Origin of the sequence: Pannonibacter sp. I15F10I1 (assembly GCF_900185665.1) — a bacterium.
Taxonomy (GTDB): Bacteria; Pseudomonadota; Alphaproteobacteria; order Rhizobiales; family Stappiaceae; genus Pannonibacter; species Pannonibacter indicus.
Window position 1 is genome coordinate 1 of sequence record NZ_FYAN01000003.1, and the last position, 224567, is coordinate 224567.

At 64.0% G+C, this 224567-nt stretch carries 205 protein-coding genes, 5 tRNA genes and 1 other RNA gene (1 of these 211 running past the window's edge); 116 read left to right on the plus strand and 95 right to left on the minus strand.

Going from position 1 to position 224567, the window contains the following annotated elements; all coding sequences use genetic code 11:
• The first annotated feature begins 963 nt into the window (after nucleotides 1-963).
• Nucleotides 964-2892 carry a M23 family metallopeptidase gene (locus tag IF10I1_RS01730; protein ID WP_208977129.1) on the plus strand — a complete coding sequence of 643 codons (1929 nt, stop codon included), beginning with the start codon at nucleotides 964-966 and terminating at the stop codon, nucleotides 2890-2892.
• A gap of 103 nt (nucleotides 2893-2995) precedes the next feature.
• Here the strand turns inward: IF10I1_RS01730 and clpB are convergent, their stop codons facing one another.
• From clpB to IF10I1_RS01760, 6 genes are all read right to left on the minus strand, one after another.
• Nucleotides 2996-5599, minus strand: a complete 2604-nt coding sequence (clpB, locus tag IF10I1_RS01735) for an ATP-dependent chaperone ClpB (RefSeq protein WP_186392475.1) — start codon at nucleotides 5597-5599, stop codon at nucleotides 2996-2998.
• A 330-nt stretch (nucleotides 5600-5929) separates the two neighbouring features.
• Nucleotides 5930-6925 (minus strand): DUF4167 domain-containing protein, encoded by a 996-nt coding sequence (locus tag IF10I1_RS01740; RefSeq protein ID WP_208977128.1) that lies wholly within the window; start codon nucleotides 6923-6925, stop codon nucleotides 5930-5932.
• A gap of 379 nt (nucleotides 6926-7304) precedes the next feature.
• Nucleotides 7305-8177 (minus strand): peptide chain release factor N(5)-glutamine methyltransferase, encoded by an 873-nt coding sequence (gene prmC / locus IF10I1_RS01745; RefSeq protein ID WP_186392473.1) that lies wholly within the window; start codon nucleotides 8175-8177, stop codon nucleotides 7305-7307.
• 4 nt (nucleotides 8178-8181) lie between these two features.
• Nucleotides 8182-9255 carry a peptide chain release factor 1 gene (gene prfA / locus IF10I1_RS01750; RefSeq protein WP_186392472.1) on the minus strand — a complete coding sequence of 358 codons (1074 nt, stop codon included), beginning with the start codon at nucleotides 9253-9255 and terminating at the stop codon, nucleotides 8182-8184.
• Between the two features lie 72 nt (nucleotides 9256-9327).
• The gene (gene ptsP, locus IF10I1_RS01755) at nucleotides 9328-11595 is read right to left on the minus strand and encodes a phosphoenolpyruvate--protein phosphotransferase (protein WP_186392471.1); all 2268 of its coding nucleotides are present in this window, start codon (nucleotides 11593-11595) and stop codon (nucleotides 9328-9330) included.
• A gap of 71 nt (nucleotides 11596-11666) precedes the next feature.
• Nucleotides 11667-12917, minus strand: a complete 1251-nt coding sequence (locus IF10I1_RS01760) for an aspartate kinase (RefSeq protein ID WP_058898649.1) — start codon at nucleotides 12915-12917, stop codon at nucleotides 11667-11669.
• A gap of 181 nt (nucleotides 12918-13098) precedes the next feature.
• On the opposite strand from IF10I1_RS01760, the gene ubiG reads away from it, so the two are divergent.
• The 5 genes from ubiG to IF10I1_RS01785 all read left to right on the plus strand — a co-directional run bounded on the left by ubiG (nucleotide 13099) and on the right by IF10I1_RS01785 (nucleotide 16877).
• Nucleotides 13099-13860 (plus strand): bifunctional 2-polyprenyl-6-hydroxyphenol methylase/3-demethylubiquinol 3-O-methyltransferase UbiG, encoded by a 762-nt coding sequence (ubiG, locus tag IF10I1_RS01765; RefSeq protein WP_186424338.1) that lies wholly within the window; start codon nucleotides 13099-13101, stop codon nucleotides 13858-13860.
• Nucleotides 13861-13995: 135 nt separating this feature from the next.
• The gene (locus tag IF10I1_RS01770; RefSeq protein ID WP_050475144.1) at nucleotides 13996-14622 is read left to right on the plus strand and encodes a LysE family translocator; all 627 of its coding nucleotides are present in this window, start codon (nucleotides 13996-13998) and stop codon (nucleotides 14620-14622) included.
• Between the two features lie 90 nt (nucleotides 14623-14712).
• A complete protein-coding gene (locus IF10I1_RS01775) occupies nucleotides 14713-15303 on the plus strand; it encodes a LysE family translocator (RefSeq protein WP_244284680.1) in 591 nt (196 codons plus the stop codon).
• A gap of 61 nt (nucleotides 15304-15364) precedes the next feature.
• The gene (locus tag IF10I1_RS01780) at nucleotides 15365-16057 is read left to right on the plus strand and encodes an alpha/beta fold hydrolase (RefSeq protein WP_186424339.1); all 693 of its coding nucleotides are present in this window, start codon (nucleotides 15365-15367) and stop codon (nucleotides 16055-16057) included.
• 262 nt (nucleotides 16058-16319) lie between these two features.
• Nucleotides 16320-16877 (plus strand): phasin family protein, encoded by a 558-nt coding sequence (locus IF10I1_RS01785; protein WP_050475142.1) that lies wholly within the window; start codon nucleotides 16320-16322, stop codon nucleotides 16875-16877.
• A 78-nt stretch (nucleotides 16878-16955) separates the two neighbouring features.
• Here the strand turns inward: IF10I1_RS01785 and IF10I1_RS01790 are convergent, their stop codons facing one another.
• From IF10I1_RS01790 to IF10I1_RS01805, 4 genes are all read right to left on the minus strand, one after another.
• Nucleotides 16956-17468 (minus strand): DUF1178 family protein, encoded by a 513-nt coding sequence (locus IF10I1_RS01790; RefSeq protein WP_186414932.1) that lies wholly within the window; start codon nucleotides 17466-17468, stop codon nucleotides 16956-16958.
• Nucleotides 17465-18313 (minus strand): carbon-nitrogen hydrolase family protein, encoded by an 849-nt coding sequence (locus IF10I1_RS01795; RefSeq protein ID WP_186414931.1) that lies wholly within the window; start codon nucleotides 18311-18313, stop codon nucleotides 17465-17467. Before IF10I1_RS01795 ends, IF10I1_RS01790 begins: the two co-directional genes overlap by 4 nt.
• Before the next feature lie 17 nt (nucleotides 18314-18330).
• A complete protein-coding gene (gene grxC, locus IF10I1_RS01800) occupies nucleotides 18331-18588 on the minus strand; it encodes a glutaredoxin 3 (protein ID WP_082206150.1) in 258 nt (85 codons plus the stop codon).
• Between the two features lie 298 nt (nucleotides 18589-18886).
• Nucleotides 18887-19684, minus strand: a complete 798-nt coding sequence (locus tag IF10I1_RS01805) for a ComF family protein (RefSeq protein ID WP_186392466.1) — start codon at nucleotides 19682-19684, stop codon at nucleotides 18887-18889.
• 105 nt (nucleotides 19685-19789) lie between these two features.
• Here IF10I1_RS01805 and IF10I1_RS01810 point away from each other — a divergent pair, with 105 nt between their 5' ends.
• Nucleotides 19790-20680 (plus strand): methyltransferase domain-containing protein, encoded by an 891-nt coding sequence (locus IF10I1_RS01810; protein ID WP_186392465.1) that lies wholly within the window; start codon nucleotides 19790-19792, stop codon nucleotides 20678-20680.
• Here the strand turns inward: IF10I1_RS01810 and IF10I1_RS01815 are convergent, their stop codons facing one another.
• The 4 genes from IF10I1_RS01815 to IF10I1_RS01830 all read right to left on the minus strand — a co-directional run bounded on the left by IF10I1_RS01815 (nucleotide 20681) and on the right by IF10I1_RS01830 (nucleotide 23720).
• Nucleotides 20681-20914 (minus strand): Flp family type IVb pilin, encoded by a 234-nt coding sequence (locus IF10I1_RS01815; RefSeq protein ID WP_197717536.1) that lies wholly within the window; start codon nucleotides 20912-20914, stop codon nucleotides 20681-20683.
• Nucleotides 20915-20963: 49 nt separating this feature from the next.
• The gene (mutT, locus tag IF10I1_RS01820; protein ID WP_050475137.1) at nucleotides 20964-21368 is read right to left on the minus strand and encodes an 8-oxo-dGTP diphosphatase MutT; all 405 of its coding nucleotides are present in this window, start codon (nucleotides 21366-21368) and stop codon (nucleotides 20964-20966) included.
• Between the two features lie 77 nt (nucleotides 21369-21445).
• Nucleotides 21446-22687 carry a bifunctional glutamate N-acetyltransferase/amino-acid acetyltransferase ArgJ gene (gene argJ, locus IF10I1_RS01825; protein ID WP_050475136.1) on the minus strand — a complete coding sequence of 414 codons (1242 nt, stop codon included), beginning with the start codon at nucleotides 22685-22687 and terminating at the stop codon, nucleotides 21446-21448.
• 157 nt (nucleotides 22688-22844) lie between these two features.
• Nucleotides 22845-23720 carry a peptidylprolyl isomerase gene (locus IF10I1_RS01830; RefSeq protein WP_050475135.1) on the minus strand — a complete coding sequence of 292 codons (876 nt, stop codon included), beginning with the start codon at nucleotides 23718-23720 and terminating at the stop codon, nucleotides 22845-22847.
• Between the two features lie 276 nt (nucleotides 23721-23996).
• Here IF10I1_RS01830 and secA point away from each other — a divergent pair, with 276 nt between their 5' ends.
• The 4 genes from secA (at nucleotide 23997) to IF10I1_RS01850 (ending at nucleotide 29858) form a co-directional block, all read left to right on the plus strand.
• The gene (gene secA / locus IF10I1_RS01835) at nucleotides 23997-26783 is read left to right on the plus strand and encodes a preprotein translocase subunit SecA (protein WP_186392484.1); all 2787 of its coding nucleotides are present in this window, start codon (nucleotides 23997-23999) and stop codon (nucleotides 26781-26783) included.
• A 98-nt stretch (nucleotides 26784-26881) separates the two neighbouring features.
• A complete protein-coding gene (locus tag IF10I1_RS01840; RefSeq protein WP_186392464.1) occupies nucleotides 26882-27922 on the plus strand; it encodes a glycosyltransferase family 2 protein in 1041 nt (346 codons plus the stop codon).
• A complete protein-coding gene (locus tag IF10I1_RS01845; protein ID WP_186392463.1) occupies nucleotides 27919-28353 on the plus strand; it encodes a GtrA family protein in 435 nt (144 codons plus the stop codon). Before IF10I1_RS01840 ends, IF10I1_RS01845 begins: the two co-directional genes overlap by 4 nt.
• Nucleotides 28354-28367: 14 nt before the next feature.
• On the plus strand, nucleotides 28368-29858 hold the full coding sequence (locus IF10I1_RS01850) for a glycosyltransferase family 39 protein (protein WP_208994253.1): 1491 nt from the start codon (nucleotides 28368-28370) through the stop codon (nucleotides 29856-29858).
• A gap of 631 nt (nucleotides 29859-30489) precedes the next feature.
• Here the strand turns inward: IF10I1_RS01850 and IF10I1_RS01855 are convergent.
• Entirely contained in the window at nucleotides 30490-31110 is a 621-nt protein-coding gene (locus IF10I1_RS01855) for a L,D-transpeptidase (RefSeq protein ID WP_119396692.1), read from the minus strand.
• 137 nt (nucleotides 31111-31247) lie between these two features.
• The gene (locus tag IF10I1_RS01860) at nucleotides 31248-32177 is read right to left on the minus strand and encodes a sugar kinase (protein WP_186392461.1); all 930 of its coding nucleotides are present in this window, start codon (nucleotides 32175-32177) and stop codon (nucleotides 31248-31250) included.
• 206 nt (nucleotides 32178-32383) lie between these two features.
• Between IF10I1_RS01860 and IF10I1_RS01865 the strand changes: the two genes are divergently transcribed.
• Nucleotides 32384-33178: an alpha/beta fold hydrolase gene (locus tag IF10I1_RS01865; protein ID WP_186392460.1), complete on the plus strand. Its 795-nt coding sequence runs from the start codon at nucleotides 32384-32386 to the stop codon at nucleotides 33176-33178.
• A gap of 30 nt (nucleotides 33179-33208) precedes the next feature.
• On the opposite strand, the gene IF10I1_RS01870 is transcribed toward IF10I1_RS01865, so the two are convergent.
• On the minus strand, nucleotides 33209-34393 hold the full coding sequence (locus IF10I1_RS01870) for an NAD(P)/FAD-dependent oxidoreductase (protein WP_186392459.1): 1185 nt from the start codon (nucleotides 34391-34393) through the stop codon (nucleotides 33209-33211).
• 228 nt (nucleotides 34394-34621) lie between these two features.
• Nucleotides 34622-36562 carry a methyl-accepting chemotaxis protein gene (locus tag IF10I1_RS01875; protein WP_186392458.1) on the minus strand — a complete coding sequence of 647 codons (1941 nt, stop codon included), beginning with the start codon at nucleotides 36560-36562 and terminating at the stop codon, nucleotides 34622-34624.
• Nucleotides 36563-36828: 266 nt separating this feature from the next.
• Between IF10I1_RS01875 and IF10I1_RS01880 the strand changes: the two genes are divergently transcribed.
• Nucleotides 36829-37707 (plus strand): DMT family transporter, encoded by an 879-nt coding sequence (locus IF10I1_RS01880; protein ID WP_186392457.1) that lies wholly within the window; start codon nucleotides 36829-36831, stop codon nucleotides 37705-37707.
• Here the strand turns inward: IF10I1_RS01880 and IF10I1_RS01885 are convergent.
• A complete protein-coding gene (locus tag IF10I1_RS01885; RefSeq protein ID WP_058898632.1) occupies nucleotides 37679-38572 on the minus strand; it encodes a YihY/virulence factor BrkB family protein in 894 nt (297 codons plus the stop codon). The two genes, IF10I1_RS01880 and IF10I1_RS01885, sit on opposite strands and share 29 nt — an antisense overlap.
• Nucleotides 38573-38742: 170 nt before the next feature.
• Here IF10I1_RS01885 and IF10I1_RS01890 point away from each other — a divergent pair, with 170 nt between their 5' ends.
• Entirely contained in the window at nucleotides 38743-40449 is a 1707-nt protein-coding gene (locus IF10I1_RS01890; RefSeq protein WP_244284679.1) for an acyl-CoA dehydrogenase family protein, read from the plus strand.
• A 94-nt stretch (nucleotides 40450-40543) separates the two neighbouring features.
• Nucleotides 40544-40939, plus strand: a complete 396-nt coding sequence (locus IF10I1_RS01895) for a YkvA family protein (RefSeq protein ID WP_186392455.1) — start codon at nucleotides 40544-40546, stop codon at nucleotides 40937-40939.
• Nucleotides 40940-41300: 361 nt separating this feature from the next.
• Here the strand turns inward: IF10I1_RS01895 and IF10I1_RS01900 are convergent, their stop codons facing one another.
• The 4 genes from IF10I1_RS01900 to IF10I1_RS01915 all read right to left on the minus strand — a co-directional run bounded on the left by IF10I1_RS01900 (nucleotide 41301) and on the right by IF10I1_RS01915 (nucleotide 44366).
• Nucleotides 41301-41753 (minus strand): translation initiation factor IF-3, encoded by a 453-nt coding sequence (locus IF10I1_RS01900; protein ID WP_122523028.1) that lies wholly within the window; start codon nucleotides 41751-41753, stop codon nucleotides 41301-41303.
• An 80-nt stretch (nucleotides 41754-41833) separates the two neighbouring features.
• The gene (gene thpR, locus IF10I1_RS01905; RefSeq protein WP_050475124.1) at nucleotides 41834-42370 is read right to left on the minus strand and encodes an RNA 2',3'-cyclic phosphodiesterase; all 537 of its coding nucleotides are present in this window, start codon (nucleotides 42368-42370) and stop codon (nucleotides 41834-41836) included.
• A gap of 197 nt (nucleotides 42371-42567) precedes the next feature.
• Nucleotides 42568-43620 carry an aldo/keto reductase gene (locus tag IF10I1_RS01910; protein ID WP_186392454.1) on the minus strand — a complete coding sequence of 351 codons (1053 nt, stop codon included), beginning with the start codon at nucleotides 43618-43620 and terminating at the stop codon, nucleotides 42568-42570.
• Between the two features lie 104 nt (nucleotides 43621-43724).
• On the minus strand, nucleotides 43725-44366 hold the full coding sequence (locus tag IF10I1_RS01915; RefSeq protein WP_186392453.1) for an arylesterase: 642 nt from the start codon (nucleotides 44364-44366) through the stop codon (nucleotides 43725-43727).
• A gap of 157 nt (nucleotides 44367-44523) precedes the next feature.
• Here IF10I1_RS01915 and IF10I1_RS01920 point away from each other — a divergent pair, with 157 nt between their 5' ends.
• The 4 genes from IF10I1_RS01920 (at nucleotide 44524) to IF10I1_RS01935 (ending at nucleotide 50985) form a co-directional block, all read left to right on the plus strand.
• Complete coding sequence (locus IF10I1_RS01920) at nucleotides 44524-45231, plus strand: ABC transporter ATP-binding protein (protein WP_122523024.1); 708 nt, start codon at nucleotides 44524-44526, stop codon at nucleotides 45229-45231.
• A complete protein-coding gene (locus tag IF10I1_RS01925; protein ID WP_122523022.1) occupies nucleotides 45228-47807 on the plus strand; it encodes an ABC transporter permease in 2580 nt (859 codons plus the stop codon). Before IF10I1_RS01920 ends, IF10I1_RS01925 begins: the two co-directional genes overlap by 4 nt.
• Nucleotides 47808-48011: 204 nt before the next feature.
• Nucleotides 48012-48794 carry a Bax inhibitor-1/YccA family protein gene (locus IF10I1_RS01930; protein ID WP_050475119.1) on the plus strand — a complete coding sequence of 261 codons (783 nt, stop codon included), beginning with the start codon at nucleotides 48012-48014 and terminating at the stop codon, nucleotides 48792-48794.
• Nucleotides 48795-48948: 154 nt separating this feature from the next.
• Entirely contained in the window at nucleotides 48949-50985 is a 2037-nt protein-coding gene (locus IF10I1_RS01935) for a S8 family serine peptidase (protein ID WP_244284678.1), read from the plus strand.
• A gap of 83 nt (nucleotides 50986-51068) precedes the next feature.
• Here the strand turns inward: IF10I1_RS01935 and IF10I1_RS01940 are convergent, their stop codons facing one another.
• Nucleotides 51069-51497 carry a DUF2794 domain-containing protein gene (locus IF10I1_RS01940; RefSeq protein ID WP_123195279.1) on the minus strand — a complete coding sequence of 143 codons (429 nt, stop codon included), beginning with the start codon at nucleotides 51495-51497 and terminating at the stop codon, nucleotides 51069-51071.
• Nucleotides 51498-51923: 426 nt separating this feature from the next.
• Between IF10I1_RS01940 and IF10I1_RS01945 the strand changes: the two genes are divergently transcribed.
• Both IF10I1_RS01945 and ppa read left to right on the plus strand, forming a co-directional pair.
• Nucleotides 51924-52442 (plus strand): GNAT family N-acetyltransferase, encoded by a 519-nt coding sequence (locus IF10I1_RS01945; RefSeq protein WP_186392451.1) that lies wholly within the window; start codon nucleotides 51924-51926, stop codon nucleotides 52440-52442.
• Between the two features lie 129 nt (nucleotides 52443-52571).
• Nucleotides 52572-53108, plus strand: a complete 537-nt coding sequence (gene ppa, locus IF10I1_RS01950; RefSeq protein WP_050475115.1) for an inorganic diphosphatase — start codon at nucleotides 52572-52574, stop codon at nucleotides 53106-53108.
• Between the two features lie 57 nt (nucleotides 53109-53165).
• Here the strand turns inward: ppa and IF10I1_RS01955 are convergent, their stop codons facing one another.
• Genes IF10I1_RS01955 through IF10I1_RS01970 form a run of 4 tightly spaced genes read right to left on the minus strand, consistent with a single transcriptional unit; the run spans nucleotide 53166 to nucleotide 55003 of the window.
• Nucleotides 53166-53606 carry a metallopeptidase family protein gene (locus IF10I1_RS01955; RefSeq protein ID WP_186392450.1) on the minus strand — a complete coding sequence of 147 codons (441 nt, stop codon included), beginning with the start codon at nucleotides 53604-53606 and terminating at the stop codon, nucleotides 53166-53168.
• Nucleotides 53607-53632: 26 nt separating this feature from the next.
• Nucleotides 53633-53890, minus strand: a complete 258-nt coding sequence (locus IF10I1_RS01960; RefSeq protein WP_186392449.1) for a hypothetical protein — start codon at nucleotides 53888-53890, stop codon at nucleotides 53633-53635.
• Between the two features lie 14 nt (nucleotides 53891-53904).
• Nucleotides 53905-54405, minus strand: a complete 501-nt coding sequence (locus tag IF10I1_RS01965; protein WP_186392448.1) for a disulfide bond formation protein B — start codon at nucleotides 54403-54405, stop codon at nucleotides 53905-53907.
• Nucleotides 54406-54424: 19 nt separating this feature from the next.
• On the minus strand, nucleotides 54425-55003 hold the full coding sequence (locus IF10I1_RS01970) for a YqaA family protein (protein WP_050475156.1): 579 nt from the start codon (nucleotides 55001-55003) through the stop codon (nucleotides 54425-54427).
• A 169-nt stretch (nucleotides 55004-55172) separates the two neighbouring features.
• On the opposite strand from IF10I1_RS01970, the gene IF10I1_RS01975 reads away from it, so the two are divergent.
• From IF10I1_RS01975 to IF10I1_RS01990, 4 genes are all read left to right on the plus strand, one after another.
• Nucleotides 55173-55259, plus strand: a tRNA-Leu gene (locus tag IF10I1_RS01975).
• 177 nt (nucleotides 55260-55436) lie between these two features.
• Nucleotides 55437-55988: a hypothetical protein gene (locus IF10I1_RS01980; protein WP_058898624.1), complete on the plus strand. Its 552-nt coding sequence runs from the start codon at nucleotides 55437-55439 to the stop codon at nucleotides 55986-55988.
• Nucleotides 55989-56143: 155 nt separating this feature from the next.
• The gene (locus tag IF10I1_RS01985; protein WP_058898623.1) at nucleotides 56144-56641 is read left to right on the plus strand and encodes a cupin domain-containing protein; all 498 of its coding nucleotides are present in this window, start codon (nucleotides 56144-56146) and stop codon (nucleotides 56639-56641) included.
• A 59-nt stretch (nucleotides 56642-56700) separates the two neighbouring features.
• Nucleotides 56701-58293, plus strand: a complete 1593-nt coding sequence (locus tag IF10I1_RS01990; RefSeq protein ID WP_186392447.1) for a CYTH and CHAD domain-containing protein — start codon at nucleotides 56701-56703, stop codon at nucleotides 58291-58293.
• Here the strand turns inward: IF10I1_RS01990 and phnF are convergent, their stop codons facing one another.
• Nucleotides 58294-59028: a phosphonate metabolism transcriptional regulator PhnF gene (gene phnF, locus IF10I1_RS01995; protein ID WP_122523009.1), complete on the minus strand. Its 735-nt coding sequence runs from the start codon at nucleotides 59026-59028 to the stop codon at nucleotides 58294-58296. It abuts the gene before it with no gap.
• A gap of 215 nt (nucleotides 59029-59243) precedes the next feature.
• Here phnF and fosX point away from each other — a divergent pair, with 215 nt between their 5' ends.
• The 4 genes from fosX (at nucleotide 59244) to phnN (ending at nucleotide 62547) form a co-directional block, all read left to right on the plus strand.
• The gene (gene fosX, locus IF10I1_RS02000) at nucleotides 59244-59684 is read left to right on the plus strand and encodes a FosX/FosE/FosI family fosfomycin resistance hydrolase (protein WP_186392446.1); all 441 of its coding nucleotides are present in this window, start codon (nucleotides 59244-59246) and stop codon (nucleotides 59682-59684) included.
• Between the two features lie 82 nt (nucleotides 59685-59766).
• On the plus strand, nucleotides 59767-60519 hold the full coding sequence (locus tag IF10I1_RS02005; RefSeq protein WP_186392445.1) for a DUF1045 domain-containing protein: 753 nt from the start codon (nucleotides 59767-59769) through the stop codon (nucleotides 60517-60519).
• Nucleotides 60516-61661, plus strand: a complete 1146-nt coding sequence (locus IF10I1_RS02010) for an alpha-D-ribose 1-methylphosphonate 5-triphosphate diphosphatase (protein WP_186392444.1) — start codon at nucleotides 60516-60518, stop codon at nucleotides 61659-61661. The genes IF10I1_RS02005 and IF10I1_RS02010 overlap by 4 nt, the downstream gene beginning before the upstream one ends.
• Nucleotides 61662-61938: 277 nt before the next feature.
• Nucleotides 61939-62547, plus strand: a complete 609-nt coding sequence (gene phnN / locus IF10I1_RS02015) for a phosphonate metabolism protein/1,5-bisphosphokinase (PRPP-forming) PhnN (protein WP_186392443.1) — start codon at nucleotides 61939-61941, stop codon at nucleotides 62545-62547.
• Nucleotides 62548-62560: 13 nt separating this feature from the next.
• Here the strand turns inward: phnN and IF10I1_RS02020 are convergent, their stop codons facing one another.
• From IF10I1_RS02020 to urtA, 6 genes are all read right to left on the minus strand, one after another.
• Nucleotides 62561-65488: an AsmA family protein gene (locus IF10I1_RS02020; protein ID WP_186414930.1), complete on the minus strand. Its 2928-nt coding sequence runs from the start codon at nucleotides 65486-65488 to the stop codon at nucleotides 62561-62563.
• 148 nt (nucleotides 65489-65636) lie between these two features.
• A complete protein-coding gene (gene urtE / locus IF10I1_RS02025; RefSeq protein ID WP_186392483.1) occupies nucleotides 65637-66332 on the minus strand; it encodes an urea ABC transporter ATP-binding subunit UrtE in 696 nt (231 codons plus the stop codon).
• A gap of 290 nt (nucleotides 66333-66622) precedes the next feature.
• Complete coding sequence (gene urtD, locus IF10I1_RS02030) at nucleotides 66623-67369, minus strand: urea ABC transporter ATP-binding protein UrtD (RefSeq protein ID WP_058898616.1); 747 nt, start codon at nucleotides 67367-67369, stop codon at nucleotides 66623-66625.
• Nucleotides 67370-67373: 4 nt separating this feature from the next.
• Nucleotides 67374-68567, minus strand: coding sequence for an urea ABC transporter permease subunit UrtC (gene urtC, locus IF10I1_RS02035; RefSeq protein ID WP_094463688.1), 1194 nt, complete (start codon nucleotides 68565-68567; stop codon nucleotides 67374-67376).
• Nucleotides 68564-70192 carry an urea ABC transporter permease subunit UrtB gene (urtB, locus tag IF10I1_RS02040; protein WP_186392441.1) on the minus strand — a complete coding sequence of 543 codons (1629 nt, stop codon included), beginning with the start codon at nucleotides 70190-70192 and terminating at the stop codon, nucleotides 68564-68566. The genes urtC and urtB overlap by 4 nt, the downstream gene beginning before the upstream one ends.
• 408 nt (nucleotides 70193-70600) lie before the next feature.
• A complete protein-coding gene (gene urtA, locus IF10I1_RS02045) occupies nucleotides 70601-71884 on the minus strand; it encodes an urea ABC transporter substrate-binding protein (RefSeq protein WP_371328526.1) in 1284 nt (427 codons plus the stop codon).
• Nucleotides 71885-72170: 286 nt separating this feature from the next.
• Between urtA and IF10I1_RS02050 the strand changes: the two genes are divergently transcribed.
• The 4 genes from IF10I1_RS02050 (at nucleotide 72171) to IF10I1_RS02065 (ending at nucleotide 79487) form a co-directional block, all read left to right on the plus strand.
• Nucleotides 72171-74123: a phosphatase PAP2 family protein gene (locus tag IF10I1_RS02050; protein ID WP_186392440.1), complete on the plus strand. Its 1953-nt coding sequence runs from the start codon at nucleotides 72171-72173 to the stop codon at nucleotides 74121-74123.
• A 238-nt stretch (nucleotides 74124-74361) separates the two neighbouring features.
• Complete coding sequence (locus tag IF10I1_RS02055) at nucleotides 74362-77799, plus strand: ATP-binding protein (RefSeq protein WP_186392439.1); 3438 nt, start codon at nucleotides 74362-74364, stop codon at nucleotides 77797-77799.
• Between the two features lie 20 nt (nucleotides 77800-77819).
• Nucleotides 77820-78755: a response regulator gene (locus IF10I1_RS02060; RefSeq protein WP_186392438.1), complete on the plus strand. Its 936-nt coding sequence runs from the start codon at nucleotides 77820-77822 to the stop codon at nucleotides 78753-78755.
• A 90-nt stretch (nucleotides 78756-78845) separates the two neighbouring features.
• Nucleotides 78846-79487 (plus strand): trimeric intracellular cation channel family protein, encoded by a 642-nt coding sequence (locus IF10I1_RS02065; protein ID WP_082206048.1) that lies wholly within the window; start codon nucleotides 78846-78848, stop codon nucleotides 79485-79487.
• A gap of 14 nt (nucleotides 79488-79501) precedes the next feature.
• On the opposite strand, the gene IF10I1_RS02070 is transcribed toward IF10I1_RS02065, so the two are convergent.
• The 4 genes from IF10I1_RS02070 to IF10I1_RS02085 form a co-directional block, all read right to left on the minus strand.
• Nucleotides 79502-79855 carry a lipopolysaccharide assembly protein LapA domain-containing protein gene (locus tag IF10I1_RS02070; protein WP_050473966.1) on the minus strand — a complete coding sequence of 118 codons (354 nt, stop codon included), beginning with the start codon at nucleotides 79853-79855 and terminating at the stop codon, nucleotides 79502-79504.
• A 134-nt stretch (nucleotides 79856-79989) separates the two neighbouring features.
• Nucleotides 79990-80304: an integration host factor subunit beta gene (locus IF10I1_RS02075; protein ID WP_050473965.1), complete on the minus strand. Its 315-nt coding sequence runs from the start codon at nucleotides 80302-80304 to the stop codon at nucleotides 79990-79992.
• Nucleotides 80301-81305 carry a signal peptide peptidase SppA gene (gene sppA, locus IF10I1_RS02080; protein ID WP_186392437.1) on the minus strand — a complete coding sequence of 335 codons (1005 nt, stop codon included), beginning with the start codon at nucleotides 81303-81305 and terminating at the stop codon, nucleotides 80301-80303. The genes IF10I1_RS02075 and sppA overlap by 4 nt, the downstream gene beginning before the upstream one ends.
• A 215-nt stretch (nucleotides 81306-81520) precedes the next feature.
• Entirely contained in the window at nucleotides 81521-81907 is a 387-nt protein-coding gene (locus IF10I1_RS02085; protein WP_050473963.1) for a hypothetical protein, read from the minus strand.
• A gap of 360 nt (nucleotides 81908-82267) precedes the next feature.
• Here IF10I1_RS02085 and IF10I1_RS02090 point away from each other — a divergent pair, with 360 nt between their 5' ends.
• Nucleotides 82268-83095, plus strand: a complete 828-nt coding sequence (locus tag IF10I1_RS02090) for a lytic transglycosylase domain-containing protein (protein WP_055455742.1) — start codon at nucleotides 82268-82270, stop codon at nucleotides 83093-83095.
• Between the two features lie 473 nt (nucleotides 83096-83568).
• On the opposite strand, the gene IF10I1_RS02095 is transcribed toward IF10I1_RS02090, so the two are convergent.
• Nucleotides 83569-83952: a hypothetical protein gene (locus IF10I1_RS02095; RefSeq protein WP_050473961.1), complete on the minus strand. Its 384-nt coding sequence runs from the start codon at nucleotides 83950-83952 to the stop codon at nucleotides 83569-83571.
• A gap of 344 nt (nucleotides 83953-84296) precedes the next feature.
• Between IF10I1_RS02095 and IF10I1_RS02100 the strand changes: the two genes are divergently transcribed.
• From IF10I1_RS02100 to IF10I1_RS02145, 10 genes are all read left to right on the plus strand, one after another.
• Nucleotides 84297-84926 (plus strand): TetR/AcrR family transcriptional regulator, encoded by a 630-nt coding sequence (locus IF10I1_RS02100; RefSeq protein WP_186414929.1) that lies wholly within the window; start codon nucleotides 84297-84299, stop codon nucleotides 84924-84926.
• Nucleotides 84914-86521 carry a carboxyl transferase domain-containing protein gene (locus IF10I1_RS02105; RefSeq protein WP_186414928.1) on the plus strand — a complete coding sequence of 536 codons (1608 nt, stop codon included), beginning with the start codon at nucleotides 84914-84916 and terminating at the stop codon, nucleotides 86519-86521. The genes IF10I1_RS02100 and IF10I1_RS02105 overlap by 13 nt, the downstream gene beginning before the upstream one ends.
• 4 nt (nucleotides 86522-86525) lie before the next feature.
• Nucleotides 86526-86954: an ASCH domain-containing protein gene (locus IF10I1_RS02110; protein ID WP_186414927.1), complete on the plus strand. Its 429-nt coding sequence runs from the start codon at nucleotides 86526-86528 to the stop codon at nucleotides 86952-86954.
• A complete protein-coding gene (locus IF10I1_RS02115; RefSeq protein ID WP_186414926.1) occupies nucleotides 86954-88948 on the plus strand; it encodes an acetyl/propionyl/methylcrotonyl-CoA carboxylase subunit alpha in 1995 nt (664 codons plus the stop codon). Before IF10I1_RS02110 ends, IF10I1_RS02115 begins: the two co-directional genes overlap by 1 nt.
• Nucleotides 88938-90581 (plus strand): acyl-CoA synthetase, encoded by a 1644-nt coding sequence (locus IF10I1_RS02120; protein ID WP_186414925.1) that lies wholly within the window; start codon nucleotides 88938-88940, stop codon nucleotides 90579-90581. The genes IF10I1_RS02115 and IF10I1_RS02120 overlap by 11 nt, the downstream gene beginning before the upstream one ends.
• Complete coding sequence (locus IF10I1_RS02125) at nucleotides 90578-91435, plus strand: hydroxymethylglutaryl-CoA lyase (RefSeq protein ID WP_186414924.1); 858 nt, start codon at nucleotides 90578-90580, stop codon at nucleotides 91433-91435. Before IF10I1_RS02120 ends, IF10I1_RS02125 begins: the two co-directional genes overlap by 4 nt.
• Nucleotide 91436: 1 nt before the next feature.
• Nucleotides 91437-92225: a crotonase/enoyl-CoA hydratase family protein gene (locus tag IF10I1_RS02130; RefSeq protein WP_186424340.1), complete on the plus strand. Its 789-nt coding sequence runs from the start codon at nucleotides 91437-91439 to the stop codon at nucleotides 92223-92225.
• Nucleotides 92226-92421: 196 nt separating this feature from the next.
• The gene (locus IF10I1_RS02135; protein ID WP_186424341.1) at nucleotides 92422-93591 is read left to right on the plus strand and encodes an MFS transporter; all 1170 of its coding nucleotides are present in this window, start codon (nucleotides 92422-92424) and stop codon (nucleotides 93589-93591) included.
• Nucleotides 93592-93600: 9 nt separating this feature from the next.
• Nucleotides 93601-94710, plus strand: coding sequence for a class II histone deacetylase (locus IF10I1_RS02140; protein ID WP_186392429.1), 1110 nt, complete (start codon nucleotides 93601-93603; stop codon nucleotides 94708-94710).
• Between the two features lie 223 nt (nucleotides 94711-94933).
• The gene (locus IF10I1_RS02145; RefSeq protein ID WP_186392428.1) at nucleotides 94934-96052 is read left to right on the plus strand and encodes a response regulator transcription factor; all 1119 of its coding nucleotides are present in this window, start codon (nucleotides 94934-94936) and stop codon (nucleotides 96050-96052) included.
• 107 nt (nucleotides 96053-96159) lie between these two features.
• On the opposite strand, the gene IF10I1_RS02150 is transcribed toward IF10I1_RS02145, so the two are convergent.
• The 7 genes from IF10I1_RS02150 to hemC all read right to left on the minus strand — a co-directional run bounded on the left by IF10I1_RS02150 (nucleotide 96160) and on the right by hemC (nucleotide 105656).
• A complete protein-coding gene (locus IF10I1_RS02150) occupies nucleotides 96160-97935 on the minus strand; it encodes an SLC13 family permease (protein WP_186392427.1) in 1776 nt (591 codons plus the stop codon).
• A gap of 175 nt (nucleotides 97936-98110) precedes the next feature.
• Nucleotides 98111-98986, minus strand: coding sequence for a hypothetical protein (locus IF10I1_RS02155; protein WP_208977125.1), 876 nt, complete (start codon nucleotides 98984-98986; stop codon nucleotides 98111-98113).
• A gap of 701 nt (nucleotides 98987-99687) precedes the next feature.
• A tRNA-Thr gene (locus tag IF10I1_RS02160) sits at nucleotides 99688-99763 on the minus strand.
• Between the two features lie 443 nt (nucleotides 99764-100206).
• Complete coding sequence (locus tag IF10I1_RS02165) at nucleotides 100207-102000, minus strand: heme biosynthesis protein HemY (RefSeq protein WP_186414923.1); 1794 nt, start codon at nucleotides 101998-102000, stop codon at nucleotides 100207-100209.
• A gap of 26 nt (nucleotides 102001-102026) precedes the next feature.
• Nucleotides 102027-103901 (minus strand): COG4223 family protein, encoded by a 1875-nt coding sequence (locus IF10I1_RS02170; RefSeq protein ID WP_186392425.1) that lies wholly within the window; start codon nucleotides 103899-103901, stop codon nucleotides 102027-102029.
• Between the two features lie 124 nt (nucleotides 103902-104025).
• Nucleotides 104026-104724 carry a uroporphyrinogen-III synthase gene (locus IF10I1_RS02175; RefSeq protein ID WP_094463677.1) on the minus strand — a complete coding sequence of 233 codons (699 nt, stop codon included), beginning with the start codon at nucleotides 104722-104724 and terminating at the stop codon, nucleotides 104026-104028.
• Between the two features lie 8 nt (nucleotides 104725-104732).
• A complete protein-coding gene (hemC, locus tag IF10I1_RS02180) occupies nucleotides 104733-105656 on the minus strand; it encodes a hydroxymethylbilane synthase (protein WP_050473949.1) in 924 nt (307 codons plus the stop codon).
• A 187-nt stretch (nucleotides 105657-105843) separates the two neighbouring features.
• On the opposite strand from hemC, the gene tsaD reads away from it, so the two are divergent.
• The 10 genes from tsaD (at nucleotide 105844) to IF10I1_RS02230 (ending at nucleotide 114293) form a co-directional block, all read left to right on the plus strand.
• Nucleotides 105844-106932 (plus strand): tRNA (adenosine(37)-N6)-threonylcarbamoyltransferase complex transferase subunit TsaD, encoded by a 1089-nt coding sequence (gene tsaD, locus IF10I1_RS02185; protein ID WP_186392424.1) that lies wholly within the window; start codon nucleotides 105844-105846, stop codon nucleotides 106930-106932.
• A gap of 126 nt (nucleotides 106933-107058) precedes the next feature.
• Nucleotides 107059-107508, plus strand: coding sequence for an NUDIX domain-containing protein (locus IF10I1_RS02190; protein ID WP_186392423.1), 450 nt, complete (start codon nucleotides 107059-107061; stop codon nucleotides 107506-107508).
• Between the two features lie 2 nt (nucleotides 107509-107510).
• A complete protein-coding gene (locus tag IF10I1_RS02195) occupies nucleotides 107511-108515 on the plus strand; it encodes an NAD(P)H-dependent glycerol-3-phosphate dehydrogenase (protein WP_123195300.1) in 1005 nt (334 codons plus the stop codon).
• A gap of 97 nt (nucleotides 108516-108612) precedes the next feature.
• Nucleotides 108613-108903: a YciI family protein gene (locus IF10I1_RS02200; protein WP_019965987.1), complete on the plus strand. Its 291-nt coding sequence runs from the start codon at nucleotides 108613-108615 to the stop codon at nucleotides 108901-108903.
• 2 nt (nucleotides 108904-108905) lie between these two features.
• Nucleotides 108906-109331 (plus strand): EVE domain-containing protein, encoded by a 426-nt coding sequence (locus IF10I1_RS02205; RefSeq protein WP_094463699.1) that lies wholly within the window; start codon nucleotides 108906-108908, stop codon nucleotides 109329-109331.
• 30 nt (nucleotides 109332-109361) lie between these two features.
• Complete coding sequence (locus IF10I1_RS02210; RefSeq protein ID WP_186392422.1) at nucleotides 109362-110030, plus strand: methyltransferase; 669 nt, start codon at nucleotides 109362-109364, stop codon at nucleotides 110028-110030.
• A gap of 166 nt (nucleotides 110031-110196) precedes the next feature.
• Nucleotides 110197-111363: a M20 aminoacylase family protein gene (locus IF10I1_RS02215; protein WP_186392421.1), complete on the plus strand. Its 1167-nt coding sequence runs from the start codon at nucleotides 110197-110199 to the stop codon at nucleotides 111361-111363.
• Between the two features lie 229 nt (nucleotides 111364-111592).
• On the plus strand, nucleotides 111593-112528 hold the full coding sequence (locus IF10I1_RS02220) for a threonine/serine dehydratase (protein ID WP_208994254.1): 936 nt from the start codon (nucleotides 111593-111595) through the stop codon (nucleotides 112526-112528).
• Between the two features lie 133 nt (nucleotides 112529-112661).
• The gene (gene leuB, locus IF10I1_RS02225) at nucleotides 112662-113774 is read left to right on the plus strand and encodes a 3-isopropylmalate dehydrogenase (protein WP_055455758.1); all 1113 of its coding nucleotides are present in this window, start codon (nucleotides 112662-112664) and stop codon (nucleotides 113772-113774) included.
• A 105-nt stretch (nucleotides 113775-113879) separates the two neighbouring features.
• Nucleotides 113880-114293 (plus strand): hypothetical protein, encoded by a 414-nt coding sequence (locus IF10I1_RS02230; protein WP_186392420.1) that lies wholly within the window; start codon nucleotides 113880-113882, stop codon nucleotides 114291-114293.
• Nucleotides 114294-114986: 693 nt separating this feature from the next.
• On the opposite strand, the gene IF10I1_RS02235 is transcribed toward IF10I1_RS02230, so the two are convergent.
• Entirely contained in the window at nucleotides 114987-116207 is a 1221-nt protein-coding gene (locus tag IF10I1_RS02235; protein WP_050473942.1) for an argininosuccinate synthase, read from the minus strand.
• Nucleotides 116208-116492: 285 nt separating this feature from the next.
• On the opposite strand from IF10I1_RS02235, the gene IF10I1_RS02240 reads away from it, so the two are divergent.
• Nucleotides 116493-118049, plus strand: coding sequence for a glucan biosynthesis protein (locus IF10I1_RS02240; RefSeq protein ID WP_186414922.1), 1557 nt, complete (start codon nucleotides 116493-116495; stop codon nucleotides 118047-118049).
• Nucleotides 118050-118142: 93 nt separating this feature from the next.
• On the opposite strand, the gene IF10I1_RS02245 is transcribed toward IF10I1_RS02240, so the two are convergent.
• Nucleotides 118143-118769 (minus strand): TetR/AcrR family transcriptional regulator, encoded by a 627-nt coding sequence (locus tag IF10I1_RS02245; protein WP_208977124.1) that lies wholly within the window; start codon nucleotides 118767-118769, stop codon nucleotides 118143-118145.
• 124 nt (nucleotides 118770-118893) lie between these two features.
• On the opposite strand from IF10I1_RS02245, the gene IF10I1_RS02250 reads away from it, so the two are divergent.
• From IF10I1_RS02250 to IF10I1_RS02265, 4 genes are all read left to right on the plus strand, one after another.
• Nucleotides 118894-119355 (plus strand): (2Fe-2S)-binding protein, encoded by a 462-nt coding sequence (locus tag IF10I1_RS02250; protein WP_050473939.1) that lies wholly within the window; start codon nucleotides 118894-118896, stop codon nucleotides 119353-119355.
• Between the two features lie 4 nt (nucleotides 119356-119359).
• Nucleotides 119360-121555, plus strand: coding sequence for a xanthine dehydrogenase family protein molybdopterin-binding subunit (locus IF10I1_RS02255; RefSeq protein WP_186414921.1), 2196 nt, complete (start codon nucleotides 119360-119362; stop codon nucleotides 121553-121555).
• 212 nt (nucleotides 121556-121767) lie between these two features.
• Nucleotides 121768-122463, plus strand: coding sequence for a YafY family protein (locus IF10I1_RS02260; RefSeq protein ID WP_058898592.1), 696 nt, complete (start codon nucleotides 121768-121770; stop codon nucleotides 122461-122463).
• Between the two features lie 67 nt (nucleotides 122464-122530).
• Nucleotides 122531-122908 carry a VOC family protein gene (locus IF10I1_RS02265; RefSeq protein ID WP_123195307.1) on the plus strand — a complete coding sequence of 126 codons (378 nt, stop codon included), beginning with the start codon at nucleotides 122531-122533 and terminating at the stop codon, nucleotides 122906-122908.
• Between the two features lie 55 nt (nucleotides 122909-122963).
• Here IF10I1_RS02265 and rlmN read toward each other — a convergent pair whose 3' ends face one another.
• Both rlmN and IF10I1_RS02275 read right to left on the minus strand, forming a co-directional pair.
• Entirely contained in the window at nucleotides 122964-124202 is a 1239-nt protein-coding gene (rlmN, locus tag IF10I1_RS02270) for a 23S rRNA (adenine(2503)-C(2))-methyltransferase RlmN (protein WP_050473986.1), read from the minus strand.
• A gap of 307 nt (nucleotides 124203-124509) precedes the next feature.
• On the minus strand, nucleotides 124510-125016 hold the full coding sequence (locus IF10I1_RS02275) for an invasion associated locus B family protein (RefSeq protein ID WP_186414920.1): 507 nt from the start codon (nucleotides 125014-125016) through the stop codon (nucleotides 124510-124512).
• Nucleotides 125017-125245: 229 nt separating this feature from the next.
• On the opposite strand from IF10I1_RS02275, the gene IF10I1_RS02280 reads away from it, so the two are divergent.
• Nucleotides 125246-125854, plus strand: a complete 609-nt coding sequence (locus IF10I1_RS02280) for a sigma-70 family RNA polymerase sigma factor (RefSeq protein WP_050473935.1) — start codon at nucleotides 125246-125248, stop codon at nucleotides 125852-125854.
• A 98-nt stretch (nucleotides 125855-125952) separates the two neighbouring features.
• On the opposite strand, the gene IF10I1_RS02285 is transcribed toward IF10I1_RS02280, so the two are convergent.
• Nucleotides 125953-126504 carry an RNA methyltransferase gene (locus IF10I1_RS02285; RefSeq protein WP_019965403.1) on the minus strand — a complete coding sequence of 184 codons (552 nt, stop codon included), beginning with the start codon at nucleotides 126502-126504 and terminating at the stop codon, nucleotides 125953-125955.
• 196 nt (nucleotides 126505-126700) lie between these two features.
• Here IF10I1_RS02285 and IF10I1_RS02290 point away from each other — a divergent pair, with 196 nt between their 5' ends.
• Entirely contained in the window at nucleotides 126701-127675 is a 975-nt protein-coding gene (locus IF10I1_RS02290; RefSeq protein WP_186392416.1) for an NADPH:quinone oxidoreductase family protein, read from the plus strand.
• Between the two features lie 94 nt (nucleotides 127676-127769).
• On the opposite strand, the gene IF10I1_RS02295 is transcribed toward IF10I1_RS02290, so the two are convergent.
• Nucleotides 127770-129983, minus strand: coding sequence for an esterase-like activity of phytase family protein (locus IF10I1_RS02295; RefSeq protein ID WP_186392415.1), 2214 nt, complete (start codon nucleotides 129981-129983; stop codon nucleotides 127770-127772).
• A gap of 286 nt (nucleotides 129984-130269) precedes the next feature.
• Between IF10I1_RS02295 and IF10I1_RS02300 the strand changes: the two genes are divergently transcribed.
• The 5 genes from IF10I1_RS02300 (at nucleotide 130270) to IF10I1_RS02315 (ending at nucleotide 134591) form a co-directional block, all read left to right on the plus strand.
• Nucleotides 130270-131469 (plus strand): multidrug effflux MFS transporter, encoded by a 1200-nt coding sequence (locus tag IF10I1_RS02300; RefSeq protein WP_186392414.1) that lies wholly within the window; start codon nucleotides 130270-130272, stop codon nucleotides 131467-131469.
• 96 nt (nucleotides 131470-131565) lie between these two features.
• Nucleotides 131566-131691 (plus strand): hypothetical protein, encoded by a 126-nt coding sequence (locus tag IF10I1_RS23060; RefSeq protein ID WP_256387607.1) that lies wholly within the window; start codon nucleotides 131566-131568, stop codon nucleotides 131689-131691.
• Nucleotides 131692-131802: 111 nt separating this feature from the next.
• Nucleotides 131803-132837 carry an aspartate-semialdehyde dehydrogenase gene (locus IF10I1_RS02305; RefSeq protein WP_186392413.1) on the plus strand — a complete coding sequence of 345 codons (1035 nt, stop codon included), beginning with the start codon at nucleotides 131803-131805 and terminating at the stop codon, nucleotides 132835-132837.
• 135 nt (nucleotides 132838-132972) lie between these two features.
• Entirely contained in the window at nucleotides 132973-133686 is a 714-nt protein-coding gene (locus IF10I1_RS02310) for a TenA family protein (protein ID WP_186392412.1), read from the plus strand.
• A gap of 11 nt (nucleotides 133687-133697) precedes the next feature.
• Nucleotides 133698-134591: a DMT family transporter gene (locus IF10I1_RS02315; protein WP_186392411.1), complete on the plus strand. Its 894-nt coding sequence runs from the start codon at nucleotides 133698-133700 to the stop codon at nucleotides 134589-134591.
• A 5-nt stretch (nucleotides 134592-134596) separates the two neighbouring features.
• On the opposite strand, the gene IF10I1_RS02320 is transcribed toward IF10I1_RS02315, so the two are convergent.
• On the minus strand, nucleotides 134597-136603 hold the full coding sequence (locus IF10I1_RS02320) for a protein meaA (RefSeq protein WP_186392410.1): 2007 nt from the start codon (nucleotides 136601-136603) through the stop codon (nucleotides 134597-134599).
• A gap of 372 nt (nucleotides 136604-136975) precedes the next feature.
• Here IF10I1_RS02320 and IF10I1_RS02325 point away from each other — a divergent pair, with 372 nt between their 5' ends.
• The 5 genes from IF10I1_RS02325 to ccrA all read left to right on the plus strand — a co-directional run bounded on the left by IF10I1_RS02325 (nucleotide 136976) and on the right by ccrA (nucleotide 145556).
• Nucleotides 136976-138928, plus strand: a complete 1953-nt coding sequence (locus tag IF10I1_RS02325; RefSeq protein WP_186392409.1) for a methyl-accepting chemotaxis protein — start codon at nucleotides 136976-136978, stop codon at nucleotides 138926-138928.
• A gap of 179 nt (nucleotides 138929-139107) precedes the next feature.
• Entirely contained in the window at nucleotides 139108-139539 is a 432-nt protein-coding gene (locus IF10I1_RS02330) for a hypothetical protein (RefSeq protein ID WP_186392408.1), read from the plus strand.
• Between the two features lie 107 nt (nucleotides 139540-139646).
• Nucleotides 139647-142190, plus strand: coding sequence for a protein translocase subunit SecD (gene secD, locus IF10I1_RS02335; protein ID WP_186392407.1), 2544 nt, complete (start codon nucleotides 139647-139649; stop codon nucleotides 142188-142190).
• A gap of 101 nt (nucleotides 142191-142291) precedes the next feature.
• Nucleotides 142292-144007, plus strand: a complete 1716-nt coding sequence (gene ybaL, locus IF10I1_RS02340) for a YbaL family putative K(+) efflux transporter (protein WP_050473926.1) — start codon at nucleotides 142292-142294, stop codon at nucleotides 144005-144007.
• Between the two features lie 229 nt (nucleotides 144008-144236).
• The gene (ccrA, locus tag IF10I1_RS02345) at nucleotides 144237-145556 is read left to right on the plus strand and encodes a crotonyl-CoA carboxylase/reductase (protein ID WP_208977123.1); all 1320 of its coding nucleotides are present in this window, start codon (nucleotides 144237-144239) and stop codon (nucleotides 145554-145556) included.
• Between the two features lie 41 nt (nucleotides 145557-145597).
• Here the strand turns inward: ccrA and IF10I1_RS02350 are convergent, their stop codons facing one another.
• A complete protein-coding gene (locus IF10I1_RS02350) occupies nucleotides 145598-146521 on the minus strand; it encodes a response regulator (RefSeq protein ID WP_208977122.1) in 924 nt (307 codons plus the stop codon).
• Nucleotides 146522-146683: 162 nt separating this feature from the next.
• Here IF10I1_RS02350 and IF10I1_RS02355 point away from each other — a divergent pair, with 162 nt between their 5' ends.
• Entirely contained in the window at nucleotides 146684-147229 is a 546-nt protein-coding gene (locus tag IF10I1_RS02355) for a CAP domain-containing protein (protein ID WP_186392406.1), read from the plus strand.
• A 77-nt stretch (nucleotides 147230-147306) separates the two neighbouring features.
• Here IF10I1_RS02355 and IF10I1_RS02360 read toward each other — a convergent pair whose 3' ends face one another.
• Nucleotides 147307-147987, minus strand: coding sequence for a carbonic anhydrase (locus IF10I1_RS02360; protein ID WP_208977121.1), 681 nt, complete (start codon nucleotides 147985-147987; stop codon nucleotides 147307-147309).
• A gap of 209 nt (nucleotides 147988-148196) precedes the next feature.
• On the opposite strand from IF10I1_RS02360, the gene IF10I1_RS02365 reads away from it, so the two are divergent.
• The gene (locus IF10I1_RS02365; RefSeq protein ID WP_186424343.1) at nucleotides 148197-149249 is read left to right on the plus strand and encodes a MaoC family dehydratase; all 1053 of its coding nucleotides are present in this window, start codon (nucleotides 148197-148199) and stop codon (nucleotides 149247-149249) included.
• Between the two features lie 9 nt (nucleotides 149250-149258).
• Here the strand turns inward: IF10I1_RS02365 and IF10I1_RS02370 are convergent, their stop codons facing one another.
• Both IF10I1_RS02370 and IF10I1_RS23065 read right to left on the minus strand, forming a co-directional pair.
• Complete coding sequence (locus tag IF10I1_RS02370) at nucleotides 149259-150200, minus strand: site-specific tyrosine recombinase XerD (RefSeq protein ID WP_186392405.1); 942 nt, start codon at nucleotides 150198-150200, stop codon at nucleotides 149259-149261.
• 26 nt (nucleotides 150201-150226) lie between these two features.
• Complete coding sequence (locus IF10I1_RS23065; RefSeq protein ID WP_256387608.1) at nucleotides 150227-150361, minus strand: hypothetical protein; 135 nt, start codon at nucleotides 150359-150361, stop codon at nucleotides 150227-150229.
• A 153-nt stretch (nucleotides 150362-150514) separates the two neighbouring features.
• Here IF10I1_RS23065 and IF10I1_RS02375 point away from each other — a divergent pair, with 153 nt between their 5' ends.
• The 3 genes from IF10I1_RS02375 to IF10I1_RS02385 are packed head-to-tail and all read left to right on the plus strand — an operon-like array spanning nucleotide 150515 to nucleotide 153598.
• A complete protein-coding gene (locus IF10I1_RS02375) occupies nucleotides 150515-151138 on the plus strand; it encodes a shikimate kinase (RefSeq protein WP_348770993.1) in 624 nt (207 codons plus the stop codon).
• Nucleotides 151131-152267: a 3-dehydroquinate synthase gene (gene aroB, locus IF10I1_RS02380; protein ID WP_186392404.1), complete on the plus strand. Its 1137-nt coding sequence runs from the start codon at nucleotides 151131-151133 to the stop codon at nucleotides 152265-152267. Before IF10I1_RS02375 ends, aroB begins: the two co-directional genes overlap by 8 nt.
• Nucleotides 152264-153598, plus strand: a complete 1335-nt coding sequence (locus IF10I1_RS02385) for an HlyC/CorC family transporter (RefSeq protein ID WP_186392403.1) — start codon at nucleotides 152264-152266, stop codon at nucleotides 153596-153598. The genes aroB and IF10I1_RS02385 overlap by 4 nt, the downstream gene beginning before the upstream one ends.
• 7 nt (nucleotides 153599-153605) lie before the next feature.
• Here the strand turns inward: IF10I1_RS02385 and IF10I1_RS02390 are convergent, their stop codons facing one another.
• Nucleotides 153606-153911 carry a BolA family transcriptional regulator gene (locus IF10I1_RS02390; RefSeq protein WP_050473917.1) on the minus strand — a complete coding sequence of 102 codons (306 nt, stop codon included), beginning with the start codon at nucleotides 153909-153911 and terminating at the stop codon, nucleotides 153606-153608.
• Nucleotides 153912-154055: 144 nt separating this feature from the next.
• Here IF10I1_RS02390 and IF10I1_RS02395 point away from each other — a divergent pair, with 144 nt between their 5' ends.
• The 4 genes from IF10I1_RS02395 to IF10I1_RS02410 all read left to right on the plus strand — a co-directional run bounded on the left by IF10I1_RS02395 (nucleotide 154056) and on the right by IF10I1_RS02410 (nucleotide 158642).
• Nucleotides 154056-154646 carry a J domain-containing protein gene (locus IF10I1_RS02395; protein WP_019965379.1) on the plus strand — a complete coding sequence of 197 codons (591 nt, stop codon included), beginning with the start codon at nucleotides 154056-154058 and terminating at the stop codon, nucleotides 154644-154646.
• A 66-nt stretch (nucleotides 154647-154712) separates the two neighbouring features.
• Nucleotides 154713-155699 (plus strand): cobaltochelatase subunit CobS, encoded by a 987-nt coding sequence (gene cobS / locus IF10I1_RS02400; protein WP_050473916.1) that lies wholly within the window; start codon nucleotides 154713-154715, stop codon nucleotides 155697-155699.
• Between the two features lie 4 nt (nucleotides 155700-155703).
• Nucleotides 155704-157605 carry a cobaltochelatase subunit CobT gene (gene cobT, locus IF10I1_RS02405; protein ID WP_058898575.1) on the plus strand — a complete coding sequence of 634 codons (1902 nt, stop codon included), beginning with the start codon at nucleotides 155704-155706 and terminating at the stop codon, nucleotides 157603-157605.
• On the plus strand, nucleotides 157602-158642 hold the full coding sequence (locus IF10I1_RS02410; protein ID WP_186392402.1) for an esterase-like activity of phytase family protein: 1041 nt from the start codon (nucleotides 157602-157604) through the stop codon (nucleotides 158640-158642). Before cobT ends, IF10I1_RS02410 begins: the two co-directional genes overlap by 4 nt.
• Nucleotides 158643-158651: 9 nt before the next feature.
• Here IF10I1_RS02410 and IF10I1_RS02415 read toward each other — a convergent pair whose 3' ends face one another.
• Complete coding sequence (locus tag IF10I1_RS02415) at nucleotides 158652-159317, minus strand: VUT family protein (protein ID WP_058898573.1); 666 nt, start codon at nucleotides 159315-159317, stop codon at nucleotides 158652-158654.
• Between the two features lie 16 nt (nucleotides 159318-159333).
• Nucleotides 159334-159630 (minus strand): 50S ribosomal protein L28, encoded by a 297-nt coding sequence (gene rpmB / locus IF10I1_RS02420; protein WP_050473912.1) that lies wholly within the window; start codon nucleotides 159628-159630, stop codon nucleotides 159334-159336.
• 377 nt (nucleotides 159631-160007) lie between these two features.
• Here rpmB and IF10I1_RS02425 point away from each other — a divergent pair, with 377 nt between their 5' ends.
• The 3 genes from IF10I1_RS02425 to IF10I1_RS02435 all read left to right on the plus strand — a co-directional run bounded on the left by IF10I1_RS02425 (nucleotide 160008) and on the right by IF10I1_RS02435 (nucleotide 163633).
• The gene (locus tag IF10I1_RS02425) at nucleotides 160008-160874 is read left to right on the plus strand and encodes a DUF3108 domain-containing protein (protein WP_208977119.1); all 867 of its coding nucleotides are present in this window, start codon (nucleotides 160008-160010) and stop codon (nucleotides 160872-160874) included.
• A 209-nt stretch (nucleotides 160875-161083) separates the two neighbouring features.
• Nucleotides 161084-162037, plus strand: coding sequence for an acetyl-CoA carboxylase carboxyltransferase subunit alpha (locus tag IF10I1_RS02430; RefSeq protein ID WP_050473911.1), 954 nt, complete (start codon nucleotides 161084-161086; stop codon nucleotides 162035-162037).
• Between the two features lie 228 nt (nucleotides 162038-162265).
• A complete protein-coding gene (locus IF10I1_RS02435) occupies nucleotides 162266-163633 on the plus strand; it encodes a murein L,D-transpeptidase family protein (RefSeq protein ID WP_186392401.1) in 1368 nt (455 codons plus the stop codon).
• Between the two features lie 13 nt (nucleotides 163634-163646).
• Here the strand turns inward: IF10I1_RS02435 and IF10I1_RS02440 are convergent, their stop codons facing one another.
• Genes IF10I1_RS02440 through ispG form a run of 3 tightly spaced genes read right to left on the minus strand, consistent with a single transcriptional unit; the run spans nucleotide 163647 to nucleotide 166588 of the window.
• A complete protein-coding gene (locus IF10I1_RS02440; protein ID WP_186392400.1) occupies nucleotides 163647-164396 on the minus strand; it encodes a DUF429 domain-containing protein in 750 nt (249 codons plus the stop codon).
• On the minus strand, nucleotides 164393-165277 hold the full coding sequence (pdxY, locus tag IF10I1_RS02445; RefSeq protein WP_186392399.1) for a pyridoxal kinase: 885 nt from the start codon (nucleotides 165275-165277) through the stop codon (nucleotides 164393-164395). The genes IF10I1_RS02440 and pdxY overlap by 4 nt, the downstream gene beginning before the upstream one ends.
• 42 nt (nucleotides 165278-165319) lie before the next feature.
• The gene (gene ispG / locus IF10I1_RS02450) at nucleotides 165320-166588 is read right to left on the minus strand and encodes a flavodoxin-dependent (E)-4-hydroxy-3-methylbut-2-enyl-diphosphate synthase (RefSeq protein WP_050473907.1); all 1269 of its coding nucleotides are present in this window, start codon (nucleotides 166586-166588) and stop codon (nucleotides 165320-165322) included.
• Between the two features lie 237 nt (nucleotides 166589-166825).
• Between ispG and IF10I1_RS02455 the strand changes: the two genes are divergently transcribed.
• From IF10I1_RS02455 to IF10I1_RS02470, 4 genes are all read left to right on the plus strand, one after another.
• The gene (locus IF10I1_RS02455) at nucleotides 166826-167596 is read left to right on the plus strand and encodes a hypothetical protein (protein ID WP_058898568.1); all 771 of its coding nucleotides are present in this window, start codon (nucleotides 166826-166828) and stop codon (nucleotides 167594-167596) included.
• A 155-nt stretch (nucleotides 167597-167751) separates the two neighbouring features.
• A complete protein-coding gene (locus tag IF10I1_RS02460; protein WP_050473905.1) occupies nucleotides 167752-168534 on the plus strand; it encodes a 3-hydroxybutyrate dehydrogenase in 783 nt (260 codons plus the stop codon).
• Complete coding sequence (locus IF10I1_RS02465) at nucleotides 168534-169589, plus strand: patatin-like phospholipase family protein (RefSeq protein ID WP_122522905.1); 1056 nt, start codon at nucleotides 168534-168536, stop codon at nucleotides 169587-169589. The genes IF10I1_RS02460 and IF10I1_RS02465 overlap by 1 nt, the downstream gene beginning before the upstream one ends.
• 352 nt (nucleotides 169590-169941) lie before the next feature.
• Nucleotides 169942-170787, plus strand: coding sequence for a pentapeptide repeat-containing protein (locus IF10I1_RS02470; RefSeq protein ID WP_208977118.1), 846 nt, complete (start codon nucleotides 169942-169944; stop codon nucleotides 170785-170787).
• Between the two features lie 177 nt (nucleotides 170788-170964).
• On the opposite strand, the gene IF10I1_RS02475 is transcribed toward IF10I1_RS02470, so the two are convergent.
• The 3 genes from IF10I1_RS02475 to IF10I1_RS02485 form a co-directional block, all read right to left on the minus strand.
• On the minus strand, nucleotides 170965-171768 hold the full coding sequence (locus IF10I1_RS02475; RefSeq protein ID WP_050473903.1) for a MipA/OmpV family protein: 804 nt from the start codon (nucleotides 171766-171768) through the stop codon (nucleotides 170965-170967).
• 175 nt (nucleotides 171769-171943) lie between these two features.
• Nucleotides 171944-172018, minus strand: a tRNA-Gly gene (locus IF10I1_RS02480).
• 66 nt (nucleotides 172019-172084) lie between these two features.
• Nucleotides 172085-172159: transfer RNA gene (locus tag IF10I1_RS02485), tRNA-Gly, on the minus strand.
• Between the two features lie 259 nt (nucleotides 172160-172418).
• On the opposite strand from IF10I1_RS02485, the gene IF10I1_RS02490 reads away from it, so the two are divergent.
• From IF10I1_RS02490 to IF10I1_RS02505, 4 genes are all read left to right on the plus strand, one after another.
• Complete coding sequence (locus IF10I1_RS02490; RefSeq protein ID WP_186392398.1) at nucleotides 172419-172940, plus strand: prolyl-tRNA synthetase associated domain-containing protein; 522 nt, start codon at nucleotides 172419-172421, stop codon at nucleotides 172938-172940.
• 98 nt (nucleotides 172941-173038) lie between these two features.
• Entirely contained in the window at nucleotides 173039-174037 is a 999-nt protein-coding gene (gene trxA / locus IF10I1_RS02495) for a thioredoxin (protein WP_186392397.1), read from the plus strand.
• Between the two features lie 59 nt (nucleotides 174038-174096).
• Complete coding sequence (locus tag IF10I1_RS02500; protein WP_186392480.1) at nucleotides 174097-174774, plus strand: LON peptidase substrate-binding domain-containing protein; 678 nt, start codon at nucleotides 174097-174099, stop codon at nucleotides 174772-174774.
• Nucleotides 174775-174798: 24 nt separating this feature from the next.
• Complete coding sequence (locus IF10I1_RS02505; protein ID WP_019965359.1) at nucleotides 174799-175002, plus strand: Trm112 family protein; 204 nt, start codon at nucleotides 174799-174801, stop codon at nucleotides 175000-175002.
• Nucleotides 175003-175085: 83 nt separating this feature from the next.
• On the opposite strand, the gene IF10I1_RS02510 is transcribed toward IF10I1_RS02505, so the two are convergent.
• Complete coding sequence (locus tag IF10I1_RS02510; protein WP_186392396.1) at nucleotides 175086-175409, minus strand: DUF167 family protein; 324 nt, start codon at nucleotides 175407-175409, stop codon at nucleotides 175086-175088.
• Nucleotides 175409-175699, minus strand: a complete 291-nt coding sequence (locus tag IF10I1_RS02515; RefSeq protein ID WP_186392395.1) for a YggT family protein — start codon at nucleotides 175697-175699, stop codon at nucleotides 175409-175411. The genes IF10I1_RS02510 and IF10I1_RS02515 overlap by 1 nt, the downstream gene beginning before the upstream one ends.
• A 586-nt stretch (nucleotides 175700-176285) precedes the next feature.
• Here IF10I1_RS02515 and IF10I1_RS02520 point away from each other — a divergent pair.
• From IF10I1_RS02520 to IF10I1_RS02545, 6 genes are all read left to right on the plus strand, one after another.
• Nucleotides 176286-176361, plus strand: a tRNA-Ala gene (locus IF10I1_RS02520).
• A gap of 221 nt (nucleotides 176362-176582) precedes the next feature.
• Nucleotides 176583-177065, plus strand: a complete 483-nt coding sequence (locus IF10I1_RS02525) for a mobile mystery protein A (protein WP_058898561.1) — start codon at nucleotides 176583-176585, stop codon at nucleotides 177063-177065.
• Nucleotides 177065-177652 carry a mobile mystery protein B gene (locus IF10I1_RS02530; RefSeq protein WP_186392394.1) on the plus strand — a complete coding sequence of 196 codons (588 nt, stop codon included), beginning with the start codon at nucleotides 177065-177067 and terminating at the stop codon, nucleotides 177650-177652. The genes IF10I1_RS02525 and IF10I1_RS02530 overlap by 1 nt, the downstream gene beginning before the upstream one ends.
• A 76-nt stretch (nucleotides 177653-177728) precedes the next feature.
• Nucleotides 177729-178133, plus strand: a complete 405-nt coding sequence (locus IF10I1_RS02535) for a YchJ family protein (protein WP_094463658.1) — start codon at nucleotides 177729-177731, stop codon at nucleotides 178131-178133.
• Nucleotides 178134-178224: 91 nt separating this feature from the next.
• Entirely contained in the window at nucleotides 178225-178896 is a 672-nt protein-coding gene (locus IF10I1_RS02540; RefSeq protein WP_208994256.1) for a TspO/MBR family protein, read from the plus strand.
• Nucleotides 178787-180415: an AMP-binding protein gene (locus tag IF10I1_RS02545; protein ID WP_186392392.1), complete on the plus strand. Its 1629-nt coding sequence runs from the start codon at nucleotides 178787-178789 to the stop codon at nucleotides 180413-180415. Before IF10I1_RS02540 ends, IF10I1_RS02545 begins: the two co-directional genes overlap by 110 nt.
• A 43-nt stretch (nucleotides 180416-180458) precedes the next feature.
• Here the strand turns inward: IF10I1_RS02545 and IF10I1_RS02550 are convergent, their stop codons facing one another.
• The 3 genes from IF10I1_RS02550 to IF10I1_RS02555 form a co-directional block, all read right to left on the minus strand.
• On the minus strand, nucleotides 180459-181340 hold the full coding sequence (locus IF10I1_RS02550) for an MBL fold metallo-hydrolase (protein ID WP_244293674.1): 882 nt from the start codon (nucleotides 181338-181340) through the stop codon (nucleotides 180459-180461).
• 24 nt (nucleotides 181341-181364) lie between these two features.
• The gene (locus IF10I1_RS22920) at nucleotides 181365-181802 is read right to left on the minus strand and encodes a TIGR01244 family sulfur transferase (protein WP_186392390.1); all 438 of its coding nucleotides are present in this window, start codon (nucleotides 181800-181802) and stop codon (nucleotides 181365-181367) included.
• A 61-nt stretch (nucleotides 181803-181863) separates the two neighbouring features.
• Nucleotides 181864-182511 carry a peroxiredoxin gene (locus IF10I1_RS02555; RefSeq protein WP_186392389.1) on the minus strand — a complete coding sequence of 216 codons (648 nt, stop codon included), beginning with the start codon at nucleotides 182509-182511 and terminating at the stop codon, nucleotides 181864-181866.
• Between the two features lie 105 nt (nucleotides 182512-182616).
• Here IF10I1_RS02555 and IF10I1_RS02560 point away from each other — a divergent pair, with 105 nt between their 5' ends.
• Nucleotides 182617-183519 carry a hydrogen peroxide-inducible genes activator gene (locus IF10I1_RS02560; protein WP_186392388.1) on the plus strand — a complete coding sequence of 301 codons (903 nt, stop codon included), beginning with the start codon at nucleotides 182617-182619 and terminating at the stop codon, nucleotides 183517-183519.
• Between the two features lie 62 nt (nucleotides 183520-183581).
• Here the strand turns inward: IF10I1_RS02560 and IF10I1_RS02565 are convergent, their stop codons facing one another.
• The 3 genes from IF10I1_RS02565 to xth all read right to left on the minus strand — a co-directional run bounded on the left by IF10I1_RS02565 (nucleotide 183582) and on the right by xth (nucleotide 186996).
• Nucleotides 183582-184691, minus strand: a complete 1110-nt coding sequence (locus tag IF10I1_RS02565) for a GNAT family N-acetyltransferase (protein ID WP_186392387.1) — start codon at nucleotides 184689-184691, stop codon at nucleotides 183582-183584.
• Nucleotides 184684-186123, minus strand: coding sequence for a lipopolysaccharide biosynthesis protein (locus IF10I1_RS02570; RefSeq protein WP_186392386.1), 1440 nt, complete (start codon nucleotides 186121-186123; stop codon nucleotides 184684-184686). The genes IF10I1_RS02565 and IF10I1_RS02570 overlap by 8 nt, the downstream gene beginning before the upstream one ends.
• Before the next feature lie 63 nt (nucleotides 186124-186186).
• On the minus strand, nucleotides 186187-186996 hold the full coding sequence (xth, locus tag IF10I1_RS02575) for an exodeoxyribonuclease III (RefSeq protein WP_058898554.1): 810 nt from the start codon (nucleotides 186994-186996) through the stop codon (nucleotides 186187-186189).
• A gap of 236 nt (nucleotides 186997-187232) precedes the next feature.
• Between xth and IF10I1_RS02580 the strand changes: the two genes are divergently transcribed.
• From IF10I1_RS02580 to IF10I1_RS02590, 3 genes are read left to right on the plus strand one after another with little or no spacing between them, the layout of a single operon-like run.
• Nucleotides 187233-187967, plus strand: a complete 735-nt coding sequence (locus IF10I1_RS02580) for a GH25 family lysozyme (RefSeq protein ID WP_082206042.1) — start codon at nucleotides 187233-187235, stop codon at nucleotides 187965-187967.
• Between the two features lie 54 nt (nucleotides 187968-188021).
• The gene (locus IF10I1_RS02585; protein ID WP_094463649.1) at nucleotides 188022-188306 is read left to right on the plus strand and encodes a type II toxin-antitoxin system RelE/ParE family toxin; all 285 of its coding nucleotides are present in this window, start codon (nucleotides 188022-188024) and stop codon (nucleotides 188304-188306) included.
• Entirely contained in the window at nucleotides 188278-188592 is a 315-nt protein-coding gene (locus IF10I1_RS02590) for a HigA family addiction module antitoxin (RefSeq protein WP_094463648.1), read from the plus strand. The genes IF10I1_RS02585 and IF10I1_RS02590 overlap by 29 nt, the downstream gene beginning before the upstream one ends.
• 2 nt (nucleotides 188593-188594) lie before the next feature.
• Here the strand turns inward: IF10I1_RS02590 and folK are convergent, their stop codons facing one another.
• The 4 genes from folK to IF10I1_RS02610 all read right to left on the minus strand — a co-directional run bounded on the left by folK (nucleotide 188595) and on the right by IF10I1_RS02610 (nucleotide 191753).
• Complete coding sequence (gene folK, locus IF10I1_RS02595; RefSeq protein WP_186392385.1) at nucleotides 188595-189098, minus strand: 2-amino-4-hydroxy-6-hydroxymethyldihydropteridine diphosphokinase; 504 nt, start codon at nucleotides 189096-189098, stop codon at nucleotides 188595-188597.
• Nucleotides 189099-189920, minus strand: a complete 822-nt coding sequence (folP, locus tag IF10I1_RS02600) for a dihydropteroate synthase (RefSeq protein ID WP_186392384.1) — start codon at nucleotides 189918-189920, stop codon at nucleotides 189099-189101.
• Between the two features lie 102 nt (nucleotides 189921-190022).
• Nucleotides 190023-191219, minus strand: a complete 1197-nt coding sequence (locus tag IF10I1_RS02605) for a multidrug effflux MFS transporter (RefSeq protein ID WP_208977117.1) — start codon at nucleotides 191217-191219, stop codon at nucleotides 190023-190025.
• A gap of 93 nt (nucleotides 191220-191312) precedes the next feature.
• On the minus strand, nucleotides 191313-191753 hold the full coding sequence (locus IF10I1_RS02610) for a MarR family winged helix-turn-helix transcriptional regulator (RefSeq protein WP_050473884.1): 441 nt from the start codon (nucleotides 191751-191753) through the stop codon (nucleotides 191313-191315).
• 221 nt (nucleotides 191754-191974) lie between these two features.
• On the opposite strand from IF10I1_RS02610, the gene typA reads away from it, so the two are divergent.
• A complete protein-coding gene (typA, locus tag IF10I1_RS02615) occupies nucleotides 191975-193795 on the plus strand; it encodes a translational GTPase TypA (protein WP_123195339.1) in 1821 nt (606 codons plus the stop codon).
• Nucleotides 193796-193878: 83 nt separating this feature from the next.
• Here the strand turns inward: typA and IF10I1_RS02620 are convergent, their stop codons facing one another.
• The 5 genes from IF10I1_RS02620 to IF10I1_RS02640 form a co-directional block, all read right to left on the minus strand.
• Nucleotides 193879-194427: a YbhB/YbcL family Raf kinase inhibitor-like protein gene (locus IF10I1_RS02620; protein WP_123195340.1), complete on the minus strand. Its 549-nt coding sequence runs from the start codon at nucleotides 194425-194427 to the stop codon at nucleotides 193879-193881.
• Between the two features lie 99 nt (nucleotides 194428-194526).
• A complete protein-coding gene (locus tag IF10I1_RS02625) occupies nucleotides 194527-195342 on the minus strand; it encodes an AraC family transcriptional regulator (protein WP_244284677.1) in 816 nt (271 codons plus the stop codon).
• Nucleotides 195343-195359: 17 nt separating this feature from the next.
• Entirely contained in the window at nucleotides 195360-197411 is a 2052-nt protein-coding gene (locus tag IF10I1_RS02630; RefSeq protein ID WP_244284676.1) for a DNA polymerase III subunit gamma/tau, read from the minus strand.
• 92 nt (nucleotides 197412-197503) lie between these two features.
• Nucleotides 197504-197601, minus strand: an RNA gene (ffs, locus tag IF10I1_RS02635) — signal recognition particle sRNA small type.
• A 121-nt stretch (nucleotides 197602-197722) separates the two neighbouring features.
• Nucleotides 197723-198913, minus strand: coding sequence for an alanine--glyoxylate aminotransferase family protein (locus IF10I1_RS02640; RefSeq protein WP_186392383.1), 1191 nt, complete (start codon nucleotides 198911-198913; stop codon nucleotides 197723-197725).
• Between the two features lie 286 nt (nucleotides 198914-199199).
• On the opposite strand from IF10I1_RS02640, the gene IF10I1_RS02645 reads away from it, so the two are divergent.
• Nucleotides 199200-200045, plus strand: coding sequence for an N-formylglutamate amidohydrolase (locus IF10I1_RS02645; RefSeq protein ID WP_019965335.1), 846 nt, complete (start codon nucleotides 199200-199202; stop codon nucleotides 200043-200045).
• Between the two features lie 155 nt (nucleotides 200046-200200).
• On the opposite strand, the gene IF10I1_RS02650 is transcribed toward IF10I1_RS02645, so the two are convergent.
• Nucleotides 200201-201409 (minus strand): acyl-CoA dehydrogenase, encoded by a 1209-nt coding sequence (locus tag IF10I1_RS02650; protein WP_186392382.1) that lies wholly within the window; start codon nucleotides 201407-201409, stop codon nucleotides 200201-200203.
• Between the two features lie 135 nt (nucleotides 201410-201544).
• Here IF10I1_RS02650 and IF10I1_RS02655 point away from each other — a divergent pair, with 135 nt between their 5' ends.
• Nucleotides 201545-202480 (plus strand): LysR substrate-binding domain-containing protein, encoded by a 936-nt coding sequence (locus IF10I1_RS02655; protein WP_186392381.1) that lies wholly within the window; start codon nucleotides 201545-201547, stop codon nucleotides 202478-202480.
• 3 nt (nucleotides 202481-202483) lie between these two features.
• On the opposite strand, the gene IF10I1_RS02660 is transcribed toward IF10I1_RS02655, so the two are convergent.
• Nucleotides 202484-203410 carry a DMT family transporter gene (locus IF10I1_RS02660; RefSeq protein ID WP_186392380.1) on the minus strand — a complete coding sequence of 309 codons (927 nt, stop codon included), beginning with the start codon at nucleotides 203408-203410 and terminating at the stop codon, nucleotides 202484-202486.
• Between the two features lie 125 nt (nucleotides 203411-203535).
• Here IF10I1_RS02660 and IF10I1_RS02665 point away from each other — a divergent pair, with 125 nt between their 5' ends.
• The 4 genes from IF10I1_RS02665 (at nucleotide 203536) to recQ (ending at nucleotide 207936) form a co-directional block, all read left to right on the plus strand.
• Nucleotides 203536-204435: a LysR family transcriptional regulator gene (locus IF10I1_RS02665; protein WP_186392379.1), complete on the plus strand. Its 900-nt coding sequence runs from the start codon at nucleotides 203536-203538 to the stop codon at nucleotides 204433-204435.
• 64 nt (nucleotides 204436-204499) lie between these two features.
• Nucleotides 204500-204877 carry an MAPEG family protein gene (locus IF10I1_RS02670; RefSeq protein WP_186392378.1) on the plus strand — a complete coding sequence of 126 codons (378 nt, stop codon included), beginning with the start codon at nucleotides 204500-204502 and terminating at the stop codon, nucleotides 204875-204877.
• 164 nt (nucleotides 204878-205041) lie between these two features.
• Complete coding sequence (locus IF10I1_RS02675) at nucleotides 205042-205938, plus strand: GNAT family N-acetyltransferase (protein WP_186414917.1); 897 nt, start codon at nucleotides 205042-205044, stop codon at nucleotides 205936-205938.
• Nucleotides 205939-206049: 111 nt separating this feature from the next.
• Nucleotides 206050-207936: a DNA helicase RecQ gene (gene recQ / locus IF10I1_RS02680; RefSeq protein WP_186392376.1), complete on the plus strand. Its 1887-nt coding sequence runs from the start codon at nucleotides 206050-206052 to the stop codon at nucleotides 207934-207936.
• A 214-nt stretch (nucleotides 207937-208150) separates the two neighbouring features.
• Here the strand turns inward: recQ and IF10I1_RS02685 are convergent, their stop codons facing one another.
• Both IF10I1_RS02685 and gloB read right to left on the minus strand, forming a co-directional pair.
• Nucleotides 208151-208588, minus strand: a complete 438-nt coding sequence (locus IF10I1_RS02685; RefSeq protein WP_186392375.1) for a cupin domain-containing protein — start codon at nucleotides 208586-208588, stop codon at nucleotides 208151-208153.
• A 3-nt stretch (nucleotides 208589-208591) separates the two neighbouring features.
• Complete coding sequence (gene gloB / locus IF10I1_RS02690; RefSeq protein WP_058900600.1) at nucleotides 208592-209365, minus strand: hydroxyacylglutathione hydrolase; 774 nt, start codon at nucleotides 209363-209365, stop codon at nucleotides 208592-208594.
• Nucleotides 209366-209500: 135 nt separating this feature from the next.
• Between gloB and IF10I1_RS02695 the strand changes: the two genes are divergently transcribed.
• Nucleotides 209501-210283 carry a methyltransferase domain-containing protein gene (locus IF10I1_RS02695; protein ID WP_186392374.1) on the plus strand — a complete coding sequence of 261 codons (783 nt, stop codon included), beginning with the start codon at nucleotides 209501-209503 and terminating at the stop codon, nucleotides 210281-210283.
• A gap of 3 nt (nucleotides 210284-210286) precedes the next feature.
• Here the strand turns inward: IF10I1_RS02695 and metW are convergent, their stop codons facing one another.
• Nucleotides 210287-210919, minus strand: a complete 633-nt coding sequence (gene metW / locus IF10I1_RS02700) for a methionine biosynthesis protein MetW (RefSeq protein WP_186392373.1) — start codon at nucleotides 210917-210919, stop codon at nucleotides 210287-210289.
• Between the two features lies 1 nt (nucleotide 210920).
• Nucleotides 210921-212171: a homoserine O-acetyltransferase gene (locus tag IF10I1_RS02705; RefSeq protein WP_197717542.1), complete on the minus strand. Its 1251-nt coding sequence runs from the start codon at nucleotides 212169-212171 to the stop codon at nucleotides 210921-210923.
• Between the two features lie 248 nt (nucleotides 212172-212419).
• Between IF10I1_RS02705 and pheA the strand changes: the two genes are divergently transcribed.
• The 3 genes from pheA to IF10I1_RS02720 all read left to right on the plus strand — a co-directional run bounded on the left by pheA (nucleotide 212420) and on the right by IF10I1_RS02720 (nucleotide 215470).
• Nucleotides 212420-213289 carry a chorismate mutase gene (pheA, locus tag IF10I1_RS02710; protein WP_019965321.1) on the plus strand — a complete coding sequence of 290 codons (870 nt, stop codon included), beginning with the start codon at nucleotides 212420-212422 and terminating at the stop codon, nucleotides 213287-213289.
• Nucleotides 213290-213351: 62 nt separating this feature from the next.
• Nucleotides 213352-214458: a histidinol-phosphate transaminase gene (gene hisC / locus IF10I1_RS02715; RefSeq protein WP_186392372.1), complete on the plus strand. Its 1107-nt coding sequence runs from the start codon at nucleotides 213352-213354 to the stop codon at nucleotides 214456-214458.
• A gap of 76 nt (nucleotides 214459-214534) precedes the next feature.
• A complete protein-coding gene (locus IF10I1_RS02720; RefSeq protein WP_186392371.1) occupies nucleotides 214535-215470 on the plus strand; it encodes a prephenate/arogenate dehydrogenase family protein in 936 nt (311 codons plus the stop codon).
• A gap of 112 nt (nucleotides 215471-215582) precedes the next feature.
• Here IF10I1_RS02720 and IF10I1_RS02725 read toward each other — a convergent pair whose 3' ends face one another.
• A complete protein-coding gene (locus IF10I1_RS02725) occupies nucleotides 215583-216764 on the minus strand; it encodes a hypothetical protein (RefSeq protein WP_186392370.1) in 1182 nt (393 codons plus the stop codon).
• Nucleotides 216765-217199: 435 nt separating this feature from the next.
• Here IF10I1_RS02725 and IF10I1_RS02730 point away from each other — a divergent pair, with 435 nt between their 5' ends.
• Complete coding sequence (locus IF10I1_RS02730) at nucleotides 217200-219128, plus strand: bifunctional diguanylate cyclase/phosphodiesterase (RefSeq protein ID WP_186392369.1); 1929 nt, start codon at nucleotides 217200-217202, stop codon at nucleotides 219126-219128.
• Between the two features lie 44 nt (nucleotides 219129-219172).
• Here IF10I1_RS02730 and IF10I1_RS02735 read toward each other — a convergent pair whose 3' ends face one another.
• Nucleotides 219173-220075, minus strand: a complete 903-nt coding sequence (locus IF10I1_RS02735) for a polyprenyl synthetase family protein (protein ID WP_186424344.1) — start codon at nucleotides 220073-220075, stop codon at nucleotides 219173-219175.
• Between the two features lie 242 nt (nucleotides 220076-220317).
• On the opposite strand from IF10I1_RS02735, the gene mtgA reads away from it, so the two are divergent.
• From mtgA to IF10I1_RS02750, 3 genes are all read left to right on the plus strand, one after another.
• Nucleotides 220318-221097: a monofunctional biosynthetic peptidoglycan transglycosylase gene (mtgA, locus tag IF10I1_RS02740; RefSeq protein ID WP_186424345.1), complete on the plus strand. Its 780-nt coding sequence runs from the start codon at nucleotides 220318-220320 to the stop codon at nucleotides 221095-221097.
• Nucleotides 221098-221242: 145 nt separating this feature from the next.
• Nucleotides 221243-221428 carry a 50S ribosomal protein L32 gene (rpmF, locus tag IF10I1_RS02745; protein ID WP_026355869.1) on the plus strand — a complete coding sequence of 62 codons (186 nt, stop codon included), beginning with the start codon at nucleotides 221243-221245 and terminating at the stop codon, nucleotides 221426-221428.
• A gap of 186 nt (nucleotides 221429-221614) precedes the next feature.
• A complete protein-coding gene (locus IF10I1_RS02750; protein WP_186424346.1) occupies nucleotides 221615-222034 on the plus strand; it encodes a hypothetical protein in 420 nt (139 codons plus the stop codon).
• A gap of 129 nt (nucleotides 222035-222163) precedes the next feature.
• On the opposite strand, the gene IF10I1_RS02755 is transcribed toward IF10I1_RS02750, so the two are convergent.
• The 3 genes from IF10I1_RS02755 to phbB all read right to left on the minus strand — a co-directional run.
• On the minus strand, nucleotides 222164-222811 hold the full coding sequence (locus IF10I1_RS02755) for a septation protein A (RefSeq protein ID WP_186424347.1): 648 nt from the start codon (nucleotides 222809-222811) through the stop codon (nucleotides 222164-222166).
• 77 nt (nucleotides 222812-222888) lie between these two features.
• Entirely contained in the window at nucleotides 222889-224154 is a 1266-nt protein-coding gene (locus IF10I1_RS02760) for a RelA/SpoT domain-containing protein (protein ID WP_186424348.1), read from the minus strand.
• Between the two features lie 62 nt (nucleotides 224155-224216).
• Nucleotides 224217-224567: the end of an acetoacetyl-CoA reductase gene (phbB, locus tag IF10I1_RS02765; RefSeq protein WP_123195356.1), read on the minus strand. It continues 378 nt past the right edge of the window; the window shows 351 of its 729 coding nt (coding positions 379-729); its start codon lies off the right edge, out of view; its stop codon occupies nucleotides 224217-224219.

Sequence of the window (224567 nt, forward strand, 5' to 3'; positions counted from 1 at the left end):
GTTCTGAGCCAGGATCAAACTCTCAGGTTAAACAAAAGTTCAATCACAGGCACCAATTCTCAATCGCTGCATAAAGCACTCAAAGTTCCCTGACACTTCTCAGCGCCAGAAACTCGACAGAGACCATTTCAATCTCACGACCAAAATGTGTCTTCCTTGCTTCTTTTCCGAAAAAGAAACGTACCTGTCCGTAACCCTTGCTTCTTAGCAAATCCGTCGCCAGATCCGCCGAAGCGCAAAGTCAACGCCGGCCGCGTTTCCCTTCCTTCAAATATCTAATTGTCAAAGAACTGAACACATAAGCGTTCACCCCGTTTCCGGGAACCGCAGACAACTAAACCGTTCGCTCTTGCGAGCTCCTCGCGGCTCAGTCGTTTTCGGCTGACCCGACAGCGCTTGGCGCCGTGTTTCCGTGGCGCCGCCGTCGATGGAGCGGTTTATAGCCAGACCCCTCAGAGGAGTCAACACAGATTGTCAAAAAAGATTCACAAGGCAGGAACCCCGCAGAAACGCTCAGGTTCACGCGGGCTGCCCCTGTGATTTGCGCCCCTTTTCCCCACAAGCCGGCTTAAAAAAATGCGGGCCGCCTGAAAAAGATATTCCCGTCCGCCTGCCAGCCCCGCCATCCGGCCACAGGAGACGCGGGAAAGGCGCCTTCACACTGGCTCTGTCCCCCATCTATATATGAGCCAGCCATATTCATGCCTGAAACCGCGCTTATCGACCGCTTCACCCTCAGGTACGGGAACAACAGTGATATGGCAAAGCGCCTGCGCCGTTGACCTTTGCGGCGGCAGGCTGCATTTTCCGTCAGGTTCCGGATGGTTCCGGCCGGCGGAGGTTTCCGTGCAGTGCGTGGCCTTGCAAGGACAATGCGGGGCAGGACGACATGAACAGACAAGGCAACTGATGCATCTGGGCCCCTTTCAGTCTCACGCTCTTCCAGCGGTTGAACTTGGCACCATGCCGCCGCTCGTTGTCTATGACGAGCGGAACGCCTTGCCGGACCGCCGCAAGGTGAGCCTGCGCTGGCTGACCGGGACTGTTCTGACGGGCGTGACGTCGATCGTGTTGATGGGCGGCGCATTGGTAGCAGCCCTCGATGGACAATACCGCGTTGCCGCCGCGACCGCCCACACGCCCAGCCCTGAAATTCTGAACACCGCTGGCGCCGGGACGAAAGGAGACCGGATCAGCAAGGCCGCAGCCCAGTTCACCAGCAAGCGCATCATTCCGTTGAATGTCGTGACGCGCAGCGGTGATCAGGAACACATCAAGGCCAGACCATATACCTTTGTGAACACCACCCTGACCACCCGGCGCCTCACCGATGTGGAGGGCCGCATCCCGGCCTTCAATCCGCTGCAGATGTTCGCCGATCAGAAGCCGCTGGATGAGCGGACGGTCAGCGATGCGGTCTATTCCGCCAAATCGGAAGGTGAATTCACGCTGGCCCAGAGTGACTTTCCGGTCAACAGCCCGCTGATCGACACGGCCCTCACGCCTTCGGAGACGGAAGTGGAGCGGCAGGTCCGGGTTTCAGCCCAGTTTCTGAGCGAAAGCGGCATCCAGATCGCCTCGCGGACCATCGTTGACCCGGACCGTTTCGACTTCAACCTCGCCCGCCAGCCCGACTTTGCCCGGCTGTCCGTCCGGATCACCCAGGAAAACGTCTCCTTCGTTTCCAAGCAGGCGGGCACAGCCCCGGTGGCCGGCTTTGACGAGCGGATCATTCCGGTCGAGCAGGACATGGCCTTCAAGGACATTCTCCTCGACAATCAGGCATCTGATCCGGAGGCCGAGGCCATTCTGGCCGCCTTCCGCTTTGGCGCAGGCATTGTGGACCTCGAACCGGGCGACAGGCTGCGTCTGGCGCTTGGCGCCGATCCGGCGGATCCAACAATCCCGCGCGTGGAGCGGGTCAGCATCTATAGCGAGAACCGGCACAAGGCGACCGTCGCCCGCTCCGACAACGGCATCTATGTGACCGCCAATGAGCCGGCCGGAGACCTGCTGGACGCCTTTGCAGAGGCTGACCGCAGCACCTTCAGCGGCAGCACCGGCGGCCCTTCGGTGTCGCTCTATGAAAGTGTCTATCAGACCGCGCTTGAGCAGCAGATCCCGGAAGACCTGATCAAGGAACTGATCGGCGCCTTCTCCTACGATGTGGATTTCAACGGCCGCGTCCAGCCGGGCGACTCGCTGGAAGTGTTCTATGGCGGCGGTGATGACGAGACTGGCGGGAACGGCGAGATCCTTTATGCCTCGCTGCACACCGGCTCCGCCGAGCGGCGGCTGTACCGCTTCCGCGCCCCGGACGACGGTTCGGTTGACTACTATGACGAGGAAGGCCGCAGCGCGAAGAAATTCCTGATGCGCAAGCCGCTCTCCGGCGGCACCTTCCGCTCGGGCTTCGGCATGCGCCAGCATCCGGTTTACGGCTTTGGCAAGATGCACACGGGCGTTGACTGGTCCGCCCCGCGCGGCACGCCGATCATGGCCTCCGGCAACGGCACCATCATCAAGGCCGGCTGGGAATCCGGCTACGGCAAGCGGGTGGAGCTGCGCCACGCCAATGGCTATGTCACCACCTACAATCACATGAACGACTTCGGCCCCGGCATCAAGGAAGGCGGGCGCGTCACACAGGGCCAGATCATCGGCTATGTGGGCTCCACCGGCCTCTCCACCGGACCGCACCTTCACTATGAGGTGCTGGTGAACAACAACTTCGTCGATCCGATGCGCATCCGCCTGCCGCGCGGCCGGGTGCTGGATGGCGACATGCTGGCGAATTTCGAGCAGGAGCGCACCCGTATCGACGCCCTGCTGGATCGCGGGCAGAAGCCTTCGCGCTTTGCTTCGGCTGCCGCATCACCGGCGGCACGCTGACACAACAGTCTCGCACAGCCGGACAGCAAGATACAAAGACCCGCCGGATCGCTCCGGCGGGTCCTTTTTTTCATGACCTGGCGTTTTCAAGACTGGCGGCGCATCAGGCCGCCGCAGATTCGCCGGACGCCGGACTCGTGGTGAAGATCAGCCGGTCCGTTCCGGCGCTGACCGCCACGTGGTCGCCGTCCTTGACCGTGCCGGAGAGGATTTTCTCTGCCAGCGGGTCCTGCACATCCTTCTGGATCACCCGCTTCAGCGGCCGGGCGCCATAGGCGGCGTCATAGCCCTTCTGCGACAGCCAGCCGATGGCACTCTCGTCCAGATCCAGCGTGATCTTGCGGTCGGCAAGCAAGGCCCGCAGCCGCTCCAGCTGGATCGAAACGATGGAAGCCATCTGGTTGCGCTGCAGCCGGTGGAAGAGCACGATCTCGTCCAGACGGTTGAGGAATTCGGGCCGGAAATGGCCGCGCACCACACCCATCACCTCATCGCGCACCTTGTCCGTATCCTCGCCCTCCGGCTGGTTGACCAGATATTCGGCGCCCAGATTCGAGGTCATGATGATCAGCGTGTTGCGGAAGTCGACGGTGCGGCCCTGACCATCGGTCAGGCGGCCGTCATCGAGCACCTGCAACAGCACGTTGAACACATCCGTATGGGCCTTCTCAATCTCGTCGAAGAGCACGACCTGATAGGGCCGGCGGCGCACCGCCTCCGTCAGGGCCCCGCCCTCCTCATAGCCGACATAGCCCGGAGGCGCGCCGATGAGGCGGGAGACCGAGTGCTTCTCCATGTATTCCGACATGTCGAGGCGGACCATCGCCGTGTCGTCATCGAAGAGGAACGAAGCCAGCGCCTTGGTCAGCTCCGTCTTGCCCACGCCCGTGGGTCCGAGGAACATGAAGGAGCCGATCGGCCGGTTCGGATCCTGCAGCCCGGCGCGGGCGCGGCGGACGGCAGTGGAAACCGCATGGATCGCCTCGGCCTGGCCGATCACCCGGCCCGCCAGCACGTCTTCCATGCGCAAGAGCTTGTCACGCTCGCCTTCCAGCATCTTGTCGACCGGAATGCCCGTCCACTTGGAGACGACCTGCGCGATGTGGCTGGAGGTCACCGCCTCATCCAGCATCGCCCCCTTGGCACTGGCACCGGCCATATCGGCGAGCTTGCGCTCCAGTTCCGGAATGACGCCATAGGCCAGCTCGCCGGCCCGGGCAAGATTGCCCTGCCGCTGTGCCTTTTCCAGCTCGCTGCGGGCGCCGTCCAGCTGTTCCTTCAGCTTCTGCTCAAGGTTCAGCTTGTCCTTTTCGCCCTGCCAGCGCTGGGTCAGCGCATCGGATTCTTCCTCAAGCGACGTCAGTTCCTTCTCGAGCCGGACCAGACGGTCCTGCGCGGCCGGATCGCTCTCCTTCTTCAGCGCCTCACGCTCGATCTTGAGCTGGATGATGCGCCGGTCGAGCTCGTCAAGCTCCTCGGGCTTGGAATCCACCTGCATCCTGAGGCGGCTGGCCGCTTCATCCATCAGGTCGATGGCCTTGTCCGGCAGGAACCGGTCGGTGATGTAGCGGTTCGACAGGGTCGCGGCGGAGACGATGGCCGAATCGGTGATGCGCACACCGTGATGCAGCTCGTATTTCTCCTTGATGCCGCGCAGGATGGAGATGGTGTCCTCCACCGTCGGCTCGCTGACGAAAACCGGCTGGAACCGGCGGGCCAATGCTGCGTCCTTTTCCACGTGCTTGCGGTACTCGTCGAGCGTGGTCGCGCCAACGCAATGCAGCTCGCCACGGGCAAGGGCCGGCTTCAGCAGGTTGGAGGCGTCCATCGCCCCGTCCGCCTTGCCTGCACCGACCAGCGTGTGCATTTCGTCGATGAACAGAATGATGCCCCCCGCCGCCGTCTCGACTTCGGAGAGAACTGCCTTCAGGCGCTCCTCGAACTCGCCGCGGTATTTGGCACCGGCAATCAGCGATCCCATGTCGAGGGCGAGAAGCTGCTTGTCCTTCAGGCTTTCCGGCACATCGCCGTTGACGATGCGCAGGGCAAGGCCCTCGGCAATGGCCGTCTTGCCGACGCCCGGCTCACCGATCAGAACCGGATTGTTCTTTGTGCGGCGGGAGAGAACCTGAATGGTACGGCGGATTTCCTCGTCGCGGCCGATCACCGGATCAAGCTTGCCGTCACGGGCGGCCTGCGTCAGGTCACGGGCATATTTCTTCAGCGCATCATACTGGTTTTCGGCACTGGCAGAGGTGGCCGTGCGGCCCTTGCGCAGGGCATTGATCGCCTGATTGAGATTGGCCGGGGACACGCCCGCCTTGGCCAGCAGCTTGCCGGCCTCGCTGTCATTGTCCATGGCCAGAGCCAGCAGCATGCGCTCGACGGTGACGAAGCTGTCGCCCGCCTTGTCGGCCACCTTCTCGGCCTGCTCGAAGAAACGCGCCATGGCGGGAGACAGATAAAGCTGCCCCGAGCCGCCGGAGACTTTCGGCAGACGGGAAATCGCCTGCTCGACGGCGATGCGGACATCCTGGGACGAGCCGCCCGCGCGGTCGATCAGACCGGCGGCCATGCCTTCCGGATCATCGATCAGCACCTTGAGCAGATGTTCGGGGAGGAACTGCTGATGCCCCTGCCCCAGCGCAAAGGTCTGCGCAGACTGGATGAAGCCGCGCGCCCGTTCGGTGTATTTTTCCATATTCATTCGCAAAACTCCTTTCCGCCTGACCACCCGTAGCATGGCCGGCGTGCTGGACTGCGGGCCCCATTCGGCAGGCAGCCCCGGCCTTGCGGCCGCAAGCTGCCCCAGCGGGCACCCGCGCCATCACTCGGATGGCAAGGCTCATATAGTGTTGCAAATTGACAACAAAAGGGGGCGTCCGGCAACTCCGGAAGGATCCTGATCCCCGGAGCTTTCGCGGGGCTCACCCTGCGCAGCCAGGCGCAAAGAGAAGATGGGCCGGCAGGCGCAAAGAGAAAGGGCGCCCCGCAGACCGGAGCGCCCTTTCGTATCTTTCTGTACCCTGCGGCCTGATCAGGCGTCGCTGGAAGTGGTTTCTTCCACATCCTTGGTGCGGCGCGGACGCGGCGTGCGCCGGGCGCGGGGCTTGGGCTCCTCACCGGCTTCCACCGGAGCGGCAGCCTCGGCCGGAGCAGCAGCCTCGGCCGGAGCCGGGGCAGGCGCGGCGGCGGCCTCTTCAGCCGGAGCTTCCTCGCCCTCACGGCGCTGGCCACGGCCACGGGTACCGCGCAGGCGGCGGCGCGGGCGGCCATCCTCACCGTCTTCACCTTCGGCTCCGGGATAAACCGCAGCTTCCGTCTGAACCGGCTCGTCATGGACCGGACGGCTGATATGCCCCCCGTTCAGGCCCGGAACCGGCATGTGCTCGATGAAGGGCTGCGGCTCGTCGGCCGCAACATATTCAACCGGGCGCGGTGCGCGTTCCTGGCGGTCGTCGCGGTCGCGGCGCTCATACCGGTCCTGCCGGTTGCTGCGCTCGGAACGCTCCTGACGCATCGGGCGGTCACCGCGTTCGGGGCGCTCAGCACGCTCCTGACGGTCCCCCCGGTCCTGACGGTCCCTGTCCTGGCGTTCGCCACGGTCCTGACGCCCGGGACGGTCTTGCCGCTCCATGCGCTCAGGACGTTCAGAACGCTCGGGCCGCTCCGGCTGGTCTTGACGGTCGGAACGCTCGTTGATCTCGGCGCCGTCGGCACCCTGATCCTCGCCATCCTCCTCGTCATAGCCGTTGTCGAACCGCAGGCCGCCGCTTGCCGCCATGTTCGGCTGAGCCGCCGCAACGATGCGGTAATAGTGCTCGGCATGCTGGAAATAGTTTTCCGACATGATCCGGTCACCGGCTGCCTGTGCGTCGCGGGCCAGCTGCTGGTACTTCTCGGCGATGTGCAGAGCCGTACCCCTGATCTTCACGTCCGGGCCGTTCGATTCAAACGTCCGGGTCAGCGGATTCGGTCCCTTACGGCCCCGGTTGTTCCGCATACGCTGCTTGTTTTGATTTCCTGGTCTCATCCTGCCGTTAACTCTTAAGGAACGGCGGCCGGCAAGGCCGGCCAATCAAAAGCGCGTCTGTATTCCCTGCGCTGGGGTTCCGGCTTTACCCGGCTCCAGTGAAGGGAGCATGACCGGCTGTGAACAATGAACCGCCACGACAGCCTCACCCGGCGAAGGGCAACGCAATCGTCATATTCTGCGACAGACCGACAGTCCGATTAATCAGAAAATGTTCGGTTTCCAAAACGCGTTGCGATCGTTCGGCCCATAATCCCTGCGTGGGCTGGATCGCCGATATGGCGAGAAACTCGCCCCGACCGCGTTATCCCGGCTTCGGCAAAGTGAAACTAGCCGGTTCGCGTCAGATTTCCAAGCCTTTTTTCAAGGATGTCCGCAGTCAACCCGATGCCGGCTTAATGCCCGTCACCACACGGTCATTTCCGCCGAGATCCTGAATGATTTCAAGATCCTGAAATCCGGTCTCAGCCATCAGGCCACAAACGGCCCCGCCCTGGTCGAAGCCAATCTCGAAGCCGAGCCGCCCGCCGGGGCGCAGCGCAGCCAGCGCTTGCGGCACGATTGCACGGTAAGCAACAAGCCCGTCAGGCCCGCCATCAAGCGCCAGAACCGGGTCATGCTTGCGCACATCTTCATCGAGCCCGGCGATCACATCCGAGGCGATATAGGGCGGATTGCTGACGATCCACTCGAAGACAGGCGCAAGACTTTCCGCATAACTTGCCTGCGCGAAGCAAAGCCTGTCTTCCAGCCCGTGGCGCTTTGCATTGGCACGCGCCGTCTCCAGCGCACCGCGTGACAGATCAATGGCAAGACCGCGTGCCTGCGGCAGTTCATTGAGCAGGGCCAGAATGATGGCGCCCGTCCCCGTGCCGATATCGGCAATCAGCGGACTGGTGAGGCCGCCCGCCCGCGCCAGTATCGCCTCCACCAGAATTTCCGTGTCGGGACGTGGCTCCAGCGTATCCGGGGAGAGGGTCAGATCCAGGCCGAAGAACTGCCGCTCGCCCAGAATGCGGCCCACAGGCTCCCGCGCCTCGCGCCGCTGCGCGTAGTGGCGGGCCAGCGCAGCCACGGTCTCATTCACCGGATCATCAGCGCGCAGCACCACATCACCGGGAGACAGGCCGGCAGCAGCGGCCACCAGCAAACGGGCATCCAGCTCCGGCGAGGCAAGGCCCGCCTTGCGGAACCTGTCGCGCAGCGCGCGGTAAAGCGCCCCGGGAGTTGGCACATCCTCTGCCTCAGACATGGGGTCAGCCCTCCTCGGCCGCCATCAGCGTTGCCTGATGATCCACGGTCAGCGCTTCCACCAGTTCGTTCAGCGCTTCGCCCGCCAGCACCTGCTCCAGCTTGTAGAGCGTCAGCCCGATGCGGTGATCGGTGACCCGGCCTTGCGGGAAATTATAGGTGCGGATGCGCTCCGACCGGTCGCCGGAGCCCACCTGCAGGCGCCGCGCCTCGGAACGCTCGTTAGCTGCCTTGTCGCGCTGCGCATCATAAATGCGGGCGCGCAGCAGCTGCAGGGCTCTCGCCCGGTTCTTGTGCTGGGAGCGTTCGTCCTGCACCGCCACGACGATACCGGTGGGCAGATGGGTGATGCGCACGGCCGAATCGGTGGTGTTGACGTGCTGGCCGCCTGCGCCCGAGGCCCGGTAGGTGTCGATCTTCAGGTCCGATTCCTGAACGTCCACATCCACCTCCTCGGCCTGCGGCAGCACGGCAACCGTGGCGGCAGAAGTATGAATGCGCCCACCCGATTCGGTTTCCGGAACGCGCTGCACCCGGTGCACGCCTGATTCGAACTTGAGCCAGGCAAACACATTCTCGCCCGTGACGGAGGCGATCACTTCCTTGAAGCCGCCCGCCTCGCCTTCGCTGGCCGACAGCACTTCCACCTTCCAGCCCTGCAGCGCGGCATAGCGCTGGTACATGCGGAACAGGTCACCGGCAAAAAGCGCCGCTTCATCGCCGCCCGTTCCGGCCCGCACTTCCAGAATGGCGTCATTCTTGTCGGCGCTGTCCTTGGGCAGAAGGCCGATGCGCACGGCCTGCGTCAGCTCCTCCACCTTCTGCGTCAGCTCATCGCGCTCCAGCTCGGCCAGTTCCCGCATTTCCCGGTCACTGCCCGCCTCGGCGATCAGCACCTCGGCCCCGGCCAGATCTTCTTCCGCCTTGCGCAGGGCCTGCACGGCGCGCACCAGCGGCTCCAGCTCGGCATATTCGCGCGACAAACGCACATATTCCCCCGCATCCGGACCGCAGGACATGCGGTGTTCGAGTTCGGCAAAGCGGTTCAGCAGTGTGTCGAGTTTTGCTTGCGCCAGCATGAGCGCATGTCTCCAGAGCCACGGGAGAAAGGGGCCTCCCGGCAGTAAACGGGATGAACGGCAGGCGCGGCGCTACAGCGCCACGTCCTGCTCTTCGGCAAAGCGCCGCAGGAAGGCACGGATTTCGTGATCCGGGTGCCCGTGATCAAGGCGCGGCAGCAGGCGTGCCGACAGGCGCCCCGCATCAAGGCTGCGCAGCATCGCCTTCACCGGGCCCAGCGAGGCCGGCGACATGGACAGGGAGCGGTAGCCGATCCCGATCAGGGCCATGGCCTCCAGTGGCTTGCCGGCGATTTCCCCGCAGAGCGTCACCGGCACATGGTGCCGCCCGGCCACATCCACGATCTGCTTCAGCGCCCGCAGGAAGCCAGGGCCGAGCGTGTCATAGCGGTCGGCAACACGGGTATTGCCCCGGTCCACGGCACAGAAGAACTGGAACAGGTCGTTGGAGCCAATGGAGGCAAAGTCCACCACCTGGAACAGCTCTTCGAGCTGGAACAGCAGCGAGGGCACCTCGATCATCACGCCGAGGCGGATGGAATCGGGCACGTCATGGCCATGGCGGCGGGCGTGTTTCAGCTCGCGCTCCACCAGTTCCTTCGCCCGGTGGAACTCGGAGACTTCCGAAACCATCGGGAACATGAGCTTCAGCTCGCGGCCTGCGGCTGCACGCAGCAGCGCACGCACCTGGGTGCGCAACAGGCCCGGCCGGTCAAGGCCAAGGCGCAGGGCGCGCCAGCCCATGGCCGGGTTCTCTTCCTGGATCGAGCGCAGATAGGGCAGCACCTTGTCGCCGCCGATATCGAGCGAGCGGAAGGTCACGGGCTTGCCATCCGCCGCATCCAGCACCTGCGTGTACTGGGCCTGCTGATCGGACAGGCGCGGGAAGGACGAAGCCACCATGAACTGCAGTTCGGTGCGGAACAGGCCAACCCCCACCGCCCCCGACTCGGTCAGATGCGGCAGATCGACCAGAAGGCCCGCATTCATCTGCAGCGCGATTTCCACCCCGTCCTTGGTGACGGAGGGCTTGTTGCGCAACCGGCGGAACTGGGCCTGACGGCGGGCGCGGAAGCGCACCTTTTCCGCATAGGCATCCTGCACGTCCGAAGCGGGGCGCAGATGCACCTCGCCGGTGCCGCCATCAACGATGATGGCATCGCCCGCATCCGCAAGGCTGACGATATCCTGCACCTGGCCGACAGCGGGAATTCCGAGGGCCCTCGCCACGATGGTGACGTGGCTGGTCGGACCGCCCTCCTCCAGCACCACGCCGCGAATCCGGTCGCGGTCATAGTCGAGAAGTTCGGCGGCGCCCATGTTGCGGGCAACGATGATGGCATCCTGCGGCAGGCTGCCGGTGCCGCCGCCATGCTGGCGGCCCATGAGTTCGCGGATCAGCCGGTGCGCAAGATCGTCGAGATCATGCAGGCGCTCGCGCAGATAAGGATCGGTCTGGCGCAGCATGCGGGCGCGCATGTCGCTCTGCACCTTTTCCACGGCGGCTTCCGCCGTCAGGCCGTTGCGGATCGCCTCTTCGATCTTGCGGATCCAGCCCCGGTCATAGGCGAACATGCGATAGGCTTCGAGCACATCCCTGTGCTCACCCGTCTGCGCAAAGTCACCGGAGGCCAGTAGGCTGTCGATGGACAGGCGCAACCGGTCGATCGCGCCTTCAAGGCGGCCCGTCTCGTGATCGGTATCCTCGGCAATGAGGTTGGTGACGACGACGCGCGGCTCGTGCAGCACCACGTGGCCGAGCCCCACACCCTCGGCCAGCCCGACGGCCGAAAAGCGGAAGGGACGGGAGAGATCCAGCCCCGTGCCCGGCTTGGCGATGGCTTCCAGCTCGCCGGCGGCGACCATTTCCGCGATGACCATCGCGGTGGTCTGCAGCGCCTCGACCTCGTCCTCGTAATAGGTGCGGTGCGACTTGTTCTGCACCACCAGAACGCCGAGCGTGCGCCCGGCGCGCAGGACCGGCACACCCAGGAAGGAGTTATAGGCCTCTTCACCGGTTTCCGGCAGATAGGCGAAGGCGGGATGCGCCCGCGCATTGGGAAGATTGAGCGGCCGCGCTTCGGCAGCGATCAGGCCGACGAGGCCCTGCCCGACGCGCAGCGACGCCTGGTGCACGGCCTCGCGGTTGAGGCCTTCGGTGGCATAAAGCTCCAGAACGCCGTCAGCACGCAGAATATAGACGGAGCAGACCTCGGCGACCACATTCGCCGCGATCAGGACCACGATCTTGTCGAGCCGCTCCTGCGCGTTGATCGGCTCCGCCATGACTTCGCGAAGCCTGCGGAGCAACAGGCGCGGACCGGCCAGGTTGCTGCGCATGGGTCAGCTCCGTTCCTGTCGGCGCGGGCAGGCAGACACGTTCATCGTATCTGCCCGGCCCAGGCTGGTTATTACCCGTCCAAACCGTATAGCGAATGGAGAGTCCTGACCGCAAGTTCCGTGTAGGCGGAATCGATCAGCACCGAGATCTTGATTTCGGAGGTGGTGATCGCACGGATGTTGATGCCCTTCTCCGCAAGGCCGCGGAAACACTCGGCTGCAACGCCCGCGTGCGAGCGCATGCCAATGCCGATCACCGACACCTTCACCACATCGCGGGCGCCTTCCAGAGCACCGAAACCGAGTTCGGCGCGCCTGGCTTCCAGCGTGCTCATGGCCCGGTCGTATTCTGATTCGGGCACGGTGAAGGTGATGTCCGTCGTCTTGCCGTCCGGCGAGATGTTCTGGACGATCATGTCCACGTTGATGTTGGCGTCGGCCAGCGGGCCGAACACGGCACCGGCAACACCCGGCTTGTCGGGCACGTTGCGGATGGAGATCTGGGCTTCGTCCTTGGCAAAGGCGATGCCGGTCACGACTTGCTGTTCCACGAGTTCGTCCTCGTCGCAGATGAGAGTTCCGGGGGGAAGACCGTCCTTGCCCTCCTGCGGGGCATCGGGATCGTCAAAGCTTGAACGCACGAAGGTGCGCACGCCATGCACCATGGCCATTTCGACCGAGCGCACCTGCAGCACCTTGGCGCCGAGCGAAGCCATTTCGAGCATTTCCTCGAAGGCGACGCGGTCAAGGCGGCGGGCTTTCGGCACGATGCGCGGATCGGTGGTGTAGACCCCGTCCACGTCCGTGTAGATGTCACAGCGGTCGGCCTGAATGGCGGCGGCAATGGCCACGGCCGAAGTGTCGGAGCCGCCACGGCCGAGCGTGGAGATGCGGTTGTCCGGGGCAATGCCCTGGAAACCGGCCACCACGGCCACCTGGCCCTGTTTCAGCCGCTCCACCATGAAGGCGCCGTCAATGCCCGCAATGCGGGCCGCGCCATGCGAACCATCGGTCCGGATAGGGATCTGCCAGCCCTGCCAGGAGCGGGCATTGACGCCCATTTCCTGCAGCACGATGGCCAGAAGCCCCGAGGTGACCTGTTCGCCGGAGGCGACAACGGCGTCATATTCGCGCGCGTCATGCATGGGAGCGGCTTCACGGCACCAGGCGACCAGCTGATTGGTCTGCCCGGCCATGGCCGACACGACGACGGCAACTTCATGGCCAGCGTCAACTTCCCGTTTCACATGGCGGGCAACATTGCGAATGCGTTCGATATTCGCGACGGACGTGCCGCCGAACTTCATAACCAGTCGGGCCATCGTGGTTTTTGTCTTCCCGTCGAGAGCCATATGGGCGCGAGCGCGCCCGGCGGATCGGCCGCAATCCATACAGCCACAACGCCGCATCTGCAACAGGGAGCCTTGACAAAGCGGCCCTGACGCGAAAGGTCACACCTCAGAGCGCAAGCCCCGCGCAAGACCTCATCCGGGAAGGACAGTCATGAGCACCGAGACCACAAGGGACCAGGCCGCAACCGGCAGCACCGTCGATGAGCGGGAAGTGGCCCGTTTTTCCGCCATGGCCGCCGAATGGTGGGACCCGGCCGGCAAGTTCAAGCCGCTGCACAAGTTCAATCCGGTGCGCCTTGCCTATATCAAGCAACAGGTCTGCGCCCGCTTCGGCCGCGACCCGAAGGCCAGTGACGCCTTCAAGGGCCTGCGCTTCCTCGACATCGGCTGCGGCGGCGGGCTCTTGAGCGAGCCCATGGCCCGTCTTGGCGCCGAAGTGGTCGGCGCCGACCCGTCGACGGTCAATATCGAGATTGCGAAGCTCCATGCAGCCCAGTCCGGCCTTGCCATCGACTACCGCGCCTCGACCGCCGAGGAACTGGCGGCAGCGGGCGAGACCTTTGACGTGGTGCTGAACATGGAAGTGGTGGAGCACGTCGCCGATGTGCCGCTGTTCCTCACCGAAGTGTCGCGCATGGTCCGCCCCGGCGGACTGATGTTCGTGGCCACCATCAACCGCACCCTCAAGGCCTATGCGCTCGCCATCGTCGGCGCCGAATATGTGCTGCGCTGGCTGCCGAAAGGCACCCACTCCTACGAAAAGCTGGTCCGCCCGGAGGAAATCGAGCGCCCGGTGACGGCCGCAGGCCTCACGGTGACCGACCGCTGCGGCGTCACCTTCAATCCGCTCACCGACAGCTGGAACCGCTCGCGCGACATGGACGTGAACTACATGCTGCTCGCCAGCCGCTGAAGCAGCTACCCGGGACAGAGAAACGGTCAGGTTAGATAAACGGAATAGTGTCACGTGACGCTATTCCGTTTTCACCAAAAGCGTCACGCCTCTATTCTGCAGGCCATTCAGACATTTACCCGAGCACAGCCTGTCATGACGCCGGACCTGATCGCCGCCTTTATTCTTTACGCCTTCGTCTCCTCCATCACGCCGGGGCCGAACAACACCATGCTGCTGGCCTCGGGTGTGAACTTCGGCCTCAGGGCCTCCCTGCCGCATATTCTGGGCATCAATATCGGCTTCTCGATTCTGGTGCTGTCCTGCGGGCTGGGCATAGGCGCACTCTTCGAACTGTGGCCGGCTCTCCATGACGTGCTGAAATATGCCGGTGCGCTTTACATGGCCTGGCTCGCCTGGAAGATCGCCCGCTCCGGCGCGCCGCAGACTGCGGGCGCCAAGCCGAAGCCTTTCACATTCCTGCAGGCGGCGGCCTTCCAGTGGGTCAACCCGAAGGCCTGGATCATGGCCATCGGCGCCATCGCTGCCTACACACCCGCAGATGGCTTCTTCACCAACGTGCTGATCATCACCCTGCTCTACAGCCTCACTGGCGGCCCCAGTTCTCTCGCTTGGGCGGCGGCGGGCACGCTGCTGCGCGGTTTCCTGGCGAACCCGAAGCGGCTGCAGGTCTTCAACATCGCCATGGCGCTGCTGCTTCTGGCATCGCTTTATCCGGTCATGATCGATGCCGCGCAGGGCATTGGCCTGATGCTGCACTGACATCCTGCTTCTGCCGTCCATTGACTGTGGAAACAGCAACCATATGATCCTGGTCAATGCTTGAGACAGCGGATGCTCAAGATTGGCGGCATGACCAGTGACATGACCCTTGCAGGCTTCATCGGTGCCGTCTGTGTACTGCTGTTGACCCCCGGCCCGACCAACACGCTCATGAGCATTGCCGGAGCAAGCGCGGGCATGCGAAGGGTCGTGTCTCTGCTTCCGGCGGAGATACTGGGCTACCTCCTCACCATCGTTCCGCTCACCCTGCTCGGTTCAAGCCTGTTTGCCGCCTGGCCACAAGCGGCAACAGCCGTGAAGTTTCTGGCCGGCCTCTGGATCATGATACTCGCCCTGCGCCTCTGGCGTCTGCCGGACCCGGAATCTGCGAAGGGGCGTGTCACGCAGGGGCAGGTGTTCATCACCACCCTGTTGAACCCCAAAGCCCTGATCTTCGGCCTTGTCCTGATTCCCGGACCGCCGGATGCACGGTTTCTTCCCTACCTGACGGTCTTCTGCAGCCTCGTCATATCGATTGCCCTGCTTTGGGGCTTTGCCGGACGGCTGACGCAGACAGGGGCCGCTTCCGGACAAAAGCGGCTGCAGGTTTTTCAGCGGGCGGCAGCGCTCTGGCTCATGTTCATCTCGCTCTCGCTGATTGCCCGCACATTGACAGCCTGACACACCTCGCAGAGAAAGACTTCTGACTGGACACGTCAACACCAGCGGGAGATCCCCACGCATGACCGAGGCTGTCGTCTTCATTCCGGGCCTGCTCTGCACCGAGCTGCTGTTTGCCGCACAGATCGCCGCCTTCTCGGACCGGCCGATCCTCATCGGCGATCACCGGGAAGCGGACAGCATCAGCGCCATCGCGGACGGCATTCTGGCAGCAGCACCTGAGCGCTTTGCCCTCGCCGGGCTTTCCATGGGCGGCTACATCGCCATGGAGATCATGCGCAAGGCGCCGGAGAAGGTGACGCGCCTGGCCCTGCTGGACACCAGCGCCCGGCCCGACATGCCGGAGCAGGGCGAGCGCCGCCGCGTGCTGATGCAGATGGCGCAGGCGGGCAAATTCGCCAAGGTGCCGCATCTGCTCTATCCGGGGCTGGTGGATGCCTCGCGCGCCGAGGATGAAACGCTGAAGGCCGTGGTGGTGGAAATGGCGGAAGACACGGGGCCTGAGGCCTTCGTGCGCCAGCAGACCGCCATCATGGCCCGGATCGACTCCCGCCCCTTCCTCGGCCAGATCGCCTGCCCCATGCTGGTTCTGGCAGGGGAAGGCGACACGCTGACGCCGCCCGCAATCGCCCGTGAGATCCACGAGGCCATCCCCGGCAGCCGCCTCAGCCTGATTGCCGGGGCCGGGCACCTCTCCACGCTGGAGGCCCCAGGCGCCGTCACCGCAGAGCTGCAGGCCTGGATGCGCGCCTGAGAGGTCAGGCCGGCCGCGTCACACTGCCGCAGGATTTGAGGACCAATGCCGCAATCCCGCCGCAGACCGGGCATTTTCTTATGAGGCAGATCAAAACGGTTGTCACATTCCCTTGCTAACCTAGCGGCACGTGTGCATGCTGAGGTCTCACCCGCGGTAATTGCCAGCAGCATGCAGGCTACGGCCTGACAGACCGCAAGCAGCGGCAAGGCAGGCGTCTCTCCTTCTGAAGACGCGCAATCGACATCTGTGGGAGGTCGACATGACAAAAAACCGGATTGAACATGACACCGCCGGAAACGGCACCATGGGGCTCACCGCGCCGTGGATGAATGTGGCATCCAGCAATTGGGCCAATAACTGGTCATGGGCCGAACGCTCTGACAAGCTGGGCGAACACACGCTCAGCGCCCTGGAAACCGCCAGCCGTCAGATGCTGGAAGGCAGCGAGAAGGCCTTCACCGGCCACATGGACTTCGTGAACCAGCGGCTCAAGGCAGATCTCGCCTGCTTCCGCTCGCTCGTGGCCTGCAAGGAACCGGCAGAAACCGCCAAGACCCTGCAGGGCTTCTTCCGTGACATGTGGCACGACTACGAAGCCCAGGCGCAGAAGACGCTGGAGCTGTTGCAGACCAGCCTCGCCGAAACCTCGAAGGCCGGGGATCTGGTCGTCGATACGGCGGCAGAGGTGGTCGAAGACATGGCCCAGCAGACCATGGAAGCGGCCTCCAAGGCCATGGAACCGGCCAACAGCAACGGCAGTGGCGAAACGGCAGCCCGCAAGGCCGCCCCGCGCGCAAAGCCGGCTGCCAGCGCCTGATCAGGCTCCATCCAACAACAGCCGGGCCACCCGTTCAAGCTGGCCCGGCTGCTGGCATGGACTGAGCGAAGGCAGCAATCAGTTGCGGTCTTCCGGCAGCACCGGCAGCGGCAGGATGCTGATGCCCTCTTCCAACAGGGCCTGGGCATCATCCGGGCTGGTCTCGCCGTAAATGCTGCGATGATCCGCCTCGCCATAGTGCATCTTGCGGGCCTCATCGGCAAAGGACTGGCCCACATAATCGGCATTCGAGACGATCTGCTGGCGCAGTTCCCGGATCTTCTCAAGAAGCTCGGCGTGGCGTGAATCCGAGGCGATCATGGCCGATGTTGCACCTGCCCCTGCCCCGGCGGGCGCTGCAGGCGCGTCAACGGCTGCCGCCGCTTCCGCGCCGCCGCTCACAGGAGCAAGGCTCTCCCGCCGCTCCGAGGTGCTGACGGCAGGCGCCATCAAAGCCTTGGTGACGTCATCAGACCCGCAGGCCGGACAGCTCATCAGTCCCTGCGCCGTCTGGCGCTCGAAATCTCCAGAATTGCGGAACCAGCCCTCGAACTCATGGGCATTGTCGCAGCGGAGCGTGTAACGGATCACGCCTCAATCTCCTTGCCGGTCTGCGTCAGGGTGAAATCCCGCTCGTTGGCGATGGCGGGAATGCGCTGACGCGCCTTCAGCGTTTCTTCTGTGTCGATACGGGCGGTCACGAAGCCCGGTTCATCATGGTCAAGTTCCGCGATCACCGCACCCCAGGGGTTGACGATCAGGCTGTGGCCATAGGTCTCGCGCCCGTCCTCATGCTTGCCGCCCTGAGCGCTGGAGATGACGAAGGCGCCATTCTCGATCGCCCGCGCCCGCTGCAGCACATGCCAATGCGCCTCGCCCGTCTGGCGGGTGAAGGCGGCCGGCATGGTCAGCACCTCGGCCCCGGCGCGCGCCTGCGCCCGGAACAGGGCCGGAAAGCGCACGTCATAGCACACGGCCATGCCGAGCCGTGCAAAGGGCAGATCCGCCACAAGGCTCTCGCAGCCGGGCCGGTAGGTCGCCGATTCCCGCCAGCTTTCGCCGTTGGGCAGATCCACGTCGAACATGTGGATCTTGTCGTATTTCGCCTTCAGGCTGCCATCGGGGCCAATGAGAAAGCCGCGGTTTGCCGCCTTGCCCGGCTCCAGCAGAATGGCGAGCGAGCCGATATGCAGCCAGATGCCAAGCTCTGCGGCCAGCGCGCGGAAGCGGGCGAGCGAAGGGTCTTCCGCCTCTACCCGGATCTTGGCCATCAGATCCTCGCGGCTGCGCTCCAGCAGATTGGTCATCTCCGGCGTTTGCACATAGTCCGCCCCCGCTGCGGCCGCCTCGCGGATCAGCGCTTCGGCAGCGGCACTATTGGCAGCAACGTCCCGGCTGGAGCGAAGCTGCACGCAGGCGGCGGTAAAGATGGCCATGTGTCACAAGCTCCGGATCAGGCAGCGAGCATGGGATCGAGCTTGCCCGCCCGGTCCAGATCATGCAGGTCGTCACAGCCGCCCACATGCACCCCGCCGATGAAAATCTGCGGGAAGGTGCTGCGGCCGTTGGCCTTGGCAATCATCTCGGCCCTGAGGCCCGGATCAAAACTGGCATCATGCTCGGTATAGGCAACGCCCTTGCTGTCCAGAAGGCGCTTGGCCGCAGAACAGTAGCCGCACATCTGCCGGGTGTAGATGATGACTTCAACCACGTTTCAACTCCTTATGGGCAGCTCACCGCCCCTCAGGCCACTGACAGCCCTCACAATCGTCATCCCGGACGCAGCGAAGCGGAGATCCGGGACCGGAGAGCCAAGGCCTTCCGGCTGCAGCTCCCTGAAACAGCATATGCCCCGGCTCACCGGTCCCGGCTCAAGGCCGGGATGACGATGGAGGGGCATCAGCCCGTCAAGAATGCTCACAGACAGTCAAACTGCGCTTACCGGCTTATATCTGCCGGAACTTGCGCCGGACAAGCCCCGAAAATGGCCGTGGCCGGAGGGAAACCAGTCAGTCTGCAGTGAGCGAGGGATCGGCGATGGCAAAGGTCAGCACGTCCACCTGCCGCGCACCGGCCCGCAGCAGCACCCGCGTGCAGGCCTCAACCGTTGATCCCGTTGTCAGAACATCATCCACCAGCACCACCGGCCGCCCGCTGATCTTCATGGCCGCCTCCGGCCGGAGCGCAAAGGCACCGCGCACATTGCGGCTGCGCTCATCCGCATGCAGGCCCACCTGCTGGCGGGTACGGCGCCGCCGCTCCAGCATCAGCGGTTCAAAGCCCACACCCTTGATGCGCGCCACCTCCTGCCCCAGCAGGGCGGCCTGATTGAACCGCCGCTGCCACAGGCGCGTGCGGTGCAGGGGCACGGGTAGAACCAGCGTGTCAGGCTGGAACAACTCACGCCCGGCAGCTGCCATCAGCCGCCCCATGGGGGCTGCCACCTCGCGCCGCCCGCCGAATTTGAGCGCCAGCACCAAGTCCCGCGCCGGGCCGCCATAGAGGGTGGCTGCACGGGCCCGGTTGAAGAGGGGCGGCGAGGCGATGGCGCGGGCACTCAGGCCCTCCGGCCCCAGATCAAACGAGAGCGGCGTGCCATAGCGGGCGCACCAGGGCGCCTCGATGAAGGGCATCTGCCCCCAGCAGGAGGGGCAGACTGCATCGGGCTCGGCAGAAGGAGCATCGCAGGTGAGGCAGCGCGGCGGCAGCAGGAAATCGAGCCCGGCACGCCAGATCCGGCGCAATCCGCCGAGGGAGCGGCGGCGCCAGTCAAGGCTGTGTAGGCCTGCATCCGGTTCATGAAGCATCTGCCGCCTCTTGCAACCCGTGGTTCACGTCACCCTAGCAGCTTTTGACGGAAGCGGAAGGCTGGGCCTATAAGGCGGCATGCCCGGCACCCGGAAGGCACCCACATGACCCGCATCGACCTCATCGACCGTCCCCTCTTCGCCCAGCGGCGCAGCCGTGCCCTTGAGCGCCGCGTCGAAGGTGCCGACTTCCTGCTGGCCGCGGTCGCCGAAGATCTGGCGGACAGGATTGCGGCGGTGACGCGCGAATTCGGCACGGCGGTGGATCTGGGCGGCCACACCGGGCGGATTGCTGAAATCCTGCGCCAAAGCGGCAAGGCGGAGACGGTGCTGCGCGGTGACCTGTTCCTGCCCGACCCTGCCCTGCCCGCCCCGGATTTTGTCTGCGATGACGCGCTGCTGCCCTTGAGAGATGCATCCGTGGGGCTGATCGTCTCGGCGCTCAGCCTGCAGCTTGTCAACGACCTGCCGGGTGCACTGATCCAGATCCGCCGGGCCTTGCGGCCAGATGGGCTGTTTCTGGGGGCGCTGCTGGGCGGGGATACCTTGAGCGAGTTGCGCGATTGCCTGATGCGGGCGGAACTGGACGTGACCGGCGGCGCCGCCCCCCGCGTCGTGCCCTTTGCCGACACGCGGGATCTTGGCGCCCTGCTGCAGCGCGCAGGCTTTGCCCTGCCGGTCACGGACACGGACAAGCTGACGGTGCGCTACGACAATATCTTCGCGCTGATGCGGGATCTGAAGATGATGGGCGCCACATCGGCGCTGAACGAGCGCAGCCGCAAGCCCCTGTCACGGGCCGTGTTCCTGAAGGCGGCAGAACTCTATGCAGCAGATTACAGCGATCCGGACGGGCGCATCCGCGCAACATTTCAGGTGATGTATCTGTCCGGCTGGGCGCCGCATGAAAGCCAGCAGAAGCCGCTGAAGCCGGGTTCCGCGAAGGCACGGCTGGCCGATGCGCTGAAAGTGCCGGAAGATAAAAGCGGGGCCTGATCAGCCGCCGCGCAGGGCCGTGCTGATGATGGAGAAGGCGGTACCGATATCCTGGCCAATGGACAGGAGGGTCGCCATGATCGCTGCGGAGATGAAGGCCACCATCAGGCCGTATTCCACGGCCGTTGCACCTTTCACGTCGTCCCGGAAGCGGGCCGCCAGATCAAGGCCGATCTGAACGCGCTTCCTGGCGGGGGCACCAAACATGCCTGCCGGATTTTCGTCCAGTCGCATTGCAACTCCTAACCAGCCAGATACGCGGCTGTTTGCCTGTCGGTCTACATCAGGCGCCGACCAACCCGATCAGATGGGGGATCAGCGGCTCATCGGCCGGTGGCATGGGGAATTCCCTGAGCTTGCCTGCCCGCACCCATTTCAGGGTCTGCCCTTCCTGGGCTGCGGGAGTTCCTTGCCATCGCCGACAGACATACAATGGCATGAGGAGGTGAAAATCTTCATAAGCATGGCTGGCGAAGGTCAGAGGGGCTAGGCACTCTTCCTTAACGCTGATTCCAAGTTCCTCGGAAAGCTCGCGGATCAGACAGGCTTCCGGCCTTTCTCCAGCTTCCACCTTGCCTCCGGGGAATTCCCAGAGCCCTGCCATGGACTTCCCCTCGGGCCGCTGCGCGATCAGGATACGCCCGTCCGCGTCAATGAGAGCACAGGCAACGACAAGAACCATCCGCATGGCATGTTCCAATTTTAGACAGTTTTGAGCGGGCTCTTAAAAAATCTCAGAGCCCGCCCCGAAGAAAGTTTGACGGTTCAGCTGCGGTAATCGCCGTTGATCTCGACATAGGCCTTGGTCAGATCGCAAGTCCACACGGTGGCGGAGCCCTCGCCCAGACCAATCTCTGTGCGGATGACGATATGCTCCCGCTCCATCACGGCGGAAGCGGCCGCCTCCGAGTAATCCGGATCCCGTTCGCCATTGACGGCCACACGCACATCGCCGAACCAGATGGCCAGACGGTCACGGTCCGCCGGCTCTCCGGCCTTGCCGACAGCCATGACGACACGGCCCCAGTTGGCATCCTCACCGGCAATGGCGGTCTTCACCAGCGGCGAGTTGGCGATGGACAGGGCAATGCGCTTGGCCGACGCATCGGAAGAGGCACCCTCGACGCGCACTTCCACGAACTTGCGGGCGCCTTCCCCATCCCGGACGATCTGGTGGGCCAGATCCTGCATCACCTCGCCCAGCGCCTGACGGAAAGGCTCCAGACGCGGATCGGAGGCTTCGGTGACGCGCACAGCACCGCGTTCGGCCGCCTTGCCGGTGGCAAACAGCAGGGCCGTGTCGGAGGTGGAGGTGTCGCTGTCCACGGTGATGGCATTGAAGCTGCCGCCGACGGCGCCGGAGATCAGCTCCTGCAGCACGGGAGCTGCAACCGGAGCATCGGTGAAGAGGAAGGACAGCATGGTCGCCATGTCCGGGGCAATCATGCCCGCACCCTTGGCAATGCCGTTCAGCGTCACCGGCACACCGCCCAGATCCACCGTGCGGGTGGACACCTTCGGATAGGTGTCGGTGGTCATGATCGCCTTGGCCGTATCGAGCCAGGAACCGGCAACGGCATCAGACACCAGTCCGTCAACGACACCGGAGAACTTGTCCGCAGGCAGCGGTTCGCCGATCACGCCGGTGGAGGCGAGATAGATCTCGCCCTGGGCGCAGCCGACCGCCTTGCTGACGATGTCCGCCGAAAGCTCGACCGCTGCCTTGCCCTTCTTGCCGGTGAAGGCATTGGCATTGCCGGAGTTGACCAGCAGTGCCCGGGCCTTGCCGGAGGGCAGATTGGCGCGGCACCAGTCCACCGGGGCGGAGGGGCAGAGCGAGCGGGTGAAGACACCCGCCACTTCCGTGCCCTCATCCATCAGCACAAGGAGCACATCCGTGCGGCCCTTGTACTTGATGCCGGCAGCCGCCGTGGCAAAACGCACGCCTTCGATGACGGGCATCTCAGGGTAGGACTTGGGGGCAAGCGGGGAAACTTCTGTCGACATGACGGCCTCTGGCACTCAAATGCAATGAGCCGCAGCCTTGCCCGATGGAAGGGGGGTGCGCAAGACCCATGACACCCCCTGAAACAGGAAATCCCCCGGCGGGGTGCCGGGGGATCCCTGTCAGACTGGAAGCGCTTTGACTTCCGAACCTTCTATCTTACTGCGCGGCGGGCTTTGCAGCCTCCCCAGCCGGGGCATCGGCAGCAGCATCCTGCTTGATGATTTCCACCGGATTTGCGGCCTTCAGCTCTTCGATCAGCGTTGCATAACGCTCACGCATCAGCATCTGGCGCAGGCCATCGGAAACCTCTTCCAGCGACGGAGCACTCTGGATGCGCTTGTCTTCGGATTTGATGATGTGCCAGCCGAACTGGCTCTCAACCGGCTCCTTGGTGTATTCGCCCGGCTGCAGGGCAAAGGCAGCCGCCTCGAACTCCGGCACCATGCGGCCCTTGGTGAAATAGTCGAGATCACCACCATTGGCGGCCGAGCCGTCGCTGGAGTTGGCCTTGGCGAGTTCCGCAAAGTCGGCGCCGCCGTCCAGCTCCTTGATCAGCTTTTCGGCGTCTTCCTTGGAGGAGACGAGGATATGACGGGCGCGGACTTCTTCTTCGCCCTGGAAATCCTTGAATTCCTTGTCATAGGCCGCCTTGAGGTCGTCCTCGGTGATGGCGGCATCCAGCTTCTGCGCCACATAGGCATTGCGCAGGGCCTGCGTGGTCATGAAGCGGACCTGGCGCTGGAAGTCCTCATCCTTCTCAAGGCCTTCCTTCTTCGCCGCATCGGACAGAAGCGTCATGTCGATCATCACGTCCGTGAGAATCTGGCGCCACTGGGCCGGCGGGAAGCGCTGCAGCTGCGGGCCAAGGTCACGGGCGGCAAAGGCGATATCGGCTTCGGTGATTTCCGTGCTGCCGACCTTGGCAACAACGTCACCCGGTTCGGCCGCAGACAGGGCCGTGGCACCGAGGCTGAGCGCCGTTGCGGCGATCAGGACCGGGCGCAGGGGGCGGCTCATGAAAGAACGGAACATGTGGAGTCCTTAGGGTCAGAATTTGAACAGCTCTGCACCGCATGAGCGCGAGCTGCCGCAACCTTGCTGAAAGCGGCGGCGTTGACAAGCATCCTACCCCCTCTTATCTGTCGAACGTCCCGCGCCACCTTCAAGGGCGGGGCATCCATGGAACGGCAGCTTCGCAGCCCGCACGCGGGCAGGCAGGCAGACCGTGTACCGGAAATGAGATTTTTTTGAGGGCCGGCGACAGGGGCCTTGCACCTGATGCCGCCCGTCACTTGGAAGGACCGCCACATGGCCGGCCTTGGCGCATTAGCACGTAAGATTTTTGGCTCCCCGAGCGACCGCAAGATCAAGGCCATGAAGGCGAAGGTTGCGGCCATCAATGCTCTCGAAGCCGAAGTACAGGCATTGTCGGATGACGCGTTGCGCGCGCGCACCCAGACCTTCCGCGAGCAGCTGGCCAAAGGCGCCACGCTGGACGACATTCTGGCCCCTGCCTTCGCCACCGTGCGCGAGGCGGCCCGCCGCGCCCTCGGGCAGCGGCACTATGACGTCCAGCTGATCGGCGGCCTTGTCCTCAACTCCGGACAGATCTCCGAGATGCGCACCGGTGAAGGCAAGACGCTGGTCGCCACCGCGCCGGTCTATCTCAACGCCCTCGCAGGCAAGGGCGTCCACGTGGTGACCGTGAACGATTATCTGGCCCAGCGCGACGCCCAGATGATGGGCAAGGTCTACGGCTTCCTTGGCCTCAGCACCGGCGTCATCGTGCATGGCCTGTCCGACGAGGAGCGCCGCGCCGCCTATGCCGCCGACGTGACCTACGGCACCAACAACGAATTCGGCTTCGACTATCTGCGCGACAACATGAAGTATGAGCGTGCTTCGATGGTTCAGCGCGGCCACAACTTCGCTATCGTCGATGAAGTGGACTCGATCCTCATCGACGAGGCGCGCACGCCGCTGATCATCTCCGGCCCGCTGGAAGACCGCTCCGACTTCTACAACACGGTCGATGCCTTCATTCCGGCCCTGACGCCGGAAGACTACGAGATCGACGAGAAGCAGCGTTCGGCCACCTTCACCGAAAGCGGCAACGAAAAGCTGGAGAGCCTGCTGGGTGCAGCCAACCTGCTGCGCAGCGAGTCGCTTTATGACGTGGAAAACGTCAGCGCCGTGCATCACCTGCAGCAGGCGCTGAAGGCCCACAAGCTGTTCCAGCGCGACAAGGACTACATCGTCCGCAACGGCGAAGTGGTGATCATCGACGAATTCACCGGCCGCATGATGCCGGGCCGCCGCTATTCGGAGGGCCTGCATCAGGCGCTGGAAGCGAAGGAAAAGGTCCGCATCCAGCCGGAGAACCAGACCCTCGCCTCGATCACCTTCCAGAATTATTTCCGCATGTATGACAAGCTCGCCGGCATGACCGGTACGGCTGCGACCGAAGCGGACGAGTTCCAGGACATCTACGGGCTGGAAGTGGTCGAGATCCCGACCAATATGCCGGTCAAGCGCGTCGATGACGACGACGAGGTCTACCGGACCGCGGACGAAAAGTTCAACGCCATCGTGGCGCTGATCGACGACTGCAAATCCCGCCAGCAGCCGGTTCTGGTCGGCACCACCTCGATCGAAAAATCGGAAATGCTGGCCGAGCGCCTGCGCCAGCACGGCTACCGTCAGGTGGATGTGACCGATCCCAACGCCTTTGCGCCGCTGCAGAACGGCGATCAGGGCGGCAAGGAAGACAAGGTCTTCGCGGTGCTGAACGCCCGCTACCACGAGCAGGAAGCCTTCATCATCTCCCAGGCCGGTCTGCCCGGTGCCGTGACCATCGCCACCAACATGGCCGGCCGCGGCACGGACATCCAGCTTGGCGGCAACCCGGACATGCGCATCGAGCGCGAACTGGCGGACATGGAAGCCGGCCCCGAGCGTGATGCGCGCGTGGCCGCGATCCGCGCCGAAATCGAAGTCCTGAAGCAGAAGGCACTGACGGCCGGCGGTCTTTACGTCATCGGCACCGAGCGCCACGAAAGCCGGCGCATCGACAACCAGCTGCGCGGCCGTTCGGGCCGTCAGGGCGACCCCGGCCATTCCAAGTTCTTCCTGTCGCTGCAGGACGACCTGATGCGCATCTTCGGTTCCGACCGGATGGACTCCATGCTGCAGAAGCTGGGCCTGAAGGACGGTGAGGCCATCATCCACCCCTGGATCAACCGGGCTCTGGCCAAGGCCCAGCAGAAGGTGGAAGCGCGCAACTTCGACATCCGCAAGAACCTGCTGAAGTTCGATGACGTGATGAACGACCAGCGCAAGGTGGTGTTCGAACAGCGCATCGACCTGATGGATGGCGAGGACCTCGGCCAGACCGTGACCGACATGCGTCACGAGATGATCGACAATCTCGTCTCGCGGCATATCCCCGAACGCGCCTATCCCGAACAGTGGGATACGGAAGGTCTGGCAAAGGAAGTACAGACCCTCCTCAACCTTGACCTGCCGATCGTCGACTGGGCCAAGGAAGAGGGCATCGCCGACGAGGAAGTGCGCGAGCGCCTCATGAAGGCCGCCGACGCCGTCATGGAAGACAAGCTCGGCCGTTTCGGCCAGCAGATCATGAGCCAGGTGGAAAAGGCGATCCTGCTGCAGACGCTGGACAATCTCTGGCGCGAGCATCTGGCGAACCTCGATCATCTGCGTTCGGTCATCGGCTTCCGCGGCTATGCCCAGCGTGACCCGCTGCAGGAATACAAGACCGAAGCCTTCAACCTGTTCGAGACCATGCTGACCCAGCTGCGCCAGATCACCACCTCCCAGCTGATGCGGGTGGAACTGGTGACCCAGCAGGCGCCGCAGATGCCGGAAGAGCCGCGCGAGATGCATCCCCATCACCTCGACCCAGTGACGGGCGAGGACGAGATGGCCGATGAGCGGCCGTCGGGCGGTTTTGCAGCCACCGGCATTGCCCGCGACCCGAATGATCCCGCGACCTGGGGCAAGGTCGGCCGCAACGAGGTCTGCCCCTGCGGCTCGGGCAAGAAGTACAAGCACTGCCACGGCGTGCTGAGCTGACAAGAAGCAGATGCCTCCGGCCCGGCCGGGGGCATTTTTCCTGACGGGCCGGCCAGCGGCGTGACCCGTCCAGAATCCGAATGTGGGATGCCTTCACCATGGACTTCCCGCCCTCAGCGGCCAGCCAGTCCGTCTATCTGGAGCGGCGTGCCGCCCGGCGCCCCTCCCGCCCGCTCTTGTCCATCGTTGTGCCCGTCTACAACGAAGCCGAAGTGCTGGATATTTTCCTCACCGAAACTCAGGCAGCCCTTGCCGGCCTTCCCGCGGTGAGCGAATTCATCTTCATTGATGATGGCAGCAGCGATGATACGGCCCGCATCATCTGCCGCCATCTGTCGGAGGGCCTTCCCGGGAAGCTGATCGGCCTGTCGCGCAATTTCGGCAAGGAAGCTGCCCTCACCGCAGGTCTTGACCACGCCAAGGGTGACATTCTCGTCATTCTCGACGCTGACTTGCAGGATCCGCCCGGCCTCATCCCCGAAATGCTGGAACTCTGGAAGCAAGGCTATGACGTGATCTATGGCCTCAGGGTGGACAGGTCGCAGGACACCCTGATGAAGCGCAACACGGCCAGCATGTTCTACCGGCTCTTCGACCGGCTGACGAATATCCACATGCCGGCCAATGCGGGAGACTTCCGCCTGATCGACCGCAGTGTGGCAGAGTCCCTCGGGCGCCTGCCGGAGCGCAGCCGCTTCATGAAAGGCCTTTTTGCCTGGGTTGGCCATCCCACCACCTTCCTGCCCTACGAGCGCCCGCCGCGGCGGGCCGGGGAAGGCAAGTGGAACTACTGGAAGCTCTGGAACTTCGCCCTTGACGGCCTTGCCAGCTTCACCAGCGTGCCCCTGCGGGTCTGGCTCTATTGCGGCGGCCTCATCGCAACAGTGGCATTTGCCTATGCAATGGTTCTGGTGGCACGGGTGATCCTCTATGGCATCGATGTGCCGGGTTATGCCTCGCTGATGGTGAGTGTCCTGTTCTTCTCGGGGCTGCAATTGCTGTCCATCGGCATCATTGGCGAATACATCGGACGGCTCTTCATCGAAACGAAGCAGCGGCCGGTCTATCTGGTGCAGGACATCATTGAATCGTCCGCAACACCAGCGGATGCAAATCCCTCCGGCGGGGAGAGCGCATGATGACCCGGGAACGGCAGCAGCGGCTTCTGCGGGAGTTCGCCACCATTGCCCGTTTCGGCATCGTCGGCGTGTCGGCCGCCGTTGTTCACGCCTCCGTGGCCGTCGGCCTTCTGGAACTTGCCCATGTGCCGCCGATGCTTTCCAACATCGGCGGATTTCTGGTGGCCTTCATCGTCTCGTTCACTGGCCATCACGCCTGGAGCTTCCGCTCTGCGGATGAGGTTCAGACCGGCCAGCGCATGCGCCGCTTCTTCGTGCTGGCTGCCGCCGGCTTCGTGCTGAACAACGGTGCTCTGGCGGCCCTGCTGAAGTTCACCCAGCTGCCCGGCGCGGTGGGCATCATCATTGCGATCTTCGTGGTTCCTCCGCTCACCTTCCTCGGCGCCCGGCTCTGGGCCTTTGCCGAACCCTCAAATCCTGCCTCCCGATGACCGGACGACCGATGATGTCAGCCGCCCGCGCAACCCTTCTCTACTGCCTTGCCATCGGCCTGCTCTGGGCCCTGGTGCCGAGTGTGCTGTTTCCCAATCCGCCGCTGGATGTGGTGGAGGGCTTTGCCTGGGGCCGGGATCTGGCGCTCGGCTACACCAAGCACCCGCCGCTGCAGGCCTGGCTGCTGGAGGGGAGCTATCATCTGACCGGCGGCCATGCCTTCGGCGCCTACTGGCTGAGCCAGATCTGCTACGCCCTCACCTATCTGGCGATCTGGCTGCTGGGGCGGGACATGGGCCTTGCGCCCGGGCAGCGGTTCTGGGCCATTGCGGCCACCAGCTGCGCCTTCTACTTCACCCTGCCCGCGCCGGAGTTCAACCCGAACATCCTGCAGATCCCCGTCTGGGCCGGCATGCTGCTGTTCTTCCACAGAGGCCTTTCCAGGGGGCGGCTGGCGGACTGGCTGCTGCTCGGTCTCACCGCCGCACTCGGGCTCTATGCCAAATATTTCACCGGCCTGCTTATCGGCTGCATAGGCCTCTATGCACTGACCTTCCGCGATGCGCGCCGCTGCCTTGCAACGCCCGGCCCCTATCTGGCCATGGTGCTGGCGCTGGCGCTTTTTGTCCCGCATGTCTGGTGGCTGAAGGAAACAGATTTTCTGACCTTTACCTATGCCGCAAGCCGCAGTGTTCCGGCAGAAGGCATCGCAGACCACATTCTCAACCCGGTCAATTTCCTGCTCGGCCAGTTTGGCAGCATGGCGCCGGTGCTGATCCCCATTTTCGCCGGGCTCGGTCTGGCGGGCCTGCGCGGCACGGCGCCAGAAGGTGAGCCGCCCCGGGGCAGTTCGGCGGATCTGCGTTTCCTGCTGTGGTTCACCCTGCTGCCTGCTCTTGTCGTGATGCTGGTCTCCGGCATGACCGGCAATGCCTTTAAGCAGATGTGGGGCGCGTCCATGTTCACGCTGGCGGGGCTCTTGCTGGTGCGCTTCGCCTCAGCCCGCAACGGCAACTGGTCCATCCGCCGCGCGCTGGCCGCAGCCGCTGCAGTGCAGGTGATCTTCCTCAGCGTCGCAGCCGGGCAGGCGCTGGTGGAGCCGCTGATCAAGAAAAAGCCGACGCGCATTCACTTCCCCGGAGCGGAAGTGGCGGCACAAGCTGAAGCGGCCTGGCGCGAGGCAACCGGCACGCCGCTCACCTATGTGGCGGGCGACATGTGGCCGGCGGCCCATGTCACCCTGTTCTCTGCGGACAGGCCGCATCTCTTCACCGATCACATCCCCGCCATCGCCCCATGGATCAGCATGGAGGACGTGAAGAAGACCGGCGTTCTGGTGATCTGGACGGGTGACAGCGAAACGCCCACAGGCTCGCTGGCCGCGCTCTATCCGGGCCGCCTGCGCGATGGCTTTGCCGACATCCCTTATGCCGCCCCCGCCAAATGGCCGCCGCTGCGCCTCAACTGGCTGATCGTCCGGCCCGGCGAGGTCGCCGGCGGGTAAGACCGGTTGGTGTTTGCTCCAGCCATCTCCCCTCTCTCCGTCATGCCATGACCTGATCATGGCATCCATGCCGTTTCGGCCCGGCAAGAAGAGAAGCCAGACATGGGTGCAGGGAGATGCCCCATACCCGGAGACGACACGGGGTGGATGCCATGGTCAAAGCCATGGCATGACGAAACCTATTGAGTTTTCTCGTATTTTTCTCGCAAGACGCCGCCTGTTGTTCGCCCCGGCCATCTCCTTCTCTCCGTCATGCCATGACTTGATCATGGCATCCATGCCGTTTAGCCACGGCAAGGAGAGAAGACGACATCGGTGCAGAGAGATGCCCCACTCCCGGAAAGGACACGGAGTGGATGCCATGGTCAAGCCATGGCATGACGAAACCTATTGAGTGTTCTCGTATTTTTCTTGCAAGACGCCGGCTGTTGTTCGCTCCGGCCATCTCCTTCTCTCCGTCATGCCATGACTTGATCATGGCATCCATGCCGTTTCGGCACGGCAAGGAGAGAAGCCAGACATGGGTGCAGAGAGATGCCCCACTCCCGGAAAGGACACGGGGTGGATGCCATGGTCAAGCCATGGCATGACGAAGCCTATTGAGTTTTCCCGTAGTCTCCTCTGGAGCGTCTCAGCGGATCACCACCTTGGCGCCCACGGAAACCTCGCTGTAGAGGTGCTCCACGTCATCGTTCCACATGCGGAAGCAGCCGGAGGAGACGGCCTGGCCGATGCTCCAGTCCTCGTTGGTGCCGTGGATGCGGTAGACCGTGTTGCCGAGATAGAGCGCGCGGGCGCCCATCGGGTTCTGCGGGCCGCCAGCCATGAAGGCAGGCAGCTTGCGGCCCTTCTTGCGCTCGCGGGCGATCATTTCCGGCGGCGGCGTCCAGCCCGGCCACTCGGCCTTGCGGGTGACCTTTTCCTCGCCCTTCCAGGTGAAGCCGTCCCGGCCGACGCCGATGCCGTAGCGCATGGCCTTGCCGTTGCCCAGCACGTGGTAAAGGCGGCGCTCCGTGGTGTCGACGATGATCGTGCCGGGCGCCTCCGGGCCGCGGTAATCCACCGTCTTGCGCTTGTATTCCCGGCGGGCGATCTTGGCCGCCACTTCCGGGGTCAGCTTCATTTCCAGCCACTGGCGCGTGACCGGATCATAATAGGTGTTGTCATAGGCCGATGCGGGCACGGCAGAAAATGCGCTCAAGGCGATGCCGGCAGCAGCAGCCATGAAGGTCAGACGGGACAGACGGTGCATGGAAAGGCTCTCTGGAAGGTTTCGGTTGGATCAAACACAGGAACGCAACGGGAGTGCCCGCACGGTGACGGGCTGAAACTCCAGTATTTCTAGCGTTTTCGTGGTGAAGAAACCGTTACATGTCCAGGCGGAAAGCCTCAGCCTGCTTTTCCGGCCAGAAATGCTTCCACATCCGCCCGGCGCGGCAGCGGCGCAACCGCGCCATAGCCGGTGACGGAGAGCGCTGCCGCCGCATTGGCATAGGCAGCCGCCGCAAAGGCATCGCCGCTGCGCAGATACTCAGCCAGGAACGCACCGTCGAAGGCGTCGCCTGCGCCCGTCGCATCCACAGCCTTCACCTTGTGGGCCGCCAGCGTCTCGCGGCGCTCTGCCGTAGCAACCAGCACACCATCGCCGCCCATGGTCAGCGCCACCACCTTGGTACCGAGGCCAAGCAGTTCATCGGCGATGCCATCAGCATCCTGCGCATGGCAGATCTGGCGGGCGTCATCAAGGCCCGGCAGAATGATATCCGTCATGCCGATGGTCGAGCGGATGACGGCACGGGCGCGGGCCAGCGGCCACAAAGCAAGGCGCAGGTTGGTGTCGTAAGAGATCAGGCTGCCCGCAGCCCGCACCTGTTCGACGGCCGCAAAGCAGGCGTCGCAGGCAGACGCTGAAATCGCCTGGCTGATGGCGGAGAAATGCAGCACGCGGGTGCTGGCCAGCATGTCCTTCGGCAGGTCGCGCGGCTGGTAGAGGCTGGCGGCAGAGCCTGCCCGGCGGTAGGAGAAGCGGTGGCCATCGGCGCCGTGGGTGACGAAATAGATGCCGGTCGGCGCATCCGGGTTGGCCTTGACCTCGCTGTCGTCCACGCCTTCCACCTTCCACATGGCGCGCAGGCTGTCGCCGAAGACATCGGTACCCAGAGCCGTCGCCAGCGCCACACGGGCGCCCTGACGCGCCGCAGCCACGGCGGCGTTGGACACATCGCCGCCAAAACCGGGATGATAGGCACCACCCGCTTCATGCTGGTTCAGCTCAACCATGGGCTCGCCAAGGCAAACGATATCCACCGCGCTCGTCATCTGAAAATCACCCTGAAACAAAGAGGTTTGCCGCTTCTAGACCAGCCGGAGAGCAATGAGAAGCATCTTTCAATCGATTTAATCCGGCAGCAGCCGTGAAGTCCATCCCCTTGAGCGGCCCACCTCCGCCCGCCATTCGGGCGGCTAGGCAGAGCGGAACCGGGACGTTATCTAGGGACAAACTTATCCAGCGCCGGAAAGCCGCCATGTCCATCAGCCTGAAGCCCGATGTCCCCGCCCATTTGCCTTATGCTGAGCAGGGCACGGACCAGACCGGTACACCCCTGGTGCTGCTGCATGGCTTTGGCGGTGACCGCCAGGGCTGGCTGAACATCCAGACCGGCCTTTCCACCCGCCTGCGCAGCATCGCCTTTGATCTGCCGGGTCACGGCACGGCCGTTGGCTGGCCGCGCATCGGCAATGCCGGCATCTCGGCCAAGGCTGTCAGCCAGTCTCTCGACGCGCTGGAACTGGAAAAGGTGCATCTGGCGGGCCACTCCATGGGCGGCGCCGTTGCCGCGCTCATCGCGCTGCGCATGCCGGAGCGCATCGCCAGCCTGACGCTGGTCGGCCCCGGCGGTTTCGGGCCGCAGATCAATGCGGACCTGCTGCGCCGCTACGCCTCGGCGGCGGAGGAAGAGGAGCTTGCCGCCCTGTTGCCGGAGTTCTTCGCTCCCTCCTTCCGCCTGCCCCGCCAGCTTGCCCGCCATGCGTCGGACGCAAGGTCGCGGCCGGGCGCTGTCGAAGCGCTGCAGGAGATCGTGGAAGAGATCCTTGACGGTGACGGGCAGAAGACCCTGCCGCTTGGAGATGTCGCCGCGCTGCCCCTGCCGGTTCAGGTGATCTGGGGCCTTGAGGACGGCGTGCTGCCGGTGAGCCAGAGCGCGGGCCTGCCGGACAGCATCGCCGTGCACCGCCTCGCAGACACCGGCCACATGCCGCATCTGGAGCAGCCACGCGACGTCATCCGCCTCATCGCGGAGATCACCGGCGGGCGCTGACGCCCGCTGGCGGGCCACACAGAAGGCGCCTCAAGCAGGAGGCAGAAGATCTTCGCGCCAGGTCTCGCCGATGGTCCGGCGGGCCATCATGTGCGAGCGGGGCGCGTTGACGCTGTCCACGGCAATCAGGCGGCCGTCCTTCAGATAGGCAACGTAGAACTTTGCTTCCGCAGGCTCGCCCACCGTAATGGTCTGGTCATAGCCTTCGGACAGGCCCGCGATCTGCAGCTTGACGTGATACTGATCCGACCAGAACCAGGGCAGCGGATCATAGTCCACCGGCTGGCCCAGAATGGCCTGTGCCACCGCCTTGGCCTGATCGATGGCGTTCTGCACGCTTTCCAGCCGCACATCGCGGCCATAGCGGGCGGAGCGGAAGCGGGTGCAGTCGCCGCAGGCATAGACGTCCGGATCGCTGGTGCGGCCGGAAGCATCCACGAGAATGCCGCCCTCCACATCCAGCCCGGCATCTGCCGCAAGCTCCGTATTCGGCAGGGCGCCAACGGCAATCAGCACCAGATCCGCCTCGACAAGGCTGCCATCGGCCAGCCGCACCCCTGTCACCGCCGCGTCGCCCTCGATCCCGGCAACACCTGCATTGAGGTGCAGATCGACGCCCTGCTCCCGGTGAAGCCCCTCGTAAAAGGCTGAGATAACCGGCGACACGACGCGCTTCAGCACCCGGTCCTGCGCCTCGATCACCGTCACCGCCTTGCCCATGGCGCGGGCAACGGCAGCCACTTCAAGGCCGATATAGCCAGCACCGATGACAGCCAGACGGGAATGGGCAGAGAGCGCCTTGCGGATATGGTCCACATCGGCAATCGAGCGCAGGCTCAGAACACCCGGCAGATTGCTGCCCGGCAGCGGCACAGCGCGGGCGCGGGTGCCGGTGGCAATGATCAGCTTGCTGTAGGCCAGCTCCTCACCGCTCGACAGAACCACGGTCTTGCCTGTGCGGTCGATGGCGGTCGCCTGGACGCCGGTCCTCAGGCCGATGTCCTGCGTTTCATAGAAGGCCGCCGGGCGCAGCCACAGGCCTTCTGCATCGGTCTCGCCGGAGAGGAATTTCTTGGACAGCGGCGGCCGCTGATACGGGGGATGCGGCTCGTCACCCAGAAGATGGATGGCACCTGCAAATCCGCCCTGACGAAGGGACTGCGCCACCTGCGCGCCAGCCTGGCCCGCACCGATGATGACGATACTCTCCTGCATGACAACTCCCGGCCCGCGGCCCGATATATTCTTTGGGGCCTATCGATAGCGGGAAAAGCCGGGCAAGGCAAAGGCCCTTGCCGGACAAGCTTCACACAAGGTTCACGTGGAAGGATTTGTCCGCAAAAAGAAAAACATGGGCGGGAGATCCCACCCATGTTGAAAGACCGGTTCAGGCCCCATCGCCCTGGTTCAATCAATCCGGACGCATCGTTAGGGCCGTCTCGTTCAGGCCGCGCGCACACCTTCAAGGAAGCTGCGGATTTCCTTGCGCAGAACACCGGCCTGCTCGGACAGAAGCTGCGACAGGCGGTCAACCTCGTCCCCGCTGGAACGTGCGTGCTGCGTGGCACTGACAACGGCAGACATACGCTCGGCCCCTTCTTCCGACCGGCTGGACGCATCGGCAACATTCGCCGCAATACCGCTGACGGCCGCTTCCTGCTGCTCGACGGCAGCAGCGACGGCAACAGCCAGATTGTCCATGTCGGAAATGATGTCCCGCACTTCCGAGATGGCCGTCACGGCGCCGGCAGACGCATTCTGGATCGCCTCCACCTGCGCGGCGATATCCTCGGTTGCCTTGGATGTCTGGTTGGCAAGCTGTTTCACTTCTGCGGCGACCACCGCAAACCCCTTGCCCGCCTCTCCGGCGCGGGCCGCTTCGATGGTGGCATTGAGGGCGAGGAGGTTGGTCTGGTTGGCAATGTCGCGGATCAGGCTCATCACGGCGCCGATCCGGTCCGCCGCGCTCGAAAGCGCCTGCATGGTGGAGAAGGTGGATTCTGCCCCGGCCACAGCCTGCTTGGCGACCTTCGTCGACCGGTCAGCCTGATTGGCAATTTCCTTGATGGAGGCTGCCAGTTCTTCCGTTGCCCCTGCCGCAGACGTCACATTCTGGGCCGCGACGCGCACGCTCTGGCCGGCATTGCCGGCCTGTGCCGCCACCTCATCGGAGGCATGTTCCACGGCGGATGAAGCCTGGCCGAGATCCTTTGATGCGGCATCGAGACTGTCGAGCGCGCGCTGAACGGTCTGCTCGAAGGTGCCTATGATGGCTTCCAGGCGGCGCACACGCTCATCACGTGCCGCATTCTCCTCGGCCTGCGCAGCTTCGAGGCGGATACGCTCGGCCGCATTGTCACGGAACACACGGACAGTGCGCACCATGGCTGCAATCTCATCGCGGGAATTGCTCTGCGGCAGCTCCACATCCGTCTGGCCGCTGGCAAGACGCTCCATGGATGTCTGCAGCCGCGTCAGGGGGCCGGATACGGAGCGCCCGATGGCAAAGGCAAGCGCCGGCAGGCCAACCAGCATGGCCAGAATGATGCCGTACACCACAAGCGAGGACAGCTGACGCACATCAGCCAGCTGCGCAGCCGCTTCAGCATCGCCTGCCCGTGCCGCACTGATCAGCGCCTCGATATGCGGCGGCAGCAGCATGAACAGGTCTTCAACCAGGGTGATCTTGTCCGAGCGCACCACCAGCGCATCCGCATAGGCATCGAAGGCGGCCTTGTAGGCCGTCATGCTGGTCTCGATCTCGGCCTTCACCTCATTGGGAATATAGGCCCGGCCCAGCATCTTGGTGAACATGGCAAAGGCCGTGTCGAACTCCTCACGCGGACCACCGCCCGAAAGGGTGAACTTGCGCTCGGCGAGCTGCACCTCCATGACCGTACGCACGAGCTTTTCAAAATCGGAAGCACCACCGAACTTGAGCTCGTCATTGATCCGGTTCTTCGCCTTGTCAGCAAGGACGGTCAGATCCGCCCTGAGGCCCGAGCTGCCGTCAAAGCCGATCTTTTCCTGAATGGCATGCAGCTCCGCGAAAGCACCGCCAATGGCCGAGACCGTATCCTGCACATCCGCCGTTTCGTTCGACAGGGGCTTGGCGGCGGGCATGGCGGCAATCCCGGCAATACCGGCTTCGGCCTTCGCTGCCTCGGCCTTGAAACTGTCAAAGACGGCAGCAGAGGGGGCCGAGAGATAGAGCTTTTCCTCGATCTGCATCTGTTTGGCGATACCGGCAAAATCATAGGCCGCACGCGCCAGGTTGGTGTTCGCCTCGGAGGCCCGGAAAGCATCCTCCACCTTGGACTGGCTCCACCAGAAGGCAGCCCCCACCACCAGCAGGCCCACGGCCGTGATAAGACTGATGGACAAGATCCGCGCACGTACTGTAAGCCCGTTCGCGGACCCGCCTCCGCCACCGGTCTGCGCAGAAAGGGCCTGTTCTGGAATGGTGTGTGTGTTCCGGATCATTCAGACGTTTCCCATCAGGTGACAGCCACTACACGCTGGCTCGGTATTCTTAACAGCAAGAGCCGTTAATGCGGGCTGAATACACCTCTAGGAATAGGCGCCTTTGCTGATTAAATTTTCACCACGCATGCACTTCTTGACACCACAAACCGCAACCCGGCAGACATATGTCTATACAAACACAGAAACTCGCCCCAATTGCGTTCATTTCACTTTGGTCGACCGGGTTTATCGGCTCCAAACTTGGAGCACCGTTCATTGAACCTTTTGTTTTTCTGGCTCTGAGATACGCTTTCGCCGTTCCGTTGCTGATTGGCCTTGGCGTTTTGCTGGGCTCCGGCCGGCGCCTGCCGGTGAAAACCGCGCTTCACTGCATGGTCACCGGCATTCTTGTGCATGGCATCTATCTGGGCGGTGTGTTCTGGGCCATCCGGCAGGGGCTGCCCGCAGGCGCAGCCGCGCTGATGGTCGGCGTGCAGCCGGTTGTGACTGCACTCGCGGCCGGCTGGCTTTTGAAAGAGCAGATCACCTGGCGCCACTGGCTGGGCTTTGCCGGTGGCTCTGCCGGCCTTCTCCTGGTGCTGCTGCCCAAGCTTGGCGAAGCGGCCTCCGGCATCACCTCCGTTACCGTCTCCGTCATGCTGGTGTCCGTCATCGCCATCAGCCTGGGCACGGTCTACCAGAAGCGCTTCGTGCAGGGCGCAGACCACGTGACCGGCACCACCTGGCAATATGCCGGCGCATTGCTCTTCACGGTGCCGCTGACCTTCACCGAAACCTGGGAGATCACCTGGTCGCCCCAGCTCATTTTCGCAATGGCCTGGCTTGTGCTGGTGCTGTCCATCGGCGCCATCCTGTTGCTGATGTACATGATCCGTACTGGATCAGCCGCAGAAGTTGGCTCCCTGTTCTATCTGGTGCCCGCCGCCACCACGCTGGAAAGCTATTTCCTGTTTGGCGAAACGCTCACCCTTGTCCAGATCGCAGGCATGGTGCTGATCATGGCGGCGATCCTGTTCATCCGCCGGAAGCCCCGTCCGGCGTGACCCGGCGCGCCGCCCTGCGCTGCGCCAGCGTCCTCTGGCGCAGGATGGCGGCATTCAGCTCACCGCCGATCAGCAGCAGCACGGCAAGAATGTAGAGAAAGACCAGCGCCGACATGACGCCGGCCAGCCCGGCATAGGTGGAGACGTAATCCGCGTAGCCCGCCAGATACCAGCCGAAGACCGTGCCGGACGCCACCCAGAGCACCAGCGTCAGCACCACCCCCGGCAGCGCATCCATCATGCTGCGGTGCCCGGCCGGGAGCAGCCAGTGAATGGCATAAAGGCCGGCAAAGCCGAGGAAACCGGCGATGACATAGCGGGTCAGGTGCAGTTCCTGGAAGACTTCCGCCAGCCCCGGAAACCACTTGAGGGCCGCCGACAGGACCAGCGGCGCCAGCACCACGAGAAAGGTGAAGGCAATCAGCGCCACCGAGCCAAGGATCACGATCAGGATCGCCTGCAGCCGCAGCCAGATGAAGGACCGTGTCTCCCGCACCCGGTAGGCCCGGTTGAGTGCCAGCCGCACCGCGCTGACCCCGTTGGAGGCAAACCACAGGGCCGCCACGGCGCCAAAGGTCAGGAGGTCACCACGGCGCACCGTCAGCACCTTGTTGATCTCATCGGCGACAGGGGCCGCCACACTCTCCGGCCAGGCATCAAAAATCAGCGCCGAGACCTGATCGGCGACGCCCGAGAGCCCCAGAAAACCGGTGAGCGCGGCGATGAAGATCAGGAACGGGAACAGCGCCAGCAGCGTCGACAGCGCCACATGGCTGGCCATGGCCCAGCCATCATCCGTATTGAAGTGGCTGACCGCATCCCACAGGACGCGGAAGCTGGCGGGCAGAGACTTTATCAGTTTCATATCCCCGATGTGGCCCGTTTGGCGTGCAGGCGTCAAGCCCATGTTGCCTTTGCGGCACTGTCTGCTTGGCCGAAAGGCGTAGAGCTGTGGCCTCGACAAAGCCGCAGGTGCAGCGCAACATGCTTTCCAGAATGCGACGCAACAAACAACAAATGCAAAGGGACGGACGGATGGGCATGGCTCTGGGACAAAAGACAGCCAGTGGGGCAGCCGGTGAGGACAGTGCAGTGGAACATCTGTTTGCGCAAACGGGAGAGGCCGTAGCCGCGCTGGACACCTTGCTGGATGCCGCCACCCGTGCCGTGCGGGCGAAGGTGACGGACGGCAAGGGCCTGTCTGCCGAGGCCATGGACCGGCACCAGCACGCCACCCACGGGCTCGCCTGGCTTGCGACCTATGTGGAAGCCCTGCGGCAGATGGATGCCTATGGCCAGCGCCTGCGGACGGAAGGGCGCCTCGGACGCCTTGAGGAACTGACCCTCCGCCTCGGCTTCAGCGAATATCTGGCACAGATTCTGGGCGGCATTCCGATGAACCAGGGCGAGTTCATCCGCCTTGCCAGCCTCGGCCTCGGAGAGGCGGACACCGCCGCCCTGCGGTCCTGTTCTGCTGACCTGATTGCACAGGGCTCCAGTCCGGAGCTGCGGGCAGAACTTGCAGAGCTCATCCGCCATCAGGAAGGCCATTCGATCTTCGGCGACAGCGGACTTGATGAAACGCTGGAGCAGATCCGCACCGAAATGCGCCGCTTTGCCGATGACAAGGTGAGCCCCCATGCGCATCAGTGGCACCTCGACAACGACTATATCCCGCTCGACGTCATCACCCAGATGGCGGAGCTCGGCGTCTTTGGCCTGACCATTCCGGAGGAATACGGCGGGATGGGCCTTGGCAAGCAGAGCATGGTTGTCGTCTCGGAGGAACTGTCCCGCGCCTATATCGGCGTCGGCTCGCTCGGCACCCGCTCGGAAATTGCGGCAGAGCTGATCCTGTGCGGTGGTACCGAAGAGCAGAAGGCCCACTGGCTGCCGAAGATCGCCTCGGGCGAGATCCTGCCCACTGCCGTCTTCACCGAACCCAACACCGGTTCCGACCTTGCCTCGCTGCGCACCCGCGCCGTGAAAGAGGGGGACGTGTGGAAGGTCTCCGGCAACAAGACCTGGATCACTCATCCGGTGCGCGCCGACATCATGACGCTGCTGGCCCGCACCAATCCGGATGAGCCGGGCTACAAGGGCCTGTCCATGTTCATCGCCGAGAAGCCGCGCGGCACGGATGAGGACCCCTTCCCTGCGCCCGGCATGTCCGGCGGCGAGATCGAGGTGCTCGGCTACCGGGGCATGAAGGAATACGAGATCGCCTTCGATGGTTTCGAGGTGAAGGCGGAAAACCTCTTGGGCGGTGAGACCGGTCAGGGCTTCAAGCAGCTGATGCAGACCTTCGAGGGCGCCCGCATCCAGACCGCCGCCCGCGCGCTGGGGGTTGCGCAGGCCGCACTCGACCTCGGGCTTCGCTATGCGCAGGAGCGCATCCAGTTCGGCAAGCCGCTGATCAGCTTTCCACGCGTTTCCGACAAGCTGGCACTGATGGCGGCCGAGCTGATGCTGGCCCGCCAGCTGACCTATTTCTCCGCTGCCGAGAAGGACTCCGGCCGCCGCTGCGATCTGGAAGCGGGCATGGCCAAGCTGCTGGGCGCGCGCGTGGCCTGGGCAGCGGCGGACAATGCCCTGCAAATCCACGGCGGCAATGGCTTTGCGCTGGAGTATCAGATTTCCCGCGTGCTCTGCGACGCCCGTATTCTCAACATCTTCGAAGGTGCGGCGGAAATTCAGGCTCAGGTCATCGCCCGGCGCGTCCTTGAGACAAGGGCGCTCTGACGGGCGTCCGGCTGCCATCCCTTGAGGCTGCAGCGCGGCGCCACCATATTCTGTCCGTAGCCGGCAAGCACAAGAAGCACCGGCTGCGGAGAGGATGGCCATGACGCATCATACCGAAGCATCCGGCTTTGATCCGGAAATCCTTGGGCCGGAGCTGGGCACGGACGAGCAGAAGTCCCGCCGTGTCCGCGAAAAGCTGCTGGAAACCGCTCGCAAGGCGGCCCGGCAGGTGCCCTTCATGGAAGATGTGGTGGCCGCCTATTTCTGCGCGCTTGATCCGGCAACCCCGCGCAAGGTGCGCGCCACACTGCTGGCGGCACTCGCCTATTTCGTCCTGCCGCTGGACCTGGTGCCGGATTTCATCCTCGGCATCGGCTTTGGCGATGATGCCACCGTGCTGATGGGCGCCATCGCCATGGTACGCGCCCATATGCGGCCAGAACATACCGAGGCTGCGAAAGACGTTCTCGCCGGCAACAGGCCGCTCTGATCCGGAGCTACCGGATTTACACAACAGGTTCGGGCACCGCCCGCAGTGATGCATCTGATCTGTGGCAAGGGCTCTCCGCCCCCCTCCCCCTCGTGGGGAGGGGTAAGGGGTGGGGGGCTCTGAGCCTGCAAGGGTCTGAAAAAGGAACTTTTCCTGAAGAGCCATCAGAGGAGCAGCTGTCTGAAATCAATGGATACTCTACCAGACGGAAAGGCCTTCCCCCCACCCCTACCCCCTCCCCACGAGGGGGAGGGGGGCTGAAAGACCGCGCCAAAATGACGAGACTTCAGGCTCCACCCAAGCTGCCTTCGGCTTCAGGCACGATATGTGCGTGTAGAAAGATCCCGAGGGGAAGAAAGCCTCAGCCCGGCCTGTCGGCCGTGCTTCTCCAGCAGCCGGATGTGCGCCCGGCAATCACCCAGTAGATGATCCCGCCGGTAAAGCCGGAGGCCAGCGCCACCGTGGTGCCCGGCAGCCACCCGCTGCGGCCATTGGCGACGAGGCTGCTGTCCCCCATGATCCAGAGCCCGGCCGCGATCAGCCCCGCCAGCCCCACATGATAGACGATGCTGCGCAGCCGCAGCACTTCGGCAAGAGCGATGGCGATGAAAGAGGGCGCAAAGGCAAGCGCCCCCAGAAAGGCCGCAGAGACGAGCGCCGTGCCGGTGACCGCACCGGCCATAACCGGATCCTGCTGCGCAAACACATCCCGAAAAAAGCCGAAGGCCAGAAAGCCCGCCGCCCCCAGCAGCCCCAGAATGAAACCGGTCACTGCCTTGACCACCTGCAGCACCAGCAAACCGCCGTCAATCATGCCTTCTGTCCCTGCCTGAAACCGGTCCCAGCCTGCCGCGCCAACTGGCCCGTTTCAAGGCAGGCCAGTTGCACACCTCTTTACGCGGCCAGCGGAAAGGCTTCCTCAACAAGATAGGGTCCGCCGCCGATGCTGGCACGGGAGGAGAACAGGACAAAGCGCCCGGCAAGGAAAGTTGGCGCCTGAAAACTGCCGCGCTCCGTCAGCCAGCGGGCAACGTCAGCGTTGCTGGCCGTCTTGCAGCGGGCAATCGTGACATGCGGCATGTACTTGCGCCGCTCCGGCGGCAGCCCGAGCCTTTGCAGGATGCGCTCCTGCTCGGCCTGAAGCTCGGCCAGCTGGGCGGAAGGTTCCACCCGCGCCCAGATGGAATGCGGCTTGCCATTGCCGAAGGAGCCAAGGCCATTGAGCCGGATTTCGATCGGGTCCCGCCGGATGCGCGACAGGGCATCGGCCACCTCGTCAGCCGTGCGGTCATCGATATCGCCGATGAAGCGCAGGGTGATGTGGTAGTTTTCGGGATCAATCCAGCGGGCGCCCCGCAGGCCTCCGCGGAGCATGGACAGGTGCAGGCCGGTTTGGGCCGGAATTTCGAGACCTGTAAACAATCGCGGCATCGGGCAACCCTCCGCTGTCGCTGGTCCCTCCATCAGGGGACATCTTGCCGCACTGCGCAAGGAAATTCGCAAAGGCCTTGAAAAGACGGGGCTTTGCGCTCCCGAAATGAAGCGCGGCGCAAAACGCGCCGCACAAGCTGTTGATTCGCAGGCTCTCCCTGCCCTTGCGGCAGCCATGTCACAGGCCACCACACAGATCAGGGCGAGGTGTTGCCATGCATCTGGTGCAGCAGGTCGATCTTGTCGATCAGCTCCGGTGAAAGCTTCACATCCGCCGCGCCGATGGCCACCTGCAGCTGCGCCATGGAGGTGGCACCGATGATCACCGAGGTCATGAAGCTACGGGTCAGCGGGAAGGCGATGGCCAGCTGCGCCGGATCCATACCGGCCGACCGGGCCAGTTCCACATAGGCGCGGATGGCTTCTTCGGCGCCCGGCTTCTCATAGCGCTGCAGGCGGTTGTAGAGCTGCTTGCGCGATCCGGCCGGCAGCGCGCCATCCAGATACTTGCCCGTCAGCGCGCCTTGCGCCAGCGGCGAATAGCCGAGCAGGCCGACATCCTCGCGCAAGGAGACTTCCGCCAGCCCCGTCTCGAAGGTGCGGTTCAGCATGTTGTAGGCATTCTGGATCGACACCGGCCGGGCAAGGCCTTCGGTCTCGGCCAGCTTCAGATAGGTCATCGTGCCCCAGGCGCTTTCGTTCGACAGGCCGATGTGGCGCACCTTGCCTTCCTTGACGAGTTCACTCAGGGCCGCCAGCGTTTCGGCAATCGGCGTCTCGTCCGCAGCGGGCGCCGGATCGTTCCAGCGGGTGGGGTTGGAGCCGAAGCCGGGGACCGTGCGGTCCGGCCAGTGCACCTGATAGAGATCGACGTAATCGGTCTGCAGGTTGTTCAGGCTGCGCTCGATCGCCTCACGGATCTGCGGGCGGGTGAGGCGCACCTCTTCACCGGACTTGCGGTAGTAGGTGCTGTCCGAACGGCCCGCCACCTTGGTGGCCAGAACGATCTTGTCCCGGTTGCCGCGCGCCTTCAGCCAGGTGCCGATGATGCGCTCGGTCCGCCCCTGCGTCTCGCCGCTGGGCGGGATCGGATACATCTCGGCGGTGTCGAAGAAGTTGACGCCATGGTCCAGCGCATAGTCGAGCTGGGCGTGGCCTTCAGCTTCCGTGTTCTGCTCGCCAAAGGTCATGGTGCCAAGGCAGATCGAGCTGACCATGATATCCGTGCGGCCAAGACGGCGTTGATCCATCGGAACATCCCTCGTGTTTCGAAAGGTCTTTGTTCAAGACGTTGTTCAAGACAATGTGGCAGGCGCGGCGAGCCGCGAAAGGCAGGACCCGGCGGGGCAGAAGATTATTTCTGCCGGGCGCGGGCAACGAGATCCTGCACGAGAGGTAGCACATTGGCAACGATGACCGAAACCCCTTCCCCCGTGGGGTGCATGCCGTCCGCCAGATTGAGTTCCGGCCTCATCGCCACACCTTCGAGGAAAAACGGATAAAGCAGCGCACCATGCGCCCCGGCCACATCCGCGAAGATCGGGTCGAAAGCGGCGGCATAGTCTTCGCCCAGATTGCGCGGTGCCATCATGCCGGCCACCAGCACCTCGACACCTCGCTCCCGCAGGCGGGAGACGATGGCCTCGATGTTCTTGCGGGTGGCGGCCGGATCAATGCCGCGCAGGGCGTCGTTGGCGCCCAGTTCCACGATCACCGCATCCGCATCCGGCGGCACCGACCAGTCAAGCCGCGACAGGCCACCGGAAGAAGTATCACCGGAGACACCGGCGTTGATCACGGTGACGTTCTCACCCTTTTCCTTCAGCGCCTTTTCCAGCTGCACCGGAAAGGCCTCATCGGGGGCGAGCTGATAGCCGGCCGACAGGCTGTCCCCGAGGACAACAATCTTCACAGCTGCGTCATTGGCAAGCGCATGGCCGGAAGAAAGGCTTGCAGACACCGCAATTGCGACAAACAGATACACAAACTTGAACATGGCGGTCTGGATCACTCCGTGACAGGGCCCCATATGCACCCGAAACCCGCAGGCTGCGGGACCATACTTTTTGTTGCCCGATGGGCTGGCACCGCAGTGAAACGGAAGCGGCACCGCTCAGATCCCATCCAGGCACCCAACCTATATAGGGTCACACATGACGACTGGACCAGCCATAGCGCTCAAGGGAGTTCACCTCAGCCTCGGAGACGGCGCAGGCCGGGTTCACATTCTCAAAGGTGTCGATCTGGAAATCGAGGCCGGCAGTTCGACCGGTCTGGTTGGCCCATCGGGCTCCGGCAAGTCCACCCTGCTGATGGTGATGGCCGGGCTGGAGCGGGCCGACAAGGGCTCGGTCATCGTTGCAGGCTCCGAGCTGACGCCGCTGAACGAAGATCAGCTGGCGCGCTTCCGCGGCCGCAATGTCGGCATCATCTTCCAGTCCTTCCATCTGGTGCCCAACATGACGGCGCTGGAAAATGTCGCCGTGCCGCTGGAGCTTGCCGGCGACCCCAAGGCCTTCGACAAGGCCCGCGCGGAGCTTGAAGCCGTGGGCCTCGGCCACCGCCTCACCCACTATCCGGCGCAGATGTCCGGCGGCGAGCAGCAGCGCGTGGCCGTCGCACGGGCGCTGGTGGTGGAGCCGGAAATCCTCATCGCCGACGAGCCGACCGGCAACCTCGACGCTGCAACCGGTGAGCAGATCGTCGAGCTGATGTTTTCGGCCATTGCCCGCCGCCGCACCACGCTGGTGCTGGTGACCCATGACCCGGCGCTGGCCGAACGCTGCGACCGGGTGGTGCGCATGCGCTCCGGCCAAGTGGAGGAGGAGCATCACGCCTCCCCGGCGGAGGCCCGCGCATGACGGCCTTTGCCCCGGCCCCGTCAGGCGGCAACAGCTCGCTCGCCCTCGCCTTCCGTTTTGCCCTGCGCGAGCTGCGCGGCGGCTTGAAGGGCTTTTACATCTTCATCGCCTGCATCGCCCTTGGCGTTGCCGCCATCGCGGGCGTTGCCTCGGTATCGCGGGCGCTGACGGAAGGCATTTCCAACGAGGGACAGGCGATCCTCGGCGGCGACATGTCCTTCCGCCTCGTCCACCGCGAGGCCGATGCCGCCGAATATGCCTATGTGCAGAGCCTTGGCGAAATCACCCGCACCGCGACCCTGCGCGCCATGGCCCGCAAGACCGACGGCAGCGATCAGGCGCTTGTCGAGCTGAAATCCGTTGATGGCGCCTATCCGCTCTACGGTACTCTTTCACTTGCAGGCGGCACCAATCCTGCCGAGGCCATGGGCCGCCAGCCGGATGGCAATTTTGGCGCCGTCGCCGATGCTTCGCTGCTCGCCCGCCTCGGGCTTGAACCCGGAGACAAGCTCTCCATCGGCCGCGCCACCGTCACCCTCACCGGCGTGATCGCCACCGAACCGGACAAGCTCTCCGGCGGGCTGGAATTCGGCCCGCGCCTGATGCTGAGCGAAGCGGCACTGCCGGAAACGGCGCTCGTCCAGCCCGGCAGCCTCGTCACCTGGTCCTACATGGTGAAGCTGCCGCCCGGCACCACGGACGAAGGCATCATCCGCCTCATCGAGCAATCGCGTGAACAGTTTCCGCAAGCCGGCTGGCGCATCCAGTCCCGCGCCAGCGCCTCGCCGGGGCTGGAGAACAACATCCAGCGCTTCACCCAGTTCCTGACGCTGGTGGGCCTTACCGCACTGGTCGTCGGCGGTGTCGGTGTTGCCAATGCGGTGCGGGCATTCCTTGAAAGCAAACGCGAGGTGATCGCCAGCTTCAAGTGCCTTGGCGCCAGCAATGATCTCGTCTTCCGCATCTATCTGATCCAGATGATGATCATTGCCGCCATCGGCATCGCCATCGGTCTTGTCGCCGGAGCGGCCATACCCTTCGCCGCGGCGGGCGCCATCTCCGGCCTACTGCCGGTCAAGCTGGCGGTGTCCATCTATCCCTCGGAACTTGGCCTCGGGCTTCTCTACGGCCTGCTGACGGCGCTTGCCTTCGCCATCTGGCCGCTGGGCCGCGCCCATGACGTGCCGCCCACTGCCCTCTTCCGCGATCAGGTGACGGGCGCCAAGGTCTGGCCGCGCAAGCGCTATCTGGCCGCAACGCTGATTGCCGCCGTGTCGCTGGCAGGCATCGCCATCTTCCTGGCCGAAGACCGGCGCATTGCCTCGATCTATGTGGTGGCCTCCACCGCCTCCTTCCTGCTGCTGGGCGGGGTGGCACGGCTGATGATGCTTGCCGCGCGCAAGGCGCCGCAGGTGCGCTCCACCGGCCTCAGGCTCGCCATTGCCAACATCCACCGGCCGGGCGCGCTCACCTCTTCCGTGGTGCTGTCGCTCGGCCTTGGCCTCACCCTGCTGGTGTCGCTGGCCCTCATCGACGGCAACCTGCGCCGGGAGCTGACGGCGACGATTGCCGAAAAAGCCCCGAGCTTCTTCTTCATCGACATCCAGAGCACCGAGCGCGATGCCTTCGCCACCTTGCTGCAGCAGGACGCCGGGGACGCGAAGATCCAGAGCGTGCCCATGCTGCGCGGGCGGCTCGTCAGCCTCAAGGATGTGCCGGTCAACCAGATCACCCCGCCGGCCAGTGCCGCCTGGGTGCTGCGCGGCGACCGGGGCATCACCTATCAGGACAGCCTGCCGGCCAATTCCACCCTGATGAAGGGTGAATGGTGGCCGGAGGGCTACAGCGGCGAGCCGCTGGTCTCCTTCGATGATGAACTGGCAACCGAGCTGGGGCTGGCCGTCGGCGACCGGATCACCGTCAACGTGCTGGGCCGGGAAATCACCGCGAAGATCGCCAACACCCGCAAGGTGGAATGGGAATCGCTCGCCATCAATTTCGTGATGGTCTTCTCCTCCAACACCTTCGCCGGTGCCCCGCACGCCTTCCTGATGACCGTGACCTGGGACCCGGATGCGCCGGCCGAGCGTGAGCTGGGCCTTTTGAAGACCGTCTCCTCCGCCTTCCCGACCGTGACGGCCATCCGCGTCAAGGATGCGCTGGCGCAGGTGAATGATCTCGTCGCCCAGCTTGCCGTCGCCATCCGGGCGGCCTCCGCCATCACGCTCATCTCCAGCATTCTGGTGCTGGCCGGAGCGCTGGCGGCCGGAAACCGCAGCCGCATCTATGACGCGGTGATCCTGAAGACGCTGGGCGCCACCCGCGCCCGGCTGACCGGCGCCTATGCGATGGAATATGCGATGCTCGGCCTCGGCACGGCGGTCTTTGCAGTGCTGGCCGGGTCCATTGCCGCGTGGTTCGTGATTACGCAGGTGATGAACGGGTCCTTCACGCTGCTCCCGGGCACCGCAGTCACGGCGGCCCTTGCCGCGCTGGTGCTGACCGTCGGCTTCGGCCTCATCGGCACATGGCGCGTGCTGGGCAAGAAACCTGCGCCGGTGCTGCGCAATCTGTGACCCGAACAGACGGTCTTCCGGCGCCTTTTCACCGGCGCCGGGCGCCTCAGATGGAGATTTTGTAATCTTCCCGGAAGCGTTTTTTGGCCATTTGCCCTTGTGCGATGGCAGAACCCCGCCCATATTCTTCTGCAAACGGACTTGCTCCGTCGAGGCGGTTTGGGAGTGTCCCTCCCGCGTAACCTAATGAAGGGGAAACACTATATGTCGACGTTCGACCGGAAAAATGAAGCACCGTACGCGGTCGCCGGCCGCTACGCCGATGCCGGCATTGACCAGGGCCTGCGCTCTTACATGCTGGGCGTCTACAACTACATGACCATCGGTCTTGCCATCACGGGTTTCATCGCCCTGGGCCTTGCCCAGTTTGCGACGACCACTGATCCGGCAGCCGCCGCTGCCGTTCTCGGCAATGGCACGATGCTCTCGCAGCTTGGCTATGCGCTCTATGCCTCGCCGCTGAAGTGGCTGATCATGCTGGCTCCGCTGGGGATGGTGTTCTTCCTCTCCATGCGCATCCAGTCCATGAGTGCCTCGACTGCGCAGGTCAGCTTCTGGGTCTATGCCGCCCTCATGGGTGCGTCCCTGTCCTCGATCTTCCTCGTCTACACGGGCGGATCGATCGCACGCGTGTTCTTCATCACCGCAGCTTCCTTCGGTGCGCTGAGCCTCTACGGCTACACCACCAAGAAGGACCTGTCGGGCTGGGGCTCGTTCCTGCTGATGGGCCTGATCGGCATCATCATCGCCTCGGTGGTCAACATCTTCCTGGCGTCTTCCGCCCTGCAGTTCGCTGTCTCGGTGATCGGCGTGCTGGTGTTCGCAGGCCTCACCGCCTATGACACCCAGCAGATCAAGGAAATGTACTACGAAGGCGACACCGGCGAAGTGGCCACGAAGAAGTCGATCATGGGTGCCCTGCGCCTCTACCTCGACTTCATCAACCTCTTCCTCATGCTGCTGCAGCTCTTCGGCAACCGCGAATAACCGCGGCACACAGCAGAAAAGTTCAAGGGCGCGGATTACCTCCGCGCCCTTTCCATTTTCTAAAGCACCCGGAAATCGCCATCACCGGCCATTGATTGCAACAACCTCAATTGCGAACAATACTAGCGTTTCTACAAATATTTCTAGGAACACTATGCCAAGAAACGCTAATATTCTGCGATCTGCGCTTCCGCAAGGCGTAGCTACCGCTGCAGTATCTCTGTTACTAACCTTCCCGCAAACACTATTAGCAACCGAGTATAACGCTCAGTGGGGACTATTGGTAACCGGCGCACCAATTGCCCACTCCCGTGGTTACACGGGCACGGGTGTAACTGTTGGCGTTGTCGACAGCGGAATTCTGGCCACACACCCGGACCTGATAGCGAATCTCAGCCCGCTCAATTTCAACGGCTCCCTGAGAATGCCGACTTATGACGACCCGGATGGTCACGGCACACATGTCGCCGGGATTATAGGTGCTGCAGCGAATGGCAGCGGCATAATGGGTGTAGCCCCTGGCGCGAAACTCGCCAATCTGCCTATCGGCGTTGACACCAAGGGCAGTAGCGAGCCAAGTAACGAGAACATAGCGCTCGTCCTCGACTACGGCCTGAAGAATGGTATCCGCTTCTTCAACAACTCCTGGGGCAGTGACGTCTATGTGCCCAGCGGCGACCTGGCAGCCGACCGGACGGCGTTCGAGGCAGACAACGCTGACCTGCTCGCAGCCTTCCGTGACGCAGCGAACCGTGGCGCGGTGCTTGTCTGGGCGACCGGCAACGAATATCAGGTAAATGCAGGCATTGAAGCGTCTCTTCCCTATCTTTACCCGGAGCTAACGGCTAGCTGGATTGCCGTTACTTCAGTGGACCGGTTGGGCGGAATTCCAGCATATTCCAACTTCTGCGGCGTCACTATGTCCTGGTGTCTGGCAGCGCCTGGCGGCGGCGATGATCAGGACAATGACGGCATCTACTCCACCGCCAACACCGGTGGTTACGTGCGCATGTCGGGCACCTCGATGGCCACGCCGCATGTCACGGGTGCGCTGGCGATCGCCCAGCAGATGTATCCCAACGCCACGCCGCAGGAATTGGCACGCCTCGTCCTGATGACTGCCACGGACATTGGTGCTGCCGGCATCGACAGCCAGTATGGCTGGGGCCTGCTGAGCCTCGACAGGCTGACCAGCACCAATGACGTGAAAAAGGTTGCCGCCTTCTCCCAGACCGCACAGGTGCAGACGCAGGCGGTCAACACGGTGATGGGCATCACCGAGCAGCGCGCCAGCTCGCTGCTGGATCCCACCGGTCCGGCCGTCGCCGTCTCCACCAATGGCGCAGCACCCAGTGAGGCGAACCGCCGCTTCTGGGCGCAGTCCCTGGCCGGCATCAGCCTGATGGACGGTACCTCCACCTCCGCCTCCTCCACCAGCCGCAGCGCAGGCCTGCTGGTGGGCGGTGAATTCATCGCAACAGAGAACCTGCGCCTTGGCGCCGCCGGCGGCTTCAGCACCTCCTCGATGCGCAGCGCCGGTGACCGCGCCCGGATCAACGGCCTGCATGCCCTGATCTATGGCGGCTACACCTACGACCGGTATTTCCTGGAAGCCGCTTCCAGCTTCTCGCGCTTCGAGAACACCCTCGACCGCAAGAACATCACCGGCTCGGGCACCAGCGTGACCGTCAACGGCCAGACCAAGACCACGGACCTCGGCCTCTCCGCCTCCGCCCGTATCGGCATGACCTTCGAGACCGAAGGCCTGCTGGCCCGGCCCTATGTCCATGGCCGTGTGCGCCACCAGTGGCTCGGGTCCGGCAGCGAAACGGGCGCCGACGTGTTCAACGTCAGCCTGCGCAGCTCCACCTCCACCGGTTCGGAAACCGGTGTTGGCCTGCGTCTGTCGGCCATGCCGATCGCCTTCGGCAGCTACAGCGTGACGCCGATGATGGATCTCGCCTATGCCCGCGCCCTGGGTCCGGTTGCCGCGGGCCGCAAGGTTCAGCTGCTCGGCAGCTCGGTCAACAGCGCTGCCCCGGATCTTGGCCGCGATATCGGACGGCTCAACCTTGGCGTTGCCGCCACCAATGCCAGCCAGAAGCTGACCGGCAAGCTCTCCTACGGCGGCGAACTGCGCCGCAACGCCCAGTCCCATTCGGTCAATGCCGAGTTGAGCCTGCGCTTCTGAGGATTCAAGGAAAAGCTGGAAGAAAAGCCCCCAGATCAGACGGTCCGGGGGCTTCGTATCCGTCACCGGCAATCTGCCTGCGCTCAGGCATCCACCAGCCGCAGATGGCGTTTCTTTTCGAAGACCTTGAGAACAGATGCCAGCTCGTGCCCGCGCTTGAGCACCATGCCGCCCGTGGCCACCACGCTGTAGGCGCCCTGGCGGCGGGCAAGCTTCGGGTCCTTCTCGATCCGGTAAAGCGGCATTTCGCTGCTGCGGCGGAAGACGGAGAACACGGCCCGGTCCTTCATCAGATCGATGGCATAGTCCCGCCACTCTCCATCCGCGACCATGCGGCCATAGATGCGCAGGATCTGGTCGAGCTCTCTCCGGTCAAAGGCAACGACGGGTTTCGCCGGGATCTGCGGAACGGTGGACTGGGAACTGGAACCGGGCGGACTGTCCGGCCGGACGGGCATCTCAGAGGGAAAGCCTTGCGGCTGTCCGGCTGCATCTCCTTCGCTCTCGCTCATGCCACCTCCCGTCAACCTTGCTGCGGAATCAGACCTGCTGATGCCTGCCGGCGAGGATATGTCATTGACTTGTCATGATGCCCCTTGCGGACCGCACTGGCAAGCCTGCGTGTGGCAGGGTTTTGAGGCCGCAGGAATGCTGAAAAGATACCTTGCTTTTGCCTCAATTGAGCCCTTCACACGCCACGTTGGCCCACCATCTTATGATCATACCCGTTCGGCCTGAACGGTTCTGGTTCCGGTACGCATTAGCCCCCCAGCCCCCCGGAACGGAGCTGATCAGGTTGAGTGCTGAAGTACATTCGAACGGGCACCTGAAGGGCCAGCACTCGTGCTGGCCCTTTTCATTTGCCGTTACGGAAGACGGCGCACTTCCCTCTTCATTGCCTGCTTCCTGTTTGCCTCCCGCCCGGCTATCATCTGCCCATGACGACGAGCCTCGTGGAACTGCGCCCAGCAAGACATGATGACACGGCCAGCCTTGCAGCCGTGCATGCGCAGGCATGGCGCCTTGCCTACCGGGGCATGCTCGACGGGCTGGACCTGGAGCGCTTTGTCGCCCGCCGCAGCGGCGGCTGGTGGCATGATGCCATCGACAAGGGTGTCGAGATCGAAGTCCTGGAAGTGGCAGGCGAGGTGGCAGGCTATGCCAGCTATGGGCCCTGCCGCATGCGGGGCACCGGCTGCGCCGGGGAGCTGTACGAGCTTTATCTCAAGCCGGAATATCAGGGCCTCGGCTTTGGCCGCAGATTGTTTGCCAGCGTCAGAACCTGCCTTGAGCGGCGCGGCCTCAAGGGCCTTGCGGTGCGCGTGCTGACGGACAATGAACCGGCCTGCGGCTTCTATGCCGCCCTTGGCGGCGTACTGACCGGCCGCTCCTGGCACCAGACGGGCGGCAAGCGGCTGGAGTTGTCCATCTATTGCTGGCACGAGGCGGAGCGCTGAACCGCGCCTGCCGGATCTTTCACCCAGCGGCACCGGAAAGCCCGGATTTCAACGCTTTACCACACTTGCCCCTTGCTTCGCGGCGCGGTCCCTGCAATAGACCTGCGCAGCAACTCAAGGAGCAAGCTCATGCGTATTGATGCGGTGCCGATCGGCAAGAACCCGCCGGAAGACATCAACGTCATCATCGAAGTTCCGGTCGGCGGCGAGCCGATCAAGTACGAGATGGACAAGGCAGCAGGTGCCATGTACGTGGACCGCTTCCTCTACACCCCGATGCGCTATCCGGGGAACTATGGCTTCGTGCCCCACACCCTGTGCGGCGATGGCGACCCCATCGACGTGATGGTGATCAACCAGCGCCCGATCGTGCCCGGCGCCATCATGAGCTGCCGTCCCATCGGCGTGCTGCTGATGGAAGACGAGAGCGGCCAGGATGAGAAGATCATCGCCGTTCCCAGCACCAAGCTGACCCGCCGCTACGAGAACGTGAAGTCGGTTGACGATCTGCCGGCGATCACCATGGAGCAGGTGAAGCACTTCTTCGAGCACTACAAGGATCTGGAGCCCGGCAAGTGGGTGAAGATCACCGGCATCGAAGGCCCGGAAAGGGCGCGTCAGCTGATCATCGAGTCGATCGAGCGCGCCAAGGCCGAAGAGAAGTAAGACACTGCTGCCGGGAGCAACGCCCCGCGCAGACAGTCAACAACGAGGCCGCGCGGGTCAGCCCGCTGCGGCCTCGATTGCTTCCATGTCCTCATCCGACAGGCCGAAGTGATGGCCGATCTCATGCACCAGAACATGGGTCACCACATCACCCAGCTGTTCCTCGTGCTCGGCCCAGTAGTCGAGAATGGGACGGCGGAACAGCCAGACCCGGTTCGGATGCTGCCCGGTGTGAAAGAAGTCGCCGCCCTGTGCGAGGCCAATGCCCTGAAACAGGCCCATCAATTCAAACGGATCCTCAAGGCCGACGCTTTCCAGCATCTCCTCATCGGCAAAATCGGCGACCGTGATCACCACGCCCTCGCAAAGCGCCTGAAATCCTTCGGGAAGCTGCGCATAGGCCTGACGGGCAATGATCTCGAAAGCATCCAGCCCCGGGGCCACCATGGCCGCGATGGCTGCAATCTGCGGGTCTGGCGCCCCTGTCCGGTCACTCATCAAATCGCCCCTTGTGAACTTGCAGTTCACATCAGATAGGCGCTGACCAGATAGATGACCAGCCCAACCGCGAACAGCAGGCCGGCCATGCGGCCGATGCGCGTGCCCCAGACCTCGATCCGGTCGTTCTGGTTCTTGTCAGCGGCGCCGAAATGACGCTGGGCATGGCTGGCCATGCGGCTGGTGGCGGAGCCCAGGATGGTTTCGCTCTCGGCCTGGACCCGCGACAGGGCCCGTCTGGCTTCGTCTTCCTTGGCTTTAGCCCGCCGTTCCCGCTCACCCATGGCCGTGCCTCCTCTCAGCCCTTGCGGGCCTGATAGCCTGCAAACAGCGCCAGAATGGCCACTGCGGCGGAGGCCACCATGTTCCAGCCCGCAAAGGACAGGCCGAACATGCGCCAGCTGGCTTCCGTGCAGGAGACGACGCGGGTGTTCTGCAGCGCCTGCAGCATGTTGGCCGCAGATTTGGGCGTGGCACCGCCGCCGCCGCAGTCGGATGGCCCCATCCAGAAACCCCACTCGGCCCCGGCCTGATAGGCGCCAAGTCCGGCCCCATAGGCAAAGACCGCCGCCACGAGAAGCAGCAGCACCGTGGCAATGCCGGTGCGGCGGGTCAGGAGAGCAAGCAGCGCCAGTACACCCAGCGGCAGCCCCACATAATAGGGCACGCGCTGCTCAAGACACAGCTTGCAGGGCAGATACCCGCCAATGAGCTGGAAGCCCCAGGCGGCCGCAATGGAAGCCGTGCCCCCCAGAAGCAGAAGCAGATTGGCCGCCCTGGCCCGCTGAAGCGACGTCATTTCAGATCCTCACGCGATATCACAGCAGCTTGATAGCAGCGAAGCCGCCAACAAGCAGAATCACAAATACCGTGAAGACGAGGCCAAGGCGCTTTTCGATGAAGTTGCGGATCGGCTCACCGAAGAGATACAGCAGCCCGGCGACCGCAAAGAAGCGCAGCCCGCGTGACACGATACTGGCGATGACAAAGACCGGCATGGAAAGGCCCGTGACGCCAGCAGCGATGGTGATCACCTTGTAGGGAAACGGCGTCAGCCCGGCGATGAACACAAACCACCAGCCCCAGGCATTGAAGATCTCGCTGAAGCGGTCGAACTTGTCCATGTAGCCATAGAAGGTCAGGATCGGCTCTGCGATCTGATGGAACAGGAAAGCGCCGATCAGATAGCCGAAAATGCCGCCCAGCACCGACATGACCGTGGCGATGGCCGCGTAGAACCAGGCCTTGCGCCGGTTCGCGACCACCATAGGGATCAGCAGCAGATCCGGTGGAATCGGAAAGAACGAGCTTTCAATGAATGAGACCGCCCCCAGCGCGTGCGGCGCGCGCGGGCCAGAGGCGAGGGACAAGGTCCAGTCGTAAAGTTTTCTCAGCATAATGGCATTCTGCATAGCCGCCGCCGGAGCTTTTGTCATCGGGAGAACGGTGGCAGCAGCCGGATATTTTCGCAGTGCAGCAGACAATTGCCAATTGGAGCGGGGAAAGCCCCGGGCAGTGGATTGACGGCAAAGCCAGTCTGGCTATAGTCGCGGCTCCAAGGACGCTGCCCCTGTGGCGGAACTGGTAGACGCGACGGATTCAAAATCCGTTTCCCGTGAGGGAGTGCCCGTTCGATTCGGGCCAGGGGCACCATACTTTCCAGCGCCATTTCCAGGCACGCTGCATCAGTTCAGCGCCCCCGTTTCAGCGCCCCCTTCAGCGCGTTGCCTTGCGCCCCTCCCCTTCATTTGCATCGCCGGCCTTGAGCTTCGGGGATAAGTCTTTAATCTGCCGCTCGATTTACGGCCTGAAACGAGAGGGAGACGCCGCGTGGGGCAGGCAAAACGCAAGAAGGACGCTGGCGCCCGCATATCCTGGTGCCGCACCTGCACCTATTGCTGCGAGCTCCCCGAGATCGGCCCGCTGGACAAACCGATGTACCGGCCCTGCGCCAGCATCAAGGACCATGGCTGTGCCATCTTCGGCCAGCCGGAACGCCCTTCTGCCTGCCTTGCCTATCAATGCGCCTATCTCTCCGCCCGGCTGGCGAACAGCCCGGACCGCAACCGCATCCCCCATCCGCTGGATGCCGGCGCCTATTTCCACCGCGATCCGATCGAGCGCATCTATGTGATGTTCGTCGATCCGGCCCGCCCGCTCGCCTGGAAGACCAGCGATCTCGTGCCCTATCTGCGCGCCCGCCTGCAGGAAGGCTTCGAGCTGCTGATCCTTGACCGGGGCCGGCGGATGGCCGTAACGTCAGTGCTTCTGTTTGACGCGATCCTCGCCCGTGACATGGTGGCCTTTGCCGATCAGGAAGGCCGCCCGCATGACATCGAGAGCTGGCCCGCCGAAGCGGCACGCTATTCGCGCGAAACCTAATCAATCCGGTGACCGGCGGTTAACTGCATTTGCAACTTCGGGATCTTGCAGCGCTGCGGTTAAACCACGCGGCAACGGGCGCTATGGCATAAGCTCAACAACCGCAGGCGCCCGCAGACAAAGAGGCGCCGCCGGACAGGAGAAGGCTGGGCATCATGGCACTGATCGAGAATGGCAGCATCGGCAAACCGCAGGACGGGGGCTCTGCAACGCAGGAAAACCGGTCCGGCAGCGCAACCCCGGCCTTCCGTTATGCGACCCTCAACACCGCCGCCATGCGCAGCGCGCCGATCCGCCCGGAATGGATCATCGAGGGCACGCCGCAGGCCCGGCTCGCCAGCCTGTCCACCGGCACCAACGGCTGGTCTTCGACCGACCATTGGGAGTGCACCGCCGGCACGTTCCACTGGCACTTCTTCTGGGACGAAACGGTGCTCTTCCTTGAAGGCGAGGTGCATATCACCGACGAGGCCGGCAACACCTATGAAGGCCGCCCCGGCGTCAGCATGCTGTTTCCCGCAGGCACCCGCGCGGTCTGGCATGTGCCGGTCTATGTGCGCAAGATCGCCTTCAACCGCCGCCCCATGCCCTGGACCGTTTCCTTCCTGATGAAGGTGAGCGCCCGCCTCGGCCGCCTGTTCGGGCGCGGCTGACCGCGCAGGTCTCCCGAAATCATTCGACACCGCACCGGCGGCAGGCTAGTACTTCTGCCATGAGCACGCCGGACAAGGAAGTCGAACTCAAGCTGGAGCTTGAACCTGGCGCAGCGGAGAGCCTCAAGATCTCCGGGGCCGTCACAGGATTTTTCTCCGGCAAAGCCTCAACGAAGCAACTCACGTCGATCTATTTCGACACGGCAGATCTCAGGCTGCACAAGGCCAGGATCGCCGCACGGGTGCGCAAGTCCGGGCGGCGCTGGATCCAGACGGTCAAGCTCGGCAAGCCGCTTTCCGGCGGCCTGTCCTCTCCCATCGAGATCGAGACGGATGTCAGCGGCCCGCAGTTCCAGCTGGATCAGGTCTCCGATGAGAACATCCGCCGCCAGATCGCGGACTGCACCGGCGGTGCCGAACTCGTTCCCTGTTTCGAGACCGTGATGCAGCGCACCCAGCGCGACCTCACCCGGGAAGATGGAACCGTCATCGAAGCCGCGCTGGATATCGGCGAGATTGTTGCGGGAGACAAGCGCCTGCCCCTGTGCGAACTGGAGCTGGAGCTGAAATCCGGCAGCATCGCGCCGCTTTATGAAGCTGCACTGGCGCTGGCGGGCAACAACGCCTTCCGCTTTTCGCCGATGAGCAAAGCCGAGCGCGGCTACCGGCTGTTTCTCGGGCAGGACGAAGCCCCGTGCAACGCCGGCACCATCAGCCTCGACGCCACGATGAGTGTGGAAGACGCCTATCAGCACATCCTGCGCTCCTGCATCGACCAGATTTCGGCCGCCCGCATGGTCTGCCTGACCAGTGCGGACAATGAAGGCCCGCATCAGCTGCGCATTGGTTTCCGGCGGCTGCGCACCGCGTTCAAGCTGTTCCGCCCGGTGCTCGACCCGCGCCGCACCGGCGCGCTGGACCAGCAGGCCAGCCGCTATGCCGCCGCCGCCGGAACGCTGCGGGATCTCGACGTGCTGAGCGATGAAATCACCGCCCCTCTTGCATCTCACGCGCCGGAAGGCATCAATATTCCGCTGCTGCTGGAGCAGCTTGGCAAGGACCGGCAGGCAACGCGGCTGGAGCTGACGGCAGAACTCGCCAGCGCAGCCTTCAACGGCTTCCTGCTGGATCTTGCCAGCTACTGCGAGACAGCGGGCTGGCGCAAGGAAGAGGATGCACGTCAGGCGGACCGGCTCGCCGAAGCCGTCACCGCCTTTGCCAGCGAGGCCATTGGCAAACGCTGGCGCAAGGTGCAGAGCTATGGCCGGCGGCTCGACACCCTGTCGCGGACCGAGCGCCATGACATGCGCAAGGCTCTGAAGAAATTCCGTTACGGGCTGGAATTCTTCGCCTACCTGTTCCCCGGCGAAAGCCGCAAGACGTTTCTGAAGCACCTCAAAAATCTGCAGGACGTCTTTGGCTACCTCAATGACGTGGCCATGGCGGAAAGGCTGGCCACGCTGACGCCTGGCCCCGTAAAGACGGCGGGCAAGACGGCAGGTAAGACGGTTCGGGCCACCTCTCTGGCCGCGGCCTCCGGCTTCGTCCTGGGATGGCATGAGGCACAGGCCCGGACAGTCTGGCCGGAAGCCCGCAGCGGCTGGAAGGAAGCCAGCAAGGCAAAGCCCTGCTGGACCCGCAAGAAGAGCTGATCAGCTGCGCACCACCAGTTCCATCCGGTCTGCCGCAACGCGGCTGCGGGCATATTGCACCGGACGGCCATCCGGGTCCTCGTTGACTATTTCCATGACCATCACCGGCGACCCCAGCTCGATATCCAGCAACCGGGCATCGGCCTGCGTCGCCCGTTCGGCATAGATCCGCGTCTCCCGGCGGTAATAGCCGCCAAGGCCGGCACGCGTGAAGCACTGTGTGAAGGAACCCGTCTCGGCGAAATCCGCCGCAAGACCCGGAAAGCGGATCAGCTCACACCAGCTTGTTCCAGCCAGAACCGGTGTTTCTCCGGAAACCCGCAAGGTCTCTATCCGCTGCAGCGGCGTTCCCGCCGGCAGCTCGAGCTTGCCGGCAAGGAACTCGCTCGCCCCCTCGACCCCTGCTCCCGTCAGGCGCCCGCCCGGCGCGTGGCCTTGTCCGGCCAGAATTTCGGAGAACCGTGTCTGCCGCGAGATCGGATAGCTGACAGAACGGTCGGCAAAAAATGTTCCCCGCCCCTGGTCCGCCCGCAGCAGGCCCTCGTGTGTCAGCACGGAGATGGCCCGCCGGACCGTGTGCCGGTTCACGCCGAAGCGGGCCGCAAGCTCCATTTCCGGCGGCAGCTGCATTCCGGGCACAAACCGGCCGGTGGCTGCTTCGGTGCGGATCCACTCGGCTATCTGGCGCCAGACGGCAATCCCGGTTCCCCGGTCCAGCGGTCCAAACCCGGTCATTCAGCGCCCCCTTGCCACGGCGTTGCTTTGCCACTCACTTCAATATATACAAGTAGACAAATTTAACGAACACTCATCACCCCTCACCTGCGCGGCAGGGCATTGCAGTAATTACCTATGCCGCCGCGAAAAGCAAGTTGATCTAAGACAACCACCGGCACAATTCCGCGAATATCTACGCGCATTGGCTGCAATTGCAAACAGGGATATGATTCATGCCGATTCACGGCCTTTCCCACATGACTTTCATCTGCCGTGACATCACGCGAATGGCCAGAATTCTCACGGAGGTCCTTGGCCTCCGCGAGGTTTACTGCAGCCGCGGGGCCGGATTTTCGTTATCTGCGGAGAAATTCTTTGTATCTGGGGATATTTGGATCGCCGTCATGCAGGGCAAAAGCCTGCCTGAGCGCAGCTACAACCACATCGCCTTCAAGGTGGATGATGCGGAGATCGAGCCTGCGATGGAGCGTATCCGCAGCCTTGGCCTTGAGGTAAGGCCGCCCCGGCCCCGCATTGCCGGTGAGGGCCGGTCGGTGTACTTCTACGACGAAGACAACCACCTGTTCGAGCTTCACTCCGGCACATTGGAGGAGCGGCTCGCCGCCTACGCGCGCCACACCGGAGCTGAGGACAGCGGCGTCTCTGTCACATAGCCTACATGCGCCAGCCTTAGTTCTGGCCATTGCTTCTTATATCCAGCCTTACGATTCTTGAGACAAGACGGCTCCCCTTCCGATGCGCTACGCTATTTATTACACCGCTCCCGCAGACAGTTCCCTGACCCGGCTCGGTGCCACGTGGCTTGGACGCGACGCGGTGGACGGCACGGCCCTGCCCCAGCCGCATATACCGGGCCTCACAGCCGAAGACCTCGCCACCCTGACGGCGGACCCGCGCCGCTATGGCTTTCACGGCACATTGAAGGCGCCGTTTTCCCTCGCAGGCGGACTTGACGAACGGGCATTGCGCGATGCCTTCCGTGTCTTTTGCAGCCATACGGCCCCCTTCACCATTCCCGGCCTGTCCGTCACCCGGCTTGGCCGTTTTCTGGCGCTGACCCCGCAGCCGGTGAGCGGGGATCTGAACGGTTTTGCCGCTGCCTGCGTCGAGGCTTTCGAGTCCTTCCGCGCGCCTTTGAGCGAAGCCGACATGGCCCGCCGTCTGGCTGCGAACCTTTCGCCCCGTCAGCAGGACCTCCTGCGGGCCTGGGGCTATCCTTATGTCTTCGAGGAATTCCGCTTCCACATGACCCTTTCGGTAAAGCTTGAGGAGGACAGCACCATCTCTGCCCTTGAAGCGGCCGCTATGGATCATTTTGCTACGGTGACAGACCGCCCGCATCAGATTGCCAGCCTCGGCCTTTTTGCCGAGCCGGAACGCGGCGCACCGTTCCGCGCCGTCGACATCCTGCCCCTCACGGGATCCACCGGCCCGCAGGACCCTGTCCTGCGCCTGATCCCCGTTTCTGCCGAAAGCCAGAGCCAATGACCCACATGACGCACAGCTTCACCAACGCCCGCCTCGTCCTGCCGGAGAATGTCATCACCGGCAGCCTGGAGGTGAAGGGCGGCACGATCAGCGCCATCGATGAAGGCGGCATCCCGGCCCATGGCCATGATTGCGAGGGCGACTTCCTGATTCCCGGACTGGTCGAACTGCATACCGACCATCTGGAAATCCATTATTCCCCGCGCCCGAAGGTGCGCTGGAACCCGGTTTCCGCCGTGCAGGCCCATGATGCGCAGATCGCCTGCGCCGGCATCACCACCGTGTTTGATGCCCTGCGCGTCGGCATGGATGCGGAAGCGGAACTGAATGTGGACGACATGCGCGCACTCGCCGGCGCCATCGAAAGCGCACAGGCCGAAAAGCGGCTGCGCGCCGAGCATTTCATCCATCTGCGTTGTGAGGTTTCCGCCCCGGACGTCATGAGCGCCTACGAGCATTTCAAGAACGATGCCCATGTGCGCCTGATGTCGCTGATGGACCACACCCCCGGCCAGCGGCAGTTCGTCTCCATCGAGATGTACCGCGTCTATTACCAGACCAAGAAGAACTTCACCGACGAGCAGATGGAAGCCTATATCGCCATGCGGCAGGCTGTTGCGGACCGGAACGCCCCGCAGCACCGCAAGCTGCTGGCAGATTCGGCCCGTGAGCGCGGCATTCTTCTGGCCAGCCATGACGATGCAACCGTGGCCCATGTGGACGAGGCGATCAGCCTCGGCACCGGCATTGCCGAATTCCCGACCACGCTGGAAGCAGCCCGCGCCTCGCATGCGGCCGGCATGGGTGTGCTGATGGGCGGGCCGAATGTGGTGCGCGGCGGCTCCCACTCCGGCAACATTTCCGCAAAGGCACTGGCAGAAGACGGCTGCCTCGACATCATCTCCTCCGACTATGTGCCGGTGTCCATGCTGCAGGCCGCGTTCCATCTCGCCGGTGACGTCGAGGGCGTTTCCCTGCCGCAGGCCATGGCAATGGTGACGGCCACCCCGGCGAAGATGGCAGGCCTTGCCGACCGCGGCCGCCTGGAAACGGGCCTCAGGGCCGATCTGGTGCAGGTGCGGCTGGTGGGCAATGTGCCGGTCGTGCGCGGTGTCTGGCGCGAGGGACGGCGCGTCGCGTGAGATTGACAGGACCGAACCGGATGACGTGACCAGAACAGAGCCGCAGCGTCCCTCTCCCCCCTTGAGGGGGAGATGTCTGCGTCAGTAGACAGAGGGGAGTGGCAGCGCCTCAGCACGGCACATCTTCCGAATGATCTGACAGTCAGTTACCCCCCTCGCCCCCCTTTCGGGGGCATCCCCCCTCAAGGGGGGAGAGGGGTTTGAGCCTGACAGACAGTCCGCAATGAACACTGCCCACAGAAACAGCCGTTTGAAACGGCTTGTCACGGAGAGTGCAATGAACGGCGGGATAGAGGAACGCCAGACAAGCGGCGGCACGGCCCTGCTCGGGCCGGGCAGACTGGTGCTGGTGGTTGGCCCCAGCGGGGCGGGCAAGGACACGCTGATGAATGCCCTGCGTGACAGCCTTGCGGGCGATCCGGCCTATATCTTCGCCCGCCGCCTCATCACCCGGACAACGGACGGGACGACGGAGGACCATGATGCCATCGGCCGGGCCGAATTCGACGGGCTTTGCCGCGAGGGCCGCGTGGCCCTTGCCTGGGAGGCGCACGGCCTTGGCTACATCCTGCCGGAGAGCATCGATGACGGCATCCGCGCCGGTCACACGGTGATCGCCAATGGCTCACGCCAGATCCTCAATCAGGCACGGCAGAAATATGCCTCCCTGATCATCCTGCTGGTGACCGCACCCATTGACGTGCTGGCCGGACGGCTGGCGGCGCGCGGACGCGAAAGCCGGGAAGAGATCAGCCGCCGCCTCAGCCGGGCCGATATCGATATGCCCGACGTGCCCGGCGTCATCCGCATCGACAATTCCGGCAAGCTGGATGACAGCCTTGCCTGCATGCGCAAGGCCCTTGGCCTGCCCGACGCTGCAAGCTGACGCCGGTTTCACCTCAAGGCTGGGGCTGGGATTCCGAACCCGGCTCCTCGGGCAGAACCTCCCGTCCCTCCGGCACGCCGGGACCGGAAGAACCGAGGAAGCCGGACGGCAGGCCAAAGCCCTGCTCCAGCGCCTTCAGCACGCTCTGGTCGCTGACCTCGCCGCTCAGAACCTTCTGCACATCGATCTGCACCTTGCCGCCGGTGGTCTGGCTGATCAGGTCATTGGCCACGGTCCCGAGCGCCTCATCCGGCTTGACCTTGAGAAGCTGCACCAGCTCGCCGCCCACCTGCTGCAGCTGTTCATAAGCTGCCTGCGGGTTTTCCAGAATGCCCTGAATATCGGGATAGATCTGCGGCCGGTCCCAGGAGCCCCGGATGACGACCGGCACGCCGAGGGCCGCCATCGTCTTGGATTCGCCCTTGGCCCGCGGCGTCGGCGCAATGCCCTGCAGGTTGGGCACGATCTGCGGCTCCACCCGCCAGTCCAGCATCCGGCCCGGCATGTCGGTGGTGCCGCTGCCCGTCATGCGGATCAGCGGACCGGCCAGCGCCAGATCCTGGTTGAGGGCAACACCATTGCTGATCTGGAAGGATGCACTCAAGGTGGTGAAATCCGTCCGCGCCTCGCTGGACTGCTGCCAGCCCAGCAGTGTGCGGGCCGCAACATTGCGCACCATATCCGGCAGGTTGACCCCGAGAATGGCGCCGTTGAGGACCTCAAGCTTCGCTTCACCACCGAGATTACCGATCAGCTCCGCTTCACTGCTGCCACGCGTATTGACGTCATAGGAGAGCGAGCCCACGCCATCGAGCCAGGAAATGCCCGTGGCATCGCGCAAGAGATCCCGGGCTCCGACTTTGGACAGGGTGAAGGCCGAGCGGATCTGCGGCTGGCGGTTGCCGCCTTCCACCGTCAGCGTGCCCTTGCCCTCGCCGCCATACAGCGAGACCTGCTGCAGATCTGCGGTCAGAACCCCATCGGCAATCGCCACCTTGAGCGCGCTGTTGCCAAGCTTGATCCTGTCCCAGTTGATCGACTTGGCCGTGAGGGTCAGGTCCGCATCAAAAGCCGCAAGGCCGCCGAAATCGACCGGGGCATTGCTCCAGCCCTTCGCAGCTCTGGCGCCGCCGGAGGGGGCCGCAGCACCTGCGGCGGGCTTGGCACCGGAAGGCGCCTGCGCCGGGCCGGTACCCAGATAGGGATCCAGCGGCAGGCTTTCGAGCACGAGCGAAGCCGTCAGTTTCGGCACCCGTCCAAAGGCCAGCCGGCCCTCGCCGCTGCCGCTGATGCCATCCAGCGTGAAGGCCGTGTTGCGGAAGGAGACCGCATTGTCCCCGGCGGCAAACACACCCGCCACCCGGAACGGGCCAAGACCGGCGCCAGGCGCAAGCGGGCGGCCCAGCCAGGACAGCAGATTGCGCAGGCTCTTCGTCTCCACGAAGACCGAGCCATCCACCCCGCCGGACAAGGAGGCAGAACCTTGAAACCCGGCGGCCCCCTTGGCACCTTCAAGGCGGATATCGACGGGAGCCGGAAGACCGGCCAGAAGAATGGCCGGAGTGGCGGTTCCCTTCAAGGTGAAGGCTTCGCCGCGCCAGCTCAGCCCGCCGGAGACGGTGACCGGCTTGTCCAGCCCGTCGAAACTCATCTTGGCATTGATGCCGCTGATCTGGTTGGCGCTTTCATCGCCGCCGGTGGCAGCGGCCAGATCAAGGCCTGTCACCGAGCCGCCCGAGACCGAGACAAGGCCGGAGAGCTCCAGCGAGCCCAGCAGCGAAGGCGTATCCGCTCCTGCGGCCGCAAAGCGCAGATCCGTACCGAACTCACCCGTGGCCGGGAAGGACAGGTTTGCCAGCCTCAGCGCATCCTGCAAGCTGCCACCCGACGACTGGACACGGCCTTCAAGCCGCGGCGCCTTGCCAGTGAGGTCCGCATCGAGAGACAGCGCCAGCTTGAGCGCGCCAAGGGCCGCCGTTCCATCCTGCAGGACAATCTGGCGCGTATCGCCGGCAACACGGCCCGCGAGGGACACTTCACCGCTGTCCTGCGCGCCGTCAGCTCCGGCAAGCGCCATGATGGCGGCCAGAGAAGCGGCCTTGCCATCCACGGCCAGATCCACAGCCAGCGGCGACAGGCCAAGCCCGCCTTCCACATTGACGGTCACCCCGCCCGCCTTGACCATCAGATCAATGGCTGCCGTCTCTCCGGCGGCAAGCTTCAAAAGGCTCGTCACCTCCACATCCAGCACGACGGACTGGCCATTCCACACGGCACTGGCGTCAAGATCGGCCGTGCGGTCCAGAGCAGGGACGGTGAAGCGGCCGTTGATATCGCTCAGCTCCTGCCGGGAACCGCTGCGCGCATCCGCAAAGGCGATGCGGCCGCCGCGAATCTGCACATCATCAAAGCCGATCCGCGTCAGGGCGGTCAGATCACGCGCTTCCTGCGGTGCCTCGGCCGGGAGCGCCGGCGCCGGTGATCCGGCAGATGCGGGCTGCGGGCTGCCCTTACCGTCAAACTGGGTGAAAACGCCCTCAATCCGCTTCATCGGCTTGCGCGGCGCCCAGGAGGTGCGGCCTTCCGCGTCGATGAGCAGATCGAACTCCGGCTTGTCGAGGCCGATCCCCGTCACCTGAATGGCCCCACCGAAAAGGGCACCCCAGGCAAGCTCAAAAGAAATGGTGCCGGCGCGTGCAAACTCGACACCCCGCGCCCCGGCCTCGCCCGACAGGCCCACATCCGTGGCGCTGAGCTGAAACTGGGGGAGAAGAGAGATGGCGACGGGCCCGTCGACCCGCAGCCGCCAGCCGGTGGCCGCTTCCACTTCCTGCACGACGCGCGCCTTGATGGCGTCCTTCGGCAGCACCATGGGCACGATGACCACAGCAGAGGCCACGAGCACAGCCACAATGCCCGCCCCGATCACAAGCCGCTTCATCCCAGTCTCCCCGAATATCGAATCGGACCGAGTTTAGGACAAAGCGTGTCAACAGCGTGACCTTGAAACGCAGAACTGCGTAATTCTTATGCGGCCTCTTGCGCATTCGAGCGTCCGCAAGCCGTCCCCGGCTCCCGGGCACCCGGGCTCAGACCGTCAGATGGCGGCGGACTTCCGTCTCATCCAGCTCCGTCCGAAGCCCCGCCATCACCACCTCGCCCCGGTCCATCACGGCAAAACGGTCGGCGAGATCGCGGGCGAATTCGAAATACTGCTCCACCAGAATGATCGCCATGGTGCCCTGATCGCGCAGCCATTCGATGGCCCGGCCAATGTCCTTGATGATGGACGGCTGAATGCCTTCCGTCGGCTCGTCCAGCACCAGAAGCTTCGGCCGCATGACGAGGGCGCGGGCAATCGCCAGCTGCTGCTGCTGGCCGCCGGACAGATCACCGCCCCGGCGTGACAGCATGTCCTTCAGCACCGGGAACAGCTCGAAGATCGTGTCCGGAATGGTCCGGTCACGGCGGGCGAGCGGGGCATAGCCGGTCTCCAGATTTTCCTTCACGCTCAGGAGCGGAAAGATCTCGCGGCCCTGGGGCACGACGGCAATGCCAAGCCGGGCCCGAGCATGGGGCGCAAGGCGCGAGATATCCTGTCCCAGCCACAGGATGCGCCCACCGCTGACCGGCTGCTGGCCCGCGATGGCACGCAAGGTCGAGGTCTTGCCCACACCGTTGCGGCCCATCAGGCACGTCACCTTGCCCGCCTCCGCCTCAATGGACACGCCCTTGAGCGCCTGAGCCGCGCCGTAGTGAAGATCGATCTTTTCAACGCTCAGCATGATCTGCTCCATTTCACCCGGCACAAGGTGCCGGACTTTCATCGGGCTCAAGTTCCTCTCCCCCTCGAGGAGAAGGAACGCACTCTCCTTTTGCCGCAGTGCCCCTCTCCCCCCTTGAGGGGGAGATGTCAGCGCAAGCTGACAGAGGGGGGGTGCAGCGCTTCAATACAGCAGGATCTCTCTCATAAACGGACAGTCCGTTACCCCCCTCTGCCCCCTGCCGGGGGCATCTCCCCCTCAAGGGGGGAGAGGAACGGGAGCCTTGGTCAGGCCGGAGGAAACACGCCCCCTCACCGTCCCAGATAAACTTCCACCACCCGCTCGTTCGAGGACACGTGGTCGATCGAGCCTTCGGCCAGAACGGAGCCTTCGTGCAGCACCGTGACCTTGACGCCCAGCGCACGGATGAAGCTCATGTCATGCTCCACCACCACCACGGAACGGGTTTTGTTGATGTCCTTGAGCAGCTCCGCCGTTTCCGCCGTTTCGGCATCGGTCATGCCGGCGGCGGGCTCATCGACCAGGAGAAGCTGCGGCTCCTGCGCCAGCAGCATGCCGATCTCCAGCCACTGCTTCTGGCCATGGCTGAGATTGGCCGCCAGCTCGTTGCGCCGTCCGCCCAGCCGGATCAGCTCCAGCAGCTCCTCGATCCGCGCCTTTTCCTTGCGCGACAGCACATGGAACAGCGTCGAGAACGGCCCGCGCGGGGCTTTCAGCGCCAGTTCCAGATTGTCCTGAACCGTATGGCTCTCGAAAACCGTCGGCTTCTGGAATTTCCGGCCGATGCCAAGCTCGGCGATATCGGCCTCGTCCAGCTGGGTGAGGTCGGTCTCGCCGCCGAAGAACACCTCGCCCGTATCAGGCCGGGTCTTGCCGGTGATCACGTCCATCATCGTCGTCTTGCCCGCACCGTTGGGGCCGATGATGGCGCGCATCTCGCCCGGCGCGATGACGAAGGACAGGGAATTGAGGGCGCGGAAGCCATCGAAGGAGACGCTGACGCCATCCAGATAGAGAAGGCTCGACTGAAGGGTCATGGCTTCACTCCGCCGGTTGCGGCGCTTTGGCGCCAGAAGATTGGGGACCGGATTGGGGGCCCAATGAAGACGTGTCCTGCGGCTTGCTGCGGCCCGCGGTCTTCGTCCGGACCTTCTCCCGGATCTGCGCGGCAAGGCCGGTGATGCCCTTGGGCAGGAACAGCGTCACCACCACGAACAGCGCACCCAGCGCAAAGAGCCAGATCTCCGGCAGAACGGCGGTGAACCAGGTCTTGCCGTAGTTGACCAGCACCGCCCCGATGATCGGCCCATAGAGCGTGCCGCGGCCGCCGACCGCCACCCAGATCACCACCTCGATGGAATTGGCCGGTGCAAACTCGCCCGGATTGATGATGCCCACCTGCGGCACGTAGAGCGCTCCGGCAAGGCCCGCCATCATGGCTGAAACGGTCCAGACGAACAGCTTGTAACGCTCCACCTTGTAACCGAGAAAACGGGTGCGGCTTTCCGCATCGCGCACGGCCACCAGCACCTTGCCGAGCTTGGAGCGGGTGATGGAGCGGGCCAGCAGGAAAGAGACGAGCAGCGCAATACCGGAGGCGAGGAACAGCCCGGCGCGGGTGGCATCGGCCTGCACGGAGAAGCCGAGGATATCCTTGAAGTCGGTCAGGCCGTTGTTGCCGCCAAAGCCCATGTCATTGCGGAAGAAGGCGAGCAGCAGCGCATAGGTCAGCGCCTGTGTGATGATCGACAGATAGACCCCCGACACCCGCGAGCGGAAGGCGAACCAGCCGAAGACAAAGGCGAGCACGCCCGGCACCAGGAGCACCATCAGCATGGCAAAGGGGAAGCTGTCGAAGCCGTACCAGTACCAGGGCAGTTCCTTCCAGTTGAGGAAGACCATGAAGTCCGGCAGCACCGGATCGCCATAGACCCCGCGCGGACCGATCTGGCGCATCAGATACATGCCCATGGCATAGCCGCCGAGGGCGAAGAAGGCGCCATGACCCAGCGAGAGAATGCCGCAATAGCCCCAGACCAGATCCACCGACAGCGCCAGCAGCGCATAGGTCAGATACTTGCCCATCAGGCTCACCGCATAGGTGGGCACATGCAGCGGATGATCCGGCGGCAGCAGCAGGTTGAGCGCGGGCACCGCCAGGATGATGCCGCCTGCAATGAGGAGGAACAGCGTGGCCTGCCGGTCGAAGGCGCGGAGAAGGAAATGGGTGATCATGCGTCAACTGCCCGGCCCTTGAGGGCGAACAGCCCCCGTGGACGCTTCTGGATGAAGAGGATGATGAAGACGAGCACGAGGATCTTGCCGAGCACAGCCCCGGCATAGGGCTCCAGGAACTTGTTGACGACACCGAGCGTCAGCGCACCCACCAGCGTGCCCCACAGGTTGCCCACCCCGCCGAAGACGACGACCATGAAGCTGTCGATGATGTAGCCCTGCCCGAGGTTGGGCGACACATTGTCGATCTGCGACAGGGCGACACCGGCGATCCCGGCAATGCCGGAGCCAAGGCCGAAGGTGAGTGCGTCGATCCAGGGCGTGCGGATGCCCATGGAGGCGGCCATGCGGCGGTTCTGGGTGACCGCGCGGGTGTAGAGGCCGAAAGGCGTCTTCTTCAGCACCAGCATCAGCCCGGCAAAGACCAGCATGGCGAAGACGACGATCCAGAGCCGGTTATAGGTGATGGTCATTTCACCCAGCTGGAAGGCGCCGGACATCCAGTCCGGATTGCCCACTTCCCGGTTGGTCGGCCCGAAGATCGAGCGCACCGCCTGCTGCAGCATCAGCGACAGGCCCCAGGTGGCCAGCAGGGTTTCCAGCGGCCGCCCGTAGAGGAAGCGGATGATGCCGCGCTCGATGGCCATGCCGATCAGCCCCGTCACCAGAAAGGCGAGCGGCAGCGCGATGAAGAGCGACGCGCCGAACAGGCCTGGGAAACTGGTGCGGATCACCTCCTGCACCATGAAGGTGACATAGGCGCCGATCATCACCATTTCGCCATGGGCCATGTTGATGACGCCCATCACGCCGAAGGTGATGGCAAGGCCGATGGCGGCCAGCAGCAGCACCGAGCCCAGCGACAGGCCGTACCAGATGTTCTGCGCGCCATCCCAGAGGACCAGGGATTTTTCGATGCGGGTGAGGCCGGTCTGCGCCGCATCGCGCAGGGCCTGCGGCGCCTTGGCATCGCTTGCGATCGACGTCAGCACGGACAGGGCATCACGCCCACCCGCCGAGGCGATCAGGTCCACCGCCGCCAGCTTGTCCGCCTCCGGTGCATCACCGGCCAGCACAGTGGCCGCCCGGGCGCGCTCCATCGCGGTCTTCACCCTGGCATCGGTTTCCGCCGCAATCGCGTCCTCCAGCTGAGGCAGCGTTTCCACATCGCGGGAGCGGAACATGGAATTGGCCGCAGCCAGACGCACGGCGGCATCGGACGAGCCCAGCGTCAGGCTGCCGACGGCCGCACGGATCGACCGGCGCAACCCGTTGTTGACCTTGATCTTGATCACTTCGCCCGTGGAAACGGTGCCCAGCGCCTCACCGGTCAGCGGATCGGTCAGCGCAAGGCCGGAGCCCGCCTTCACCCCGATGACGGCCATGGCGTCGCTCTTGCGCACGTAGAGATCGCCGGACGACAGAGCCTCCAGCGCCGGGGCCACGGCGGGATCCCCGGTTGCCGCCAGCGCCCCCACCTGCGCCTCGGTTTCCTTGAACCCGCCCTCGCCCAGCTTGTTCACCAAGGGGCGCAGCGCATCCGTGTCCTGCGCAAGGGCATGCTGCTGCACGGCAACGGACATCACCAGCATCAGCAGACAGATCATGAGGCGTTTCAGAGACATGGGCGTCACCTGGCTGGAAAAAATCATGGCAGCGGGAGGCTGTAGCCCCCGCCGCGACCCCTCCCCACAAGGAAGAGGGAGCGTTGGGATCTTGCGAAACATGCGGACCGTGCTGCGTGAGAAGTGGCTTCCGGGGCGTTTCAGCCCTCTCCTTTTGCCGCAGCGCCCCTCTCCCCCCTTGAGGGGGAGATGTCTGCGTGAGCAGACAGAGGGGGGTAGCAGCGCTTCAGCACGGCAGAACTCCTCTCACGAGAGGACAGGCCGTTACCCCCCTCTGCCCCCTGCCGGGGGCATCTCCCCCTCAAGGGGGGAGAGGAGTTGGAACCTGACTGGCGTTCCGTTGGAAATGCTGCCCCTCGCAGGGAGGAGTGGGGGGCGGCACCGCCCCCCACTAGAAGCCGTCTCACATCAGCTGCCGGAGCCGCCGCACTTGCCGGTCTTCACGTTGAAGTTTCCGCAGGAGAGCGGGGCGCGCCAGTCGGCGATCAGATCCATGGAGCCTTCCAGATAATCGGACCACTCGTCGCCCACCACGAGGCCGGGGGTTTCCCACACGGTCTCGAACTGGCCATCGGCCTGGATTTCACCGATGAGCACCGGCTTGGTGATGTGGTGGTTCGGCATCATGGCCGAGTAGCCGCCGGAGAGGTTCGGCACGGAGACGCCGATCAGCGCGTCGATGACCGCATCCGTGTCGGTGGTGCCGGCCTTCTCGACGGCCTTCACCCACATGTTGAAGCCGATGTAATGGGCTTCCATCGGATCGTTGGTCACGCGCTTGTCGTTGCCGATGAAGGCGCGCCAGCTTTCGATGAACTCGGCATTGGCCGGGGTATCGACGGACTGGAAATAGTTCCAGGCAGCGAGATGGCCGACGAGCGGGGCGGTGTCGAGACCGGCGAGCTCTTCCTCACCCACGGAGAAGGCGACAACCGGAATGTCTTCGGCCTTGATGCCGGCGTTGCCGAGTTCCTTGTAGAAGGGCACGTTGGCATCGCCGTTGATGGTGGAGACCACGGCGGTCTTCTTGCCGGTGGAACCGAAGGCCTTGATGTCGGACACGATCGTCTGCCAGTCGGAATGACCGAACGGCGTGTAGTTGATCATGATGTCCTCTTCCTTGACGCCCTTGGACTTCAGGTAGGCTTCAAGGATCTTGTTCGTCGTGCGAGGATAGACATAGTCGGTGCCCGCCAGCACCCAGCGCTCCACGCCTTCCTCGTTCATGAGGTAGTCAACCGCCGGAATGGCCTGCTGGTTGGGGGCAGCCCCGGTGTAGAACACGTTGCGCTGGCTTTCCTCACCCTCGTACTGGACGGGGTAGAACAGGATCGAGTTCAGTTCCTCGAACACCGGCAGCACGGACTTGCGCGACACGGAGGTCCAGCAGCCGAAGACGGCCGAAACCTTGTTGACCGCGACAAGCTCGCGGGCCTTTTCGGCAAAGAGCGGCCAGTCGGATGCAGGGTCAACGACGACGGCTTCCAGCTTCTTGCCCAGCACGCCGCCCTTCTTGTTCTGCTCCTCAATGAGGAACAGCATGGTGTCCTTCAGCGTCGTTTCGGAAATCGCCATCGTACCCGACAGCGAATGCAGGATGCCGATCTTGATCGTCTCCTCGGCCAGCGCGCCGCCGATCATGGTCGAAGTCATCAGGCCCGCTACCACGAACCCTGCCATGCGGGAAGTCATCTTGGTCATCATGTCAGTCTATCCCCTCACTGAGGGAGCCCCTGCGCCTTCGTGCAACGGCTGCAGTGAGCCGGGCCGAGGGCAGCGCCCCAGATGCGGACAGTTGTTACTGCCGTCATTGATCAGTGTGGTCCGGGATTGCTGCACTGCCATATACGTCGATTGACGTAATGCCTTCAAAGCCGTGTCAGACAGAGCGTCAAACGATACAAAAAAGACAAAAAAGCTTCACGAAACAACAATAAGGCAGGGCCATTCATCCTCCCCCCCTCCTAGGAATCAACCGATGAAACCCCTGCCCTATCTCGCTTCAGTCAGCGCACTCGTTCTCGGCCTCATGATCCCGGCTGCAACGGCCGCGCTTGCCATCGACCTGCCGCAACCACCCGCAGGCCTTGGCCGTGAGGACACCGCACAGCCAGTTTCCGGCTTGACGGCATATATCGGCGCAGGTGCAACCAACCAGCGCGGGAAGGCGTGCATGTCCACGCTGGAAGGCAATGCCGGCGTGCGCGTGCTGGCCGGATTCCTGAAGGTCTGGACACCGTCGTCGCTTCTGGTCGATGCAGATGTTGAAGCCGAAGCCGAGGGCAATTGTCCTGCCGTGGCCAAATCCACCTGGGATGGCATTCCCGGCAGTGCGACCGATGGCAGCCCCGTGAACCTGGACCTGCATGCTGCCAACATCGCCTATGTAGAGGCCCTCACACGCAGCCGCACTCCCGTGCAGGCCGTTCAGGCCTATCTCGATGACCGCCGCGGCAAGAACGCCAGTCTTGTCGACGGTCTCGGGCCGCTCGCGGATGCATGGCGCGAAGGCACGAAGCAGCACACCACTATTACAGATGTTCCAGCCGACGCCTCTCTCATCAAATACGAAGACGAAGGCAACAACCGGGGCATCGGCAGCACCGGCGATGCGGAAAAGAAGATCGCCCCCAACCCCGATCTCGGCCTTGCCGTTGACCTGATCGAGGCCGCCAGCAAGGATGGCTCGACCGAGCCGTCAAAGCGCTTCTACAAATACGCCCGCCCCTGGCGCTGGAGCCAGGACGTGAGCGTTCTGCCGTCCCTGCTGCCGGCCCGCAGTTCCAAGCCGCAAAATGACGGAGGCTTCCCAAGCGGCCACACCGCCGAAGCCTGGCGCGATGGTCTGGTGATGGCCTATCTCGTGCCCGAGCGTTTCCAGGAAATGCTCACCAGAGCAACCGAACTCGGCGACAGCCGCATTGTGGCCGGCATGCATTCCCCGTTCGATGTGATCGGCGGGCGGATTCTCGGCACGGCCGTTGTGGTCTACAACCTCAACAAGCCTGACAATGACGGCCTGAAGGCCGGCGCCTTCTCCCAGACCCAATCCTGGCTGATGAAAAAGACCGGCTCGGAAACACAGGCGGAGCTGATGCGTGTGGCTCACTCGCAGCCTTCCGTGCGCGACCGTTTCGCCGATCATAGTGCAAATGCCGCCTTCGTCGCCTTCCGGATGGACTACGGCCTTCCGGCGGCCGGAGCCACAGACCTGCCTGCAAACGTGCCGGCAGGCGCTGAAATCCTGCTGGAAACCCGTCAGCCCTACCTCACCGCCGAACAGCGCCGGGTGGTTCTGAAAACGACCGCCTTCGCCTCCGGCAACCCGGTGATGGATGATCCGGAAGGCTTTGGCCGCCTGAACTATTTCAAGGCTGCCGATGGCTATGGGGCCTTCGATGGCGATGTTACCGTCACCATGGACGCCAGCCTCGGCGGCTTCAACGCCTTTGACGTCTGGTCCAACAGCATCTCCGGCGCAGGCATGCTGACCAAGCGCGGCAGCGGCAGCCTGGCTCTTGCCGGCGAGAATGGCTACACGGGCGGCACCCTCATTGAGGCCGGCAACCTGATTGCCCGCAGCGAAACAGCGCTGGGCGCAGGGGACGTCTTTGCAGCTGGCGGCAAGCTTGTGGTGGAGAACACCGCACTTGAGCTGAAAGGCAACATCAGTTTCACCGGTGCGTCCGGCCTGATCGTGACGTCGACCGCGGGCCGGAAGGCAAGCGTCTCCATCGGCGGTGCGCTCGCTGTGGACGGCGCCGAACTGACCGTCACGGCCGATGATGAGGCTGCGGCCAAGTCCAGTGAAGGCCTGCCGGTCCTGACCTCCGCAAAAATTGATGGCAAGTTTGCCTCCGTCACGCTGAACGGCAAGCAGGCTGAAGCGGTTTACAGCGGCACGGGCGTCGCCATCCGCCTCGTCAACTGACACGCTGACATCCGGCACAAAACCAGGGCGGGGACGGCCAGAAAGCCGTCCCCGCCCTGAACATTTCCATCCAGTGGCCGCATCTTGGGCAGAACTCAGGAACGGCATGATTCCTGCTTTCCTGATATCAAGTATTGAGTGACAGGGGGCTGCACCTAACTGACCGGTGCAGCCGCGGAGGGCGGATGCTTATTTCTTGGGCAGATAGCGGGCAAAGACTGACCAGAAACGGGCAGAGATGACAGCGCGTCAGCGCATCCTGCCGGTGCGCCGGCATTACAATCAATGGGTCAACAACCAGACCCTGGAAGACTATGCGCTGCGCTTCACGGCCAAGAGCGCCCGGCGCTTTTCCAGCCGCGCCATCTCGCACACGGCCAGCGGAGCGATTTCCTTTCTGGCGCTGGAGGCGATTGGCGGGGCCATCACCCTGTCCTACGGCACCGCCAATGCCTTTGCCGCGATTCTGGCGGGCTGTGCGGTGCTGCTTTTCGTCGGCCTGCCCATCGCCCGCTATGCCACGCGCCACGGGGTGGATATCGACCTGCTGACGCGCGGCGCCGGTTTCGGTTACATCGGCTCCACCCTGACATCGCTGATCTACGCCAGCTTCACCTTCATCCTCTTCGCCATCGAGGCCTCGATCATGTCGAGCGCCCTCGAATATGCCTTCGGCATACCGCTGTGGATCGGCTACATCCTCAGCGCCGTGGCGGTGATCCCGCTGGTCACCCATGGCATCACCCTGATCAGCCGCTTCCAGCTTCTGACCCAGCCGTTCTGGATCATCCTCAACATCCTGCCTTTCATTTTCATTGCGCTGACGGACTGGCAGGCGGTGGGCGTCTGGCTCGGCTTTGCCGGCATTGACCCGGCCTCCGGCGCCCCGCGCGAGGCCTATTCCAATCCGGTGGACCTCTTGCAATTCGGGGCCGCCGCTGCCGTGGTGCTGGCGCTGATGGCGCAGATCGGCGAGCAGGTGGACTTCCTGCGCTTCCTGCCGGCGAAGGAAAACCTGTCACCGCTGCGCCGCTTTGCCCTGTTTCTGGCCGGCCCGGGCTGGGTGGTCATCGGCCTGCCGAAGCTGCTGGCCGGTTCCTTCCTTGCTGTGCTGGTGCTCTCCTCCGGCATTCCGGCAAGCGAAGCCGACCAGCCGTCACGCATGTATGCGGTTGCCTTCGGCTACATGCTGCCGTCCGAACAGGCCGCCATCCTGCTGATGGCCGCCTTCGTGGTGGTGGCGCAGCTCAAGATCAACGTGATGAATGCCTATGCCGGGTCGCTGGCCTGGTCGAATTTCTTCTCCCGCCTCACCCACAGCCATCCGGGCCGGGTGGTGTGGCTGGTGTTCAATGTCGGCATTGCGCTCCTGCTGATGGAACTGGGCATCTATGCCCTGCTGGAGGAGACGCTGGGCGTCTTCTCCATCATCGCCATGGCCTGGCTGTCGGCGATTTCCGCCGATCTCTTCATCAACAAGCCGCTGGGCCTTGCCCCGCCGGGCATCGAGTTCAAGCGTGCCCATCTCTATGACATCAATCCGGTCGGCACCGGGGCCATGGGCGGGGCGGCGCTGATTGCGCTTCTCGCCCATTACGGCATTTTCGGCGTCACGGCGGCGGCGCTGGCCACCTTCATCGCCTTTGTCCTGCCTTTCGTCTTCGCCCCGCTCATCGCCTGGGGCACGAAGGGCAAATATTATCTGGCCCGCAAGCCGCGCCGCCACTGGCAGTCCCGCACCGCCATCACCTGCTCGGTCTGCGAGAACCCGTTCGAGCCGGAGGACATGGCCTATTGCCCGGCCTATCAGGTGCCGATCTGCTCGCTCTGCTGCACGCTGGATGCCCGCTGCGGCGACAGCTGCAAGCCGAAGGCACGGCTGGCCTATCAGACGAAAACGGTCGCAGCCGCCGCCTTGCCCGCCTGGGTGATGGAAAAGCTCGGCACCCGCCTTGGCCGCTATCTCACCACATCGGTGCTGGTCATCGCCGGCATCGGCCTCATCCTCACCATCATCTACAATCAGTCCATGGTGCACAGCCCCCAGGAAAACCTGGCGCCGGGGCAGATCATCGCGCTGATCTTCGTGGTCTTCGCCATTGCCGCCGGCATCGGCGTCTGGTTTCTGGTGCTCGCCCATGACACACGCCGGGTGGCGGAGGAGGAATCGGCCCGGCAGAACACGCTGCTGCTGCAGGAGATCGAGGCACACCGCAAGACGGACGCCGCCCTGCAGCGCGCCAAGGAAGCGGCGGAAGCGGCGAACCACGCCAAGAGCCGCTATGTCATCGGCCTCAGCCACGAATTGCGCACCCCGCTCAACGCGGTTCTCGGCTATGCGCAGGTGCTGGAGCGGGACGAAGCCATCCCGCGCGAGCGCAAGGCCAGCATTCAGGTCATCCGCCGCAGCGCCGAGCATCTGTCCGGCCTCATCGACGGCCTGCTTGACATTTCCCGCATCGAAGCCGGGCGCCTGCAGGTCAGCACGGACACGGTCAACATCCACGAGTTTCTGGACCAGATTGTCGCCATGGTGCGGCTGCAGGCGCAAGCCGCCGGGCTCGGCTTCGAGTTCTCCCGCGCGCCGAACCTGCCCGCGCTGGTGCGCACCGACGAAAAGCGCCTGCGCCAGATCCTCGTCAATCTCCTGTCCAATGCCATCAAGTTCACGGACAAGGGCCAGATCCGGCTGGACGTTGCCTACCGCTCGCAGGTCGCCACCTTCCGCATCACCGATACGGGCCGCGGCATTGCGCCGGAAGATCTGAAGCGCATCTTCGAGCCCTTTGGCCGCGGCAGCAGTGAAGCGGTACACCGCACGCCGGGTCTTGGCCTCGGGCTGACCATCACCAAGCTTCTGGCACAGACGCTGGGCGGCTCCATTGACGTCACGAGTGAACAGGGCAAGGGCAGCACCTTCACCGTGCGGCTGATGCTGGCGGCGCTCAACGGCCCGGCTCCGGCCCTTGCCGCGGACCGGCTGGTGCGCGGCTATGAGGGGCCGCGCCGGTCCATCCTCGTCATCGACGACAATGGCGACCACCGTGCCCTCATGCGCGAAATGCTGGCGCCGCTGGGTTTCATAGTGCTGACGGCGGAAAACGGGCAGGAGGGCATAGACCTCACGCTGGAGCTTGCGCCGGATCTGGTGCTGGCCGATATTTCCATGCCCGGCCTCAACGGCTGGGAAGTGGCAGCCGCCCTGCGCCATCGCGGCTACAAGGGCCGCATCGTCATGCTTTCGGCCAATATCGGCGACACGGCCCTGCGCCCCACCGGCGAGCCTGCCCATGACGACACACTGGCCAAGCCCGTGGACATGGCCCAGCTTCTCGACCGCCTCGGCCGCCTGCCCGGCCTCGTCTGGCGTTATGGCACACCGGCCGCACCTGCACCGGAGCCGCAGGCCGCCCTTTCCCTGCCCATCATCCTGCCGCAGGCAGACCCGCAGCGGGAGACGGCGCCCGCAATTTACACCAGTCCCGGCCCTGGCCACTTGCGCGACCTGATGGATCTTGGCGATATCGGCTATGTGCATGGCATCGAGGCGAAACTGAGCGAGCTGGGCCGGGAGGCGGGCAATGCGCCCCTCGTCTCCGCCCTGCGCGAGCGGCTGGAGCAGTTCGATTTTGCCGGCTACAGAACAATTCTGGAAGAGGTCCAGCCCCATGACTGAAACAAGCTGCGTGAGGCCGTATGACTGAAGCCCCTGCCCAGCGCGACATCGTTCTTGTGGTGGATGATTCCCCCGAAACCCTCGGCTTCCTGACGAAGGCGCTGGAGGCATCGGGCGTGACCGTTCTGGTCGCCACCTCCGGCACGGCAGCGCTCACCATTGCCGGGCGCATCACACCCGACATGGTGCTGATGGACGCGGTGATGCCGCAACCGGACGGCTTCGAGACCTGCCGCCAGCTGAAGGCCATGCCGGAACTGGCGCATGTGCCGGTGATCTTCATGACCGGCCTCAGCGAGACCGAGCATGTGGTGCATGCGCTGGAAAGCGGCGGCGTGGATTTTCTCACAAAGCCGATCAACCTTGATGAGTTGCAGGCCCGCATCCGCGTGCATCTGGCCAATGCCCGGCAGGTGCAGAGCGCCCGCATCGCGCTCGATGCCGCCGGGCGGCACCTGATGGCTGTCACCTCCACCGGCAGCGTGAAATGGGCCACCCCGCAGGCCCGCACCGCGCTGAGCCATTTCGCCGGCCGTGTGGGCAGCGATGTGCTCCCCCTCATCAGCCAGCATCTGGGCGCCTGGCTTGGCAGCCCCAGTCAGATGGCAGGCCAGATGGGCGGCAGCCGCTCCACCTCCTTCATCGGGGCGCCGGGGCAGAAGCTTGATTTCACCTATCTGGGCGCCGTCGGTCCGGATGAATATCTCTTCCGCCTGACGGGCGGCGACGAGGCAGGCCAGACGGATGGCCTGCGCACCCGCTTCGGCCTCACCGCCCGCGAGGCGGAGGTGCTGCTGTGGATCGCCCGTGGCAAGGCCAACAAGGACATCGGCGAAATCCTCGGCCTGTCACCGCGCACGGTGAACAAGCATCTGGAACAGATCTACGTGAAGCTCGGCGTCGAAAACCGCGCCTCCGCCGCCGTAAAGGCCGCCGAAGCCATGAGCGAGCTGTAGCAGCGCGATTGCACGCAAGCACCGATCTGGACTAGAGAAGCTTCGATTGCAGGCGGCTTTTCGCCCCGGCAAGAAGAAGGTGACCGGCTCATGATGTTCGACAAGGCCCCCGAAACGCTGCTCAACGTGCTGATGGTGCTCGATTATGTGGGTGTTGCCGTCTTTGCCGTGACCGGCGCCATCGTCGCCTCGCGCAAGGGCATGGACTTCATCGCCTTCCTGTTTTTCGCCACCATGACCGGCGTCGGCGGCGGCACCTTGCGTGACCTGATCCTCGGCGTGCCCGTGTTCTGGACCAAATCGGAAGGCTACCTGCTGGTCTGCTTTGGCGTCAGCGTGCTGATGTGGTTCGGCGCGCATATCGTCGAAAGCTGGGGCAAGCCGCTGCGCTGGGCCGATGCCATCGGCCTTGCCGCCTATTGCGTGATGGGGGCGGCCAAATCCATGGCGGTCGATCACATGCCGCTCGTCGCCATCCTGCTGGGGGCCTCCACCGCCACGTTCGGCGGCATCCTGCGTGACGTTGTCGCCGGCGACCCGACCGCCATTGCCAAGCCGGAGATCTATGTCACCGCCGCCTTTACCGGCGCGGCCGTCTTCGTGGTGTTGACGCTGGTCGGCTTCTCGCTCTGGCCCGCCGCCATCATCGGCGCGCTCGCAGCCTTCATCATCCGGGGCGGCGCCATTCTCAGGGGCTGGACGCTGCCGGGCTATTCCGCACCGAAATCCTGATTTTTGCGCCGGTCTCAGGCAGCGCGGCTGCCCGGACCGGGAAGGGCGCGGGACGGAGAGGACTGCTCGGCCTCGGCCCGCAGCTTGTCGGCTTCCTTGTGCCACTTGTCGGCCTCGGAGCGCTTGACGCGCGCCTCGCGGCGCCAGCGGCCCTGCTTTGCCCAGGCCCCGAGCCCGCCGATGACGATGCCCACCAGAATGGCGGCAAAAATCACCCAGAACAGCGGCACGCCGGTCAGCGTCAGGCGCGGATCCTGCGGATCAAAGGGGTTCAGCGAAAGATCGACCCCGTGCCGGTTGGCCACAGACAGCGGCACCACCACAAGGGCGATGGCAACAAGGATCAGGTTCTTGAGAAACCGGGTCACGGGCCCTGCCTTTTTCTAGAGCATGTCCGGCGCAAACGGCTCCGCCTGCAATGCTCTTGGGTCTTTGTCTTCACGCAAGTGCGGACACAAAACCGGTCTCCGCCTTTGCTGGAACTGCCTTGGCTGCGCGGCGGTCAGTCTTCGTCGTCGCTATCTTCGCCGTGGTCGACGCCATCATTCAGGCGCTCACGCATTTCCTTGCCGGTCTTGAAGAAGGGAACGTATTTCTCGTCCACCTCGACCTTCTGCCCCGTGCGCGGATTGCGGCCGACACGGGCCGGGCGGTTCTTGACGGAAAAGGCGCCGAAACCGCGCAATTCCACACGGTCACCGCGCATCAGCGCCTCGGTGATCTCGTCAAGGATCGCGTTGACGATGTTCTCGACGTCGCGCTGATAGAGATGCGGGTTCTGTTCCGCGATGCGCTGCACTAGCTCGGACTTGATCATTCCCCGCTCCCTTGTTCCTGACCACCCGGCATACCCCCGGGAGCCTGCCAAACAGACACGAGCCCGTCAAGCGTAAGGCTTGGAGAAATCAATCCCTTAGCCTCTGAAACGCCCTCAATCAGCGCCTTGGCGGCCCCTTCACCGATACCTTGCGACATCCGTGCCGCAAACGGCAGGCGGCTGCGCTCATCGGGCACCTTCCAGGTGACGACCGGAAGATCCCTGGCGACACCCTTTTCCTTCTCCAGCCAGGCGATGGCTGCCGCCTCGCCGCCGATCGCATCCACCAGCTTGCGCTCCTGCGCCCGGAAGCCGGTGACGATGCTGCCATCGGCCACGGCACGGGCCGCCTCCGGGCTCAGCTTGCGCCGCTCAGCCACCAGCTTGACGAACCAGTCGTAGCTGTCGCCCACCAGAAGCGCCAGCATGTCACGGGTTTCGGGCGAGGGATCGGAATAGAAATCGGGCTCGGCCTTCATCGGCGCGCTTTTCACCGCATCCATCTTCACCCCGACCATATCCAGCAGTTTCTCTGCATTGCCGAACTGGAACAGCACGCCGATGGAACCGGTAATGGAATTGTGCCGCGCGACGATGTGATCGCTGGCCAGAGCCACCATGTATCCGGCCGAGGCGCCAACCGTGCGGATCTCCGCGACCACCGGCTTCTTCTTGGACAGCTCATGGAGCGCCTGATAAAGCGCCTCGCCGCCCGTGGTGCTGCCGCCGGGCGAATTGATGGAGATGATCACACCGGCGACTCTCTTGTTCTCGCCGATTTCCCGGATCAGCTTGAGCTGGTCCCGGTCCTCCATGATCACGCCTTCGATGGGAATGCGCGCAATATGCGGCTTGCTGCGCTCTGCATTGAAACCGCCGCCAAGAGCAATGAGGCCTGAGATGAGGGCGGCCGCCAGGATGAGAAAGGCTGCAACGCGCCAGAACACGAGCTTGCGGCGGAGCCTCCGGCGGTCGGTTATGGCTTCGGCATCCAGGGACATCTGTCACGCTCCACGGTCAACGGCCTTCATGGCTACACAGCCTGCGCTGCGATGAAAAGCCCAAATAGGCTGCAAGGTCAAATCATTGGCAGCGGGGGAGACATTCTGCCTGCCTGACTCTCTGCTCCGGAGCGCCGATGCGGAAGGCCGGGGACAGCCGGACCCCGGCCTTGAGTTAAGATTTCTGCCTTGCTTGAGGCTGACGGCGCGGCGCCTCAACCGGCCGCATGAGCCGCAATCCGGCGCAGGCGGCGCAGGATCATGACGAAAGGCACCATGGAAAGGGCCATGACGGCCGAGCCTGTCATCGCCAGCAAGAGGTTGCCATCCTCGATGGCAATCGCAACGCCGGGGATCATCAGCCACATGCCGATGGTTGCTGCGACAAAATGCAGCCGCGCCAGCCGGGAATGGGCCGCCTGCGGCACGGCGTTGTAGTAGAGCCCGAAGAGCGTCATCGTCAGAAAGCCGAGCAGGGTCAGCTGCACATTGGCGGTGGCAAAGCCTGCCCCCTGACCTGCGGACATCTGAATGCCGAAGATGATGCTGCCCACGCCATAGAACATGGCGGAAATGAAGAACCAGAAGGAAATGCCTCGCATGGGTCTGTTCCTTGATCCAAAGCCGCTCCAGCGCCTTCACGGCCCTGCAGCCCGCCCCCATGGAGATGGCATGCGCCTGTTGCCGGACCAAAACCGTGGTCTGCATCACATTCCGGCCGATTGGCTTGCGCTATCACATCCTGCCGCCTGAAGCCGCTGGAGGTTCACGTCCGGTCACAACCGCGTGGGACCGCCGGCTGAAACGGCATTTAACGCCCGCTTTCCCTTGACGAACCGGGGGAAACGAAGGCAAGCCAGCTAACTCGAAGGGCAGGAGTCATCACGAATCATCCACCCTTCGGTTTTACCCATCACACATGCCCGGCTTCTGTGCCGCCGGGTCATCCGGGAGTGCCCGCCATGCGCAAGCTGCTTTGCGCTCTTGCCCTTTCCCTGACTGCATCCTTCGCCCCCGCCCTGACGGCGACGCCCGCCCGGGCGGCCGCCTGCGGCAATGATGCCTCCGGTTTCAATGCCTGGATTGCAGCCTTCAAGCAGGAAGCCCCGGCCCGTCATGGGCTAAAGGCCTACACGGTGGCAAATGCCCTTGAGGGCGTGACCTATGATCCGCAGGTGATCAAACTCGACCGGGGGCAGCGGTCCTTCAAGCTCAGCTTCGAGGAATTCTACCAGCGCCGCGTCAACAAGGCGCTGATCAACCGGGGCCGGCAGCTGCATGCCCAATATGCCGGGCTGTTCGAGCGCATCCAGCAGGATTTCGGCGTGCCGCCGCAGATCATCATCGCCATCTGGGGCCTCGAAACGGGCTATGGTGCCAACTCGGGCAAGATGGATGTGGTGCGCTCGCTGGCGACCCTATCCTATGACTGCCGCCGTTCGGAATTCTTCACCCGCGAGCTGGTCTCGGCCCTCAAGATCATCGAAAACGGCGACAAGGTGCGCGAGGACATGCGCGGCGCCTGGGCGGGAGAACTCGGCCAGACCCAGTTCCTCGCCAGCTCCTATCTCAACTACGCCGTCGACTATGACCGGGACGGCAAGCGCGACCTGATCCGCTCCATCCCGGACGTGCTGGCCTCCACCGCCAACTACCTGAAGCAGAAAGGCTGGCGCGCCGGCGAAAGCTGGGCCCCCGGCACGCCGAACCACGAGGTTCTGCGGGAATGGAACAAGGCCGAGGTCTATGTCCAGACTATCGGCGTGATGGCTGAACAGCTGGTGGAATGAAAAGAAGGGCGCGCCGGATGGGGGCGCCCTGAGGCCGATGACAAAGCAAGTGTTCTCCTCTTTCGTCATGGCCGGGCTTGTCCCGGTCATCTACAAGCCATTGATTTGTATAGATCCTCGGCACAAGGCCGAGGATGACGATGGAGAGGCCGGAGGTTTGTCAGCGGTCTGAGGGCGCGCCGGATGGGCGCGCCCTTTGTGTTTCACATGCCCTCTTCCGTCATGCCATGACTTGATCATGGCATCCATACCCTTGCATCTCCAGATACCGGAGCAGTGAGAGGACGCGAGCATTCAGAGCGGCTGCACGGTCACGGAATGGATGCCATGGCCGGGCCATGGCAAGACGAAACTCGAAGGACTGAGCCCTTTGCAGTACAGGACCCAGTCCTTAAATCGGCCCAGTCTATGAACCATCCAAATTCATGGGTTCAGTTCACTCCTGCCGTGACTTTTGACTTCAGGGCATAGTCTTACCGGAAGACGCCCGTCTTCACCGAGACGTCGGAATCGGTCATTGAATAGCGGCGGACGATGTTCTTGCTGTTGAACAGGACGACCAGCTGCTTGCGCTTGCCCGAGTGGGACGTGCCGAGCGCACCGACCACGGGGATGAAGTTCACCGCATCAGCCTGCAGGTTGTCGAGCTGGTAGGTCCAGATCTCTTCGCCCTCGGAGGTGAAGCTCGTCTGATAGGGCGAGCCGAACATCTGCTGCACCTCGCTCCGCGTCGTCTTGCCTTCGGTCAGCTTGGCGGAGACGCTCGCCTCCGTCTCGTTCCTGAGACTCTGATTGCCGGAAGATGCGCAGCCGGCAAGGGTCAGGCCTACAACAAGTGCAGTCAGTATCTTCTTCAAGGTTCGCCTCCGTTATCGCGGCAAGTCTGCACGCATGGCTTGTGAAAACGGCCACGGCCTAGCGGCAATCGGCAAAACGGACAAGGGCAACCGGACCAAAACAAGTCTTCCCGCAGCAACCTGAGATTATACACGCGGTTGCGTGTCCGGATTTTTAATTGAACTTCAATGCATTAAGCGCGCGCGGAAAAATTGCAACGCCTGCGGAAAACTACGGAAAACCCTGCCTTATACCAAGTTTCACGCCCCCATCATTTCCTGCAGACGCCATGGCCGTTCCCTCCATCAGCCGTACTTGCAAATGAATGATCGTTCATTTATTTTGAAGGAGGGAGGAAACAGGCATGGCACGCACGGTGGGAGCCAGGGGCGAGGAAACGGCAGAGCGCGTACGCGAGGCTGCGTTGCGGCTGTTTGCGCGCGAGGGCTACGCCGCCGTTTCCATGCGCCAGATCGCGGCTGCCGTCGGCGTCCAGCCCGGTGCGCTCTACAATCATTTCCCCACCAAACAGGACATCCTGCGCGACCTGATGGTCAGCCACATGCAGGCGCTGCTGGATGCCTGGGGAGAAAACTGCGCCACGGCAGAGCCCGACGAAAGCCCGGACGCGGCGCTGGAGCGCTTCACCCGGTTTCACATCCGCTATCATCTGGCGCGCACCGACGCGGTGTTTGTCTCCTACATGGAGCTGCGCAATCTGGAGCCGGAGAATTTTCAGGCCGTCGAGCATCTGCGCCAGCGGTATGAGGCAATCCTGACGGACATCCTGAAGCGCGGCGCGCAGGCGGGCAGCTTTGCCGTCAGCGAGCCGCAGGTGGCCACCCGCGCCATCATCGCCATGCTGACCGGCCTTGGCACCTGGTACCGGGAGGGCGGCAGGCTCTCCAAGGCCGACATCGAAACCATTTATCTGGACATGGTGACCGCAAGCGTCACCGGAGGGAGAGGAGCCGGGAGACAATGGGCATCCTGAAATCGAACGCGGCCACGCGCGGCGAGGTTTTCGAGAAGAACCGCAAGGCGCATGAAGCGGCCCTAGAAGAGGTGCGCCGGGCGGCGGAAGCGGCCTTTGAAGGCGGTGGCGCGGAAGCCCGCGCCCGCCATGCCTCACGCGGCAAGATCCTGCCGCGCGAGCGCGTCTCGCGCCTGCTCGATCCCGGCTCGCCCTTTCTGGAAGTCGGCCTCTTCGCCGCCCATGGGCTCTATGACAACGCCTCCCCTTCGGCCGGCGTCATCGCCGGCATTGGCCGTGTCGAGGGCCGGGAAGTGATGATCGTCGCCAATGACGCGACGGTGAAGGGCGGCACCTACTATCCCATGACGGTGAAGAAGCACCTGCGGGCGCAGGAGATTGCCGCCGGGAACAACCTGCCTTGCGTCTATCTGGTGGACTCGGGCGGCGCCAACCTGCCGAACCAGGACGAAGTGTTCCCTGACCGCGACCATTTCGGCCGCATCTTCTTCAATCAGGCCAACATGTCGGCACGCGGCATTGCCCAGATCGCCGTGGTGATGGGCTCGTGCACCGCTGGCGGGGCCTATGTTCCGGCCATGAGCGATGAGACCATCATCGTGCGCAATCAGGGCACCATCTTCCTCGCAGGCCCCCCGCTGGTGAAGGCAGCGACGGGTGAGGAGGTGAGCGCGGAAGACCTTGGCGGGGGCGACGTGCACACGCGCCTCTCCGGCGTGGCCGATCACCTCGCCCGGGACGATGCCCATGCGCTGGCACTGGCCCGCCGGGCGGTGGCCAATCTCAACCGCACCAAGCAGGTGCATCTCGACCTGCAGAGCCCGGAAGACCCGCTCTATGATCCGGAGGAAATCTTCGGCGTGGTTCCGGCGGATCTGAAGACGCCCTATGACATCCGCGAGGTGATCGCCCGCATCACCGACGGCTCGCGCTTCGATGAATTCAAGGCCCGCTACGGCACCACGCTGGTCTGCGGCTTTGCCCATATCTACGGCATGCCGGTGGGCATCATTGCCAACAACGGCGTGCTCTTCTCCGAAAGCGCGGTCAAGGGCGCGCATTTCGTCGAGCTTTGCTCCCAGCGCAAGATCCCGCTCGTCTTCCTGCAGAACATCACCGGCTTCATGGTTGGCCGGAAGTATGAAAGCGGCGGCATCGCCAAGGATGGCGCCAAGCTGGTGACGGCGGTGGCCACCACCTCCGTGCCGAAGATCACCATGCTGGTCGGCGGCTCCTTCGGGGCGGGCAATTACGGCATGTGCGGGCGCGCCTATTCGCCCCGCTTCCTGTGGACCTGGCCCAACTCCCGCATTTCGGTGATGGGCGGTGAGCAGGCCGCCGGCGTGCTGGCCACCGTGCGGCGCGATGGCATCGAGCGCAAGGGCGGCAGCTGGTCCGCCGACGAGGAAAAGGCCTTCAAGCAGCCGGTCATCGACCAGTTCGAGGCGCAGGGCCACCCGCTCTATGCCTCGGCACGGCTGTGGGACGACGGCATCATCGATCCGCGCAAGACCCGCGAGATCCTCGCCCTCTCCCTCTCCGCCGCCCTCAACGCCCCGATCGAAGACACCCGCTTCGGCCTGTTCCGGATGTGATGCCATGACCCAGACACTGGATGATCTGCAAGCCAAGTATCCCGGTGCCGTGACATTCAAGTTCGGCGACAGTGAGCACCTGTCGGCGGAGCTGATTGCCCTGGTGCGCAGCGGCCGCAAGACAGGAACCTGCGGCGCGCTGCGGGACTTCACGGAAGGCGGAGAGACTTTGCCGGTGGCCGGACGCCGCGACATTGTCCTCAACTGGGACGGCACGCCTGCCCTCGTCATCGAAACCAGCTCCGTCACGATCCGGCGCTTCTGCGATGTTGAGGCCGAATTCGCCCTTAGCGAGGGGGAAAATGATGATCTGGCCGGCTGGCAGCGGGATCATGGGGCCTATTTCGAGCGCAACGGCGGCTTTTCGCCGGAGATGGAACTCGTCTGCGAGCGGTTCCGTGTCGTTGAAGATCTCGCCGGGGAGGCACAGTGATGTTCAGAAAAATCCTCATCGCCAACCGTGGTGAAATTGCCTGCCGGGTGATCAAGACGGCGCGCAGGCTCGGCATCCGCACTGTCGCGGTCTATTCGGATGCGGATGCGGGCGCGCAGCATGTGGCCATGGCGGACGAGGCCTGGCGGCTGGGTCCGGCACCCGTTGCTGAAAGCTATCTCAAGGCGGAACGCATCATCGAGATCTGCCGCCAGTCGGGCGCGGAGGCGGTGCATCCGGGCTATGGCTTCCTGTCGGAGAACCCGGATTTCGTCGAAGCGCTGGAAGCGGCAGGCATTGCCTTCATCGGCCCCAGCGCGAGCGCCATCCGCGCCATGGGGCTGAAGGATGCCGCAAAGGCACTGATGGAAAAGGCGGGGGTGCCGGTGGTGCCGGGCTATCACGGCGACAATCAGGATGCCGGTTTCCTTCAGGAGCGCGCCGATGAAATCGGCTATCCGGTGCTGATCAAGGCCCGTGCGGGCGGCGGCGGCAAGGGCATGCGCCGGGTGGACCGGCGCGAGGACTTCCGCGCCGCGCTGGAAGGCGCGCAGCGCGAAGGCGCGGCGAGCTTCGGCGATCCGCGGGTGCTGATCGAGAAATATCTGACCAAGCCGCGCCACATCGAAATTCAGGTCTTCGGCGACAGCCAGGGCAATGTGATGCATCTGTTCGAGCGGGACTGCTCGCTGCAGCGCCGCCACCAGAAGGTGATCGAAGAAGCCCCTGCCCCCGGCATGCCGGAGGCGATGCGCGCCGCCATGGGCGCTGCCGCCGTCAAGGCCGCGCAGGCCATCGGCTATTGCGGGGCGGGCACGATCGAGTTCATCGCCGATGTGTCGGAAGGCCTGTCGCAGGACCGGTTCTACTTCATGGAGATGAACACCCGCCTGCAGGTGGAGCATCCGGTGACGGAATACATCACCGGGCAGGATCTGGTGGAATGGCAGCTGAAGGTGGCCAATGGCGAGCCCCTGCCCCTGACGCAGGACCAGCTTGCCATCCACGGCTGGGCCTTCGAGGCGCGGCTTTATGCGGAGGATGCAGAGCGCGGCTTCCTGCCGGCCACCGGCACGCTGACCCATCTGCGCCTGCCGGAAGACATGGCCCGCGTTGATTCCGGCGTGCGGCAGGGCGACACGATCACCCCCTGGTATGATCCGATGATCGCCAAGATCATCGTCCACGGCCCGGACCGCAAGACGGCGCTGGCCCGGCTGCTGGCAGCCCTTGAGGCAACGGAAGTGGCGGGTTCCGTCACCAATGCCGCCTTCCTCGCCGCCCTGTGCCGCCACGAAGGCTTTGCCGCCGGAGACGTGGACACCGGCCTCATTGGCCGCGATCAGGAGGCGCTGACCGCAAGGCCCGGCACGCCGCCGGTGGTTCTGGCGCTTGCCGCCCTCACCAGCCTTGGCCTGACGCGCCCAGCCACCGGACAGGACCCGTGGGAGCGGCTGAGCGGCTGGCGGGCTTGGAGCGCAGCGCGCCAGTTTGCCGTGCTCGACCACAAGGGCACGCGGCTTGAGATCGAGGTGCACAGCCTTGGCCGCAGCCGCTTTGCCGCCCATGTGGCGGGAAGCGTTCTGGAGATCGAGATCACCCATGTGGAAGATGGCACCATCCGCTTCGACATGGGCGGCCACCGGGACAAGGCGCGCATTGCCGACATGGGCGCGGCCATCTCCGTCTTCCACGGCGGCGAGGCCTTCGAATTCACCCGCGCCGACATGCTGTCCGGCGAGGATGAGGGCGATGCCGCCGGTGACCGGCTGATTGCCCCGATGCCGGGGCTGGTGAAGGTGCTGACCGCCGCCAAAGGGCAGGCCGTGACACGCGGCGAGCCGCTGCTGATCCTGGAAGCCATGAAGATGGAGCACACGCTCACCGCCCCGCGTGACGGGGTGATTGGCGATGTCTTCGTCAGCGAAGGCGAACAGGTGACCGATGGCACGCTGCTGCTGGCCCTTGCTCAGGAGAGCGCCGATGCTGCCTGAAGCTGACAGCTACGAGGCGATGCGGGCTGCCTTCCGCTGGCAGATCCCCGGGCGCTTCAACATTGGCACCGCCATCTGCGACCGCTGGGCGGACGCAGAACCGGACCGCGAGGCCATCACCTATGTGGCCGAGGATGGCACCGCCACCCGTGTCAGCTATGGCGAGCTGAAAGCCCTGTCCAACCGCATGGCCAACCTGTTCCGCGCCCGGGGTCTTGAGCGCGGCGACCGGGTGGGCGTGCTGCTGCCGCAGAGCGTCGAAACCGCCACCGCCCATATCGCCGCGCTGAAATGCGGGGCGATCACCATTCCGCTCTTCACCCTCTTCGGCGAAGAGGCGCTGGAATACCGGCTGGGCAATGCGGGGGTGAAGATCCTCGTCACCGATGCAGGCGGCGCAGCCAAACTGGAGCGCCTGCGGGACAGGCTGCCCGCCCTCACCACCGTGTTCTGCATCGACGGCGCCCACCACGGTGCGGAAGATCTCGCACATTCCCTGACCGGCCACGAGACGGCTTTCACCCCGGTGGACACCGCCGCCGAAGATCCGGCCATCATCATCTACACCTCCGGCACAACCGGCCAGCCCAAGGGCGCGCTGCATGGGCACCGGGTGCTGCTGGGCCATCTGCCCGGCGTGGAAATGAGCCACGATTTCCTGCCCCGCCCCGGCGACAGGTTCTGGACCCCGGCGGACTGGGCCTGGATCGGCGGCTTGCTCGATGTGCTGATGCCCGCGCTCTACCACGGCATCCCCGTGGTCGCCTGCCGCTTCCGCAAGTTCACCGGGGAAGCGGCCTTCGAGCTGATGGAAAAACAGAACATCCGCAACGCCTTCCTGCCGCCCACCGCGCTGAAGATGATGCGGCAGGTGGAAAGCCCGCAGACCCGCTACAGGCTTGCCCTGCGCTCCGTCGCCTCGGGCGGGGAGACGCTGGGGGCCGAGCTGATCGCCTGGGGCCGCAAGGTCTTTGGCCTGACCATCAACGAGTTCTACGGCCAGACCGAGTGCAACATGATCGTGTCGAGCTGCGCCGCCGTCATGGAGGCCCGCCCCGGCATCATGGGCCGCGCCGTGCCCGGCCATGATGTGGACGTGGTGACGGAGAAAGGCGAACTTGCCGCCGATGGCGAGCAAGGGCTGATCGCTGTGCGCGGGCCCGATCCGGTGATGTTCCTTGGCTACTGGAACAACGAGGCCGCCACCCGCGCCAAGTTCATCAACGGCTGGATGCTGACCGGCGACACGGGCGTGCGCGATGCGGACGGCTGGCTGCGGTTCGTGGGCCGCGATGATGACGTGATCACCTCCTCCGGCTACCGCATCGGGCCGGGCGAGATCGAGGACTGCCTGCTGCGCCATCCCGCCGTTGCCATGGCAGGCGTTGTCGGCAAGCCGGACGCCCAGCGCACGGAAATCGTCAAGGCCTATGTGGTGCTGAAGGCCGGAGTGGAGCCTTCGGACAGCCTCGCCGATGACATTGCCCAATTCGTCAAGACCCGCCTTGCCGCCCACGAATACCCCCGTGAGGTGGAGTTTGTGGACGCCCTGCCCATGACAACCACCGGCAAGGTGATCCGCCGGGAGCTGCGCCAGCGCGCAAGCAACGAACACTCCGGAGAAGCGTCATGACCGGTTTCGTCACCCTGTTCGAAATGGGCCCCCGCGACGGGCTGCAGAACGAGAAGGCGCAGATCGCCACCGCAGACAAGATCCGCCTTGTCGACATGCTGAGCGCCTGCGGCTTTGCCAAGATCGAGGTTACCAGCTTCGTCAGCCCCAAATGGGTGCCGCAGATGGCCGATGCCGCCGATGTGCTGGCGGGCATCCACCGCAGGCCGCAAACCGCCTATACGGCCCTCACCCCCAACGTGAAGGGCTACGAGGCCGCCCGCGCGGCCGGGGCGGATGAGGTGGCCGTGTTCGGCTCGGCCTCGGAGGGCTTTTCGCGCAAGAACATCAATTGCTCCATCGCCGAAAGCCTGGAGCGCTTCCGCCCGCTGGTGGACAAGGCGCTGGAGGACGGCATCCCGGTGCGCGGCTACATCTCCTGCGTCACCGACTGCCCCTATGACGGCCCCACCCCGCCGGAAAACGTGGCTGATGTCGCCGCCAAGCTGCTGGCCATGGGCTGCTACGAAATTTCCCTCGGCGACACCATCGGCGCAGGCACGCCGGACACCATCGGCCGGATGCTGGATGCGGTGCTGGAACAGGTGCCCGCGCAAAAACTCGCCGGGCATTACCACGACACCAGGGGGCTGGCCCTCGCCAATATCGAGGTGAGCCTTGAGAAAGGCCTGCGCGTGTTCGATGCCGCCGTCGGCGGGCTCGGCGGCTGCCCCTATGCCCCCGGCGCGAAGGGCAATGTGGCGACGGAAGCAGTTGCGGCCCTGCTGGCAGACAAGGGGTTCGAGACCGGCCTCGACAGGGAGAAGCTGGCAGAAGCCGCCGCCTTTGCCCGCACGCTCAGAAAGGACGCATAGAATGAGCGGCACTTACGAGACCATCCGCCTTGAGACGGACGCCCGCGGCGTTGCCACGCTGACGCTCGCCCGTCCGGACAAGCACAACGCCCTGTCGGCACAGATGATTGCCGAACTGACCGGAGCCGCCGCCCGGCTTGCCGCAGACAGCGCCGTGCGCGTGGTGATCCTCACCGGCGAGGGCGCCAGCTTTTGCGCGGGCGGTGATCTCGACTGGATGCGCGAGCAATTTACCGCTGACCGCGCCACCCGCATGGCCGAGGCACGCAAGCTTGCGCTGATGCTGAAGGCGCTGAACGAGTTGCCCAAGCCCCTCATTGGCCGTGTGCAGGGCCAGGCCTTCGGCGGCGGCATCGGCATGATGAGCGTCTGCGACGTGGCCATTGCAGCGGAAGGCGCGAAATTCGGCCTGACCGAGACACGCCTCGGCCTGATCCCGGCCACCATCAGCCCCTATGTTCTGGCCCGCATGGGCGAGGGCAAGGCGCGCCGCGTGTTCATGTCCGCCCGGCTGTTCGATGCACAGGAGGCCGTGGCGCTGGATCTTGCCGCCCGGGCCGTGACGCCAGAAGAGCTTGACGCCGCCATCGAGCGCGAGGTGAAGCCCTACCTCTCCGCCGCACCCGGCGCGGTTGCCCGCGCCAAACGCCTCGCCCGCTCGCTCGGCACGCCCATCACCGGTGCGGTGATCGAAGACACGATCCGCCAGCTGGCCGACTGCTGGGAAGACCCCGAAGCCCACGAGGGCATCTCCGCCTTCTTCGAAAAGCGCAAACCGGCGTGGGCCTGACCTTTACGGAAGCTCCATAGGCCGCACCACAGTCCGCACCGCAGCTGCATAGCCGTTCATATGAACGGCTATGCAGCCAGCCATTTCCGCCAAAGACTGACGGCAAGCCTCGCCAAAAGAGGCAAGCAGTCAGATTGGGGAACAAGATGGCAGACAAGAACCGGGGCAGTGTCCCTGCGGCGGCAGAGGTGTGTCCATGACAAGCGCCTCCGCCCACGCCGAAAGCAGCTTTCCAAGGATCACGCTCTTTGCCCTTGTGGCCTTTGCCGCCATCACGCCACTGGCGCTGCTGGTGGCACCGGCCCTTGCAGCTCAGCTTGCCAGAGAGCTCAACGCCAGCCCCTCACAGATCGGCACCTATTTCTTTGTCGAAAACGGCGCCTTCAGTGCAGCATCGCTCCTGTCGCTGATCTGGCTTGGCCGCATCAACGTGCACCATGCCGCGCTTGCCGCCCTTGCCGTCTTCATCGCAGGCAATCTCCTGACGCCACTGGTGCTGCCGGACTACGCCAGCCTGCTGCTGATCCGCGCCGTCACCGGCTTTGGCGGCGGCACCTTGATGGTCCTGTCCATGATCAGCGCCCAGGATGCGCAGAACCCTGACCGGATCTACGGATACTGGGTCGCAGGCCAACTCGTGGCCGGAGCCATGGGACTGGCCGCGCTGCCGCATGTGTTTGCAAGCTTTGGCCTGCAGTCCTTCTACATCCTCCTCGGCCTGCTTACCCTTGCTCTGGTGCCCCTTCACAAGGGCTTTCTCGCGCCCGCCGCAGCATCGGGGTCAAAGAAGACAGGCGCGGCCATGGACAAGCCATTCCTCGTCCTTGCAGCTTTCACGCTCGCAGCGGTGCTGATTTTCTACATTGCCATCGGCGGCGCCTGGACCTTTGCCAGCCATGCCGCCGGAGAGGCCGGTATCGTGGAACCGCAGACGGGAACGCTGCTTGCCATTGCATCACTGTTCGGCATCGCCGGGGCATTGATCACCGCCGTCACCGGCGGCCGCCTGTACCGCCGCTCCATGCTGCTCGCAGGTTACGCCATCCTTGTGGCTTCACTGGCGGGGCTGGCGATCCTGAAGGGAGCGGCAGGTTTCGCGGCGGCCATCTTCGCCTTCAAGTTTGCATGGACCTTCGCCCTGCCCTTCATCATTGCCGAGGTGGCCCAGCGCGACCCATCGGGCCGTCTCGTCGCCTCCACCACCATGATCATCGGCACCGGGCTGTCTCTCGGTCCGCTGTTTGCAGGGGAACTGCTCGGCGCAGGCTGGAGCCTCAGCGCCGTCTTCCTCGCCGCAGCAGCCTGCGGGGCGCTGTCCTTCGCCTGTCTGGCATTTTCGCCCCGCGCCGCTTCCAGCCTGAAATGAGTGACATCCATGAAAACAACCGGCTTCTTCACAGACGAAAGAACCTTCTGGCACACGGGCGGCATCCAGTCGCTGGTGCTGCCGGTGGGCGGCTGGGTGCAGCCGCCATCAGCTGCAGGCTTTGCCGAATCTCCTGAATCCAAGCGCCGTTTCCTGTCGCTGCTGCAGGTCTCGGGTCTTGCGGCAAAGCTTGACCTGCGCAGCGCCGAACCGGCGAGCCGGGAAGACCTGCTGCGCATCCACCCCGCCCAGTATCTCGACACCTTCCAGCAGGTCAGCAACGCCGGGGGCGGCGACCTGGGCGTCAGCGCTCCCTTTGGTGCGGGCAGCTACGAGATCGCGGCTTTGTCGGCCGGTCTGGCAAAAGAAGCCGTGCAAGCAGTCGTCTCCGGCAGCATGAAGAACGCCTTCGCCCTGTCACGCCCGCCAGGTCATCACTGCCTTCCCGGCACGCCGATGGGGTTTTGTTTGCTGGCTAATATTCCAATTGCCGTTGAAGCAGCCCGGTCGCGCTACGGGCTTGAACGCGTTGCCGTGGTGGACTGGGACGTGCATCACGGCAACGGCACGCAGGCGATCTATTACGAAGACCCGGACACACTGACGATCTCGCTGCATCAGGATGGCTGTTTCCCGCCCGGCTACAACGGCGCGGAAGATCGCGGTGCGGGGGCAGGGCTGGGCGCCAACATCAACATCCCCCTGCTGCCGGGCGGCGGCCATGCGGTTTACATGCGCGCCTTCGAGCAGATCGTCATTCCGGCGCTGGAGGCCTTCAAGCCGGATCTGATCGTGGTCGCCAGCGGCCTTGACGCCTCCGCAGTCGATCCTCTGGCGCGCATGCAGCTGCACAGTGGCAGCTACCGCAGCATGACAGCCGCCATCCGCGAGGCTGCCGACCGGCTCTGCGGCGGGCGGCTGGTGATCGTGCACGAAGGCGGCTATTCGGAAACCTATGTCCCCTTCTGCGGTCACGCCCTGATTGAGGCGCTGTCGGGCGAGACCACCAGCGTCACCGATCCACTGCTGGAGATGGCCCTGCTCTGGCAGCCCTCCAGCCGCTTTGATGCGCTGCAGTTCCAGCTTCTCGACGTGCTTGCGCAAAGCCTCGGACTTTAGCGGCGGACAGACCACAAGCCGGGGCGCACATCACAATGCGCCTCCGGCTTGTGCGGCAAGGTGAGCTCGGACAAACTCGTGCCGGGCTGTCCGGCGACGCAAGCTCACCGGGTGCCGGTATCAGGCCAGTTTCGGAAGGCAAAGTTCCGGACGGCCGGACTTCGAGAGGATGGGGATCGAAGTGGCAGAAGGCACAAGTGACAGCTCTGACGCGGGCCCACCTGTGAAAGGGCACAGCAGGATAAAAGCCCCTGGTCAGCCGGAAAAGCTGCAGGAGCCGGTCAGGCTTGACCTCGTCTCCGGTCTTCTGCGGCCGCCCCGCCGTCTTGACTTTGCCGAGACCCTAGCCCATGCGGAGGCGCAGGGGCGCAAGCTGAGCATTTTCCTGCTGGACCTTTATGCCGCCGCGGTTCGCGAGCCTGTCGGCCGTTTCGAGCGCTCCGTCTTTCTGCTGCTGGAGGAACTGATCCCTCTGGACGCAGGCTGGACAGGCGTTGCGGGCGCAGGCGGCAACCGTCCGGTCATACACAACAGCTTCACCCATCGCCTGCCGGAGACATTCTTCCGCGAATGGCTGGCGGTGATGCACAGTGATCCACTGGCCGACCTCTCACGGCTGATCATCGGACGCGCCAATGTCATCAACATGACCACCGCCACGGTGGATCCGGTTTTCAGCGCCTGGGCCGGCCGGTTCGGCCTCGCACAACTGATGCATATTTGTGCCGTCGATGGGCAATTCGGCCTGTTCGGCTTCCTGTCAGTCTACCGCTTTGACCCTGCGCAGCCCTTCACCGCCGCAGAAGCGGAGATCATCGAGACCGTGATCCCGCATCTAGCCGCTGCCATGCGGATCAACCGCACGGTTCAGCTCTTCCATCTGGGCAGGGACGGAACCGGGCCCGTCACCCGCGCCATCTGTGATGCCTATGGTGTCATCCACCGGGCGGATACCGGATTTCCCGAAAGCATCAAGGCCGAGTGGTCCGATTGGGAGGGGCCCGCTCTGCCCGCAGCGCTTTGCCGTCACCTGCAGACAACCCCGGATGCGGCGCTCACCGGCACCACATGCCGGATCGGCATAAGCAGTGTTGCCGGGCTCTTCGTTCTTGAGCTGCGGCCCCGGACCCTGATTGACCGGTTGGGCGCCCGGGAGCTGGAGACGATCCGGCATTTCGCCAGCGGGGCCTCCTACAAGGAGGTGGCACGGCAGCTGAACATTTCCCCCGCCACGGTCCGCCACCATCTGCGCTCCGCCTACAAGAAGCTCGGCGTGCACGACAAGGCGCAGATCTCGCGCCTTATCGGAGGACAGGACGAAAGCACCCGCCCGGGCCGCTAATACCAATGCTCGATGAGCTTGACTCATCGAGCATTGGTTAAGCCCGTGCGGCGCTTGAGCATTTTCAAGGCGTGATGCATCAGCATCGAAAGCCTTGGTATAACGCCTCAGAACGGGAAGAACAGGGGGATGGCCACCATGGCCACAAAGACAAAGATGATGTTCAGCGGCAGGCCGACGGTGATGAAGTCGCGGAACTTGTAGCCGCCGGCGCTGTAGACGAAGGTGTTCGTCTGATAGCCGATGGGTGTGGCGAAGCTGGCGCTGGCGGCAAACATGACGGCCATGATGAAGGGCCGGGGGTCAAGCCCCAGCTGCTGCGCCAGGGAGATGGCCAGCGGCCCGACCAGCACCGCCACCGCATTGTTGCTGACCATCTCCGTCAGCGCCGAAGTCAGCACATAGACCATGGCCAGAATGACGATCGGATTGGCATGGCCCAGCACATGCATCACTCCATCCACCACCAGCTGCACTGCGCCGGTCTTTTCCATGCCGATGCTGAAGCCGAGCATGCCGTAGATGAGGAAAAGGATGTTCCAGTCGATGGAATCAAAGGCATCCTGCGGCTCGATGCAGCGCGTCACCATCACGGTGACGGCGCCGATCAGCGCCAGCCCCTCGATGGGCATGACATTGAGCGCCGCCAGAACCATGACACCCAGAATGGCGGCAATGGCAATCGGGGCCTTCTGACGGCGGATCGGGCTCTCCTGCGGGGCAGAGAGATTGATCAGCCCTTCGCTCTGGGCCAGCCGCTGCAGGCCTTCCGCCGGGCCTTCCAGCAGCAGCGTATCGGCGAAATGCAGGCGGAGCGTGTTGATTTCCTTGGAGATATTGCGGTCCTGCCGGTGCACGGCCATCACATAGACGCCATAGGTGCGGCGCAGGTCCAGCGAATTGAGCAGCCGCCCGATCAGGCGCGAATTGGGGCCGACACTGGCCTCCAGCGTGATGCTCTGATCGGCGGCGACCGGCTCGAAGCCCTGGTCGGACACATCGCGGAACTCGATCTGCCCGTCCTCCTTCAGCGCCAGAATCTCGCCCGTACCGGTCTTCACCACGATGCGGTCACCGGCCTGCAGGGTGATGCCGTCCAGCCTGTTGCGCAGGGACTGTTCGCCGCGGAGCACGTCCACCACACGGCTCTGGCTGTTGGTGAAAGGCAGTTCACTCAGCGTCTTGCCGACATAGCGTGAGCCCGCCGGCACCAGCAGCCGCGCCATGAAGCGGCGCGAGCCGCCCTGCCCCAGGACGCCTGCCATGGACTGGCGCTCGGGCAGCAGGTAGCGCACGGCAAAGAGCATGTAGACAAGGCCGACAGCGGCGAAGACAAGACCGACGCCCGTCATCTCGAACATGCCGATGGCCGGCAGCCCGGCCTTTGTCGTGATGCCACTCATCAGAATGTTGGTGGACGTGCCCACCAGCGTCAGCGTGCCGCCCAGAATGGCCGCATAGGACAGCGGAATGAGAAACTTCGACGGGGTTGAGCCCAGCTGCGCCGAAACCGCGATCATCACCGGCGCCAGCAGAATGACCACCGGCGTGTTGTTCATGAAGGCCGAGGCAAGGATGGCCATCACCATCATGATGAAGACGGCCCTGAGATAGGAGCCCTTGGCCGATGCGCCGAGCCAGTCGCCCATCACCTGCAGAACGCCGGTTCGCTCCAGAGCTGCACTGAGGATGAACATCATGGCGATGGTGATCGGCGCGCCGGAACTGAAGACCGACAGAAACTCCTTGGTGTCGATGATGCCGACCGCCAGAAGCACGGCCGTGCCGGCCAGGGCGGTCACCTCCGGCGGATATATTTCCTTGAAAAAGCTGAAGAAAACGAGGCCAAGAAGGGCGAAGACGATAAACTGGTCAAGTGTCATGTTCGGACAACGCGCCTTTCAGAGCCGCAGGTTCGACGGCGGAGCCTAGCACCGGCAGCGCTTGCGATGAAGCAACCGCCGGACAACTGTTTCACAGGAACAGCAACGCCATGCCACGGCAGGGGGTTCCCGGAGAATGCGGTTCTCCGGATGCTCCGGCAAAGCGGTGGCCGCCTCAAAGGCCCGCCCGTGAGCGCGTCTGCCCCTGCGGCCCCGCCGGACTGCCCTGGCGGGCCCTTTGCCGGGCCAGAAGCTCCAGCCCCTCGCGCACGGTGCGCGGCATCTCCGGTGGCAGCGGCATGAAGCTTTCCTTCGGCGCAACCTTGCCATAGCGCTTTTCGCGCACCCGCCGGATGCGCCGCTTGCCGCGCTCGGACAGGCCCGCAGGCAGGTCAATCCCGGCGCGGTCCATGTCGATGAAGATCCGCTCCAGATCCGGGATTGCCTCGGTGGAGATGATGAAGGTGGACCCGTCCTTGCGGCGGAAGGTCAGCGCCGTGGAGGAGCCGGAGCCGCCCAGCAGCACCACGGCCTTTTCGGCTCCCAGCATGGTTGCCGCCCAGTCCAGCGTGCCGCGCACGTTGCGCAGCTTCAGCTCGACACGGGCAAGATCCGTGTAACGCACCCGGATGACACGGCCGAGTTCCGTCACCTCGAAGCCATTGCCGAAGAAGCGGATCCAGGAGGTTTCCTGCCGCACCGCAATCATGAAGACCGGGATCGACAGACCGGCGGGCAGAAGCAGCAGCAGGAACCACAGCCCGGCGCTGCCGGGCATCAGCCCCGCCCCGGCAAAAGCCGCCGTGAACAGGGGAATGCCGACGGAAAATCCAATGAGATCAGAGGTGAAGATCGAAGGGCGCCAGCGCGGCTGCACCGCCCCCGTGGGCGGTTTGCGGCGCGGCAGCGACGTGTAGAGCCCGACTGCCCCGCCAAGGCAGACAAGCACCGTGAAGGCACTGAACACGGTCAGCCCCCCGGCGAGCCCCAGAACCGCCAGCCCCATGGCCCCCGCACGCCGCGCAAGCTCAATGGTTCCCGTCTCGCCCAAACACCCCTCCGCCCGGCAGCCCCGAAAGCCCTGCCGAATCACACCCCGCACACAGGGGTTAACCATGACCTTGTCAAGGCAGCAAGGTCAAGATTGCGGCGCAAATGGGCGGTGGTGTTTGGCGGGATAGGGGGGGACGCTTCCCCAAAGGTCAATCAGATATCCCGGCCCGGAGCAGGAGGAAGCCTCAGCTCCGCCTTCTCCCGCATCGGTGATCCCTTCCTTGACGAAACCCTGTTGTTTCCGTCTTGCCATGGCTCGACCATGGCATCCATGCCCTTGCAGATCCCCATGCCGGAGCGGTAACGGGGGACGTGTCTTCACAGAGACTGAGCGTGCAGCACGGTCACGGAATGGATGCCATGATCAAGTCATGGCATGACGGAAGGAAGTTTGTGGAGCACGAAGAGGACTACAATCCAGCGCAGCCTTGGCTTTTTTGAAGAACTGGCGTCACCGGCACCGCTCGTAAGCGCGGCCGCGTATTTGCCTGCCGCGCTGATCTCGACATATTGAGCGAGAGGGCCAGACTTTAAAAAGAGCAGGACTTCGTTCAAACTTGTGAGAGCTCCTCACAAGTTGCCGCTTTCTCCAAATCACCCGCTTCAAAGAAGCTGCGAATCTGCTGTGTGACCGCCTGCCTGCAAACCGCAAAACAAGAGCGGACTCAAATACACAATAACGATCAATCAGGAAAAAACTGGTGCCGCTTGCAGGACTCGAACCTGCGACCCCATCATTACGAATGATGTGCTCTACCAACTGAGCTAAAGCGGCTTATCCGGCGGGAGCGGTGGACGCTCTTGCGGATGGTGTCCGGCGCAAGGCGCGGAGACCGGCACCGCTTGGTGCGGTGGTGCGCGCTTGATAGCGGAGGCGGGGCGGGGATGCAAGAGGGTTTCTTGCAAGATTGTCACCGCCCTTCCCGCCTGTGGATGCTTCAGCATCCGCGCGGCTCCGGGCGGCGTTTGACGGCCTGCGGCAGGACGCGCACCACAGACGATCAGGCGGATTGCTGCCGCAAAGGCCGGGGGCCTTGCACTCACTCCACGCCAGAGGGTTACGGCCAGATAAAGCGCGGGTCGACCAGCATCCAGAAGATGCGGTAGCGGTGCGTCCCTCACAGGTCCCGGCACAAGGCCGGGACGGTGCGTGGGGAGGCGTTGCGCGTCTTCCGGCTGTCCGGGGCGGCGCTGCTGCCCCATGGAATGCTCCCCGCCTCAGTTCACGAACTTCGGCTTGGGCAGGGGGACGTCGTCGGCAGCGTCCGGGCCCGGATCATCCGGCAGGCGGGGGAAGGGATAGGCGGCGGCGTGGCGGACGGGGCTGCCCGCATTGTCCAGAGCCGGTGCATCCACCGGCTGGTTTGCCGCAGGGTTGATAACATCAACCTGCGCCACGGCTGCAGCAGAAGCCGGGGCGGCGGCAGGCTTTCCGGTCTGCGCAGAGGCAGCACCGTTGACGGGTGCTGCGGCTGTCCCTACGGGCTTGACGGCTGGTGCAGCGGCAGACTTTTCGTCAGGCTTTTCTCCCGGCTTTGCAGCAGGTTCCGGCGTCAGGTCCATAACCGGCTCGCCTCCGGCTTCCGGCTTGGGCGAACGCACGGGCATATCGAAGGGGCCAGCCGGGCGGGCGGCCTCTTTGGCGGCCTCTGCAGCTGCCTCCTGCGGCGCGGCAAGGCCGGGGCGGTCGAACAGGGCCTCATCGGGCAGGTCCAGCGCCAGTGTGCCCGAGGGGGCGGGCGGCGTGTCCCAGACGAAGGCATCGAGGCGCCCCGTGACGGGCGAAACCGGCGACCAGACGGAGGACACCATGCCATCGGCAATCCATGCCTTGTCGAGCGGCGCGCGCACGGCGCGGGCGAGCCACTCGCGCATGCGGCCCTTGTCGCCGCTTTCGGCTTCTTCCAGATCCGCCATCAGCAGGAAAGCGTTGCGGGTGGGCTCGGAGCGCAGCACCTTTTTCAGCTGGGTGCGGGCCTCGGCGAATTCGCGGGCATCCAGCGCCACACGGGCAATGGCGAGCGCGCCTTCCGCCGTGTTGGGGCGCAGGGCTGCCAGCGTCTTCACGCGCTTCAGCCGGTCGGCAGCGGCATCGCCAATGCGGGCATGGGCATAGGCCTCGGCCAGATCGGGATGCGGCGACAGGCGCCAGGTGGCTTCCAGCACCTTGGCCGCCTTGCGCACATCGCCCTTGCGGGTGGCAAGACGGGCGGTGACGGCCGCAGCAGGCACCAGATCTCCGGCCAGCCCATGCGCCTCGCGGGCGAGCTGCATGGCCTGATCGGGATCGTTGTCTTCCAGTTCCAGCGCCCTTGCCGTCAGCAGCACGGCACGCTGACGGCGGTAGGCCGGCTTGTCGATGAGGCGGGCGGTGTAGTTCTTTTCCAGCGTGGCGATGGCCGCTTCCCAGTCGGAAGCAACCGCCTGATAGCCCAGCACCGCCTTGCCGGCCCAGTCGAGGCCGGGCTGCGCCCGCAGCGCCTCTTCGGCATAGTGGCGGGCAGCGGCAGGAGCGCCCTCACGCTCGGCCTCGATGAACAGGCCATGCAGGCCGAGAACGCGGGTGCGCGGATCTTCCAGCATGGTTTCAAAGCGGCGGCGTGCCTCGTCCCGGTCACCGGACATCTGCGCGGCCTGCGCAATCAGCAGCTGGGCGGCAGGCTCGGATGGCAGAAGCTTTCCGGCCTCAAGGCCATGCTTGCGGGCAAGCTTTGCATTGCCCGTACCCAGTGCCAGCAGGCCGGAGGACAGGGCCTGATAGCCCCGGTCACGGCGGCGGCGGCGGAAGAAGCGGCTGGCAATCTTCGGCGAGCGCAGCACGGTGAGTGCAAGCCAGACGGCACCAAGGAACAGCGCAAGGCCCACAATGACGACCAGCGCCACGGTGGCGGGCGGCTGTTCCCAGATGTAGCCATTCCAGGTGACGGAGACCATGCCCGGCAGATCGGCGAGCCAGGCGAACCCGAGCGCGGCGGCGAACAGGGCGGCGAAGAAGACGAAAACGCGGATCATGCCAGTCCTCCGGGCTGCGGGTCGGATCAGCTGCCCTTGCGGGCGAGGCTGGAGAGAACGTCCTTCGAAGTCTTTTCCGTAAGCTCATCAACGGCCACACGGGCGCGGGCCGAAGCGGCCCAGTCCGCACCCGCAGCCTTGGCCGCTTCCGGCAGTTCGTCATAAGCGGTCAGCGCGGCAGGCAAGTCCCCGGCAGAGACGGCATTTTCCATGCGCCGCAGGGCCGCTTCCGGCCCCTGCCCGCTGGCATCGCCCGGTCCGCGCACGGTGAAGATGGAGGCAGCACTGGAGGTCAGGCTGTCGAGGATCGACCCGTCTTCGGCTGGCTTGGCGAAGGTGGCGTGGATGGCGCGGGCCACGGGGGCAAATTCCGCCATCAGCTTCTGCTGCGGGGCAATGCCCTGTGCCGCATGGCTCTCCAGCAGGGCAATGTCCGTGCCTTCCGGCAGGCTGGCGCGCAGGGCGGCCAGTTCCGTCTCGAAGGGCTTGCCCGCATCCACCGCTGTCTTGAGCGCAGAGACGGCAACGGCGCGCGCTGCCATTTCGCGGGCGGTGGCATCGCCCATAGTGGCTTCCACGGCAGCAAGGCGCTGGGTCAGCTCCCCGGCTTCGGCTTTCAGCGCATCCAGGGACCTGCGGCTCTCTTCCGTTGCCGCCGTCAGATCGGCAGACAGGCTGGTCAGCGTGCCGGCATTGCGCCCCTGCGCGTCGGAGACCATGCGGATCGCCGCTTCCGTGCTGGTGGCCGCCGATTGCAGCGCAGCCAGAGAGGCAGACAGACTGTCGATGGCCTTCTGCATGCCGTCCAGACGGGCCATCAGCTGCGCATCAGGGGCCGGGGAGGAAGACGCGGGAGCTGGCTCGCCGCCTTCGGCAGGCGCTCCACCAGCCATGCCGTCCATCCTGCCACGTAAGGAATCAAGCTGGCTGGTCAAATCGGCAAGACGGGAAGATGTGTCACCGCGCAGGGCATCGATGCTCTGGGTGAGACGCGTATCAAGGCTGGCCAGCGCTTCAGGTGCAGGCGCCGGGGCCTCGCCCTGCGGCTGGCCCTGTGCGGGAGCCGCCTCTTGCAATTCGGCCAGACGGCGCTCCAGCGTGTCGAGACGGGTGGCGTCCAGCGCCGCCTGTTCGGCAACCTCAGCACTGAGCCCGGCGCGCAGCGGCAGATATCCAGCCAGATTGAGCCCGTAACAGGCGCCAAACACGGCGGCACTCACCAGCAGCGAGGCCGCCAGCGCACCGCCAAAACCGATGGAAGGCGCCGCCGGGCGGCGCGGCTGCGATGAGGACGGCGCCCGCTCGGCCTGAGCTGCGGCAGAAGACGAGGAAGCGGATGCAGCGGCCTGCTCAGCGCCTTGCCCGGAAGCACCGGGGCCTGCAGCATTCTGCGAAGCGGTGGAAGCGGCGGACGGCTTGGCGGCACCGGCCGCGCTCTGGCTGGCAGCAGCCGGGCTCGCCTGCGGCGCAGAGGATGCGGATGCAGCGGCTGGCTTGGCCGGAGAGGTGTCCTTGCCCGCCCCGGATTTGCCTGTGCCTGCGGGCTCATTGGCAGAACCGGCGGCAGCTTCAGCCGCAGGCTTCTCTACGGCAACCGTGGAAGACCGGATTTCCGGTGTGGGCCCGGCCGCCTTTGCAGGCGCCTTGGGCGTTTCCGGTGCATCTGTCTTGGGCGTTTCGGGTGTGGTTCCGGATTTTGCCCCGGTCCTGGCAGATTCGGTCCTGGCAGATTCGGTCTTGGCTGCTTCCGCCTTCGCCTCGCCCTTGGCCTCCACCTTCTCCGGCACCAGATCGATGGTCACCGGGCGGCGGGAGCCACCTGCCGCGCCGGATGAAGATGCGCCGGTTGCAGATTCGGAGCCTTTGGCGCCCTGACCGGGCTTGTCCTTTTCGGAAACCATGACCTCTTCCTCCTGTGGCATGACCGGCTTCAGGGCCATCAACTATACACAATACCGGCAGGGCAGGAACCGCTGACCCGGCGTGACATGATGTCTAACCGGCGCGAGCAGGCCACCCAGCCGGTTAACAGCGGTTTAAGGCGCGCAGGAACAGAGCCTCCTCGTCCGGCGTCTCCGCCCATTCCACAGGCCCCAGCGCCGTCAGCGGCGCCCCCGCCTTGGCCGACAGCGCCACCATGCGCGGCAGCATGGCGGGCGCAAGGCCGCGCAGCAGATTCGCGCAAACCTCGGCAGAACGGGTGGAATAGGCGAGCAGAATGTCGATCTCGCCCTTCACCAGCGCCTCGTTGACCTCATGCGGCCAGCTGGCGACCGGATCGGCCTGATAGACCTCGATCAGACGGCAGCCGATCCCGGCGGCGGCCAGGTGCTTTTCAAGATCGCCCGAGCGGTCCCTTGCGCCGAAATAGAGAATATCGCCGCTGCCGTGGCAGGCCTCGATCAGGCGCGACAGATCCTTGGCATCGCCGTCGGCGCTCAGCACCGAGGTGAAGCCGAGCTCCCGCGCCGCCGCCGCCGTGCGTGCACCCACCGTATAGACGGCAAGGCGCGCCAGTTCCGGCAGCTGGCGGTGCCCCACCAGCGCGCCGATGGCCTGCGAACTGGTGATGGCCAGCGCATCCACTCCGCCGAGATCAATCTCGTCCGGCGCACGGCGCACGATGTCCAGCGCGGGCGCCTCGATCACCTCATGCCCCATGTCGCGCAGGCGCGCGGCGGTTCGGGCACAATGGGGATAGGGCCGGGTGACGAGAATGCGCATGAGGAACCTCAGTACCGGAAGAAGGCAGGACCACCGAGAGACTGCAGGATCTGACCCGCCTCGCAGCCAAGCTCGAAGGCATCGTCAAGTCCGCCCTCGCGGGTGACGGCATGGTGCTCGCTTCCATCCGGGCGCAGGATAATGCCCCGGAAGCGCAGACGGTTCCCGTCCACTTCCGCCAGCCCGCCGATCGGCGTGCGGCAGGAGCCATCCAGCACCGCCAGGAAAGCGCGCTCGGCAGTGAGCCGGATTTCCGTGTCACGGTCATGAATGGGGGCGAGCAGCTTCAGCGTCGCCTCGTCATCGATGCGGCTTTCGATGCCGATGGCGCCCTGCCCCACTGCAGGGAGGAAGTCTTCCGTGTCGAGCAGGCTGGTGATGATATGCGCAAGGCCAAGGCGGCGCAGGCCGGCATGAGCCAGAAGCGTGGCATCCACCTGCCCCTCCTCCAGCCGCTTCAGCCGCGTCTGCACGTTGCCCCGGTACATCACCACCTCAATGTCCGGGCGCAGGCGCTTGATCATCGCCTGCCGGCGCAGGGAGGACGAGCCCACCACCGCGCCCTGCGGCAGATCCATGAGATGCTTGGCCTTGGGCGAGATGAAGGCATCGCGCACGTCCTCGCGCGGCAGGAAGGCCGTCAGCGCCAGCCCCTGCGGCAGCACGGTGGGCATGTCCTTGGAGGAATGCACGGCCAGATCAATGCGCCGCTCGATCAGGGCCTCTTCGATTTCCTTGGTGAACAGGCCCTTGCCGCCGGCTTCCGAGAGCGGCCGGTCCTGAATCTGGTCGCCCGAGGTCTTGATCACGACAATCTCGAAGTCGTCCTCCTTGAGACCATGGGCGGCGGCGAGCCGGTCACGGGTTTCATGGGCCTGGGCGAGTGCGAGGGCACTGCCACGCGTTCCGATGCGCAAAGGTTTCGATTGCAAGACGAAGGATCCGGGTGCTAGGGGCTGACCATTGAATTCATGATGACAATAGGTTCTCTAGCGCCATTGTCCAAGGCGGCACAATCCCGGATTATACGGGGCGGGCCGGATTGGGGCACCGGAGCACCTTTTGAGACACCGGCAAAGCCCGTGAAACCACGGCAGCCGCGACGGCGGGCAGGACCCCATGCTGACAGTTCTTGGCATCGAAACCAGCTGCGACGAAACCGCCGCCTCCGTGGTGCGCGGGCCGCAGACGCCGGAAATCCTCTCCAATGTCATCCGCTCGCAGATTGACGAGCACACCGAATTTGGCGGCGTGGTGCCGGAAATCGCCGCCCGCGCCCATATCGCCGTGCTGGACCGGATCGTGGCCGAAGCCATGGCGGAAGCTGGCGTCAGCTTCGATGACATCGACGCAGTAGCAGCCACCGCAGGCCCCGGCCTCATCGGCGGCGTCATCGTCGGGCTGATGACGGCCAAGTCCATCGCCATGGCTGCGGGAAAGCCGCTCATCGCCGTCAACCATCTGGAGGGGCATGCGCTGACGGCGCGCCTCACCGACCAGCTGGACTTCCCCTATCTGCTGCTGCTGGTTTCGGGCGGGCACACCCAGTTCCTGCTGGTCACCGGCATCGGTGCCTATGAGCGGCTGGGCAGCACCATTGATGATGCCATCGGCGAGGCCTTCGACAAGACCGCCAAGCTGCTCGGCCTGCCCTATCCGGGCGGCCCGGCGGTGGAGTGTATGGCTGCACGCGGCGATGCCGGCCGCTTTGCCCTGCCACGCCCGCTGATGGACCGGCCCGGCCTCGACATGTCCTTTGCCGGACTGAAGACGGCGCTGCGCACCACGGCGCAAAAGCTGCAGCCGGTGGACGAGCAGACCGTCTGCGACCTTTGCGCCGGATTCCAGAAGGCGGTTGCCGACGTGCTCGCCATCCGCACCCACGCCGCCTTTGCCCTGTTCCGCGAGCGGTTTGCCGGGGTTGAACCCGTAATCGTCGTCGCGGGAGGCGTTGCCGCCAATGGCGAAATCCGCCGTGCGCTGACATCTGCCGCCGATGCGGCCGGGGCCCGCTTCATCGCCCCTCCGGCCCGGCTGTGCACGGACAACGCCGCCATGATCGCCTGGGCCGGGATCGAGCACATGGTGGAAGCCCGCCGCACGGGCGCCTCCCTCGACGGCATGTCCTTCGCCCCCCGCCCCCGCTGGCCTCTCGACGAGACCTCCGCCGGTCTGCTCGGCGCGGGAAAAAAGGGCGCGAAAGTTTAAGGGCGCCCTGGCCTCACCAACGCAGGTCACCAGCACCCATCGAAGATGAAGTGCGCCTTCAAAACCCGGTTCCCTTCACGGGCGGGAGTTGCTAGGCAGGGGCGGTTTCGAAGGATGGATGCTGCCATGCAAGTGCGCCACAAGGCCTATGTCTACCTCACCTGCGGGCACAAGCTGCTGGTATTTGCCCAGCCGGATCAGCCGGAAATCGGCCTTCAGGTGCCCGGCGGCACGCTGGATCCGGGCGAGAGCCACCTCATCGGCGCGAGGCGCGAATTCTTCGAGGAAACCGGGCTGACACTGGATGGCGCCCTTGATCACCTCACGGATCAGGACCACGTGTTTGACAATGGCCGGGGGCGCGATCTGCACAAGCGCCGCCATTTTCACGCCACGGTGCCGGTGATTCTCAAGGACGAGTGGGAACACTACGAAATGACGCCGTGCGATGGCGGCGATCCGATCCGCTTCCGCCTGTTCTGGCAGGATCTGTTCACCGAGGTGGACCCTGCCGTGTTCTACGAGGGCTTCGGCGCACAGATCGGCCTGCTGCGGCAGCGCCTGCAAGGGAGATAGACATGGCCGGGATCGAGACCATTGCCGTTCTGGGCGGCGGAGCCTGGGGCACGGCGCTGGCGCTTTCCGCAGCCCGTGCGGGCCGGTCCGTCCTGCTGTGGGCCCGCGATCCCGCCCTTGTTTCAGAAATCCGCGCCCGCCAGACCAACAGCGCCTATCTGCCGGGCGTCACCTTCGACGAGCCGCTGACGGCCACTGGCGATATCACCGAAGCGGCAAAGGCCGATGCCATCCTGCTGGTGACACCGGCCCAGACCACCCGGGCCGTGCTGACGCCGCTGGCAGGGCTCCTGCGCCCCGGCACGCCGGTGGTGCTCTGCTCCAAGGGCATCGAAAAGGGCACCGGCAACCTTCTCACCGACACGCTGGCCGAAGTGCTGCCGCAGGCTCATCCGGCCGTGCTGTCCGGCCCCAGCTTTGCCGCCGATGTGGCGCGCGGCCTGCCGACAGCCGTAACGGTTGCCGCCCGTGACGGCGCAATGGCTGATGCGCTGGCGCTGGCGCTCGCTTCCGCCAGCTTCCGGCCCTATGCCTCGAGTGACCTCATCGGCACGCAGGTGGGCGGGGCGCTGAAGAACGTGCTGGCCATCGCCTGCGGCGCGGTGGCGGGGCGCAAGCTCGGCGCCTCGGCGCAGGCCGCCCTCACCGCCCGCGGCTTTGCCGAACTGACGCGGCTGGGCCTTGCCCTTGGCGCAAGGCCGGAGACGCTGACGGGCCTTTCCGGCCTTGGCGATCTGGTGCTCAGCTGCTCCTCCACCCAGTCCCGCAACTTCAGCTTCGGCTACAAGCTGGGCGAGGGCCGCACCGCGGAAGACCTGCTGAATGCGGGCGAGAAGCTGGCCGAAGGCGTGTTCTCGGCTGAAATCGCCGTGGAACTGGGCGAGCGGCACGGGGTCGATCTGCCGGTCTGCAAGGTGGTGGCCGATGTGATCGCCGCCCGGCTGACCATTGACGAGGCGCTGAACCGGCTGATGAGCCGCCCGCTGCGGCGCGAGGCCGGAGCCTGATGCAGGCTGCCGCAAGATTTGCGTGAGCCCCGGCGATTTTGCCGCTTCATTCCACCGTCAAATGTTCTAACCTGCGGCACAAACAGGAGGTTCTTCCATGCTTTATGCCCTGATCTGCACCGACAAGCCCGGCGCCCTGCAGACGCGCCTCGACAACCGCCCGGCGCATGTGGAATTTCTCAAGGCCATGGGCAGCCGTTTGAAGGCGGCCGGTCCCTTTCTCGATGACGCCGGCAACATGACCGGCAGCCTCGTCATCATCGAAGCGGAGAACCGGGACGAAGCCCTCGCCGTTTCGCAGGAAGACCCCTACGCCCGCGCCGGACTTTTTGCCTCCGTCGAGATTCGCCCGTGGAACTGGGTGATCAAGAACCCGGAGGCGCAGTGACCGTGAAATACTGGCTGATCAAGTCCGAGCCGGACGTCTGGTCCTGGGAAATGCAGAAAGCCAAGGGCGCTGCGGGCGAGGAATGGACGGGCGTGCGCAATTATCTGGCCCGCAACAACATGCGTGCCATGTCGCTGGGTGACCGGGCCTTCTTCTATCACTCCAACATCGGCAAGGAGATTGTCGGCGTGGCGGAAGTGTGCAGCGGCACTGCGCAGGATAGCACGACGGATGATCCGCGCTGGGACTGCGTGCATTTCCGCGCCGTCTGCGACGTGCCGAAGCCCGTCACGCTGGCCGCCGTCAAGGCCGAGCCGCGCCTTGCCCAGATGGCCCTCGTCACCTCCATGCGCCTGTCGGTGCAGCCGGTGACGGAAGAGGAATGGAAAGTGGTGTGCGAGATGGGCGGGCTCGATCCGAACGTCTGATTCCCTTTTCCCGCAGTTCAGGAGACCGGATTGACCGGCATTGCAGATCCGAAGCACTTCATCGAGACGAACACGGAAGTGCTCGCCGTCCCGCATGCCAGCGAAATCCGGCTCCACCTCGCCAGCGAAGCCATGGACCTGTGGCAGAAAACCGAGGATGAGCTGGGCGAAATCGGCCTGCCGCCGCCCTTCTGGGCCTTTGCCTGGGCAGGCGGGCAGGCGCTGGCGCGCTATCTCCTCGACAATCCGGATCTGGTGCGGGGCAAGACGGTGACGGATTTTGCCGCCGGCTCCGGCATTGTCGGCATCGCCGCGATGATGGCAGGGGCCGCATCGGTGTCGGCCGTGGAAATCGACCGCTTTGCCATCGAAGCCATCCGCCTCAATGCGGCGCTCAACGGCGTCACGCTGGCCACGAAGCTGGGCGACATCACCGGCACTCCGCCGCCGCAGACGGACCTGATGATCTGCGGCGATGTGTTCTACGAGCTGCCCATGTCGCGCAAGCTGATTGCCTGGCTCGACCAGCTGGACGAGGCCCGCACCCTGATTCTCGTCGGTGATCCGGGCCGGTCCTATCTGCCGAAGGAAAGGCTGGAGCATCTGGCCACCTATACGGTGCCGGTGATCCGCAGCCTTGAAGATTCGGAAGTGAAGAAAACCAGCGTTTACCGCTTCCGGCCAGTTCCGGGTGGTTGATTCACCGGGGCCGTTGACGGTCTTCTGCTGCAGCGCCGCATAAAGCAGCTTGCGCTTTTTGCAGGCAACCCCTCCTATAGAGATCCCTTTCCGCCAGACCATTCTGGCAAGAAAACCTGCTTTGCCGGCCAGAACCGGCAGCATCAAGTCCCCCGAGGAGCCTTCTATGCCGGTCGTCAACCGTATTGCCGATCTTGCCGATGAAATCGCCAGCTGGCGCCGTGATTTCCATGAGAACCCGGAAATCATGTATGAGACTGTCCGCACGGCCGCCAAAGTGGCAGACCTGCTGCGCAGCTTCGGGTTGGACGAGGTGGTGACCGGCATTGGCAGGACCGGCGTCGTCGGCGTGATCCGGGGCAAGAACGGTGGCGCTGGCCGGGTGATTGGCCTGCGCGCCGACATGGACGCCCTGCCCATCGCGGAGATGACCGGCCTGCCCTATGCGTCGAAGACGCCGGGCAAGATGCATGCCTGCGGCCATGACGGCCACACGTCCATGCTGCTGGGCGCCGCGAAATACCTCGCCGAAACCCGCAATTTCAACGGCACGGCGGTGGTCATCTTCCAGCCGGCCGAAGAGGGCGGCGCAGGTGCCAAGGCCATGATCGACGACGGGCTGATGACCCGCTGGGCCATTGACGAGGTCTACAGCCTGCACAATCTGCCCGGCCTGCCGGTGGGCGAATTCGCCATCCGCAAGGGGCCGATCATGGCCGCAACGGATGAGTTCCGCATCACCATCACCGGGCGCGGCGGCCATGCGGCCAAGCCCCACGAAACGGTCGATCCGATCATTACCGGCACGCAGATCGTCAGCGCCCTGCAGACCATCGCCAGCCGCGCGGTCAATCCGCTCGATTCGGTGGTCGTCTCCGTCACGATCTTCGAGGCAGGCACGGCCTTCAACGTCATTCCCGAGGCGGCAACCCTGCGCGGCACCATCCGCAGCCTGACCGATGCCACGCGAGATCTGGCGGAGAAACGCCTGAACGAGATCGTCAACGCCCTGTGCACCGCCTATGGCGCCACGGCCGAGATCGAATTCCGCCGCGGCTATCCGGTCACCGCCAACCACGATGACCAGACGGACTTTGCCGTCAGCGTCGCCGAGGAAATTGCTGGGCCTGAGCGGGTGCAGCGCGAGACCGAGCCGATGATGGGCGGCGAGGACTTCTCCTACATGCTGCTGGAGCGCCCGGGCGCCTATATTTTCGCCGGAAACGGCGACAGCGCCAGCCTGCATCACCCGCGCTACAACTTCAATGACGGGCTGATCCCGTCCGGAAGCTCCTATTTCGTGCGGCTGGTGGAAAAAGCGCTCGCCGCCTGATCCTGCCGCGCATCTGACATCGCCTGCCCCGGCTCCGCAACGCCACCGGAGCCGGTGAGCGGCCATGTGCGAAGCAGGGTTTCATGTGCTGACCGCTCATGAAACCCTCTCAGAAAGCTTCGGAAAAGCTTCCTGCATCATCCTTGGGGATCATGCTTTCATTCTCTTCTGGCAGGCGGCCAAAGAGTTTTTTATGGTGGCGAGAGATAATAGAACATCGGGGCCCATCATGCTCGTGACTGCTGCAGCCATTGAGGCTGCCTATGACCGAATTACGCCCCATATCCGCGTCACGCCAGCTCTGCAGCTCAGATCCGGAGATCTCAATCTTCCGTCGGGCGTTTCCCTGAAGCTGGAATCCCTGCAGCACAGCGGCTCCTTCAAGGCCCGCGGGGCCTTCAGCATGCTGTTAAGCAAGGATATTCCGGCCGCTGGCGTCGCCGCCGCCTCGGGCGGCAATCATGGGGCGGCCGTCGCCTATGCTGCCCGCAGCCTTGGCATCCAGGCCAGAATTTTTGTGCCTGAACTGGCAACCCCGTTCAAGACAGCCAAGATCCGCAGCTACGGAGCGGAGCTTGAAATTGGCGGGGAAACCTATGCCGAAGCGCGTGACGCTTGCGGCGCCTATCAGGCCCAGACCGGCGCAATGGACATTCACGCCTATGCCGCAGCCGAAACAATCGTCGGACAGGGGACCCTGGCGCTGGAGTGGGAAAGCCAGACCCGGGGACTGGATACATTGCTCATCGCCGTGGGCGGTGGCGGCCTGATTTCCGGCATAGCCACGTGGTTTGCCGGAAAAACCCGCATCATCGGCGTTGAGACCGAAGGCTGCCAGACCATGAAATGCGCACTGGAAGCCGGACAGCCGGTCGATGTGCCGGTCTCCGGCATAGCCGTCGACAGCCTCGGTGCGCGGCGGGCGTCCGACCTCACCTATGCCATTTCCGCACGCTGCGTCGAGCGGATCGTCACCGTCAGCGACGAAGAGGTGATGGCCGCACAGCAGCGGCTCTGGCAGGGGCTGCAGCTGGTGGCGGAACCTGGTGGCGCCGCGGCTTTCGCGGCACTGCTGTGTGGTGCCTATGTGCCCCAGCGCGGTGAGCGCACCGGCATCCTTCTGTGCGGCGGCAACATGGATCCCGCGGGACTGACCGCCCACTGATGTACGCGCCTCTCTCACTTGATCAAATGCCCAGCCTCGCTTGAACTCTTGACGCGTGCCTTCGCCTTGAAAAGGCGGCCCCAAGCCGCTAACCCAAGGGCCAGAGCAATTTCAAAAAACGGGATGGACACCCATGGCAACTCACAAGCTTCTTCTTCTGCCCGGCGACGGCATCGGCCCGGAAATCATGCCCGAGGTGAAGAAGATCATCGCCTGGTTCAACGCACGCGGCACGGACACGTTCGAGACCGAGGAAGGCCTCGTCGGCGGCTGCGCCTATGATGCACATGGCCAGTCCATTTCCGAAGGCGACATGGCCAAGGCCATGGCAGCCGATGCCGTGATCTTCGGCGCCGTCGGCGGCCCGAAGTGGGACAAGGTGCCTTACGAGGTGCGTCCGGAAGCGGGCCTTCTGCGCCTGCGCAAGGACATGCAGCTTTTCGCCAACCTGCGCCCGGCCATCTGCTATCCGGCGCTGGCCGGCGCTTCCTCGCTGAAGCGGGAAGTGATCGAGGGCCTCGACATCCTGATCCTGCGCGAGCTGACGGGCGGCGTCTATTTCGGCGAGCCGAAGACCATCACCGACCTCGGCAACGGCCAGAAGCGCGCCATCGACACGCAGGTCTATGACACCTACGAGATCGAGCGCATCGCCAAGGCGGCCTTCGAGCTGGCCCGCACCCGCAAGGGCAAGGTCACTTCGATGGAAAAGCGCAACGTCATGAAGTCGGGCGTGCTCTGGAACGAGGTGGTCACCGCCACCCACAAGAACGGCTATGAAGACGTTCAGCTGGAACACATGCTGGCAGACGCCGGCGGCATGCAGCTCGTCCGCTGGCCGAAGCAGTTCGACGTCATCGTCACCGACAACCTGTTCGGCGACATGCTGTCCGACGTTGCCGCCATGCTGACCGGCTCGCTCGGCATGCTGCCGTCCGCCTCGCTCGGCGCTCCCGATGCCGCCACCGGCAAGCGCAAGGCGCTGTATGAGCCGGTGCATGGCTCGGCCCCGGACATTGCCGGCACGGGCGCTGCCAACCCGATCGCCATGATCGCCTCCTTCGCCATGGCCCTGCGCTACTCCTTCGAGAAGGTGGCGGAAGCGGACATGCTGGACAAGGCCATCGCCAACGCGCTGGACAAGGGCCTGCGCACCCGCGACATCGCTTCGGAAGGCACCACCGTCATCGGCACCTCCGCCATGGGCGATGCCATCGTGGCCGAGCTGAACGCCCTCAGCGCCTGATCTGAATACTAACCGATCACGAGGCCGCCGCTTGCCATGCGCAGGCGGCGGCCTTATGCATTGCGCCCCAACCAGAGGCACACTCCAGTCGAAAGGCACGGCAACATGGCCAAGGAAAAACCGTTTCTCGGCACCTGGATCCTCGATGTGGAGGAAAGCGACTTCGAGCAGGGCGAGCCGCCACGCTCGGCCACCTTGCGCATCGAAGACGATTTCGGCGTGCTGACCTTCACGATGAACACCGTGTCGGCCAATGGCGAAGTCACCAACGACAGCTTCACCGCCATGCCGGACGGCCCGCCGATCCGCCTTGGCAAGAGCGGGCTGGCCGATTCCATGCGGCTTGGCTTTGCCACGGAGCGCAACCTCGTCTCCGAAGCCCAGCGCGACGGCGTAACTCTGATGAAGGCGGAGCGCGAACTCTCGGAAGATGGCCGCACACTGACCGTCACCCAGACAGTCCTGCTGCCCGGCGCCGTCACCAGCCGCAACATTTCCGTCTACCGCCGCTCGCAGTAAAGCCACTCGTCGATGAGGCTCACTCATCGAGCATTGGTTAAGCCCTTGCAGCGCTTAAGCATTTTCAAGGCGTGATGCGTCAGCATCGAAATCCTTGGTATTAAAGCCGGCGCAGCTCAGAACAAAAAGTGAAAATACAGCCAAGCCGCCGCTTGACTGGATCAAACTCTTCTGGAATCAATAGGAACATAGGAAGAACAAAATCCAGGTGACGGGCCGGAACGCCAACCGGCACATTCAACGCCAATCTGGAGGGAGGCTCCCTATCCGCACATGGTTTGCGCCCGGCACACAGCCGGCACAGTCAGGCATGCTGGCAGGATCCCCGCCTGCGTGAGTGCCGCAAGCCATGCCGCACCTGCCCGCAGACGCAGCAGGCAACAGCGCCCGCATCCTGCCCCGGGTGCCTTGGCGCTCGCCTTCTGCTCCGCCTTTCCGCCCAGCGCCTCGGGCCGGAAAGGCGGGCGGCCGGGCATTTTGGAAATTCGCCGTGAACGCATGTGCTATGGGCAGGCGGCCTGCCAGCTTGTGCAAGGGCTCCGCCAGCGGTGTGGCCAGTGATGACGGCGGGTCCAGTGATAACGGCGCATGCTGGTGCTGGCTGCTTGTCCCGGCCCCGCCTGTCTGTACCAAAAACAATCGGGGCGCCGATTGCGCGGCGCCCCGGTCTGAACTTGCCGCCCTGAGAAATGCTCAGCGGCTCTGGTTGCGCTTGGCAAGCGTGCGCAGGCGCAGGGCGTTGAGCTTGATGAAGCCCGCAGCGTCCTTCTGGTCGTAAGCGCCCTGGTCGTCCTCGAAGGTGACCAGTTTGTCGGAATAGAGCGACTTCGGGCTCTCGCGGCCGGTGACCATGACGTTGCCCTTGTAGAGCTTCAGCGTCACTTCGCCTTCCACATGCTCCTGGCTCTTGTCGATCAGGGCCTGCAGCATTTCGCGCTCCGGCGAGAACCAGAAGCCGTAATAGATCAGCTCCGCATAGCGCGGCATGATCTCGTCCTTCAGGTGCGCCGCGCCGCGGTCCAGCGTGATGGATTCCATCGCGCGGTGTGCGGTGAGCAGGATGGTGCCGCCCGGCGTTTCATAGACGCCTCGGCTCTTCATGCCGACGAAGCGGTTCTCGACGAGGTCGAGACGGCCGATGCCGTTGTCGCGGCCATAGTCGTTGAGCTTGGCCAGCAGGGTTGCCGGAGACAGGCGCTCGCCGTTGATGGAGACCGCGTCACCGCGCTCGAAGCCGATCTTGATGATCGTCGGGGTGTCGGGCGCCGATTCCGGGGAAATGGTGCGCATATGCACATATTCGGGAGCCTCGACCGCCGGGTCTTCCAGCACCTTGCCCTCGGACGAGGAGTGCAGCAGGTTGGCGTCCACGGAGAACGGGGCCTCGCCCTTCTTGTCCTTGGCGACCGGGATCTGGTGCTTCTCGGCAAAGTCCAGCAGGTCGGTGCGGCTCTTGAAGGTCCAGTCGCGCCAGGGGGCGATGATCTTGATGTCCGGATTCAGCGCATAGGCGGACAGTTCGAAGCGGACCTGATCATTGCCCTTGCCGGTGGCGCCATGGGCGATGGCATCCGCGCCGGTCTTGCGGGCGATTTCGATCAGGTGCTTGGAGATCAGCGGACGGGCGATGGAGGTGCCCAGCAGATAGACGCCTTCGTAGACGGCATTGGCGCGGAACATCGGGAAGACGAAATCGCGGACGAATTCCTCGCGCACGTCCTCGATGAAGATTTCCTTGATGCCCAGCATCTCGGCCTTCTTGCGGGCCGGCTCCAGCTCCTCGCCCTGGCCGAGGTCAGCGGTGAAGGTCACCACTTCGGCGCCCAGTTCGGTCTGGAGCCACTTCAGGATGATGGAGGTGTCGAGGCCGCCGGAATAGGCAAGCACGACCTTCTTGATGTCGCCATGGGCCATGGAGATATGTCCGTTCGCTGTTCTTTTTGACGTCACATTTGGCGTGTTAAGGCATTCCGGCTGCGCCGCCGGATGCCTTGGAAAACCGCGCGCACTCTAGTGGCGGCAAAGCTGACTGCAAAGCCTTTTTCTGCGCCATGCGCCTGCCGGCCCAAAAGGCTGCCAGCCAAGCAAATACGCCGCTTGCAGGTATATCGTTGCAGATGTATTTTCCGCCGCCGCCCTGAAATGGGCAGATTTGCCGGGCCTGTTCCCAGCTGGCGGTTTTTCCATCAGGGATGAGACATGAATTTCTTTGCTTCCTGCCTGCTTGTTCTGGGACTGACTGCGGCAAACGCCGTGCCAGCTCTCGCCAGTGACCTTTCGGCCCGGCGCGGCCCGGCTGCGCCTTTCAGCTTCGACACCGTGACCGGCCAGGCCAAGGCGCTGGCGGCCAAGCCCTATGCTGCGCCCAAGACCCGCGCTGCGGACACGCTTGAGGCGATCGACTACGACGCGCACTGGAAGATCCGGTTTGACCCGGAAGAAACGGTTTCGATCAGTCCGGACGCACCGGTCCAGTTCTTTCACCTCGGACGGTATTTCAAGGATCCGGTGAAGATCTATCAGGTGGAGAGCGGTGTCAGCCGCGAAATCCTCTATGATCCGGGCTATTTCGACAGCCCCAAGGACAGCCCGGCGCGCAAGCTGCCTGCCGATATCGGCTTCGCCGGTTTCCGCATCATGCGTCCGGACCTGAAGACGGACTGGATCTCCTTCCTCGGCGCCTCCTATTTCCGCACCGACGGCCAGTCGCATCAGTATGGCCAGTCGGCCCGCGGCCTTGCCATCAACTCGGGCATGTCCGAACCGGAGGAATTCCCGCGCTTCACGTCCTTCTGGCTGGCGCCGGGCGAGGCTCCGGAAGAAACCATGGTGCTCTACGCGCTGATGGACAGCCCCAGCGTTGCCGGGGCCTACAAGATGACCATGCGCAACAAGGACGGTGCGGGCCAGACCATCGACGTGGAAAGCCGCCTGTTCTTCCGCAAGCCGGTGGAGCGCCTCGGCATCGCGCCGCTGACCAGCATGTACTGGTATTCGGAGACGAACCGCTCCACGGGCCTCGACTGGCGCCCGGAAGTGCATGACACGGACGGCCTTGCCATCGTCATGGAAAACGGCGAGCAGATCTGGCGTCCGCTGAACAACCCGAAGAGCGTGCGCACCTCCACCTTCGAGGCCTCCAACCTGAAGGGCTTCGGCCTGGCCCAGCGTGACCGCGCCTACACCAACTATGAAGATGACGGCGTGTTTTATGAAAAGCGCCCGTCCGTCTGGCTGGAGCCGCTGACGCCGTTTGGCGAAGGCGCTGTGCAGCTGATCGAGATCCCGACCGATGACGAGATCTACGACAACATCGTCGCCTATTTCATCCCCAGCAACCTGCCGGCCGCCGGTGAGGAGCGCAGCTTCTCCTACCGGATGCACTGGAAGGACGCCCATCCGCTGCCCGGCTCCGGCGCCCGCACCGTAGCCACCCGTGCCGGTCAGGGCGGTGTTCCCGGCCAGCCGCGCCCGGCAGACCAGATCAAGCTGTCCATCGACTTCGAGGGCCCGGCCCTCAAGGGTCTCGGCCAGCAGGATGGTGTGACGGCGGTGGTGGAACTGTCGCGCGGCGAGCCGATCAACCCTTACGTCCTTCCGGTCGTCGGCACGGACCGCTGGCGCCTGATCTTCGACGCCAAGGTGGAAGATCATGACCCGATCGAAGCCCGGGCCTTCCTCAAGCACGGCGATGACGTGGTGACCGAAACCTGGCTTGGCCAGATCAGTCACGAACTGGTCGCCCGCCCGCAGTAAGGGCTTGTAACGCAAACAGAAAGGGCCCGGACGGCATCCCCGTCCGGGCCTTTTTTTCGCTCTGACCGGGCCAGGCCGCCTGTCAGGCGGCCTTCAGGCGCCAGCCCCGGAGACGGGGCCATAGGCCCGCAGCATCATATCCACGGTCTCGGAGATGATCGCGCCCATCTCCTCCCGGCCGACCGCGCTGCCCGAGAAGAAATAGGGATAGAAGCCGCGCGACTTCAGCAGCCCCAGGAACTGGGCGGCGGCCACTTCCGGCTTTCCCCTTTGCAGGGCACCGGCTGCGAAAGCATCCTGCATGAAGCTTTCGAAAACACGGAACTTGTCCATGCGCGCGGCAACTTCGGCAGACAGAACCGGATCACGGAACGCCTCGCCAAAGATCATGCGCGCCATCCGCAGGAAGCAGGGATTGACCAGAAGTTCGCCCTCGGCCCAGCCAAGGGCTTCAAGCTGCCCGGCAACCGGCAGGTCCGGGCGGAACGTCACATTGAGGGCAGCGGTCATCCAGGAAGCGAGGCAATCCGTGATGGCACGGAACAGCGCTTCCTTGCTGTCGAAGTGATTGTAGACCGTGCGTTTGGAAACACCTGCGCGGCCGGAGATGCGGTCCATGCTGGCCCCGGCAAATCCGCGCTCCTGAAACTCGGCCACGGCGGCTTCAATGATCTGTTTGCGCTTCTGCTCGCTGAGCGAAAGCTCTCTTTCCTCGGTCATGCCCCTTTCTTTCCAGAAACCGGCCCCCATGTAAACTCGGGAGTTTACATAACGCCGTTCCCTGATGTAAACTGCACCGTGTAGTTTACCCCTAGCCAACACAAGCTAGCCACGGGAGCCCTTCATGCCAGTTACCCTGACACTCAACGGTAAGGAACAGGTGATCGACGCCGACCCGGACACGCCCCTGCTCTGGGTCCTTCGCGACACCCTCGGCCTTACCGGCACCAAGTTCGGTTGCGGCGTAGCCCAGTGCGGCGCCTGCACGGTGCATCTGGACGGCACCCCGGTCCGCTCCTGCCAGACCTATCTGGGCGATGTGGAAGGAACCAGCATCACCACGATCGAAGGGCTTGAAAGCCCGGCCGCCAAGGCCATTCAGGCAGCGTGGACGGAACTTGACGTGCCGCAGTGCGGCTATTGCCAGTCCGGGCAGATCATGGCCGCAACGGCCCTGCTGATGGAAACACCAAAACCCACCGACGCCGATATCGAGGCGGCCATGGATGGCAACGTCTGCCGCTGTGCCACCTATGCCCGGATCAAGACAGCCATTCATGCGGCTGCAGACAAGCTGGAGGGCTGACAGAATGCTGCACAGAATCGTCTCTCCCCTCACCGCTGCAGCGCCCAGCCGGCGCGGCTTCCTCAAGCTTTCCGCAGGCGCTGCCGGCGGGCTGCTGATCGGCCTCACCCTGCCGGGCAGCACAAGAACTGCAGCTGCCGCAACGTCTGAAGGCATGTTCCAGCCCTTCGTGCATGTGCTGCCGGACAACACCATCGTTGTCCTGTCCAAGCATCTCGACAAGGGACAGGGTGTCGCCACGGGTCTTGCGACACTGGTTGCGGACGAGATGGACGCAGACTGGGCCCAGGTCCGCGCCGATTTCGCCCCGGCCGACGCCGCGCTCTACAAGAACCTGCTCTTCGGCATTCAGGGCACGGGCGGCTCCACCGCCATTGCCAATTCCTTCGTGCAATACCGCACGGCCGGTGCTGCCGCGCGCAGCATGCTGGTTCAGGCAGCCGCCAAGGCCTGGTCGGTTCCCGCAGCTGAGGTCACCGTCAGCGCGGGCCGGATCTCTCATCCTTCCGGCAAATCAGCGAGCTTCGGCGAGATGGCCGGGCTTGCGGCGGCCGAGGCCGTTCCAGCCGAGCCACGGCTGAAAACCCCGGGCGAATGGGTCTATATCGGCAAGTCGTTCAAGCGGGTCGACACGGCGCGCAAATCCGCCGGGGCTGCCGGCGTCTATGGCATGGACCAGCGGTTCGACAACATGCTGACCGCCGTTCTCGCCCGCCCTCCGCGCTTCGGCAGCACGGTTGCCAGCGTCGATGACAGCGCCGCCCGGGCCATTGCGGGCGTGGTGGATGTGATCACCGTGCCCAGTGGTGTTGCGGTTCTGGCAAGCGGCACCTGGCAGGCCATGCAGGGGCGCGATGCCCTCTCCGTCACCTGGGACGACAGCGCCGCCGAAATGCGTTCGACTGCGGACATGGAAGCCGAGCTGAGAGACCTGACCGGCACACCGGGCGCAGCCGCGGAAGGCAATGCTGATGCAGAGCCCCTGCTGGCCGGGGCGGCGCGGGTCATCGAAGCGGATTACATGTTCCCCTTCCTGGCGCATGCACCGATGGAGCCGCTGGACATCACCGTGCTTTACGACGGCAGCAGCGCCACCTTCTGGACCGGCTCGCAATTCCAGACGACGGATCAGGCCGTCAGCGCCGCCATCCTTGGCCTGACACCGGACAAGGTGGCGATCAACACGCTCTGGGCCGGCGGCTCCTTCGGCCGGCGCGCCCAGCCGGACAGCCACTATTTCGCCGAAGCGGCACTGATTGCCAAGGCACGGCATGAGGCAGGCCATGCCCCCCAGCCGCTGAAGATTGTCTGGACCCGTGAGGACGACATTCGCGGCGGCTATTACCGCCCGATGACGGCCCACAAGGTGAAGGTGGGACTGGACGAGGCAGGCCGGATCACCGGCTGGCAGCATCGCATCGCGGGCAAGTCCATCATGAAGGGCACGGGGTTCGAAGCCTTCATGATCAAGAACGGCATCGATGACACCATGGTGGAAGGCGTGCATGGCACGACCTACGGCATCCCCGGCTTCCAGCTGGAAGCGCACATGACCGCGACGCCGGTGCCGGTGCTGTGGTGGCGGTCGGTCGGGCACACCCACACGGCCTATGTGATGGAGACCATGATCGACCGCATCGCCCGGGAGACCGGCGCCGATCCGGTCGCCTTCCGCGAAAGCCTGATCAAGAATGATCCGCGCAAGCTGGGCGTTCTGCGGCTGGCCGCAGAAAAGGCAGGCTGGGACACCCCGCTTCCCGAGGGCCGTTACCGCGGCGTTGCGGTTCACACCTCCTTCAGCAGTTATGTGGCCGAAGTTGCGGAAATCTCCTTCCGCGAAGACGGCACGGTGAAGGTGGAAAAGGTCGTCTGCGCCGTGGACTGCGGCATCCCGATCAATCCGGACAATATCCGGGCTCAGGTCGAAGGTGCCATTGGCTATGGGCTTGGCGCCGTGCTGCGCAACGAGATCACGCTCACGGACGGCGAGGTGGACCAGTCGAACTTCGACACCTACCTGCCCCTGCGCATGTCCGACATGCCTGTCATCGAGGTGCATATCGTCCCATCGGAAGAAGCACCGACCGGCATTGGCGAACCCGGCACGCCGCCGATCGGACCGGCAGTGGCCAATGCAATCGCAGCCGCGCGGGGCGACTATGTGACCGTGCTGCCCTTCAGCAAGCACGGACTGGCCTGACCCTCAAAGGTGCCGGAGCCGCCGGCACGGCGGCACTCGGTGCAAAGCTGCATCGCAAAGACCCGCATCAAGGGCCCGGACGGCATCCCGTCCGGGCCCTTTCTTTGCCGCCAGTCATCCGGCGGGATAGCTGCGCCCGAAAAGGCACAAAGAACCATCCGGCCTTGCAACATGATGACAGATTCCGGCAGCAGACTGTGGCAAGATGAGGCATGTCCCGTTCTGCCCGATTGCTCGATCTCATCCAGATCCTGCGGCGCCACCGCAGGCCCGTCAGCGGCGAAAGCCTGGCGCGGGAGCTTGGCATTTCCATCCGCACCCTTTACCGGGACATCGCCACGCTTCAGGCGCAAGGGGCCGGCATCACCGGAGAACCGGGCGTCGGCTATGTGCTGCAGCCAGGCTTCATGCTGCCGCCCCTGATGTTCACAGAAGACGAGCTGGAAGCCCTTGTGCTCGGCTCACGCTGGGTCTCCAAGCGGGCGGGCGGAGCACTGGGACAGGCGGCTGAAAATGCGCTCGCCAAGATTGCCGCAGTGCTTCCGAAAGATCTGCGCGAACAGCTGGATGCCACCAACCTGCTGGCCGGGCCGGGCGAGCCGCCGCAGCGGCCGGAAGCGGATCTGACCGTCATCCGGCTCGCCATCCGCCGCGAGCACATCCTGCAGATTGCCTATGAAGACGCGGCCGGGCGCACCACGGCGCGCAGCATCTGGCCCTTTGCGCTGGGGTTTTTCGACAAGGTGCGCGTCATTTCCGCCTGGTGCGAGCTGCGCCAGGACTACCGCCATTTCCGGACGGATCGCATCCTCAGTCTTGAGGAAACAGGCAAGCGCTACCCCCGCCGCAGACAGGTGATGATGAAGGAATGGTGGGAGCTGCTGAAAACCCGCACAGACGTGGATTGATACTGCCATTTTCTGGCAGCATCATTGTCTAATCTCTTCCTGTCCAACACCGGAAGGAGAGAGACAGATGAAGCCGTCCAATTTCGTGATTTTCTATGTGCAGGATACCGCCGCAAGCGCGGCTTTCTATGCCAGGCTGCTGGGCATGGGCCCGGTGGAACAGATGCCGGGCTTTGCCATGTTCGTAACGCCTGAAGGGTTCAAGCTCGGCCTGTGGCAGGGGCAGAGTGTCATCCCGCCTTCGGACGGCCAGATTGGCGGCACCGAAGTGATGTTCGAATGCGCGAGCAATGAAGAGCTCGAGGCCACCCACCGCGCCTGGGCCGGGATCGGCGCCGTCATCCTGCAGAAGCCCGAGCAGAGAGATTTCGGCTACACCTTCACCGCCGCAGACCCGGACGGGCACCGGCTGCGCGTTTACCGCCGCAATGAAAATCCGGTGTGAAGACGAAAAGCTCCGCGCAGGCAGCACGCCTGTGCGGACCATTCTTTCTAAAGTGTCAGGCAGCGCCTTCCAGCGCGTCCCGGTCCTTCTTGCGCATGCGCTCGGAGGCGGACTTGAGCTGGCCGCAGGCGGCGAAAATGTCGCGGCCGCGCGGGGTGCGGATGGGCGAGGCATAGCCGGCGCGGTTGACGATGTCGGCGAATTCCTCGATCCGTTCCCAGTCGGAGCACTCGTAGTCCGAGCCCGGCCAGGGGTTGAACGGGATGAGGTTGATCTTCGCCGGGATGCCCGCGAGCAGGCGCACCAGTTCCCGCGCATCCGCATCGCTGTCGTTCACGCCCTTCAGCATCACATATTCGAAGGTGATGCGCTTGGCATTGGACAGGCCCGGATAGCGGCGGCAGGCGTCCAGAAGCTCTTGGATCGGCCACTTCTTGTTGATCGGCACCAGCACGTCGCGCAGATCATCGCGCACCGCATGCAGGGAGATCGCCAGCATGCAGCCGATCTCGTCGCCCGTGCGGGCGATTTCTGGCACAACGCCGGAGGTGGACAGGGTGATGCGGCGCTTGGACAGCGACAGGCCGTCGCCATCGGACGCGATCAGCAGCGCCTGCTTCACATTGTCGAAATTGTAGAGCGGTTCGCCCATGCCCATCATCACCACATTGGTGACGAGGCGGCCTTCGGACGGCACGATGGCACCCTGCGGGGTAGCGGCGTCAGGAAAATCGCCCAGCCGGTCGCGCGCGATCAGGATCTGCGAGAGGATCTCTTCCGAGGTGAGATTGCGCACCATCTTCTGGGTGCCGGTGTGGCAGAAGGTGCAGGTCAGCGTGCAGCCCACCTGCGAGGAAACGCAGAGCGTGCCGCGCCCTTCTTCCGGAATATAGACGGTCTCGATCTCCACCGGACGCCCTGCCCCGCGCGGGGGAAAGCGGAACAGCCACTTGCGCGTGCCGTCGACGGAGATCTGCTCCGAGACGATTTCCGGCCGCGCAATGGAGAAATGGTCCTGCAGCGTGTAGCGCAGGTCCTTGGCGATGTTGCTCATCTGGCCAAAGTCAGACACCCCGCGCACATAGAGCCAGTGCCACAACTGCTGGGCGCGCATCTTGCGCTGGCGCTCGGGGATATCGATGGAGGCCATGGCTTCGGCGAGCCCGGCCCTGTCGAGACCGATCAGCGTGGGCTTTTCCGCCGCAGCAACGAGCGCCGGGGCCGGAGCGGCCGGCTGTGCAGCTGCAGGTGTCTGCGCGGCGGAACGATGCGCAAGGTCAAGCGAGATCGCCATGGCGTCCAGTATCCAGATCCGAGGGTCAAAACCCGAAGGTTGAGAGGCCGCAAAGGCCACGCGCCGGAACGGACCAGTCCGCTGCTTCAGCGCTTTGAAAACAGAAAAGGCGCAGCCTCCCGCAGGAGCCGCGTCCATTGGCGCCTGAAAAACCACAGGAGCGCCGGAAAATCAACTGCCGATGCGATGAGAGGCGGCAAATGCCGTGCGGCAAGGGGTGCAGCCCGGAGGCTGCCCCCTGTGCGCCGTGTTCAAGGCGCTGGTCCGCGGAGTGCCAGGCGGCCGGTACAACCGGCTGCCTTCAGGCTCAGCGGCAGGCCTGGTTGGCCGTGTCGATGGCCGCCGTCACGCCCGAGAGCGAGAAGGCATAGGATGTTTCCGTGCCGCGGCCCGAAACAGCCCTTACACTCATCTTGCTGCCCGCCTTCATGGCGGCAACGAGCTGCTGTTCGGCGGCCGCGTTCTCCACCCATGCCCCATCGTTCTTGGTGAACATGGTGAAGGGCTTGCCGTCGATATCGACAGTCACCTGCGATCCTTCCCGCAGCGGATAGCCGACCTGCAGGCTCGGCTCGCTGTTCACGCCTTCCGAAGGACGGGTCGACACGAAGAAGAACACATCTCCGTGATTACGGTCCGTCGGCAGCATCTGCGTGGGCTTGGTCAGGGCGAAGCAGACCTTGCCGCCACCGCTCGCGTGGGTATAGGCCGCCCAATCCCTCTGCTGCTTCAGCAGCGTCGGAGCCTGGGCGACGGCGGCAGCTCCGGACAGAGCGAGGAACAGACCGGCGGTTACCAGGGTTCGTGCTTGCATCATCTCCACACCGTTTTGCTTGCGCGTCAAACGCTTCAGATTTTACTCAAGTGTCGTCCGGCATATAAACCTTGGATTAAGGCTACCTTAAAGCCGGTTACGAAAGGGTTGAAAGCCAATCAATCGCGTGGCGCTCGCCGCCATTCCCGCTATTATCGGCTCGCGTCATGCGCACGCTGGCTGGATAAATCGGGCGAGAGTGTGACATACGTTCCGGGATTACCGGATTATGACCGGGTTAAAACCCGGCGCATTGGGAGTGAAGTCTGCGGTGAGTCAGGCGCAGTATTTTTCAGAACTGATCGAGAAGGTCGCCGCAACGCAGGATAAGGCTGCGTTCATCGAATTATTCGATCACTTCGCGCCGCGCATCAAAGGCTACCTGATGCAGCAGGGCACCGACAGCGCCAGCGCCGAGGAACTGGCGCAGGAGGTGATGGTCATCCTGTGGCGCAAGGCCGCCCTTTTCGACAAGAGCAAGGCCTCTGCCAGCACCTGGCTGTTCCGCATTGCCCGCAACCGGCGCATCGACTCCCTGCGCCGCCTGAAGAACGGCGATCTGGATGCGGAAGATCCCGCCCTGCAGCCCTCCGCGCCGGAAGATCCCGATGTCATTCTCGACACAGGATTGCGGGAGGAGCGCATCCGCGCAGCTCTCGAGGAGCTTCCCGAGGCTCAGCGGGAGGTGGTGCGCCAGGCCTTTTTCCTCGGGCTGTCACACAACGAGATCGCCGAAAGCACCGGCCTGCCGCTCGGCACCGTCAAGTCCCGCATCCGCCTTGCCTTCGCCCGCCTGCGGCAGGTGCTGGAGGCAGATGCGGCGGTCGACATCGACTGAACACGGCTGATGATGCTGGCGCATCACGCCTGAAAATTGCTCAAGCGCCGCACGGGCTTCATCAACTTCCGGTGAACCAGACTCACCGGAAGTTGATATCAGTCTTCCCAGCCCGGAATCTGCCGCCCCTGCCGCATGATGGGCCCGCCATGGCGGTGCGGGGTCTTGTCCTGCTTCGGCCCGCCCGCTGTGACCGGCCGGTCAGCGTAGCGGCCCAGCGCCCGGTGCCGGTCATAGAGCACGATGGCCCCGGCGGTGGCGACGTTGATGCAGAACTTGGCCGGGATCTTCACCACATGGTCGCAGCGCGCCAGCATGGCGGAGGACAGGGAGCCGCGCTCCGGCCCCAGCACATAGGCAGCGCGCAGCGGGTGCATGAAGCTCGGCAGATCGATGGCCTCGTCCGTCAGCTCGATGCCGACCAGCTGACAGCCCGCGGGCAGATCCATGGTGTCCACCGTGTCCCATTCGAACAGCGGCAGATGGTCCGGGCTCTTGGAGGTGTCGGAGCGCGGCGCCCGGCGGATGGCAGGCCCGGCATCCACGGTGAAGAAGAAGCTCGCCCCGAAGGCATGCGCCGAGCGCATCAGGTTGCCAAGGTTCATCCGCTTGGACAGGCCCTCAGCCCCCACACCGAAATAGCCGCGCATCTTCCACTTCCTTCTTCCGTCATGCCTCTAGGGGCTCATAGACGCTGGGACTGGCCGCCTCAACCCGTCAACGCGCTTCGACGTTCATGGGGCCCCACCGCGCAGCGCTTTCCGTAACGAGATTTCTCTTGCAGTGCAGCACTGCGGACCGCAGATTAACCATGGTTCACAACATGTGTGGAGCGGGGGCCCCTGCGTGAAAGCCATCCTTTGTCACTCCTACGGCCCGGCCTCGTCGCTGACCGTTGAAAATCTGCCTGCGCCCTCCGTTGGCCCGGGCGAAGTGCTGGTCCGCGTCAAAGCCTGCGCGCTGAACTTCTTCGACACGCTGATCATTCAGGGCAAATACCAGCTGCGGCCGGAAATGCCCTTCTCCCCCAGCGCCGAATTTGCAGGCATCGTGGAGCGCACCGGCGAGGGCGTGGAACGCCTGCGGCCGGGCGACAAGGTGATCGGCTACATCCGCTTCGGCGCGGCGCGGGAACTGGTGGCGGCCAGCGAGGATGACCTTATCCCCATGCCCGAGGGGATTTCCTTCGAGGAAGCTGCCGGGGTTTCCGTCACCTATGGCACCACGCTGCACGCCTTCCGCGACCGGGCAAAGCTTCAGGAAGGCGAAACCGTGGTGGTGCTGGGCGCTTCCGGCGGCGTGGGACAGGCCGCGGTGGAGATCGCTTCCCTGATGGGCGCACGCGTCATCGCCTGCGCCTCCTCGGAAGAAAAGCTCAACCGCGCCCGCCAGCTCGGCGCGGTGCTGACCATCAATTACGAGAAAGAGAACCTGAAGGCGCGGATCAAGGAGCTGACGGACGGCGCCGGGGCCGATGTGGTCTATGATCCGGTGGGCGGTGATCTGGCCGAACAGGCGCTGCGGGCCACCGGCTGGGAAGGCCGCTATCTGGTCATCGGCTTTGCGGCCGGCGAAATACCGAAGATCCCGCTCAATCTGGTGATGCTGAAGGGCTGTGATGTCCTCGGCGTCTTCTGGGGCGAATCGATCATCCGCGACCCCGAGGGCCACTGGGCCAACATGAGCCAGATTCTCGACTGGGTGCGCCAGGACCGGCTGAAGCCGCAGATCCACGCGGTCTACCCGCTGGAGGAGGCCGCAAAGGCCATCCAGGAAATCGCAGACCGCAAGGTCATGGGCAAAGTGATCCTGACGCCCTGACCGGGCTGCCAAGCCTCTTCGCGCACATGCCGTTTGAAACAAAAAGAGCCCGGGCGTGAGGCCCGGGCTCCGGTCATGGCATCTGCGGAAGAGATCAGTTCAGCTTGTCCACCGAACCGAGGGTGAAGATCTGCGTCTCGCCCGGCGCATCGTCGACGCCGTCGTTGTCGGTGACGAGGATCATCCGGCCATCGGCAGTGACGGTAAAGCCTTCCGGCTTGTCGAGCAGCCAGCCCTTGGACGAGGCCAGTGCCGGGATCAGATCCAGCTTCACGGTCTTTTCCACCACCGGCAGGGTGCCACCGAGGGCAACCGGCTCGATGCCGGCAAGATCGATCACGGTGATCTGCTTGATGGCAGCAAGTTCGCCGCCCTGATTGTCACGCTCCAGCACGGCGAAGCGCTCGCCGCCCAGATGGGTGATTTCGGACAGGCCAACCCAGCCGCCGGCAGAGCTCTTCGGAGCGTCGAGCGGATAGTGGACGAAGCCCCAGGACTTGTCCGCCGGGTTATAGATGCCGAGCTTGACGAGGCCCTTGGCATCATCGCCCCACTCGCGCTGGATCGCAGTCACGACCAGCGTCTTGCCGCCACGCTCGAACTCGGCAACGCCCTCAAAACCGAAACGCTTGGACTGGGCAACGAGAGCTTCCGGCAGGCTGATTTCTTCCGTCACCTTGCCATCGGCATCAGCCTTGACCAGGAGATGCGGCACGCCTTCCTTCTCCGGATTGCCTTCGCTGACAAGCCAGAAACCGCCATCCTTAGCCAGCGAAATACCTTCCATGTCGAACTTCTTCGGCGAGCCGCCGGTGATGTTCACATAGGACGTGATCTCCACCGGGCTCATCGACAGATCGAGCGTGTAGATCCGGGCCTGATCATAGAAACTGTCCGAAATCGCATAGAGCTTGTTCGGGTCGGTCTTGTCAGCCGCAAGGCCCGAAAGGGCGCCCCAGCCGATCGGGGCACCGGTTTCCGGATCAAAGGCGGAGGTCAGCACCGGATAGGCCGGCTTGTCTGCGCCAAATTCATAGATGCTAACCTGCGAGCGCAGACCGTCCTTCGGCTTGTCGGCCTCATTGGCGACAACGAAGAGATTACGGGACGGGATCGCCAGGATGCCCTCCGGCGCCACATGGGTGGGCAGCATCTGCAGGAGCTGAGGCTCACCGCCCGTGTCCTTGAACACCGACACCATGTTGGCGCGCTCGGAGTTCACGAAGATCAGCTTCTGGCCGCCGAACTCGCCGATGGCGACGCCTTCCGGCTCAGTGCCCTTCTTGGACGCGCGCTTGGCCGGATAGTGGCCGGTCATCATGGCGATGTGCTCAAGCTTGTTGCCGCTGTCGTAGAGCACTTCACCCTTGGTGTTCCAGATGGTGAAGCCGCGCGAGCCGCCTTCATAGTCGCCTTCGTTGGCGGTGATGAAGCGGTCATTGTCGAGCCAGGCCACGGCATCGGGCTCGCGCTTGACGTTCTCGGTGTTGCCCGAGGCGTCGGAGCTGGCGCCCTTGGCGACCGGAACAGCTTCCGCGCTGGCGGTACCGGCGGAGAAATGCGCGGTCACCGTGCCGGAGGCCAGATCGATGAGGGCCAGATGGTTGTTCTCCTGCAGCGTCAGGACCGCGACGTTGTCTTCGTTGATCGAGATGAATTCCGGCTCCGGATCTTCCGGCGCGATTTCGGCAAGTCCGGTCACGTCAACGATGCGGGCTGCATCGCAGTTGACGGGCATGCCATCGGCGTCCAGATCGAAGATGGCGACATGGCCGGCGGGAAGCTGCGGCAGCTTGCCTTCGTTCAGCTCTTCATCGCGCTCGTTCTCGATGGCAACGGCCAGGAACTTGCCATCCGGCGAAATGGCGACCGAATCCGGCTGGCCCTTCACGTCGCAGGTGGCGGCGATGGACTGGTCCGCAAGGCTGATCACCGCCAGATGGCCCGACGGCTCGGTGTAGTTCGGGCTGGTGTTGACACCGGCGAGGATGAACTTCTGCGCCGCCGTAACCGACGTGGGCTCACCGCCCATGGCGATGCGGCCAGCTGGCTTCGGCTCAGCCGGATTGGCGATGTCTACGAATACAACGGCTTCACCGGGGCTGTCGGAAAAGACCAGCGTCTGGCCATCCTTCGTCGCGGTGATGATCTCGGCAGAGGTCTGCGTCGCAGGATCAACGCCTTCGGCCAGAGTCTTGTAGACCGGCATGGTGGCGATGCGGGTGAAATAGGTATCGGCGGCAGATGCGTGTGAAACCGCAGCCAAAACGGAAAAACCAGCCAGAAGCTGGCTGCGCAGAGAAATCATGATGCTCCCCCGAAGCGAGATGTTTGGTTGAAAGACGGGGCACGCTAGGCAGCACAGACGAAGCTGCGGTGACAGAGCGGTGAAGCTTTTGTGACGCAGAACCCCGAACTGCGGCAGTTGCGCCACAGCCCGCAAGGCTCGGGGTGTCAGACTGCAGATAAATTCTGGACAGAAGCCCCCCGCCGGGTTTTTACTCAGGCACTCCTTGCGGATGGCTCAACATCCGCCGGCTGGCCACTTGAGTGCCGCCAGCCATTCCCACGCTCTCCTTTTGCGGACACCCAGGATGACACGCGGCTTCTCGCGCCTTGCCCTTGTGCTTGGCCTGCTTTCCTGCATTGGCCCCTTTGCGGTCGATCTTTATCTGCCGGCCCTGCCGCAGATCACGGCTGGCCTTGGCACGACCGCCAGCGCTGCTCAGATGACGTTTACCGCCTATTTTCTCGCCTTTGGCCTTGCCCAGCTGATCTATGGCCCAATGGCAGACTGGCTGGGCCGCAAGCGTCCTGTTTACGCAGGGCTTGCCGTGTTCATTGCCGGATCGGCCATCTGTGCGCTGGCCCCGGATATCAACTGGCTGGTCTTCGGCCGTTTCGTACAGGCCCTGGGCGCTGCGGCTGCCATGGTCATTCCGCGCGCCATCGTGCGCGACATGCACACCGGCACGGAAGCCACGCAGCTGATGGCGCTGGTGATGCTGGTGATCAGCATCTCGCCGATGCTGGCTCCGCTCACCGGCTCGGCCATCATTGCGGTGGGAAGCTGGCGTTTCCTGTTCGTGGCCCTTGGCCTCGCCGCAGCGCTGGCCATGGCCCTCACCGCCTGGCAGCTGCCCGAAACCCTGCCGCCGGACCGGCGCATGCCGCTGCGGCCGAAAGCTATTTTCGGAGGCTGCCTTGACCTGATGCGCGATGCCCGCTTCCTCGGGCTGACGATGACGGGCGGCTTCGGCATGGCAAGCTTCTTCGTCTTCATCGGCGCGGCCTCGTTTGTCTATACTGGCCATTACGGCATGAGCCCGGTGGGCTTCAGCCTTGCCTTCGCGCTGAATGCCATCGGCTTTTTCGGCACGTCGCAGCTCGCGGCCGGGCTCGGGCGCAAGCATGGCATGGCGCGCGTCGCCTTTCTGGCCGTCACCGGCTTTGCCCTGTGCAACGGGGTGCTGGTGACGCTGGTGGCCTTCGGCTTCGATGCTCTGGCCGTGGTGATGGTACTGCTCTTCCTCGGCAATGCCTGCCTTGGTCTCGTCATTGCGCCCACCATGGTGATGGCGCTGGACGATCACGGCGAGAACGCAGGCCTTGCCTCGTCCCTCGGCGGCACGCTGCAGATGCTGGCTGGCGCCCTGATGCTGGTGCTGGCCAGCCCGTTCTTCGACGGAAGTGTGCTGCCCATGGTGGGCGCCATCGCCGCCTGTGCGGCCTGCGCCTTCATCATCGCCGTCCCCACGCTGGGGCGGAACCGGACCGCACCGTTCCACCCCTGAGGTGGAGCGGCCTCCGGCCAATCAAACATTGACAACAGCCGCAATTCCCGCCAAAAGCGTGGCCGGTCCTGCCGTTAGAGAGTGTGGATTGAGACGATGATGTTCCGGCTTGCTGCCGCAGACATGGGCATTGAGGCGATGGCTCCGGCCAGCGCTGCTGCAGCTCGTCTTATGACCACCGCGACCAAACTCACTAAAACCACCGCTAAAACCACCGTTTGACGGTGCCTCTCGTCCCGCGCTCCCCCGGGATGGGTGGGCGCCGAAGAGCCGGGCAGGTGCCGCGTGTGCGGACCCGCCGGGCAAGCGGGGAGACGGACGAGAGAGGAATTCATGGGCTACAAGATCGCCATTGTTGGTGCCACGGGCAATGTGGGCCGCGAAATGCTGGACATTCTGGCCGAGCGCGGCTTCCCGGCAGCTGAAGTCGTGCCGCTGGCCTCGCGCCGGTCGCAGGGCACCGAAGTCTCCTTCGGCGACAAGACGCTGAAGGTGCAGGCGCTGGAAAACTATGATTTCTCCGACACCGACATCTGCCTGATGTCCGCCGGCGGCAGCGTTGCCAAGGAATGGGCTCCGAAGATCGGCGCACAGGGCTGCGTCGTCATCGACAACTCCTCCGCCTGGCGCTACGACGCGGAAGTGCCGCTGATCGTGCCGGAAGTGAATGCGGACGCAGTTGCCGGCTTTACCAAGAAGAACATCATCGCCAACCCGAACTGCTCCACCGCGCAGCTCGTCGTGGCGCTGAAGCCGCTGCATGACGCGGCCACCATCAAGCGCGTCGTCATCTCCACCTACCAGTCCGTTTCGGGCGCCGGCAAGGAGGCGATGGAAGAGCTGTTCAACCAGACCCGCGCCATCTTTGTGAATGATCCGGTTGAGAACCAGAAGTTCACCAAGCGCATCGCCTTCAACGTCATCCCGCACATCGACGTGTTCATGGAAGACGGCTACACGAAGGAAGAGTGGAAGGTTCTGGCCGAGACCAAGAAGATCCTCGACCCGAAGATCAAGGTCACCTGCACCGCCGTGCGCGTTCCGGTGTTCATCAGCCACTCGGAAAGCGTCAACATCGAGTTCGAGAAGCCGATCACGGCCGATGAAGCACGCGACATCCTGCGCGAGGCGCCGGGCTGCCTCGTCATCGACAAGCGCGAGGACGGCGGCTACATCACGCCTTACGAGACCGCCGGTGAAGACGCCACCTACATCTCGCGCATCCGCGAAGATGCCACGGTGGAGAACGGCCTCAACATGTGGGTCGTGGCCGACAACCTGCGCAAGGGCGCTGCCCTCAACGCCGTGCAGATCGCCGAGGTTCTGGTGAACCGCGGCCTGATCAAGCCGAAGAAGCAGGCCGCCTGATCCTTCTGCACTGAACAGATCCCGTCAGCAAAAGCCCCGGATTGAACCTCCGGGGCTTTTCAGCTTTAAGATGCCCGCCAGAACAGAACGCCGCGCGCGCCGGACAGGCAGCTGCAGCGGCCATGGAGGAAACAGATGACGGGCATCTTGGGCACAGCCGCTGCAGGCCATGCCGCCACGCGCTTTTCGGACCAGCTGGTGCAAGCCGCCGGAGCGGACTGGACCGCGGCAACGGAACATCCCTTCACCCACGCCATCGGCAGCGGCACCATGCCCCGGGACGCCTATGTCCGCTATCTCATCGAGGACTATACGTTCATCACGGATCTGGCGTCCGTGATCGGCTATCTGGTGGCCAAGGCCCCGGACATGGCGGCAAAGCGCCCGCTGGCGGCATTTCTGGCGCTGCTGACCTCGAACGAGAACGACTATTTCATCCGCTCCTTTGCAGCGCTCGATGTGGCGCCGGAGGTCTATCTTGAGGCCGCACAGGGACCCGTCACACGTGCCTTCGCCAGCCTGCTGCTGGAGGCCGCCGAGGCGAGCTACGAGGAAGGGCTTGCGTGCCTGCTCTGCGCCGAATGGGTCTATCTGACCTGGGGCGAACGCGAGGCCCGAAAGCCGCGCCAGGCCGATTTCTGGCTGGCCGAATGGATCGATCTGCACGCCGGCCCCGGCTTCGAGGGCTTTGTCTCGTTCCTGCGCGACGAGATGGACCGGACCGCTTCCCGCCTCACGGAAACTCAGAGAAACCGGGCCATAGAGCGGTTTGTGCACATGTGCGCGCTGGAAAAATCCTTCTTCGACGCGGCCTGGAACGGCCCAGCAGGAGTGGCCCAGCCGGCCTGACCCCCACCATCATGCCCATCTATGAAATCGCCGCGCTCGCGGCGGCGGCCCTCTGGGCTTACGGCGGCATCATCTCCGCCACCCCGTCCTCCCATCTGGGTGCGATTGCCTTCAACCGGCTGCGCATGCTGATGGTCTTTGCCATGCTGGCTGCTGCGGTGACTATTGGTCCCGGATGGAGCTCGCTCGGCTATGAGCACATGGGCGCGCTGGTGCTCTCCGGCCTCATCGGCATCTTCATCGGCGATACGGCCCTTTTCCTGACGCTCAACCGCATGGGTCCGCGCCGCACCGCCATGCTGTTCTCGCTGAACGCACCCATGTCTGCGGTGCTCGGCTGGCTGGTGCTGGGCGAAGCGCTGAGCGGACAGGTGCTGGCCGGTGTCGTCATCTGCTTCGCCGGGGTGATGCTGTCCATCGCCTTCGGCAAGCGCCGGTCGCAGCTGCACACCTGGGAGAGCATCAAGGGGCCTGTGTGGATCGGCCTTCTGCTGGGGCTGGCCGCCGCACTGTCCCAGTCCATCGGCTCGCTCATTGCCCGTCCGGTGATGGAAACGGGTGTTGATCCGGTTGTAGCCTCTGCGGTGCGCATCGGCACCGCCGCACTCGGTCTTGTCTGCCTCGGCGCCCTGCCCTTTGCCTATCTGAAACCGGCGAACCCGCTCACGCTCAGGATTGCCGGCTGGACGGCCCTGTCCGGCTTCATCGGCATGGGTGTGGGCATGACGCTGGTGCTGTTTGCGCTGTCCGGCGGCAAGGTGGGCATCATCTCCACCCTGTCCGCCACGACGCCAGCCCTGCAGCTGCCGCTCCTGTGGTGGCGCACCGGCGAAATGCCGGCCCCCGGCGCCTGGATCGGCGCCGCACTGGTCGTCTTCGGCTGCGGGCTGATGTTCGGGGTGTAGCCCCCTCAGGCCGCCCGCTCTCCCTGCTCGCCGGCAATGCGCACCACATCGGCCATGATGCCGGTGAGCTGGAAGTCCTTCGGGGTGTAGACCGCAGCAACACCCATGGCCTTCAGCGTCCGGGCGTCCTCATCCGGAATGATGCCGCCGACAACGACGGGAACATCGGCAATGCCTGCCGCCCGGAGCCGTTCCAGCACGTCGCGCACCAGCGCCAGATGGGAGCCGGAGAGGATCGACAGGCCGATGACATGCACGCTCTCCTCCAGCGCCGCGTTGACGATCTGCGCCGGGGTGAGGCGGATGCCCTCGTAGACCACTTCCATGCCGCAGTCGCGGGCACGCACGGCAATCTGCTCCGCGCCATTGGAATGGCCATCGAGCCCCGGCTTGCCGACAAGGAACTTCAGCCTGCGGCCCAGCTTGCGCGAGACGGCTTCAACGCTTTCGCGCACCGCCGCCACATCGCCCGCATCATCCCGTGCGGCACGGCCAACGCCGGTGGGGGCGCGGTACTCACCAAAAACCTCGCGCAGCGCTGCTCCCCATTCACCGGTGGTGACACCCGCCTTTGCCGCAGCAATCGAAGGTTCCATGATGTTGCGCCCTTCGCGCGCCGCCGCCTTGAGCCCGGCAATCGCCGCCTCCGCAGCGGCCCCGTCACGGGCGGAACGCCAGGCCTTGATGCGCGCGATGGCTTCATCTTCCACATGGGCAGAAACGGTGAGGATGCCGCCATCTTCCCCGGCCGCCAGTGGCGAGGGCTCGCTTTCTGTCCAGCGGTTGACACCGACGACGATCTGCTCGCCGCTTTCAATCCCGGCAAGCCGGCGGCTGTTCGCCTCCACCAGCTGCTGCTTCATGTAGCTGGTCTCGACGGCAGCGACGGCCCCGCCCATGGCATCGATCCGGGCCAGCTCTGCCCGCGCTTCGGCCTTCAGCTCTTCCACCCTTGCGGTGATGACGGAGGAGCCGTCAAAGATATCGTCATAGTCGAGCAGGTCCGTCTCATAGGCGAGGATCTGCTGCATGCGCAGGGACCATTGCTGATCGAACGGCCGGGGCAGGCCCAGCGCCTCGTTCCAGGCCGGAAGCTGCACGGCCCGGGCACGGGCATTCTTCGACAGAACCACGGCCAGCATCTCGATCAGAATGCGGTAGACGTTATTCTCCGGCTGCGGCTCGGTCAGACCCAGCGAGTTGACCTGCACCCCATAACGGAAGCGGCGGTAGCGCGGATCGGCGATGCCATAGCGGTCGCGGCAGATCTCGTCCCAGAGCTCGGTGAAGGCGCGCATCTTGCACATCTCGGTGATGAAGCGCATGCCGGCATTGACGAAGAAGGAAATGCGGCCCACCGCCTGCGGAAACTCCGCCTCCGGAATGGCCCCGCTTGCCTTCATGCCATCCAGAATGGCGATGGCCGTTGCCAGCGCGAAGGACAGCTCCTGCACCGGTGTCGCTCCCGCCTCCTGCAGGTGGTAGGAGCAGACATTCATCGGGTTCCACTTCGGCATCTCGCTGTAAGTCCAGGCGATCACATCCGTGGTCAGCCGCAGCGAGGGTGCGGGCGGAAAGACATAGGTGCCGCGCGAAAGATATTCCTTGATGATGTCGTTCTGCGTGGTGCCGGCCAGCCGCTTGCGGTCTGCCCCCTGTTCATCAGCCGCCGCCACATAGAGCGCCAGCAGCCAGGGGGCGGTGGCGTTGATCGTCATGGACGTGTTCATCCGCTCCAGCGGAATGTCCTGAAACAGGGTGCGCATGTCGCCCAGATGCGCCACCGGCACGCCCACCTTGCCGACCTCGCCCCGCGACAGCAGGTCATCGGGATCATAGCCCGTCTGGGTCGGCAGATCGAAGGCGATGGAAAGACCGGTCTGGCCCTTGGCCAGATTGGCCCGGTAGAGCCTGTTGGAATCGGCCGCCGTGGAATGCCCCGCATAGGTGCGGAAGATCCAGGGCTCATCCCGCTTCCGGCCGCCCTCGCCCATCGTCTTGTCATCACTCATGCGGACACCCTCCACCCGGCCTGCCGACCGTCATCCATCCCAGCACGATAAGGCCTCAGCGGCACCGGATAAATTCGCCAAAAGTCGCCCTGCTGCGGCGCAATATAATTTCACCAAACGAAATAATTTTCATAAGAAAAATACCGCACCGTACAAATTTGCCGTAACGTCAAATAATAAAAAATTAACACGCACTTACCTCTAGTATAGTTAGGTTGAAATCAGGAACTCAGTCACATGAGATTGTCATTTATCCTTAGAGTCGTTGTCGGAACACTTGCCGCAACGGCATGCCTGATCACAGGATGGATAAGTATTGAATCGAACTCGAGGCTTCAGAAATATAGCCTTGCAAGTGCGCGCGTTAAGACGATGCAGGCCCTGTCTGACATTCCCGCAAATGCGAACGCGGAGCGGGGCCTGATCACTCTTCTTCTGGATTCCGAAAACGCGGCCGAACGCTCGCGCGAGGCCGACGTTGCCAAGAGCCGCCAGCCGACGGATGTTGCCTTCACCAAGGCCTTGGATGCAGCGGCAGAGCTTGCCGCGCTTGAGCCGGCCAGTGCCGCCGCCGCTGACATCGTGAAGAAGAGCCAGGCAGACTGGCTCCAGTTGCGCGCAGCCAATGACCGTTTGGTCTATTCCGCCCCGCTGGAGCAGCGCCGCAAGGCCTCGCAAGAGACTTTCGCAGCCTCGGCGAACATGAACAAGTCGGTGCTGGACACCATCGACCGCGAGATGGAGATCCTTGCCGAAGTCGATGGCGTTGCGCTCAACTACAGCAAGCTGGCCCGCACCGTCTGGCAGCTGCGTGATACCGGTGGCCGTCAGGCCGGCATGATGCAGGGCTTCGTCGTCAGCGGCCAGGCGCTCACGCCCGAGCAGCTTGAGACCTTTACCCGCCTCGATGGCGAAGTCCGCCAGATCTGGAGCGAGATTGTCAAGGAAGCGGACAAGTCCGGCGCAAATCCGGCCGTGAAGGCTGCCATTGCCGGCGCCAAGGCCAACTATGTGGATGCCTTCGCCGCCCTGAAGGCAGATGTGCAGCCGGGCTTTGCCACGGGTGAGTTCAAGATTGACGGCAACGCCTACCGCCAGCGTGGTGTCGCGCTGTGGCCCGCCGTTCTGGCTGTCCGCGATGCCGCCTTCGAAGCAGCCCTGCAGCGCATCGAAATCCTGCGGGCGGATGCTGCCAGCAGCCTTTACTCGACGCTGGCCCTGATGGCCTTCGTGCTGCTGACCGCAGCGGCTGCCTTCTGGATCATTGCGGCCAAGGTCATCCGCCCGATGAGCGCCATGACCGGCGCCATGAGCCAGATTGCCCATGGCAACCTCGACATTCCGATCCCCAGCTCCGGGCGTGAGGACGAGATCGGCGAAATGGCCAAGGCCGTGACCATCTTCCGCGACAATGCCATCCAGATCCGCAGCGCGGAGCAGGAAAAGGAAGAGATGAAGGCCCGGGCAGAAGCGATGCGGCGTCAGGAACTCGATGCCCTTGCCTCCGGCTTTGAAGCCGATGTCATGGGCGTGGCCCAGGCGCTGGCAGAAGCTGCCCTCAATCTGGAGCGCAATGCCGGGCAGATGGGCACCCAGGCCGAGCGCACCTCCAGCCGCGCCGGAGCCGTGGCCGCAGCGTCCGAACAGGCTTCTGCCAACGTCCGCACCGTAGCCGCAGCGACCGAGGAAATGTCGAACTCGACCCGCGAGATCAGCCGTCAGGTGCAGGTATCGGCCGAGATCACCGTCAAGGCCAACACCGAAGCAGCGCGGGCCGGGTCCATGGCCGAGGGTCTGGCTCAGGCGGCCCAGAAGATCGGCGAGATCGTGAACCTCATCAACCAGATCGCCTCCCAGACCAACCTTCTCGCCCTCAATGCCACCATCGAGGCAGCCCGTGCCGGAGAGGCCGGACGCGGCTTTGCCGTGGTGGCGACGGAAGTGAAGGACCTTGCGGCCCAGACCGCCAAGGCCACGGAAGAAATCGCCTCGCTGGTTTCCGACGTGCAGTCGGGCACCTCGAATGTGGTGGGCGCCATTCAGGGCATCCGCTCGGTCGTGGGCGAGATTTCCGACATTGCCGGCATGATCTCCGGCTCCATCGACGAGCAGTACAAGGCCACCACCGAAATCCTGCACAATGTCGAGGAAGCGGCGACCGGCACCGTGGAAGTGTCCCGCAACATCACCGATGTGAACGAAGCCGCGGAACTGACCGGCCACATCGCCCGCGATGTGGTCAGCGCCTCCAACGGCATTTCCAGCCAGGCCGAGGAACTGAAGGGCAAGGTGGAAGGCTTCGTCCGCCGCGTCCGCGCCGGCTGACAGCCACCGCCACCACTGCAAGACAAGGACAGCCCCCGCGCGGGGCTGTCTTCATGTGAGGGCCCCGGCGAAATACCGGTTTTCCGGCCGCAACGGCTGGCAAACGGCAGCATGAGCCCCTATGTTGGCCACATTGCCCGGGTAGAGCGCCCGAGATGGCGGCGTACCCCGGACATGGCATGACACCGGCACACAGCAGACAAGACACAGAAGACAGGATCGCAGGTGCATCGCACCTTGCGCCGGGTCTGTTCAAGCTGCTGCTGCTGGCTTTTCTGGCCGCCCTGCAATGGACGGCCCTGCCGGGACAAATCTCCCGGCCGGATCTGCAAAGGGCCGAGGCCGGACTTGCCAGCGCCGGACAGGCCGCGCAAGCGGCCCAGCGCGCCAGAGACGCCTGGCGCACTGCAACGGCAGAATGGCGCAAGTCCGGGCCGGACCGTCACCTCTCCCCACCTCCGCAAGGGTCTGATCCGGCTGGCCTTGCCCCCTCAGGCACAGAGCACCTTCCGCAGGCCGGACGGCTGGCACAGGCAGCGGTTTCCCCTGCTCTGCCCGCACTGGCACTGCCGCGCGATTTTGATGCCCGCGCCCCTCCGGCTGCGGCCTGACGGAGCATTGCTCCCTTTCTGACCTGACTTTCCCTGTTTTTCTCCACGGCTGACGCTTGCGCAGGACTGGCTCTGCGCGGGCGTGCCGTTCCATGGATCATCACACCATGCGCAAATCACGCTGGGTGCTTGCAGCCTATCTGGCTGTCATCATCTTCGGGCTGCTGGCGGCATTGCCCAATTTCCTGTCTCCCTCACAACTGGCCAGCCTGCCCGGCTGGCTGCCGAAACAGCCCGTCACACTGGGCCTCGATCTTCGCGGCGGATCGCATCTCGTGCTGGAAACGGACACGAAGGCCCTGCTGAAGGACCGGATCGACGATCTGCAGCGGCAGGCCCGTCAGAGCCTGACCAGTGCCGGCATTGCCACATCGTCCCTGCGCGCCGGGGACGGCACCGTCACCATTGCCCTCAAGGATGAAGGGCAGACGGACGCCGCCGTGGAAGCGCTGCGCCCGCTGATCAACGCCGCAGGCGGACTGATGCCCGGCATGGCCGGAGCGCCGGACATGACCATCACCCGCACGGGCAGCGGCACGCTGGAGATGAAGCTGACGGAAGAAGGCATCCGCGACCGCATCAGTGCGGCCGTGGCCCAGAGCCTCGAGATCATCCGCATGCGCATCGATCAGGCCGGTGTCGCCGAGCCCGTGATCCAGCGGGCGGGCGGGGACCGCATCATGGTGCAATTGCCCGGCGTGCAGGACCCGGCCCGCATCCGCGAGCTTCTCGGCAGCACCGCCAAGCTCTCGTTCCATATGCTGGCCGATGCCGCACCGGGCGCACGCCTGCCGGCCGGCGTCAGTCTGCTCCCCGCCGTCAAAGGCGGCACGCAATATCCGGTCGAAAACCGTGTGGCCCTGTCAGGCGAGCGGCTGGCCGATGCAAGGGCAGGCTTTGACCCGCAGACCCGCGCTCCGCTGGTGCTGTTCCGCTTTGACAGCAGCGGCGCAAGGCAGTTTGCCGAAATCACAAAGACCAACACCGGCAAGCCCTTCGCCATCGTGCTGGATGGCAAGGTCTTGAGCGCACCGGTCATCCAGCAGCCGATCACCGGCGGCTCGGGCCAGATCAGCGGCAACTTCACCATTGCGGAAGCTGCAGACCTTGCCGCCCTGCTGCGCGCGGGCGCCCTGCCTGCCCCGCTCACCGTCATCGAGGAGCGGACCGTCGGCGCGGATCTGGGAGCCGATGCCATTGCAAGGGGCGTTGAAACCGGCATCGCAGGCTTCGGCCTGGTGTTTGCCTTCATGATGGTGCTCTACGGCCGCTGGGGTCTTGTCGCCAATTTCGCGCTGGCGCTGAACGTGCTGCTGACGCTGGGCGCCCTCAGCCTGATGGGCGCAACGCTGACGCTGCCCGGCATTGCCGGTATCGTGCTCGGCATCGGCCTTGCGGTGGATGCCAATGTGCTGATCAACGAACGCATCCGCGAGGAAACACGCAAGGGGCTCAGTGCCCATGCGGCGCTCGATGCCGGCTTCAGGCGCGCCTATGCGACGATTGTGGATTCCAACGTCACGGCACTGATCGCAACGATGCTGCTGTTCTGGTTCGGCACCGGCCCGGTGCGCGGCTTTGCCGTCACCATGGGCCTCGGCATCGCCATTTCCATGTTCACCGCCGTGTCGATCGTCCGGGTCATCATGACGGCCATCGTGCGCAGGTGGCGGTTGAAGAAGCTGGTCATCGAACCGCCCTTCGGCTTCCGCCTGATCCCCGACGGCACCAGCATCCGCTTCATGCGCGGGCGCTTCATCGGCATCGGCATGTCCATCTTCCTGTCGCTTGCCTCGGTGGCTCTGCTGATCAAGCCGGGCCTCAACCTCGGCGTCGACTTCCGGGGCGGCATCCAGATGGAGGTGACAACGCAAGGTCCCGCGGATCTTGCCAGCCTGCGCAGCGGACTGGGCGGGCTGGGCCTTGGCGAGATCGCCCTGCAGCAATTCGGCGATCCCACCCACGTCCTCCTGCGGGCCGAGCGCCAGCCGGGCGGCGAGGAGGCGCAGACGGCAGCCGTCAACACCATCCGCAGCAACCTTGCGCAGATTGCACCCGGCTCCCAGGTCGAGCGTACGGAGGTGGTGGGGCCGAAGGTCAGCGGCGAACTGGCGGCAGCGGGCATCCTTGCCGTCATGCTGGCCAGCCTTGCCATGCTGCTCTACATCTGGGCCCGCTTCGAATGGCCCTTTGCGGTCGGCGCCATCGCCACACTGGTGCTGGACGTGACCAAGACGGCCGGCTTCTTCGCGCTCACCGGCATCGACTTCAACCTCACGGCCATTGCCGCGCTGCTGACACTCGTCGGCTACTCGGTCAACGACAAGGTGGTGGTCTATGACCGCATGCGCGAGAACATGCGCCTCTACAAGCAGATGCCGCTGCGGGAGATGATCGACAAATCGATCAACGAAACCCTCGGCCGCAGCCTCTACACCTCGATCACCGCCTTCCTGGCCATGCTGCCCATGGCCATCTGGGGCGGCAGCGCGGTGGAGAGCTTCGCCGTGCCGATGGTGTTCGGCATCGTGGTGGCAGCCAGTTCATCGGTGTTCATCGCCGCGCCGATCCTGCTGTTCCTCGGCGACTGGCGCAAACGCCGCCAGAAAAAGGCGGAAACACTGGCTGCCGAACCGGCGGCGCAAGCCTGAGCCTATAAAAACAACCTGCCCCGCCGCTTTTTGCCGGCGGGGCACTTGCACCGCACGGACGAACTCAATCAAAAAGAAAGTTCCAGAAGGATAACAGCCATATGCCCCATGACACGCCGCTGATTGCCACCATCGTTGCCGGACTTGGCATCGCATTCATTCTGGGGGCAATTGCGAACCGCCTGAGGCTGCCGCCGCTGGCGGGCTACCTGATCGCGGGCGTGCTGGTGGGGCCGCACACACCGGGCTTCGTGGCCGACCAGAATCTGGCGCCCGAACTTGCAGAAATCGGCGTCATCCTGCTGATGTTCGGCGTCGGCCTGCATTTCTCGCTGAAGGACCTTTTGTCGGTGCGGGCGATTGCCGTGCCGGGCGCACTGGTGCAGATCCTCGCCGCGACGCTGATGGGGGCTGGCCTTGCCTGGATGATGGACTGGCCGCTGCGTTCCGGGCTTGTCTTCGGCCTTGCCCTGTCGGTTGCCAGCACCGTGGTGCTGCTGCGCGCCCTGCAAGAGCGCCGCCTCGTTGCGACAGAACAAGGGCGCATCGCGGTCGGCTGGCTGATCGTCGAAGACCTGGCCATGGTGCTGGCGCTTGTCATCCTGCCCGCAATTGCCAGTGTCATCGGCGGGGAAAGCAACATCGCTCCGGATCCGCTGGCCGCCCGTTTCGGCCTTGGCATCTGGGGCGTCCTGGGTCTGACGCTGGTCAAGGTCGCGGCCTTTGTGGCGCTGATGCTGATCATCGGGCGGCGGGTGATCCCCTGGATCCTGCATTACATCGCCCACACCGGCTCGCGCGAACTGTTCCGCCTTGCGGTCCTGTCCATCGCTCTGGGTGTCGCCTTTGGCGCGGCCAAGCTTTTCGGCGTGTCGCTGGCGCTGGGGGCCTTCTTCGCCGGCATGATCCTGAGCGAATCCCAGCTCAGCCACAGGGCCGCCGAGGAATCCCTGCCCCTGCGCGATGCCTTCGCCGTGCTGTTCTTCGTCTCGGTCGGCATGCTGTTCGACCCGGCCAGCATCATCGAGGACCCGCTGCCCGTCATGGCAACGGTCTTCATCATCGTCGCCGGCAAGTCTGTTGCGGCCTTTGTCATTGTCCGGCTCTTCGGGCATTCGCGGGAGACCGCACTGACCATTGCCGCGAGTCTTGCCCAGATCGGCGAGTTCTCCTTCATTCTCGCCGAGCTTGGCGGCAAGCTGAACCTCCTGCCGGACCAGGGCCGCGATCTCATCCTTGCCGGCGCCATCCTGTCCATCCTGCTCAACCCGCTGTTCTTTGCCGCGATCGACTGGCTGAAGCCCAAAACGGAAGCACAGGAGGAAGGTGCCGCCGCTGCACCGGCGGCCCAACCGGCTGAAAAGCAGGCGAAGACGCCGGTCGTGCAGGCCACCAGCCAGACCGGGCATACCATTCTCGTCGGCTTCGGCCGGGTCGGCAGCCTCACCGGGCGGGAGTTGCAGGCTGCAGGGGAACCGCTGCTGGTGATCGAGGATGCGGACAAATCCCTGACTGCGCTGAAGGAAGCCGGCATCGAGGTGATCGTTGGCAATGGCGCGCGTCAGGACGTGCTGCAGGCCGCCAACATCGCAGAGGCCCGGCGGCTGATCATCGCCATTCCCAACGCCTTCGAGGCGGGGCAGATCGTCATGCAGGCCAAGGCCGCCAATCCGGAGATCGACATCATCGCCCGCGCGCATTTCGACGCGGAGGTGGACCATCTCGCCGGCCTTGGTGTCGGCACCATCATCATGGGCGAGCATGAGATTGCCCGGGCCATCGTGGAGAAGGTGACCGGAACGCGTCCGCTCACCTGATCCTGCCCTGCACCCGCCGCCCTGGCCTTCTGTGCACCGCAAAACAGGGCAGACTGCCGTAACGCAAGTTAAGCAATAGTCGTATAGATCAAACGCAATTTTAGACGGATAGTTGCGCGATAGCGGGTCTTTCGCACCCAACCGCTGCTGCGCTGCAATAGTCCTGCGCCGCAGGGAGGCGTGCAAGAGCCGGGCTGGCAGTTTCATGCCGGAGTGGAGGAGGACACCCATGGCGACCGTGGCACAGGCAGCATCGCAGGCCGCATCCGAGGCGAATGACAATCTGACGAAGGGGGACACACCCTTGAAGGATCTTTACGAAATCGGCGAAATCCCGCCCCTCGGCCATGTGCCGGAGAAGATGTATGCCTGGGCCATCCGGCAGGACCGGCACGGCCCGCCGGAAGAGGCCATGAAGCTGGAAGTGGTGCCGACCTGGACGCTCGACAGCCACGAGGTTCTGGTTCTCGTCATGGCCGCAGGCGTCAACTACAACGGCATTTGGGCCGCGCTTGGCGAGCCCATCTCCGTCTTCGGCAGCCACAAGAGCGCCTATCATATCGCCGGTTCCGATGCCTCGGGCATTGTCTGGGCCGTCGGCTCCAAGGTGAAGCGCTGGAAGGTGGGCGATGAAGTCGTCATCCATTGCAATCAGGATGACGGCGACGACGAGGAGTGCAATGGCGGCGATCCGATGTTCTCGCCCACCCAGCGGATCTGGGGCTACGAGACGCCGGATGGCTCCTTCGCCCAGTTCGCCCGCGTCCAGTCGCAGCAGCTGATGCCGCGCCCCAAGCACCTGACCTGGGAAGAGGCCGCCTGCTACACGCTGACGCTTGCGACCGCCTACCGCATGCTGTTCGGCCATGCACCGCACCAGCTGCGGCCGGGCCAGAACGTGCTGGTCTGGGGCGCCTCGGGCGGCCTTGGCGTCTTCGGCGTGCAGCTGGCTGCAGCTGCCGGGGCCAATGCCATCGGCGTCATCTCGGACGAGGACAAGCGCGATTACGTCATGTCGCTGGGCGCCAAGGGCGTGATCAACCGCAAGGATTTCAACTGCTGGGGCCAGCTGCCCAAGGTCAACTCCCCCGAGTTCAACACCTGGACGCAGGAAGCGCGCAAGTTCGGCAAGGCCATCTGGGACATCACCGGCAAGGGCAATGACGTGGACATGGTGTTCGAGCATCCGGGCGAGCAGACCTTCCCGGTCTCGGCTCTGGTGGTCAAGCGCGGCGGCATGGTGGTTTTCTGCGCGGGCACGACAGGCTTCAACATCACCTTCGATGCCCGTTATGTCTGGATGCGGCAAAAGCGCATTCAGGGCTCACATTTCGCCCATCTGAAGCAGGCGTCCGAGGCGAACAAGTTCGTCATCGACCGGCGCATCGATCCGTGCATGTCGGAAGTGTTCGGCTGGGACCAGATCCCCAAGGCCCACACCAAGATGTGGAAGAACCAGCATGCGCCGGGCAACATGGCCGTTCTGGTCAACTCGCCGGTGCCGGGCCTGCGGACCTTTGAAGATGTGCTGGAGGCGGGCAAGCGCTGAAGGTGGTCATCAGTGAGCGGGCGGCCCTCAGGCGGCCCGCATCACGTCATCGCGAACATGCGCACCTGTTTGGAGAAGCGCGAATGGCGCAGACCGAAGAGGTGATGCAGGATGCTGTCCACGTCCGCCGGATAGAAGGGCTTGCGCAGGAAAGCGCGCGCCCGCACCTTCTCGGCAGCTGAATCCAGTGTGTCATTGTATTCGGTCGACATCAGGATCACATCCGAGCCGCGCGCCACGGTCGACAACCGCTCGGCCAGTTCCAGACCCGTCATGTTCGGCATGTTGAAATCGGTGAAGATCACCCGGTAGGGTTTCTCGCTGACCAGCTTGATGGCAGCCGCGCCGTCCCCGGCTTCCACGATGTTCAATTTGAAGATCGACCGCTCCAGCACCTTGCGCACGATCTTGCGGACAGTCGTCGAGTCATCCACGATCAGAACGTCAAAGGGCGTGCTGATGGCCTGAAAGACATCGAGGATATGCTTGACCTGCGCAGCCGTGAAAGGCTTGGCCAGAAAGTCGTAGGCACCGAAGTTCTTGAGCTTGGACTCTGCCGCCTCATCGAGACCATCGGACATGGAGACGGCGAAAGTCTTCGAACCCATGACCTGAATGGCCGCCATGACCTCGACGCCGTTCAGCTGCGGCATGTTGATGTCGAGGAAGGCAATCTGAAATGCGTTCTTGCTCAGAAGCTCGACCGCTTCCTTTCCATCAGCCGCAGCGGTGATGGCAACGTCATAACCTGAATATTGCAGTGCCCGCTCAATAAACTTGCGCACAGTTGCACTGTCGTCTGCAACCAGCACCCTGATTGGCTCTTCAGCTGACGATCCCAAAAAGCTGCCCCGCGATTGCCCGATGTCGAATTTTACCTGCCGGTCTTTTTTTCTGCCGGTATTCATCGCATTTAGAACGCATGATTTGCTTAATTTTCCAGAACCATCCAGCAGAAATTTCATGAATTCCGCGGAGAGGTAGGAAAAAATAACAATACCTCAACCCAAGATACATTTGCCGTGGGAATTCCACGCGCCGTCTATCGCTCAGCGCCGGATTTCCGGCCTAATGTGCACATACGATTCGGCGGGTTGCGGGGCGACCGGACAAGAGGCGACGACAACATGCACTTTGATGAGGAAGCCATCGCTTCCAGGCGCGAGATCCTGATAGGTTCCGTGATGCTGGGCGGCGCGCTGCTGCTGGCTGGCTGCCAGAGCAAGACACCGGCCGACGTCCCGCCCTATTACCGGGATCTGGCACGTGTGAACGCCGTTATCGACCAGGCAACGGCCCAGCAGATGATTTCCCAGTACCGGGAGAACAACGGGCGCGGCCGCGTCGTCGCGGACCCGGTCCTGATCACCCTTGCCCAGCAGCAGGCAAGGGTCATCGCAGCGGCGGATGATATCCGTGCCTCGCTCTACCCGCAGAACCAGCTGAAGAACCGGCTGGATGCCATCGGCGAGAGCAAGTCCTATGGCGTGGAGAACGTCAGCGCCGGTTACCGCACACTGGCTGAGGCCTTCTCCGGCTGGCGCGAGTCGCCCACCCATAACAAGGTGATGCTGGATGAGCGCGTGACCCGCATGGGCATTGCCACCGCCTACAGCCCCTCCTCCAAGTACAAGGTGTTCTGGAGCCTCGTGCTCGTCTCGCCCAGGGGCTGACCTCAGGACGGCACAAAGACAGAAGGGCAGGCGGCGGCTTCTCCACCCCTGCCCTTTCCCGTTCTCTTTCCAGATCATCAGCCTTGCGGCGCCGCAATAATCTCGTAGCCGGGGCAGGTTTCGAACCGCTCGGTCTCCGGGTCCATCACCCGCAGCTCGCCGCTGCCGATATCGAACCAGGCGCCGTGAACCTTGAGAGAGCCGTCGGTGCAGGCCTGATCGATGAAAGGGAAGGTGCGCAGGTTCTTCAGCGACTGGCGCACACCGGCATATTCCATCGCCAGCTGCGGGTCATCCAGCCGGTCCACCGGCATGCAGGCCATGGCGATGGCAGCAGGCTCCAGCAGCTTGATCCAGCGGCCGATGAACTCGCCCGTCGCCAGCGGTGCATTGGCATTCTGCCGGAATGCCTGCACACCGCCGCACTTGGCATGGCCCATGACAACGATATGCTTCACCTTGAGAACGCGCACGGCATATTCCAGCGCGGCACTGGTGCCGTGCTGGCCTTCGGTCTGCTCAAAGGGCGGCACCAGATTGGCAACGTTGCGCACCACGAAAAGCTCGCCGGGACCTGCATGGAACACACCTTCCGGCGCGACCCGGCTGTCGCAGCAGGAAATGACCAGCACCTCGGGCTTCTGGCCATAAATCGCCAGCTGCTCCTGCTGCTCGCGGAAGCGGACATAGCCCTTCTGGAGATAGCGGCCATAACCGTCGATCAGGTCCTGCGGAAACTCGTTTGCCATGTCAGTCATGCTCCTTGCCATCCGGCAGGCCCCAGTATGCGGCGCGGAAGGCGGTTATAAAGGCAGGGGACGCTGCCGCCAACCCCGCGCCTTCCCTGCCCTGCACCTGTCCTCCCTTGCGCCGGCTTGTCCCAAGGCCTTCAACCAAGGTTCCCCTTGCCCCGGAGCCGGGCAGCGGTCTTAATCATCCGCAGATGCAACGATTTGGGAGGCGGAACGTGAGCAAGACCAGCGCGGGCAATTTCTTCGAGGACTTCCGGATCGGCCAGGTGATCCGGCATGCAACCCCGCGCACGGTGACCGCCGGTGACGTAGCGCTCTACACAGCCATCTACGGCCCGCGTTTTGCGGTGCAAAGCTCGAATGCCTTCGCGCAGGAACTGGGCTATCCGGCCGCGCCCATCGACGACCTGCTGACCTTCCACATCGTCTTCGGCAAGACGGTGCCGGACATTTCCCTCAATGCCGTGGCAAACCTCGGCTATGCGGGCGGGCGCTTCCTTGCCCCCGTCTATCCCGGCGACACCCTGTCCGCCGTATCGGAAGTGATCGGCCTCAAGGAAAACTCCAACGGCAAGACCGGCGTCGTCTATGTGCGCTCCACCGGCTACAAGTCCGATGGCACCGAGGTTCTGGACTACGTGCGCTGGGTCATGGTCAACAAGCGGGACCCCGGCAATCCGGCGCCTGCGCCCGTTGTCCCGACCCTGCCCGAGAGCATTGCGCCGGATGCTCTTGGCGATGCGGTGCCGCTGCTCGACACGGCCAACTGGGACAATGATCTGGCCGGCAGCCGCTTCCGCTTTGATGACTATGTGCCCGGCGAACGCATCGACCATGTGGATGGCATGACGGTGGAAGAGGCCGAGCACCAGCTTGCCACCCGGCTCTACCAGAACACGGCCAAGGTGCATTTCAACCAGCACACGGAAGGCAAGGGCCGCTTCGGCAAGCGGCTGATCTATGGCGGCCACGTGATCTCACTAGCCCGCGCCCTCTCCTTCAACGGGCTGGGCTCCGCCTTCCACATCGCCGCCATCAACGCCGGCCGCCACGTGGCACCGCTGTTTGCCGGCAACACGGTCTATGCCTGGTCGGAAGTAATCGATACGGCAACGATCGAGGGCCGGGAAGACGTGGGCGCGCTGCGCCTGCGGCTCGTTGCCACCAGAAACACCCCCTGCGCGGACTTCCCCTATGCCACGGCAGATGGGGTCTATGCGGACAATGTGGTGCTGGACTTCGATTACTGGGCCTTGATGCCGAAGTGACCCCAAACCCTACCGCTTCGCCAGCGGATGATGGGCTTCGACGAGGGCCTGCAGGCGCTCGTCGAGAACATGGGTGTAGATCTGCGTTGTGGAAATATCCGCATGGCCCAGCAGCTGCTGCACGACGCGCAGGTCAGCGCCGTTCTGCAGAAGATGAGAAGCGAAAGCATGGCGCAGCACGTGCGGCGAGACCTTCTGCACATCCAGGCCGATGGAGGCGGCCAGAGCCTTGAGATCGCGGGCAAAGGCCTGACGGGTGAAGTGACCGCTTTCGCCATAGGACGGAAACAGCCAAGGGCTGGCGGTGAAGGCCCCCGCAGCGTTGCGCAAGGCCACATAGTCCTTCATCGCCGCCTGCGCCCTTGAGCTCAGTGGCACGAGCCGCTCCTTGCCGCCCTTGCCCTTGATTTCGATGAGCCGGGCATCGCGCTGCGCCGCCTTCACCGGCAGTGCCACCAGTTCGGACACACGCAGGCCCGTGGCGTAAAGCACTTCGAGCAGCGTATAGAGCCGCGCGGCCCTGAGGCGGCGGCTGGCGGCCGTCTGCAAATCCTCATCGTCCCCCGCCTGCACCGCATCAGCAGAGCTGCGCGCGGCCTCGATCAGCCGGTCCACCTCGTCTTCGGAGAGAACCTTGGGCAGGGACTGGCGGCGCTTCGGCGCCCCTTGCGTGCGGGTCGGATCATCCGTGCGCATGCCTTCGGCATACAGAAACTTGAAATACTGGCGCAGGGCCGAAAGCCGCCGCGCCTGCGAGGACGGCGCAAAACCGCGCCCTGCCAGATCGCCGAGATAGGCGGAAATATCGTCCTGGCCCGCCAACTGCGGCGCGGTGGAGCCCAGAAAGTCCGAAAAATCCTCCAGATCGCGCCGGTAGCTTTCCAGCGTGTTGAGCGCCGCGCCGCGCTCGGCCGCGATCATTTCCAGAAAGGCTTCGATGCTGCTGTTCATGCTGGCTGCACCCTTGTAGCCGCCCGTCAGCGGGCAAAGCCATCCTTCTGCACCCGCACGGTGATCTCCCGCTCGCTCGGATGGACAAAATTCGCCAGCGAAAAGACGATGCCATAGCCAGCAGCCCCCAGAAGGGCCAGAACCAGGATCAGTCGGGTCAAGGTCGGCACGGCAAAAAACCCCAGAGAACCGGCAAGGAGAATCGGCGGCGGCTCGCCTTTCTTTTTGCGGCAGGCAGGCTCCCCTAGCAAGCCGCTTGTTTTTTGCCGGAATATGTTAAAAGGCGCTTCATGAACCGTTCAGGGAGGGCCAAGGTGAACGCAGCCGCATCGGGCACACAGGTGAAGGACGCACGTGCGGCCCGGATCGTCACCGCCCTTGGAAACCGCTCCATCGTGCTTGTCGGCATCATGGGCTGCGGCAAATCCAGCGTCGGGCGCCGCCTTGCCCAGCGCCTGGGCCTTGATTTCGTCGATGCCGATACCGAAATCGAGACGGCAGCCAACATGACGATCTCCGAAATTTTCGCCTTGCACGGCGAGCCGGAATTCCGCCGCGGCGAGGAAAAGGTGATCGCCCGCCTGCTGCAGCAGGGTCCGCAGGTGCTGGCCACCGGCGGCGGCGCCTTCATGAGCGAGGCGACACGCAACGCGATCAGGGCGAACGGTGTTTCTGTCTGGCTGAGAGCCGATCTTGCCACAGTGATGGTGAGGGTCCGCAAGCGCCCGACGCGCCCGCTGCTGCAAAACGCCGATCCGGAAGGCACCATGCGCCAGCTGCTGGAAAAGCGCGAGCCGGTCTATGCCCTGGCGGACACCACCGTCTGGTCCCGGGAAGTGCCGCATGAAGTGGTGATGGAAGACGTGATTTCGGCTGTCGAAAGCCATCTGAACCTGCGCACAGGCGGGACGAACAGCGAAGAGGGCCAAAATGGCTGACAGACTTGAGACCACGGCAGAGCCGGTGACCGTGCCGGTGAACCTCGGCGAGCGTTCCTATGACATCGTCATCGGCCGCGATGTGCTGACGAGCGCCGGTGCGCGCATTTCAGCCCTCATGCCGGGCGCAAGGCTCGCCGTCATCACCGACGAAACCGTCGCCCGCACCCATCTGCCCGCGCTGTCGGCCAGTCTGAAGGCAGCAGGACTGGAACACACGGTCATCACCGTGCCACCGGGCGAGCAGACCAAATGCTATGCCCAGTTCGAGCGCCTGTGCGACGAGGTTCTGGCTGCACGGCTGGAGCGCGGCGACGCGGTTCTCGCCTTTGGCGGCGGCGTCGTGGGGGATCTGGCAGGTTTCGTGTCGGCTTCCGTGCGCCGGGGCATGACCTTCATCCAGATGCCGACCACGCTGCTGTCCCAGGTGGATTCCTCCGTCGGCGGCAAGACGGGCATCAACTCCCGCCATGGCAAGAACCTGATCGGCGCCTTCCACCAGCCCGCCCTGGTGCTGGCCGATACGGCCATTCTCGACACGCTTTCGGACCGCGAATTCCGCGCCGGCTATGCCGAAGTGGTGAAATACGGCCTTCTGGGCGATGCAGACTTCTTCGAATGGCTCGACCTCAACTGGAAGGGCATCTTCGACGGCACCTCCGCCCGTGAGGAAGCCGTGGCGCGCTCCTGCGCCGCCAAGGCAGCCATTGTCGGCGCCGACGAGCGGGAAAGCGGCCAGCGGGCGCTGCTGAACCTTGGCCACACCTTCGGCCACGCGCTGGAATCAGCGGTCGAATATGACGGCACCCGGCTCGTGCACGGCGAAGGCGTGTCCATCGGCATGATGCTGGCGCATGAATTCTCCGCCCGCCTCGGCCTGCTGCCGCAGGCGGATGTGGAGCGGGTGGAAGCCCACCTGATCAAGGTGGGTCTGCCCGTCCGCATGCATCAGATCCCCGGCCAGCTGCCGCCGGCCGAAACCCTCCTCGACAGCATAGCCCAGGACAAGAAGGTCAGCCGCGGCGCCCTGACCTTCATCCTGACCCGGGGCATCGGCCAGGCCTTCGTTGAAAAAGGCGTGGACCCGGCCGCCGTGCTTGAATTCCTGAAGGAGAAACTTCAGCGATGAACGACACCACCCTCTGGTTCACCGGCGGCTCCATCCTGTTCCTGCTCGTTCTGTCCGGATTTTTCTCCGGCTCCGAGACAGCCCTGACGGCAGCTTCCCGCGCGCGCATGCACCAGATGGAAAAGGCCGGTGACAGCCGCGCCGGCATCGTCGGCAAGCTGATTGCCGCCCGTGAGCGCCTCATCGGCGCGCTGCTTCTGGGCAACAACATCGTCAACATTCTGGCGTCATCGCTGGCCACCAGCCTGTTCCTCAGCCTTTTCGGCGAGGCGGGCGTGGCGCTGGCGACGCTGGTCATGACCGTGCTCGTCGTCGTTCTTTCGGAAGTGATGCCCAAGACCTGGGCCATTTCCAACCCGGACCGCTTCGCCCTGGCCGTTGCCCGGCCGGTGCGGATCATCGTTGCCATCTTCGGCCCGGTCGTCATGGGCATCGAAGTCATCGTCCGGCTGCTGATGCGGGCCATCGGCATCCGGGTGGACGACAACACCTCGATCCTGTCTCCGCACGAGGAACTGCGCGGCGCCGTGGACCTGCAGCATCTGGAGGGCGGGCTGGTCAAGGCCGACCGCGACCGTCTGGGCGGGCTGCTGGACCTTGCCGAACTGGAAGTCTCCGACGTCATGGTCCACCGCACCAATATGATGGCGCTCAACGTGGATGATGATGTCTCCCGGATCGTCGATGCTGCGCTCGCCGCGCCCTACACCCGCATGCCGCTGTGGCGCGGGGAGAGCGACAATTTCGTCGGCGTGCTGCATGCCAAGGATCTGCTGCGCGCCCTGAAGGCGGCCGATGGCGAGTTCGGCAAGCTGGACATGATGAAAATCGCCACGCCACCCTGGTTTGTGCCCGACACCACAAACCTGCAGGACCAGCTCAACGCCTTCCTCAAGCGCAAGTCCCATCTGGCCTTCGTCATCGACGAATATGGCGAGGTCATGGGCCTCGTGACGCTGGAAGACATTCTGGAAGAGATCGTCGGCGAGATCGCGGACGAGCATGACGTGGAACTGAGCGGCGTGCGCCCGCAGGCGGACGGCTCGGTCATCGTCGACGGATCGGTGACGATCCGTGACCTCAACCGCGCCAATGACTGGGCTCTGCCGGATGACGAAGCGACAACCATCGCCGGGCTTGTCATCCATGAGGCGCGGATGATCCCCGAGGAGCGCCAGATCTTCACCTTCCACGGCTTCCGCTTCACGGTGCTGCGGCGGGAGAAGAACCGCATCACCCGCCTCAGGGTCATGCCGCTGTCGGCCAAGGATCAGCGCCCTGCGCCGCAGAAGCGAGAGACAAAGGCGGCCTCCGGCAGCGCTTCGGGCTGAATGCAGCTCAGCCGGCCGGCTGGCTGACCTGACGGGCGCGCGGGTCCGGTTCATCCGGCGTGCGGGCCTCGATGGCCAGGGCATGCAGCCCTTCGGCAAAGAACTCCGCAGCCGCCTCATTGATGGCGCGGTGGCGGGCCACACGGCTCATCCCGGAGAAAGCCTCGGCCACGATACGGATGCGGAAATGGGTCTCGCCGCCCTCCCGCCAGCCGCCGTGCCCCTTGTGCCGGTCCGATTCGTCCAGAACGTCCAGCGCAGCGGGGGAAAAGATCGAAGTCAGCCTTTCGGCCATGCGGGTCTTGATACTCATGGCATCCCGTGTGAGTTATGGGCTTCATGCCCTGTGGCACCGGCACCACGCGCCGGACCGCAAGGCCTGTTCCGATACTCATTCCTCCCCTTTATTGTCCGGGTCAACCTTGTTCCGGGCACAAGCCCTGTCCATAATCACCGCATGAAACTGGATTCCAAAATCTTCGACCGCATACGCGTCAAGCCGGACAGGGACCGGCTCGAAGAGGATACCTATCCCACCTGCCAGTTCCCGGGGTGCAACCGCCCCGGAACCCACCGCGCGCCGCAAGGCCGCGACCGGGAAGGCATGTTCTTCAATTTCTGCGTCGACCATGTGCGCGAGTACAACAAGTCCTACAATTATTTCTCCGGCATGAGCGACGATGCGGTGCGCGCCTATCAGAAGGATTCGCTCACCGGCCACCGTCCCACGTGGAAAATGGGCGTCAACCGGCAGGCGGCGGACGGGCCGGATGGGTTTGATCCGAGGGCCACGGGCCGCCAGCGCGCCCATGCGCGGCAAAATGCCGAACATGTGTCGCGCGCAAGAAAGCTACTGGCCCTTGAAAAGCGGTCCTTTGATGTGCTCAATCTTCCCGGAGAGGCACGCGGAGACGAAATCAAGGCGCGCTACAAGGAATTGGTGAAATTGCATCATCCGGATGCCAATGGCGGGGATCGTTCTTCCGAGGACCGCCTGCGGGAAATCATTCAGGCCTATAACGTCCTGAAGAAAGCCGGTTTCTGTTAGCCCGCCGTTCCGCGGGCATCCCCCCAACGACCCTGACCCCGGCCCGGCCGTGGCAGCGGAGGACCGATGACTGATACGAAGACCGTGGCTGAAAACACGCCTGACACCGAAATCTCCGTCGAGGAAGTCTTCGGCTTCCAGAGCACCCTGCGCGTGCCGGCCTACAAGACGGCCAACGAATATGTGCCGGAAGCCGACCCGGACTACCTGTTCGACCGCGTCACGACCCTTGCGATCCTCGCCGGCTTTGCCCGCAACCGCCGCGTGATGGTGACCGGCTACCACGGCACCGGCAAGTCGACCCATATCGAGCAGGTCGCCGCCCGCCTCAACTGGCCTTGCGTGCGCGTCAACCTCGACAGCCACATCAGCCGTATCGACCTCATCGGCAAGGACGCCATCGTGCTGCGTGACGGCAAGCAGGTGACCGAATTCCGCGATGGCATCCTGCCCTGGGCCTACCAGAACAACGTCGCCCTCGTGTTCGACGAATATGACGCAGGCCGCCCGGACGTGATGTTCGTGATCCAGCGCGTGCTGGAGTCCTCCGGCCGCCTGACGCTGCTCGACCAGAACCGCGTCCTGCGCCCGCACCCCTATTTCCGCCTGTTTGCCACCGCCAACACCATCGGCCTTGGCGACACCTCCGGCCTCTACCACGGCACGCAGCAGCTCAATCAGGCGCAGATGGACCGCTGGTCCATCGTCACGACCCTGAACTATCTGCCGCATGACAACGAGGTGGAGATCGTGCTGGCCAAGGCCAAGCACTTCCAGGGCGCGGAAGGCCGCAACACCGTGTCGCGCATGGTGCGCCTTGCCGACATGACCCGCAGCGCCTTCGTCAACGGCGACCTCTCCACCGTGATGAGCCCGCGTACGGTCATCACCTGGGCAGAGAACTGCGAGATCTTTGGCGACGTCGGCTTCTCCTTCCGCCTGACCTTCCTCAACAAGTGCGACGAGACCGAGCGCACGCTGGTGAGCGAATTCTATCAGCGCTGCTTTGGTGAAGAGCTGCCGGAATCTTCCGTCAACATGGTCATGAGCTGAGGCAATGGCAGGTCCGGGCAGCAACAGCGGAGCCGGGGGCAAGGGGCAGTCGCCCACCGAGCCCTTCAAGCAGGCCCTCACCGGCACCATGCGTGCCATTGCGGGCAATCCGGAACTGGAGGTCATCTTCTCCGGTGACCGCCCGGGCCTTGCCCCCAATGCGGCACGCCTGCCCGAACCGGCGCGCAAGCCGGGCCTGCGGGAGCTGACGATCACCCGCGGGCTGGGTGATTCCATGGCCCTGCGCATGGCCTGCCACGACGTGAAGGTGCATCAGCGCCACGCGCCGAAGGCTCCCGATGCGCGGCAGATCTATGATGCGGTCGAGCAGGCCCGCTGCGAGGCGGTGGGCGCGGCCCGCATGCCCGGCGTTGCCAGCAATCTTGCCGCCATGCTGGACGACAAATACGTCCGCCTCGGCTCTGCCGATGTGGCCAGCCGCGAGGAAGCACCGCTGGTCGATGCCCTGTCGCTGATGATCCGCGAGCGCCTGACCGGCGCCCCGCCCCCGCCAAGCGCAGGCAAGCTTGTCGACATGTGGCGCGGCTGGATCGAGCAGAAGGCCGGACACGATCTCGACCGGCTCGTCACCCGGTTTGAAGATCAGGCCGCCTTTGCCGGCCAGATGCGCAACGTGCTGAAGGCGCTCGACATGGCCGATGAGGCCGGCGACGAGAATGACGAGCACGACGATCCGGAGGAGAGCGACGAGCAGGGCCGCAACGAGGACGCGGAAACCGGCGGCGAGGCGGAAGAAGACACCGGCGGCGACGAAAGCATGCCGCAGGAAACGGAGATGACCGGCGAGGAAATGGAGGCCGGCGACACCGAGGCCTCCGAATCCGATTCCATGGAAATGGACCAGGAAGACCTCGATGCGGATGCGGAGGAGCCGGGCGAGAACCAGCGCCGCGAAGCCCCGCTGAGCAACCGCCCGGTCTCCGATTACCGCATCTACACGCCCCGCTTCGACGAGGTGGTGACGGCGGAAGACCTGTGCGACGCGGCCGAACTGGACCGCCTGCGCGCCTTCCTCGACAAGCAGCTCGTCAACCTGCAGAGCGCCGTGGCCCGCCTTGCCAACCGCCTGCAGCGCAAGCTGATGGCGCAGCAGAACCGCTCCTGGGACTTCGATCTTGAAGAGGGCATCCTCGACACCGCCCGCCTGACGCGCGCGGTGACGGACCCGATGCAGCCGCTCGCCTTCAAGCAGGAGCGCGACACCAATTTCCGCGACACGGTGGTGACGCTGCTTCTCGACAATTCCGGCTCCATGCGCGGCCGTCCGATCACGGTGGCTGCGGCCTGCGCCGATATTCTCGCCCGCACGCTGGAGCGCTGCGGCGTGAAGGTGGAGATCCTCGGCTTCACCACCAAGGCCTGGAAGGGCGGCCAGTCGCGCGAGGCTTGGCTTGCCGCTGGAAAGCCTGCACAGCCCGGACGCCTCAACGACCTGCGGCATATCATCTACAAGGCGGCGGATGCCCCTTGGCGGCGGGCACGGCGCAATCTCGGCCTGATGATGCGCGAGGGCCTCTTGAAGGAAAACATCGACGGCGAGGCGCTGGACTGGGCGCACCGCCGCCTGCTGGCGCGGACCGAAAACCGCCGCATCCTGATGATGATTTCCGATGGCGCGCCCGTGGACGACTGCACCCTGTCGGTCAATCCGGGCAACTATCTGGAGCGGCACCTGCGTTTCGTCATTGATGAAATCGAGAACCGGTCGCCCGTGGAACTGATCGCCATCGGCATCGGCCATGACGTGACCCGCTACTATTCGCGCGCGGTGACGATCGTCGATGCGGAGGAACTGGCCGGCGCCATGACCGATCAGCTCGCCGACCTGTTCCAGGACACCAATGTGGGCGCAGTGCCCCAGCGCGGGCGGCGCAAGCGCGCATGAGGAAGGCCTGGCTGGCGGCGGCAGCCGCCATCCTGCTGGCCTTCACCGGTGCGGCAGGCCTTCCGGAGGCCCATGCCGCACCGCTGCTGCAGGACGGGGAAAGCCTCTCCATCCGCACGCGGCCAATCACCCAGTTTCAGCGCGGCAGCGATGCAACCCGCTTTGGCAAGCTCACCTTTCTGGGCGGGCTGGACCTGTCCTTGCCTGCCAAGAAATATGGCGGCATCTCCGCCCTGATCACGCAGGAGGGCGGCGCGTCCCATCTGGCGGTGACCGATGACGCCCGCTGGATCGCCTTCGAGCTGCAACAGGACGCTAGCGGCCGCCCGCTGGGCATCACGTCTGCCCGCACCGCCCTTGCACTCGATCCGAAGGGCGCCGTCCTGCAAAACAGCAAGGCCTGGGACACGGAAGGCATGACGCTTGGCATCAACGGCAAGCGGACGGAACTGTTCGTCAGCGTGGAGCGGGTCAACCGCATCTACCGTTTTGCCTGGCCGCTGACGTCAGGCAAGGCCAAGGCCCTGTCGCAGGTGGAAATGCCGGAAGGCTTCCGCAAACTGCGCGGCAACAAGGGGCCGGAGGCACTGGCAGGCTCGGCCCTGTCCAGCCCGCTGAAGGGCGGTCTCGTCGCCATTGGCGAGCGCAATCCGGATGCGGCGAGGAACACCCTGCCCGGCTTCATCATCGGCGGGCCATTGGCGGGCAGTTTCGAGATCGAGCGCTCCGGCGAGTTCGATGCCACGGAGGCCGAGTTCCTGCCGGGTGGCGATCTTCTGCTGCTGGAGCGGCGCTTCAACATGCAGGACTGGATCGGCATGCGCCTGCGCCGCTTCAAGGGCAGCGAGATCCGGCCCGGCGCAAAACTGAAGGGGGAAATCCTGCTGGAGGCAGGCCCGTCGCACGAAATCGACAATATGGAAGCGCTCGGCATCCACAAGGATGCGGCCGGGCGCGTGATCCTGACGCTGATGTCGGACAACAACCGCTCGCTGCTGCAGCGCACGCTGCTGCTGCGGTTCAGGCTTGATGATTGAAACGGCAGATCAGCGGGAGAGCGGTGCGGAACCTGTGTCCTGCATCGGCCGGATGAACGCAAAGAGAATGCGGTAGGGCGCCAGCAGGAAGAGGGCGACGGAAAGCTTCACCGTCAGATCGCCCAGGGCCCAGGAAATCCAGCGCGGCAGTTCCGCGGCGAAGATGCCGAAAAGCGGGGCGTTTTCAACGGCGAAGTCATCGTGATAGCCGAGCAGGCCGGTAAAGAGCGGCGAAAAGGCAATCGAGAAGAAGATCAGCGTATCGACCACCGAGCCGATGACCGACGAGACGAGCGGCGCCTTCCACCAGGCCGCGCGGCGCAGCCGGTTGAACAGCGTCACATCGAGAAGCTGGGCAATCAGGAAAGCCGAGCCGGAAGCCACCGCAAGGCGCGGCGTGGCAAGGACCACCGAAAGCAGCACCGCCAGCACAAAGCCGGCATAAACCACCCGGCGCGCCGCCGCAGGACCGAAGCGCCGGTTGGTGAGATCGGTGACAAGGAAGGCAGCCGGATAGGTGAAGGCACCCCAGGTCAGCAGGTCGGCCAGCTGAAGGCCGCCCACCGTTCCCTCGACCGGGAACTGGACCAGGAAATTGGAGGCCACAACGACAATCGCCATCGCAAGCACTGCGATGGCGATATCACCATTGGAAATGGCGTTTGTCTTGCTCATCCGGCAGCGGGCCGTATCAGGCCGCAGCAGCTGCGGTCTGACGGCGCTTGACTTCTGCCTTGATCAGCCGTGCCTTGTTGGACAGCTCGCAGTCAGCAGCCTTCAGAAGGAAGGCATCCAGGCCGCCGCGGTGCTCGACCGAGCGCAGAGCATGGGCGCTGATGCGCAGCTTGAACGACTCACCCAGCGTGTCGCTGATGAGGGAAACGTTGCACAGGTTCGGCAGGAACCGGCGACGGGTCTTGTTGTTGGCGTGGGAAACGTTGTTCCCGGACATGACGTCCTTGCCGGAAAGCTCGCAACGGCGTGCCATTGGATCACCCTTTTTCTACTGGCCGGGGCCGCTGGGACCCGGTACGGTTACAGCCGGTATGGAGCGGACCGCGAGGTCCGGCAACATCAAAACCGGCTCATTTCGGAAAAATCTGGCTCCCTATACTGGCCTTGGCGGTCAGCGTCAAGGCTTCACCGCCTCAGGAAAGCGAAAGCTGCAAAATCCGATGCAGGATGCCGGAAATTAACCAAGCGGTTACCATACCGCCGAACAATTGGCATGATGATGCCGTTCGCTGCGCGCCAGCCGCGCCGGAAGCACATGAAAGAATTCGCCAGGCAGGCAGCAATGGGGCGGCGGCTCCTGCCAGGAAAAGTTGTCACCAGGCACCGGACAAGGTGCCGAGGAGGTTCGACGTGTCGAGATACGTATTGAGCAGAAAGGCCGGAACCTTGCCCGCCACCCTTCGCGCGCTCGCCCTGACCTGCGCCACCGCCCTGCCCGTTTCGATGGCTTCCGCTGACGCCGGTGCCAAGACCGCCCGCATCGGCGGGCTCTATGACATCACGGTCGCGGGACTTGTCATCGGCAAGGGCAGCATGTCCATCGTGCTGCAGGGCAATGCCTATTCGGCCAAGGTCGGGCTTGAGCCCGCCGGCATCGGCAGCCTGTTTTCCACCGGACGCGGCGGCGCGGAGGCCACCGGCTGGCTGGTGGGCGGCAAGGTGGTGCCGTCCAAATATTCCATGGCCTCGCAGGCAGCGAACCGCGATTTCTACGTGCTGATGACGCAGGGCTCCGGCAACATCCGCGAAGCGGAGGCCGCGCCCCCCTTCAAGCCGGTGCCGGACCGCGTCGAAATCACCAAGAAGCACCAGCAGAACGCCATGGACCCGCTGAGCGCCGCCGTGATGCCGGTCGCCACGGGCAAGGACGCGCTGGGGCCCGCCGCCTGCAAGCGCAAGCTGCCCGTGTTTGACGGCTGGACCCGCTTCGACATCCAGATGGAATACAAGGAGATCAAGGAAGTCTCCGGCCGCGGCTATGACGGGCCTGTCGTCGTCTGCGGGGCGCGCTGGAAGGCGATTGCCGGCCACCGTCCGGGCAAGGAGTCCGTCAAGCTGATGGAAGAAGCCCAGATGGAAGCCTGGCTGGCGCCAATGGGCCGTAATGACGTGCTCATTCCCTACCGGATCGTCATGCCCACAGCGAGCGGCCAGATGGTTGTGGAAGCCACGAAGCTGAACATCAACGGCCCCGGACAGGATCAGGCTGCCCGTTGAAGGCACGGATTTCCGGCCTTTTCAAAACAGGCCCCGGCGGTTTTGCCGGGGATCGCTTGCACCATCCTTAACCTCCTGATACAGCCCCGCTTGACTCATGGGGTCTTGCTCTCCAGTGTCGCGCCACAACATTAGACCCGGGACACACGGCGCGCGAAAGGTCCAGCCCTCTGCGGGCGGGACTGCAGCGGCCATCAGGTAAACGGTTCATGCACAGCTATCTGGAATTTGAAAAACCCGTCGCCGACATCATCGGCAAGGCCCAGGAACTGCGCGCGCTGGCAGCGACCGGCGAAGCGGTGAACGTGGACGAAGAAGTCGGCCGCCTTGAAGCCAAGGCCAGCCAGACCCTCAACGACCTCTATTCCAAGCTGACCCCCTGGCAGAAGACGCTGGTCGCCCGCCATCCGGACCGCCCGCATGCGGCCCATTACATCCAGGGCCTCATCGAGGACTTCACGCCGCTGGCCGGCGACCGCAAGTTCTCCGACGATCAGGCGATCATTGCCGGTTTCGGCCGCTTCCGGGGCCAGTCCGTCGCCATTCTGGCGCAGGAAAAGGGCTCGGATACGGAAACCCGCCTCAAGCACAATTTCGGCATGGCCCGTCCGGAAGGCTACCGCAAGTCGGTGCGCATCATGGATCTGGCCGACCAGTTCGGCATTCCGGTGCTGTCCTTCGTCGACACGGCCGGTGCCTATCCGGGCCTTGGCGCGGAAGAGCGGGGCCAGGCGGAAGCCATTGCCCGCTCCACCGACCGCTGCCTCAGCCTCGGCGTGCCGAACATCGCCACCGTCATCGGTGAAGGCGGCTCGGGCGGCGCCATCGCCATTGCCGCCACCAGCAAGGTACTGATGCTGGAACACGCCATCTACAGCGTGATTTCGCCGGAAGGCGCAGCCTCGATCCTGTGGCGCGACAGCGCCAGGGCGCAGGAAGCGGCGACCAACATGAAGATCACCGCACAGGACCTCCTGAAACTCGGCATCATCGACGGCATCATCGAGGAACCGGCGGGCGGTGCCCACCGCGCCCGCGAAACGGCCATCGACCGCGCCGGCAAGGCGATCGACGAGGCGCTGAAGTCCTTCGAGGGCCTGTCCGCCGATGAGGTCCGCAAGCTGCGCCGCGACAAGTTCCTCGCCATCGGCCGCAGCCTCTGAGAGCTGCGCGGATGTAACCTTCTGAAACCGGTGCAGGGATGCCTGCGCCGGTTTTTGTTTTGACCGGTTCACCCCCTCCATCCGCCCGTTTTCTCTACGGTGATTTATGATCCAGCGTGGTACTGCCATCTTGCGGAAGAAGAGACGGCACCTTACCCTTGTGCCGGTGATGGCTTTGCCTGTCCTCAGCGGGAAGGCGGGCAGTTTTTCTTTCAGGTGTGACGGCAGATGGGCGTGATTGCCTTTCCGAAAATTCCGGCCCGCAAGGTGATCCGCCTGGCTGGCGCCCTGGCTGTGGCCACGCTTCTTGCCGGCTGCCAGTCGGGGGATGAATACGTTTCCTTCGGCCCCAAGCACCTGCGCGAGGTGCGCCCGGCCATCAAGGCGAAGTTCACCGAACTGAAGATGGATGCGCGCTCGCCCATCCTGATCCGCATCTTCAAGGAAGAAAGCACGCTTGAGGTCTGGAAGCAGAACCGGGAAGGCCGTTTTGCCCTGCTCCAAACCTTCGATATCTGCAAGTGGTCCGGCGAGCTTGGGCCGAAGGTCAAGGAAGGCGACCGGCAGGCGCCGGAGGGCTTCTACGAGATCACGCCGGGGCTGATGAACCCGAACTCCAGCTACCACCTTGCCTTCAACATGGGCTTCCCCAATGCCTATGACCGGTCGCACAACCGCACCGGCACGCATCTGATGGTGCATGGCGCCTGCTCCTCGCGCGGCTGCTATGCCATGACCGATCCGCAGATCGAGGACATCTATGCGCTGGCCCGGGACAGCTTCAAGGGCGGGCAGCGGTCGTTCCAGGTGCAGGCGTTCCCCTTCCGCATGACGGCGGAAAACATGGCGCGGCACAATGACAGCCCGCACATGGACTTCTGGCGCATGCTGAAGGTGGGCTATGACCACTTCGAGGTGACGAAGCAGACGCCGAAGATCGATGTCTGCGAAAAGCAGTATGTGTTCAACGCCACGCCGCTGATGGCCAATGTGCCCTTCCGCGCCACGGCCAAATGCCCGGCCTATGAAGTCCCGCAGGCGATCCGGGTTGCGGTGGAGGCCAAGCAGAAGAAGGACGCGCAGGCCTTCGAAGTGGCGATGGCCAATATCCGGGAAGAGGCGGAGCGCGAAAAGCGCGCCAAGGAACGCGCCGCCCTGATCGCCTCCATCGTCAACCCGAAGTTCGGCAGCGATGACAAGCCGGAAGAGGCAGGCGAACAGGCGGCTGCCGCAACGTCTGCCGAAGAGGCTCCAGCAACACCGGCGTCCACCGGCGGCGTCTTCGCCAGCCTTTTTGCCTCGAAAGCCGCCCAGCCGGCAGAGACAGCACCTGGCGAGCCCGGGCAGACCGCCGCCGGCGCGGCATCACCTGCGGCCTCTCAGGCAGCCCCTCAGGCGGCCACCCCTGCCGCAGCAAAGCCGCAGCCCGCAGCGGAGGTGACCGCAACGGCCTTTGCTCCGGACGCTCAGGCTGGTGAACAGAAGCCCGGCTTCTTCAAGCGCTGGCTGAGTTTCAGCGGCTCGCAAGATGATGACGCCACCCCGCCCCAGGTCGACCTGACCACCGTCACCACGGCGCCGAGGGTGAAGCCCTGAACCTCGCGGAACCTTAGGCCCAGATGGCGATGCGGTGGCCGCGGCTGTCGCGGGAGAAATCCTTCGGGAAGGGCTCCGCCCCGCCTGCCAGGATGCGCAGGGCCATGACGGCATTGACGCAGGCATCGAGGAAATCATCCGCCGCTGCCCCGCGTGGCGGCTTTTGTGACAGGAACGCGGGCTCAAGCCCGTGAACGGCCAGACAGGCGCGGCGCTCGTCCATGCCGTCGGGATTGATGCGGCTCTTGACCTTCTTCGGCAGGCTCATGGGCGCGCCGCCATTGAGCCGCCAGAAGGCCACTTCCGGGTGCACCTCGAACACACGCCCCTCCGGCTCCGAGACCAGAGCCTTGTCCAGCTCGCGGATTTTCGGGAAGAGATGGAAGGCCTGTTTTGACACCTTGCGCGGCGGCTCGGGTGTTTCCTGCGCGATGCGGCAGGCTTCCCGGTAGTCTTCGCAATAGACCGCGGCACGGGAGGGAACGGAAAACACCGAGGACTGGCGCATGCCCAGAAGCGGGCGCACATGCCGTTCCGGCCCCCGCCCCTCTGGGCCGATCCGGTCCGGCAGGCCGATGGGCATGTCCACAGCCAGAACCTCAAGCCGGGGCTGAAGCGCCAGAAGATCCGCAAAGCGGGGCGTCACCAGCACCTGCGGCTTAGCGGTCAGGCCTTCGTCAAGAATCACCGCGATCCAGCCCGCCGGGCAGCCATCAACTCCGGCAACCCGTCTGGCCTGAGACAAGGACCCCGGCCCGGTCATCGCGCGCCGGCGCTCTCCATCACCCGGCGGGTGCTGACCAGCGCCATGGGGCGGCACAGGGTCTGCTGTTCGGCGGCGTAAAGCAGCTCGTTGGCGCCCTGCTTCACCGTGCGGGCAACCAGCTCGAACACGGAAGCGGCAGCGCGCACCAGCGCCTCGTCTTCATCCATGCCCTCCAGCAGACGGGCCATGAACAGGGCGGAGAAGAAGTCCCCCGTGCCATGGGGCGGATTGTCGATGGCCGCGTGTTCGGCCGCAACGGCACCGCGCCGGCCCACCAGAAGGTTGGAGATGGAATTGCGCCGCAGCGCCGGGGCGGAGGTGACAACCACCCGTTCCGGCCCCAGATGCCGCGCGGCGGACAGGGCCTGCAGCTCCGAATCGGCTGGCCGTCCGGTCAGCCAGGCCAGCTCGTAACGATTCGGCGTCGAGATATCGGCCAGCGGCACCAGCTCGTCGCGAATGGCTGCAGCGGTTGCCTCCGGCACATAGAGGCCTTCCAGATCGCCGATCACCGGATCGCAGAGATAGGTCACCTCGGGCCGCACCTTCCGCAGCGCCTTGACGAGCCGGGCGACGGCAGCGGCCTGTTCCGGCGAGCCGAGATAACCGGTGATGACCGCGCCGATCTCCGGCAGGAAGGGGGAAGCTGCCAGATCCGCCGTGATGGCGTCGAAATCCGTCATCGGCGCAACGATGCGCTGACCGCGCCCAACCAGCGGCTGCCAGGGCAACAGAATGGTCGGCAGATACCACACCGGGAAGCCCAGACGCTCCAGCGCGAAGACCGCACCGCGCCCGCCCACACTGCCACGCACCACCTGTGATGTGATCACCAGAATGGCCGGCTTTGCACCGCCGTCCTTCACCGCATTCAGCATTCCGGCAACTCCTGTTTCAGCACTGCGGCCGGGAGGGCGAACTCACTCCTGCGCAGCGGAGGGCAATTCCAGCGGCTTGCCCGAACCGTATTTCTGCTCGATATAGCCCAGCACCATGGCCTTGAAGTCTTCCGCGATGGAGGGCCCGCGCAGCGTCATGACCTTCTCGCCGTCGATGAACACAGGGGCGGAAGGCGATTCGCCCGTGCCCGGCAGCGAGATGCCGATGTCGGCGAATTTGGACTCGCCCGGCCCGTTGACGATGCAGCCCATCACCGCGACGTTGAGGTTCTCCACCCCCGGATACTGCTCGCGCCAGACCGGCATCGACACGCGGATATGCTCCTGAATGTCGCTGGCCAGCTCCTGGAACACGGTCGACGTGGTGCGCCCGCACCCCGGACAGGCCGCCACCACCGGCACGAAGGCGCGGAAGCCCATCACCTGCAGCAGCTCCTGCGCCACCTGCACCTCGCGCGAGCGGTCACCGCCCGGCTCCGGCGTCAGCGACACGCGGATGGTGTCGCCAATGCCCTGCTGCAGCAGGATGCCCATGGACGCCGCCGAGGCGACGATGCCCTTGGTGCCCATGCCCGCCTCGGTGAGGCCCAGATGCAGCGCATAGTCGCAGCGCGCCGCCAGATCCGCGTAAACGGCAATGAGGTCCTGCACATTGCTGACCTTGGCGGACAGGATGATCTTGTTGCGGGCCATGCCGAGGCCTTCGGCCCGCTCGGCCGAGAGAAGCCCGGACTGGATGATCGCCTCGCGCATGACGGCAGACGCCGCAATTGGATTGGCGCTGGCGGCATTCTCGTCCATCAGCTTCGTCAGAAGCTCCTGATCCAGCGAGCCCCAGTTGACGCCGATGCGCACCGGCTTGTCATATTTCTGGGCGATGTCGATGATCTGCGAGAACTGGGTGTCGCGCTTGGCCTTGAAGCCCACGTTGCCCGGATTGATGCGGTACTTGGCCAAAGCCTCGGCACAGGCCGGATGGTCGGCCAGCAGCTTGTGGCCGATGTAATGGAAATCGCCGATCAGCGGCACATTGATGCCGATGCGCTCCAGCCGCTCGCGGATGCGCGGCACGGCCGCGGCGGACTCGTCCCTGTCCACCGTGATGCGCACCAGCTCGGACCCGGCCCGCGCCAGCGCGGCGACCTGCGCCACGGTGGCATCGGCATCCGCCGTGTCCGTGTTGGTCATGGATTGCACGACGACGGGCGCATCGCCGCCCACCATCACGGAACCCACCTGCACGGCAACCGACCGGCGCCGGGGCAGGCGCATCGGGACATACTCGCTCATCAGATCAGCCAACCTCGTATTCACCCTCCGCCCGCACCGGGGACGGGCGCTTTTCATGGCCTGATTAAATTGGCTCTCACATAAGGGCAATCAAGAACCGCACGCAAGGCGCGATGCAGCGCATCAGCGCGGCAAACTGTGATCCGGAGCACTTGCGCCGCCCCGCCGGACCGGCCTATAGACCTGATGATTGCACTTGGCATTTCCTGCAAGTGACAAGACCAGCCTGGAGCCCCCATGTATTCGGATATCCTGCATCAGTCAGCGACCCTGATCCGCCAGAACATCAACATCGCCTTCCGTATTGCCGGATCGTGGATGGTGATCATGCTGGTCATCAATGCCCTGACCGATGCAAGCGAAGGCATCCCGGGCCTGAATATCATTCTGGCCCTGGCCGGTTTCGTGCTGTCACTGGTCAGCGGCGCCTCCATCGCCAGCGGCTGGCACCGGTTTGGCCTGCTGCAGGAACAGCCCGATCTCATCCACCTGCGCTTTGGACTGTATGAGCGGCGGGTACTTTGGCGCATGGTGCAGACGGCCCTGATCCTGATGGGGCCGATCATCGGCATCATTCTCGTTGCCATGATGTTCAACACCTTCGTGCCGCATATCATCATGGTGGTGCTGCTTGCCGGGCTGACGGTCCTGACCATTGCGCTGATGTACCGCATCAGCTTCATCGTCCCGGCCTCTGCCGTTGGCCACCACCTGCCGGTGGCAGAAGCCTTCCGCATCAGCAAGGGCTATGCCGGGCCGATGTTCGTGACAACGCTTCTGCTCAGCATTCCGGTGATCCTGGTCCTCGGCCTTGCCATTGCAGGCGGATATCAGATCCTCGCCGGTGGCTCGATCATCCTCGGTTTCGTGGTTCTGGCCGTCTTCGGCACGCTGCTGCAGATCATCACCACCACCATTGGCCTTGCTGTCGTGACGGTGGCCTACAAGGACGTCGCGGAAAAACTCTGGGCTGAAAACCCGGACAATCCGATGTTCGCCCAGCACTGACGGACAGCTGCAAGCAGGCAGGGCAGCGCCCTGCAAAAGCTCAGGCTTTCATTACCGATTTGTCACGCAACCGCATCAGCGCAACTGCGTTGTTGCAGTGCAAGGCAGCTTCATGTGAAGCTGCGGCCGGAATTCGGTCAGGGAGCCTGAAAGACATGCTGAAGAACAGAAACGCCGTCATCACCGGATCCACCTCCGGCATCGGCCTTGCCTATGCACGGGCGCTGGCAGCCGAAGGCGCCAATGTGATGATCAACGGCTTTGGCGACAAGGACAAGATCGAGGCCGAACGTACCGGCATCGAAAAGGACTTCGGCGTCCGCTGCCTCTATTCGCCCGCCGACATGACCAAGGGCGACGAGATTGCCGCCATGATCGCCACGGCGGAGAAGGAATTCGGCAGCGTCGACATCCTGATCAACAACGCCGGCATCCAGCATGTCTCGCCCATCGACGAGTTCCCCGTCGACAAGTGGAACGCGATCATCGCCATCAACCTGTCGTCCGCCTTCCACACCATCCGCGCCGCCCTGCCGGGCATGAAGGCGCGCGGCTGGGGACGGATCATCAACACCGCCTCCGCTCACGCGCTGGTCGCCTCACCCTTCAAGTCCGCCTATGTGGCCGCCAAACACGGCATTGCCGGGCTGACCAAGACGGTTGCGCTGGAAGCTGCCGAAAATGGCGTCACCGTCAACGCCATCTGCCCGGGCTATGTCTGGACGCCGCTGGTCGAGGCCCAGATCCCCGACACGATGAAGGCGCGCAACATGACCGAGGACGAGGTCAAGCGCGAGGTGCTGCTGAAGGCTCAGCCGACCAAGGAATTCGTCACCGTTGAAGAGGTCGCGGCTGTTGCCGTCTTCCTGTGCTCGGATGCGGCCAAGTCCATCACAGGCACGCTGCTGCCCGTCGATGGCGGCTGGACGGCCCAGTAATGACAGAGGCCAGAAAGCGGAACGTCCCGCCGCGCAAATCCGCACCGGGGCGCAAGGTCATCAATCTGGCCCTTCAGGGGGGCGGCGCCCATGGCGCCTTCACCTGGGGGGTGCTGGATTATCTTCTGGAAGATGACCGCTTCGAGATTGACGGCATCAGCGGCACCTCGGCCGGCGCGATGAATGCGGTGGCCCTGGCCTGCGGCCTGCACGAGGGCGGAGTGGAGGGAGCCCGGGAGCGCCTGCGGACCTTCTGGAAGAAGGTAAGCCAGCACGCCTATCTCAGCCCGATCCGGCGCTCACCGCTGGACATGGCCCTTGGCCAGTGGAGCCTCGACTTCTCGCCGAGCTACATTGCCATGGATCTCATCTCCCGCTTTGCCTCACCTTACGAGTTCAATCCGCTCAACATCAATCCGCTGCACGAGGTGCTGAAGGAGATCATCGACTTTGACTCCGTCCGCGCCTGCGGGCGTGTGCGGGTGTTCGTGTCGGCCACCAATGTGCACACCGGCAAGATCAAGGTTTTCAGCGGAGACGAGCTGACGGCCGATGCCGTGATGGCCTCCGCTTGCCTGCCGCAGGTGTTCCAGGCGGTGGAGATTGACGGCGTGCCCTACTGGGACGGCGGCTACATGGGCAACCCGCCGCTCTATCCGCTGTTCTACGAGACCGGCACGCAGGACCTGCTGCTGGTGCAGATCAACCCGATCGAGCGCAAGGAAACCCCGAAGACGGCCCGCGAAATCCAGAACCGGATGAACGAGATCACCTTCAATTCCACGCTGTTGCGCGAAATGCGGTCCATCGAATTCGTGCTGCGCCTTCTGAACGAAGGCAAGCTGAATGAAGAGGACTACAAGAAGGTCAATTTCCACCGCATCGACGGAGAAGCCCTGAAGCCGCTGCAGGCCTCCTCCAAGTCCAATGCGGAATGGGCCTTCATCGAGGAGCTGTTCTCCATCGGCCGCAAGACCGCAGCCAGCTGGGTGGAGCGCAATTACGATGCCGTTGGCGAGCGCTCGACCGTCGATCTGCGCTCGGAGTTCCAGTGATTAATAGAAATTAACCGGAATTTGCATTCTGCCATGCAGAACAAAATCAATAACAAAGATAAACATCATTAAACCAAATAAAACGCACGAAGATCAGTTTTATCGACAAAGAAAACCTTTTGGAAACCACTCCAATCCTAATGTCGGGAAGCTGATTGTCAGGTTGTGCGTCGTCAGCGATTGCGGACGGAAGGAAGTGGCACTGCGACCCGCTACTTCCTTCCGGCCCGCAGCACTCTTCCCCTCCATCTTTGAAATGCAGACCGGGACAAGATGTCCGGCTGTGCAACTCTGTGCTTTCCGCCCGGCCCGGTGAGGGCTAAAAGAGGCGCGGGGGCGCAGGAGGTTGGACATGGCACTGCGATTGACATCGAAACTTGCAGGAGCGCTCATCCTGACGGCCCTCGCATTGCTGCCGCAGGGCTCGCGGCGCGCCTTTGCACAGACGGCGGCCCCGCAAGGCACATTCGACCAGATCACCGCACAGAATGGCTGCCCCGGCTGCGACCTGAAGCTGGAAAGCCTGCGCACATTGAAGCTGGACATGCCGGATTTCACCGGCGTCAACCTGCGCGAGGCCGATCTGAAGGAAGCCATTCTCACCGGCGCCAGGCTCGCCGGCGCTGACCTGCGCCGCACGGAACTGGAGCGCGCCAACCTCGATGGGGCGGACATGACCCGCAGTTCCATGCGCGGCGTGGATCTGGAGAAGGCATCCCTGATCAAGGCAAGGCTGTCCGGCTCAGACATGCGGGACGCGGATCTGAATGACGCGGTGCTGACCAGCGCCAAGCTGGACAACACGGATCTGCGCAACGCCAAGCTGACCCGCAGCATAGCCATCGGCGCCAATTTCTCCGGCAGCAAGATGGACGGAGCAAGTCTGGAACGGGCGGACCTGAGCAGTGCCATGCTGGACAATGCCCGCCTGCCCTATGCCGGCCTCGACCGGATCATCGCGGTGGATGCCAGTTTCCGCAATGCGGACCTCAGCGGCACCCGCATCACCAGCGGTGACCTCACCGATGCCGACCTCTCGGGCGCCAACATGACCGGCGCACTGCTGCGCAACACCCGCCTGCCCGGCGCAAAGCTGAAGGATGTGCGCGGGCTTGACCCCAAGCGCATGATCAACCTGTGCGGCGACGCGCGCACCGAATTGCCTGCCGGCTTCGAGCCGCTGAAGCCTTGCTCGTGAGTGGCAGGGATAGAATCAAAAGGGCCGCCCCTCCGGACGGCCCTTTTTCATGTCTGTCAGCGGGTAATACCAATGCTCGATGAGCTTGACTGATCGAGCATTGGTTAAGCCCGTGCGGCGCTTGAGCATTTTCAAGGCGTGATGCGTCAGCATCTCAGCGCCTTGGTATAACGCGGCTCAGAATGCGTCGAAGGAGAACCGGTAGGTCACGCCGGTGCCGATGGTGTACTGGTTGCGGCTGCCGCGGTTGCGGACGATCGGGCTGCGGGCCGCATCGCCGATCAGCCGGTCATAACCGCCTTCCACATGCAGCTTCACCTGATCCGTCAGATCATAGCTGGCGCGGGACGCAACGCCGATGCTCTTGAAGCCGCCGCTGGCGCGGAACTCGTTGAGCCCGCTGGCCTGGGCCTCTGACGGCGAAACGCTGAAGTAGGTGTCCATGTAGCGGCTGGAGGCAAAACCGAGGCGCGGACCGGCGCTGAGCTCCAGCTTCGGCATCGGCTTCATGATCAGGTCAGCGCCGATCTGGCCGGTCTGCCCCTTGTGACCGTTGAAGCCCTGGCGCAGCTCGCCGAACACCCGGAACCCATCGCCCTGGAAACCGGCACCCAGCCCTGCTTCCAGCGCCCAGTCCACCTTGCGGGTGCCGCTGAGCTTCGATGTATCGGTCGGACGGCGCTGTCCGATGAAGTTGAAGGACGGGTAGAAATAGATGCCCGTGCGCGCCTGGCCGTCAGCCACCTGCCCCAGAATCGGCAGATAGAAGCGGCTGACGTAGATCAGCGGAACCGGTGACACCAGATAGGTATCCGCGCCATCGTAACGCGGCTTGACCAGGGCACCGACACCCAGATCCAGCACATACTGATGGCCGGAGGTGCCGCTGGAGGAACCATAGGAATAGTCCTGCGCGGCCGCCGGAAGGGAGGCACCGGCAAGAGCGGAGGTCAAGGCGAGAAGAGCGAACTTGCGCATCATGGGTGGGGTCTGTCCTGAACGAACTACTGAGTGGGACGGATCTTAAGGCAAATTGCGATAAAGAGTTTAACAAAAGGGTAATTTTAACGAGCTGTTGCCAATGAGCACCGCACGGATTTGCAACCCGCTCTGCAGACATTAAAAAAGGCCGCCTTGCGGCAGCCTTTTTCGAAACTGGAGCGGGCGATGGGATTCGAACCCACGACCCCAACCTTGGCAAGGTTGTGCTCTACCCCTGAGCTACGCCCGCACAAATCCGGCAAGCCGGATGGGTATCCTCAATGACGCTGGACCAGATTGCCGATTGACCGGAAACTGGAGCGGGCGATGGGATTCGAACCCACGACCCCAACCTTGGCAAGGTTGTGCTCTACCCCTGAGCTACGCCCGCTTAAGCGCTGCAGAAAGCCATCTTGCGAAGGCCCGCCGCTGAGGTGGGCTGTATATGAACCAAGCGGCCTGCGAATGCAACAGGCTTTTTTGACCCGGCTACGGCTTTTTCCGCCGTGTGGACGAGCTGTGGACAGAAGGCCGCAGCGCGCCCTTTGCCTGCTCCCCGGAAGCCTTGCCGCGCAAGACCCTGATCAGCTAGAAGCATGGAAAGAGAGAGATTTTGCGGCCCCAACGGCGGCCGGAGAGCGGGAGACGGCATGATGGCAACACGCAGCGAGCTGCTGGCATTTCTGGACGGTCTTGGGCTTGAAACCAGCACCACGGATCACCGGCCGGTGTTCACGGTGGCGGAATCCGAAGACGTGCATGCCATGATCCCCGGCGCCCACACGCGCAACCTCTTCCTGAAGGACAAGAAGGGCCGCATCTTTCTGGTGGTGGTGCTGCATGATGCCACGGTGGATCTGAAGCAGATCCACACGCTGATCGGCGGACAGGGCCGCGTCTCCTTCGGCAATGCTGACCAGCTGATGGAATGCCTTGGTGTGGTGCCGGGCTCCGTCACGCCCTTTGGCCTCTACAACGACCGGGAAGCGCAGCGCGTGACGCCCATTTTCGACGCGGCGATGATGCAGCACGAGGTGCTGAACTTCCACCCGCTGTCGAACGACGCCACCACCACCATTTCCCGTGACGGCCTGCTGGCCTTTGCCCGCGCCTGCGGGCATGAGCCGCAGGTGCTGGCGGTGACGGAAGAGGCGAAGGCGCAGGGTTTGTAATTCCCCCGCCGCCGCGCCATGTTAAAGACAAAGCGAACTCCTGACGGCTCACGCGCCATGCTGTTGAGCCGTCCTAGTGACGACAAGGGAAAACGACGATGAGCGGTGGAAACTTCAGCATGGGCGGTCAGGCCGGCGGCTCCTTTGGCGGCAGCTACGGCGGCTCCGGCTATGGCAGCCAGCAGGGCCAGACCCAGTCTCAGGCGCCAGCGCAGGCGGCAGGCGCAGACAATCTGATCTTCGACGTCACCACCCCCACCTTTGCAAAGGCCGTTCTGGAAGCCTCGCGCAGCCAGACGGTGCTGGTGGACTTCTGGGCCCCCTGGTGCGGCCCCTGCCGCCAGCTGACCCCGGCACTGGAAGCCGCCGTCAAGGCCGCCAAGGGCGCCGTGCTGCTGGCCAAGATGAACATTGACGACCATCCGGAAGTGGCGGGCCAGCTCGGCATCCAGTCGATCCCGGCCGTCATTGCCTTCAAGAACGGCCAGCCGGTCGATGGCTTCATGGGCGCCCAGCCGGAAGGCCAGATCAAGGCCTTCATCGAGCGCGTGGCGGGCCCTGCCCCTGCCTCGCCGGTGGACACCTATCTGGCCGAGGGCGAGACCCTGCTGGAAGCCAAGGATTACGGTCAGGCCGCCCAGATGTTCGGCGGCGTGCTGCAGATGGACAGCGCCAACACCCGCGCCCTTGCCGGTCTTGCCCGCTGCTATCTGGGCGCCGGGGATCTGGCCCGCGCCCGGCAGGCGCTGGAGATGATCCCGGAAGAGGCCCGCAAGGACGCGACGGTCGCAGCTGCCTTTGCCGCGCTGGAACTGGCCGAACAGGCCGAACAGCTGGGCGATCTTGCCGGGCTGCAGGCGAAGGTGGAGGCAAACCCCGACGACCATCAGGCCCGCTTCGATCTGGCGCTGGCGCTGAACGGGCGCGGTGATCACCAGGGTGCCGTCGATCAGTTGATCGGCATCATCCGCCGCGACCGCAGCTGGAACGAGGATGGCGCGCGCAAGCAGCTGCTGCAGTTCTTCGAAGCCTGGGGCCCGAAGGAGCCGGCCACCAATTATGGCCGCCGCAAGCTGTCGTCAGTGCTGTTCTCCTGACCTATATGTCCCTTGGCGGGCGTTTGTCCGCCAAGGGACAATCCATGCGAGGTGACACGATGAAGGCGGGAAACGCGAGCTACACGAGTATCAAGGACCTGCCCGCGACGCTGCCCGTCTTTCCGCTGCCCGGCGCCTTGCTGCTGCCGCGCACCCAGCTGCCGCTGAACATCTTCGAGCCGCGCTATCTGGCCATGGTGGATGCGGCCCTTGCCGGCCAGCGGCTCATCGGCATGGTGCAGCCATCCATCACTGACGTGCAGGACGGATCAAAGCCCGCGCTGTCCCGCGTCGGCTGCGCCGGGCGGATCACGTCGTTTCAGGAAAGCGGCGACGGCCGCTATCTGATCTCGCTGCAGGGTATCGCCCGCTTCCGCATCGCCGAAGAGCTTCCGGCCATGACGCCCTTCCGGCAGGTGGCCTGTGACTTCCTGCCCTATCTGCCCGATCTTGAGACCGGCCGCGGCGAAGGCGAGGTGGACCGGGAAGGCCTGCTGCGTGCCTTCCGCGCCTATCTCGACGCCCATGACATGGAAGCGGACTGGGACAGCGTGGAGCGGGCCGAGACGGAAGTGCTCGTCAATGCCCTGTGCATGATGAGCCCCTACGGCCCGGCGGAAAAGCAGGCCATGCTGGAAGCCGCCGACCTCAAGACCCGCGCCGAGACGCTGGTCGCCATCACCGAGATTGACCTGGCGCGCAGTGCAGGCCATGAGGGTGGCTCGACCCTTCAATAAGACCCGAAAGACCGGAACGCCCAGATGACGGAAACCGCCGCTTCACACAGTGCCAGACAGATCGACCGCAAGATGCTGGAACTTCTGGTCTGCCCGCTGACCAAGACCACGCTGGAATATGATGCCAATGCGCAGGAGCTGATCTCCCGCGCCGCCAAGCTGGCCTATCCGATCAAGGATGGCATCCCGATCATGCTGCCGGACGAAGCGCGCAAGATCGAAGACTGATCAAGGCGCGGCGAAAGCATCATACCAAGGCATCTGAGATGCTGACGCATCACGCCTTGAAATTGCCCAGGCGCCGCACGGGCTTAACCGCCACACACCGCCTCAAGTGCGGCCATCAGCGTGTCCGGCTCACCGGTCACATGCAGCGTCTTGATGCGGGCGGTGGAGCCTGCCGCGAGGGATACGGCGGATTTGGGCAGGCCAAGGGTCTTGGCCATCAGCACCTCAAGCGCGGCATTGGCCGCACCCTTTTCCGGCACGGCCCGCACACGCGCCGCCAGCACCTGGCGGCCATCGGACAGGGCGGACAGGCCGTCCACCCGGTCATGACCGGAGCGCGGCGTCAGGCGCACATCGACGCTGACCCCGCCTTTGACCGGACGCCAGGGCCGTTCCGGCCCCGTCATCAGAAGACGACGGGATAGATGTAGCGGATGATGACGTTCTGCAGCAGGAAGATCAGCAGCAGCAGCACGATGGCCGAAAGATCCAGCCCGCCGACGGAAGGAACCACGCGGCGGATCGGGCGCAGCAGCGGCTCGGTGAGGGCATAGAGCGTCTGGCCGATGGTCGCCACGAACTGGTTGCTCATGTTCACCACATTGAAGGCATAGAGCCACGAGAAGATCGCGCTGGCGATGATCACGTAGGTATAAAGCTGAAGGACCAGCATGAGCACGTCCAGAATTGCACGCATAATGAGTTCCGCTTTGTGATGGCGTTCCGTTCTCCATGATGTAGCGGCGCACAGGTGCCGCCGCAAGGCATCATGTTGAACAGGATTAAGTGACGGGCACTTGCGCTGCCCCTGGCTTGCGCGCAGCGCCCCCGGGACGGGCCACATCGTAGAGCAAGACGCCACACGCGTTACCTTGATGCCGGAAAGACAAGAAATTTCAGAGTTTTAACTCTCTAGCTGAGGCCCCTCATTTCCCCTCCCCCTTGAGGGGAGGGGGTAGGGATGGGGTCTTCACGCAGGAGCGGTGCTTGATTGATGCACATCTCTACACAGAGAGCCTTCAATGAAAATACCCCGTGTTTTCAGCCTGTTACCTCCGCCCCTCACCCCTCCCCTCAAGGGGAGGGGGACAGATAGGCCGCGCCGTTGAAACAACGGCCGCCACCTTGTGCCAAAGCCCTGGTCGTCTTTCTGCGCGATGTGTTCATGCAATTGGATACGGGCGGGGACACGCGCCCGTCCCGCACCAGCAGGACGCGGCAGGGCGTAAAACCACGTGCTTGACAGATCTTCGGAGCCCCTCCTAAATTCCGCCACCTGCTCAGGGGCCGTAGCTCAGATGGGAGAGCGCTGCAATCGCACTGCAGAGGTCAGGGGTTCGATTCCCCTCGGCTCCACCAGCAAGATTTTCATTTTGATTTTCCCTTCAGTTTCAAATCTGTGGCGCGGCAGGTCCAGCCACCTGCGCACCCATTCTGCGCAGCCTGCCATAAGCACTCATGGGCAAATTTGATTGCCCTATGACGCCCAAGCACGGCGCAATCACCGTTCATATATCGATATATATCCCCTTTGACACAAAATGGATATCAATCCATACTCTTTCAGCATTAGAAAGAATATGGATGAATATACCGTGCCAAGCGTCAAAGACACCGCGATGCGCCAGTATGCAAGGCTTCTGGACCGGGCGGGAGAACAACTCGGGCAAGTGACCCCTCCTGCCGGCGGCTGGATTGCGGCCATGCGCAAGGCTCTCGGCATGTCCGCTCCGGCGCTGGCACGGCGGCTGGGCGTGACAAAGGCGGCGGTCTATCAGGCAGAACGCAAGGAACTGGAGGGCGGCGTAACCCTGCAGCACATGGAGAAGCTGGCCGAGGCTCTGGGCGGGCGCTTCGTCTATGCCATCGTGCCGGAGGGCAGCGTGGAAGAAATGCTCGAAGCCCAGGCCCGCAGCAAGGCGGAAAGCATCATCCGCCGCGCCAGTGCGCATATGGCACTGGAACAGCAATCCCTCACCCAAGATCAGATTCAGGCCGAGATCGGCCGGCTGAGCAGCGAGATCTTGCGTGAAAGGCCTTCGGACTTCTGGGAGAAACCCTGATGTTCAGGGAGCCTGAAGGCGCAACACCTCTCGATCCGGACGAGATGGAAGGGCTCAAATTCACCCATATCACAACGCGTGGAGAGCTGGATGAACTGGAGCAGGCCAACATCACCCAGGGTCTGCGCTGGCTTTCGCGCAGGCGCGGCGGCGATGTGCTGACCGATGACTTCCAGCGCACGCTTCACAAGCGGTTGTTTGGGGAGGTCTGGTCATGGGCCGGAACCTACCGGCTTCGCGAGAAGAACATTGGAATCGATCCGGTGCAGATTGCCGTGCAACTGCGCTATCTGCTCGATGACGCCGCTTACTGGGCGGAAAATGCGACATTCAGCCCACTCGAAGCCGCATCGCGGTTTCACCACCGGCTGGTGCAGATCCATCCCTTTCCAAATGGCAACGGCCGCCACGCCCGCATCTCTACAGATGTCTACCTGGAAAAACGTTTCGGTCATCCCCCGGTCGAGTGGGCCAACGGCTTCGACCTGCAAGCAGACAACCGGCGCCGCACCGCCTATATTTCGGCATTACGGGCCGCAGATGCGATGGATATGGAACCACTCCTTCGCTTCACGGGAGCAGTGTAACACCTCCCACCTCGACGCCCCCTCCCATCCGCGCTAGATATCAGCCCCTGATCCTTTCCATTGCGGACTTCCCCTCATGACTGATGCATCCCCCTGCCCCTGCGGTTCCGGCCAGACCCTTGCGCTGTGCTGCGGGCCGCTGCTGGCGCGCAAGGCTGTGGCGGGGACGGCGGAGGCGCTGATGCGCTCGCGCTATAGCGCCTATGTGATGCAGGACATCGCCTATCTGAAGGAAACGCTTTGGCCGAAATACCAGCCGGGCTTTGACGAGGCGGCCACCGCCCGCTGGGCATCGGAGAGCCGGTGGACGGGCCTGAAGGTGCTGCAGACCACCGGCGGCGGACCGGATGACCGGGATGGAACGGTGCTGTTCGAGGCGCGGTATCTGTCTTGTGCACAATTGCACATCCACCGGGAACTCAGCCGTTTCCGCAAGAAATCCGGCCGCTGGTACTATGTGGAGGCCATGGAGGAGACATGAGCGCGGCACCCCGCCACACTGGTGCTGATTGATCTGAGGGAACAGACGGAACGGGACGCGAACCCCATTTCCAAACCTCTGGAGACACGCAATGACACGCAAGCCATCGCTCCCCCTTCTCACCGTTTTCCTTCTCGTCAGCGCCGGCGGCGGGCTGCTGATCGGCGCCACGAACCTGCCCGGCGAGTGGTATGCCGGGCTCGCCAAACCCTCCTTCATCCCGCCCAACTGGCTTTTTGCGCCCGCCTGGACCGTGCTCTACATCCTCATCGGCATTGCCGGCTGGCGCAGCTTTGGGGCTGGCGCAGGCTCCACCCTGTTCCGGCTGTGGGCACTGCAGATGGTGTTGAACTTCGCCTGGAGCCCCACCGTCTTCACCCTGCACCGGCTGGATGCGGGGCTCGGCATCATCCTGGCGCTGCTGGCGTCGATCCTCGCCTTCATTGCGGTGGGCTGGCGTCGTGACAGGCTGGCGGCCCTGCTTTTCGTGCCCTATGCCGCATGGGTCGGCTTTGCCACGGCGCTCAACCTTGCACTGGTGCAGCTGAACTGCCCCCGCCTCTGGCCGGATGGACTGTCAGCTTTACCAAGGTTATTGCACCGCAGCACGGAGGGGGATAGGCTCCGCCTCCGGTTTGTGACGGGACAAGGCCATGCTTCAGCGGGCAGCAGATTTCGGCAGCTTGCGGCGCCAGTTCACCTGGCAGCTGCCCGAGCGCTACAACATTGCATCTTCCACCTGCGAGGCATGGGCCGCCGCTGAACCAGAGCGGCTGGCCATCCGCGAGATTGGCGAGGACGGCAAGGCCACGGACTGGAGCTATTCGGCGCTTGAGCGCGCCTCTGCACAGCTTGCCAACGCGCTGTCTGCAAAAGGCATATCGCAGGGCGACCGGGTGGCCCTGCTGCTGCCGCAATGCGCCTGGACGGCGATTGCCCATCTCGCCATCTACCGCATGGGTGGCATTGCCGTGCCGCTGGCGGCCCTGTTCGGCCCCGAGGCCCTGCGCTACCGGCTGGGCGATTCCGGTGCGCGGGCGCTGATCACCAACGATCAGGGCCTTGCCAAGGTGCTGCCGCTCAAGGCGGATCTGCCTAGCCTTGAGCTGCTGATCACCACCGGCGCGCCGGACGGCGGCAGCGAGAACCTCTCCGCCCTTTGCGCCAGGGCGCGGGACAGTTTCGCAACCCTGGACACCAGCCTCCATGACCCGGCGCTGATGATCTACACCTCCGGCACCACCGGCCAGCCCAAGGGCGTGCTGCATGGCCACCGGGTGCTCTTGGGCCATCTGCCGGGCATCGAGCTGTCACAGGAATTTCTCGGCCAGCCGGGGGACCTGCTGTGGACGCCGGCCGACTGGGCCTGGGCGGGCGGGCTGCTGAATGCGCTGTTCCCGGCCCTGCATCTGGGCGTGCCGGTGATTGCCAATGCGGCGCGCAAGTTTGACCCGGAAGCCGCCTTTGCGTTGATGCAGCGGGAGGGCGTGCGCAATGCCTTCATCCCGCCCACGGCGCTGAAGATGCTGCGGGCGGTGGACAGCCCCGGCAGGCGCTTCCGCCTTGCCCTGCGCAGCATCGGGTCTGCGGGCGAGTCGCTGGGCCGTGAGGCCTATGACTGGGCGAAGGCTGAGCTGGGCCTGCCCGTGAATGAGTTCTACGGCCAGACCGAATGCAACGCGGTGCTGGGCTCCTGCGCGGGGCTCGGCATCAGCCGGGCGGGCGCCATTGGCGTGGCCATTCCCGGCCATGAGGTGGCGGTGATCGATGAGGCGGGCAATCCCCTGCCGCCCGGCACGCTGGGACAGATCGCCATCCGCCGCCCCGATCCGGTGATGTTCCTCAGCTACTGGAACAAGCCGGAGGCCACGGCGGAAAAATTCATCGGCGACTGGATGACCACCGGCGATCAGGGCGAAATGGACGCAGACGGCTATGTCCATTTCACCGGGCGCGATGATGACCTCATCACCTCCGCCAGCTACCGCATCGGCCCCGGCGAGATCGAAGACTGTCTTTTGACCCATCCGGCGGTGGCGCTGGCTGCCGTCATCGGCAAACCGGATCCGCTGCGCACGGAAATCGTCAAGGCCTATGTGGTGCTGGCCGATGGCCACAAGCCGTCGCCGGAGCTGGAAGAGGCCATCCGCATCCACGTGCGCGACCGCCTCTCGGCGCATGAATATCCGCGCGAGATCGCCTTCATCAAGGAATTGCCGATGACCACCACCGGCAAGATCATCCGCCGTACCCTACGGGATCTGGCAAGGAACGGCGGTTAAGCAAGATCAAGGCGCGATGTGTCAGGTTCATTGAAGGCCGGTATCAGCCCCAGTCTGCGCCTGAAAGCACATCAAGCGGCAGTTTCATGTAGCGTCGATCGTTTGCTTCCGGCGCGGGCAGGCGCCCGCCATTCATGTTGACCTGCAAAGCATGCAGGATCAGCTTGGGCATCGGCAACGTTGCATCCCGCGCTTCACGGGCAGCCACGAACCCGGCCTTGGACCGGTACTTCGCCATGTGAATGTTCGCGGCCTTCTGCGCTGCCACCGTGGACTCCCACTGCGGCTCACGCCCGCCCGGCTGATAGTCATGGCCGGTGAAAATCCGCGTCTCGTCCGGAAGCGCCAGAATAGCCTGGATCGTGTCCCACAGCGCCTCCGCGTTGCCACCAGGGAAATCGGCCCGAGCAGTGCCGCTGTCCGGCTGGAACAGCGTGTCATGCACGAAGGCGGCATCCCCGATCACATAGGTGACCGAAGCCAGCGTATGCCCTGGCGAGAACATCACTCTGGCCGGGATTGAGCCCACCATGAATGTGTCCCCATCGGCAAACAGCCTGTCCCACTGATGGCCATCGGCAGGGAAATCCGGCCAGTTGTAGAAGCCTTTCCAGAGGTTCTGCACCGCGGTCACCTTTTCGCCGATGGCGGTGGGCGCTCCGGTCTTTTGCTTGAGATAATGGGCGGCAGAAAGATGGTCAGCATGCGGATGGGTGTCGAGGATCCAGGTTACGCGGTAGCCCTTGTCAGCCACAAAGCGCAGGATCTCATCGGCATGGTCTGTGCCGGTCTGTCCGGACTTTTCGTCATAGTCATAGACCGGGTCGATGATGACGCAGTCTTTTGTGACGGGATCAGCGGCGACATATTGCACCGACCAGGTCCGGGGATCGAAAAAGCCGGTCACTTCGGGTTTTACGGTCATGGAAAGGCTCCTTTCGGGAAAAGCTCAGGGATGGGCGGCGGTGCTGGCGGCAAGCCAGTTCAAGGCGCCAGACGGATCGCAGCCAGCGCGGCCCGCCAGATCCGTCAGTTCTCCGGCGCTCATGCGTCCGGACAGGACTTCGCCGATGGCCCAAAGGGTGAAGGACCTTGCGCCTGAGCGGCAATGCGCCAGCACAGGACCGGATGCAGCGTCGAGCGCGGCGCCAAAACCAAGCGCCGCTTCTGCGCTCAAGGTGGCGTCCGTCACCGGCAGGTAGACATAGCCAAGCCCGGCTGCCGTGGCTGCACGGCCAATTTCGTCCTGTGCGGGCTGACCAGCCTCTTCACCGTTCGGCCGGTTGTTGACTATGGCAACAAACCCGAGGCGCCGGATTTCGGGGATGTCTGTGGCAGAGATCTGGCCTGCAACAGACAATTTGCTGGTGATGCGGATTGGGGTCATTTCTCGGGTTCTCACGGAAGGGCGGATGGTTGGCGGAGGCGGAACCGCCTCCGCCTGCAACTCAAAGGCTGCGGGTCGAGAAGTACCAGTCGACGGTGTTGTAGCCTTCGCCAGCGCGGGCTTCGGCTTCTTCCGGCGTTTTCGGAGCGGGCACAATGACCGGCTGTCCCGGTACCCAGCCCTCGGGCATGGCGCAGCTGTTGGCATCGGCCGTCTGCAGGGCCACGACAAGGCGGTGAATTTCCGCGACCGCGCGGCCCGCGTTCATCGGGTAATACAGCATGGCCCGCAGGATGCCTTCGGGGTCGATCACGAAGGTGGCCCGCACCGCCGCCGTGTCAGAGGCCCCCGGCATGATCATGCCGTAGTCATGGGCAACCTTCATGCCGAGGTCGGCAATGATGGGAAAGCCGATATCCGTGCCGAAGCTCTGCTTGATGTTGCGCGTCCAGGCGATGTGCGAATGGGTGCTGTCGATGGACAGGCCCAGGAGCTGGGTGTCAATCGCGTCGAACTGGTCCTGCAGTTTGGCAAAGCCGATGAACTCGGTGGTGCAGACCGGCGTGAAATCGGCCGGATGCGAGAACAGAACCAGCCACTTGCCCCGGAAATCCGCCAGCGTCTTGCGCCCGTGGGTTGTCGGGGCATCAAAATCCGGGGCAGGCTCGTTGAGACGGGGCAGGCCTTGCGTCGTGGTGGTGGAAGACATCTGGGAACCTCTCTGTTTCATGCTGTCGATGACAAAGAGGTAGACGGCCCCCACTAATATATGAAATTGATTATATGACTAATTCTTATTGAGATTTTCAATGATATGCCCAGCCTTCGCCAGCTCCGCTTCCTGACCGCTCTTGCTGATACGCTGAATTTCTCGCGTGCAGCTGAAATGTGCCACGTCACGCAGCCAACCCTGTCCACGGGCCTGAAGGAGCTTGAAGGGCGCCTTGGCGTGGTCCTGGCCGAACGGACCCGCCAGTCCGTGATGCTGACGCCCGCAGGCAAAGATATTGCAGCCCGGGCGAGGATCGTGCTCGCCGGGATCAAGGATATCGAGACCGCGGCACAGCAGCGCAGCGGCGCCCTGCAGGGAGAAGTCCATCTGGGTGCGATCCCGACGGTCGGTCCTTTTCTTCTGCCCCGCGCATTGCCGCAGATCCGCCGCAAATGGCCGGACTTGAGGGTTTTCCTGCGCGAAGAACTCACGGAGAGCCTTGCAGCAGGGCTTGCAGACGGCCGGCTTGACGTGATCCTGGCTGCCCTTCCACACGATCTCGGTGATGCGGTTGTCGAGCCCCTGTTCCAGGACGGCTATCAGCTTGCAGTCAGCACAAGCCATCCTCTGGCGGCGCAAGGACCGGCCAGCCCAGAGGATCTGTCCCAAACTCCGCTGCTGCTGCTCGAGCGCGGCCACTGCCTGCAGCGCCATGCACTTTCAGCCTTTCCCGGCATCGATCTGCGGCCGGACGAAAGCTTCGCCGCAACCAGCCTGCCCACGCTGGTCTCAATGGTCGAGGAAGGGCTCGGCATCACCCTGCTGCCCAATCTGGCGGTTGATGCCGGAGTGACACAGGGTCATGAGCTTGCATTGCTTCCACTGCCCGGCACCTGCCCGCGTCAGGTGGTGCTGGCATGGCGGCCCGGCTCTCCCCATTCGGCAATCTTTCTGGAGATGGCCGCCCTGTTCAGGCAGGTGCATGCCGCGGCACAGCGCATGTGACGTCCGCCAGCATATATTTTGCCGGCTTATGATCCATATTTCTGGTCCGCTTTCCGGATGCTCTAACGCCGCCGCAGAACCCGCCGCGCCAGCGCCTTGGCGGCGCGGAAGGCGAAGGCATCCAGCTTGTGCAGCCGGTGCAGCAGAGCGCCCGCCGCACCGCGCATCAGCACGGGATGGGCATAGGCCATGCGCCCGCGCCACAGGGGCTCGATCATCGGATGGCCGGGCACGGCCAGCGAATCCCCGCCGAGCGGCAGCGCCGGATCGGCAAGCGTCGTCCGCATGGCATGCAGCGCCAGATGCTGGCCGGGCGAAAAGCGGGCAAAGCCTTCGTCAAAGGCAATCTTCCAGGCAAAGGCACGGCCGCCTGACGTGATAACCGCGAGCAGGGCCAGCGGCTTGCCATCAAGCCGCATCCGGTCCAGCCGCAATCCATCCACGTCTGCAAGCCGTGCGGCAAATCCTTCGGCAAAGCGGCGCGTCGCCTCGCGGCTCGCCAGCGCCGTCGCGCCCCTGCCCTTCCAGCCGGAACGCTCCAGCGCCAGAAACTCTGCCATTGCGGCCAAGGCTTCGGCACCTCGCAGGCTGTCGAAGACCAGTTCACCGTCTTCCGAGAGACGGCGCTTCAACCGCTCCATCTCCTTGCGGCGCTTGGTGGTCAGGGCGGCGGCAAGCTGGGCCTCGCCGTCTGCCCCGCCATCATGGGACGCGCGCTCTTCCACAGGCCCTTCCAGCCAGCGCCAGCCCTTTGCAGCCGTTTTCAGCCGCTCCGTCACGGCACCGGCCACGGGCAGAAACGGCAGGCGCAGGACCGGGGACCCGGCGGCGGCTGTCTCCAGCAGCAAGGCCAGCGCTTCATCCGGCGCCTGCGGATGCACCAGAGGAACACCAAGCGGGCCATATTCTGCCGCCCAGAACGTACGCTCCTTGAAAAGAAAACCACAACGCCGCCGGGCGGCCGGCGCCGCTGCCAGCCAGCGCCCGCCACCCCTTTCGCGCACCACCGCAAGCATCAGGCCTGCAGGCGCCAGATTGGCGGCATAAGGCACGAGAAAGGCGGGGGAGAAGAAGGGGTTGGGGCTCAACGCCTCCCCCACGAGCACATCCCACTCCGGCGCATCGGCCACCGGCAGCAGCAGGCCTTCCAGTTTTTCAGCCGTTTCAACCATTGCGGACCTCCCGGCGCAGCGCGAGGGAGAAGGCGAAAGGCGCAAAGGGCAGCACGCCAAGGCGGCGGCGGGCCACAAAGATCAGCCCCAGCGCCTCGCCGGTGATGGCGAGGGACGTCGCCACAGCCGCGCCCATCAGCCCGAAAGGCGGGATCAGCAGCAGGTTCAGCCCCACATTGAGCACGAAGACGCCGGAATAGATGGCCGCACAGGCCTTCTGCAGGCCGCACATGGAGAGAAGCGCATCGGCAGGCCCGGCGCTGGCCCGCGCCAGCACGCCGATGAGCAGCACGGCAATCAGCGCTGTGCCCGCCTCGAACCCCGGCCCGAACAGGGCCAGCAGAAAGGGCGCTGCGGCGATCAGCACGCCGGCAGCCCCAACCGAGGGCCAGAAGGTCCAGAACCCGGCCCGGCGCACATAGGCCTCGAAGGCGCTGCGGCCCGCGGCCTCATGAGAGGCGCCATGCAGGGCGGCGAAGCGGTGGGCGGAGGCGGCACGCACGGCGAAATAGATGAAATGCACCAGCGCCAGTGTTTTTGAGGCGGCAAAATAAACCGCCACTTCGTCGGGGCTCTGCCAGAAGCTGACCATGATCACATCGGCGCTGGTGACGAGCTGCAGAAAGCCCTCCACCAGCAGCATGGGCAGGGAAACCGCCAGCCACAGGCGCGGCGCATGGGCCCGCGGGCCCGCGGGCAGCTGCCGGCTAATCACCCGGTTCAGCCGCCACAGCTGGTCCAGTGCCACCAGAGCACTGGCACCGGCCCCGGCCAGCACCGCGGTGGCAGCATCCACCGCAAACCCCGCCTGAAGGGCGAGGAACAGCAGCAGCAGGATCAGCAAGGGCCGCCAGATAAAGCTGGGCATCAGGCCCAGATCCGGCCGGTCATGCGCTCGTGCAATGCCATCCTGCACACCTGCGAGCGCAAAGAACGGCAAGGCCAGCATTGCCAGCATGAGGGGCTGCACATAGGCCGGATCGAGAATGGGACGCAGCAGCAGCACGATCAGCGCCACGGCCGCGCCGATGACGCAGGCCGCCAGAAAGACAATCACCCGGCTGGCCGTGAGATAACCGCGCAACAGCGCCAGCGCGCCCTCACCCCGGTAAAGCGGGATGAAACGGCCGGGTGACGAGGAAAAGCCGAGGCAGGCGAACAGGGCGAGGATCATCACCACGGTCCAGACGACCGAATAGATGCCGTAGTCAAATGCGCCCATCCAGCGGGCCATCAGCACTTGTGCCACATAGGCGAGCGCAGCACCGGCAACGCGGATGGCCAGCGTCACCAGCGCGGCCTTGCGGGCGCCCCCGCCTGCAAGGCGCAACCAGAGCCGCTGAAGACCCGTTGCCTGTTGCCCGGCCTTTCCGCCGCCGTCTTGCGCCTGCACCAGATCCAGCCCCCAGTCCCTGCCCCATTGCACATCCATTGACCGAGTGATCCTGCCACGGCGGACTTAAGATTATGCCAAGGCCGGATCTTCTATCCGGCGTCAGACCTCCAGCCGCGCAATCACCGGAACGTGGTCGGAGGGTTTTTCCCAGCCTCTCGCAGCACGCAGCACTTCGATGCCGCGGGCGTGCGGGGCAAGGCTCTGGGTCATCCAGATGTGATCGAGACGGCGGCCCTTGTCGGCTGCATCCCAGTCCTTCGCCCGGTAGCTCCACCAGGTGTAGAGCTTGTCGGACATGGGCACGTGCTGGCGCATCACATCCACCCAGTTGCCGCCGGTGCGGATGGCTTCCAGCAGCTCCGTCTCCACCGGCGTATGGCTGACGATCTTCAGCAGCGCCTTGTGCGACCACACGTCATGCTCATAGGGCGCGACGTTGAGATCACCCACGACAACGGCCGGACGCGACGCCTCGTCCCCGGCCAGCATCGCCTTCATCTCGGCCATGAAGTCCAGCTTGTGACCGAATTTCTCGTTGATCGTCCGGTCCGGCTCGTCGCCGCCCGCCGGCACGTAGAAGTTATGCAGGCGGAACGAGCCGCCATTGAACGGCACGCTGGCAGCAATGTGCCGGGCATCGCCCTTGCCGCAGAAGTCCCGGCGCTCGACAGCCTCCAGGGGGCGGCGCGAGACGATGGCAACGCCGTGGTAGCCCTTCTGACCGCTGATCTCCACATGCTCATAGCCCAGCTTGCGGAAGGCCCCGAACGGAAAGTTGGCATCCGGGCACTTGGTTTCCTGCAGGCACAGCACATCCGGCGCATGGGTGATGAGGAAGGTCTCGACAATCGGCATGCGCAGCCGGACGGAGTTGATGTTCCAGGTGGCGAGGGTCAGGCGTTCGGTCATGAAGAGGTCCGTAGGTGTGAGCCGGGACAGGCTGTGCGGCGGGCGGGACAAGTCTGGACAAGCACGTGACCCGGTGTTGCCCCGCCCGTCAAGCCGGTTTCAGAGCGCAAAGACGGTGCACCACAGGCGGGGTAACCGCAAATGCCCCATTCCCGCCACGATTTTTCTACGATCCGTTAGGACTTTTCGCGCAATTTGACGCTAGGTGTTTGTAATTCGTTAACCCGGAGGAACACGTGTTCCGGCGCCCGCGCTTCCTTGCCATGCTTGCCCTTACCGCGCTTCTGTCCTCCTGTTCGGGGGTGGAGTACCGCGATCCCATGCCTCAGGACTTCCCTGTCCACGGCATCGACGTGTCCCGCTGGCAGGCGGAGATCAACTGGCATGAGGTCAAACGGGACGGTGTCGAATTTGCCTTCATCAAGGCGACCGAGGGCGGTGATTTCATCGACCCGATGTTCGTGACCAACTGGTATGCGGCCAAGGAGGCCGGTGTGCCGCGCGGTGCCTACCACTTCTATTATTTCTGCCGCCCTGTCGAAGAACAGATCGCCTGGTTCATCCAGAATGTTCCGCGCGATCCGCAGGCCCTGCCGCCGGTGCTCGACATGGAGTGGAACCACATCTCGAAGAACTGCCCGAAACCGCCCCCGGCCGACAAGATTGCCGCAGATGTTGGCGTGTTCCTGGATGCCGTCGAAGCCCACTACGGCAAGCGCCCGATCGTCTACACCACCATCGACTTCCACCGGGACGTTCTGGTCGGCAAATACACCGCCCACGACTTCTGGCTCAGGTCGGTCGCCAGCCATCCGAGCTACAAATACGACCGGCGCGACAACTGGGTCTTCTGGCAATACACCGCGCAAGGCACCATCAAGGGCATCAAGGGCCCCGTCGACCGCAATGTCTTCTTCGGCACCCGGTCCCAATGGCAGCAGTGGCTGCGCGGCGAACTGCGGCGCAAGTGATCGCAGCCTGAAATAACGCATGGCGCTATATAACGCCATGCGTTATAGTTACCCATGATCCAGAGCTTTGCCGATCCTGAAACGGAACTCATCTGGTCGGGGCGCGTGAGCCGGCGCCTTCCGTCCGCCATACAGTCCGTTGCATTGCGCAAGCTCCGCATGCTGAATCAGGCAAGGGTCATCAATGACCTGCGCGTGCCACCGGGCAATCGTCTGGAGGCCCTGAAGGGCGATAGAACCGGCCAGTTCAGCATCCGCATCAATGATCAGTGGCGCATCTGTTTTGTCTGGCAGGAAGGAGGTCCGGCACATGTCACCATCACCGACTACCACAGCTGATCTTTTGCCGAACCCGCATCCGGGCGAAGTTCTGCTTGAGGACTTTCTCAAGCCGATGGATCTCAGCCAGAATGCCCTTGCGCGTGCGCTGGATGTGCCGCCGCGGCGCATCAATGAAATCGTGCTCGGCAAGCGGTCCATCAGCGCTGACACGGATCTGCGGCTTGCGCGCTATTTCGGCATCTCGGAAGGGTTTTTCCTTGGCCTTCAGGCAGACTATGACCTGATGCAGCGGCGCCGTGAAATCGCAGAAGATCTGGCTCAGATCAGTCCCCGCGCCGCATAGGCTCAATCCGCCAGCAGGACAATTTCCTCGCGGCCTTCGCAGGTGGTGAGGGCCTGCGCGGCGGTGCGGCCGCCGCCGATCGGAGCATCCGGCCAGATCTCGGCGAGTGGCACCAGCACGAAGGCCCTTTCGCCCATGCGCGGATGGGGGATGGAGAGATGCTCCTCCTCCACCTGCTTGCCGCCATAGATCAGCACGTCGATGTCGATGATGCGCGGGCCCCAGCGCACGTCCCGCACCCGGCCCAGTTCCCGTTCGATCTCAAGGCACCGGCCCAGCAGGTCACGCGGGCTCAGCACCGTCTCGATGACGAGGCAGATGTTGCGGTAGTCATCCTGCGGGATCGGCCCCCACGGCGGTGTGCGGTAAGCGGAAGAAACGGCCAGAACGGAGATCCCCTCGCTCGCATCAAGCCGGGCGATGGCGGCGGCCAGATTGGCCTTCGGGTCGCCCATGTTGGAGCCGAGGCCCAGCGCCGCGCGCACCGCGTTGTCAGCAAGGCTCATTCAGACGGCTTCCCTTTTCATCGCGGCAAAGATCTTCGCCGCCTCCACATGCGGGCGGACATCGTGGACGCGCAGGATCGCCGCGCCCCGTTCCAGCGACAGAAGATGCACCGCCAGCGAGCCGTAAAGCCGCTCCTGCGGCGGCACATCCAGCACAGCGCCGATCATGCGCTTGCGCGAGGCGCCGCTCAGCAGCGGCAGGCCATGCTTGCGCAAGCTTGCGAAGCGGTTGAGGACGAGGAAATTCTGGTCCACCGTCTTGCCGAAGCCGAAGCCCGGATCGAGGATCATCTTTTCTCTCGCAATCCCGGCGCGCTCTGCCAGCTCCATCGAGCGTTCGAAGAAGCGGTCGATGTCGGCGAGAATGTCGATGGCGGGATCTGCGGCCTCGCGGTTGTGCATCATCACCACATGGACGCCCGCTTCTGCCACGGCACCGGCCATGGCCGGATCTTTCTGCAGGCCCCAGACGTCATTGACGATGACCGCCCCGGCGCGGCAGGCGCGGCGGGCGGTTTCCGCCTTGTAGGTGTCGATGGAGACCGGGCAGCCCAGCGCCACGACGGGCTCGAGAACCGGAGCAAGGCGGGCCCACTCGTCGTCGAGCGAAACAGGAGCCGCCCCCGGCCGCGTGCTTTCGCCGCCGATGTCGATGATATCGGCGCCTTCGGCAATCATCTGCCGGGCATGGGCGATGGCCGCTTCCGCTGCCGCGTGCTGCCCGCCGTCGGAGAAACTGTCCGGCGTGACATTGAGAATGCCCATCACATGCGGGCGGGCAGGACCGGCAAGGTCCGGCAGCTGATAGGCAGCCTGTGTCATTGAGGAAGCTCCCGCAAGATCGAAGGCGCTATGTCGCGCTTTGCCGGGGAGAGGTCAAGCTGCAGGACGGTTGCGGCACAGAAAACGCCGCAAAGACGCCGGTCAGCTTTCGCCGTCTCCATCCTTCGCCCTCGCCAGCGGCGTCAGAGCCAGGTAGAGCCCCGCCCCCAGCAGCATCATGCCCGGCGCAACGATGATCAGCGCCAGCACCGGATCCCCCAGCCACGCCGCCACCAGACTGCCGAGAATTCCGGTGCCGAACTGCAGAAACCCGGTCAGCGAGGAGGCAGAGCCCGCGAGCTGCGGAAAGCCCTGCAGCGCCGCCGTGGTGGCAGCGGGCAGAAGGCAGGCCAGCGAGAAGGAGAACAGGCCCACCGGCAGCATCACGCTGAGAAAGCCCGGCGCAAACAGCGCGTGGGAGACGATGATCGCCGCGGCAGCCAGCGCCATGCCGCAGAGCGCGGGCGGCACCAGCAGGCCCGCATCATGCCGCCGCAGCACCCGCGAGGCGACAATGGTTGCCGCCATGAAGGAACCGGACTGCACCATCATGCCGAGGCCGAATTCGCTGGGCGTCAGCTTCACGTGGTCGATCAGCACGAAGGGCAGGATGGTGGCCAGCGTGTAGATGGTGCCGATGCCAAACCCCACCAGCAGACTGGGCCGCAGAAAGGAGGGCGTTTTCAGCAGCGTCAGATAGTTGATGACAAGCCGCGCGGGCTGAAGATTGGCCCGGTCGATGTAGCGGTTGGTCTCCGTCATGAAGATCCACACCGCCGCCAGCAGGGCGGCGCCATAGACGATCATGAAATAGAAGATCTCCCGCCAGCCGAAGAACTCCAGCGTCAATCCGCCGATGGTGGGCGAGATGGCCGGGCCGATGGCCAGCATCATCGCCACCGTGTTCATGATCCGCGCCGAGGTCTGCCCGGTGAACTGGTCGCGCACGATGGCGCGGGACACGGAAACACCGATGGCCGCACCAATCCCTTGCAGCGCGCGGGCGGCAATCATGCCCTCGACACTTGGCGCGAAGGCCGCCAGCAGGGTGGAGGCGAGATACAGCAGCAGGAAGGCAATGGTGACCGGACGGCGGCCGAAGGCATCCGTCAGCGGTCCGCAGATCAGCTGGGTCAGGGCAAAGCCGGTGAAATAGGCCGTCAGCGTCAGTTTGATCATCGAGCGCGTCGTCTCGAAGGCATCTGCCAGCACCGGCATGGCCGGTGTATAAAGCGCCATGGAAATTGGCCCGATGGCCACCAGCGCCGCGCCGATCAGGGCGGTGCGCCTTTCGCTCATGGGAGGTGTCACGCTGTCCCGCATCTGATCCATCCGTTGTGCGGGCCCCTCCCTGCCCGGGAAATCCGAATTCCATCTTTCTGGCCTCTGGCCTCAGGCCCGGTCTGCCGCCTCCGCCAGATTGCTGCGCACCTGAAGCAGGACCCGCACCGCGGCTGCGGTTTCCTCCGGGGTCATGCCGTGGCTGATTTCCGTGCGCACTTGCAAAAGCGCCTCGTCAATCTTGGCCAGCACACTCTGCGCCGCTTCGCCCAGAACGATGATCTTGGCACGCCTGTCCTGCGGGTCGGCCTCCCGGCAGATCAGGCCCGCCTGTTCCAGCCGGTCGAGGTGCCCCACCAGCGTCATCGGCTCGATGCCGAGGATGCCTGCCAGCACGCTCTGGCGCTGATCTGGCAATTGCCGCACCATGTTAAGCGTCCGCGCCTCTGCTGCCGTCAGACCGCAGTCAACGCCGCTCAGCGCCGCCTCGAAGCGCTGGCGGATCAGCCGGCCGACATCGGCGACAAGAAATCCAAGGGTCGGATCAGCCACGCAAGGCACCACGCAGATTTCATAAGAAAGACATATAGTAAGGCTACCTTACAATTAGAGCGGCAGCTGATTTGCGTCAAGATGCGCTGCCGCGTTGCACAAATGGCCGCCGCAGACTATACAGGGCGCGAATTTCCGCCCGTGAGCACCAGCGGGCGTCAGCCACAATTTGAAGACAAGCACTGCGGGCACCCTGCCCGCAGTGTCTTTTGGAGCCCTTAATGAAGCTGCGCAATATCGCCATCATCGCCCACGTCGACCATGGCAAGACAACCCTAATCGACGTCCTTCTGAAGAAGTCGGGCTCCTTCCGCGAGAACCAGCGCACGGAAGAGCGCATGATGGACTCCAACGACCTGGAGCGTGAGCGCGGCATCACCATTCTGGCGAAGGTGACTTCGCTGGTGTGGGGCGACACCCGCATCAACATCGTGGACACCCCGGGCCACGCCGACTTCGGCGGTGAAGTCGAGCGTATCCTGCACATGGTGGACGGCGTGGTTCTGCTGGTGGACGCTGCCGAAGGCCCCATGCCGCAGACCAAGTTCGTGCTCGGCAAGGCCCTGAAGCTCGGCCTCAAGCCGATCGTCGCCATCAACAAGATCGACAAGCCGGAGCAGCGCGCCGAAGAAGTGCTGGACGAAGTGTTCGACCTCTTCGCCGCCCTCGACGCCAACGAAGAACAGCTCGACTTCCCGGTCGTCTATGGCTCTGCCAAGCAGGAATGGATGGCCAATGACCCGACCGGTCCGGCTGAATCCATGGGCCCGCTGTTCGACCTGATCATCAGCCACGTTCCGGCACCGACGGCAGAGGAAGGCTCCTTCCGCATGCTGGCGACCACCATCGAAAGCAACCCGTTCCTGGGCCGCATCCTGACGGGCCGCATCGTTGCCGGTGAAGCCATTCCGAACATGCCCATCAAGGCCCTGTCGCGTGAAGGCAAGGTGGTTGAGAGCGGCCGCATCTCCAAGGTGCTCGCCTTCCGTGGCCTCGAGCGCCAGCCCATCGAGAAGGGCGAGGCCGGTGACATCGTCTCCATCGCAGGCCTGCAGGAAGCAACCGTCGCCGACACGCTCTGCTCCATGGACGTGAACACCCCGATCATGGCACAGCCGATCGATCCGCCGACCCTCTCCATGACCTTCTTCGTCAACGACAGCCCGCTGGCCGGCACCGAAGGCGACAAGGTGCAGTCGCGCGTCATCCGCAAGCGTCTGATGGACGAGGCGGAAGGCAACGTTGCGCTGAAGATCGAGGACACCCCGGAAGGCGACGCCTTCATCGTGTCCGGCCGTGGCGAACTGCAGCTCGCCATCCTGATCGAAAACATGCGCCGCGAAGGCTTCGAGATCTGCGTCGGCCGTCCGCGCGTGGTCTTCCAGTTCGACGAGAAGGGCAACCGCCTGGAGCCGATCGAGGAAGTCACCATCGACGTGGATGAGGAGCATTCCGGCGTCGTGGTGCAGAAGCTGTCCGAGCGCAAGGCCGAGTTGCGCGAAATGCGCCCCTCCGGCGGCGGCCGCACCCGTCTGCAGTTCCTCGCCCCCACCCGTGGCCTCATCGGCTATCAGGGCGAGCTGCTGTCCGACACCCGCGGCACGGCGATCTTCAACCGCGTGTTCCACGAATACGCCCCCTACAAGGGCGACATTCCGACCCGTCACACCGGCGTGCTGATCTCCAACGGCGACGGTGAGGCCGTGGCCTATGCCATGTTCAACCTGGAAGACCGCGGCCCGATGATGATCGATCCGGGCGTCAAGGTGTATCAGGGCATGATCATCGGCGAGCACACCCGTGGCAATGACCTGGAAGTGAACGTGCTGAAGGGCAAGCAGCTGACCAACATCCGTGCCGCCGGCAAGGATGAAGCCGTCAAGCTGACCACCCCGATCCGCCTGTCCCTCGAAGCGGCGCTGTCCTACATCGCCGATGACGAGCTGGTGGAAGTGACGCCGAAGAACATCCGCCTGCGCAAGGCCCTGCTGGACCCGAACGACCGCAAGCGCGCCGAACGCGCTGCATCCAAGGGCAGCTGAGCCTTTCAGCCATTCAAAATAGCAAAGGGCAGCCCTAACCGGCTGCCCTTTTCGTTTTTATGACCGGGCAGATGCTCTTTGCATCAACGGTTATAGACAGCCGTGATCTTTGCCGATGCAATCGCGTTGGCGCGGATCATGAAGCCGGCCAGTGCGTTGCTGGCGTTTTCCGGCAGATCAAGCCGTTCCACCGGCAGGGCATGAACGGTGAAGATATAGCGGTGCACTTCGCCGGGAGGCGGGCAGGCGCCGCCAAATCCCGCCGCGCCATAGTCATTGGCAAGCTCGGTGGCGCCCGCAGGCATCTTGCCGGCGCCACTTGCACCAGCCTCAAGCGAAGTGGCGGAGGCGGGAATGTTCACCGCAGTCCAGTGCCACCAGCCCGATCCGGTCGGTGCGTCCGGATCATAGGCGGTGATGGCAAAGCTCTTGGTTCCCGCGGGCGCACCTGTCCAGGACAGTTGCGGGGAGGCGTTGCCGCCTTCGCAGCCGAAACCGGCAAAGACATGTGCGGGCGCCAGTTGCGCGCCTTCGGCAATCGACGTGCTCGTGAGCCTGAAATCCTGCGCGCTGGCGGCCGTCACCATGGCGGCCGCCAGCATCAGGCCGGAAAGGGAAGTCCTTGCAAACATGATCCGGTGTCCTTTCTTGACGGTTGATCATGTGCACAGGAGTAGCCCCGCAAAGCCCTGCCAGCTTCCGGCTCACGCTCAAAAACTATCGAAAAACGATCAATCCTCGCGCTGCCGGATCTGTCTAGGCTTGATTCCGAATCTTTTCCGAAAGGCATCGGAAAAATGCGAGGGCGTCTGGAAGCCGCAGTCGAGCGCGATGCGCGATACCGGAAGGTCCGTTGCCTGCAACAGGGAGAGACCTCTCTCGAGCCGCGTGTGCAGCAGCAGCTGCGCGAAGCCGGGCCCGGACCTTGCCAGCCAGCGCCGGAACGTTGCCTCGCTCATGGCGAAATGCCGGGCCACCTCGGGAAGCCGCCAGGGGCGGGTGATATCGCTCTCGATCAGGCGGCGCACCTTGCTCCAGGGCTGCTCCTCATCCCCTGCCGGAAGCTCCACACCATTGTGGCGCAGCCAGAGCAGCGGTTCCAGAAGCCTGTGCGCGCGCAGCGGCTCCGGCAGCCCCTCGCGGGAGAGCGTCTCCTTGATCAGCGCAAGCATGTCTGAGGGATGGTGAGGAACCGCCCGCAGCACCTGAATGCCGGGCGCAGCACTGCGCGCCGGATGGTCCCCGAAAACCGCGTCCACCAGATTGCGGGCGATGCTGACGCCCTCGGCCCGGTAGTCTGCATCCGGAACCGGCCGGTTCTCCATGTTGACCACGGAACCGGCCGGAAAAATCATCACGTCTCCCGCCTCGCCGGTCAGCTCGCCGTTCCGGGGACAGATGACCCGTTTCGAGCCGGCCTGAATGAAGAAGAGGAACGTCAGCCTGAAATAAAGGCCGGTGAAGGTCGCCCGTGTCGCCTGCGTGACGGGAAAGACCGACAGCCCGGCTTCGTCAATACCCGGCAGAGCTTGGGTCTGCTGCGGCACCGGCGCAATGTCCCCTATCACAGGTCGTCGTCATCCGTGCCGAGGGCTTCGGCAAGCAGCGGGTCGTCGATGCTGTCCTCTTCCTCGTTGACGCGCACATCGACGACGCGAGCGCCGGGGAATTCGGCCAGAAGCGCGGCGACGGTCGGATGCGAGCGGGCGTCGGAGAGAAGCTGGGCCTGCGTTGCCTCGCGCTCCTCATGGATCGTCGGGCGGCCCTGCTCGCGGCTGACGGAAACGATCCAGCGCATGCCGGTCCATTCGGTCAGCTTGCGGCCGAACTCACCGGCCAGATCCGCGCCAGCATCCTTCGTCGGCTGGATTTCGATCCGCCCCGGTTCAAACTTCACCAGCCGCATCTGCCGCTCGATGGAAACCTTCAGCGGAATGTCGCGCCGCTCGGAGGCAAGCGCCGCGCAATCGGCCAGCGAGCGCAACTGGACGGCGGGCGCCTGCTGGGCAGCAGGCTGCTGGACAGGCTGGGGAGACGGCTGAGCCGCAGACTGGGCCACGGATTGGGCAGCGCCTCCGGCAATGGCCGAAAGGCGCGGGCCGTTGCCGCTCATCGTGGGGCCGGCATAACCGCCCTGCCCTGCAGGCCCACTCTGGCCGCCCGGCTGCCCCATCTGGCCACCGGCCTGCGGCTGCATGCCGCCATTTTGGCCACCACTCTGGCCAGAACCTTGCTGACCTGCTCCCTGCGGCGCGCCGCCTGCGGGCAAAGACGGGAAGCCGCCGCTCTTCAGCAGCTTCAGCGCCTCTTCCGGATCCGGCAGATCCGCCGCATAGGCAAGGCGCACCAGTACCATGTCGGCAGCCGCCAGCGGCTTGGGCGCGGCCTGGACCTCGGAAATGCCCTTCAGCAGGATCTGCCAGGCCCGCGACAGGGCGCGCATCGACAGCTTTTCGGCAAACTCCCGGCCGCGCAGGCGCTCGGTCTCGGTGACGGAAACTTCCTCGCCCGCCTTGGGCACGATCTTCAGCCGGGTCACAAGATGGGTGAAATCGGCCAGATCCGTCAGCACGACGGCGGGGTCTGCGCCAATGGCATATTGCCCGGCCAGCTCTTCCATCGCCTCGGCAATACGGCCGGACATGAGATGGCCAAAAAGGTCGATCACCCGCGCCCGGTCAGCAAGGCCCAGCATCTGCCGCACCTGCCCTGCATCAATGTGACCGCCGCCATGGGCAATCGCCTGATCCAGCAAGGACAGACTGTCACGCGCCGAGCCTTCGCCCGCGCGGGCAATCAGCGTCAGCGCATCATCGGAAATGTCGATGGATTCGGCGTTGGAAATGCGCCGCAGCAGGCCAACGAGCTTGGGCTGCTCGATGCGGCGCAGGTCAAAGCGCTGGCAGCGGGAGAGCACCGTCACCGGAACCTTGCGGATTTCCGTGGTGGCGAAAATGAACTTCACATGCTCCGGCGGCTCTTCCAGCGTCTTCAGCAGGCCGTTGAAGGCCGCGTTGGAGAGCATGTGCACTTCGTCGATGATGTAGACCTTGTAGCGCGCCGAAGCGGGGCGATAGCGCGCTGCGTCCGTGATCTCGCGGATATCGTTGATGCCGGTGTGCGAGGCGGCGTCCATCTCGATCACATCGACATGGCGGCCTTCCATGATGGCGCGGCAATGGGTGCCCTCGCGGGTGAGCTGCACCGTCGGGCGCTCCACCTCGCCGGGAACTTCGTAGTTGAGACCGCGCGCCAGAATACGGGCGGTTGTCGTCTTGCCGACACCACGCACGCCGGTCAGCATCCAGGCCTGCGCAATGCGCCCCGTTGCAAAGGCGTTTTCCAGCGTCTGGACCATCGGCTCCTGGCCGACGAGATCGTCAAAGGTCTGGGGGCGGTACTTGCGCGCCAGCACCCGGTAGGCGCCAGACTGCTTCCCTTCGCCAGCAGGCGCAGGTGCGGGAGCAGAAGGGGCAGGTTCAGCCGGAGCATCGCCGAACATGGAGATCGTCAGGTCATCCCGCTCATGCTCAGCTGCGTGCTCGGGGCCGTTGCCTCCGGGGCTGTCACCGTCCATGCCGCTCATCCAGCCCGCCTGTCCCCGTCTTGAATTCATGAAGCCGGCGCCTTCACGCAAGACAGCCGGAAGCCCCGCCGCGCCTGAGGCACGCGACGCGACGCCGTGGTGCATCTGCGCGGGGGAAAAGGGTGGGAGGCTGGCACGGCGACCCGTGCCGGAACTCGTTGGGGCTGCTTCCTTCCGGACCTGACCCGGTTGGCGAGTGGCTCGTCCACCACCAACCTCCCGAGCTCCTTATATCAGAAGCACACGCCCCTTTGGCAAGGCCTCATATGCCAAAGGGGCAAACTTCGTGTCCGGAAAGAAATATATCCTTTCCGGACAATAACTTACAGGGATGGAACAGGTCAGTTTCCGGCCAGCGCCCTGTCGATCACGGCAATGGCCGCCTCCACACCACCGCTTTCATGCGGAATGCCGAGGCGCCGCAGCCCCAGTTCCATGGCAGAAAGCGTGCCCAGAACCATCGCCGCATTCACATGGCCCATGTGGCCGATGCGGATGCCCTTACCGGCGAGGTCGCCAATGGCAATGCCGATGGTGATGCCGCAGACGTCCTTGACGAAACTGCGCAGCGGCGCCGGATCAACCCCATTGAAGCAGATCACCGACACGCTGTCCGAGCGGTCCTCAGGCTTGAGAATGTTCATCTCCAGCACACCCTTGCGGCCCCAGACCTCAACGGCAGCGCGCACTGCTTCGGCGAGGATCGCATGGCGGCGCCAGACGCCTTCCAGCGTTTCCTCCTCGATCAGCTCCAGCGACTTCTGGAAGGCAAAGAGCAGATGCTCCGGCGGCGTGCCGCAATATTTCATGTAATGTTCCGGACCATCGCGGAAGGTCCAGTCCATGTAGGAATTACGCAGCCCGGCGGTCTTGTGGGCGGCCAGCGCCTTCTGGCCAGCGACCACAAAGGCAAGGCCCGGGGGCGACATCAGCCCCTTCTGCGAGCCGGCCATGGCGACATCCACACCCCATTCTTCCATTTCGAACGGAACGCAGCCAAGCGAGGCCATGCAGTCCACCATCAGCAAGGCCCCGTGACCGCTGGCGTCCATCGCCTTGCGAAGTGCCGGGATGTCGTTGAGCACGCCGGAGGCCGTGTCTACCTGAACCACCAGAACGGCCTTGATCGCGCCTAGCGTATCAGCCCGCAGCCGCGCTTCCAGCGCCGCCGGATCCACCGCCTTGCGCCAGTGACCGGGCAGGATTTCCACCTCGATGCCGATCAGCTCTGCCGCCTCGCCCCAGCCGATGGCAAAGCGGCCCGATTCGAGCACAAGCACCTTGTCGCCGCGCGACAGGGTGTTGGACAGCGCCGCATCCCAGGTGCCGTGGCCATTGGCGATGTAGATATAGGGTTTGCCCGTGGTGCTGCGGAACACGCGGGAGATGCCCTTCAGGCAGTCATCCGTCGTCTGCAGCAGCGGGCCTTCATAGATATCGACAGCCGGGCGGTGCATGGCCCTCAGAACTTCGTCCGGCACGTTTGTCGGACCCGGGATCATGAGGAATTCCTTGCCATACCGCAGCGTCATTTTTCTTTGCCCTGGAATTGTTGTCCGGAAGGTGGGACAACCAGCATAGCTGCCCGCAGAACGAACTCAAGCAGCAACTCTGCCGCAGATTTAGGCGGGCAAACATTCATATCAGACCGGGAAAATTGAAGTTTCTGGGGATTACCCTGCGTAGCAAGAAGCTCCTCTGCGACGGGTCGCGGCAGACGTGGCAAAAGTTTAGGAAAGATTAAAATAAACGCCCTCGACCGTGATGCGCCTCGCATCACGCCGCTGAGGCGTACCCATCCCGGCAGGCCCATCATCCATGATTGCCGTAAAGGAACGTTCCGCACCGCTGATCCTCTGCATCGGCCATTCCGGCCTGCGGATTCCGCCGGCTATCGACAAGCGCCTTTCGGCAACGGGACGGCTGCAGGCGGATGCCTCCTGGCACATGGATCAGCTGGTGGATTTTGCCGAAGACATTCAGGCAACGGTGATCTCGACCCCCATTTCCCGGCTTGTTGCGGACGTGGACGGCGACCCGGCCAGCTTCGGCCGCCCGTTCGAGGATGGCGCCCTGTCCATCTGCCCGGTGCTGACACTGGACGGCAAGCGCGTCTATCTGCCTGACGAAGATCCTGGCCGGTTCGAAATGGACGAGCGGCGGCGGCTCTATCATGCGCCGTTCCACGATGCGCTGAGTGCGCAGATCCGGCGGCTGCGCGCCATTCATGGCCGCATCACGGTGATCAGCCTGCAATCCATGCGCAGCCGCATCAAGGGGCGTTATCCGGGCGATCTGCCGCTGGTCAACATCGGCACCCTGCATGGCCGCAGCTGCCACGAGGATGTGGCCAGCCTCAGCATGACCATGCTGCATGACTTCACCGACAAGACCTTTTCGGAAAATGACGCCGTGGGCGGCGGTTACATCGCCCAGACCTATGGCAACCCCTCGGGCGGCGTGCATGTGCTGACGCTGGCGCTGGCGCTCAGGTCCTATATCCGCCACGAAAACCCGCCCTTCGAGATGGACAGGGAACGGGTGCGCCAGAGCCGCCTGGCCCTGCGCAATTTCTGCCAGAAGCTGATCGAATGGGCCAATGGCAAGCGCAAGGCTCCGGCCCGCGTGCTGCTGGACCATCTTCCGGACCTGCTCGAAGACTGAAAGCCTGCCACGGCGCGCTGCGGCGGCGAAACGGCTTCCGGCCGGAGCGGCCGGGCCTCAGGTGGTGGGGACCTGAACACCGGGCCGTCCGGCCGGAAAATGGAACGCGGCTGGGGTTTTGCCGCAATCCTTGTCTGAAGCTGAGCTGACAGGTCTCAGAAGAAGGCCTGAAGACCGGTCTGGGCGCGACCCAGGATGAGGGCATGCACATCATGCGTGCCTTCATAGGTGTTGACGGTTTCCAGGTTCTGCGCGTGACGCATCACGTGATATTCTTCCTGAATGCCGTTGCCGCCGTGCATGTCGCGGGCCTGACGGGCGATATCCAGCGCCTTGCCGCAATTGTTGCGCTTGACGATGGAGATCATTTCCGGTGCCACCTTGCCCTCATCGAACAGGCGGCCGACGCGCAGCGAACCCTGCAGGCCAAGTGCAATTTCCGTCTGCATATCAGCCAGCTTCTTCTGGAAGAGCTGCGTCTGGGCCAGCGGGCGGCCGAACTGCTTGCGGTCGAGGCCATACTGGCGGGCACGGTGCCAGCAGTCTTCGGCAGCCCCCATCGCACCCCAGGAAATGCCGTAGCGCGCGCGGTTGAGGCAGCCGAACGGCCCCTTGAGACCGGAAACATTCGGCAGCAGCGCGTCTTCGGAGACTTCCACACCGTCCATGACGATTTCGCCGGTGATGGACGCACGCAGCGACAGCTTGCCGCCGATCTTCGGCGCAGACAGCCCCTTCATGCCCTTTTCCAGCACGAAGCCGCGAATGGCGCCGTCATGGGCTTCGGACTTGGCCCAGACCACGAAGACATCAGCGATCGGCGAGTTGGAGATCCACATCTTGGAGCCCTTGAGCCGGTAGCCGCCGTCGATCTTCTCGGCGCGGGTGCGCATGCCGGCCGGATCGGAGCCCGCATCCGGCTCGGTGAGGCCGAAGCAGCCGACGAATTCGCCCGAGGCGAGCTTGGGCAGATACTTCTTGCGCTGCTCTTCCGAGCCATAGGCATAGATCGGATACATTACCAGCGAGGACTGCACCGAGTTCATCGAGCGGTAGCCGCTGTCGACGCGCTCGATCTCGCGGGCAACGAGACCGTAGGAAACGTAGGATGCACCGGCGCAGCCGTAGTCTTCCGGCAGGGTGACGCCGAGCAGGCCAAGCTCACCCATCTCGTTGAAGATCTCGCGGTCGGTCTTCTCGTGGGCATAGGCTTCCAGCACGCGCGGCTGCAGCTTGTCCTGCGCATAGGCGCGGGCGGTTTCCATGATGAGGATCTCGTCCTCGCTCAGCTGCTCGCGCAGCAGGAAGGGATCGTCCCAGGCAAAGGTGCCGCCACCGGTGGGATCAGACTTGAGAGCCGCCATCACATTCCTCCGTCTCATGTGCATGCCAACGGCGCCACATCTTGGAACAAGACAAACGCCGGAATTGCGCGGACTATGCCTGCTGACAGGAGACACGGGAAGAGATAAGTTCTCCGCAAGTCATGAGCCAATGGAATGAAGCTGATGGTCAAACGCGCCTTCCTGCCGCCCGCCGATGCCCTCATCGCCTTCGAATGCGCCGCCCGGCATGAGAGCTTCACCCGCGCAGCGGAAGAGCTGCATCTGACGCAGGGCGCGATCTCCAAGCAGATCCGCCATCTGGAGCAGCGGCTGGGCGTGCCGCTGTTTGCGCGCATCCGCCAGCGTGTGGTGCTGACCGATGCCGGGCGGCTCTATCTTCATGAAGTCCGGGGCGCACTGGATCAGCTGGGCGATGCCACACGGCAGGTCATGTCCTTTGCCGGGAGTGCCGATGTGCTCAATCTGGCGGTTCTGCCCACTTTCGGGGCCCGCTGGCTGGCGCCGCGCCTAGCCGAATTCCTGCGGCGCACGCCAAAGGCGGCGCTCAATTTCTCCATCCGGCTGCGGCCTTTCGACTTTACGGAAGAGCCCTTCGACGGCGCGATCCACCACGGCGATCCGATCTGGGCGGGGGCCATTGTCGAGCCGCTGTTTCCCGAAGAATCCGTGGTCGTGGCCTCGCGCACGTTCCGCGACCGGCACATGATCAGCGGGCCGCGAGACCTGCTGAAGGTGCCGCGCCTGCAGCTCTCCACGCGGCCCATGGCCTGGCGCGACTGGTTCGCCGCCATGGGGGTGGAGACGGACAGCGCCTATCAGGGCCCGCGCTTCGAGCAGTTCGGCATGATCGCGGAAGCCGCCGCCCATCATCTGGGCGTGGCGCTGATGCCCCGGCTCTTCATCGACGAGGAACTGGCGAGCGGCCGGCTGGTGCGCCTGTTTGGCCAGCCGCTGGACCAGAAGACCGCCTATCACTTCGTCTATCCGCAGGACCGCACCCTGCGCCCGGTCGTCGCCGCCTTCCGCGCCTGGCTGCATGAGGAGGCCCGGACCTCCCGCACCAGCCGCGAGAGCCAGCTGCCGGGCTGATCTTCAGCCCGGCTTGCCTGCAGGCGTACCCTCGAGATTGGCAGGCGGACGCCGCTGAGCCAACTGTCCGGCATGCTGGCCAACGAGAACGCTGCCCAGCACCAGCACCATGCCGGCGATCTGCACCGCACTGAGCGTCTGGTCCAGAATGGCCCAGCCGAGGATCACCGCCATCAACGGGCTGAGCAGGCCCAGCGGCGCGATTGCCGAGGGGCCAAGCAGGCCAATGCCCCAGAACCACAGAAGATAGGTCAGGCCTGCGCCAATGAAGGTCATGTAGGCAAAGCCCGCGATGTTCCAGCCCGTCAGCGGCGGCAGGGCCGGTTCCGTGAGAAGCGCGGCCGGGGCCAGGAGCAGTGCACCGGCGGCCAGCTGCCAGGCGGTCAGGGTGAGCGGGCTCACCTCCGGCTTCCAGTAGCGGGTCATCACCGTGCCCAGCGCCATTGAGACCGCGCCGGCGCCTGCCGCCAGAAGGCCGATGGGATCGAGCGCCGCCGTGGGCTTCAGCATCAGCATGCCAACGCCGATGACACCGGCAACACCCGCTAGCACGGCGAGCCATGTAAGCCGCCCGTTGAGCAGGAAGCGCGCCAGCACCAGCACGATGAGCGGCTGCATCGCCCCCAGCGTCGCCGCCACGCCGCCCGGCAGGCGGTAGGCCCCCACATTCATCAGCGCCCAGAAGATGGAGAAGTTGAGCGCGCCCAGCACCAGCACCCGGAAGATCCAGCGCCCGCGCGGCAGCTGCCGCACAATCAGAAGCAGGAGAATGGCCGCAGGCAGCGCCCTGAGCAGCGCCAGCGTCAGGGGCCGGTCCGGCGGCAGCATCTCCGTGATGACGATATAGCTGCTGCCCCAGATGGCCGGGGCAAGCGCGGTGAGGAGCAGCGTCATGTGGGCGTTCAGGCGTGAGTTCAGGCGGGAAATCATGTCAGGTCCAGTGCAGAGCGGCCCGGCCCGGGATGGCAGCCGCTGGAGATCAGTGGTAATTCACGCAAGAGAAGATGATAATATGCAAGTTGAACCATTCATCCGTAACCTGAAGTGAATAATCAATGGATGGCATTCTCCGCCTCCGCCTGTTCCGCAGCATCGCCACACTCGGCAGCTTTGCCGCAGCGGCCCGCAGCCACAGCCTGTCTCCCGCCGCCGTCAGCAAGGCCATGTCGGAACTGGAAGGCGATCTGGGGGCAAGGCTCTTCCACCGCACCACCCGCCGTCTCAGCCTGACGGAGGCGGGCACGCTCTATCTCGACCAGATCCGCCGGGTGCTGGAGGATCTGGAAGAAGCGCAGCAGTCTGTCGGCAATCTCAGTTCAGAGCCTTCGGGCCTGCTGCGGGTGAGCGCGCCCATGACATCCAGCCTTGTGCTCCTCACCAGCCGCATCCCGGAGTTTCTGGCACGCCACCCGAAAGTCTCGCTCGACCTTGACCTGGACGACCGGCGCGTGGACCTTGTCCGAGACGGCTTTGACATGGCCCTGCGCGGCGGACGCCGGGATGAGGACCGGGAGCTGATCGTCAAGAGGCTCGGGGCGCTGAAACACGTTCTCTGCGCTTCGCCCGCATACCTTGCCCGCGCCGGCACGCCGCAAGAGCCTGCCGACCTTGCCCGGCACGAGTGCGTCCGTTTCACCTTGTCCGGCCACGCGGACGAATGGACCTTCTTCCGCAATGGCAAGGAGCACCGTCAGCGGGTGAGCGGGCGCTACAAGGTTTCCTCAAGCCTAGCCGTCATGGATGCCCTGCGCGCCGGCTTCGGCCTCAGCCTCATTCCGCAGGCCTATGTGGCGGCGGACCTGGCAGCGGGAACGCTTGTCCGGCTGCTGCCGGAGTGGGGCATGAGCGAGGTAACGATCAACGCCGTCTATCCCTCGCGCCGCCACGTCCCGGCCAAGGTTCGCGCCTTCGCCGGGTTCATTGGCGATGTGCTGCGTGACACCTTGAGAGATTGACCGGGCCGCTTAAAACGTTACCTCTCCACACAGAAATTCCAGCAAACGCCAAAAGGATCATCCCATGCCCGTCGCAATCTGGTGCGTGCTTGCCGCCGCCTTCCTGCCCATCCTGTCGGTGTTTCCCGCCAAGCTCACCCGGGACTTCAGCAATGCCCGCCCGCGTGACCCCGCCTTCTGGGCAGAAGGTTTCAGGGCACGGGCGCAAGGGGCACAAGCCAATGGCTTCGAGGCCTTCCCGCTGTTTGCCGTGGCCGTGCTCGTGGCCTATCAGCAGGGCGGCGACCCATTCTGGATTGATGTCCTGGCAGCCACCTTCATCGGACTGCGCTGCCTGTACATACTCTGCTACTGGTCGGATAAGGCCACCCTGCGCTCGCTCGTATGGATTGCGGCAACAGCCTGTGCAGTTGCCATCTTCACCAGTCCCGTCTGGAGCTGATGGGCGGACGGGCGCCCACCGCGACAAAAAATGCCCGCTTTGTGACAGAATGCTGTCACAGGGCTCTGCGAGGCTGACGGTTCATGGCCATTGCAGGTTGCCGTCTGGATCTGTAACCATCAGGCCGTTAAGGGCATATTTCGCCCGCCTTGAGGATTGTGCCCGTGCCGCGTTTCCAGCACCCTGATTCGGCCCTCCTGACACATAGCCACACAGATGAGACCAGCGGCTCCGCCCGCCATATCATCGATGTGCTGATTGCCGAACGGGGCAAGCACGTGATGGCCGCCCCCTGGTGGCCGCTGTTCCGGCCCCTCGCCTACCGTATGCTGCGCTATTTCGATGCGCTGGAAATGGCAGACGCCATCTCCAACCTGCCGGCAGAAGAGGTCTTCGTTTATCTGTCCAATCTGTTGCAGGTGAAGCTGACCGTTGAGGGACTGGACCGCATTCCGGCAGAAGGGCCCTGTATCCTCGTCTCCAACCATCCGACAGGAATCGCTGATGGTGTGGCGCTCTATGACGCGGTGAAGAGCCGCCGCAGGGACATTTCCATCTTCGCCAACCGGGATGCGGTGCGCGTCAATCCGCGCCTTGCCGGCATGATCGTGCCGGTGGAATGGCGCGCAGGCTTCAAGACCCGCGAAAAAACGCGTGAAACCCTGAAGAACGCCGCCTCCGCCTTCGAGCGCAACCGCGCCGTGGTGCTGTTCCCCTCCGGCCGCCTTGCCTACATGAAGGATGGCAAGCTGACGGAGCGGCCGTGGATGACGTCGGCACTGGCTCTGGCCCGCCGCCATCAGGTGCCGGTCATTCCCATTCACATGGGCGCGCGCAACTCCCGCCTGTTCTACTTCCTCGCAAAGGTCTCGATCGAGCTGCGCGACATGACCGTCTTCAACGAGCTTCTGAACAAGAAGGGCGCGCACTTCCGCTTCCACGTGGGCGAGCCGCTGGCACCCGGCCAGCTGGACGGCGACCTTGCCGAAGTCACCGACAAGCTCCGCATCCACTGCGCCGAAACCCTGGCGCAGGATCCGGATGCGCGGTTCAGCCTGTGAAGCCCCTCCCGCTGCAAAAAACCTCGCGGTCTTGCACAGGTCATCCACAGGCTGTCATTGCCCGGGGCGGGCGAATAGGGGATGGTGCGGCGACGAAGGAATCACCTGTTCATGCCGCAAGCACAGCCTCGTCTCGCCGGGACAGAGTACACAGCAGCGTCTGAGGGCACCGCAAGGCCCGCAGCGAAGGACCCTGCACAGGTTCTGGCGGATGTGTTCGGCTATCCGAGCTTCCGGGGCCGCCAGCGCGAGGTGGTGGACACGCTGATCGCCGGGGACGATGCGGTGGTGCTGTTCCCCACAGGCGCGGGCAAATCCATGTGCTTCCAGATCCCCGCGCTCTGCCGCCCCGGCACAGGTGTGGTGATCTCTCCCCTCATTGCGCTGATGAAGGATCAGGTGGGTGCGCTGACGGGTGCGGGCGTGCGCGCTGCCGCGCTCAATTCCTCCGTTCCACCTGAAGAGCAGGCGCGCATTGCCGCAGACCTGCGCAACGGCACGCTGGATTTTCTCTATGTGACGCCCGAACGGGTGGCGACGGCCGGTTTCTCCCGCCTCCTGGATGGTGCGGCCATCTCGCTCTTTGCCATCGACGAGGCCCATTGCGTCAGCCAGTGGGGGCATGATTTCCGGCCCGAGTATCTGCAGCTTGCCAGCCTCGCAGACCGCTATCCCGGCGTGCCGCGCGTGGCCCTGACCGCCACCGCCGATCCGCATACGCAGGAGGACATCCGCGTCCGCCTGAAGCTGGAAACGGCGCAGGTCTTCACCACCTCCTTCGACCGGCCCAACATCCGCTACGAGATCGTCGAGCGGGTAAACCAGCGCCAGCAGCTGCTGGATTTCCTCAAGCGCCACAAAGGCGCGAGCGGCATCGTCTATTGCCTCTCCCGTGCCAAGGTGGAGGATATCGCCAACTGGCTGAACGAAAAGGGTATCCGCGCCCTGCCCTATCACGCCGGGCTCGACCGGGAGATCCGCGAAGCCAATCAGGATGCCTTCCTGCTGGAGGAAAACCTCGTTCTGGTGGCGACGGTTGCTTTCGGTATGGGCATCGACAAGCCGGATGTGCGCTTCGTCGCTCATCTCGACCTGCCGTCCTCCGTCGAGGCCTATTATCAGGAAACCGGCCGCGCGGGCCGCGATGGCGCACCGGCCGAGGCATGGATGGCCTATGGCATGGCCGACATGGTGCAGCGCCGCCGCATGATTGCCGAAGGCGAAGCGCCGGAAGAGGTGAAGCGGGCGGAAACCGCCAAGCTCAACGCCCTTGTCGGCATCTGCGAAACCGCAGGCTGCCGCCGTCAGGCGCTACTTGCTCATTTCGGCGAGACCTATCCCAAGCCCTGCGGCAATTGCGACACCTGCCTGTCGCCGGTGGAAACCTGGGACGGCACGGAGGCTGCCGCCAAGTTCCTCTCTGCCATCTACCGCACCGGCCAGCGCTTTGGCGCAGGCCATGTGATCGACGTGCTGCTGGGCAAGGAAAACGACAAGATCACCCGTTTCGGGCATGAAAAACTGTCGGTCTATGGCATCGGCAAAGAGCTTTCGCCCAAGACCTGGCAATCGGTGGCGCGCCAGCTTGTCGCCATGGGTCTTGTCGGGGTCGATCACGCCAATTACGGCGCGCTGGTGCTGACGGACGAATGCCGCGCCGTGTTCCGCAACGAGCGCAAGGTGCTGCTGCGCCGCGACCGTGCCGCAGCCAGCCTCAAGGCCTCGCGCGGGGAACGGTCGGCGAGCCTTGCCGATGATCTTGATCCGGAAGACCGGCTGCTGTTCGAGCGTCTGCGCCGCCTGCGCACCCAGATCGCCCGGGAAAACGAAGTGCCGCCCTATGTGGTGTTCCCGGACGCAACGCTTGCCGGCATTGCCATCGCCCGGCCCGTGACCTCCCATGCCCTTCTCGCCGTCTCCGGTGTCGGCCAGTCGAAACTCGACCGCTACGGCTCGCAGATCATCGATTTGGTCGAAGCCTTTGAAGCGGGCGTGTGAGCCGGGCAACGCCTGATTTTCCACCTCTCAATCGTCATCCCGGACGAAGCGCAGCGGAGATCCGGGACCGGTGAGCCGGGATGGAAGTTGGCTGCCCCCGGAGCCAGAGCCGATACACCTTGGCTCACCGGTCCCGGATCGCGCAAGGCGCGTCCGGGATGACGATGGAGGGGCTTCATGCCGGAAGGAACGGCATGTAAAATCTGTCACCCCCTCACGGCTGCCAGCCTTCCGGGGCCATCTCAAAACCGTCGAAGGTGAAGCCGGGGGCGACCGTGCAGCCCACGAGGGTGAAGTCACCGAGGCTTTGCGCCTGCTGCCAGGCGTGGCGCGGCACCACCGCCTGCGGGCGCTGCCCGGCGGCCAGATCGGACCCGAGCGTCACCAGCTCAACCGGCCCTTCTGCGTCACTGATCAGAAGCTCCAGCGGCGCGCCGCCGTACCAGTGCCACACCTCCACCGCATCCACCTTGTGCCAGCGCGACAAGACGCCTTCCGGCAGCAGGAAGTAGATTGCCGTCGAGGCCGGACGGCCTGATGCATCGCAGGCCGGATCGCGGAAGGTCTCGGCATAGTAGCCGCCCTCGGGATGCGGCTGCATGCCCAGCGTTTCGATGATTTCGGCGGCAGTGAATCCGGTCAGCGGTCTCATGGCTCAGAACCTGTCCTTGCGTCCCCGCAGTTCAGCGAAGACTTCGGCAGGGCTGGCCCCTGCCATGCCGAGGGCTGCGGCGAGGGCCGGATCACCCGCCCGCAGGAACGGATTGGTGGCCCGCTCCCGCCCCATCGTGGTGGGCAGGGTGGCCATATGCTCCGCCCGCAGCCGCTCCACCTCTGCTACCCTTTCCTTGAGCGCAGCGTTATCCGGATCAACACTCAGCGCGAAACGTGCATTGGACAGAGTATACTCGTGGCCGCAGTAGACAACCGCATCATCCGGCAGGCGGCGGTTCAGCTTGTCGAGCGAGGCCCACATCATTTCCATGTCGCCCTCGAAGACGCGCCCGCAGCCCAGCGAGAACAGGGTGTCGCCCGTGTGGATGACACCCGCCTGTTCGAACCACCAGGAGATCTGGTCCAGCGTATGGCCCGGCGTCGAGATGGCTTCCACCTTCAGCTCGGCGATGTGGAAGATGTCGCCGTCTTCCACCACTTCATCGAGGCCGGAAATCTTGTCGCGCGACAGGCCGGGGCCGATGACCCGCGCGCCCGTGGCTTCCTTCAGCGGCACCAGCCCCTGCACATGGTCCCAGTGATGGTGGGTGATGAGAACATGCGTGAGGCGCCAGCCGGTTTCGGCCAGTTCCGCCAGATAGGGCGCGGCATCCGGCACATCGATGGCGATCACCGATCCGCTCTCCGGATCGCGTGCCAGCACACCGTAATTGTCGGACAGGCAGGGAAACTGCCTGATCTGAAGCCGCGCCATCTTGTCTCTCCCGTTGATGAATCCGGCCTGCAGAGTGGCAAATGCCGCAGGCAGGGGCAAGGGCGATCGGGTCATCAGCCCTTGCGTCTTGGGTCAAGGCAAGGTTCAATCGCGCCGAATTGAACCGGGCAGGCCATGTATCTCGACGTCGGCGATCTCAGAACCTTTTACGACCTGCCGCTTGGCCGCCTGCTGCGCAGCCTCATCGGCGCGCGCGTGCGTTCTCTCTGGCCCAGCGCGAAAGGCGAAAGCCTGCTCGGCATCGGCTATGCGGGGCCGTTCCTGCGCCCCTACATGGATGAGGCGGAGCGCTGCGTTGCGGCCATGCCGGCGGCGCAGGGCGTCGTTCACTGGCCGCGCGAGCGGGCCAATGCCTCGGTGCTGGTAGAAGCGGATCAGCTGCCCTTTTCCGACAGTTTCTTCCAGCGCGCCATCATGGTGCATGCGCTGGACATGGCGGGCGATCCTGCCGCCCTGCTGCGCGAGGCCTGGCGCGTGCTGGCGCCGGGCGGCAAGCTGATCGTCATCGTGCCGAACCGGCGCGGTGTCTGGGCACGGGCGGAAACCTCGCCCTTCGGTTATGGCCGCCCGTTCTCCAAGAGCCAGATCCAGGCACTGCTGCAGAGCTGCCAGTTCGACGTGATCTCGAGGGAAGAAACGCTCTACATTCCGCCGGTGAAGTCCAAGGTCATCCTGCGTTCGGCACGCACCTGGGAAACCGTGGGCCGCGCACTCTGGCCGGCCTTTGCAGGTCTTCTGGTGATCGAGGCGCAGAAGCGGCTCTACAAGCCCGCTCAGGCAGATGGCGGCAAGCGCAGCGTGCTGAGGGTTCTCAGGCCCGTCTTCGTGCCGGAGGCCGGCGTCACCCCCGGCCTCAATCCGAACCGGCGCGACAGAACGCCGCCGCGCACCCGCTGAAGCTCAGCGCCGCAGCAGGAACACCGCCTGCTCGCCCACCAGATTCCACAGCCACCAGGGCGCATTGAAGCTGATGCGCGAGCCTTGCCCGTCGAGCGCAACGGCCTTCACCACCGTGGCATCCATCTCCTCCACCAGCGCCACGAAGTCGCGGATGGAACAGAAGTGGATGTTGGGCGTGTCATACCACTGGTAGGACAGATACTTGGTCACCGGCATGCGCCCGCGCAGCAGCAGCTGCATGCGATTGCGCCAATAGGCGAAATTCGGGATCGAGACGACAACCTGCCCGCCGATGCGCAGCAGCTGCTCCATCACGCCCTTCGGATCGCGGGTGGCCTGCAGCGTCTGGCTGAGGATCACCACGTCGAAGGCATTGTCCGGATAGTCGGCAAGATCCGTGTCGGCATCGCCCTGCACCACGGACAGCCCGCGTGCCACGGCCTTGTTCACGCCGCCCTGCGACAATTCCATTCCGCGCCCGTCGACGCGCCGCCGCTCGGCCAGAAGCTGCAGCAGCGCCCCGTCCTCACAGCCCACGTCCAGCACCCGCGCGCCCTCGGGCACGAGGTCGCACATGACGAGGTGATCGCCGCGCGGCTGGTTCAGTGTTCCGCCCGTGTTGCCGTTTGCCATCTTACGCTCCTCCCGGTCCGGCGATGCCGCGTGCTGCTGCTGCTCCCGTCAGGAAGCCGCGCACGGTGCGGAACATTTCCGGCTCATCCAGCAGGAAGGCATCATGGCCGCGATCGCTGCTGATCTCCACGAAGGAGACGTTGGCCGCAGCCGCATTCAGCGCCCGCACCACCGCCTTGCTTTCCGATGTCGGGAACAGCCAGTCCGAGGTGAAGGACATGACGCAGAAGCGGGTCGGCGTATGCAGGAAGGCCTTGCTCAGGACTCCGTCATGTTCCGCCGCCAGATCGAAATAGTCCATCGCCCTCGTCACATAGAGATAGGAATTGGCATCGAACCGGTCGACAAAGGTCATGCCCTGATGGCGCAGGTAGCTTTCGATCTGGAAATCCGCATCGAAGCCGAAGGTCAGCGCCTCACGGTCCTGCAGGTTGCGGCCGAATTTCTGATGCAGCGACATGTCGGACATATAAGTGATATGCGCGGCCATGCGCGCCACGGCCAGACCCTTGCTCGGGCGGGTGCCATCAGCAAGGTAGCTGCCGCCGCGCCAGTCGGGATCGGCCATCACGGCCTGACGGCCTACTTCATGAAAGGCGATGTTCTGCGAGGAATGGCGCGCGCCGGTGGCAATCGGCACGGCGGAGAAGACCCGCTCGGGGAACAGCGCCGCCCATTGCAGCACCTGCATGCCGCCCATGGAGCCGCCGACCACGGCAAACAGGGTTTCGATGCCCAGATGATCCACCAGCCGCGCCTGCGCTCGCACCATGTCGCGGATGGTCACCACCGGCATGGTCAGCGCATAGGGCTGGCCGGTTTCCGGATTGGTGGAGGCCGGGCCCGTGGTGCCCATGCAGCCGCCCAGCACATTGGCGCAGATGACGAAGAAACGGTCCGTATCCACCGGCTTGCCGGGACCCACCAGCATCGTCCACCAGCCGGGCTTGCCGGTCACCGGATTGCGCGAGGCGACATACTGGTCGCCAGTCAGCGCGTGGCAGATGAGAATGGCGTTGCTGCGGTCCGCATTGAGCGTGCCGTAAGTCTCATAGGCAATCTGCCAGTTGGCCAGCGTGCCGCCGGCATCTAGCGGCAGCGCCTGATCCGGCCCGAAACGCAGGCACTGGCTGCTGGGCGTGTCGATTTCCCGGCGCTGTGCCTTTTCCAGATCGGCAAGGCTCGCGGCCACGGCGGCAGCACCGGCAGCTGCACCGTCCTGCGGGATCGAAGTCTGAGGTGTATCGGTCATGCCGGACGCATCATCCCGTTTTCACTGGCCGCTTCAAGGGCCGTTCTCACGCGCCATTTTCCCGAGAGAGGCCTGCCCTGCCGGGCGGCGGAAGCCTCGCTGCGGCAACAGCGCGCCACCATCTTCAAGGGGTTGTTAGCTAGGGTTCGTGGGGCCATGGTGTCAACGTTTTCTTTTGCTTTCCGCCCGCTTGCTGCCTATGACTATCGCCGAATGCATCGCATGTTTCAGGAAGGCATTTCCCGCCCATGGCCAGTGACCACACCCAAGGCACCGCTCTCGACAGCCTGCGCCAGCGCATCGACGTGCTCGACGCCGAGCTGCACCGTCTGCTGATGGAGCGGGTGCGCGTCATCGACGGCATCGTTGCGGCCAAGCGCGCCAGCGGCGCAGACGGCGTGATGTTCCGCCCGGACCGGGAAGCCGACATGATGCGCCGCATGGTCGAGCGCCACGAAGGCAGCCTGCCGCTGACCAGCGCCGAGCATCTGTGGCGCGAGATCATCACCGCCTGCACCCGCCTTCAGGGCGAGTTTCAGGTGCATCTGGACGGGTCTGCCGACATTGCCGCCATGCGCGATGCCGCGCGCTTCTACTTCGGCTTTGCCGTGGAGATGGAAACGGCAGGCGATCCGGCCGATGTGGTCGGGACGGTTGCCGCCTCCCATTCGGACCTTGGCGTCATCGCCCTGACCGAGCGGGCCGAACTGCCCTGGTGGCGCGGTCTTGGACAGGACGGGGCGCAGATCATCGCCCGCCTGCCCTTCTTCGTCGCCGAGGAGCGCCCGGCGGATCTGGCTTCCATGGTCATCAGCCGTCCCATTCCGGGTTCCGGCACGCCGGACACGGCGGTCTATGATGCCCGCTGGCGCGGCGTTCTGCCCGGCAGCCTGATGGACTCGGGCCTCGAAATCCTGAGTTTCTTCCGCCATGCTGACGGCGTTGACGCCCTGCTTGCCGCCTCCGGCGACATCAGCGAAGACGAGGTTCTGACGCTCTGCCGCGAGGCCGGGGCCGAGCCAGACGTGCTGCGCTTTGTCGGCGGCTATGCCGCTCCCATCGACATCGATGAGGGCGAGGCGGACGAGCTTGACGATTTCAGCGAAGACGCAGACTGATATCCTGCCCCGCAGGCCTTTCACAGACAGCGGCCAAACACACGAGAGACAGAGACACTTCCATGGACAGCGCCACGAAATCCCGCCCCCAACCGCGCGCAGGCATTCTCGACATCGCCCCTTACGTTCCCGGCAAGTCCAAGGCCTCGGGCACCGGCAAGGTGCATAAGCTGTCCTCGAACGAATCTCCGCTGGGCGCCAGCGAAGCGGCAAAGAAGGCCTATGCGGAAGTCGCCTCCAAGCTGGAGCTTTATCCGGATGGCGCGTCCACGGCCCTGCGTGACGCCATCGGCGAGGTGGTGGGCATCAATCCGGAGCGCATCATCTGCGGCGCCGGGTCGGACGAGATCCTGACGCTCATCGCCAACACCTATCTGGCGCCGGGCGATGAGGCGATCTATTCCGAGTTCGGCTTCCTCGTCTATCCGATTGCCATCCGCGCTGCCGGTGCAACGCCCGTTGTCGCCCCGGAAAAGAACCTGACGACGGATGTGGACGCGATCCTTGCCCGCGTGACGGAGAAGACCAAGATGGTCTTCCTCGCCAATCCGAACAATCCGACTGGCACCTACATTCCCTTTGACGAGGTGCGCCGCCTGCACGCGGGCCTGCCCTCCCATGTGGTGCTGGTGCTGGACGCGGCCTATGCGGAATATGTGCGGCGCAATGACTACGAGAGCGGCATCGAACTGGTGGCAACCTCGAACAATGTCATTATGACGCGCACCTTCTCCAAGATCTATGGCCTGGCCAATCTGCGCCTTGGCTGGTGCTTCGGCCCGGCAGAGATGATCGACGCCATGAACCGCATCCGCGGGCCGTTCAACGTCTCGGGACCGGCCATGGCCGCCGGCATTGCCGCGATCCGCGACCGTTCCTTCGTGGACGCAGCCATCGCCCACAACGAGACCTGGATGGCCTGGACGGCGGCGGAGATCGAAAAGCTCGGCCTCAAGACCACGCCCAGCGTCGGCAACTTCCTGCTCATCCACTTCCCGGATGAGGACGGCAAGCGCGCCGCCGATGCCGATGCCTATCTGTCGGAGCATGGCCTGATCCTGCGGATGGTCGCCAATTACGGCCTGCCGGACGCGCTGCGCCTGTCCATCGGCACAGAAGAAGCCAACAAGGCGGTGGTTGCCGCTCTTGCCGGTTTCATGGCGCGCTGAAAGCGCCAAGCCCTGATGGCCCGGCCCAGCCCCTGCGGCAGCCGGGCCAAACCCATTTGAAGACACCAGACGAGACATGTCAGATCCCCATTTTCAGCGCGTTGCCCTGATCGGCATCGGCCTCATCGGCTCCTCCCTCGCCCGCGTCATCCGCGAAAAGGGCCTGGCGGAGACCATCACCATCTCGACCCGCTCGGCGCAGACGCTGGCCCGTGCGGAAGAGCTGGGGCTTGGGGACCGATACTGCCTCTCGGCAGCGGATGCGGTGAAGGATGCGGATCTGGTGGTGGTCAGCGTGCCGGTCGGCGCTTCGGAAGAGGTGGCGAAAACCATCGCGCCGCATCTGAAGCCGGGCGCGATCCTGACGGACGTTGGCTCCACCAAGGGCTCGGTCGTGTCGCAGATGGCCCCGCATGTGCCGGAGGGTGTGCATTTCATCCCCGGCCACCCGATTGCAGGTACGGAGCACTCCGGCCCGGATGCAGGCTTTGCCGCGCTGTTCCAGAACCGCTGGTGCATTCTGACGCCGATGCCGGACACGGATGCCGGGGCGATTGAAAAGCTCGCGGCCTTCTGGACCGCCTGCGGCTCCAATGTGGACACCATGGACCCGCAGCACCATGACCTGGTGCTCGCGATCGTGTCGCACCTGCCGCATATCATCGCCTACAACATCGTCGGCACCGCAGATGATCTCCAGACGGTCACCAAATCCGAAGTGATCAAGTATTCGGCGTCCGGCTTCCGCGATTTCACCCGTCTGGCTGCGTCCGATCCCACCATGTGGCGCGACGTCTGCCTGCACAACAAGGATGCGATCCTGGAAATGCTGTCGCGGTTTTCGGAGGATCTGTCCGCCCTGCAGCGGGCGATCCGCTGGGGCGACGGACAGGCACTGTTCGACCTGTTCACCCGCACGCGCGGCATCCGCCGCTCGATCATCGAGGCCGGACAGGAAACCCCGGCGCCGGACTTCGGCCGTCAGGCCGCAGCCCCCGGTGCAGGCGAATAAGACCAAGCCTTGATGAGATGTCTCATCCAGGTTTGGTCAAGCCCGTGCGACGTGTGAGCATTTTCAAGGCGTGATGCGTCAGCATCGTCAGACTTGGTCTAAGGGCACTTCCTCAGACCGTCACATCCGTCTGCAGCACAAGGCTGACGGATGTGGACGACAGGCTGACGGCCGTCGTGTTGATGGACACCGAAACGCCCACCGTTCCGGCCGGCATCGCGCTGTCCGCAGGTGTGCCCATTCCGGGGAAGAGATTGGCAAGGCCGCCCGCGCTTCCCTCGACGCCCGGCATGCCCTGCTCCTGAAGCTGCGACGCGCGGAACTCGTTCAGCGCCTTGCGGCCTTCCTCGATCTCGCGCTTGGCCTTGGCCAGTTCCTTGCGCTCTTCCCTGTCATTCTTGTTGGCAAGGCCTTCGATCTGCTTCGCCAGAAGATCGATCTGTTTTTCCATGTCGCGCAGCTTGTCATAGTCGGCCTGTTTGCGGGCGCTGCCGTCATAGGCGCTGCCATAGGCCTTCACCGTCACCTGCGTGCTGTTGTAGGAGGCGATGGCCTCGCGCACTTCCAGCAAAAGCCGGGCCGAGGGCTCCTGTTCTGCGCCAGACTCTTCTCCCGAATCTTCTGCAGAATCTTCCCCGGCGGCTTGCGGGCCAGCCGCGGCAGGGCCGGAAGTCTTGTCCGTGGCCGGAGCATCCTGCCCGGATGCTGCATCTGCCTGCTCCGCCGGTTTGCCGGTTGCAGCAGCCGTGCCGGATTGCGCCTTCGCAGAAGCACTCTGTTCTATGGGCTTTCCCGTCAGAACGGACGCCACTTCCAATGCGGCAGAGCCCTCCAGCAGGACAGCTGAAGCCGATGCTTCGGAGTAAGAAGCTTCGGAAGAGGATGCAGACAGGGTGATGGAAGAACCGGCCGTGGCCTGTCCGACCACCGCCTTGCTGCCGCCATCCGACAGCGACTGGGCCGCCAGTTTGAAATCCTGACCCAGTTTCTTCAACTCGCGGATCAGGGCCTTGGCCTGCGCCGGGCTGGCAAACTTCAGCCGTTCCTTGAGGGCATCGATGCGCTGCTGCAATCGGGCGATCTTGTCCGCACGCTGGTCGTCCTTGGCCTTGGTCATGGCGTCTTGCAGCGAGTTTCCGAGTTGCAGGGAGCCCTCGACCTCCTTGAGGAATTCCTCGGAGAACTCACCAAGAATCCCATCCTTGGCGATCGACAGGAGCTTCGCATCCTGCTTGTCGAGACGGCCCTGCGCCACATTGCTGGACGTCCCGCCCTTTTGCTCCATGATCGTCATGGACTGAGGCCTGGACGGTGCCCGCTGAGAAAGCCCAGCCGCCGGGCTGGCAGTGGCGGCGAGAGATGCAAGCATTGCGTCTTCTCCTTGGAACCGCGTTCATTCATCCAAAGGCTGCGGCTGGAGGATGGAAGCAGGACCAGTCATAATTCCGGCGCAACAGCAGAAATCTGCGCTAACCCGGCAACTGAAAACATCTTGAATTGTATCAATCCAATTCTTAACAAAGCATTAACTTTTTACAACCATGGGCAGAGGAAGGCCTCGGCATTTACCACTCTAGGCATCACGCTCTGGATAGGGAAAATTAGGGAGTTTCTGTCTAGCTTCTTCCGGGGTGGAGCGGGGGTGATGATGAGAAAGCCGGAAAGATCTGCAGATTTTCAGCTGATTGGCGGGTCTATACTTATTGCACTCATCTTTGTCGCAATCGTGATGTCTGTGCTGGGAACGGCGGTCAGCCACTGGGTCCGGCAGGATGCCAGGATCCAGAGCGCAGCACTTGCAGAAGCACTGGCCGGTAAGCTGCCTGATCTTGCCGGAATTGTCAGCGGCACGGCACCCTCACAACAGGAAACTCAAGCCCTTGCGCTGATGCAGGCTCTCGGCCGGACCACACGTATCATTCTGGCAACGCCGGATGGAGATCCTGTCCTGCGGGTCGAAGACCGGCGGGTCGAGCTTCTGCGTGGCCCATCCGCGCCAGAGACCCGGCTGACGGCCGCCAATACCCCGGACCGTCTTCACACAACGGTCGAAAGAAATTTGCTGGCAGGCCGGATATCGATCACGGCGGTAACGACCTTGCCCGTTCAGCAGGAAGGCCGGACGGTTGCACTGCTTGAGACAATCATCGACGAATCCGAACTGGCGGCAGGCTTCCGCAAGGATCTGATCCTTGCAAGCCTCGTGCTGGCATGCCTGCTGGGGCTGGCCTTTGCCATCTGCTTTTCCTGGATCATGACTGCGGTGCGCGCCCGCAATGCCTCGGAAGAACGGGCCGAATTCCTGGCCAGCCACGACCGGCTGACCGGGTTGTTGAACCGCACGGCCTTCCAGGCCCGCCTGGAAACAGCCTTGTCGGAACTGGACCGGGGCCGTTCAATCGCGCTGCATCATCTCGACATCGACCGGTTCAAGCGGATCAACGACGAACTGGGGGAAGATGGCGCCGATGGGCTGATCCGGCTGGTGGCGCTGCGCCTGAGCGAAATGGTGCGGCCGGGCGACTTCGTTGCCCGTCTGGGCGGTGATGAACTGATCGTGGCCCAATGCGGCATCACGTCGGCGCAACAGGCAGAGGCCATGGCCGCGCGGCTCGTTGAACAGCTTTCTGAAGTTTACGCCCTGGAGGGCCGTGAAGTTCAGATCTCTGTCAGCGCCGGAACCAGCCTCGCCCCGGCGGACACGACTGTTGCCAATGAGCTGATGACAAAGGCAAGCATGGCGCTGCAGTTCGTCAAGTCCACCGGCAGCCGTGGCTCGGGCTTCTTCAGCGACACGATGGAAGAGGAGCTGAACAGCCGCCGCCAGCTGGAGCAGCTGTTGCGCTCCGCAATCCAGAACAATCTCCTCAGCCTCAATTTCCAGCCGATCCTCAGTCTGTCACAGAACCGGATCTCAGGCTTTGAAGCCCTGATGCGGATGAGCGACGGGAGCGGCGCCCCTGTCTCGCCTGCACTCTTCATTCCCGTTGCAGAAGAACTGGGCCTGCTGCCGGAGTTTGGCGAGTGGGCCCTGCGGCAGGCCTGCGGAGCAGCGGTGGGCTGGGGCGGTGACATTGCCGTCGCCGTGAACCTGTCTCCCACGCAGTTTGCCTCTGGCAACCTGCCGCAGAAGGTGGCTGACGCTCTTCAGGCCTCCGGGCTTCAGGCCAGCCGGCTGGAACTGGAAATCACCGAAGGCATCCTGCTGCAAGACACCGGCGCCATCCTGCAGCAGCTGACCGACCTGAAAGCGCTCGGTGTCAGCATCGTCATGGATGATTTCGGCACCGGATATTCCAGCCTCAGCTATCTGTGGCGCTTCCCCTTCGACAAACTCAAGATCGACCGCAGCTTCATGGAGGCCTATTCCCATTCGGGCGAGACCATCCAGCAGATCCTCAAGGCCATCGTGGCCCTTGGCCGGGCCTTGAAGCTGCAGGTGACGATCGAAGGCATCGAGACCGTGTTTCAGGCCCGTGTCATCCGGGATCTGGAGATCGACAATGTGCAGGGCTACCTGTTCGGCAAGCCCGTCACCGCAGCGGAAATTCCCGGTGTGATGCTGCGGGACATGGCCAAGGCGATGAACACGGGTCAGGATACGGCCCCCAGCGCCACGCCAGGCCCAAAAGCCTGCCCCAAAACGGCCTCAAGCTGAAGCCCCGCAACCTGCGGGGGCCGGGCACGGCTCAGGCCTGACGATCAGCGGTCGCGGAAGGCGACGAAAGCTGCGATTTCCGCCAGACGCCTGCCGCCCTCGCCGGCGCCCGCCACCAGCTGCTCCGCCTCAGCGACAAGGCCTTTGAGAATGGCACGGGTGCGTTCGGGTCCATAGAGGCTGACCAAGGTGGCCTTGCCCGCCTCGGCATCCTTGCCCGTCGCCTTGCCCATGACTTCCGGCGAGGCCTCCAGGTCCAGAAGATCATCCGCCAGCTGGAAGGCAAGGCCGATGATCTCCCCGAACCGGGTCATGCGCGCCACATCGTCAGGGGCAGCCCCGGCCAGAATGGCACCGGCACGGCAGGCATAGCGCAGCAGCGCGCCGGTCTTCATTGCCTGCAGGGTGCGGATTTCGTCCTCGGAAAGCTGACGGTGCTCTGCCGCCAGATCCAGCATCTGGCCGCCCGCCATGCCGCCAACGCCGGATGCGCGCGCCAGTTCCTGCGACAGCTGCAGCCGCACCGAAGGATCGGCATGGACCTCAGGAGCCGCGATCAGATCAAAAGCCAGGGTCAGCAGCGCATCGCCCGCCAGAATGGCGGTTGCCTCGTCAAAGGCCTTGTGAACGGTCGGCTGGCCCCGGCGCAGGTCGTCATCATCCATCGCCGGAAGATCGTCATGCACCAGTGAATAGCAATGCACGCATTCCAGCGCCGCTGCCGCCAGTAGAACGCCCTCGTCCCTGCGGCCGAAGGCCGCCGCCGTTTCGGCAACCAGCAACGGACGCAGACGCTTGCCGCCGTTGAGCGAGCCATGGCGCATGGCCGCAAGCAGGCGCTCCGGCCGCAGAACCTCGCCCGGCCGCGGCTCGTCCGACAGCACCTTGCCCAGAACCGCATCCATCTGCTGCGCCATCTGGCGCAGGCTGTCCTCAAGCCACGTCATTGCATATGCCCTTCACGCAAGGCTCCAACCGGATGCCCTCGTCACCCGAAACCGGTCCGCCGTCAAGACGGCTTGCACATCTTCCGCCCGGCTTTGACGCAGGACCCAACCGCATGTAGAAACGGCAGGAAGGCACGAGGCGGCATGCACCCGCCGCAATGGTGAGGAGCAGCGTTCCCTTGGCCCAGGAAGATGGCTTGCCAGGCAGCATGACCAGCCCGCCGGAACCGCGGCATCCAGGCATGCCGGATACGGACGCGCCGGACATGGATGTCCGGGAAACGGACGCGCGCGGAGCTGGTGATCGGGACAAGGCCGCAAGAATGCCGCGCAACCGGACGAGACGCAGCCTGAGGATCACCCGGATCATCGTCTGGACGCTGTTGCTGCTTGTTCTGGCGCCGCCGCTGCTGACAGTCATTTATTCCGTTGTGCCGCCCATCAGCACGCTGATGATCAGCCGCTATGCGCAGGGCCTCTGGGTGGACCGGCAATGGCGGTCTCTCGATCAGATTTCCCCCCATCTCGTGCGGGCCGTGATCACCTCCGAGGATGCGCGCTTCTGTGACCACAGAGGCGTCGACTGGGACGCGCTGCATGGCCAGATCCAGAAGCTGAATGCCGGTGAGGACGCGCGCGGCGCCTCCACCATCACCATGCAGCTGGCCAAGAACCTGTTTCTCTGGGGCGACCGCAGCTTCATCCGCAAGGGGCTGGAACTGCCCACCGCACTGATGATCGACCAGATCCTGACCAAGCGCCGGATCATGGAAGTCTATCTCAACGTTGCCGAATGGGGCGAAGGCATCTTCGGGGCGGAAGCGGCGGCTCAGGCCTGGTTCGGCAAGTCAGCCGCAGACCTGACGCAGGCCGAGGCGTCACGCCTTGCCACGGCCCTGCCCAACCCGATCCTGCGCAATCCTGCCAGACCCGGCCGCGGACACGCCCGCCTGGCCAGCACGAATCAGCGCCGGATCGCGAATGCGGGCAACATTTTCGGCTGCGTTCTGGCCAGCCGCTGAGGCGGTGAAGAAAAATTCTGTTATGGACTGGCAAAAGCCTTCAGTTGCCTGTATAACCCCGCCCATTCTTACACGCTGCGTGATGCCACGCCCCGGGCAATCCCGGTCCGGGCCGCGCTGACTATGGACCACGGAGAACAAAAAAATGGCCGTTCCGAAGAGAAAAACTTCGCGCATGAAGCGCGGTTTTCGCCGTTCCGCGGACGCCCTGAAGCAGCCGACCTACGTCGAGGACAAGGATTCGGGCGAACTGCGCCGCCCGCATCACGTTGACCTGAAGACCGGCATGTACCGGGGCCGTCAGATCCTGCAGCCGAAGGCCGACGTCTGAGGCTAAGGGTCGCGACCGCGATCTCAAGATCAAGGCTGGTGGCAACACCGGCCTTTTTCGTGTGCACCGGACAGCCATTCAGGATGGCGGCGGGCCTGCAGCTGCAAGCCATGATGCGCCGGCATCGAAAGACTTGATATAAGACAGCCAGCATCACCGCAGAATCGAGTCTCCAAGGAGAGGCGCATGTCCAGGTTTCTGTCCCTTCCGCTGACGCTCATCCCCCTTGCGCTCTACAATCTGACCGCCTTCGGCTTTTTCGGAAGCCCTGCAGGAGACCCGTGGTTCCAGCCGATGCTGACGCTGGAACTGGTATCAGGCGCAAGGTTCTCGCTGGTCTCGGGCGACCTGATGATCCTCTGCGGGCTGGTCGTGCTGTTCGCCGAAATCCTCAAGGCCACGCGCACCGGCACGGCAGCCCTGTCCGACCACATCCTGTCGATGTTGGTCTTTGCCGTCTATCTGGTGGAGTTCCTGACCGTGCCGCAGGCCGCCAGCTCGGTCTTCTTCATCCTCACGGTGATCTCGATGATCGACGTGATTGCAGGCTTTACCGTCAGCCTCGCCGGCGCCCGCCGGGACATCAGCCTCGACGGGCGGGACTAAAACCAACGCTCGATGAGCTTGACTTATCGAGCATTGGTTAAGCCCGTGCGGCGTTTGAGCCTTTTCAAGGCGTGATGCGTCAGCATCTCAGAGCCTTGGCATAAACCGCCAGTGCGGTCCGGACCGGCCTCAGGCGTCCGTCTTGCCGCTCTCGTCCGGCAGGGAATGGCGCTGGATCAGCGGCAGCTGGCTCATGGTGAAGATGAGCGTGATCGGCATCATGCCGAACACCTTGAAGCTGACCCAGAAATCCGTCGAGAAATTGCGCCAGATCACTTCATTCAGGACCGCCAGCGCCAGAAAGAAGATGCCCCAGCGCAGGGTAAGAATGCGCCAGCCCTCGTCCGTCAGGCGGAAGGCGCTGTCGAAGACATAGCCCAGCAGCGACTTGCCGAAGAAAAGCCCGCCCAGCAGGATGACGCCGAACATCGTGTTGATGATCGTCGGCTTCAGCTTGATGAAGAGATCATCATGCAGCCACAGGGTCAGCGCGCCGAACACAAAGACCACGATGCCCGACACCAGCGGCATGATGGGCAGGCGGCGCGTCAGATAGAGCGACACGGCCAGCGAAATGGCAATGGCCACCATGAAGGCGGCGGTCGCCAGAAAGATCGGCGCGCCAAAGACGCTGAGCGCCGGAAAAGCCGCCGCGATCTGCTCGCCGCGCGTGTTGAACAGAAAGAAGACCGCCAGCGGCCCCAGTTCCAGCGCCAGCTTCAAGAGCGGAGCCATGTCTTTGTGTGCAGGGTCGTTCGGGGCCCGTTCAAATTCCATGCTCACTCCAGAATCAAAAAACACCCGAGGCACGCCGAGAAACAAGCTGATTTACTCGCTTCAAAAATATATGAATCTTACACGATACTATCAATTTCAGATTTTTTTTCCACATTTAACGATATTGAGTCATCACCAACCACAATTCGACGACGCATCAACTCTTCAAGAGACGAATCAAAAGATGCAATACCACTACAGAAATGATTTCGAAGTGTAGCAACAGCTATCTTTCGACTTCCCCAGAAAGCCTTCTTTCGCATAGTCAGAAGAATTCTACGTGCACCAATATCGATTTTCCCTCGCCGCGAAAGGCCAATAATAGACTTTTCCATATCTTCGAGAGCTGCATTGTGATGATCGATACCGAAATAGTGGCTGTGTGTGTACTGCAAGGTTGAGACGTCTGAAGTACCAATCATAACGACTTCCTTCTTCTCAGCCTCCGGAAACTCAGCCTCGTATCTCAGGTAGGCTGCAATCGCAGAACCAACATCTCTACCAACCATTTCCCAAGTGACAAAATTCCCATCAGTCCAGTCGAATACCAATATCCAGTTATTTAACTGTCCAGGTCTTTGGATCTCGACCTGAGACATCGCTTGAATTACACCTTGGTTAACATGACCTGACAACATCATGCCACCCGGAAAAGAATTGATAACCGACTCAGCAACTTGTCTTTTTTGTTGAAGATCAATTTCCTTACTCGAAACAAGACGCTTATTAAGTTCAATGTCATGCAATGCATCCGAAAAGCATTTAAAATAATCAATAACCCTATAGTCCCCCTCCTGCTCTTTGAGGCGATGTCCGTATATCACAGATGTTCGCTCAATACTCTCTGACCAATAATGCTGGATTCGACTTCTAAGCTGCAACTCCAAGAAAAGACCATCAACAATTACAATAACATGGAGAGCCCTGTAGCCACTGTCATCGCGACCACGCTCCCTGTAATCGGTAACTTTGGAAATTTTCCCAAGCCCAAATTGCTTTATCTTATTATCCAAGTATTGATACAGAACATCAACATCTTCGTTACGTTCTACAATAATTCTACATCCACCAATATCCTGAAGCTGAGTCAACCTCACACTGAAGCGCTTTAGCTTTCTAATTATCTGCGGCTTGCGCTTAAGCCGTTGAGCAATAAAATAGTGAACACCTGACGCCTGAAGCCAGTACTGCACCATAAGAGTAAAATTTGTCAAAGGATCTAAATGTAATTTCCTGTATTCATCAAAAATAAGCTCATTCTCGAGAGCAAATTCGTCATATTCACCACAAAACGAACCAAGGAACCTCCCAGCCTTGTCTATTTTTGACTTAGATATATTCATATGTGTTGGACCTCAAATGGCAGGCGCATAGCTATATGCACCTGCCATTAATGGAGAATAGATCAGCCGTTGGCGATGTACTGGCCGCCGTTGATGGTCATCACCGCGCCGGTCATGAAGGCGGCCGCGTCAGAGGCGAGATAGACCACCGTCTGGGCGATTTCCTCCGGATGGCCGAGACGGCCGACCGGGATGCCCGAGACGATCTGCTGCAGCACCTTTTCCGGCATGGCGGCGACCATATCGGTGTTGATGTAGCCCGGGCAGACCGTGTTGACGGTGATGCCCTTGAAGGCATTTTCCTGCGCCAGCGCCTTGCTGAAGCCGATCACACCGGCCTTGGCGGCGGAGTAGTTGGCCTGGCCCATCTGGCCCTTCTGGCCGTTGATCGAGGAAATGTTGATGATGCGGCC

Excerpts from the sequence above, each read along its gene's own strand:
- IF10I1_RS01730 (WP_208977129.1), top strand. The coding sequence starts at position 964 with ATGCCGCCGCTCGTTGTCTATGACGAGCGGAACGCCTTGCCGGACCGC.
- clpB (WP_186392475.1), bottom strand. The coding sequence starts at position 5,599 with ATGAATATGGAAAAATACACCGAACGGGCGCGCGGCTTCATCCAGTCT.
- IF10I1_RS01740 (WP_208977128.1), bottom strand. The coding sequence starts at position 6,925 with ATGAGACCAGGAAATCAAAACAAGCAGCGTATGCGGAACAACCGGGGC.
- prmC (WP_186392473.1), bottom strand. The coding sequence starts at position 8,177 with ATGTCTGAGGCAGAGGATGTGCCAACTCCCGGGGCGCTTTACCGCGCG.
- prfA (WP_186392472.1), bottom strand. The coding sequence starts at position 9,255 with ATGCTGGCGCAAGCAAAACTCGACACACTGCTGAACCGCTTTGCCGAA.
- ptsP (WP_186392471.1), bottom strand. The coding sequence starts at position 11,595 with ATGCGCAGCAACCTGGCCGGTCCGCGCCTGTTGCTCCGCAGGCTTCGC.
- IF10I1_RS01760 (WP_058898649.1), bottom strand. The coding sequence starts at position 12,917 with ATGGCCCGACTGGTTATGAAGTTCGGCGGCACGTCCGTCGCGAATATC.
- ubiG (WP_186424338.1), top strand. The coding sequence starts at position 13,099 with ATGAGCACCGAGACCACAAGGGACCAGGCCGCAACCGGCAGCACCGTC.
- IF10I1_RS01770 (WP_050475144.1), top strand. The coding sequence starts at position 13,996 with ATGACGCCGGACCTGATCGCCGCCTTTATTCTTTACGCCTTCGTCTCC.
- IF10I1_RS01775 (WP_244284680.1), top strand. The coding sequence starts at position 14,713 with ATGACCAGTGACATGACCCTTGCAGGCTTCATCGGTGCCGTCTGTGTA.
- IF10I1_RS01780 (WP_186424339.1), top strand. The coding sequence starts at position 15,365 with ATGACCGAGGCTGTCGTCTTCATTCCGGGCCTGCTCTGCACCGAGCTG.
- IF10I1_RS01785 (WP_050475142.1), top strand. The coding sequence starts at position 16,320 with ATGACAAAAAACCGGATTGAACATGACACCGCCGGAAACGGCACCATG.
- IF10I1_RS01795 (WP_186414931.1), bottom strand. The coding sequence starts at position 18,313 with ATGGCCATCTTTACCGCCGCCTGCGTGCAGCTTCGCTCCAGCCGGGAC.
- IF10I1_RS01805 (WP_186392466.1), bottom strand. The coding sequence starts at position 19,684 with ATGCTTCATGAACCGGATGCAGGCCTACACAGCCTTGACTGGCGCCGC.
- IF10I1_RS01810 (WP_186392465.1), top strand. The coding sequence starts at position 19,790 with ATGACCCGCATCGACCTCATCGACCGTCCCCTCTTCGCCCAGCGGCGC.
- IF10I1_RS01815 (WP_197717536.1), bottom strand. The coding sequence starts at position 20,914 with ATGCGACTGGACGAAAATCCGGCAGGCATGTTTGGTGCCCCCGCCAGG.
- mutT (WP_050475137.1), bottom strand. The coding sequence starts at position 21,368 with ATGCGGATGGTTCTTGTCGTTGCCTGTGCTCTCATTGACGCGGACGGG.
- argJ (WP_050475136.1), bottom strand. The coding sequence starts at position 22,687 with ATGTCGACAGAAGTTTCCCCGCTTGCCCCCAAGTCCTACCCTGAGATG.
- IF10I1_RS01830 (WP_050475135.1), bottom strand. The coding sequence starts at position 23,720 with ATGTTCCGTTCTTTCATGAGCCGCCCCCTGCGCCCGGTCCTGATCGCC.
- secA (WP_186392484.1), top strand. The coding sequence starts at position 23,997 with ATGGCCGGCCTTGGCGCATTAGCACGTAAGATTTTTGGCTCCCCGAGC.
- IF10I1_RS01840 (WP_186392464.1), top strand. The coding sequence starts at position 26,882 with ATGGACTTCCCGCCCTCAGCGGCCAGCCAGTCCGTCTATCTGGAGCGG.
- IF10I1_RS01845 (WP_186392463.1), top strand. The coding sequence starts at position 27,919 with ATGATGACCCGGGAACGGCAGCAGCGGCTTCTGCGGGAGTTCGCCACC.
- IF10I1_RS01850 (WP_208994253.1), top strand. The coding sequence starts at position 28,368 with ATGTCAGCCGCCCGCGCAACCCTTCTCTACTGCCTTGCCATCGGCCTG.
- IF10I1_RS01855 (WP_119396692.1), bottom strand. The coding sequence starts at position 31,110 with ATGCACCGTCTGTCCCGTCTGACCTTCATGGCTGCTGCTGCCGGCATC.
- IF10I1_RS01860 (WP_186392461.1), bottom strand. The coding sequence starts at position 32,177 with ATGACGAGCGCGGTGGATATCGTTTGCCTTGGCGAGCCCATGGTTGAG.
- IF10I1_RS01865 (WP_186392460.1), top strand. The coding sequence starts at position 32,384 with ATGTCCATCAGCCTGAAGCCCGATGTCCCCGCCCATTTGCCTTATGCT.
- IF10I1_RS01870 (WP_186392459.1), bottom strand. The coding sequence starts at position 34,393 with ATGCAGGAGAGTATCGTCATCATCGGTGCGGGCCAGGCTGGCGCGCAG.
- IF10I1_RS01880 (WP_186392457.1), top strand. The coding sequence starts at position 36,829 with ATGTCTATACAAACACAGAAACTCGCCCCAATTGCGTTCATTTCACTT.
- IF10I1_RS01885 (WP_058898632.1), bottom strand. The coding sequence starts at position 38,572 with ATGAAACTGATAAAGTCTCTGCCCGCCAGCTTCCGCGTCCTGTGGGAT.
- IF10I1_RS01890 (WP_244284679.1), top strand. The coding sequence starts at position 38,743 with ATGGGCATGGCTCTGGGACAAAAGACAGCCAGTGGGGCAGCCGGTGAG.
- IF10I1_RS01895 (WP_186392455.1), top strand. The coding sequence starts at position 40,544 with ATGGCCATGACGCATCATACCGAAGCATCCGGCTTTGATCCGGAAATC.
- IF10I1_RS01900 (WP_122523028.1), bottom strand. The coding sequence starts at position 41,753 with ATGATTGACGGCGGTTTGCTGGTGCTGCAGGTGGTCAAGGCAGTGACC.
- thpR (WP_050475124.1), bottom strand. The coding sequence starts at position 42,370 with ATGCCGCGATTGTTTACAGGTCTCGAAATTCCGGCCCAAACCGGCCTG.
- IF10I1_RS01910 (WP_186392454.1), bottom strand. The coding sequence starts at position 43,620 with ATGGATCAACGCCGTCTTGGCCGCACGGATATCATGGTCAGCTCGATC.
- IF10I1_RS01915 (WP_186392453.1), bottom strand. The coding sequence starts at position 44,366 with ATGTTCAAGTTTGTGTATCTGTTTGTCGCAATTGCGGTGTCTGCAAGC.
- IF10I1_RS01920 (WP_122523024.1), top strand. The coding sequence starts at position 44,524 with ATGACGACTGGACCAGCCATAGCGCTCAAGGGAGTTCACCTCAGCCTC.
- IF10I1_RS01925 (WP_122523022.1), top strand. The coding sequence starts at position 45,228 with ATGACGGCCTTTGCCCCGGCCCCGTCAGGCGGCAACAGCTCGCTCGCC.
- IF10I1_RS01930 (WP_050475119.1), top strand. The coding sequence starts at position 48,012 with ATGTCGACGTTCGACCGGAAAAATGAAGCACCGTACGCGGTCGCCGGC.
- IF10I1_RS01935 (WP_244284678.1), top strand. The coding sequence starts at position 48,949 with ATGCCAAGAAACGCTAATATTCTGCGATCTGCGCTTCCGCAAGGCGTA.
- IF10I1_RS01940 (WP_123195279.1), bottom strand. The coding sequence starts at position 51,497 with ATGAGCGAGAGCGAAGGAGATGCAGCCGGACAGCCGCAAGGCTTTCCC.
- IF10I1_RS01945 (WP_186392451.1), top strand. The coding sequence starts at position 51,924 with ATGACGACGAGCCTCGTGGAACTGCGCCCAGCAAGACATGATGACACG.
- ppa (WP_050475115.1), top strand. The coding sequence starts at position 52,572 with ATGCGTATTGATGCGGTGCCGATCGGCAAGAACCCGCCGGAAGACATC.
- IF10I1_RS01955 (WP_186392450.1), bottom strand. The coding sequence starts at position 53,606 with ATGAGTGACCGGACAGGGGCGCCAGACCCGCAGATTGCAGCCATCGCG.
- IF10I1_RS01960 (WP_186392449.1), bottom strand. The coding sequence starts at position 53,890 with ATGGGTGAGCGGGAACGGCGGGCTAAAGCCAAGGAAGACGAAGCCAGA.
- IF10I1_RS01965 (WP_186392448.1), bottom strand. The coding sequence starts at position 54,405 with ATGACGTCGCTTCAGCGGGCCAGGGCGGCCAATCTGCTTCTGCTTCTG.
- IF10I1_RS01970 (WP_050475156.1), bottom strand. The coding sequence starts at position 55,003 with ATGCTGAGAAAACTTTACGACTGGACCTTGTCCCTCGCCTCTGGCCCG.
- IF10I1_RS01985 (WP_058898623.1), top strand. The coding sequence starts at position 56,144 with ATGGCACTGATCGAGAATGGCAGCATCGGCAAACCGCAGGACGGGGGC.
- IF10I1_RS01990 (WP_186392447.1), top strand. The coding sequence starts at position 56,701 with ATGAGCACGCCGGACAAGGAAGTCGAACTCAAGCTGGAGCTTGAACCT.
- phnF (WP_122523009.1), bottom strand. The coding sequence starts at position 59,028 with ATGACCGGGTTTGGACCGCTGGACCGGGGAACCGGGATTGCCGTCTGG.
- fosX (WP_186392446.1), top strand. The coding sequence starts at position 59,244 with ATGCCGATTCACGGCCTTTCCCACATGACTTTCATCTGCCGTGACATC.
- IF10I1_RS02005 (WP_186392445.1), top strand. The coding sequence starts at position 59,767 with ATGCGCTACGCTATTTATTACACCGCTCCCGCAGACAGTTCCCTGACC.
- IF10I1_RS02010 (WP_186392444.1), top strand. The coding sequence starts at position 60,516 with ATGACCCACATGACGCACAGCTTCACCAACGCCCGCCTCGTCCTGCCG.
- phnN (WP_186392443.1), top strand. The coding sequence starts at position 61,939 with ATGAACGGCGGGATAGAGGAACGCCAGACAAGCGGCGGCACGGCCCTG.
- IF10I1_RS02020 (WP_186414930.1), bottom strand. The coding sequence starts at position 65,488 with ATGAAGCGGCTTGTGATCGGGGCGGGCATTGTGGCTGTGCTCGTGGCC.
- urtE (WP_186392483.1), bottom strand. The coding sequence starts at position 66,332 with ATGCTGAGCGTTGAAAAGATCGATCTTCACTACGGCGCGGCTCAGGCG.
- urtD (WP_058898616.1), bottom strand. The coding sequence starts at position 67,369 with ATGACCCTTCAGTCGAGCCTTCTCTATCTGGATGGCGTCAGCGTCTCC.
- urtC (WP_094463688.1), bottom strand. The coding sequence starts at position 68,567 with ATGATCACCCATTTCCTTCTCCGCGCCTTCGACCGGCAGGCCACGCTG.
- urtB (WP_186392441.1), bottom strand. The coding sequence starts at position 70,192 with ATGTCTCTGAAACGCCTCATGATCTGTCTGCTGATGCTGGTGATGTCC.
- urtA (WP_371328526.1), bottom strand. The coding sequence starts at position 71,884 with ATGACTTCCCGCATGGCAGGGTTCGTGGTAGCGGGCCTGATGACTTCG.
- IF10I1_RS02050 (WP_186392440.1), top strand. The coding sequence starts at position 72,171 with ATGAAACCCCTGCCCTATCTCGCTTCAGTCAGCGCACTCGTTCTCGGC.
- IF10I1_RS02055 (WP_186392439.1), top strand. The coding sequence starts at position 74,362 with ATGACAGCGCGTCAGCGCATCCTGCCGGTGCGCCGGCATTACAATCAA.
- IF10I1_RS02060 (WP_186392438.1), top strand. The coding sequence starts at position 77,820 with ATGACTGAAGCCCCTGCCCAGCGCGACATCGTTCTTGTGGTGGATGAT.
- IF10I1_RS02065 (WP_082206048.1), top strand. The coding sequence starts at position 78,846 with ATGATGTTCGACAAGGCCCCCGAAACGCTGCTCAACGTGCTGATGGTG.
- IF10I1_RS02075 (WP_050473965.1), bottom strand. The coding sequence starts at position 80,304 with ATGATCAAGTCCGAGCTAGTGCAGCGCATCGCGGAACAGAACCCGCAT.
- sppA (WP_186392437.1), bottom strand. The coding sequence starts at position 81,305 with ATGTCCCTGGATGCCGAAGCCATAACCGACCGCCGGAGGCTCCGCCGC.
- IF10I1_RS02085 (WP_050473963.1), bottom strand. The coding sequence starts at position 81,907 with ATGCGAGGCATTTCCTTCTGGTTCTTCATTTCCGCCATGTTCTATGGC.
- IF10I1_RS02090 (WP_055455742.1), top strand. The coding sequence starts at position 82,268 with ATGCGCAAGCTGCTTTGCGCTCTTGCCCTTTCCCTGACTGCATCCTTC.
- IF10I1_RS02100 (WP_186414929.1), top strand. The coding sequence starts at position 84,297 with ATGGCACGCACGGTGGGAGCCAGGGGCGAGGAAACGGCAGAGCGCGTA.
- IF10I1_RS02105 (WP_186414928.1), top strand. The coding sequence starts at position 84,914 with ATGGGCATCCTGAAATCGAACGCGGCCACGCGCGGCGAGGTTTTCGAG.
- IF10I1_RS02110 (WP_186414927.1), top strand. The coding sequence starts at position 86,526 with ATGACCCAGACACTGGATGATCTGCAAGCCAAGTATCCCGGTGCCGTG.
- IF10I1_RS02115 (WP_186414926.1), top strand. The coding sequence starts at position 86,954 with ATGTTCAGAAAAATCCTCATCGCCAACCGTGGTGAAATTGCCTGCCGG.
- IF10I1_RS02120 (WP_186414925.1), top strand. The coding sequence starts at position 88,938 with ATGCTGCCTGAAGCTGACAGCTACGAGGCGATGCGGGCTGCCTTCCGC.
- IF10I1_RS02125 (WP_186414924.1), top strand. The coding sequence starts at position 90,578 with ATGACCGGTTTCGTCACCCTGTTCGAAATGGGCCCCCGCGACGGGCTG.
- IF10I1_RS02130 (WP_186424340.1), top strand. The coding sequence starts at position 91,437 with ATGAGCGGCACTTACGAGACCATCCGCCTTGAGACGGACGCCCGCGGC.
- IF10I1_RS02135 (WP_186424341.1), top strand. The coding sequence starts at position 92,422 with ATGACAAGCGCCTCCGCCCACGCCGAAAGCAGCTTTCCAAGGATCACG.
- IF10I1_RS02140 (WP_186392429.1), top strand. The coding sequence starts at position 93,601 with ATGAAAACAACCGGCTTCTTCACAGACGAAAGAACCTTCTGGCACACG.
- IF10I1_RS02150 (WP_186392427.1), bottom strand. The coding sequence starts at position 97,935 with ATGACACTTGACCAGTTTATCGTCTTCGCCCTTCTTGGCCTCGTTTTC.
- IF10I1_RS02165 (WP_186414923.1), bottom strand. The coding sequence starts at position 102,000 with ATGATCCGCGTTTTCGTCTTCTTCGCCGCCCTGTTCGCCGCCGCGCTC.
- IF10I1_RS02170 (WP_186392425.1), bottom strand. The coding sequence starts at position 103,901 with ATGGTTTCCGAAAAGGACAAGCCCGGTCAGGGCGCCAAAGGCTCCGAA.
- IF10I1_RS02175 (WP_094463677.1), bottom strand. The coding sequence starts at position 104,724 with ATGCGCATTCTCGTCACCCGGCCCTATCCCCATTGTGCCCGAACCGCC.
- tsaD (WP_186392424.1), top strand. The coding sequence starts at position 105,844 with ATGCTGACAGTTCTTGGCATCGAAACCAGCTGCGACGAAACCGCCGCC.
- IF10I1_RS02190 (WP_186392423.1), top strand. The coding sequence starts at position 107,059 with ATGCAAGTGCGCCACAAGGCCTATGTCTACCTCACCTGCGGGCACAAG.
- IF10I1_RS02195 (WP_123195300.1), top strand. The coding sequence starts at position 107,511 with ATGGCCGGGATCGAGACCATTGCCGTTCTGGGCGGCGGAGCCTGGGGC.
- IF10I1_RS02200 (WP_019965987.1), top strand. The coding sequence starts at position 108,613 with ATGCTTTATGCCCTGATCTGCACCGACAAGCCCGGCGCCCTGCAGACG.
- IF10I1_RS02215 (WP_186392421.1), top strand. The coding sequence starts at position 110,197 with ATGCCGGTCGTCAACCGTATTGCCGATCTTGCCGATGAAATCGCCAGC.
- IF10I1_RS02220 (WP_208994254.1), top strand. The coding sequence starts at position 111,593 with ATGCTCGTGACTGCTGCAGCCATTGAGGCTGCCTATGACCGAATTACG.
- leuB (WP_055455758.1), top strand. The coding sequence starts at position 112,662 with ATGGCAACTCACAAGCTTCTTCTTCTGCCCGGCGACGGCATCGGCCCG.
- IF10I1_RS02230 (WP_186392420.1), top strand. The coding sequence starts at position 113,880 with ATGGCCAAGGAAAAACCGTTTCTCGGCACCTGGATCCTCGATGTGGAG.
- IF10I1_RS02235 (WP_050473942.1), bottom strand. The coding sequence starts at position 116,207 with ATGGCCCATGGCGACATCAAGAAGGTCGTGCTTGCCTATTCCGGCGGC.
- IF10I1_RS02240 (WP_186414922.1), top strand. The coding sequence starts at position 116,493 with ATGAATTTCTTTGCTTCCTGCCTGCTTGTTCTGGGACTGACTGCGGCA.
- IF10I1_RS02245 (WP_208977124.1), bottom strand. The coding sequence starts at position 118,769 with ATGACCGAGGAAAGAGAGCTTTCGCTCAGCGAGCAGAAGCGCAAACAG.
- IF10I1_RS02250 (WP_050473939.1), top strand. The coding sequence starts at position 118,894 with ATGCCAGTTACCCTGACACTCAACGGTAAGGAACAGGTGATCGACGCC.
- IF10I1_RS02255 (WP_186414921.1), top strand. The coding sequence starts at position 119,360 with ATGCTGCACAGAATCGTCTCTCCCCTCACCGCTGCAGCGCCCAGCCGG.
- IF10I1_RS02260 (WP_058898592.1), top strand. The coding sequence starts at position 121,768 with ATGTCCCGTTCTGCCCGATTGCTCGATCTCATCCAGATCCTGCGGCGC.
- IF10I1_RS02265 (WP_123195307.1), top strand. The coding sequence starts at position 122,531 with ATGAAGCCGTCCAATTTCGTGATTTTCTATGTGCAGGATACCGCCGCA.
- rlmN (WP_050473986.1), bottom strand. The coding sequence starts at position 124,202 with ATGGCGATCTCGCTTGACCTTGCGCATCGTTCCGCCGCGCAGACACCT.
- IF10I1_RS02275 (WP_186414920.1), bottom strand. The coding sequence starts at position 125,016 with ATGCAAGCACGAACCCTGGTAACCGCCGGTCTGTTCCTCGCTCTGTCC.
- IF10I1_RS02280 (WP_050473935.1), top strand. The coding sequence starts at position 125,246 with ATGACCGGGTTAAAACCCGGCGCATTGGGAGTGAAGTCTGCGGTGAGT.
- IF10I1_RS02285 (WP_019965403.1), bottom strand. The coding sequence starts at position 126,504 with ATGCGCGGCTATTTCGGTGTGGGGGCTGAGGGCCTGTCCAAGCGGATG.
- IF10I1_RS02295 (WP_186392415.1), bottom strand. The coding sequence starts at position 129,983 with ATGATTTCTCTGCGCAGCCAGCTTCTGGCTGGTTTTTCCGTTTTGGCT.
- IF10I1_RS02300 (WP_186392414.1), top strand. The coding sequence starts at position 130,270 with ATGACACGCGGCTTCTCGCGCCTTGCCCTTGTGCTTGGCCTGCTTTCC.
- IF10I1_RS23060 (WP_256387607.1), top strand. The coding sequence starts at position 131,566 with ATGATGTTCCGGCTTGCTGCCGCAGACATGGGCATTGAGGCGATGGCT.
- IF10I1_RS02305 (WP_186392413.1), top strand. The coding sequence starts at position 131,803 with ATGGGCTACAAGATCGCCATTGTTGGTGCCACGGGCAATGTGGGCCGC.
- IF10I1_RS02310 (WP_186392412.1), top strand. The coding sequence starts at position 132,973 with ATGACGGGCATCTTGGGCACAGCCGCTGCAGGCCATGCCGCCACGCGC.
- IF10I1_RS02315 (WP_186392411.1), top strand. The coding sequence starts at position 133,698 with ATGCCCATCTATGAAATCGCCGCGCTCGCGGCGGCGGCCCTCTGGGCT.
- IF10I1_RS02320 (WP_186392410.1), bottom strand. The coding sequence starts at position 136,603 with ATGAGTGATGACAAGACGATGGGCGAGGGCGGCCGGAAGCGGGATGAG.
- IF10I1_RS02325 (WP_186392409.1), top strand. The coding sequence starts at position 136,976 with ATGCAGGCCCTGTCTGACATTCCCGCAAATGCGAACGCGGAGCGGGGC.
- IF10I1_RS02330 (WP_186392408.1), top strand. The coding sequence starts at position 139,108 with ATGACACCGGCACACAGCAGACAAGACACAGAAGACAGGATCGCAGGT.
- secD (WP_186392407.1), top strand. The coding sequence starts at position 139,647 with ATGCGCAAATCACGCTGGGTGCTTGCAGCCTATCTGGCTGTCATCATC.
- ybaL (WP_050473926.1), top strand. The coding sequence starts at position 142,292 with ATGCCCCATGACACGCCGCTGATTGCCACCATCGTTGCCGGACTTGGC.
- ccrA (WP_208977123.1), top strand. The coding sequence starts at position 144,237 with ATGGCGACCGTGGCACAGGCAGCATCGCAGGCCGCATCCGAGGCGAAT.
- IF10I1_RS02350 (WP_208977122.1), bottom strand. The coding sequence starts at position 146,521 with ATGAAATTTCTGCTGGATGGTTCTGGAAAATTAAGCAAATCATGCGTT.
- IF10I1_RS02355 (WP_186392406.1), top strand. The coding sequence starts at position 146,684 with ATGCACTTTGATGAGGAAGCCATCGCTTCCAGGCGCGAGATCCTGATA.
- IF10I1_RS02360 (WP_208977121.1), bottom strand. The coding sequence starts at position 147,987 with ATGACTGACATGGCAAACGAGTTTCCGCAGGACCTGATCGACGGTTAT.
- IF10I1_RS02370 (WP_186392405.1), bottom strand. The coding sequence starts at position 150,200 with ATGAACAGCAGCATCGAAGCCTTTCTGGAAATGATCGCGGCCGAGCGC.
- aroB (WP_186392404.1), top strand. The coding sequence starts at position 151,131 with ATGGCTGACAGACTTGAGACCACGGCAGAGCCGGTGACCGTGCCGGTG.
- IF10I1_RS02385 (WP_186392403.1), top strand. The coding sequence starts at position 152,264 with ATGAACGACACCACCCTCTGGTTCACCGGCGGCTCCATCCTGTTCCTG.
- IF10I1_RS02390 (WP_050473917.1), bottom strand. The coding sequence starts at position 153,911 with ATGAGTATCAAGACCCGCATGGCCGAAAGGCTGACTTCGATCTTTTCC.
- IF10I1_RS02395 (WP_019965379.1), top strand. The coding sequence starts at position 154,056 with ATGAAACTGGATTCCAAAATCTTCGACCGCATACGCGTCAAGCCGGAC.
- cobS (WP_050473916.1), top strand. The coding sequence starts at position 154,713 with ATGACTGATACGAAGACCGTGGCTGAAAACACGCCTGACACCGAAATC.
- cobT (WP_058898575.1), top strand. The coding sequence starts at position 155,704 with ATGGCAGGTCCGGGCAGCAACAGCGGAGCCGGGGGCAAGGGGCAGTCG.
- IF10I1_RS02410 (WP_186392402.1), top strand. The coding sequence starts at position 157,602 with ATGAGGAAGGCCTGGCTGGCGGCGGCAGCCGCCATCCTGCTGGCCTTC.
- IF10I1_RS02415 (WP_058898573.1), bottom strand. The coding sequence starts at position 159,317 with ATGAGCAAGACAAACGCCATTTCCAATGGTGATATCGCCATCGCAGTG.
- rpmB (WP_050473912.1), bottom strand. The coding sequence starts at position 159,630 with ATGGCACGCCGTTGCGAGCTTTCCGGCAAGGACGTCATGTCCGGGAAC.
- IF10I1_RS02430 (WP_050473911.1), top strand. The coding sequence starts at position 161,084 with ATGCACAGCTATCTGGAATTTGAAAAACCCGTCGCCGACATCATCGGC.
- IF10I1_RS02435 (WP_186392401.1), top strand. The coding sequence starts at position 162,266 with ATGGGCGTGATTGCCTTTCCGAAAATTCCGGCCCGCAAGGTGATCCGC.
- IF10I1_RS02440 (WP_186392400.1), bottom strand. The coding sequence starts at position 164,396 with ATGACCGGGCCGGGGTCCTTGTCTCAGGCCAGACGGGTTGCCGGAGTT.
- pdxY (WP_186392399.1), bottom strand. The coding sequence starts at position 165,277 with ATGCTGAATGCGGTGAAGGACGGCGGTGCAAAGCCGGCCATTCTGGTG.
- ispG (WP_050473907.1), bottom strand. The coding sequence starts at position 166,588 with ATGAGCGAGTATGTCCCGATGCGCCTGCCCCGGCGCCGGTCGGTTGCC.
- IF10I1_RS02455 (WP_058898568.1), top strand. The coding sequence starts at position 166,826 with ATGTATTCGGATATCCTGCATCAGTCAGCGACCCTGATCCGCCAGAAC.
- IF10I1_RS02460 (WP_050473905.1), top strand. The coding sequence starts at position 167,752 with ATGCTGAAGAACAGAAACGCCGTCATCACCGGATCCACCTCCGGCATC.
- IF10I1_RS02465 (WP_122522905.1), top strand. The coding sequence starts at position 168,534 with ATGACAGAGGCCAGAAAGCGGAACGTCCCGCCGCGCAAATCCGCACCG.
- IF10I1_RS02470 (WP_208977118.1), top strand. The coding sequence starts at position 169,942 with ATGGCACTGCGATTGACATCGAAACTTGCAGGAGCGCTCATCCTGACG.
- IF10I1_RS02475 (WP_050473903.1), bottom strand. The coding sequence starts at position 171,768 with ATGATGCGCAAGTTCGCTCTTCTCGCCTTGACCTCCGCTCTTGCCGGT.
- IF10I1_RS02490 (WP_186392398.1), top strand. The coding sequence starts at position 172,419 with ATGATGGCAACACGCAGCGAGCTGCTGGCATTTCTGGACGGTCTTGGG.
- trxA (WP_186392397.1), top strand. The coding sequence starts at position 173,039 with ATGAGCGGTGGAAACTTCAGCATGGGCGGTCAGGCCGGCGGCTCCTTT.
- IF10I1_RS02500 (WP_186392480.1), top strand. The coding sequence starts at position 174,097 with ATGAAGGCGGGAAACGCGAGCTACACGAGTATCAAGGACCTGCCCGCG.
- IF10I1_RS02505 (WP_019965359.1), top strand. The coding sequence starts at position 174,799 with ATGACGGAAACCGCCGCTTCACACAGTGCCAGACAGATCGACCGCAAG.
- IF10I1_RS02510 (WP_186392396.1), bottom strand. The coding sequence starts at position 175,409 with ATGACGGGGCCGGAACGGCCCTGGCGTCCGGTCAAAGGCGGGGTCAGC.
- IF10I1_RS02515 (WP_186392395.1), bottom strand. The coding sequence starts at position 175,699 with ATGCGTGCAATTCTGGACGTGCTCATGCTGGTCCTTCAGCTTTATACC.
- IF10I1_RS02525 (WP_058898561.1), top strand. The coding sequence starts at position 176,583 with ATGGATGAATATACCGTGCCAAGCGTCAAAGACACCGCGATGCGCCAG.
- IF10I1_RS02530 (WP_186392394.1), top strand. The coding sequence starts at position 177,065 with ATGTTCAGGGAGCCTGAAGGCGCAACACCTCTCGATCCGGACGAGATG.
- IF10I1_RS02535 (WP_094463658.1), top strand. The coding sequence starts at position 177,729 with ATGACTGATGCATCCCCCTGCCCCTGCGGTTCCGGCCAGACCCTTGCG.
- IF10I1_RS02540 (WP_208994256.1), top strand. The coding sequence starts at position 178,225 with ATGACACGCAAGCCATCGCTCCCCCTTCTCACCGTTTTCCTTCTCGTC.
- IF10I1_RS02545 (WP_186392392.1), top strand. The coding sequence starts at position 178,787 with ATGCTTCAGCGGGCAGCAGATTTCGGCAGCTTGCGGCGCCAGTTCACC.
- IF10I1_RS02550 (WP_244293674.1), bottom strand. The coding sequence starts at position 181,340 with ATGACCGTAAAACCCGAAGTGACCGGCTTTTTCGATCCCCGGACCTGG.
- IF10I1_RS22920 (WP_186392390.1), bottom strand. The coding sequence starts at position 181,802 with ATGACCCCAATCCGCATCACCAGCAAATTGTCTGTTGCAGGCCAGATC.
- IF10I1_RS02555 (WP_186392389.1), bottom strand. The coding sequence starts at position 182,511 with ATGTCTTCCACCACCACGACGCAAGGCCTGCCCCGTCTCAACGAGCCT.
- IF10I1_RS02560 (WP_186392388.1), top strand. The coding sequence starts at position 182,617 with ATGCCCAGCCTTCGCCAGCTCCGCTTCCTGACCGCTCTTGCTGATACG.
- IF10I1_RS02565 (WP_186392387.1), bottom strand. The coding sequence starts at position 184,691 with ATGGTTGAAACGGCTGAAAAACTGGAAGGCCTGCTGCTGCCGGTGGCC.
- IF10I1_RS02570 (WP_186392386.1), bottom strand. The coding sequence starts at position 186,123 with ATGGATGTGCAATGGGGCAGGGACTGGGGGCTGGATCTGGTGCAGGCG.
- xth (WP_058898554.1), bottom strand. The coding sequence starts at position 186,996 with ATGACCGAACGCCTGACCCTCGCCACCTGGAACATCAACTCCGTCCGG.
- IF10I1_RS02585 (WP_094463649.1), top strand. The coding sequence starts at position 188,022 with ATGATCCAGAGCTTTGCCGATCCTGAAACGGAACTCATCTGGTCGGGG.
- IF10I1_RS02590 (WP_094463648.1), top strand. The coding sequence starts at position 188,278 with ATGTCACCATCACCGACTACCACAGCTGATCTTTTGCCGAACCCGCAT.
- folK (WP_186392385.1), bottom strand. The coding sequence starts at position 189,098 with ATGAGCCTTGCTGACAACGCGGTGCGCGCGGCGCTGGGCCTCGGCTCC.
- folP (WP_186392384.1), bottom strand. The coding sequence starts at position 189,920 with ATGACACAGGCTGCCTATCAGCTGCCGGACCTTGCCGGTCCTGCCCGC.
- IF10I1_RS02605 (WP_208977117.1), bottom strand. The coding sequence starts at position 191,219 with ATGAGCGAAAGGCGCACCGCCCTGATCGGCGCGGCGCTGGTGGCCATC.
- typA (WP_123195339.1), top strand. The coding sequence starts at position 191,975 with ATGAAGCTGCGCAATATCGCCATCATCGCCCACGTCGACCATGGCAAG.
- IF10I1_RS02620 (WP_123195340.1), bottom strand. The coding sequence starts at position 194,427 with ATGTTTGCAAGGACTTCCCTTTCCGGCCTGATGCTGGCGGCCGCCATG.
- IF10I1_RS02630 (WP_244284676.1), bottom strand. The coding sequence starts at position 197,411 with ATGAATTCAAGACGGGGACAGGCGGGCTGGATGAGCGGCATGGACGGT.
- IF10I1_RS02640 (WP_186392383.1), bottom strand. The coding sequence starts at position 198,913 with ATGACGCTGCGGTATGGCAAGGAATTCCTCATGATCCCGGGTCCGACA.
- IF10I1_RS02645 (WP_019965335.1), top strand. The coding sequence starts at position 199,200 with ATGATTGCCGTAAAGGAACGTTCCGCACCGCTGATCCTCTGCATCGGC.
- IF10I1_RS02650 (WP_186392382.1), bottom strand. The coding sequence starts at position 201,409 with ATGGCGGCTCTCAAGTCTGATCCCACCGGTGGCGGCACCTTTGCCTGG.
- IF10I1_RS02655 (WP_186392381.1), top strand. The coding sequence starts at position 201,545 with ATGAAGCTGATGGTCAAACGCGCCTTCCTGCCGCCCGCCGATGCCCTC.
- IF10I1_RS02660 (WP_186392380.1), bottom strand. The coding sequence starts at position 203,410 with ATGATTTCCCGCCTGAACTCACGCCTGAACGCCCACATGACGCTGCTC.
- IF10I1_RS02665 (WP_186392379.1), top strand. The coding sequence starts at position 203,536 with ATGGATGGCATTCTCCGCCTCCGCCTGTTCCGCAGCATCGCCACACTC.
- IF10I1_RS02670 (WP_186392378.1), top strand. The coding sequence starts at position 204,500 with ATGCCCGTCGCAATCTGGTGCGTGCTTGCCGCCGCCTTCCTGCCCATC.
- recQ (WP_186392376.1), top strand. The coding sequence starts at position 206,050 with ATGCCGCAAGCACAGCCTCGTCTCGCCGGGACAGAGTACACAGCAGCG.
- IF10I1_RS02685 (WP_186392375.1), bottom strand. The coding sequence starts at position 208,588 with ATGAGACCGCTGACCGGATTCACTGCCGCCGAAATCATCGAAACGCTG.
- gloB (WP_058900600.1), bottom strand. The coding sequence starts at position 209,365 with ATGGCGCGGCTTCAGATCAGGCAGTTTCCCTGCCTGTCCGACAATTAC.
- IF10I1_RS02695 (WP_186392374.1), top strand. The coding sequence starts at position 209,501 with ATGTATCTCGACGTCGGCGATCTCAGAACCTTTTACGACCTGCCGCTT.
- metW (WP_186392373.1), bottom strand. The coding sequence starts at position 210,919 with ATGGCAAACGGCAACACGGGCGGAACACTGAACCAGCCGCGCGGCGAT.
- IF10I1_RS02705 (WP_197717542.1), bottom strand. The coding sequence starts at position 212,171 with ATGACCGATACACCTCAGACTTCGATCCCGCAGGACGGTGCAGCTGCC.
- pheA (WP_019965321.1), top strand. The coding sequence starts at position 212,420 with ATGGCCAGTGACCACACCCAAGGCACCGCTCTCGACAGCCTGCGCCAG.
- hisC (WP_186392372.1), top strand. The coding sequence starts at position 213,352 with ATGGACAGCGCCACGAAATCCCGCCCCCAACCGCGCGCAGGCATTCTC.
- IF10I1_RS02720 (WP_186392371.1), top strand. The coding sequence starts at position 214,535 with ATGTCAGATCCCCATTTTCAGCGCGTTGCCCTGATCGGCATCGGCCTC.
- IF10I1_RS02725 (WP_186392370.1), bottom strand. The coding sequence starts at position 216,764 with ATGACGATCATGGAGCAAAAGGGCGGGACGTCCAGCAATGTGGCGCAG.
- IF10I1_RS02730 (WP_186392369.1), top strand. The coding sequence starts at position 217,200 with ATGTCTGTGCTGGGAACGGCGGTCAGCCACTGGGTCCGGCAGGATGCC.
- IF10I1_RS02735 (WP_186424344.1), bottom strand. The coding sequence starts at position 220,075 with ATGACGTGGCTTGAGGACAGCCTGCGCCAGATGGCGCAGCAGATGGAT.
- mtgA (WP_186424345.1), top strand. The coding sequence starts at position 220,318 with ATGCCGGATACGGACGCGCCGGACATGGATGTCCGGGAAACGGACGCG.
- rpmF (WP_026355869.1), top strand. The coding sequence starts at position 221,243 with ATGGCCGTTCCGAAGAGAAAAACTTCGCGCATGAAGCGCGGTTTTCGC.
- IF10I1_RS02750 (WP_186424346.1), top strand. The coding sequence starts at position 221,615 with ATGTCCAGGTTTCTGTCCCTTCCGCTGACGCTCATCCCCCTTGCGCTC.
- IF10I1_RS02755 (WP_186424347.1), bottom strand. The coding sequence starts at position 222,811 with ATGGAATTTGAACGGGCCCCGAACGACCCTGCACACAAAGACATGGCT.
- IF10I1_RS02760 (WP_186424348.1), bottom strand. The coding sequence starts at position 224,154 with ATGAATATATCTAAGTCAAAAATAGACAAGGCTGGGAGGTTCCTTGGT.